General features: G+C 64.9%; 211 protein-coding genes, 1 tRNA gene and 3 pseudogenes (1 of these 215 running past the window's edge). 122 read left to right on the top strand and 93 right to left on the bottom strand.

From position 1 onward, the window contains the following. Positions 1-1,223, top strand: the 3' end of a protein-coding gene (locus I6F12_RS17615; RefSeq protein ID WP_225156914.1) for a GAF domain-containing protein. The gene continues 1,927 nt to the left of window position 1, outside the view; the window shows 1,223 of its 3,150 coding nt (coding positions 1,928-3,150); its start codon lies beyond the left edge, outside the window; the stop codon is at positions 1,221-1,223. A 44-nt stretch (positions 1,224-1,267) separates the two neighbouring features. On the opposite strand, the gene I6F12_RS17610 is transcribed toward I6F12_RS17615, so the two are convergent. Together I6F12_RS17610 and I6F12_RS17605 are read right to left on the bottom strand one after the other, a co-directional pair. Next, positions 1,268-2,593 carry a hypothetical protein gene (locus I6F12_RS17610; protein WP_225156913.1) on the bottom strand — a complete coding sequence of 442 codons (1,326 nt, stop codon included), beginning with the start codon at positions 2,591-2,593 and terminating at the stop codon, positions 1,268-1,270. Positions 2,594-2,752: 159 nt separating this feature from the next. Then, a complete protein-coding gene (locus I6F12_RS17605) occupies positions 2,753-4,159 on the bottom strand; it encodes a PLP-dependent aminotransferase family protein (protein WP_225125339.1) in 1,407 nt (468 codons plus the stop codon). Positions 4,160-4,273: 114 nt separating this feature from the next. Here I6F12_RS17605 and I6F12_RS17600 point away from each other — a divergent pair, with 114 nt between their 5' ends. The 18 genes and pseudogenes from I6F12_RS17600 to fabZ all read left to right on the top strand — a co-directional run bounded on the left by I6F12_RS17600 (position 4,274) and on the right by fabZ (position 27,494). Beyond that, on the top strand, positions 4,274-4,735 hold the full coding sequence (locus I6F12_RS17600) for a carboxymuconolactone decarboxylase family protein (RefSeq protein ID WP_036025271.1): 462 nt from the start codon (positions 4,274-4,276) through the stop codon (positions 4,733-4,735). Positions 4,736-4,776: 41 nt separating this feature from the next. Continuing rightward, positions 4,777-5,416, top strand: a pseudogene (locus I6F12_RS17595) (HD domain-containing protein). Positions 5,417-5,970: 554 nt separating this feature from the next. After that, entirely contained in the window at positions 5,971-6,693 is a 723-nt protein-coding gene (locus I6F12_RS17590) for an outer membrane beta-barrel protein (RefSeq protein WP_225124086.1), read from the top strand. A gap of 446 nt (positions 6,694-7,139) precedes the next feature. Beyond that, positions 7,140-10,643, top strand: a complete 3,504-nt coding sequence (dnaE, locus tag I6F12_RS17585; protein ID WP_225125189.1) for a DNA polymerase III subunit alpha — start codon at positions 7,140-7,142, stop codon at positions 10,641-10,643. Between the two features lie 77 nt (positions 10,644-10,720). After that, positions 10,721-11,278, top strand: coding sequence for a DUF2846 domain-containing protein (locus I6F12_RS17580; protein WP_346656318.1), 558 nt, complete (start codon positions 10,721-10,723; stop codon positions 11,276-11,278). 339 nt (positions 11,279-11,617) lie between these two features. Further along, positions 11,618-12,313 (top strand): carbonic anhydrase, encoded by a 696-nt coding sequence (locus tag I6F12_RS17575; protein ID WP_225156912.1) that lies wholly within the window; start codon positions 11,618-11,620, stop codon positions 12,311-12,313. Between the two features lie 222 nt (positions 12,314-12,535). Next, positions 12,536-15,346, top strand: a complete 2,811-nt coding sequence (locus I6F12_RS17570; RefSeq protein WP_225156911.1) for a caspase domain-containing protein — start codon at positions 12,536-12,538, stop codon at positions 15,344-15,346. Positions 15,347-15,557: 211 nt separating this feature from the next. Beyond that, positions 15,558-16,553 (top strand): 30S ribosomal protein S2, encoded by a 996-nt coding sequence (locus I6F12_RS17565; RefSeq protein WP_036010040.1) that lies wholly within the window; start codon positions 15,558-15,560, stop codon positions 16,551-16,553. Positions 16,554-16,686: 133 nt separating this feature from the next. Continuing rightward, the gene (gene tsf / locus I6F12_RS17560; protein WP_225112543.1) at positions 16,687-17,610 is read left to right on the top strand and encodes a translation elongation factor Ts; all 924 of its coding nucleotides are present in this window, start codon (positions 16,687-16,689) and stop codon (positions 17,608-17,610) included. A gap of 59 nt (positions 17,611-17,669) precedes the next feature. Continuing rightward, positions 17,670-18,386, top strand: coding sequence for a UMP kinase (gene pyrH, locus I6F12_RS17555; protein ID WP_036010035.1), 717 nt, complete (start codon positions 17,670-17,672; stop codon positions 18,384-18,386). Positions 18,387-18,451: 65 nt separating this feature from the next. After that, positions 18,452-19,015 (top strand): ribosome recycling factor, encoded by a 564-nt coding sequence (frr, locus tag I6F12_RS17550; protein WP_025036556.1) that lies wholly within the window; start codon positions 18,452-18,454, stop codon positions 19,013-19,015. Positions 19,016-19,119: 104 nt separating this feature from the next. Then, the gene (locus tag I6F12_RS17545) at positions 19,120-19,878 is read left to right on the top strand and encodes an isoprenyl transferase (protein ID WP_225156910.1); all 759 of its coding nucleotides are present in this window, start codon (positions 19,120-19,122) and stop codon (positions 19,876-19,878) included. Then, the gene (locus I6F12_RS17540; RefSeq protein WP_036025246.1) at positions 19,875-20,717 is read left to right on the top strand and encodes a phosphatidate cytidylyltransferase; all 843 of its coding nucleotides are present in this window, start codon (positions 19,875-19,877) and stop codon (positions 20,715-20,717) included. Before I6F12_RS17545 ends, I6F12_RS17540 begins: the two co-directional genes overlap by 4 nt. Before the next feature lie 4 nt (positions 20,718-20,721). Continuing rightward, positions 20,722-21,945 (top strand): 1-deoxy-D-xylulose-5-phosphate reductoisomerase, encoded by a 1,224-nt coding sequence (dxr, locus tag I6F12_RS17535; protein ID WP_225125195.1) that lies wholly within the window; start codon positions 20,722-20,724, stop codon positions 21,943-21,945. A gap of 44 nt (positions 21,946-21,989) precedes the next feature. Beyond that, entirely contained in the window at positions 21,990-23,141 is a 1,152-nt protein-coding gene (rseP, locus tag I6F12_RS17530; protein WP_225112540.1) for an RIP metalloprotease RseP, read from the top strand. A 176-nt stretch (positions 23,142-23,317) separates the two neighbouring features. Continuing rightward, positions 23,318-25,843, top strand: a complete 2,526-nt coding sequence (bamA, locus tag I6F12_RS17525) for an outer membrane protein assembly factor BamA (protein WP_036010019.1) — start codon at positions 23,318-23,320, stop codon at positions 25,841-25,843. A 125-nt stretch (positions 25,844-25,968) separates the two neighbouring features. Next, positions 25,969-27,036: a UDP-3-O-(3-hydroxymyristoyl)glucosamine N-acyltransferase gene (gene lpxD, locus I6F12_RS17520; protein ID WP_036010017.1), complete on the top strand. Its 1,068-nt coding sequence runs from the start codon at positions 25,969-25,971 to the stop codon at positions 27,034-27,036. Next, positions 27,033-27,494 (top strand): 3-hydroxyacyl-ACP dehydratase FabZ, encoded by a 462-nt coding sequence (gene fabZ / locus I6F12_RS17515; protein WP_036010015.1) that lies wholly within the window; start codon positions 27,033-27,035, stop codon positions 27,492-27,494. Before lpxD ends, fabZ begins: the two co-directional genes overlap by 4 nt. A gap of 12 nt (positions 27,495-27,506) precedes the next feature. Here the strand turns inward: fabZ and I6F12_RS17510 are convergent, their stop codons facing one another. Next, positions 27,507-27,827 (bottom strand): KTSC domain-containing protein, encoded by a 321-nt coding sequence (locus I6F12_RS17510; protein ID WP_225133749.1) that lies wholly within the window; start codon positions 27,825-27,827, stop codon positions 27,507-27,509. Between the two features lie 176 nt (positions 27,828-28,003). Between I6F12_RS17510 and lpxA the strand changes: the two genes are divergently transcribed. From lpxA to lpxB, 3 genes are read left to right on the top strand one after another with little or no spacing between them, the layout of a single operon-like run. Then, positions 28,004-28,795, top strand: a complete 792-nt coding sequence (gene lpxA / locus I6F12_RS17505; protein WP_225156909.1) for an acyl-ACP--UDP-N-acetylglucosamine O-acyltransferase — start codon at positions 28,004-28,006, stop codon at positions 28,793-28,795. 29 nt (positions 28,796-28,824) lie between these two features. Then, positions 28,825-29,694 (top strand): UDP-2,3-diacylglucosamine diphosphatase LpxI, encoded by an 870-nt coding sequence (lpxI, locus tag I6F12_RS17500; protein ID WP_036038899.1) that lies wholly within the window; start codon positions 28,825-28,827, stop codon positions 29,692-29,694. Beyond that, positions 29,694-30,872, top strand: coding sequence for a lipid-A-disaccharide synthase (gene lpxB, locus I6F12_RS17495; protein ID WP_225156908.1), 1,179 nt, complete (start codon positions 29,694-29,696; stop codon positions 30,870-30,872). The genes lpxI and lpxB overlap by 1 nt, the downstream gene beginning before the upstream one ends. A gap of 113 nt (positions 30,873-30,985) precedes the next feature. On the opposite strand, the gene I6F12_RS17490 is transcribed toward lpxB, so the two are convergent. The 5 genes from I6F12_RS17490 to I6F12_RS17470 form a co-directional block, all read right to left on the bottom strand. Next, a complete protein-coding gene (locus I6F12_RS17490; protein WP_225156907.1) occupies positions 30,986-32,521 on the bottom strand; it encodes a PAS domain-containing sensor histidine kinase in 1,536 nt (511 codons plus the stop codon). A gap of 306 nt (positions 32,522-32,827) precedes the next feature. Further along, complete coding sequence (locus tag I6F12_RS17485) at positions 32,828-33,154, bottom strand: GcrA family cell cycle regulator (protein WP_036010004.1); 327 nt, start codon at positions 33,152-33,154, stop codon at positions 32,828-32,830. Positions 33,155-33,193: 39 nt separating this feature from the next. After that, positions 33,194-33,379, bottom strand: coding sequence for a hypothetical protein (locus tag I6F12_RS17480; protein WP_225156906.1), 186 nt, complete (start codon positions 33,377-33,379; stop codon positions 33,194-33,196). Between the two features lie 148 nt (positions 33,380-33,527). Continuing rightward, positions 33,528-33,839 (bottom strand): hypothetical protein, encoded by a 312-nt coding sequence (locus tag I6F12_RS17475; RefSeq protein ID WP_057030484.1) that lies wholly within the window; start codon positions 33,837-33,839, stop codon positions 33,528-33,530. Between the two features lie 156 nt (positions 33,840-33,995). Beyond that, positions 33,996-34,211 carry a dodecin family protein gene (locus I6F12_RS17470; RefSeq protein WP_035699963.1) on the bottom strand — a complete coding sequence of 72 codons (216 nt, stop codon included), beginning with the start codon at positions 34,209-34,211 and terminating at the stop codon, positions 33,996-33,998. Between the two features lie 259 nt (positions 34,212-34,470). Here I6F12_RS17470 and I6F12_RS17465 point away from each other — a divergent pair, with 259 nt between their 5' ends. After that, positions 34,471-35,133, top strand: coding sequence for a phytochelatin synthase family protein (locus I6F12_RS17465; RefSeq protein WP_225151750.1), 663 nt, complete (start codon positions 34,471-34,473; stop codon positions 35,131-35,133). A gap of 311 nt (positions 35,134-35,444) precedes the next feature. Here the strand turns inward: I6F12_RS17465 and I6F12_RS17460 are convergent, their stop codons facing one another. The 9 genes from I6F12_RS17460 to gltX form a co-directional block, all read right to left on the bottom strand. Then, complete coding sequence (locus I6F12_RS17460; RefSeq protein WP_157785238.1) at positions 35,445-35,762, bottom strand: hypothetical protein; 318 nt, start codon at positions 35,760-35,762, stop codon at positions 35,445-35,447. A 129-nt stretch (positions 35,763-35,891) separates the two neighbouring features. Next, positions 35,892-36,659 (bottom strand): SDR family oxidoreductase, encoded by a 768-nt coding sequence (locus I6F12_RS17455; protein WP_036025234.1) that lies wholly within the window; start codon positions 36,657-36,659, stop codon positions 35,892-35,894. Continuing rightward, positions 36,656-37,765, bottom strand: coding sequence for an ABC transporter ATP-binding protein (locus I6F12_RS17450; protein ID WP_225156905.1), 1,110 nt, complete (start codon positions 37,763-37,765; stop codon positions 36,656-36,658). Before I6F12_RS17450 ends, I6F12_RS17455 begins: the two co-directional genes overlap by 4 nt. Before the next feature lie 10 nt (positions 37,766-37,775). Then, complete coding sequence (locus tag I6F12_RS17445; protein WP_225156904.1) at positions 37,776-38,633, bottom strand: carbohydrate ABC transporter permease; 858 nt, start codon at positions 38,631-38,633, stop codon at positions 37,776-37,778. Then, positions 38,626-39,549 (bottom strand): sugar ABC transporter permease, encoded by a 924-nt coding sequence (locus tag I6F12_RS17440; protein ID WP_057030489.1) that lies wholly within the window; start codon positions 39,547-39,549, stop codon positions 38,626-38,628. Before I6F12_RS17440 ends, I6F12_RS17445 begins: the two co-directional genes overlap by 8 nt. Next, positions 39,546-40,832, bottom strand: coding sequence for an ABC transporter substrate-binding protein (locus I6F12_RS17435; RefSeq protein WP_036025220.1), 1,287 nt, complete (start codon positions 40,830-40,832; stop codon positions 39,546-39,548). Before I6F12_RS17435 ends, I6F12_RS17440 begins: the two co-directional genes overlap by 4 nt. 60 nt (positions 40,833-40,892) lie before the next feature. Continuing rightward, a complete protein-coding gene (locus I6F12_RS17430; protein ID WP_193374984.1) occupies positions 40,893-42,071 on the bottom strand; it encodes an ROK family transcriptional regulator in 1,179 nt (392 codons plus the stop codon). 178 nt (positions 42,072-42,249) lie between these two features. After that, entirely contained in the window at positions 42,250-43,551 is a 1,302-nt protein-coding gene (gene gltA / locus I6F12_RS17425) for a citrate synthase (protein WP_036009984.1), read from the bottom strand. Between the two features lie 144 nt (positions 43,552-43,695). Beyond that, on the bottom strand, positions 43,696-45,123 hold the full coding sequence (gene gltX, locus I6F12_RS17420) for a glutamate--tRNA ligase (protein WP_036009982.1): 1,428 nt from the start codon (positions 45,121-45,123) through the stop codon (positions 43,696-43,698). Positions 45,124-45,278: 155 nt separating this feature from the next. Here gltX and I6F12_RS17415 point away from each other — a divergent pair, with 155 nt between their 5' ends. The 3 genes from I6F12_RS17415 to I6F12_RS17405 all read left to right on the top strand — a co-directional run bounded on the left by I6F12_RS17415 (position 45,279) and on the right by I6F12_RS17405 (position 49,762). Beyond that, positions 45,279-46,955 (top strand): glutamine--tRNA ligase/YqeY domain fusion protein, encoded by a 1,677-nt coding sequence (locus I6F12_RS17415; RefSeq protein ID WP_036009979.1) that lies wholly within the window; start codon positions 45,279-45,281, stop codon positions 46,953-46,955. Positions 46,956-46,972: 17 nt separating this feature from the next. Further along, on the top strand, positions 46,973-47,359 hold the full coding sequence (locus tag I6F12_RS17410; RefSeq protein ID WP_225156903.1) for an SgcJ/EcaC family oxidoreductase: 387 nt from the start codon (positions 46,973-46,975) through the stop codon (positions 47,357-47,359). Between the two features lie 123 nt (positions 47,360-47,482). Then, the gene (locus I6F12_RS17405) at positions 47,483-49,762 is read left to right on the top strand and encodes a ComEC/Rec2 family competence protein (RefSeq protein WP_225156902.1); all 2,280 of its coding nucleotides are present in this window, start codon (positions 47,483-47,485) and stop codon (positions 49,760-49,762) included. A gap of 6 nt (positions 49,763-49,768) precedes the next feature. Here the strand turns inward: I6F12_RS17405 and I6F12_RS17400 are convergent, their stop codons facing one another. The 4 genes from I6F12_RS17400 to glp form a co-directional block, all read right to left on the bottom strand. After that, positions 49,769-50,710 (bottom strand): GAF domain-containing protein, encoded by a 942-nt coding sequence (locus I6F12_RS17400; protein WP_225140022.1) that lies wholly within the window; start codon positions 50,708-50,710, stop codon positions 49,769-49,771. A gap of 217 nt (positions 50,711-50,927) precedes the next feature. After that, positions 50,928-51,362, bottom strand: a complete 435-nt coding sequence (locus tag I6F12_RS17395; protein ID WP_025036527.1) for a hypothetical protein — start codon at positions 51,360-51,362, stop codon at positions 50,928-50,930. Positions 51,363-51,747: 385 nt separating this feature from the next. Then, complete coding sequence (gene lexA, locus I6F12_RS17390; RefSeq protein ID WP_036009965.1) at positions 51,748-52,449, bottom strand: transcriptional repressor LexA; 702 nt, start codon at positions 52,447-52,449, stop codon at positions 51,748-51,750. 176 nt (positions 52,450-52,625) lie between these two features. Then, entirely contained in the window at positions 52,626-53,834 is a 1,209-nt protein-coding gene (glp, locus tag I6F12_RS17385; RefSeq protein WP_225156901.1) for a gephyrin-like molybdotransferase Glp, read from the bottom strand. A gap of 131 nt (positions 53,835-53,965) precedes the next feature. Between glp and I6F12_RS17380 the strand changes: the two genes are divergently transcribed. Continuing rightward, on the top strand, positions 53,966-54,193 hold the full coding sequence (locus I6F12_RS17380) for a hypothetical protein (protein ID WP_109143629.1): 228 nt from the start codon (positions 53,966-53,968) through the stop codon (positions 54,191-54,193). Beyond that, positions 54,190-54,483 carry a type II toxin-antitoxin system RelE/ParE family toxin gene (locus I6F12_RS17375; protein ID WP_109143630.1) on the top strand — a complete coding sequence of 98 codons (294 nt, stop codon included), beginning with the start codon at positions 54,190-54,192 and terminating at the stop codon, positions 54,481-54,483. The genes I6F12_RS17380 and I6F12_RS17375 overlap by 4 nt, the downstream gene beginning before the upstream one ends. Before the next feature lie 102 nt (positions 54,484-54,585). Here the strand turns inward: I6F12_RS17375 and I6F12_RS17370 are convergent, their stop codons facing one another. The 3 genes from I6F12_RS17370 to I6F12_RS17360 all read right to left on the bottom strand — a co-directional run bounded on the left by I6F12_RS17370 (position 54,586) and on the right by I6F12_RS17360 (position 56,733). After that, entirely contained in the window at positions 54,586-54,789 is a 204-nt protein-coding gene (locus I6F12_RS17370; protein ID WP_109143631.1) for a hypothetical protein, read from the bottom strand. A 158-nt stretch (positions 54,790-54,947) separates the two neighbouring features. Next, the gene (locus tag I6F12_RS17365; RefSeq protein ID WP_036044305.1) at positions 54,948-55,571 is read right to left on the bottom strand and encodes an HAD family phosphatase; all 624 of its coding nucleotides are present in this window, start codon (positions 55,569-55,571) and stop codon (positions 54,948-54,950) included. A gap of 28 nt (positions 55,572-55,599) precedes the next feature. Beyond that, positions 55,600-56,733 carry an alpha-hydroxy acid oxidase gene (locus I6F12_RS17360; RefSeq protein WP_074447974.1) on the bottom strand — a complete coding sequence of 378 codons (1,134 nt, stop codon included), beginning with the start codon at positions 56,731-56,733 and terminating at the stop codon, positions 55,600-55,602. Positions 56,734-57,037: 304 nt separating this feature from the next. Here I6F12_RS17360 and I6F12_RS17355 point away from each other — a divergent pair, with 304 nt between their 5' ends. Beyond that, positions 57,038-58,372, top strand: coding sequence for a S41 family peptidase (locus tag I6F12_RS17355; protein ID WP_036009952.1), 1,335 nt, complete (start codon positions 57,038-57,040; stop codon positions 58,370-58,372). 81 nt (positions 58,373-58,453) lie between these two features. Here I6F12_RS17355 and I6F12_RS17350 read toward each other — a convergent pair whose 3' ends face one another. From I6F12_RS17350 to I6F12_RS17330, 5 genes are all read right to left on the bottom strand, one after another. Continuing rightward, a complete protein-coding gene (locus tag I6F12_RS17350) occupies positions 58,454-61,186 on the bottom strand; it encodes an EAL domain-containing protein (protein WP_225156900.1) in 2,733 nt (910 codons plus the stop codon). 177 nt (positions 61,187-61,363) lie between these two features. Continuing rightward, positions 61,364-61,897, bottom strand: coding sequence for a cyclic pyranopterin monophosphate synthase MoaC (gene moaC / locus I6F12_RS17345; protein ID WP_036025198.1), 534 nt, complete (start codon positions 61,895-61,897; stop codon positions 61,364-61,366). Position 61,898: 1 nt separating this feature from the next. Then, a complete protein-coding gene (trpC, locus tag I6F12_RS17340) occupies positions 61,899-62,720 on the bottom strand; it encodes an indole-3-glycerol phosphate synthase TrpC (RefSeq protein ID WP_225133721.1) in 822 nt (273 codons plus the stop codon). 8 nt (positions 62,721-62,728) lie between these two features. Next, positions 62,729-63,742, bottom strand: a complete 1,014-nt coding sequence (gene trpD, locus I6F12_RS17335; RefSeq protein ID WP_036044310.1) for an anthranilate phosphoribosyltransferase — start codon at positions 63,740-63,742, stop codon at positions 62,729-62,731. Positions 63,743-63,756: 14 nt separating this feature from the next. Further along, entirely contained in the window at positions 63,757-65,655 is a 1,899-nt protein-coding gene (locus tag I6F12_RS17330) for a SurA N-terminal domain-containing protein (RefSeq protein WP_036025192.1), read from the bottom strand. A 223-nt stretch (positions 65,656-65,878) separates the two neighbouring features. Between I6F12_RS17330 and tpiA the strand changes: the two genes are divergently transcribed. The 3 genes from tpiA to I6F12_RS17315 all read left to right on the top strand — a co-directional run bounded on the left by tpiA (position 65,879) and on the right by I6F12_RS17315 (position 68,956). After that, positions 65,879-66,634: a triose-phosphate isomerase gene (gene tpiA / locus I6F12_RS17325; RefSeq protein ID WP_225156899.1), complete on the top strand. Its 756-nt coding sequence runs from the start codon at positions 65,879-65,881 to the stop codon at positions 66,632-66,634. Between the two features lie 140 nt (positions 66,635-66,774). Further along, positions 66,775-67,158 carry a preprotein translocase subunit SecG gene (gene secG / locus I6F12_RS17320; RefSeq protein ID WP_036009912.1) on the top strand — a complete coding sequence of 128 codons (384 nt, stop codon included), beginning with the start codon at positions 66,775-66,777 and terminating at the stop codon, positions 67,156-67,158. A 166-nt stretch (positions 67,159-67,324) separates the two neighbouring features. Continuing rightward, the gene (locus I6F12_RS17315) at positions 67,325-68,956 is read left to right on the top strand and encodes a CTP synthase (protein ID WP_057030501.1); all 1,632 of its coding nucleotides are present in this window, start codon (positions 67,325-67,327) and stop codon (positions 68,954-68,956) included. 42 nt (positions 68,957-68,998) lie between these two features. On the opposite strand, the gene I6F12_RS17310 is transcribed toward I6F12_RS17315, so the two are convergent. Continuing rightward, complete coding sequence (locus I6F12_RS17310; RefSeq protein ID WP_225156898.1) at positions 68,999-70,657, bottom strand: hypothetical protein; 1,659 nt, start codon at positions 70,655-70,657, stop codon at positions 68,999-69,001. Positions 70,658-70,872: 215 nt separating this feature from the next. On the opposite strand from I6F12_RS17310, the gene I6F12_RS17305 reads away from it, so the two are divergent. The 3 genes from I6F12_RS17305 (at position 70,873) to I6F12_RS17295 (ending at position 73,369) form a co-directional block, all read left to right on the top strand. Continuing rightward, a complete protein-coding gene (locus I6F12_RS17305; RefSeq protein WP_057030503.1) occupies positions 70,873-71,199 on the top strand; it encodes an NIPSNAP family protein in 327 nt (108 codons plus the stop codon). Positions 71,200-71,312: 113 nt separating this feature from the next. Further along, complete coding sequence (kdsA, locus tag I6F12_RS17300; RefSeq protein WP_225156897.1) at positions 71,313-72,161, top strand: 3-deoxy-8-phosphooctulonate synthase; 849 nt, start codon at positions 71,313-71,315, stop codon at positions 72,159-72,161. Then, entirely contained in the window at positions 72,161-73,369 is a 1,209-nt protein-coding gene (locus tag I6F12_RS17295; RefSeq protein ID WP_225156896.1) for an MFS transporter, read from the top strand. The genes kdsA and I6F12_RS17295 overlap by 1 nt, the downstream gene beginning before the upstream one ends. Positions 73,370-73,426: 57 nt before the next feature. On the opposite strand, the gene I6F12_RS17290 is transcribed toward I6F12_RS17295, so the two are convergent. Next, positions 73,427-74,500 carry a GTP-binding protein gene (locus tag I6F12_RS17290; protein ID WP_050995938.1) on the bottom strand — a complete coding sequence of 358 codons (1,074 nt, stop codon included), beginning with the start codon at positions 74,498-74,500 and terminating at the stop codon, positions 73,427-73,429. 116 nt (positions 74,501-74,616) lie between these two features. Between I6F12_RS17290 and I6F12_RS17285 the strand changes: the two genes are divergently transcribed. Then, on the top strand, positions 74,617-75,705 hold the full coding sequence (locus I6F12_RS17285) for a cyclase family protein (RefSeq protein WP_225156895.1): 1,089 nt from the start codon (positions 74,617-74,619) through the stop codon (positions 75,703-75,705). A gap of 60 nt (positions 75,706-75,765) precedes the next feature. Continuing rightward, the gene (locus I6F12_RS17280; protein WP_225156894.1) at positions 75,766-76,011 is read left to right on the top strand and encodes a hypothetical protein; all 246 of its coding nucleotides are present in this window, start codon (positions 75,766-75,768) and stop codon (positions 76,009-76,011) included. Positions 76,012-76,210: 199 nt separating this feature from the next. Here I6F12_RS17280 and I6F12_RS17275 read toward each other — a convergent pair whose 3' ends face one another. Beyond that, on the bottom strand, positions 76,211-77,098 hold the full coding sequence (locus tag I6F12_RS17275; protein WP_225156893.1) for an AraC family transcriptional regulator: 888 nt from the start codon (positions 77,096-77,098) through the stop codon (positions 76,211-76,213). A 312-nt stretch (positions 77,099-77,410) separates the two neighbouring features. On the opposite strand from I6F12_RS17275, the gene I6F12_RS17270 reads away from it, so the two are divergent. After that, positions 77,411-79,051 carry an NAD(P)/FAD-dependent oxidoreductase gene (locus I6F12_RS17270; RefSeq protein ID WP_225156892.1) on the top strand — a complete coding sequence of 547 codons (1,641 nt, stop codon included), beginning with the start codon at positions 77,411-77,413 and terminating at the stop codon, positions 79,049-79,051. Between the two features lie 55 nt (positions 79,052-79,106). Further along, complete coding sequence (locus I6F12_RS17265) at positions 79,107-80,300, top strand: serine hydrolase domain-containing protein (protein WP_225156891.1); 1,194 nt, start codon at positions 79,107-79,109, stop codon at positions 80,298-80,300. A 78-nt stretch (positions 80,301-80,378) separates the two neighbouring features. Here the strand turns inward: I6F12_RS17265 and queF are convergent, their stop codons facing one another. Then, positions 80,379-80,855, bottom strand: coding sequence for a preQ(1) synthase (queF, locus tag I6F12_RS17260; RefSeq protein ID WP_225140008.1), 477 nt, complete (start codon positions 80,853-80,855; stop codon positions 80,379-80,381). 112 nt (positions 80,856-80,967) lie between these two features. Beyond that, a complete protein-coding gene (locus I6F12_RS17255; RefSeq protein WP_225156890.1) occupies positions 80,968-81,945 on the bottom strand; it encodes a lyase in 978 nt (325 codons plus the stop codon). 174 nt (positions 81,946-82,119) lie between these two features. Here I6F12_RS17255 and eno point away from each other — a divergent pair, with 174 nt between their 5' ends. The 15 genes from eno (at position 82,120) to I6F12_RS17180 (ending at position 97,907) form a co-directional block, all read left to right on the top strand. Next, the gene (gene eno / locus I6F12_RS17250) at positions 82,120-83,403 is read left to right on the top strand and encodes a phosphopyruvate hydratase (protein WP_225156889.1); all 1,284 of its coding nucleotides are present in this window, start codon (positions 82,120-82,122) and stop codon (positions 83,401-83,403) included. A 46-nt stretch (positions 83,404-83,449) separates the two neighbouring features. Next, positions 83,450-84,583 (top strand): zinc-binding dehydrogenase, encoded by a 1,134-nt coding sequence (locus I6F12_RS17245; protein WP_225156888.1) that lies wholly within the window; start codon positions 83,450-83,452, stop codon positions 84,581-84,583. 202 nt (positions 84,584-84,785) lie between these two features. Next, positions 84,786-85,337, top strand: a complete 552-nt coding sequence (locus I6F12_RS17240; RefSeq protein ID WP_036009870.1) for an NAD(P)H-dependent oxidoreductase — start codon at positions 84,786-84,788, stop codon at positions 85,335-85,337. Positions 85,338-85,515: 178 nt separating this feature from the next. After that, positions 85,516-85,833, top strand: a complete 318-nt coding sequence (locus I6F12_RS17235; RefSeq protein WP_025036496.1) for a septum formation initiator family protein — start codon at positions 85,516-85,518, stop codon at positions 85,831-85,833. A 220-nt stretch (positions 85,834-86,053) separates the two neighbouring features. Continuing rightward, entirely contained in the window at positions 86,054-87,013 is a 960-nt protein-coding gene (locus I6F12_RS17230) for a GAF domain-containing protein (RefSeq protein WP_036009867.1), read from the top strand. A 266-nt stretch (positions 87,014-87,279) separates the two neighbouring features. Further along, a complete protein-coding gene (gene adh / locus I6F12_RS17225) occupies positions 87,280-88,797 on the top strand; it encodes an aldehyde dehydrogenase (protein ID WP_036025166.1) in 1,518 nt (505 codons plus the stop codon). Positions 88,798-89,062: 265 nt separating this feature from the next. Beyond that, entirely contained in the window at positions 89,063-90,085 is a 1,023-nt protein-coding gene (pdhA, locus tag I6F12_RS17220; protein ID WP_036025165.1) for a pyruvate dehydrogenase (acetyl-transferring) E1 component subunit alpha, read from the top strand. A gap of 28 nt (positions 90,086-90,113) precedes the next feature. Next, positions 90,114-91,496, top strand: coding sequence for a pyruvate dehydrogenase complex E1 component subunit beta (locus tag I6F12_RS17215; protein WP_225156887.1), 1,383 nt, complete (start codon positions 90,114-90,116; stop codon positions 91,494-91,496). A gap of 3 nt (positions 91,497-91,499) precedes the next feature. After that, entirely contained in the window at positions 91,500-91,802 is a 303-nt protein-coding gene (locus I6F12_RS17210) for a DUF5076 domain-containing protein (protein WP_008547332.1), read from the top strand. Positions 91,803-91,804: 2 nt separating this feature from the next. Next, positions 91,805-92,257 carry a nucleoside deaminase gene (locus tag I6F12_RS17205; RefSeq protein WP_225156886.1) on the top strand — a complete coding sequence of 151 codons (453 nt, stop codon included), beginning with the start codon at positions 91,805-91,807 and terminating at the stop codon, positions 92,255-92,257. A 62-nt stretch (positions 92,258-92,319) separates the two neighbouring features. Further along, the gene (locus tag I6F12_RS17200; protein ID WP_225156885.1) at positions 92,320-93,678 is read left to right on the top strand and encodes a pyruvate dehydrogenase complex dihydrolipoamide acetyltransferase; all 1,359 of its coding nucleotides are present in this window, start codon (positions 92,320-92,322) and stop codon (positions 93,676-93,678) included. Positions 93,679-93,727: 49 nt separating this feature from the next. Next, a complete protein-coding gene (locus I6F12_RS17195) occupies positions 93,728-93,934 on the top strand; it encodes a hypothetical protein (protein ID WP_225124159.1) in 207 nt (68 codons plus the stop codon). A gap of 17 nt (positions 93,935-93,951) precedes the next feature. Beyond that, a complete protein-coding gene (lpdA, locus tag I6F12_RS17190; RefSeq protein ID WP_225156884.1) occupies positions 93,952-95,373 on the top strand; it encodes a dihydrolipoyl dehydrogenase in 1,422 nt (473 codons plus the stop codon). Positions 95,374-95,517: 144 nt separating this feature from the next. After that, positions 95,518-96,759: a threonine synthase gene (locus tag I6F12_RS17185; RefSeq protein WP_225156883.1), complete on the top strand. Its 1,242-nt coding sequence runs from the start codon at positions 95,518-95,520 to the stop codon at positions 96,757-96,759. Between the two features lie 176 nt (positions 96,760-96,935). Next, a complete protein-coding gene (locus I6F12_RS17180; protein WP_225156882.1) occupies positions 96,936-97,907 on the top strand; it encodes a tripartite tricarboxylate transporter substrate binding protein BugD in 972 nt (323 codons plus the stop codon). A 54-nt stretch (positions 97,908-97,961) separates the two neighbouring features. On the opposite strand, the gene I6F12_RS17175 is transcribed toward I6F12_RS17180, so the two are convergent. From I6F12_RS17175 to I6F12_RS17165, 3 genes are all read right to left on the bottom strand, one after another. Then, positions 97,962-98,348 (bottom strand): response regulator, encoded by a 387-nt coding sequence (locus I6F12_RS17175; protein ID WP_036009834.1) that lies wholly within the window; start codon positions 98,346-98,348, stop codon positions 97,962-97,964. Positions 98,349-98,444: 96 nt separating this feature from the next. After that, on the bottom strand, positions 98,445-99,116 hold the full coding sequence (locus I6F12_RS17170) for a response regulator transcription factor (RefSeq protein ID WP_128265721.1): 672 nt from the start codon (positions 99,114-99,116) through the stop codon (positions 98,445-98,447). Beyond that, on the bottom strand, positions 99,113-101,098 hold the full coding sequence (locus I6F12_RS17165; RefSeq protein ID WP_225147210.1) for a PAS domain S-box protein: 1,986 nt from the start codon (positions 101,096-101,098) through the stop codon (positions 99,113-99,115). Before I6F12_RS17165 ends, I6F12_RS17170 begins: the two co-directional genes overlap by 4 nt. 639 nt (positions 101,099-101,737) lie before the next feature. On the opposite strand from I6F12_RS17165, the gene I6F12_RS17160 reads away from it, so the two are divergent. The 3 genes from I6F12_RS17160 to I6F12_RS17150 are packed head-to-tail and all read left to right on the top strand — an operon-like array spanning position 101,738 to position 102,674. Then, positions 101,738-102,130 carry a hypothetical protein gene (locus I6F12_RS17160; protein ID WP_036031659.1) on the top strand — a complete coding sequence of 131 codons (393 nt, stop codon included), beginning with the start codon at positions 101,738-101,740 and terminating at the stop codon, positions 102,128-102,130. Next, a complete protein-coding gene (locus I6F12_RS17155; RefSeq protein ID WP_036009825.1) occupies positions 102,127-102,315 on the top strand; it encodes a hypothetical protein in 189 nt (62 codons plus the stop codon). The genes I6F12_RS17160 and I6F12_RS17155 overlap by 4 nt, the downstream gene beginning before the upstream one ends. Then, positions 102,312-102,674: a hypothetical protein gene (locus I6F12_RS17150; RefSeq protein ID WP_225156881.1), complete on the top strand. Its 363-nt coding sequence runs from the start codon at positions 102,312-102,314 to the stop codon at positions 102,672-102,674. The genes I6F12_RS17155 and I6F12_RS17150 overlap by 4 nt, the downstream gene beginning before the upstream one ends. 176 nt (positions 102,675-102,850) lie before the next feature. On the opposite strand, the gene I6F12_RS17145 is transcribed toward I6F12_RS17150, so the two are convergent. After that, on the bottom strand, positions 102,851-105,031 hold the full coding sequence (locus I6F12_RS17145) for a lytic transglycosylase domain-containing protein (protein WP_109143654.1): 2,181 nt from the start codon (positions 105,029-105,031) through the stop codon (positions 102,851-102,853). 318 nt (positions 105,032-105,349) lie between these two features. On the opposite strand from I6F12_RS17145, the gene I6F12_RS17140 reads away from it, so the two are divergent. From I6F12_RS17140 to I6F12_RS17115, 6 genes are all read left to right on the top strand, one after another. Further along, positions 105,350-107,086, top strand: a complete 1,737-nt coding sequence (locus I6F12_RS17140; protein WP_225147107.1) for an adenylate/guanylate cyclase domain-containing protein — start codon at positions 105,350-105,352, stop codon at positions 107,084-107,086. Positions 107,087-107,208: 122 nt separating this feature from the next. Then, the gene (locus I6F12_RS17135) at positions 107,209-107,385 is read left to right on the top strand and encodes a hypothetical protein (RefSeq protein ID WP_192893196.1); all 177 of its coding nucleotides are present in this window, start codon (positions 107,209-107,211) and stop codon (positions 107,383-107,385) included. Positions 107,386-107,536: 151 nt separating this feature from the next. After that, positions 107,537-107,749, top strand: a complete 213-nt coding sequence (locus I6F12_RS17130) for a hypothetical protein (RefSeq protein ID WP_109143656.1) — start codon at positions 107,537-107,539, stop codon at positions 107,747-107,749. A 121-nt stretch (positions 107,750-107,870) separates the two neighbouring features. Then, positions 107,871-108,128 (top strand): hypothetical protein, encoded by a 258-nt coding sequence (locus I6F12_RS17125; RefSeq protein WP_036009816.1) that lies wholly within the window; start codon positions 107,871-107,873, stop codon positions 108,126-108,128. Positions 108,129-109,642: 1,514 nt separating this feature from the next. Then, positions 109,643-111,364 (top strand): dihydroxy-acid dehydratase, encoded by a 1,722-nt coding sequence (gene ilvD / locus I6F12_RS17120; protein ID WP_036012786.1) that lies wholly within the window; start codon positions 109,643-109,645, stop codon positions 111,362-111,364. Continuing rightward, positions 111,351-112,178, top strand: coding sequence for a tetratricopeptide repeat protein (locus I6F12_RS17115; protein WP_157286102.1), 828 nt, complete (start codon positions 111,351-111,353; stop codon positions 112,176-112,178). The genes ilvD and I6F12_RS17115 overlap by 14 nt, the downstream gene beginning before the upstream one ends. 15 nt (positions 112,179-112,193) lie before the next feature. On the opposite strand, the gene xth is transcribed toward I6F12_RS17115, so the two are convergent. Next, positions 112,194-112,991, bottom strand: a complete 798-nt coding sequence (gene xth, locus I6F12_RS17110) for an exodeoxyribonuclease III (RefSeq protein ID WP_036028256.1) — start codon at positions 112,989-112,991, stop codon at positions 112,194-112,196. Between the two features lie 154 nt (positions 112,992-113,145). Here xth and I6F12_RS17105 point away from each other — a divergent pair, with 154 nt between their 5' ends. Then, positions 113,146-115,455, top strand: a complete 2,310-nt coding sequence (locus I6F12_RS17105) for an ATP-binding protein (protein WP_225156880.1) — start codon at positions 113,146-113,148, stop codon at positions 115,453-115,455. Between the two features lie 5 nt (positions 115,456-115,460). Here the strand turns inward: I6F12_RS17105 and erpA are convergent, their stop codons facing one another. Next, entirely contained in the window at positions 115,461-115,790 is a 330-nt protein-coding gene (erpA, locus tag I6F12_RS17100) for an iron-sulfur cluster insertion protein ErpA (protein WP_024342679.1), read from the bottom strand. Positions 115,791-115,900: 110 nt separating this feature from the next. Between erpA and I6F12_RS17095 the strand changes: the two genes are divergently transcribed. The 12 genes from I6F12_RS17095 (at position 115,901) to surE (ending at position 127,983) form a co-directional block, all read left to right on the top strand. Then, positions 115,901-117,109 (top strand): deoxyguanosinetriphosphate triphosphohydrolase, encoded by a 1,209-nt coding sequence (locus tag I6F12_RS17095; RefSeq protein WP_225156879.1) that lies wholly within the window; start codon positions 115,901-115,903, stop codon positions 117,107-117,109. 9 nt (positions 117,110-117,118) lie between these two features. Beyond that, positions 117,119-118,909, top strand: coding sequence for an arginine--tRNA ligase (gene argS, locus I6F12_RS17090; protein ID WP_225156878.1), 1,791 nt, complete (start codon positions 117,119-117,121; stop codon positions 118,907-118,909). Between the two features lie 140 nt (positions 118,910-119,049). Then, entirely contained in the window at positions 119,050-120,594 is a 1,545-nt protein-coding gene (locus I6F12_RS17085; protein WP_225156877.1) for an SPOR domain-containing protein, read from the top strand. Positions 120,595-120,640: 46 nt separating this feature from the next. After that, on the top strand, positions 120,641-121,669 hold the full coding sequence (gene nagZ, locus I6F12_RS17080) for a beta-N-acetylhexosaminidase (RefSeq protein ID WP_128261551.1): 1,029 nt from the start codon (positions 120,641-120,643) through the stop codon (positions 121,667-121,669). Beyond that, positions 121,666-122,505 (top strand): ScpA family protein, encoded by an 840-nt coding sequence (locus I6F12_RS17075; RefSeq protein ID WP_036012765.1) that lies wholly within the window; start codon positions 121,666-121,668, stop codon positions 122,503-122,505. Before nagZ ends, I6F12_RS17075 begins: the two co-directional genes overlap by 4 nt. Before the next feature lie 21 nt (positions 122,506-122,526). Further along, positions 122,527-123,282 (top strand): SMC-Scp complex subunit ScpB, encoded by a 756-nt coding sequence (gene scpB / locus I6F12_RS17070; protein ID WP_036012763.1) that lies wholly within the window; start codon positions 122,527-122,529, stop codon positions 123,280-123,282. 165 nt (positions 123,283-123,447) lie between these two features. After that, positions 123,448-123,681 (top strand): twin-arginine translocase TatA/TatE family subunit, encoded by a 234-nt coding sequence (locus tag I6F12_RS17065; RefSeq protein WP_036012762.1) that lies wholly within the window; start codon positions 123,448-123,450, stop codon positions 123,679-123,681. A gap of 90 nt (positions 123,682-123,771) precedes the next feature. Next, positions 123,772-124,266, top strand: a complete 495-nt coding sequence (gene tatB, locus I6F12_RS17060; RefSeq protein WP_225112484.1) for a Sec-independent protein translocase protein TatB — start codon at positions 123,772-123,774, stop codon at positions 124,264-124,266. After that, on the top strand, positions 124,263-125,075 hold the full coding sequence (gene tatC, locus I6F12_RS17055; RefSeq protein ID WP_036012758.1) for a twin-arginine translocase subunit TatC: 813 nt from the start codon (positions 124,263-124,265) through the stop codon (positions 125,073-125,075). The genes tatB and tatC overlap by 4 nt, the downstream gene beginning before the upstream one ends. A gap of 218 nt (positions 125,076-125,293) precedes the next feature. Then, entirely contained in the window at positions 125,294-126,625 is a 1,332-nt protein-coding gene (serS, locus tag I6F12_RS17050; RefSeq protein WP_036028231.1) for a serine--tRNA ligase, read from the top strand. Positions 126,626-126,744: 119 nt separating this feature from the next. Continuing rightward, a complete protein-coding gene (locus I6F12_RS17045) occupies positions 126,745-127,107 on the top strand; it encodes a hypothetical protein (RefSeq protein WP_036012756.1) in 363 nt (120 codons plus the stop codon). 108 nt (positions 127,108-127,215) lie between these two features. After that, complete coding sequence (surE, locus tag I6F12_RS17040) at positions 127,216-127,983, top strand: 5'/3'-nucleotidase SurE (RefSeq protein ID WP_036012754.1); 768 nt, start codon at positions 127,216-127,218, stop codon at positions 127,981-127,983. Between the two features lie 3 nt (positions 127,984-127,986). On the opposite strand, the gene I6F12_RS17035 is transcribed toward surE, so the two are convergent. Further along, a complete protein-coding gene (locus I6F12_RS17035) occupies positions 127,987-128,358 on the bottom strand; it encodes a response regulator (RefSeq protein WP_036012769.1) in 372 nt (123 codons plus the stop codon). Positions 128,359-128,587: 229 nt separating this feature from the next. On the opposite strand from I6F12_RS17035, the gene I6F12_RS17030 reads away from it, so the two are divergent. Then, positions 128,588-129,238, top strand: coding sequence for a protein-L-isoaspartate(D-aspartate) O-methyltransferase (locus I6F12_RS17030; RefSeq protein WP_085969151.1), 651 nt, complete (start codon positions 128,588-128,590; stop codon positions 129,236-129,238). Positions 129,239-129,347: 109 nt separating this feature from the next. Further along, entirely contained in the window at positions 129,348-130,733 is a 1,386-nt protein-coding gene (locus I6F12_RS17025) for a LysM peptidoglycan-binding domain-containing M23 family metallopeptidase (RefSeq protein ID WP_036028228.1), read from the top strand. A 178-nt stretch (positions 130,734-130,911) separates the two neighbouring features. Here the strand turns inward: I6F12_RS17025 and I6F12_RS17020 are convergent, their stop codons facing one another. Then, a complete protein-coding gene (locus I6F12_RS17020) occupies positions 130,912-131,892 on the bottom strand; it encodes an ATP-binding protein (protein ID WP_225147100.1) in 981 nt (326 codons plus the stop codon). A gap of 182 nt (positions 131,893-132,074) precedes the next feature. On the opposite strand from I6F12_RS17020, the gene yajC reads away from it, so the two are divergent. From yajC to I6F12_RS16990, 6 genes are read left to right on the top strand one after another with little or no spacing between them, the layout of a single operon-like run. After that, positions 132,075-132,443: a preprotein translocase subunit YajC gene (gene yajC, locus I6F12_RS17015; RefSeq protein WP_036012751.1), complete on the top strand. Its 369-nt coding sequence runs from the start codon at positions 132,075-132,077 to the stop codon at positions 132,441-132,443. A gap of 47 nt (positions 132,444-132,490) precedes the next feature. Then, positions 132,491-134,095 carry a protein translocase subunit SecD gene (gene secD / locus I6F12_RS17010; RefSeq protein ID WP_225156876.1) on the top strand — a complete coding sequence of 535 codons (1,605 nt, stop codon included), beginning with the start codon at positions 132,491-132,493 and terminating at the stop codon, positions 134,093-134,095. A 10-nt stretch (positions 134,096-134,105) separates the two neighbouring features. Then, positions 134,106-135,125 (top strand): protein translocase subunit SecF, encoded by a 1,020-nt coding sequence (secF, locus tag I6F12_RS17005; RefSeq protein ID WP_036012746.1) that lies wholly within the window; start codon positions 134,106-134,108, stop codon positions 135,123-135,125. 60 nt (positions 135,126-135,185) lie between these two features. Beyond that, a complete protein-coding gene (locus I6F12_RS17000) occupies positions 135,186-135,569 on the top strand; it encodes an Mth938-like domain-containing protein (protein ID WP_028179505.1) in 384 nt (127 codons plus the stop codon). Continuing rightward, entirely contained in the window at positions 135,566-136,423 is an 858-nt protein-coding gene (locus tag I6F12_RS16995) for a phytoene/squalene synthase family protein (protein ID WP_036028216.1), read from the top strand. Before I6F12_RS17000 ends, I6F12_RS16995 begins: the two co-directional genes overlap by 4 nt. A 45-nt stretch (positions 136,424-136,468) precedes the next feature. Then, positions 136,469-137,710 carry a threonine ammonia-lyase gene (locus I6F12_RS16990; protein ID WP_225156875.1) on the top strand — a complete coding sequence of 414 codons (1,242 nt, stop codon included), beginning with the start codon at positions 136,469-136,471 and terminating at the stop codon, positions 137,708-137,710. A gap of 7 nt (positions 137,711-137,717) precedes the next feature. Here the strand turns inward: I6F12_RS16990 and I6F12_RS16985 are convergent, their stop codons facing one another. Beyond that, complete coding sequence (locus I6F12_RS16985) at positions 137,718-138,896, bottom strand: aminotransferase class V-fold PLP-dependent enzyme (RefSeq protein ID WP_225156874.1); 1,179 nt, start codon at positions 138,894-138,896, stop codon at positions 137,718-137,720. A gap of 148 nt (positions 138,897-139,044) precedes the next feature. Between I6F12_RS16985 and I6F12_RS16980 the strand changes: the two genes are divergently transcribed. After that, on the top strand, positions 139,045-139,518 hold the full coding sequence (locus I6F12_RS16980; protein ID WP_225156873.1) for a VOC family protein: 474 nt from the start codon (positions 139,045-139,047) through the stop codon (positions 139,516-139,518). Positions 139,519-139,530: 12 nt separating this feature from the next. Here the strand turns inward: I6F12_RS16980 and I6F12_RS16975 are convergent, their stop codons facing one another. From I6F12_RS16975 to I6F12_RS16950, 6 genes are all read right to left on the bottom strand, one after another. After that, the gene (locus I6F12_RS16975) at positions 139,531-140,082 is read right to left on the bottom strand and encodes a CAP domain-containing protein (RefSeq protein WP_036028219.1); all 552 of its coding nucleotides are present in this window, start codon (positions 140,080-140,082) and stop codon (positions 139,531-139,533) included. 95 nt (positions 140,083-140,177) lie between these two features. After that, positions 140,178-141,272, bottom strand: coding sequence for a serine/threonine protein kinase (locus I6F12_RS16970; RefSeq protein WP_109145786.1), 1,095 nt, complete (start codon positions 141,270-141,272; stop codon positions 140,178-140,180). A gap of 7 nt (positions 141,273-141,279) precedes the next feature. After that, on the bottom strand, positions 141,280-142,707 hold the full coding sequence (gene trmFO / locus I6F12_RS16965) for a methylenetetrahydrofolate--tRNA-(uracil(54)-C(5))-methyltransferase (FADH(2)-oxidizing) TrmFO (RefSeq protein ID WP_225156872.1): 1,428 nt from the start codon (positions 142,705-142,707) through the stop codon (positions 141,280-141,282). 127 nt (positions 142,708-142,834) lie between these two features. After that, complete coding sequence (locus I6F12_RS16960; RefSeq protein WP_007590701.1) at positions 142,835-142,987, bottom strand: DUF1127 domain-containing protein; 153 nt, start codon at positions 142,985-142,987, stop codon at positions 142,835-142,837. 479 nt (positions 142,988-143,466) lie between these two features. Then, on the bottom strand, positions 143,467-144,291 hold the full coding sequence (locus I6F12_RS16955) for a lytic murein transglycosylase (RefSeq protein WP_036012731.1): 825 nt from the start codon (positions 144,289-144,291) through the stop codon (positions 143,467-143,469). A gap of 119 nt (positions 144,292-144,410) precedes the next feature. After that, complete coding sequence (locus I6F12_RS16950; RefSeq protein ID WP_225156871.1) at positions 144,411-145,319, bottom strand: DUF2189 domain-containing protein; 909 nt, start codon at positions 145,317-145,319, stop codon at positions 144,411-144,413. Positions 145,320-145,657: 338 nt separating this feature from the next. Here I6F12_RS16950 and I6F12_RS16945 point away from each other — a divergent pair, with 338 nt between their 5' ends. After that, on the top strand, positions 145,658-146,056 hold the full coding sequence (locus tag I6F12_RS16945; protein ID WP_036028199.1) for a DUF3597 domain-containing protein: 399 nt from the start codon (positions 145,658-145,660) through the stop codon (positions 146,054-146,056). Between the two features lie 54 nt (positions 146,057-146,110). Here the strand turns inward: I6F12_RS16945 and I6F12_RS16940 are convergent, their stop codons facing one another. Next, positions 146,111-146,386 (bottom strand): GNAT family N-acetyltransferase, encoded by a 276-nt coding sequence (locus tag I6F12_RS16940; protein ID WP_036044205.1) that lies wholly within the window; start codon positions 146,384-146,386, stop codon positions 146,111-146,113. A 321-nt stretch (positions 146,387-146,707) separates the two neighbouring features. On the opposite strand from I6F12_RS16940, the gene I6F12_RS16935 reads away from it, so the two are divergent. Continuing rightward, complete coding sequence (locus tag I6F12_RS16935) at positions 146,708-147,103, top strand: SPW repeat protein (RefSeq protein WP_225125285.1); 396 nt, start codon at positions 146,708-146,710, stop codon at positions 147,101-147,103. Between the two features lie 48 nt (positions 147,104-147,151). Here I6F12_RS16935 and I6F12_RS16930 read toward each other — a convergent pair whose 3' ends face one another. Further along, a complete protein-coding gene (locus I6F12_RS16930; RefSeq protein WP_036028195.1) occupies positions 147,152-147,427 on the bottom strand; it encodes a GNAT family N-acetyltransferase in 276 nt (91 codons plus the stop codon). Positions 147,428-147,510: 83 nt separating this feature from the next. Next, positions 147,511-147,870, bottom strand: coding sequence for a hypothetical protein (locus tag I6F12_RS16925; RefSeq protein WP_225190515.1), 360 nt, complete (start codon positions 147,868-147,870; stop codon positions 147,511-147,513). 94 nt (positions 147,871-147,964) lie between these two features. Between I6F12_RS16925 and I6F12_RS16920 the strand changes: the two genes are divergently transcribed. The 6 genes from I6F12_RS16920 to I6F12_RS16895 all read left to right on the top strand — a co-directional run bounded on the left by I6F12_RS16920 (position 147,965) and on the right by I6F12_RS16895 (position 154,446). Then, positions 147,965-148,459 (top strand): hypothetical protein, encoded by a 495-nt coding sequence (locus I6F12_RS16920; RefSeq protein WP_225139981.1) that lies wholly within the window; start codon positions 147,965-147,967, stop codon positions 148,457-148,459. A 105-nt stretch (positions 148,460-148,564) separates the two neighbouring features. Then, on the top strand, positions 148,565-150,166 hold the full coding sequence (locus tag I6F12_RS16915; RefSeq protein ID WP_225139980.1) for an acyl-CoA synthetase: 1,602 nt from the start codon (positions 148,565-148,567) through the stop codon (positions 150,164-150,166). Positions 150,167-150,175: 9 nt separating this feature from the next. Continuing rightward, complete coding sequence (locus I6F12_RS16910) at positions 150,176-151,036, top strand: DUF296 domain-containing protein (RefSeq protein WP_225156869.1); 861 nt, start codon at positions 150,176-150,178, stop codon at positions 151,034-151,036. A 96-nt stretch (positions 151,037-151,132) separates the two neighbouring features. Beyond that, complete coding sequence (locus tag I6F12_RS16905; RefSeq protein WP_109143675.1) at positions 151,133-151,900, top strand: AAA family ATPase; 768 nt, start codon at positions 151,133-151,135, stop codon at positions 151,898-151,900. Positions 151,901-152,926: 1,026 nt separating this feature from the next. Beyond that, a complete protein-coding gene (locus tag I6F12_RS16900; protein ID WP_225156868.1) occupies positions 152,927-153,490 on the top strand; it encodes an SRPBCC family protein in 564 nt (187 codons plus the stop codon). A 2-nt stretch (positions 153,491-153,492) separates the two neighbouring features. Next, positions 153,493-154,446 carry a cytochrome D1 domain-containing protein gene (locus tag I6F12_RS16895; protein WP_109143677.1) on the top strand — a complete coding sequence of 318 codons (954 nt, stop codon included), beginning with the start codon at positions 153,493-153,495 and terminating at the stop codon, positions 154,444-154,446. Positions 154,447-154,509: 63 nt separating this feature from the next. Here I6F12_RS16895 and I6F12_RS16890 read toward each other — a convergent pair whose 3' ends face one another. Together I6F12_RS16890 and I6F12_RS16885 are read right to left on the bottom strand one after the other, a co-directional pair. Beyond that, positions 154,510-155,181: a DUF3313 domain-containing protein gene (locus tag I6F12_RS16890; RefSeq protein ID WP_346656321.1), complete on the bottom strand. Its 672-nt coding sequence runs from the start codon at positions 155,179-155,181 to the stop codon at positions 154,510-154,512. A gap of 174 nt (positions 155,182-155,355) precedes the next feature. Continuing rightward, positions 155,356-156,462: an acetylhydrolase gene (locus tag I6F12_RS16885; protein WP_225156867.1), complete on the bottom strand. Its 1,107-nt coding sequence runs from the start codon at positions 156,460-156,462 to the stop codon at positions 155,356-155,358. Positions 156,463-156,567: 105 nt separating this feature from the next. Here I6F12_RS16885 and I6F12_RS16880 point away from each other — a divergent pair, with 105 nt between their 5' ends. Continuing rightward, positions 156,568-157,212, top strand: coding sequence for a TetR/AcrR family transcriptional regulator (locus I6F12_RS16880; RefSeq protein WP_225156866.1), 645 nt, complete (start codon positions 156,568-156,570; stop codon positions 157,210-157,212). 53 nt (positions 157,213-157,265) lie between these two features. Here the strand turns inward: I6F12_RS16880 and I6F12_RS16875 are convergent, their stop codons facing one another. After that, positions 157,266-157,913 carry an HAD-IA family hydrolase gene (locus tag I6F12_RS16875; RefSeq protein WP_036012680.1) on the bottom strand — a complete coding sequence of 216 codons (648 nt, stop codon included), beginning with the start codon at positions 157,911-157,913 and terminating at the stop codon, positions 157,266-157,268. 162 nt (positions 157,914-158,075) lie between these two features. Then, positions 158,076-158,345, bottom strand: coding sequence for a hypothetical protein (locus I6F12_RS16870; protein WP_225143479.1), 270 nt, complete (start codon positions 158,343-158,345; stop codon positions 158,076-158,078). A 127-nt stretch (positions 158,346-158,472) separates the two neighbouring features. Here I6F12_RS16870 and I6F12_RS16865 point away from each other — a divergent pair. Then, positions 158,473-159,008 (top strand): annotated as a pseudogene (locus tag I6F12_RS16865) (RNA 2'-phosphotransferase). A 1-nt stretch (position 159,009) separates the two neighbouring features. On the opposite strand, the gene I6F12_RS16860 reads toward I6F12_RS16865, so the two are convergent. From I6F12_RS16860 to I6F12_RS16840, 5 genes are all read right to left on the bottom strand, one after another. Then, on the bottom strand, positions 159,010-159,579 hold the full coding sequence (locus I6F12_RS16860) for a DinB family protein (RefSeq protein WP_225143481.1): 570 nt from the start codon (positions 159,577-159,579) through the stop codon (positions 159,010-159,012). Between the two features lie 82 nt (positions 159,580-159,661). Then, positions 159,662-162,643, bottom strand: coding sequence for an excinuclease ABC subunit UvrA (uvrA, locus tag I6F12_RS16855; protein ID WP_057029260.1), 2,982 nt, complete (start codon positions 162,641-162,643; stop codon positions 159,662-159,664). A 277-nt stretch (positions 162,644-162,920) separates the two neighbouring features. Beyond that, the gene (locus I6F12_RS16850; protein ID WP_036028173.1) at positions 162,921-163,676 is read right to left on the bottom strand and encodes an outer membrane beta-barrel protein; all 756 of its coding nucleotides are present in this window, start codon (positions 163,674-163,676) and stop codon (positions 162,921-162,923) included. Positions 163,677-163,899: 223 nt separating this feature from the next. Continuing rightward, on the bottom strand, positions 163,900-164,598 hold the full coding sequence (locus I6F12_RS16845; RefSeq protein WP_036012666.1) for an outer membrane protein: 699 nt from the start codon (positions 164,596-164,598) through the stop codon (positions 163,900-163,902). A gap of 238 nt (positions 164,599-164,836) precedes the next feature. Then, entirely contained in the window at positions 164,837-165,619 is a 783-nt protein-coding gene (locus I6F12_RS16840) for an outer membrane beta-barrel protein (protein ID WP_036028162.1), read from the bottom strand. Positions 165,620-166,056: 437 nt separating this feature from the next. Here I6F12_RS16840 and I6F12_RS16835 point away from each other — a divergent pair, with 437 nt between their 5' ends. Further along, positions 166,057-166,551, top strand: a complete 495-nt coding sequence (locus I6F12_RS16835; RefSeq protein ID WP_025036423.1) for a single-stranded DNA-binding protein — start codon at positions 166,057-166,059, stop codon at positions 166,549-166,551. A 17-nt stretch (positions 166,552-166,568) separates the two neighbouring features. Here the strand turns inward: I6F12_RS16835 and I6F12_RS16830 are convergent, their stop codons facing one another. Then, on the bottom strand, positions 166,569-166,898 hold the full coding sequence (locus I6F12_RS16830; RefSeq protein WP_225156865.1) for a low molecular weight protein tyrosine phosphatase family protein: 330 nt from the start codon (positions 166,896-166,898) through the stop codon (positions 166,569-166,571). A 229-nt stretch (positions 166,899-167,127) separates the two neighbouring features. Between I6F12_RS16830 and I6F12_RS16825 the strand changes: the two genes are divergently transcribed. Together I6F12_RS16825 and gyrA are read left to right on the top strand one after the other, a co-directional pair. Further along, complete coding sequence (locus I6F12_RS16825; protein WP_225133670.1) at positions 167,128-167,526, top strand: DUF2306 domain-containing protein; 399 nt, start codon at positions 167,128-167,130, stop codon at positions 167,524-167,526. A gap of 169 nt (positions 167,527-167,695) precedes the next feature. Further along, complete coding sequence (gene gyrA, locus I6F12_RS16820) at positions 167,696-170,428, top strand: DNA gyrase subunit A (protein WP_225112462.1); 2,733 nt, start codon at positions 167,696-167,698, stop codon at positions 170,426-170,428. A 179-nt stretch (positions 170,429-170,607) separates the two neighbouring features. Here the strand turns inward: gyrA and I6F12_RS16815 are convergent, their stop codons facing one another. Further along, complete coding sequence (locus I6F12_RS16815) at positions 170,608-170,865, bottom strand: hypothetical protein (protein ID WP_036012649.1); 258 nt, start codon at positions 170,863-170,865, stop codon at positions 170,608-170,610. Between the two features lie 267 nt (positions 170,866-171,132). On the opposite strand from I6F12_RS16815, the gene coaD reads away from it, so the two are divergent. The 5 genes from coaD to queA all read left to right on the top strand — a co-directional run bounded on the left by coaD (position 171,133) and on the right by queA (position 174,343). Then, a complete protein-coding gene (gene coaD, locus I6F12_RS16810) occupies positions 171,133-171,627 on the top strand; it encodes a pantetheine-phosphate adenylyltransferase (RefSeq protein ID WP_036028155.1) in 495 nt (164 codons plus the stop codon). A gap of 39 nt (positions 171,628-171,666) precedes the next feature. Beyond that, positions 171,667-172,230, top strand: coding sequence for a peptidylprolyl isomerase (locus I6F12_RS16805; protein ID WP_036012644.1), 564 nt, complete (start codon positions 171,667-171,669; stop codon positions 172,228-172,230). An 8-nt stretch (positions 172,231-172,238) separates the two neighbouring features. After that, on the top strand, positions 172,239-172,664 hold the full coding sequence (locus I6F12_RS16800) for a hypothetical protein (RefSeq protein WP_036028153.1): 426 nt from the start codon (positions 172,239-172,241) through the stop codon (positions 172,662-172,664). Beyond that, positions 172,661-173,125 (top strand): peptidylprolyl isomerase, encoded by a 465-nt coding sequence (locus I6F12_RS16795; RefSeq protein WP_225156864.1) that lies wholly within the window; start codon positions 172,661-172,663, stop codon positions 173,123-173,125. Before I6F12_RS16800 ends, I6F12_RS16795 begins: the two co-directional genes overlap by 4 nt. Positions 173,126-173,269: 144 nt before the next feature. Further along, positions 173,270-174,343 carry a tRNA preQ1(34) S-adenosylmethionine ribosyltransferase-isomerase QueA gene (gene queA, locus I6F12_RS16790; RefSeq protein WP_225156863.1) on the top strand — a complete coding sequence of 358 codons (1,074 nt, stop codon included), beginning with the start codon at positions 173,270-173,272 and terminating at the stop codon, positions 174,341-174,343. 121 nt (positions 174,344-174,464) lie between these two features. On the opposite strand, the gene I6F12_RS16785 is transcribed toward queA, so the two are convergent. The 4 genes from I6F12_RS16785 to I6F12_RS16770 all read right to left on the bottom strand — a co-directional run bounded on the left by I6F12_RS16785 (position 174,465) and on the right by I6F12_RS16770 (position 178,671). Continuing rightward, positions 174,465-175,490 (bottom strand): aspartate-semialdehyde dehydrogenase, encoded by a 1,026-nt coding sequence (locus tag I6F12_RS16785; RefSeq protein WP_225156862.1) that lies wholly within the window; start codon positions 175,488-175,490, stop codon positions 174,465-174,467. Between the two features lie 257 nt (positions 175,491-175,747). Next, entirely contained in the window at positions 175,748-176,350 is a 603-nt protein-coding gene (locus I6F12_RS16780) for a PepSY domain-containing protein (protein ID WP_225133667.1), read from the bottom strand. 254 nt (positions 176,351-176,604) lie between these two features. Continuing rightward, positions 176,605-177,351, bottom strand: a complete 747-nt coding sequence (locus I6F12_RS16775; protein ID WP_036012628.1) for a TetR/AcrR family transcriptional regulator — start codon at positions 177,349-177,351, stop codon at positions 176,605-176,607. 135 nt (positions 177,352-177,486) lie between these two features. Further along, positions 177,487-178,671 carry a patatin-like phospholipase family protein gene (locus I6F12_RS16770; protein WP_225156861.1) on the bottom strand — a complete coding sequence of 395 codons (1,185 nt, stop codon included), beginning with the start codon at positions 178,669-178,671 and terminating at the stop codon, positions 177,487-177,489. Positions 178,672-178,886: 215 nt separating this feature from the next. On the opposite strand from I6F12_RS16770, the gene tgt reads away from it, so the two are divergent. Further along, positions 178,887-180,032 (top strand): tRNA guanosine(34) transglycosylase Tgt, encoded by a 1,146-nt coding sequence (gene tgt, locus I6F12_RS16765; protein WP_036028145.1) that lies wholly within the window; start codon positions 178,887-178,889, stop codon positions 180,030-180,032. 15 nt (positions 180,033-180,047) lie between these two features. Here tgt and I6F12_RS16760 read toward each other — a convergent pair whose 3' ends face one another. Beyond that, positions 180,048-180,266 carry a hypothetical protein gene (locus I6F12_RS16760; RefSeq protein WP_036028144.1) on the bottom strand — a complete coding sequence of 73 codons (219 nt, stop codon included), beginning with the start codon at positions 180,264-180,266 and terminating at the stop codon, positions 180,048-180,050. 222 nt (positions 180,267-180,488) lie between these two features. On the opposite strand from I6F12_RS16760, the gene cysK reads away from it, so the two are divergent. Together cysK and I6F12_RS16750 are read left to right on the top strand one after the other, a co-directional pair. Beyond that, complete coding sequence (gene cysK, locus I6F12_RS16755; RefSeq protein ID WP_036012610.1) at positions 180,489-181,466, top strand: cysteine synthase A; 978 nt, start codon at positions 180,489-180,491, stop codon at positions 181,464-181,466. Positions 181,467-181,469: 3 nt separating this feature from the next. Further along, complete coding sequence (locus tag I6F12_RS16750; protein WP_225156860.1) at positions 181,470-181,709, top strand: BrnA antitoxin family protein; 240 nt, start codon at positions 181,470-181,472, stop codon at positions 181,707-181,709. Positions 181,710-181,900: 191 nt separating this feature from the next. On the opposite strand, the gene I6F12_RS16745 is transcribed toward I6F12_RS16750, so the two are convergent. Then, positions 181,901-183,334: a caspase family protein gene (locus I6F12_RS16745; protein WP_057029251.1), complete on the bottom strand. Its 1,434-nt coding sequence runs from the start codon at positions 183,332-183,334 to the stop codon at positions 181,901-181,903. A 201-nt stretch (positions 183,335-183,535) separates the two neighbouring features. Continuing rightward, positions 183,536-184,411 (bottom strand): DMT family transporter, encoded by an 876-nt coding sequence (locus tag I6F12_RS16740; RefSeq protein ID WP_225157009.1) that lies wholly within the window; start codon positions 184,409-184,411, stop codon positions 183,536-183,538. Between the two features lie 153 nt (positions 184,412-184,564). On the opposite strand from I6F12_RS16740, the gene I6F12_RS16735 reads away from it, so the two are divergent. Further along, a complete protein-coding gene (locus I6F12_RS16735) occupies positions 184,565-184,963 on the top strand; it encodes a RidA family protein (protein ID WP_225139970.1) in 399 nt (132 codons plus the stop codon). Between the two features lie 51 nt (positions 184,964-185,014). On the opposite strand, the gene I6F12_RS16730 is transcribed toward I6F12_RS16735, so the two are convergent. The 3 genes from I6F12_RS16730 to I6F12_RS16720 form a co-directional block, all read right to left on the bottom strand. Continuing rightward, on the bottom strand, positions 185,015-185,560 hold the full coding sequence (locus I6F12_RS16730) for a hypothetical protein (protein ID WP_225143496.1): 546 nt from the start codon (positions 185,558-185,560) through the stop codon (positions 185,015-185,017). Beyond that, the gene (locus I6F12_RS16725) at positions 185,505-185,855 is read right to left on the bottom strand and encodes a hypothetical protein (RefSeq protein WP_225157008.1); all 351 of its coding nucleotides are present in this window, start codon (positions 185,853-185,855) and stop codon (positions 185,505-185,507) included. The genes I6F12_RS16730 and I6F12_RS16725 overlap by 56 nt, the downstream gene beginning before the upstream one ends. A gap of 240 nt (positions 185,856-186,095) precedes the next feature. Then, positions 186,096-186,683 carry a formyltransferase family protein gene (locus I6F12_RS16720; protein WP_036012580.1) on the bottom strand — a complete coding sequence of 196 codons (588 nt, stop codon included), beginning with the start codon at positions 186,681-186,683 and terminating at the stop codon, positions 186,096-186,098. 638 nt (positions 186,684-187,321) lie between these two features. Here I6F12_RS16720 and I6F12_RS16715 point away from each other — a divergent pair. After that, entirely contained in the window at positions 187,322-187,537 is a 216-nt protein-coding gene (locus tag I6F12_RS16715) for a hypothetical protein (protein WP_036012594.1), read from the top strand. 126 nt (positions 187,538-187,663) lie between these two features. Beyond that, complete coding sequence (locus tag I6F12_RS16710) at positions 187,664-188,110, top strand: hypothetical protein (RefSeq protein ID WP_225156859.1); 447 nt, start codon at positions 187,664-187,666, stop codon at positions 188,108-188,110. 24 nt (positions 188,111-188,134) lie between these two features. Here I6F12_RS16710 and I6F12_RS16705 read toward each other — a convergent pair whose 3' ends face one another. Both I6F12_RS16705 and I6F12_RS16700 read right to left on the bottom strand, forming a co-directional pair. Further along, a complete protein-coding gene (locus tag I6F12_RS16705; RefSeq protein ID WP_036012577.1) occupies positions 188,135-188,437 on the bottom strand; it encodes a hypothetical protein in 303 nt (100 codons plus the stop codon). A gap of 102 nt (positions 188,438-188,539) precedes the next feature. Continuing rightward, complete coding sequence (locus tag I6F12_RS16700) at positions 188,540-188,767, bottom strand: hypothetical protein (protein WP_036012574.1); 228 nt, start codon at positions 188,765-188,767, stop codon at positions 188,540-188,542. 221 nt (positions 188,768-188,988) lie between these two features. Between I6F12_RS16700 and I6F12_RS16695 the strand changes: the two genes are divergently transcribed. After that, complete coding sequence (locus I6F12_RS16695) at positions 188,989-190,074, top strand: AI-2E family transporter (RefSeq protein ID WP_036012571.1); 1,086 nt, start codon at positions 188,989-188,991, stop codon at positions 190,072-190,074. A 134-nt stretch (positions 190,075-190,208) separates the two neighbouring features. Next, positions 190,209-190,601, top strand: coding sequence for an NUDIX hydrolase (locus I6F12_RS16690; protein ID WP_157286040.1), 393 nt, complete (start codon positions 190,209-190,211; stop codon positions 190,599-190,601). Between the two features lie 4 nt (positions 190,602-190,605). Here I6F12_RS16690 and I6F12_RS16685 read toward each other — a convergent pair whose 3' ends face one another. After that, positions 190,606-190,890, bottom strand: a complete 285-nt coding sequence (locus I6F12_RS16685) for a hypothetical protein (RefSeq protein WP_036012567.1) — start codon at positions 190,888-190,890, stop codon at positions 190,606-190,608. Positions 190,891-191,389: 499 nt separating this feature from the next. Here I6F12_RS16685 and I6F12_RS16680 point away from each other — a divergent pair, with 499 nt between their 5' ends. Beyond that, positions 191,390-194,488, top strand: coding sequence for a DEAD/DEAH box helicase (locus I6F12_RS16680; RefSeq protein ID WP_225157007.1), 3,099 nt, complete (start codon positions 191,390-191,392; stop codon positions 194,486-194,488). Between the two features lie 1,275 nt (positions 194,489-195,763). Next, positions 195,764-196,426, top strand: coding sequence for a hypothetical protein (locus tag I6F12_RS16675; RefSeq protein WP_225156858.1), 663 nt, complete (start codon positions 195,764-195,766; stop codon positions 196,424-196,426). A 13-nt stretch (positions 196,427-196,439) separates the two neighbouring features. On the opposite strand, the gene I6F12_RS16670 is transcribed toward I6F12_RS16675, so the two are convergent. The 8 genes from I6F12_RS16670 to I6F12_RS16635 form a co-directional block, all read right to left on the bottom strand. Then, a complete protein-coding gene (locus tag I6F12_RS16670) occupies positions 196,440-196,610 on the bottom strand; it encodes a hypothetical protein (RefSeq protein ID WP_225156857.1) in 171 nt (56 codons plus the stop codon). Positions 196,611-196,934: 324 nt separating this feature from the next. Next, positions 196,935-197,093 (bottom strand): hypothetical protein, encoded by a 159-nt coding sequence (locus tag I6F12_RS16665; RefSeq protein WP_164936882.1) that lies wholly within the window; start codon positions 197,091-197,093, stop codon positions 196,935-196,937. Between the two features lie 207 nt (positions 197,094-197,300). Beyond that, complete coding sequence (locus I6F12_RS16660; protein WP_225112456.1) at positions 197,301-197,495, bottom strand: hypothetical protein; 195 nt, start codon at positions 197,493-197,495, stop codon at positions 197,301-197,303. 1,447 nt (positions 197,496-198,942) lie between these two features. After that, a complete protein-coding gene (locus tag I6F12_RS16655) occupies positions 198,943-199,134 on the bottom strand; it encodes a hypothetical protein (RefSeq protein WP_225112455.1) in 192 nt (63 codons plus the stop codon). A 116-nt stretch (positions 199,135-199,250) separates the two neighbouring features. Continuing rightward, positions 199,251-199,598, bottom strand: coding sequence for a response regulator (locus tag I6F12_RS16650; RefSeq protein WP_036012559.1), 348 nt, complete (start codon positions 199,596-199,598; stop codon positions 199,251-199,253). Between the two features lie 1,189 nt (positions 199,599-200,787). Then, positions 200,788-200,863 (bottom strand) — tRNA-Lys (locus I6F12_RS16645). Between the two features lie 315 nt (positions 200,864-201,178). After that, the gene (locus I6F12_RS16640; protein ID WP_225133659.1) at positions 201,179-203,842 is read right to left on the bottom strand and encodes a glycosyltransferase; all 2,664 of its coding nucleotides are present in this window, start codon (positions 203,840-203,842) and stop codon (positions 201,179-201,181) included. Between the two features lie 231 nt (positions 203,843-204,073). Continuing rightward, positions 204,074-204,661 carry a hypothetical protein gene (locus I6F12_RS16635; RefSeq protein ID WP_036012549.1) on the bottom strand — a complete coding sequence of 196 codons (588 nt, stop codon included), beginning with the start codon at positions 204,659-204,661 and terminating at the stop codon, positions 204,074-204,076. A 327-nt stretch (positions 204,662-204,988) separates the two neighbouring features. Between I6F12_RS16635 and I6F12_RS16630 the strand changes: the two genes are divergently transcribed. Continuing rightward, positions 204,989-206,548, top strand: a complete 1,560-nt coding sequence (locus I6F12_RS16630; RefSeq protein WP_225139965.1) for a beta-(1-6) glucans synthase — start codon at positions 204,989-204,991, stop codon at positions 206,546-206,548. Here I6F12_RS16630 and I6F12_RS16625 read toward each other — a convergent pair. Beyond that, positions 206,508-206,888 (bottom strand): hypothetical protein, encoded by a 381-nt coding sequence (locus I6F12_RS16625; RefSeq protein ID WP_036012544.1) that lies wholly within the window; start codon positions 206,886-206,888, stop codon positions 206,508-206,510. The genes I6F12_RS16630 and I6F12_RS16625 overlap by 41 nt on opposite strands. A gap of 141 nt (positions 206,889-207,029) precedes the next feature. Here I6F12_RS16625 and I6F12_RS16620 point away from each other — a divergent pair, with 141 nt between their 5' ends. Continuing rightward, positions 207,030-207,176 carry a hypothetical protein gene (locus tag I6F12_RS16620; protein ID WP_156447140.1) on the top strand — a complete coding sequence of 49 codons (147 nt, stop codon included), beginning with the start codon at positions 207,030-207,032 and terminating at the stop codon, positions 207,174-207,176. 33 nt (positions 207,177-207,209) lie between these two features. Here the strand turns inward: I6F12_RS16620 and I6F12_RS16615 are convergent, their stop codons facing one another. The 3 genes from I6F12_RS16615 to I6F12_RS16605 all read right to left on the bottom strand — a co-directional run bounded on the left by I6F12_RS16615 (position 207,210) and on the right by I6F12_RS16605 (position 209,436). Then, positions 207,210-207,365, bottom strand: coding sequence for a hypothetical protein (locus I6F12_RS16615; protein WP_225156856.1), 156 nt, complete (start codon positions 207,363-207,365; stop codon positions 207,210-207,212). Positions 207,366-207,482: 117 nt separating this feature from the next. Beyond that, positions 207,483-207,923 carry an MgtC/SapB family protein gene (locus I6F12_RS16610; protein WP_036012541.1) on the bottom strand — a complete coding sequence of 147 codons (441 nt, stop codon included), beginning with the start codon at positions 207,921-207,923 and terminating at the stop codon, positions 207,483-207,485. Between the two features lie 133 nt (positions 207,924-208,056). Then, complete coding sequence (locus tag I6F12_RS16605) at positions 208,057-209,436, bottom strand: hypothetical protein (protein ID WP_225156855.1); 1,380 nt, start codon at positions 209,434-209,436, stop codon at positions 208,057-208,059. Positions 209,437-209,610: 174 nt separating this feature from the next. Between I6F12_RS16605 and glmU the strand changes: the two genes are divergently transcribed. After that, positions 209,611-210,966 carry a bifunctional UDP-N-acetylglucosamine diphosphorylase/glucosamine-1-phosphate N-acetyltransferase GlmU gene (gene glmU, locus I6F12_RS16600; protein ID WP_225156854.1) on the top strand — a complete coding sequence of 452 codons (1,356 nt, stop codon included), beginning with the start codon at positions 209,611-209,613 and terminating at the stop codon, positions 210,964-210,966. Positions 210,967-210,972: 6 nt separating this feature from the next. Here glmU and I6F12_RS16595 read toward each other — a convergent pair whose 3' ends face one another. After that, positions 210,973-211,191 (bottom strand): hypothetical protein, encoded by a 219-nt coding sequence (locus tag I6F12_RS16595; protein ID WP_225133654.1) that lies wholly within the window; start codon positions 211,189-211,191, stop codon positions 210,973-210,975. A 229-nt stretch (positions 211,192-211,420) separates the two neighbouring features. Between I6F12_RS16595 and glmS the strand changes: the two genes are divergently transcribed. From glmS to I6F12_RS16580, 3 genes are all read left to right on the top strand, one after another. Then, positions 211,421-213,247, top strand: a complete 1,827-nt coding sequence (gene glmS / locus I6F12_RS16590) for a glutamine--fructose-6-phosphate transaminase (isomerizing) (RefSeq protein ID WP_036039717.1) — start codon at positions 211,421-211,423, stop codon at positions 213,245-213,247. Between the two features lie 83 nt (positions 213,248-213,330). After that, on the top strand, positions 213,331-214,101 hold the full coding sequence (locus I6F12_RS16585; protein ID WP_036012517.1) for a DUF502 domain-containing protein: 771 nt from the start codon (positions 213,331-213,333) through the stop codon (positions 214,099-214,101). 103 nt (positions 214,102-214,204) lie between these two features. Continuing rightward, a complete protein-coding gene (locus I6F12_RS16580) occupies positions 214,205-215,062 on the top strand; it encodes an NAD(P)-dependent oxidoreductase (protein WP_225139961.1) in 858 nt (285 codons plus the stop codon). Between the two features lie 160 nt (positions 215,063-215,222). Here the strand turns inward: I6F12_RS16580 and recG are convergent, their stop codons facing one another. Continuing rightward, complete coding sequence (gene recG / locus I6F12_RS16575; protein WP_225156853.1) at positions 215,223-217,331, bottom strand: ATP-dependent DNA helicase RecG; 2,109 nt, start codon at positions 217,329-217,331, stop codon at positions 215,223-215,225. A gap of 253 nt (positions 217,332-217,584) precedes the next feature. Between recG and I6F12_RS16570 the strand changes: the two genes are divergently transcribed. Together I6F12_RS16570 and mfd are read left to right on the top strand one after the other, a co-directional pair. Next, a complete protein-coding gene (locus I6F12_RS16570) occupies positions 217,585-217,875 on the top strand; it encodes a succinate dehydrogenase assembly factor 2 (RefSeq protein ID WP_036012510.1) in 291 nt (96 codons plus the stop codon). Beyond that, entirely contained in the window at positions 217,872-221,390 is a 3,519-nt protein-coding gene (mfd, locus tag I6F12_RS16565; RefSeq protein ID WP_225156852.1) for a transcription-repair coupling factor, read from the top strand. The genes I6F12_RS16570 and mfd overlap by 4 nt, the downstream gene beginning before the upstream one ends. A gap of 130 nt (positions 221,391-221,520) precedes the next feature. Here the strand turns inward: mfd and I6F12_RS16560 are convergent, their stop codons facing one another. The 3 genes from I6F12_RS16560 to I6F12_RS16550 form a co-directional block, all read right to left on the bottom strand. After that, on the bottom strand, positions 221,521-222,744 hold the full coding sequence (locus I6F12_RS16560) for a hypothetical protein (protein ID WP_036012502.1): 1,224 nt from the start codon (positions 222,742-222,744) through the stop codon (positions 221,521-221,523). An 87-nt stretch (positions 222,745-222,831) separates the two neighbouring features. Further along, positions 222,832-224,334 (bottom strand): class I adenylate-forming enzyme family protein, encoded by a 1,503-nt coding sequence (locus tag I6F12_RS16555; RefSeq protein WP_225156851.1) that lies wholly within the window; start codon positions 224,332-224,334, stop codon positions 222,832-222,834. 4 nt (positions 224,335-224,338) lie between these two features. Next, the gene (locus tag I6F12_RS16550) at positions 224,339-226,183 is read right to left on the bottom strand and encodes an extracellular solute-binding protein (protein ID WP_225157006.1); all 1,845 of its coding nucleotides are present in this window, start codon (positions 226,181-226,183) and stop codon (positions 224,339-224,341) included. A gap of 258 nt (positions 226,184-226,441) precedes the next feature. On the opposite strand from I6F12_RS16550, the pseudogene I6F12_RS16545 reads away from it, so the two are divergent. Beyond that, positions 226,442-226,547 (top strand): annotated as a pseudogene (locus I6F12_RS16545) (invasion associated locus B family protein); the annotation flags it as partial.

The raw sequence follows: 226,547 nt of genomic DNA, 5'->3' as shown, positions 1-226,547 counted from the left end.
CCAGGCTCGAAGCGCTCAATGCCGAGCTGGAACAACGTGTCGCCGACGAGATCGCCGAGCGCATGAAGGCCGAGGAGCAATTGCGGCAATCGCAGAAGATGGAAGCCGTCGGGCAATTGACCGGGGGGATCGCCCACGACTTCAACAACATGCTGGCCGTCATCCTCGGGAGCTTGAATCTCGCCAAGCGGCGGCTCGGCAAGGGCGAGCTCAACATTGACCGCTTCTTGGATAGTGCAACGGATGGTGCGAACCGTGCCGCCACGTTGACACAAAGATTGTTGGCGTTCTCGCGGCAGCAGCCTCTTGCGCCCGAGGTCGTGGACATCAACAAGATGGTCGGTGAGATGAGTGAGCTGCTCGAGCGCTCGCTCGGCGAGCTCGTCCGTCTCGAGACGGTCCTCGCGGCTGGCCTTTGGCGCGTCAAGGCAGACCCTGCCCAGCTCGAAAGCGTTCTCGTCAATCTTGCTGTCAATGCACGCGATGCCATGCCGAAGGGTGGCAGGCTGACGATCGAAACCGCCAACGCCTCGATAGATCGGAAATATGCCCGCGAATACGCGCTGCAGCCGGGGCAGTACGTGCTCATTGCGGTGACGGACAACGGCACGGGCATTGCGGCGGACGTGCTGGGAAAGGTCTTCGATCCGTTCTTCACGACCAAGATCGTCGGCAAGGGGACTGGACTTGGCCTCAGCCAAGTCTACGGCTTCGTGCGGCAGTCGGGCGGCCATGTCAAAATCTATTCGGAGGTGGACGTCGGCACGACCGTGAAGATCTATCTTCCACGCTTCGCGGGCGAGGAGCCTGTCTCAACCCCGTCGCACGGCGTGCCACATCCCGGTGCAAGTCCGCAGAGCGAGACCATCCTCGTCGTCGAGGACGACGAGCGGGTCCGCGGCATCTCGTCCGAAAGCCTGCGCGAGCTTGGTTATACCGTCGTCGAGGCCGCCAGCGCCCGGGAGGCGATCGGCAAGATCGAAGGCGGTTTCGTTCCGGATCTGCTGTTCACCGACGTCGTCATGCCCGACATGACCGGTGCCGAACTCGCGGCCGAGCTGTCGAGACGATACCCGGATCTGAAAGTGCTGTTCACCACCGGCTACACGCGCAACGCGATCGTCCATAATGGCGTGCTCGATGCCGGCAAGCATTTACTTTCCAAGCCCTTTGCGATCGAGGACCTGGCCGCCAAGGTCCGCTCCCTGCTCGACGAGGGGTGAATGAATGTTGCGCGTTGAATCGTCCCCCGAGGCGATGTCCGACGTCATTTCAAGGCGACGGAGCGGGGCCGTGGGTTTGTGCTGACGGTCAGTTGGGGGGCGGGCGTCCAAGGGCTTTCGGGCCAATGAGCTGCCTGCCAGGGAGCGGCTTTCCCCGGCAACGTCGGCCAGGAGCTTGCCGGGCCCGGCGTCGGCAATGCACAGGATGCCGTGAGCCGAGCCCATTGTGACGGCAGGCCCGCCAGGTCGAGCTCGAATGTCATGATGTCCGTCTTGTCGTCCGCGATCGGCGTGGTTTCGCGGACGTGCAGGGAGCGGGAGGCCAGTATCGCCTTGACCATGTCGGGGTCGATGTTGCTGCGCCAGACCTCGTGCTTGCCGGTCCGCAGCGGAGATCCTCCGGCCGTCTTCTCCTTGTCGGCATCCGCCGTGATCAGGATCGTGCTCTTGCCGGTGGCCGTTTCGTCGACCTCGGCCGCAAATGTCAGCGGTGCGCCCTTGCTGCTTTCGCAAGACAGGCGCAGCTCCATCGTTCGGAACGCGGAGCCGTTCGCCTTCTTTGCGGTCGCGATCTTGCGGACGAACGGCCGGGCCTCCTTCTCCAGCGACCAGTTTGTCTCAGCGAGCGGTCGCGTGTCGATGCCGAAACCGTGGAGCTCGGATCGCGTCAGCACGTGCAGGCTTTCGAACTTCACCGTCCGGATGAGGGAATCGAGCTCGCGGCCAATTCCCATCGCCGCGATGAACGCGGCGCGATCGCGATCGGCCGCCAAGAGCCGGCGGCGCCTGTATTCCGCGACCGCCGCCGGATCGGGCCGTCCGTCGAAGGCGAGCACCAGCTTGGAATTATGGACCGCTATTGTGGCGTCGGGGGCGACCTCGCGCGATGCCGCCCCCAGAAACAGGTATGCGCAGGCCGAGTTGCACATGGCACGGTTCGTGGTGAGTTCGGCCTCGACCTCGCCGCTCGCGTTCTTGAGCTTCAAGCAAGCGGCGTCTCCCTGCGTGCCCGCGGCGCAGGCGGTCGCGATCGTCCGGCCGACCCTGGCAATCGCCTTGCGGCTGCGCAGCAACCGCGCGATCGCGTAGGACTGCTCGACGTTGCCGCCGGGCGAATGAACGTAAATCGGACGCTGCAGGTCCTTGACGGCGGCGAGGAAGCGGCGAATGCGCAGCGCCGCCTCCCGATCGATTTCGCCCTCGATGGCAATCCAGCGATCGCAGCCCGGGCCACATGCATCGGGTGGCCCCTTGGCGAGATAGATCGTCAGCCTGGAGGCGAAGCCGGCTTTCTCGACCGGCGTTGCTTCGGCACGCAAAGTGCCCGGAAGCAGAAGCAAGGCAAGGAGGAGCAGGATACGGACATGCATGCAGCAAGCGACCACGCACGGCGAGGAAGAGGTTCGACCCTATATGAGAAACGCCGTTATCACAACTTTTGATGGGCCGGCCGGTGCACGCTTATTTCGTTCACCGGCCACCGCCAGCAACGCATCCATGCGCGGCGTGCTATCGTCCGTCAGTCAAGATCACGTCAGACGATCGATGATTTGCAACAGTCGATCGCAGGACGCCTCAATTCGTTTGAGCGGAGACGTTGCCACGCCGAGCAAAAGTCCCGGGCGCACTGGTCCGTTCGACGCATACCAGAGCGACAGCGGCGTAGGCGCAAGTCCCATCCGTGCTGCTTCCCTGGCGATGGCCAGGTCGGGTGCTCCGTCCGCCAATTGCAGCACCGCCGCCAACCCGGCAAGCGCAATGTTCGCAGTGCGCGCGCGAAGGTACTTCAGCAATGCATCGCCTTGTGCAGCGTAAACCCGCTTCGTGCGCCGAAGATGCCGCAGATAATGGCCCTCGCGCATGAAGTCGGCCATCGCGCGCTGCACCGCCGGCCCAGGCGCGGGCGCAAGGCACGCAGCAGCTTCGGCAAATTGCGACGCCAGGGCGGCCGGTGCGACGACAAAGCCCAGCCGCAGGGCAGGCGTCACCGTCTTGCTGAAAGAGCCGATGTGAATGACGCGGCCGGCGCGGTCGAGCGATGCGAGCGCCGGCGTCGCCCGGCCCTTGAGCTGAAGCTCGCTGAGATAGTCATCCTCGATCACCCATGCCTTGCTTTGCGCTGCCCAGTCGAGCAGCCGTGAGCGCCGCACAAGCGACAATGTGGAGCCGAGCGGCGCCTGCTGGCCCGGTGTCACGACCACCAGTGCCGCATCAGGAGCATGTTTCATGCCGTAATCGACATCGATGCCGTCCGCATCAACGGGGATCGGCGCAACCGACAATCGCGCGAGCGCGAGACCCTGCCGGGTAAAGGGAAAGCCAGGGTCCTCCATCCAGGCCTTCTTCTGCTCGAGTCCGAGGACGCGGAGCGCCAAGCCAAGGCCGCCGCTGAAACCGGCAGTGACGATGATCTGGGACGGCGCGCATTCGATCCCGCGCGCCAGCGCGAGGTAGGCCGCGATCTCGCGCCGCAACGCCAGCTCGCCGCGTGGATCCGGGTAGATCGCCGGTGCGCTCACCTCCGCCCGAACTGCCTGCGCGCGCATCCGCGCCAGCAATGTCCCGGGAAGGGTCTCCTGCGCAGGCACGCCCATCTGGAAGATCGCGGGCCCCGCCGTCAGCTCCTGGTACATCTCCATGAACGAGCCGGGCGACGGGGCGCTGTCCCGCCTTACTGGGAACGGGGGCCTGTCGGCGACATGGGTTCCAGTCGCGCGGCTTGCGACGATCAGTTGGGCGGATGAGAGCTTTTCGTACGCCACCCGTACGGTGCCGCGGGCGACGCCGAGTTGGGCGGCGAGATCCTGCCAGGAGGGCAGGCGTGCGCCGGGGGCGAGAACGCCGCTTTCGATCGCGGTCCTGATCCCCTTGTGGATCTGCTCGGCCAGCGGCGTCTTTGCAGATCGATCGAGCTCCAGATGCAGCGGCCTCGTCATGCCTGCGTGGTACACGAGTTTTGTACGTTCTTGGTGCTTTTTTGTGGACCAGTGCAGGGGCACCTAAGGGGGCAAGAGGGAGGGTTCATCCCCCGATCATCAAGGAGCAGGCAGATGAGCGAACGGCTCAACTACAATCACGTCGCACCGGCAGGTATGAAGGCGCTGGGCGGTGTCTACGGCTACGTCATGCAGAGCGGACTTCCCGCGACGCTTGTCACCCTGGTCTATCTTCGCGTGTCGCAGATCAACAATTGCGCCTACTGCCTCGACATGCATACACGCGACCTGCTGAAGAGCGGCGTGAAAATCGAAAAGATCGCGCTGGTCCAGGCCTGGGCCGAGGCGGGCCATCTTTTCGACGAGCGCGAGCGTGCGGCTCTCGCATGGGCCGAGACGATCACCCGCGTCGCCGAGACCAACGTCCCGGATGAGGCCTATCAAGCCGTTCGCAAAGTCTTCAGCGAGCGCGAGCTGGTCGATCTCACGATCGCGATCAGCCTGATGAATGCGTACAATCGCATGTCGATCAGCTTTCGAAATACGCCGCAGGCCGCGCTCGAGGAGGCCGCCTGACCCGAAGGGAATCAGCCGAAACAGAAAGCAGGAACCTGAAAATGACGAGAGTGATCTCCGGCGTCAAAATTCCCGACAGCCAACTGGCTCGCGAGGCCGCCGAGCTGGTGCGCAGTTACGAAGACGAGATGTTGTTCAACCATTCCGTTCGCGTCTACGTCTTCGGCGCGATGACGGGATTGCGCCAGAAGCTGAAGTTTGATTCCGAGCTTCTCTATGTCGCGGCCCTGTTTCACGACCTCGGCCTCGTCGATCACTACCATACCGCGACCAAGCGGTTTGAAGTCGACGGTGCCGATGCAGCGCGCGAGTTTCTGCGGGCACGCGGCATCGCTGATTCCCAGGCCGATCTGGTGTGGGAGGCCATCGCCCTGCACACCACGCCCGGCATTCCGCAATATATGAGACCGGAAATCGCGCTCACCAACGCAGGCGTTCTGGTGGATGTGGTGGGCATCGGGTATGATCATTACACACCGGAGCAGGCGCGAGCAGGTGATCTCGGCGTTCCCGCGCGGTGACTTCAAGAACGAGTTCGTGAAGGTACAGACCTGCTCGGCGCTGAAGAAACCGCAGACGACGTTCGGGACGGTCAACTTCGACTACATCGCAGATCACGATCCGAGCTTCCAAAGGCCGAACGCGTGCACGCGGATCCGCAATGCGCCCTGGCAAAGCTGAGCAGACGCAGCGCGCTCATCGCAGGGCTATGGCATTTGAGAGCTGTTCAGCCGTTCCTGCGACCATCCTTCGAGATGTCCGCTTCAGGCGGGCTTTTCAGGTGAAAGACGGTGTGTGAGGCTGCAGCTTCCAAAAGGCACTGTCGCTGATTGGCCTCATCACGCAGACGACTCTGATCGCGTATGGGGTGTCGCTTTGTCCGGCGAAGTACGCGCGGAGGCGAGCTAGCGATTGACGCGCCCACGAATGTGATGAAAGCGAGCGAAAAGATGGCGACAATTTGGATGAGGAACTTATTCGCATTCGCCTCTATCACGCGAATGTGCGCGCGACGATGTTGCGCGCGCATGCAGCTTGTCTCGCCTCGTCAACATTGAAACTGCTGCAAAACCCCTTGTTTGATAGGGTGTCCGCGATGCTCGATTAACATTCGTTAATGAGCAAAGTCCTTTCGATCACACTGTGGCGCCGCGGCTACAGCAATTCCGTCGATCGCTGTTATGACGACCCACGGCCGGGGGGCCCACTACTGAAGAAACTGGAACGGGAATCAAATGAAGAAGAATTTGTTGCTTGCAGCTGTCAGCCTGGTCGCGCTTGGTGCGACTGCGCCGGCACTTGCGGCTGATCTCGCGGCACGGCCCTACACCAAAGCACCGCCCGCGGCGATCGCTGCGGTGTATGACTGGAGCGGCTTCTACATCGGTATCAACGGCGGCGGCGGTTCGGCTGACACGTCGTGGGATCTGGTCGGCTTCGGTCCGGAAGGCTCCCACAATTCGACCGGCGGCACCGTCGGTGGCCAGATCGGTTACCGCTTTCAGTCCGGCCAGTTCGTGTTCGGTCTCGAGGGCCAGGGCAACTGGGCCGACTTCTCGGGTGACAACATCAGCGCAATCACCGGTTTGCGGAACCGGACGCGCGTCGATGCGTTCGGTCTGATCACAGGCCAGGTTGGCTATGCCTGGAACAACGTCCTGCTCTACGCGAAGGGCGGTGCGGCGGTCGTCAGCAACAAGTACGACGTCTACAGCGTCGTGACGGGTGCGAATCTCGACCGGGCCGACGAGACCCGCTGGGGTGCCACGGTTGGCGCGGGCCTGGAGTTTGGTTTTGCTCCGAACTGGACGGTCGGCGTCGAGTACAACCACATCTTCCTCGGCGACCACAACGTCACCTTCGCCAGTGGCGCTGTCGAACGCATCGGGCAGGACATCGACATGGGTCTCGTCCGCCTGAACTACAAGTTCGGCGGCCCGATGATCGGCCGTTACTGAGACTGACCGCTCCACGTGAGTGGCTGACGAAAGCCCCGGCCTCGGCCGGGGCTTTTTTGCTGTTTGTCTTCAGCGAGTTAACCATCTCCTTTCGGCGGCTTCCGGATCGCTTGACTCCATAGAACGAAATGAGAACAATGTTCTTCATACGTTCCAACAAGGGAGCCGGCCATGTTCAGGGTTTTCGTGGAAGAAGCCGCCGCACTGGCGTCCATCACGCTGTTCGTCGGGATGATCGCGATCTGGGCCCAGGTCATTCCGCAGCTGTAGGCCGGCTTTCTCCGACCTCTTGGGGAAAAGCGGGACGACGCGCCCAAGCGGCCGCTCCGGCGTGGACTCTCAAGCTGTGAGACCCCACCATTGAGAGGCGAGTCGGCCGCGAGTGCATGATGCCTTGAGGCGCCGGAGACCGCTCCATCTCATCTGCAAGAGGCCGTCACGCGACCATGCCGAGCGCCGGATTTGTTCACCTTCACGTTCACTCGGCCTATTCGCTGCTCAAGGGCTCGATCAAGATCGCCAAGCTCGCCGAGCTTGCCAAGAAGGACCACCAGCCGGCGCTGGCGCTGACCGACACCGACAATCTGTTCGGCGCGCTGGAGTTCTCCGACAAGATGGCGAGCTCCGGCATCCAGCCGATCGTCGGCTGCGAGCTCGCCATCGATTTCGGCGATCAGGATCCCAACGCGCGCAACGCGATGGGACCCTCGCGCGTGGTGTTGCTCGCCGCGCAGGAGCGCGGTTATCGCAGCCTGATGCGGCTGAACTCGCGCGCGTTTCTGGAATCGCCGGACAGCCATGCTCCGTTCATCAAGCTCGACTGGCTCGAGGGCGAGACCGAGGGCCTGATCGCGCTGACGGGCGGGCCGGACGGGCCGATCTCACTGGCGCTCGCCGGCGGCATGGCCGAGCTCGCCGGGGCGCGGTGCGAGCGTCTGGCTGCTCTGTTCGGCGACCGTCTCTACATCGAATTGCAGCGCCACAACGCCGAGAAGGAGCGGCGCGTCGAAGGCGGCCTGATCGACATCGCCTACGCCAAGGGGCTGCCGCTGGTTGCGACCAACGAGCCATATTTCGCGACCACCGACGATTACGAAGCGCATGATGCGCTGCTCTGCATCGCCGGCGGCCGGCTGATCGCCGAGACCGACCGTGTGCAGCTGACGCCGGATCATCGCTTCAAGACGCGCGCCGAGATGGCGGTGCTGTTCGCCGACATTCCGGAGGCGCTGGCCTCGACGGTGGAGATCGCCGAGCGCTGCTCGTTCCGGCCGATGACGCGCAAGCCGATCCTGCCGTTCTTCACCGTCGGCGCCGCGGCGAGCTCGGACGCAGCCGCGGTCGAGGCGGCCGAGCTGAAGCGGCAGGCGGAGGAGGGGCTCGCCAATCGTCTGCGCGTGCACGGCCTCTCTCAGGGCACGACGGAAGAAGACTATAACAAGCGCCTGGCGTTCGAGCTCGACGTCATCATGCGCATGAAGTACGCGGGCTACTTCCTGATCGTGTCCGACTTCATCAAATGGGCCAAGGCTCACGGCATTCCGGTCGGGCCGGGCCGCGGCTCCGGCGCAGGCTCGCTGGTGGCGTGGGCGCTCACGATCACCGACCTCGACCCGATCAAGTTCGGCCTGCTGTTCGAGCGCTTCCTCAATCCGGAACGCGTCTCGATGCCGGACTTCGACATCGACTTCTGCCAGGACCGCCGCGGCGAGGTGATCAGTTACGTGCAGCAGCGCTACGGCCGCGACCAGGTCGCGCAGATCATCACCTTCGGTACGCTGCAGGCGCGCGGCGTGCTGCGCGACGTCGGCCGCGTGCTGCAGATGCCCTACGGCCAGGTCGACAAGCTGACCAAGCTGGTGCCGCAGAATCCGGCGGCGCCGGTGACGCTGGCGGCCGCGATCGAGAGCGAGCCGAAGCTGCAGGCGTTCCGCGACGAAGATCCCGTGGTGGCGCGCGCCTTCGACATCGCCCAGCGTCTCGAAGGCCTGACCCGCCACGCCTCGACCCACGCGGCCGGCATCGTGATCGGCGATCGCCCCTTGAGCGAGCTCGTGCCGCTCTACCGCGATCCCAAATCCGACATGCCGGTGACCCAGTTCAACATGAAATGGGTCGAGCCGGCGGGCCTCGTGAAGTTTGACTTCCTCGGCCTGAAGACGCTCACCGTGCTCGACGCCGCCTGCAAGCTGCTCAAGCCGCGCGGCATCGATGTCGATCTCGCCACGCTGCCGATCGACGATGCCGAGAGCTATCAGATGCTGGCGCGCGGCGACGTGGTCGGTGTGTTCCAGGTTGAAAGCCAGGGCATGCGGCGGGCGCTGATCGACATGCGCCCCGACCGTTTCGAGGACATCATCGCGCTGGTCGCGCTCTATCGGCCGGGCCCGATGGCGAACATCCCGACCTATTGCGCGCGCAAGCACGGCGACGAGGAGCCGGAATATCTGCACCCCGTGCTGGAGCCGATCCTGAAGGAGACCTTCGGCGTCATCATCTACCAGGAGCAGGTGATGCAGATCGCGCAGGTGATGTCGGGCTATTCGCTCGGCGACGCCGACCTGCTCCGCCGCGCCATGGGCAAGAAGATCCGCGCCGAGATGGACAAGCAGCGCGACATCTTCGTCGCGGGGGCGGTGAAGAACGGCGTGCCGAAGGGGCAGGCCGAGACCATCTTCGAGCTGCTCGCGAAATTCGCCGACTACGGCTTCAACAAGAGCCACGCGGCGGCCTATGCGCTGGTGTCCTACCACACCGCATACATGAAGGCGCATTATCCGGTGGAGTTCATCGCCGCGTCCATGACGCTCGATCTGAACAACACCGACAAGCTCTCCGAATTCCGCTCCGAGGCGCAGCGCCTCGGCATCAAGGTCGAGCCGCCGAACATCAACCGGTCGGGCGCGACCTTCGAGGTCGGCGAGAACACGATCTACTACGCGCTCGCCGCGCTCAAGGGCGTCGGCATCCAGGCGATCGAGCAGATCATCGCGGAGCGCACCCGGGGCGGCCTGTTCACCTCGCTCGCCGATTTCGCCGCGCGCGTCTCGCCGCGCGCGATCAACAAGCGCATCATCGAAAGTCTCGCCGCCGCCGGCGCCTTCGACACGCTGGAGCCGAACCGGGCGCGCGTCTTTGCCGGTGCGGATGCGATCCTCGCCGCCTGCCAGCGCGCGCATGAAGCTGCGACCATCGGCCAGAACGACATGTTCGGCATGTCGGCGGATGCGCCGACCATCATGCTGCCGCAGGTCGAGCCATGGCTGCCGGCCGAGCGGCTGCGCCGCGAATACGACGCGATCGGCTTCTTCCTCTCGGGACATCCGCTCGACGATTACGCGACCGTGCTGAAGCGGCTGCGGGTGCAGAGCTGGGCCGAGTTCTCGCGCGCCGTGAAGACCGGCGCCACCGCCGGCAAGGTTGCCGCGACCGTGGTCTCGCGCATGGAGCGGCGTACCAAGACCGGCAACAAGATGGGCATCATGGGGCTGTCCGATCCCACCGGCCATTTCGAGGCGGTGCTGTTCTCGGAAGGCCTTGCGCAATATCGCGACGTGCTGGAGCCGGGCGCGGCCGTGCTGCTGCAACTCGGGGCCGAGCTTCAGGGCGAGGACGTCCGCGCCCGCGTGCTGCATGCCGAGCCGCTCGATGATGCTGCGGCGAAGACGCAGAAGGGGCTGCGCATCTTCCTGCGCGACACCAAGCCGCTGGACTCGATTGCCAAGCGTCTCGCCGGGCCCGAGATGGCGGCTTCCAACGGCGGCGCGCCGAAGGTCGGCAGTCCGGGCATCGCACCGCGCGGAAACGGCGACGGCGAGGTCTCGCTGGTGCTGATGCTCGACCTCGAGACCGAGGTGGAGATGAAGCTGCCCGGCCGCTTCAAGGTCTCGCCGCAGATCGCCGGCGCGATCAAGGCGGTGGCAGGCGTCGTCGACGTGCAGCAGCTTTAGCTTCTCCGCCACGCGTTCCGGTTTTTGCAAAGTCGTCATACTGCATCGGTTGCAACCCTGCGCTGATTCCGACTAGCATGTCCCCGGGGAATGGAATGGGGCGTGTGATGCTGCGACAGGTTGCGTTGTTGTTGGCCGTTTGTGCCATGCTGACGGGGTGCGTCAGCAATCAGGTTGGGACGGACTTTGCGTCGGTGTCGAAAAAGGTTGGTCCTCCGCGCGCGGGGCACGCGCGTGTGGTGTTCCTGCAGGACAAGAGGAGCGGCCTGAGCATGGCCATTTGCGCCTGCGAGGTGAAGCTCGACGGTGCGCCGCTCGGAAAAGTCGTGGCCGGGAAATATGCCTATGCCGACCGGCCTGCCGGGCGTCACGACGTGCTGCTCACCGAGCTGATGTTTCCGGGCGAGACCAAGCGCGAGATCGTCATGGAGGCGGGCCGGACGCATTTCTACCTGATCAAGAGCAGCCCCCGGCACGATGCGGCCATGGGCGGCGCCGTGCTCGGCGGTTTGGCCGGACTTGCGGTCGTGTCCGTCGCGACGGCGGGCGAGGCCAATCTCGGGCCGGGCGAACTCGTCGCGCTGGATGCGGCAACCGCGCGGACGAAGCTCGCGGAGCTGGAAGCCGTCGAGTAGGGCGCGCGGTACGACGACGTGCCTCTGATCGCGCTGGCGCAGGGGCTCTTTGGCGGGTTGATCTCGAATGCATGCAGGCGGACGCATGTTCGTGCAATCGTCGGGCGCGGAATGACCGGCCTTTCGGCTTGCAGCATAGCGCGCGGTGCAGCAATCATCGGTTGCATCAACTAACATTTGTTATTTCTTCATATCGGCGCACCTATCTTCGCGACGCTTCATTCGTCCACTGACCCGAGGAGACGTCACATGTGCGACAAGTGTTCTGACACTCTGCATCACCAATCTCTGCGCCAAGACTCTCTGCGCCAAGACATCGCGCCGTCGCGGCGATCGGCGATGCTGTTTGGCGCCGCCGCGTTCGGCATGACCTTCGCCGGTGGAGCTTTCGCCAGTGGCGCCTTGGCCAAGGACGCCAAGCAGCCGCCGAAGCCGCAGAACGTGCTGTCGCCCGACGCGTTGCTGAAGCGACTGATGGAAGGCAATGGGCGCTACGTCGCCCGCGTGTCGCGACGTCACGATTTCAAGCACGAGCGCGAGGCGCTGGCCGGCGGACAGAATCCGTTCGCGGCCGTGCTGAGCTGCGCCGACTCGCGCATTGCACCGGAATATGCGTTCGATGCGGGGCGCGGCGACCTCTTCGTCTGTCGCGTCGCCGGAAATTTTGCCGGCACCGAGACCATCGCAAGCATGGAATATGCGGTGGCGGTGCTGAACACACCGCTGATCCTCGTGCTCGGCCATGATGCCTGCGGCGCGGTCGACGCGACGCTGAAGGCGATCAAGGACAATACGTCGCCGCCGGGGCACATTCCCTCGTTGGTCGATGCGATCGCGCCCGCCGCAAAGGCGGCGATGCAGCAGGGCGGGGACGTGCTCAACAAGGCGATCCGGCAGAACGTGGTCGACAACATCGCCAAGCTGAAGACGACTGCGCCGATCCTCAATGCGGCCGCGGAGCAGGGCAAGCTGAAGGTTGTCGGCGGCATCTACCGGCTAACCACGGGCACGGTCGATCTGATCGCCCAGGGCTGAACGGGCCGAGGAGCCTTGTGCCGCAGTGCGGTCGCGAGGCTTGCAGGCCTCACGTGGAGGTTCGAGGTTTGACGTGAGGTTTGGCGTGGAGGTTTGAGTTGGGCGGCGGCGCCATGCCGCCGCCTCAATCCGCGCTTTTCGTTCAAGTGCCATTCAGCTGGCCGCGCGCCTGATATGCGGTATATGCGGTGGCTACCTCAACGACAAAAGCAGGCACAAGCCATGCGTGGGACGCTCAAAGTCTTCCTCTGCCTTCTCCTGCCGATGGCGATCCTTGCCGCAGGCGCGCCGCATCAGGCGCGTGCCCAGCAGCAGGAAAAGCGTATCGCGCTCGTGGTCGGCAATGGCGCCTACGCCAAATCGCCGCTGGCGACCACCGCGAACGATGCCGGCCTGATCGCGCAGACGCTACAGGCGGCCGGCTTCGACGTGGTCGGCGCGCGCGATCTCGACGGCGACACGCTGCGCAAGAGCTTGCGCGATTTCATCCAGAAGGCCCAGGCGTCGGGCCCGGGCACCGTCGCGATGATCTATCTTGCCGGCTACGGCGTGCAGCTCGCCGGCGAGAACTATTTCATCCCGGTCGATTCCAACATCAGCCGCGACACCGACATACCGACCGAGGCCCTGCGCATCAGCGACTATGCGCGCCAGCTCGCCTCGATTCCGCTCAAGGCCAATATCGTCGTGCTCGACGCAGCCCGTGCGCAGCCCTTCATCGAGGGCGGTCAGCCGATCGCGAGCGGTCTGGCGCTGGTCGAGCCCGAGGCGAACATGCTGATCGCCTTCAATGCCGCGCCCGGCACGGTGGCGCCGGAGGAGCCGGGGCCCTACGGCATCTATGCGCAGTCGCTCGCCGAGATGATCCGCACCGGCGGCCTGCCGCTGCCCGAGGTGTTCGACCGCGTCCGCCTGCGCGTCAACGAGGCCTCCAAGGGCGCGCAGGTGCCCTGGAACGAGCAGAAGATCTCGGCGCCATTCTCGTTCTTCGAGCGCGCGCCCGATGCGCCGCCGCCGCAGGCTGCGCCCGACCAGGTCGCCGCGATCCGCGGCAAGCCGATCCGCGATCTCGGGGTGCAGGACGCCTATGCCGCCGCGCTCGAGCGCGACACGCTGGCGGCCTATGAAGAGTTTCTCGCGGCCTATCCGAACGATCCCCTCGCCAAGCGCGTGATGGCGATCGTTGCCGCGCGCCGCGAAGCCATCACCTGGCGGCGGACCTACCGGACCGACACGCCGGAGGCCTATTGGTCGTATCTGCGCCGCTATCCGCGCGGGCCGCATGCGGCGGATGCGCGGCGCCGCCTTGCGATCCTCACCGCGCCGCCCGAGCCGCCGCCGACCTTCGCGATGATCGACTACGACGTGCCACCACCGCCGCCGGAGGAGGTGGTCTATGTCGATCGCCCGGTGCTGTATTTCAGCGATCCCGATTTCGGCTTCGCGCCGCCACCGCCGCCGCCGGTCTATTATCTGCCGCCGCCGCCGCCGGATTTCGTCGTGCTGCCGCCGCCGCTGCCCGTGGTCGGCCTGTTCGTGCTGCCGCAGCCGGTGTTCGTGCCGATCCCGGTGTTCGTGAGGCCGCCGGTCTATGTCGCGCCGCCGCCGAACAACATCATCTACCAGAACATCCACAACACCACGGTCATCAACACCGTCATCAACCGCCCGCCGGCGCCGCCGCCGGCCGCGGGGCCGGCGCTCGGATCTGGGATCGGACCTGGCAATCTGGCGCCGGCGGTTGCCGGCCGCGCCACGCCGGCAGGACCGGCCGTGCCGCAGGCGGTCGTTCAGCGCGCCGCCCTGATCCAGCAGGGCAAGGCGCCGATGCCGCCGAGCGCGACCATCCAGCCGACGGCGAGGCCAGGTATCCCGACACCAGCTCCGGCCAATGTCGCGCCTGGCACGACAGCGCCGCCGCCCGCCGGCGCCAAGCTGCCGCAGGCCAATATTGTGCCGCCGCCGGGAGCTCCCGGCAGCCCGCCAGCCGGAGCGGCGCCCGGAGCTGGGACGCCGGGAGGCACACCAAGTCCGACCGCAAACGCTCCCGCCGGCAGTGCCGCTACAACCCCGCAAGCGCTGGCTCCGACCAAGCCGCCGCCGGCCAATACGCTGCCGGTGCCGGGATCTCCGGGCAGCCCGCCGGCCGGAGCGCCGCCCGCGACGGGGACGCCCGGCGGCACGCCCAGTCCGAGCGCGAACGCTCCCGCCGGCAACGCCGCGGCAACCCCGCAAGCGCTGGCCCCGACCAAGCTGCCGCCGGCCAATACGCTGCCCGTGCCCGGCACCCCCGGCGGGCCGCCGCCGGCCAGGGCAGGGGCTGTGCCCGGGACCGTCCCACCCCCTGGCAAGCCCGCCGCGACCGCCACGGCGCCGAGCGGCAACGTTCCGCCGGCGCAGCCGAACGCGGCAACGACGCCCAATCCCCCGCCGGCTTCCGCAACCGCGGCGAGCCCGTCCGCGGCCCTGCCCAGGCCGCCGGGGACAACGACCCCGCCTGTGCCTGACCTGCGCGGCAGGCCGGGCGGGCCCCAGCCGGGCGCTTTGCCGCCGCCGAGCGCGGCCACCGGCAAGCCCGCGGCCCCGACTGCGGTCAAACCCGTGACACCTCCGCCGCCGCCTGTAGCGGCGCGGACACCGTCCGGAGTTCAGGGTCATCGGCCCGCGCCACCGCCGCCGCAGGCCGCCAGGCCCGCCGCTCCGCCGCCGCCTCCTCAGGCTCTGGCAAGGCCGACGCCGCCGCCTCCGCCGCGCGTTGCGCCACCTCCGCCGCCGCGAGCGGCGCCTCCGCCCGTGGCCGTGGCACGGCCGGCGCCGCCGCCACCTGTTGCCCGGCCGGCGCCGCCTCCGCCTCCGCCAGTAATGGCGCGGCCGGCACCACCTCCGCCGCCGGTTGCGCGGCCAGCGCCGCCGCCGCCGCCACCTCCGGTCGCCCGACCGGCGCCGCCGCCGATGGCCGCCGCGCCGCATGCGCCGCCGCGGCCGGCCGGACCGCCACCGAAGAGCTGCCCCCCGGGCCAGCCCAGGTGTTAGGAGGCGCGAGGGGCAGGGGATGCCGGGATGCGACAGCAGCCTAGAGGCGTCCCCAAAGGCCGTTATTTCCTTGCTTCTGGCCGAAATGGCGCTATATAGCGCGCCATCTCACACGGAAACATGGCTCACAAGGCCGTCCGGTGGCAACCGGGGCGTGAACGCTCCGTTTTGCTCACACGTTTCCGGAGGAACCAACCGGAGAATTAGAACGATGGCACTGCCCGATTTCACTATGCGTCAGCTGCTCGAAGCTGGCGTGCACTTTGGTCACCAGTCTCACCGCTGGAATCCGAAAATGGCTCCGTTCATTTTCGGCACCCGCAACAACATCCACATCGTCGACCTCGCCCAGACCGTGCCGATGCTGCACCAGGCCCTCCAGGCCGTCAGCGACACGGTGGCCAAGGGCGGCCGCATCCTGTTCGTCGGCACCAAGCGCCAAGCGCAGGACGGCGTTGCCGACGCGGCCAAGCGCTGCGCGCAGTATTTCGTCAATTCGCGCTGGCTCGGCGGCACGCTGACCAACTGGAAGACGATCTCGGCTTCCATCAAGCGCCTGCGTCACCTCGACGACGTGCTCTCGGGCGGCGAAGCCAATTCCTACACGAAGAAGGAGCGCCTGACGCTGCAGCGCGAGCGCGACAAGCTCGACCGCTCGCTCGGCGGCATCAAGGACATGGGCGGTCTGCCCGACCTGATCTTCGTGATCGACACCAACAAGGAAGACATCGCGATCCAGGAAGCCCAGCGGCTCAACATCCCGGTCGCCGCGATCGTCGACACCAATTCGGACCCGAAGGGCATCACCTATGTGGTGCCGGGCAATGACGACGCCGGCCGCGCCATCTCGCTGTACTGCGATCTCGTCGCGCGTGCGGCGATCGACGGCATCTCGCGCGCGCAGGGCGATTCGGGCATCGACGTCGGCGCCTCGGCCCAGCCGGTCGCCGAAGAGCTGCCGGCGGCGTCCTCGAGCGGCTTCCAGGGCCTTGCGGGTCCCCGCGGCACTGCCGACGACCTCAAGAAGCTCCCGGGCGTGTCGGGCGCGATCGAGAAGAAGTTCAACGACCTCGGCATCTTCCACTATTGGCAGCTCGCCGAGCTCGACCACGACACCGCGCACACGATCGGCGAAGAAGTCGGTCTGCCGAGCCGTGCGGATGCCTGGGTGGCCAAGGCCAAGGCGCTGACCGCGGAAGCGGAATAGTCAAAAAGAGCGATGGGTTGGCCGGATAGGATCCGGCCACCATTTCAGTTGACGCGAATTCCTGAGATGGACCGCGGCGGGGCGATTCGATGCCGCGCCGCGGCAAACCGGCAGGCACAAAGGATTTTCAACGATGGCAACGATCACAGCTGCGATGGTCAAGGACCTGCGCGAATCAACCGGCGCGGGCATGATGGACTGCAAGGCCGCGCTCACCGAAAACGACGGCAACATGGAAGCGGCGCAGGACTGGCTGCGCAAGAAGGGCCTGTCCAAGGCCGCCAAGAAGTCGGGCCGCGTCGCCGCCGAGGGCCTGATCGGCGCGCTCACCAAGGGCACCAAGGGCGTCGTGGTCGAGGTCAACTCCGAGACCGACTTCGTTGCGCGCAACGGCCAGTTCCAGGGCCTGGTCAAGATGATCGCCCAGGTCGCGTTCGACGTCGGAGCGGACGTCGAGAAGATCAAGGCCGCCAAGGTCGGCGACGTCACGATCGAAACCGCCATCAATGATGCGATCGCCACCATCGGCGAGAACATGACGCTCCGCCGCGCCGCCGCGCTCGAGGTGAGCCAGGGCGTTGTCTCGCACTACGTCCATGGTGCCGTCATCGACGGCGCCGGCAAGATGGGCGTGATCGTGGCGCTGGAATCGCCGGGCAAGGCCGATGAGCTCGCAGCGCTCGGCCGTCAGATCGCGATGCACATTGCGGCCGCCAACCCGCTGGCGCTCGATCCGTCCGGCCTCGATCCGGCCGTGGTCAAGCGCGAGAAGGACGTACTGGCCGACAAGTACCGTCAGCAGGGCAAGCCCGAGAACGTGATCGAGAAGATCGTCGAGTCCGGCCTCAAGACCTACTACAAGGAAGTCTGCCTGCTCGAGCAGGCCTTCATCCACGACACCGGCAAGTCGGTGGCGCAGGCGGTGAAGGAGGCCGAGGGCAAGGTCGGCGGGGCTGTGAAAATCGCGGGCTTTGTGCGCTATGCTCTCGGCGAGGGAATCGAGAAGCAGGAAAGCGACTTCGCGGCCGAGGTCGCCGCGGCCAGCGGCAAGAAGTAAGCGCCGGAAGTTCCTTCCGGCGTGCCGCCGGAAGCGGCGCCCGGACAAGGAAAGTGCTCATGACTGATCCGGTCTATCGTCGCGTCGTGATCAAGCTGTCCGGCGAGTATCTCGCGGGACGGCAAGGCTTTGGCATCGATCAGCCGACCGTCGACCGGGTTGCGGACGATCTGATCGCGGCCCGCCATCTCGGCACTGAGGTCGCGGTCGTGATCGGTGGCGGCAACATGGTCCGCGGCGTCGAGGTCTCATCCCGCGGGGTGTCGCGCACCACCGGCGACACCATGGGCATGCTCGCCACCATGATGAATTGCCTCGCGCTGGAAGCGGCGATCGAGCGCAAGGGAACGCCGGCCCGGACGCTGTCGGCCTTCGTCATGCCCGAGATTTCCGAGCTGTTTACCCGCACTGCGGCACACAAATACCTGGCCGAAGGCCGCATCGTGCTGCTCGGCGGCGGGACCGGCAACCCGTTCTTCACCACCGACACGACCGCGGTACTGCGGGCCGCCGAGATCGGCGCGCAGGCGGTCCTGAAGGCGACGAATGTCGACGGGGTCTACTCGGCCGATCCGAAGCAGGATCCGACCGCGACGCGGTTCGACCGCCTGACGCATTCGCAGGCGATCGAGGGCGGCTACAAGGTGATGGATGCGACCGCCTTCGCGCTTGCCCGCGAGACGTCGCTGCCTATCATCGTATTCTCGATCGCGGAGCCGGGCTCGATCGGCGCGATTCTGCGTGGCGTCGGCCACGGAACCATCGTCGCCGGCTGACGGCTCATCTGACGCGCCGAAAGGACGGTGCGGAGCGGTCGCCGGGATTTTGAAGGAGAAACGTGATGGCCACGGGTAATTTCGATCTCAACGAAGTGAAGCGCCGCATGCAGGGCGCCGTCGCCTCGCTCAAGCACGAGCTCGGCGGCCTGCGCACGGGACGCGCCTCCGCCTCGATGCTCGATCCGGTGCAGGTCGAGGCTTATGGCAGCCACATGCCGCTCAATCAGCTCGCCACCGTCAGCGTGCCGGAGCCGCGGCTGATCTCGGTGCAGGTCTGGGACAAGTCGATGGTCAAGGCCGTCGAGAAGGCGATCGTGGATTCCAATCTCGGCCTGTCGCCCGCGACCGAGGGCCAGGTGCTGCGCCTGCGCATTCCCGAGCTCAACGAGGAGCGCCGCAAGGAGCTGGTGAAGGTCGCGCACAAATATGCCGAAGCCGCCAAGGTCGCCGCGCGCCATGTCCGCCGCGACGGTCTCGACGTGCTCAAGAAGCTCGAGAAGAATCACGAGATGTCGGAGGACGACCAGAAGCGTCACGCCGACGAGGTGCAGAAGGCGACCGACGGCACCATCGCCGAGATCGACCAGTTGCTGGCCGCCAAGGAAAAAGAAATCCTCACCGTCTAAACCGCGATGAGTATCATCATCGCGCTCTAGACTATTGTTCGCGCATGATTTTGTCGGAAAACCGCTTCGCACTTTTCCGGATCATGCTTTAAGGCATCGCCTTCATGTCCAACGCCGCCGCGCCCGCAACGGAAGGACCCGACAGGTCCGAGGCGCCTGCGCATGTCGCCATCATCATGGACGGCAACGGGCGTTGGGCGGCCGCGCGCGGTCTGCCGCGTGCGGAAGGGCATCGCCGCGGCGTCGACGCGCTGCGCCGCGTGGTGCGCGCCTCGCACGAGCTCGGCATCCGCTATCTCACCATCTTCTCGTTCTCGTCGGAGAACTGGTCGCGCCCGGCAAGCGAGATCGGCGACCTGTTCGGCCTGCTGCGGCGCTTCATCCGCAACGACCTGGCGAGCCTGCATCGCGACGGCGTCAAGGTCCGCATCATCGGCGAGCGCGAGGGGCTCGAGAGCGACATCTGCGCCTTGCTGAACGAGGCCGAGGAGCTGACGCGCGACAACACGCGCCTGACGCTCGTCGTTGCCTTCAACTACGGCTCGCGGCAGGAGATCGCGAAGGCGGCGCAGAAGCTGGCCCGCGAGGTCGCGGAGGGCAGGCGGGATCCTGCCACGATCGACGCCGAGACGCTTGGCTCGCATCTCGACGCGCCCGACATCCCCGACCCCGATCTCATCATCCGCACCAGCGGCGAGCAGCGCCTGTCGAACTTCCTGATGTGGCAGGCCGCCTATAGTGAGCTCGTGTTCGTGCCGATCCATTGGCCCGACTTCGACAAGGCGGCGCTGGAAGGCGCGATCGCCGAATTTGCCAGGCGCGAGCGCCGTTTCGGCGGCCTGGTTGCGAAGACCGCCTCGTGAACGAACCCGATCCTGCATCGGCGGGCGCCAAGCCTGCCCCGAGCAATCTGGTGATGCGGGTCCTCGCAGCGCTGGTGCTGGCGCCGCTGGCCATCGCGATCGCCTATGCCGGCGGCTGGTTGTGGGCGCTTCTCGTCACCCTGGTCTCGATCGGGCTGTTCGCGGAATGGCTGATGGTGGTGGGCGCAGCGTCGGCCGCGCTGACCGGGGCAGGGACGGTCGTGATCGCCATGATGGGAGCCTCCGTCGCTTTCGGCGCGCTCAAGACCTCCGTCGTCACCGGCCTCATCGGCGGTGCCATCGTGACGCTGATCGCCCGGGGCAAGTTCTTGTGGGCGGCGAGCGGGTTTGCCTATGCGGCGGCGGCGCTGCTGGCCTCGATCCTGGTGCGCAAGGATCTCGTCAACGGCTTCTCCGCGCTGATGTTCGTGCTGCTCGTGGTGTGGGCGACCGACATCGGCGGCTATTTCGCCGGACGCAGCATCGGCGGCCCGAAATTATGGCCGCGCGTGAGCCCGAAAAAGACCTGGGCCGGCGCGCTCGGCGGCTTTGCGGCGAGCCTTGCGGTCGCGGCCGGCTTCGCCGCCTCCGGGATCGGAAAGCTGATTCCGCTGCTGCTCGTCGGCGCCGTCCTGTCGATGGTGTCGCAGCTCGGCGATCTCTTCGAATCCGCCGTGAAGCGGCGCTTCGGTGTCAAGGATTCCAGTCACTTAATTCCCGGCCATGGCGGGCTTATGGACCGCCTGGACGGATTTGTCGCCGCCATCCTGGCGGCCTGGTTTATCGGCTTTTTCCGCCATGGTGTGCATAGCGCCGGAAGCGGTCTTATGGTTTGGTGAGGATATGAGCGCCGTTCCCTTGCGTAACAACAGGCTTGCTGCGTCCGACATTCGCAGCGTCACGGTCCTCGGTGCCACCGGCTCGATCGGCGACAGCACGATGGATCTCTTGCGCGCCTCGCCCGAGCGCTACCGTGTCGAGGCGCTGACCGCGAACGGCAATGTCGCAGCGCTCGCCAAGCTCGCCAAGGAATTCAACGCGCGCTATGTCGCGATCGCCGACACCTCCAAGCTCGCCGAGCTCAAGGCTGCGCTCGCGGGCACCAGTACCGAATGCGGCGCCGGCGAAAGCGCGGTGATCGAGGCCGGCGCGCGTCCGGCCGACTGGGTGATGGCGGCGGTCAGCGGCGCTGCCGGGCTGAAGCCGGCGCTCGCCGCGGTCGATCGCGGCGCGCATGTCGCGCTCGCCAACAAGGAGTGCCTGGTCTGCGCCGGCGACTTCTTCATGCAGCGCGCGGCAAAAGCCGGCGCCTGCATCCTGCCGGCCGATTCCGAGCACAACGCGCTGTTCCAGGCGCTGAGCTCAGGCAATCGGGACGAGCTCGTCCGCGTCATCATCACCGCGTCCGGCGGCCCGTTCCGGACCTGGAAGCCCTCAGACATCGAGCAGGCGACGCTCGAGCAGGCCCTGAAGCATCCGAACTGGAGCATGGGCCAGAAGATCACGATCGATTCGGCCTCCATGATGAACAAGGGGCTCGAGGTGATCGAGGCGTCCTATCTGTTCGCGCTCTCGCCGGACGAGATCGACGTGCTGGTTCATCCGCAGTCGATCATTCACGGCATGGTCGAGTTTTCCGACCGCTCGGTGGTGGCCCAGCTCGGCGCGCCCGACATGAGGACGCCGATTGCCCATTGCCTCGGCTGGCCCGATCGCATCAAGGGCCCGGCGGCCAAGCTCGACCTTGCCAAGATCGGCCAGCTGACCTTCGAAGCGCCGGACTTCGAGCGCTTCCCTGGACTGCGGCTGGCCTACGAATCGCTCCGGACCGGGAAGGGCGCGACCACCGTCTACAATGCCGCCAACGAGGTCGCCGTGGCCGCCTTCATCGGCGGCAAGATCCGCTTCGGTGCGATTGCCCGGCTAGTCGAGGCGACCCTCGAGGATTGGATCAAAGGCGGCAACCAGGCGCCTCTGACCTCCGCAGACGATGCAATCTCTGTTGACCATGTTGCGCGAAATAGGGCTGCCGCCCTATTGCCTCAAATTGCCTTAAAGGCATCCTAGTTGGTTCGGGACCAGGGCCTTGCGGCGCTGGGTGAGGGAATTCGATGATCGACTTTTTCGTCCATAGTTTCAATACGTTGAGCCATGGGCTCCTCGGCTACGCGGTTCCCTTCCTGTTCGTCCTGACCATTGTCGTGTTCTTCCACGAGCTCGGCCATTTCCTGGTCGCGCGCTGGGCGGGCGTACGCGTGTTGACCTTTTCGCTCGGCTTCGGCCCCGAGCTGGTCGGCTTCAACGACCGCCATGGCACCCGCTGGAAGATCTCGGCGATCCCGCTCGGCGGCTACGTCAAGTTCTTCGGCGACGAGAGCGAGGCCTCGACCCCGTCGGCCCAGACGCTGGCGTCTATGTCGGCCGAGGAGCGCGCCGGCAGCTTCCACCACAAGAAGGTCGGTCCCCGGGCGGCGATCGTCGCGGCCGGACCAATCGCCAATTTCATCCTGGGCGCGCTGATCTTCGCCGGAATGGCGCTCTATTACGGCAAGCCGAGCACGATCGCCCGGGTCGACGGTGTCGTCGCCAACGGCGCGGCGGCTGCCGCCGGCTTCAAGGTGGGCGACGTCGTCATCCAGATCGACGGCAAGCCGATCGAGAGCTTTGCCGACATGCAGCGAATCGTTGCGATGAACGCCGGTTCGGCTCTTACCTTCCAGGTGAAGCGCGACGGCGCCGTCGTCTCGCTGACCGCGACCCCGGCGCTGCTGGAGCGCAAGGACCCGTTCGGCAACAGCCACCGTCTCGGCGTTCTCGGCATCGAGCACAAGTCGCAGGCCGGGGAGGCCTCGACCACCCCGGTCGGCGTCGGCGAAGCGCTCAAGATCGGCGTCGAGCAGGTCTGGTTCATCATCACCAGCACTTTCAAGTTCCTGGGCTCGCTGTTCGTCGGCCAGGGCAATCCGAACGAGGTCAGCGGCGTCCTGGGAATCGCGAAAATGTCTGGGCAGGCGGCCAGCGCTGGGTTCCAGTTCGTGATCAATCTCTGCGCGGTGCTGTCGGTGTCGATCGGCCTTTTGAACCTGTTCCCGATCCCGCTGCTCGATGGCGGCCACCTGATGTTCTATGCGGCCGAGGTGGTCCGGGGCCGGCCTTTGTCCGAGCGGACCCAGGAAATGGGGTTCCGAATCGGGCTTGGCCTGGTGCTGATGTTGATGGTGTTTGCGACCTACAACGACATCCTGCGGATGGCAGCTTCCTGATAGGGGCTTTTTTGTGGCGTTGCTGTTGAGCAACGTCTTGGAATGAAATTGAAATTACGGCGCTTTCGGCCGTTTGCGGCGTCGGCGAAATTGGCTACAAGCGGCCTGAACTTGGGGAATCTCCGGACCGGCGTTGGGGTTGGGTCTGGCAGGGAATGATAAGGGCGCGTTGCGCGATGAAGTTTGGACTGCGACTCCGGGGGGGCTTGCTCGCGACCCTGATCTTGTTCGGCGCGCCGGTGGTTGCCCCGGTTGGGGCTGTTTTCGTGTCTTCGTCTGCGCTCGCCCAGACCGTTCAGTCGATTTCCGTCGAAGGGAATCGCCGCGTCGAGGTGGAGACGATCCGCTCCTATTTCAAGCCTGGTCCCGGCGGCCGGCTGGATCAGGCCGCCATCGACGACGGCCTTAAGGCGTTGATCGAGACCGGCCTGTTCCAGGACGTCAGGATCAACCGCGGTTCCGGCGGCCAGCTCATCGTCTCCGTGGTGGAAAACCCGGTGATCGGCCGCATCGCCTTCGAGGGCAACAAGAAGATCAAGGACGAGCAGCTCACCGCTGAAGTCCAGTCCAAGGCCCGCGGCACCTTCTCCCGCGCCATGGTGCAGTCGGACACGCTCCGTATCGCCGAAATCTATCGCCGCTCCGGCCGCTACGACGTGCGCGTCACGCCCGAGATCATCGAGCAGCCGAACAACCGCGTCGACCTGATCTTCACGGTCGAGGAGGGCGTCAAGACCGGCGTCCGGTCGATCGAGTTCGTCGGCAACAATGCCTTCTCGTCCTACCGCCTCCGCGACGTGATCAAGACGCGCGAGACGAACCTGCTGAGCTTCCTCGGCAGCGGTGACGTCTACGATCCCGACCGCGTCGAAGCCGATCGCGACCTGATCCGCCGATTCTACCTCAAGAACGGCTTCGCCGACGTGCAGGTCGTGGCGGCGCTGACCGAATACGATCCGGAGAAGAAGGGCTTCAACGTCACCTTCAAGATCGAGGAAGGTCAGCAATACCGCGTCGGCGCGGTGGATTTCCGCAGCAGCATTCCGAACTTCGATCCGAGCTCGATGCGCGCCTATTCGCGCCTCAATGTCGGCTCGCTCTACAACGTCGAATTGGTCGAGAAGTCGGTCGAGGAGATGCAGATCGAAGCCTCCCGCCGCGGCTATGCCTTTGCCGTGGTCCGGCCCGGCGGCGATCGCAACTTCGAAGCGCACACCGTGTCCGTCGTGTTCAACATCGACGAGGGCCCGCGCACTTATATCGAGCGCATCAACCTGCGCGGCAACACCCGCACGCGCGACTACGTGATCCGCCGCGAGTTCGACATCTCGGAGGGCGACGCCTACAACCGCGCGCTGGTCGACCGTGCCGAGCGGCGCCTGAAGAACCTCGACTATTTCAAGAGCGTGAAGATCACGACCGAGCCGGGCTCGTCGAGTGACCGCGTCATCCTGATCGTCGACATGGAAGAAAAGTCGACCGGCGACTTCTCGGTCTCGGGCGGTTACTCCACCACCGACGGCGCGCTGGCCGAAGTCTCGATCTCCGAGCGCAACCTGCTCGGTCGCGGCCTGTTCGCCAAGGCTGCGGTGACCTATGGCCAGTATGCGCGCGGCTACTCGCTGTCGTTCGTCGAGCCGTACCTGCTCGACTACCGCGTCGCGCTCGGCCTCGACCTCTATCAGCGTGAGCAGAAGTCCAACAGCTACATCTCCTACGGCACCAAGACGCTCGGCTTCTCGCCGCGCCTCGGCTTCTCCTTGCGTGAAGATCTCTCGCTCCAGGTGCGCTACTCGATCTATCGGCAGGAAATCACCCTGCCGGGCTACCTGGCGAACTGTAACAACGTGGTTGGTTCGGCGGCCTTCAATCCCAGCCCGGCCTTCTCTGCTGCCACCGGTATACCTCTGGATCCGTCCACCAACGGCCTCGGCTGCTACAACGATGGCGAAGCCTCGCTGCCGGTGCGCAAGGAGCTCGCCAACGGCAAGACGCTGACTTCGGCGCTCGGCTACACGCTGACCTACAACACGCTGGACAACAACAAGAACCCGACCGACGGTCTGCTCGTCGACTTCCGGCAGGACTTCGCCGGCGTCGGCGGCGACGTCTCCTATCTGAAGTCGGTCGTCGACGCGAAGTACTACACTCCGCTCGTGTCCGACATCGTCGGCCTCGTCCGCTTGCAAGGCGGCATGCTGAACAAGATCGGCACCGATCTGCGCATGCTCGACCACTTCCAGATGGGCCCGAACCTCGTCCGCGGCTTCGCCCCGAACGGCATCGGTCCGCGCGACTTGAACCCGTTCGGCACGCAGGATGCGCTCGGCGGCACCCAGTATTGGGGTGCTTCGTTCGAATTGCAGATGCCGTTCTGGTTCCTGCCCAAGGAAGTGGGTCTGAAGGGCGCCGTCTATGCCGACGCCGGCGGCCTCTACGACTACAAGGGACCGACGAGCTGGACCACCACCAACGAGGTCAATGCGCCGGGATGTATCCCGTCGAGCATCAATCCCTCGAGCACGGGGACCTGCACCGGTCTCGTCTATGACGACAGCAAGGTCGTTCGCTCGTCGGTCGGTGTCGGCGTGATCTGGCAGTCGCCGTTCGGACCGCTGCGCTTCGACTACGCCGTGCCGCTCAGCAAGGGCAAGTACGACCGCACGCAGGAATTCCGGTTCGGCGGCGGCACCACGTTCTAATTCGATCAGCACGGCACGATCCGGATCACCGGAACCGGTTTCGGAAAGGGATCGTGCCGATCCAGGACATGAGGCATGATGCGGCCTGACCGCTTCATGCCGAAGCCGGACCGCGACGGGGTGGAATGGCGCAGCCGATCTTCTTCACAAAGCCGCCTGCCGCAGCGTTGGCCGACATTGCCACGCTGACAAAGGCGCAGCTGGTCGACCCCGCGAGGGGCGGCCACGTCATCACGGGCCTTGCTTCGCTCGACGAAGCGGGCCCGATGCATCTGGCGTTCTTCGACAACCTCAAATACGCCGATCAGCTCAGGGCGACCAAGGCGGGGGCCTGTCTGGTCAGTCCGCGCTTCGAGGCCGAGGTGCCCGAACATGTGGCCGTGCTGCGGGTGGCGCAGCCATTCCGCGCCTTTGTCCGGATCGCGCGGGAATGGCACGCCGACGCGCTGCGGCCGCAATCCTGGGTCGGCAACGACGGTATCGCGCCATCGGCCATCATCGATCCCACGGCCCGGCTCGAGGACGGAGTGGTCGTCGACCCCCTGGCCGTGATCGGCCCGGACGTCGAGATCGGCAGTGGCACTGTGATTGGCGTCGGGGCGGTGATCGGTCCCGGCGTCAAGATCGGCCGGGATTGCAATGTCGGCGCCCGGACCGCTATCCAGTGCGCCCTGATCGGCAACAACGTGCTGATCCATCCCGGCTGCTCGATCGGCCAGGACGGCTACGGCTTCATCTTCTTCGGCCCGGAGGGCCATCTGAAGGTGCCGCAGACCGGGCGCGTGCTGATCCAGAACGACGTCGAGGTCGGGGCCAACACCACGATCGACCGGGGGTCCTTGCGTGACACCGTGATCGGCGAGGGGACCAAAATCGACAATCAGGTCCAGATCGGCCACAATGTGACGATCGGCCGGCACTGCCTGCTCGCGGCCCAGATCGGGCTCGCCGGCAGCCTGACCATCGGCGACAACGTGGCGCTCGGAGCGAAGGTTGGCATCAACAATCACCTCAAGATCGGCGACGGGGCGCAGGTGACGGCGATGAGCGCGGTCAAGGACGACATCCCGCCGGGCGGCCGCTGGGGCGGGCACTTCGCCAAGCCGACCAAGCAATGGTTCAAGGAGATCATCGCGGTGGAGCGGCTGGTACGCGACAGCAAGGCCGATCCGAAGGACGAGGGACGGGAATGACGGCGGAATCACCTGTTAAGTTCGAGCTGGTGGACATCAACGCGATCCTCCAGACACTGCCGCACCGCTTTCCGATGCTGCTGATCGACCGCGTGATCAACATCCGCGCCGATTACAGCGGCATCGGCATCAAGAACGTCACCTTCAACGAGCCGGCGTTCCAGGGACATTTCCCCGAGCGTCCGGTCTATCCCGGCGTCATGATGATCGAGGCGATGGCGCAGACCGCGGGCGTGATCGGCATCAAGTCGGTCGAGGGCACCGAGAAGCCGCGGGCGGTCTATTTCCTCACCATCGACAAGTGCAAGTTTCGCAAGCCGGTACTGCCGGGCGACACGATCGAGTATCACATGCGCTCGCTCGGCCGGCGCAAGACCATGTGGTGGTTTCATGGCGATGCAAAGGTCAACGGTCAGGTCGTTGCCGAAGCCGACGTCGGCGCCATGCTGACCGATTGAGCGGCACTGGGCTCAGGTGCAATCGTAGCGGCTGCCGGTCGTCTCCCGCCTGATAGTCCGGTTGAAGAACTGGCCCATGGACGGCGCGCCGAGGAGGCGTTCGACGGTGTCGGCCGTCACGCCGCAATAGCGGTGATAGGCGCCGTTGCTCGCGACGATCAGGTCCTGCTGCGCGCGATCGTAACAGACCCGCTGAAGCACCGTGCTGCGGGTGATGTCCCGGCACTCGAATGTCCGCAGATCGACCAGGCGGTGTTCGCCGGTCTCGACCGCCTCCGACACGATCGGAGTATCCGCGAGCTGCGCCAGCAGAAGGATCAGGGCTCTGACCACGATCGTTGAAGCTCCGCATGAACCTGACGACGGGACGGGAAGGCCGCCTCATCCGGCACTTGAAACACGGCGAGATGATACGTCACTGGACAGATCGGGCATAGTCGCGCTAACCAGCCGAAAACCGAGCGACTTCAATACATAACCCGACCTTCTTGACGAGTAAGATTGGCTTGATGAGCAAGATTGATCCCACCGCGCGGATCGCGGACGGCGCCATGATCGGCGAGGGCACCGAGATCGGACCCTATTGCATCATCGGCCCGAACGTCGTCATCGGCACGAACTGCAAGCTGATCGGGCATGTGCACATCACGGCGCAGACCACGATCGGCGACGGCTGCACCATCTATCCGTTCGCTTCGCTGGGCACGCCGCCGCAATCGCTCAGCTATCGTGGCGAGCTGACGCAGCTCAGGATCGGCGCGGGCTGCACCATCCGCGAATCCGTCACCATGAACGCGGGTACCGTCGCTGGCGGGGGCGTCACCTCGGTTGGCGACCGCGGCTATTTCATGAACTGCAGCCACGTCGGCCACGACTGCCATCTCGGCAACGACGTGATCTTCGCGACCTCGGCAACGCTCGGCGGCCATTGCGAGATCGGCGACTTCGTCTTCATCGGCGGGCTGTCCGCCGTGCATCAGTTCACCCGTATCGGACCGCAGGTCATGGTCGGCGGCGTGTGTGGCGTGCGCGACGACATCATACCGTTCGGTCTCGTCAACGGCCAATATGCCGTGCTCGAAGGCCTCAATCTGATCGGCATGAAGCGTCGCAAGTTCACCAAGCAGCGGCTTGCCACCGTGCGTGCGTTCTACCAGAAGCTATTCCATGGCGCCGGCACCTTCGCCGAGCGGCTGGAGGCGGCGCGGCCGCTCGCGGGCGAGGACCCCGCGATCGCCGAAATTCTCGACTTCATCGGCAAGGGCAAGCGCCCGCTCTGTCTTCCCGCCATCGCGAAGTGATCTTGAAATGATCTTGGAGTGATCTTGGGATGGCCGCGGGCACGACATCGGCGGCTTTGCAGGTTTCGTCACCGGTCGGCATCGTCGCCGGGGGGGGAGCCATGCCGTTCGCGGTCGCCGAGTCTCTCGCCGCGCACGGCATCACGCCGGTGCTGTTTCCGCTGCGCGGCGCCTGCGATCCCCAGAGGGTGGAGAAGTACCGGCATCGCTGGATCTCCGTCGGCCAGCTCGGACGCGCGATGCGGCTGTTCCGCGAGGAGGGCTGCCGCGACCTGATCTTCATCGGCACGTTGGTGCGGCCTTCGCTGTCCGAGATCCGGTTCGACTTCACGACGCTGCGCCTGCTCGGCAACGTCATCCGCGCCTTCCGTGGCGGCGACGATCATTTGCTGTCGGGTGTGGGCCGCATCCTCGAGCAGGACGGCTTCCGGATGGTCGGCATCAAGGACGTCGCGCCGGATCTCCTGATGCCCGAGGGCTGCATCAGCCGCGCCTGGCCGAGCGATGCCAGCAAGGCCGATACCGACCGGGGCCGGGCGGTGCTGACCGCACTCGGCCCGTTCGACATCGGCCAGGCCGTGGTCGTGATCGATGGCCACGTGGTGGCGGTCGAGGACATCGAGGGCACCGACGCGCTGCTCGCCCGCGTCGCGCGGCTGCGCGAGGAGGGCCGCATCCGCGCCGCTACCGGACGCGGCGTGCTGGTGAAGGCGCCGAAGAGCGGCCAGGACCTGCGCTTCGACCTGCCGACGATCGGTCCGCGCACCATCGAGGGCGTCGCGGCTGCCGGCCTTGCCGGCATCGCCGTCATCGCGGGCAACACCATCGCCGCCGAGCCGCAGGCGATGATCGCGCTTGCCGATGCCAAATATCTCTTCGTCATCGGCCTGCCCGCGTGATGTCGCGTGATCCCAAGCGCAAGATCTTCCTGATCGCGACGGAGGAGTCCGGCGACAGGCTCGGCAGCGCCTTGATGAAGGTGCTGCGCCAGCGCCTCGGCGACGGCGTGCAGTTCGTCGGCGTCGGCGGCCGCACCATGGCGCGCGAGGGCCTGGAATCGCTGTTTCCGATCGAGGAGCTCTCGATCGTCGGGTTTGCCGCGGTGGTGCAGCAATTGCCGAAGATCCTGCGGCTGATCCGGCAGACCGCCGACGCAGTGACCGAGGCCGCGCCCGACGTGCTCGTCATCATCGACAGCCCCGACTTCACCCATCGCGTCGCCCGCCGCGTGCGCGCGCGCAATCCCGCGATCCCGATCGTCGACTACGTCTCGCCGCAGCTCTGGGCATGGCGGCCAGGACGGGCGCGGACCATGCTCGGCTATGTCGACCACGTGCTCGGCCTGCTGCCGTTCGAGCCCGAGGAATACCGCAAGCTCGGCGGCCCGCCCTGCAGCTATGTCGGCCATCCCCTGATTGAGCAATTGGGCTCGCTGCGGCCGGGTGCGGAGGAGCAGGCGCGCCGCGACAGTGAGCCGCCGGTGCTGCTGGTGCTGCCCGGCAGCCGACGCAGCGAGGTCAGGCATCATCTCGACGTGTTCGGCGCAACGCTCGGTCGCTTAAGGGGTGAGGGCTGTGCGTTCGAACTGATGCTGCCGACCATGCCGCATCTCGAAGCCACCATCCGCGAAGGCATCGCGAGCTGGCCGGTCAAGCCTCAGATCGTGATCGGCGAGAACGAGCGGCGTGCGGCCTTCCGCATCGCTCAGGCCGCGCTGGCGAAATCCGGCACGGTGACGCTCGAGCTCGCGCTGTCGGGCATTCCGATGGTGACGGCCTATCGCGTCGGCGCGATCGAGGCGTTCATCCTGCGACGCGCGATCCGTGTCTCCTCGGTGATCCTTGCCAATCTCGTGATCGGCAAGGATGTCATTCCCGAGTATTTGCAGGAGGAATGCACGCCGGAGAAGCTGGCGCCGGCGCTTCGGGACGTGCTGACGGAGTCTCCGCTGCGCCGGCAGCAGGTCGAGGCCTTCGCCAGGCTCGATCAGATCATGTCGACCGGCAACACATCGCCGAGCGTGCTCGCCGCCGACATCGTGCTCGCAACGATGCGCCAGAGCCGGCGAACGAGCTAGGGTGTTTCAAAAAGGCTGCTTGAGCTGCCCCCTCCAAAGCGTGAGCTGCCCTCAAAGACCAGACGCCAAGAAACGCAACAGCGAAGGCGTGAGTTACGCTAAAGCGACGTGGATCACTCCTGTTGCGAAGGCAGACTAAAGTGAAACACCGCCCCCCGTGGTTCATTCGCACCAGTCCAAAGTCGTCCTCCGTGAGCCTCGATGATCGATTGGCAAATCGACAAGCCCATGCCGGTCCCGTCCGGCTTGGTGGTGTAGAAGGGCTCGAACAGGCGGTCAACGATTGCGACGTCAAGTCCAGGTCCGGTATCCCGTACGGCTACAACAACGCGATTTGAAGCATCCGCAGCCGTGCTGATCCGCAGCTCTCGTCCGCCAACGTCGACGCAGTTCATTGCCTCGATCGCGTTGAGGATCAAATTGAGAACCACCTGTTGCAGCTGAACGCGATAGCCCTTCACGAGCGGCAAGCCCGGAGCGAGGTCGGTCTGGATCGAGACATCATGTTTGAGCAGCTCGCTACGGGCGATGGTGATCACGTCCAGGATTGCACCATTGACATCGACGCTCTCCTTCGGCGCCGGAGCTTTCTTGATCAAGGAACGGATCCAACTGATAATCTCGCCGCCTCGCTTGGCTTCTGCGACAATGGATACGAGCGCCTGCTGTGCCTTTTCGAAATTCGGAGATTGTGTTCCTAGCCAGTTCAGTGCGGCCTCTGCGTCGCAGAGCACCGCGGTGATCGGTTGGCTTAGTTCGTGTGTCACCGAAGCCGTGACCTGGCCCATTGCCGCCGCGCGATTGGCGTGTGTTAGTTCAGCCTGCATCTCGCGGAACGTCTCGGCGGTTCGCTTGCGTTCGGTGATGTCGCGGCTCAGACAAATGATTCGTGACTGTCCGACTTCGCAGAACTCGCGCATACGAACTTCGACGGGAAACACAGTGCCATCCTTTCGGCAATAGCGCCTCTCGAGCGTAGCGATGCCGCCGGCCTTGAGACGCTCGCGGTTGCGACGCCAAGTCGCTTCATCCATCTCCAGATCGAACAAGGCCGCAGTTGCCCCAACCAGTTCGGTCCGGCTGTAGCCGAGACTTTCGCAGGCATTCCGATTCACATCGAGAACGTGACCATCTTCACTGTGCAGCATGAACGTATCGGTCGCGTGGTCCACGAAGGTACGAAAACGGGCCTCGCTCTCGATCAGCGCCTGTTCGGCGCGCTTGCGCTCCGTGATGTGGCGCCCCACACCTCGGTAACCCACGAAGTTCCCTGTCTTGTCAAAGATGGGCAGACCAGAGACGGAAATATAGCGCTTGCCGCCGTCGGGCATCGGCCGCGCGAGCTCGAAATCGCGAAACGGGAGGTGAGCGTCGAGTATCTCCCGGTGTTTGCGCCAGCCATCTGCGTCAGGTTCGAGATACGGGATCTCCCATCGTGTCCTGCCGATCTCGGAGACCGGCGGCTCGGGAAGCGTCTCGGCGAACTCTTGGCGGATGAAGCGATGCTCCGCGTCCGTTTCCCAGTACACATCGAAGGAGAATTGCACCAGCGTGCGAAAGCGCTCCTCGCTCTCGCGCAGTGCCTCCTCGGGGCGCTTGCACTCATTCGAATCGAGGGCGACCGACGGCACTTCAATCGCATGTTGCATGATCATCTCTTGCTCACGCGTGATGGATCAATCGACAGATTTCTCGTGCCGGATCGCGTCCCCCCGGAGCCGATCAAGATCGATCGGGAATATGCCTTTGGCGACTATACTCCCGTATACAGGGCTTCTCTATAGCGACGTGGCTGTGACGACCCCGAGCCGAAACAACGCGAGCTAAAACCCGGTTCCATCAACGTATGCGTGTGAGGTGGGCCCTGTTTCTGTCTCGCGGGTGGCCGACGCTCATTTGCAAAGTAACGACCCGGCCGACATGGACGGGAGGGCAAGGACGTTCGTGGTGAGCTCTTAACCAGTGTTTCTGACCGCCTCAGCCAGAATGGCGTAAAGCTGCTGCCGGCTGAATTCCTTTGGCAGCTCCCTCTCTGCTGTACTCGGCGACACCCTCCGCGCGATGGGACGGGCGCAGGCGGCCGACGACGGCCTCAGCTTCGGGGCCGGCCTTATCTGGGGCTGCGCTGTGGGCGGCTTGTGGCCGCGCTTCAGGCCCAGACGGTTCAGCATACCGCATACCGCGTTACGACTGCAGCCGAGATGGCGCGCAATCTGCGCCGCGCTCTGCCCCGCGGACCAGAGCCTTTTGAGAAGCGCTATGTCTTTCGCATCCCAGCCCATGAGAGATAGTATAACGGCGACTGCCAGACACCGGCTAGTCTAGTCTTCGTCCGGCTCGCGCACGACCGCCGGTTCGTCGGCATCATCTTGCTCATCCTCGTCTTCGTCCTCCTCGTCTTCATAATCCTCGTCTTCATCGGGATCCCTGGGTGGCATCACGATGCGCATCCGCATGAGCAGTTTCCTGGCTGTGGTGGAAAATGCTTCGGAGGTGTGTTGCTTCATGGCATTGTGCTCCTCGAAAATTAGCGCAGTCGCCAGATTCTTGGCCGGCATATGCCGGTGCCGGGGCGCGACCGCCGCAAACGCGATGCAGGTCGGGTAGACTGCACGATCAGCGGGCGGCGGGCCATGCAACAGGCAGCGTTTTCGGCTACTTGATGCCCGAGGACCCATTGGGCTCTAAGTTCACCAAAACCTCGCCGGCAGCGATTTCAGGAACTCCAAGATCGAGGTCGGGTAGACTGGCTTGAACAAATGCCAGTATCTTGGCGTTCGCTGCGTTGGCGCTTTCGCGGTCGTCAAATATCATCACCGCGATACCGACACCGTCGCCCGCATCCAGCACATGGTAAGATTTGAATCCCCGCGATTGTCTTAGGATCTCACCGACGCCGCTCTTGGCGCGACGAGCGGCGTCGGCGACCGAACGAACCTTACTGTACTTGCGAATGACCATGTACATGGGGCCACCACGCGCCATACGCTCCTTCGCATCAAAGCATTTCGGTCCCGCTCGGACTAGTGCCAACTTCCGGGATGGGCCACAGCGTCCGGCTGGCGGACCGCAACGCGCCTGTCCAATGAGCCGTCCTCGCCCGAAGCGGCGAGGTGCTGAGGCTCAGGAGCCCTCGAACTTGAACGATACGTTGAGCTTGGCGCGATAGGCCTCAACTTTTCCCTTGTCATCCAGTTGCATATCGAGCTTGACGACCTCTGCAATGCGGAGATCTCGGAGAGATTTAGCAGCTTGCTCGACTGCGTTAGCGGCCGCCTTCTCCCATGAGTCGCTGCTGGTACCGACCAGTTCAATGACCTTGTAGACGCTATCGGGCATGTTCGTCCTCCCAATCGCTAGGAGCAGGAAGTCTAGCACTGGGATCTCGACGCTGATACATCTCGGGATGCCGCGGAAAGGGTCCGATTGGCTGTCACTTTCCTGTTCGACCCAAAAGAAGAACTCGGGTCGTCCTGTCGGAAATTATGTTCGCATTTTCAGCCCGAACGAACGACGGCAGGTATCTTCTTCGCGCTCTCCGGCTTTCCGAGTATAATTTTGCGCGCCTAAGTCGTCATTGCCGCCAAGGTTCCGATCCATGAAGCGATGGCACCGCGTAAGCATCAGCAGCTTGGTGATTGCCCTGAGTCTGGTGTGTGCCGGGGCCCTGGTGGTCAATCAATCGCACGTGCCATCAGAAGCCATAGCCTCATCGGTCACACGTACTCCGGAGCTTATTGAGCGTGCGTGGCACCTGCCCGTGGCAGCAACATTTGAAGGACACGTTGTTTGGCAGTCAAATGGCTCTCGCTGCGGACCTGCCGCTGTTGCAAATGCGTATCGGTCCCTTGGCGAGGCGGCAAGGACGGAAGGCAAGGTGTTGGCCGGGACGTGGAGTTGCTGGACAGGCGTATGCATCATGGGGCTCACGCTTGACGAACTGGCCAACGTCGCCCAGTCCAACACCAGCCGGAAAGTTACTGTCTTGCGTGATCTCAGCGAAAACCAGTTTCTGGAGCATCTCCGTCGCTCCAACGATCCGCGGCGACGCTACATCGTGAATTTCGATCGCGCTCATATTTTTGGTGCTGGTAGTGGACACCATTCCCCAATTGGAGGCTATTTCGAAGCCGAAGACCTCGTTTTCGTGCTCGATGTCAATTTCGATTTCCAGCCGTGGCTAGTCGAACGGAAGCGGCTGTTCGACGCTGTAAATACGTTTGACGGCGATAAGAAGAGGGGACTGCTGTTCATAGAGTGACATCCCGCTCCATGTCGCCTCGTGACCCTTAGCCGGATCATTTGAGGCAGTTGGGATGTCGTCTATCGGCGGTGGACAGAACGCGGGGGGCCGTCTTGCCTCGACTGGCGCTTGTGCGCCCTATGACGGCCCGCCACTTGCCGCCGGGGTCTCGCTCCACGCGTACACTGAGCGCGACATACTGACCCCGGGAGGACATTTGGGCGGCAACCAGGCGGACGACACGCTAACCCGGGACCGCATGCGACCCGTGAATTGGCCACTTCCGGCGTCCGCGCAACTCGCCGTAGACGCAGCGCAGGCCGAGTGTTCTATTTCGGAGTTCCGGTCTGGCCACCCGAACCGGTGGTCTGCTCACTTCCCGGCCGGCCCGGAGGATGCGCCGAAGCGGCCGGCTTGTCTTGATCGGCCACGTATCCGGACTCTCCGGAGTTGCGGGTCTTGATCCCTTTGTCCGCATCGCGCTGCATCTGCTCGTTGGGCTGGCCAGCCTTGAGCTCCCGGTCCACGTCGCGCTTCATCTCCTCCTTGGTTTGCTCACTGGGTGCGGCCTTTTGCTGTTGGGCCGTTGCTTGGAAGGTCATTGCGCTTCCGGCAACTACAATCAATGCGAGAATTGCTGTTCGCATGCTTCTCCTCCACGGCTTGCTCCGGCCCCTAAACGCGCGAACCTCCCAAGGTTTCCTAGTTCCAATCACTATTGTCGAACGTCACGTAGGGCTAAGCAAGGGCACTCGAACGGTCTTATGCGCACCGGCCTAGGCGAGTCCGCCATCAACCCTGAAACACTGGCTGGTGATGCGCTGGCTTTCGTCGGAGGCGAGGAACAGTGCCATATTGGCAATGTCTTCGGGCGTTACCGCATCGGGCACCGCCTGGCGCGAGCGTATCTCGGCGATGACCCGATCGTCCGGATACCACAGCCTGCGCTGGCGCTCGGTGATCACCATGCCCGGCGCGATCGCGTTGACGCGAATGCGGTCGGGGCCGACGGAGCGCGCCAGCGAGTTGGTGAAGCCGACGATCGCCGCTTTCGCCGCGGCGTAGACCGGCAGTGCCGGCGCGCCGCGCATCCAGGCGATCGACGACATGTTGATGATCGAGCCGCCGCCGCGCGCCTGCATCTGTGGCACCACCGCTTGCGCCGCGAAGAAGACGTGCTTGAGATTGACGCCGATCATCCAGTCGAACTCGGACGGCGTGACCTCGGCGAGAGCCTGGCGCTGATCGTTGGCGGCGTTGTTGACGAGAACGGCGGCGTCGCCAAGCGAGCGGCGGGCCTCTGCCATCGCGCTGCGCAGGGCATCGATGTCGAGGAGATCGCAGGGCACGAACAGCGGCGCGGGCCCGGACGAGGCCGCTATTTCCCGCACCAGGGCTTCGCCGGCGTCCTTATCGATGTCGAAGAAGGCGACCCGGGCGCCTTGGCCCGCGAAGGCCCGGACGAAGGCGGCGCCGATGCCGCTGGCGCCTCCGGTGATCAGCACCACGCTGCCGGCTAGGCTGGAATAGGTCGTCTTCGTCATGCGATCAGGCGCTCCGTCTCGGGGTCGAACAGGCAAATGCGGCGGGTGTCGAGCGCGAAGGCGGCGGACGTGCCGGGCGCGGGGCGGATATCCGGCGAGACTCGTGCCATCGCGGGCTCGCCGCCGAGCCGCAGGAGCACCATCGTCTCGGCACCGGTGGGCTCGACCAGCTCCACCGGCGCCTCGACGAGGACAGGCGCTTCGCTGGAAAACGTGCGGCTCCCCTCAGCGATGCATTCCGGCCTGATTCCGAACACCACCTTGCGCCCGACAAAGGGTGCTGCGGCGTCGTACCCCGTAAGGCGCAGACGAAGCTCGTCGGGCCGTCCCGCGCCGATCACGACGACCGGACCGTCATTTTCGGCCTCGAGCCGCGCCGGTATGGTGTTCATCGGCGGCGAGCCCATGAAGCGGGCGACGAACAGATTGGCGGGGTAGCGGTAGACGGTGTCGGGGTCGGCGAATTGCTGCACGCTGCCCTGATGCATCACGGCGATCCGCGTCGCCATCGTCATGGCCTCGATCTGGTCGTGGGTGACGTAGACGATGGTGGCGCCGATGCGCTGATGCAGGCGCTTGATCTCCATCCGCATCTCGACGCGCAGCTTGGCATCGAGATTGGAGAGCGGTTCGTCGAACAGGAAGAGCAGGGGATTGCGCACCAGCGCGCGTCCCATCGCCACTCGCTGGCGCTGGCCGCCGGACAATTGCGAGGGCTTGCGGCCGAGCAGCGGCTCGATCTGGAGCAGTTTTGCGACATTGCCGACCGCAGCGTCCTGCTCGGCTTTGGGAACGTGACGGCATTCCATGCCGAAGGTGATGTTCTGGCGCACGGTCATCGAGGGATAGAGCGCGTAGGATTGGAACACCATGGCGATGTCGCGGTCCTTCGGCGCGACGTCATTGACGACGCGGCCGCCGATTTCGATCGTTCCCGCGCTCGGGCGGTCGAGCCCGGCGACGATGTTGAGCAGGGTGGACTTGCCGCAGCCGGACGGGCCGACCAGCACGGTGAACTCGCCGCTCTCGATGTCGAGCGCGATGTCCTTCAGCACCTCCAGATTGGCGTAACGCTTGGACAGGGCGCGAATGCTCAGTGCTGCCATGACAACTCCATCATTTCACGGCCCCGGCAGTCAGGCCGCGGACGAAGTACTTGCCGCCGAGCAGGTAGATCAACAGCGTGGGCAGCGCGGCGATGATCACCGCTGCGCTCTGCACGCCATGCTGCGGGATATCCGCGACGGCGGCGGACAGCGCGATAAGCGCTGCGGTGACGGGCTGCTGCTGGCCGGTGGTGAACGTCACGCCATAGAGGAACTCGTTCCAGATATGGGTGAACTGCCAGATCACCGTGACGATCAGGATGGGACCTGAGAGCGGCAGGATGATGCGCCAGAAGATGCGGAAGAAGCCGGCGCCGTCGATGCGGGCGGCCCTGATCAGTTCATGGGGAATGGCGACATAATAATTCCGGCAGAACAGCGTGGTGAATGAGAGCCCCTGAATGGTGTGAATCAGCACGAGGCCGGTCAGGGTGTTGATGAGGCCGACGTCCCGCAGCACGATGGTCCAGGGCAGCAGGCGCATCTGTTGGGGGAGGAACAGGCCAAGCGTCACGATGCCATAGATCCAGTTGTCGCCTCGGAAGCGCCAGAGCGACACGGCGTAACCGGCGATTGCGCCGAGCAGGGTGGAGAAGATCGTGGCGGGAATCGTGACCAGCGCGGAGTTCAGCATGTAGGGCCGGATGCCGGCGCAGGTCTCGGCGACACAGAAGCCGCTCCAGGCTGCGGCGTAGTTGCTCCAGGCCAGATGCTGCGGCCAGCCGATCATCGATCCCTGCGCGATCTCCTCGTTGCTCCGCAGCGAGTTCAGCACCACGACCACGAGCGGCGCGAGCCAGGCCGCGGCGATCAAGAAGACGGCGAGATAGATCAGGATCCGGGTCGGTGCGAAGCTGCGGTCAGGCATGGGCGCCTCGCCGTCGCTGGATGTATCGCCACGCCGCGTAGGGCAGCAGCACCGCGAGAAGAATGAGCAACATCAGCACGGCCGCCGCCGCGCCGCGACCGAGCAGGCTCCGCTGGAACATCAGGTCGTAGACGACGAGTGCCGGCAGCTGGGTCGCGATTCCCGGTCCGCCGTTGGTGAGCGCGCGCACGAGATCGAAGGTCGAAATCGCGAACTGCAACTGGATCACCACGACGGTGACCGTGATCGGCCACAGCGACGGCAGGATGATACGCCGGTAGGTTCGGACCGCTCCCGCGCCGTCGATCTGCGCGGCCTTGATGATGTCGGGATCGACCGAGCGAAGGCCGGCAAGGAACAGCGCCATGGCAAAGCCGCAGGATTGCCAGATCGCGGCGATGACAATGGTCCAGATCGCCATGTCGCGGTCGATCAGCCAGTCGAACTTAAAGGAGGTCCAGCCGAGGTCGTGCACCAGCTTCTGGATCCCGAGACCGGGATTGAGCAGCCAGCTCCAGACCGTGCCGGTGACCACGAAGGACACCGCCAGGGGATAGAGGAAGATGGAGCGCAACACGTTCTCGCCACGAATGCGCTGATCGAGCAGGATCGCGAGGATGAGGCCGGTCGCTGCACTCAGCAGCACGAAAGCGCTGCCGAACAGCAGCAAATTGTCGAAGGCGATTTGCCAGTTGCGCGATGCCGTGACCGCCGTGTAGTTGCGCAAGCCGACCCAGCCCGCAACGGGAACGAGGGTGGACGGCGTGAACGAGATCCAGATCGTCCAGAGCGAAAACGAGACGAGGTGCGCCGCCGACAGCAGCAGCGGCACCCAGATCGTCAGATATTCGGGCAGCCGACGCACCCATTCGGGAAGCGCCGGCCGGCCCGGTCTCATCGTGGCGGCATTGCTCAACGCGCGCCCTCGACGGCCTCGGCGAGGCGGGTGGCTGCCTGCTCCGGCTTGATCGTCTTGTTCTTCACGTACTCCGTGATTACGTCGATCATCGCCGCGGTCATTCCGTTTTCCTGCGCCATGTTGTGCGCCATGCTGAGGACGGCCTGATTGCTGGCGATGGCCTCCTTCAAGGCCTTCGAGGTTGTTCGTTGCCCCTCCGACCAGCCTTCGCCTGATAGATCGACGTCAGTGCGCACGGGGATGGAGCCGGTGATCTGCGAGTACATGGTCTGGATCGCCGGATCCATGACGAGCTGAGCCATCAGGGTCTGGCCGGCTTGCAGGTCCGCCTCCTTGCGCTGCCAGAAGATGAAGGCGTCGGCATTCAACAGGAAGACCGGCTTGCCGTTGTCGCTCGGGCCTGGTGCAATCATGAAGTCCTCGAGCTTGAAGCCGGCATTGCGCAATACGCCCTGCGCCCATCCGCCCATGATCATCATGCCCATGTCGCCGTCGATGAAGCGCTTCAGGTTGGTCGAGAAATGCTGGGCGCCGACGTTGGGGTCCATCCAGTCGGCGATCTTGCGCACCTGGGCGAACGCGGCCTTGATCTCCGGACCCTCGAGGGCCTTCTTCTCGAGATTCATGATGGCCGCGCGATAGGCGAGCGGACTGATGCCCGCGAGAGCCGCCTCGAATTTCTGTCCGTCGTCCGGGCGGGTGCCGCCATTGGCGATAGGAGAGGCGACTCCGCCCGCCTTCATCTTTTCGGCGAGGTCGTTGAAGTCGGCCCAGGTGACGGGGACCTTGTCCGCCTTCGCCTTGTCCATCGCGCGCTTGGACAGGAAGAGCATGTTGGTGCTGTAGATCTGTAGCGGCAGCGCAATCCATTTGCCGCCGGGCTTGTGCAGCTTTGCAAGGTCCGGAGCGACGACCTTCTCGTAGCCGGCGGCCGCGACGAGGGCATCGAGATTGACGGTGGGCGCAATCTTCGACCAGGCCGCAATCTCGGGCCCCTTGAGCTGCGAGCAAGCCGGCGGATCGCCGGCCATGATCTGCGCGCGCAGCTTGTTCATCATCTCGGTGGTGAAGCCGGGGACGGGCGAGTGCTGCCAAACGCCGCCCTTCTCCTCGAATTTCTTGCCGAGCGCCGTAATGGCCGCCCCGTCGCTGCCCGCCGACCATTGCGAGATCGCGGTCAGTCGCGGCTTGGCCGCGCCTTGCGCGCGGGCAAGGTGCGGAAATGCGAGCGCGGCAGCAGATCCAGCGAGCAGACGACGCCTTGTTGTTGTGATCGGCATGGCAGTTCCTCCCGGTGTGAAATCTTTCGCGCTTTACAGGCCGTTTGGGCTCAGCGCATGTCAGGCCGCCTCCGTCGATGCCGCGGGCATGCCGCCACGGCTGGCGAGACAAAAGGCGGCGAAGGCGAGCGCAGCCTGCGGATCGTTGCCGGTCGACGGCGGCACGAAGGCGAGGGAGACCTGCGCCAGTTTGCGTCCGCCCAGCAGGCAGGCGTCGATGCCATCGACCAGTGCTTGCCGATCCTCTTCAGCGAGAAGCGACGGCCAGCCGCTGATCGCAACGCCGCCGCACGGCTTGACGTTCAGCGTATTGCCGATCGCAAGGCCGAGCCGGAACAGCCGACGGCGCAAATCCTGCCGCACGCGCGATGAGATCGGGACCGTGTTGACCCATTCGTTGCCGAGCTGGAGCAGCTCGGTCTCGGAAACGCCGAGAAGCGCAGCCAGCGCGGGAATCGACGTATAGGCCTCGACGCAGCCGTGATGTCCGCAGCGGCAGCGCGGTCCGTCAGGCCCGAACACCATGTGGCCGAGCTCGATTGGCTGCAGAGCATCGGTCTCGGCCGGATCATCCATCCAGGCGCCGGCGACGCCGTGGCTGACGAGCACGAACAGATGCGTGTCGTTGAACGGGTAGTTTTCCGTGCGGCAGCGGTGAAAGGTGGCATGCGCGACAACCGAATTGGTGAATTCGAGCGGCACGCCGGCGAACATCTCGCCGAACATGTCGCTGATGCGAGCGACGTCGCAGGGAATGATCGGATTGGCCGATATGCTGAGACGGCCGAGGCCGGGAATCGAGACGCCGATCTGCGAGAGGGTGATCCGGCGGCGCCGCGTCCAGTCGCGCAACAACGTCATCGCTTCGCGAAATGCCCGGCCGACGGTCTCGACGTCAGGCGTCTTCGGGAGCGGCACACGCTCGGTGTAGTGCAGCTCACCCGACAGGCCGCCGACCCCGACGCTGAGCCGCTGCGTCGTCAGCTCGAAGGCTGCCAGCGCCACCGCGTGGTCCAGCGACACGAGACCGGTCGGGCCGCCGACGTAAGGGGCAGGGCGCCGCACTTCCTCGATCAGGCCTTCGGCCTTCAGGTCAAGCAGGATGCGCGACAGGCTCGCTTCCGACAGACGCACGGCCTTGGCCAGTGGCGGACGAAACGAGCCGCCCGACTGAAGCAGATGAGTCAAAATGGCAGCGCGCGTCTGCCGCCGACTTCTCGGCTGCTCCGGCATTTCCATCCCTGTCGTCATTCTTACTTAGAGTAAGAATGCGCGCGGAGCATTTAGGCTGTCAAGGCGCTTGCCGCCGTGAGCATGGACTTGTTGTTGTGCGCGGCAGCACGAGGAAAGTGCGGGCGCAAAACAAAACGGCGCCATCTTGCGATGGCGCCGCTGCGAAAGGCGTGATGGCCTGACGTTAGCGCTTGTCGATCGGCACGTAATCGCGCTTGGCGACGCCGGTGTAGAGCTGGCGCGGGCGGCCGATCTTCTGTTGGGGATCCTCGATCATCTCGCTCCACTGGCTGATCCAGCCGACGGTGCGGGCGACCGCGAACAGCACGGTGAACATCGAGACCGGGAAGCCCATCGCCTTCAGCGTGATGCCCGAATAGAAATCAACGTTCGGGTAGAGCTTGCGGTCGATGAAGTACTGGTCGCTGAGCGCGATCTTCTCGAGCTCCATCGCCACCTTCAGCATCGGATCGTCGCCATGGCCGGTCTCCTTGAGCACGGCATGACACATCTTCTGCATGATCTTGGCGCGCGGATCGTAGTTCTTGTAGACCCGGTGGCCGAAGCCCATCAGGCGGACTTCGGAATTCTTGTCCTTCACCTTGGCGATGAACTCGGGGATCTTGTCGACCGTGCCGATCTGATAGAGCATGTTCAGCGCGGCTTCGTTGGCGCCGCCATGGGCCGGGCCCCAGAGGCAGGCGATGCCGGCCGCGATGCAGGCGAACGGGTTGGCGCCCGAGGAGCCGGCGATGCGCACCGTCGAGGTCGAGGCGTTCTGCTCGTGGTCGGCGTGCAGGATGAAGATCTTCTCCAGCGCGTCGGCGAGCACCGGGCTGACCTTGTAGTCTTCGCAAGGCACCGCGAAGCACATGTTCAGGAAGTTCTCGGCAAAGCCGAGCGAGTTCTTCGGATAAACGAAGGGCTGGCCGACGGTGTATTTGTAGGCCATCGCAGCCAGCGTCGGGATCTTCGCGATCATGCGCATGGAGGCGATCATGCGCTGCTTCGGATCGTTGATGTCGGTGCTATCGTGATAGAACGCGGCGAGGGCGCCGACGGCGGCAACCATGATCGCCATCGGATGGGCATCGCGGCGGAAGCCCTGGAAGAAGCGGGCCATCTGCTCGTGCACCATCGTGTGATGGGTCACGCGGTAGTCGAAATCCTTCTTCTGCGCGGCGGTCGGCAGGTTGCCGTAGAGCAGGAGGTAGCAGGTCTCCAGGAAGTCGCCATGCTCGGCGAGCTGCTCGATCGGGTAGCCGCGGTATTCCAGCACGCCCGCGTCGCCGTCGATATAGGTGATCTTGGACTGGCAGCTCGCGGTCGAGGTAAAGCCCGGATCGTAGGTGAACAGGCCGGACTGGCCGTAGAGCTTGCCGATATCGATGACGTCAGGCCCGACGCTGCCGCTGAGGATCGGAAGATCGAAATTCTTGTTTCCGACCGTCAGCGTCGCGGTCTTTGGGCTTTCTTTTGCGTCCATCAGAGGTCCCCGATGTGTGGTGAGACGGGCCGGAGCCGGAGACCCCCAGGGCGACCATGGGGGCAGGCCGGATGTTCCAGAATGTGGAGGAGATGGGTATATTATTGCTATGTGCGCTGCAAGATCGCCGCACGCATGGTCGACTTACGTCGTAGACTGATCCCTAAGTCGGCCGAGGCTTTCCTGGCGTCCAAGCACCTCCAAAACCTCAAATATACCAGGGGACGTCGTCCGTCCGGTGAGCGCCGCCCGAAGCGGCTGGGCGACCGCGCCGAGCTTGAGACTATTTTCCTCGGCAAAGGCGCGCAGCGCGGCCTCGGTGGTGGCGCCGCTCCACGTCTCGACTTTCTCCAGCGCGGAATGTAGCTGGCCGATCAGCTTGCGGTTCTCGGGCGTCAACAGCGCCTGCGCCTTGGGATCCGGCGCCAGCGGCCGGTCGGCGAAGATGAAATGGGCGCCGTCGATCAGCTCGATCAATGTCTTGGCGCGCTCCTTGAGCGCCGGCATGGCCTTGAGCAGCTGCGCGCGCGTGGTGTCGTTTAACTTGGCCTTGATCTCGTCGCGGCTCGGCACGACGTGGTCGAGCACGTCCTCGAACATCTTCACGAGCGATTGATCGTCGGCGTGGCGGATGTAGTGGCCGTTGAGGTTTTCCAGCTTGGCGAAATCGAAGCGGGCGGCGGCGCGGCCGACGCTGCCGAGATCGAACGCGTCGATCATCTCCTCGGTCGAGAAGATCTCCTGGTCGCCGTGGCTCCAGCCGAGCCGGACCAAGTAGTTGCGCAGCGCAGCCGGCAGGTACCCCATCGCGCGGTAGGCATCGACGCCGAGCGCGCCGTGCCGCTTGGAGAGTTTCGAGCCGTCCGGGCCGTGGATCAGCGGGATATGGGACATGCTGGGCAGCGCCCAGCCCATCGCATCGTAGATCTGCTTCTGGCGGGCGGCGTTGATCAGGTGGTCGTCGCCGCGGATCACATGGGTGACGCCCATGTCGTGGTCGTCGACCACCACGGCGAGCATGTAGGTCGGGTTGCCGTCGCCGCGCAGCAGGACGAGATCGTCGAGGTTCTCGTTTTGCCACACCACGCGGCCCTGGACCTGGTCCTCGATCACGGTCTCGCCGGTCTGCGGCGCGCGCAGGCGGATGGTGGGCTTGACGTCGCTCGGCGCCGTCGCCGCGTCGCGGTCGCGCCACATGCCGTCATAGAGGCGGGTGCGCCCCTCGCTGCGCGCCTTCTCGCGCATGGCGGCGAGCTCTTCGGCGGTGGCGTAGCAGCGGTAGGCCTTGCCATCGGCGAGCAGCTGCTCGGCAACCTCGCGGTGCCGGGCGGCGCGGGCGAACTGGTAGATGACCTCGCCGTCCCAGCCGAGCTCGAGCCACTTCAGCCCGTCGAGGATGGCGCCGATCGCCGCCTCCGTGGAGCGTTCCCGATCGGTATCCTCGATCCGCAGCAGCATCTTGCCGCCGTGCTTCTTGGCATAGAGCCAGTTGAACAGCGCCGTGCGGGCGCCCCCGATATGGAGGAAGCCGGTCGGCGAGGGAGCGAAGCGCGTGACGACGGAATCGGACATTCTTGGCAGGGCCTATGCATTGGAGGCGGTGGTGTATAGCAGGAACGGGACATAACTAAAGGGCGACGGCGGACCCGGCAGGCCTTGCTTATGCTCTTGGCGCGGCCACGCGAATTTGGCAGAAGAACCGCTGATTTCCCTACAGGATTTTCGTAATGACAGAACCGGTGGCAGCTGAGGTTGGGCGCGATTTCATTCGTGACATCATCCAGGCCGACCTCGATCAGGGCAAATACAAGGAGATCGTGACCCGGTTCCCGCCGGAGCCGAACGGCTACTTGCATATCGGCCACGCCAAGTCGATCGCACTCAACTTCGGCGTCGCCCAGGAGTTTCCGGGCCGCTGCCACCTGCGCTTCGACGACACCAACCCGGTCAAGGAAGAGCAGGAATATATCGATTCAATCCAGGCCGACGTGCGCTGGCTCGGCTTTGACTGGGGCAAGAACCTGTTCTTCGCCTCGGACTATTTCGACCGCCTGTACGAATGGGCGGAGCAGCTGATCCGCGACGGCCTCGCTTATGTCGACGACCAGACCCAGGAGGAGATCCGCCTCTCGCGCGGCACGTTGACCGAGCCCGGCAAGAATTCGCCGTTCCGCGAACGCTCCGTGGAGGAGAACCTCGATCTGTTCCGCCGCATGAAGGCGGGCGAATTCCCCAACGGCGCGCGCGTGCTGCGGGCCAAGATCGACATGGCCGCGGGCAACATCAATCTGCGCGACCCAGTGCTGTACCGCATCCTGCATGCGCACCATCCGCGCACCGGCAACGCATGGTGCATCTACCCGAGCTACGACTATGCCCACGGCCAGTCGGATGCCATCGAAGGCATCACGCATTCGATCTGCACGCTGGAGTTCGAGGACCACCGACCGCTCTACGACTGGTTCATCGAGAAGCTGCCGGTGCCCTCACAGCCGCATCAGTACGAATTCGCGCGGCTGAATCTCACCTATACGCTGCTGTCCAAGCGCGTGCTGACCCAGCTCGTCCGCGACGGCCATGTCGCGGGCTGGGACGATCCGCGCATGCCGACCATGGCGGGCATGCGTCGCCGCGGCGTGCCGCCGGCTGCACTTCGCGAGTTCGTCAAGCGCATCGGCGTCGCCAAAGCCAACAGCGTGGTCGATGTGGGCATGCTGGAGTTCTGCATCCGCGAGGAGCTGAACCGCACGGCGCAGCGGCGCATGGCGGTCTTGAAGCCGCTCAAGGTGGTGATCGAGAATTATCCGGAAGGGCAGACCGAGGAGCTCGAGGCGATCAATCATCCCGACGATCCCTCGGCCGGCACGCGGAAGATCACGTTCGGCCGTGAGCTCTATATCGAGCAGGACGACTTCATGGAGAACCCGCCGAAGAAGTTCTTCCGCCTGTCGCCTGGCAACGAGGTGCGGCTGCGCTATGCCTATTTCGTCAAGTGTACCGGCGTGATCAAGAACGACAAGGGTGAGGTGGTGGAGCTGCGCTGCACCTATGATCCCGCGACCAAGGGTGGCAACGCGCCCGACGGCCGCAAGGTCAAGGCGACCATGCACTGGCTGCCGGCGGCGGCCTCCAAGCCGGCGGAGATCCGCATCTACAACCAGCTGTTCGCCAATCCGAGCCCGGATGCCTCGAACTTCGCGACCGATCTCAACCCGAACTCGCTGGAGATCCTCGCCGATGCGCGGGTCGAGGCGTCCGTTGCGGAGAGCAATTCGACCGAGCCGATGCAGTTCGAGCGCCAGGGCTATTTCGTGCGTGACAAGGACTCGACGCCCGGCAAGCCGGTGTTCTCGCGCACGATCGGTCTGCGCGACACGTTCGCGAAGGAAGTCGCCAAGGGTTGAGAAGGGCTGAGCAGGACATGAGCAGCGAGGCCGACGCCATCGTTTCCGCCATCATCGCGAAATGGTGCGCCGGCTTCGCGACGCTCGATGCGGCCGCGCTGTCCTCGCTCTATGCGAAGGACGCATTCTTCTTCGGCTCCAACCCGAAGCTCTATCGCGGCCGGGACGGCGTCGCCGAATACTTCAACGGCCTGCCGCGCTGGCGCAGGCCAAGCGCCGCGTTCTCCGATGTGCACGCCGCGCAGGCCGGCCCTGATCTGATCAACATGGCCGCGACCATCACGTTCGGTCTCGCGGGCGAGCGGGATGATCTCGTCGTCAAGATGAGCTGGGTCATCATCCGCGAGGACGGCGAGTGGAAGATCGTCAATCACCACGCCTCCTCGCAGGCGCCGCTGATCTAGCAACGGGCGCCAGCCCGGAGAAAAGTAGGGCGCTCTTCGCCTGTTCCCGATCCGTACCGCTATTCGTGCAGCCGCACGGTCCGGTAGCCTCCGCAGCCGTCGCGTATCGTAAGGTGCAGGGGAATGGCGGAGCCGGGCCGGCCAGGACGGTCCCAGGGAGTTGCCGGGACGTGGCCGGTCGGCCGCGCCGCCCCGGCCGGCGGCTTGGCGCCAGCGGGCCTCGGCATCTGGCCGGCGATCATCGAGACGCTGCGCCAATGGGCTCGGGGCGAGGCCGGGCCTGGCCGGCTGTTGCCGTGGGTGCCGGTCGCCTTCGGCGGCGGCATTGCGCTTTATTTCGCCGCCGATCATGAGCCGGTGCTGTGGGTGGTTGCCGCCACAGCCATCGCGCTGATGCTCGGCGCGGTGCTGCTCCGGCGGAGCCGGCTGTTTGCGCCCGCCATCATGCTCGCGGCGGTCGCGGCTGGTTTTGCCGTGGCGACCTGGAAGACCGCGCGTATCGCGCACACCGTTTTGGCAAAACCGCTCTATTCGGTGTCGCTGTCGGGCTTCGTGGAAGCGCGCGACATCCGCGAGCGCACCGACCGTTTCGTGCTGCGCGTCAGCGCGATGGAGGCGCAGCGCAGCGACGTCAAGCTCGAGCGCGTCCGCCTCTCGGTGCGCAAGGGCACGGCGCCTGAGGTTGGCAGCTTCGTGCAGCTGAAGGCGCGGCTGCTCCCGCCGATCTCGCCGGTGCGCCCCGGCAGCTATGATTTCTCGCGCGACATGTTCTTCCAGGGCATCGGCGCCTCCGGCTTCGTGATGGGCGCGATCACGGCGTCCACGCCGCCGGATGCTGGCGGCCTGCGGCTGCGCTACGCGGCCTTCATGCAGGGCCTGCGCGATGCGATCGATGCGCGCATCCGCGCAACGCTCGAAGGCGATAACCGCGCGATTGCGACGGCGCTGCTCACGGGGCGGCGCGATGCGATCACCGCGCCCGTGAACGATGCCATGTTCGTCTCGGGACTCGGCCATGTGCTGTCGATCTCCGGCTATCACATGGCGGTCGTCGCCGGCGTCGTCTTCTTCGCGGTGCGCGCGCTGCTGGCCTTGATCCCGGGGCTGGCGGCCGGCTCTGCCATCAAGAAATGGTCGGCCGCCGCGGCGCTGGTCGCGGCCGCGTTCTACCTGTTGCTGTCGGGCGCGGAGGTTGCGACGCAAAGATCGTTCTTCATGACGGCGGTGGTGCTGATCGCAGTGATGGTCGACCGCCGCGCCATCACCTTCCGCACGCTGGCGGTTGCCGCGCTGATCGTGCTTGCGGTCGCGCCGGAGGCGTTGGTGCATCCAAGCTTCCAGATGTCGTTTGCGGCAACGCTCGGGCTGGTGGCGCTGGTGCAGATCGGCATGCCGAACCTGCTCGCCTCGCCCGATCATTCCGCGACGGCGCGGATCGCGTTGTGGGGCGGCCGCGAGATCGCGATGCTGTTCCTGGCCTCGCTGATCGCGGGGCTCGCGACCACGCCGTACGCCGCCTTCCACTTCCATCGCGTGACCCCATACGGCGTGCTCGCCAATCTCGGCGCCATGCCGGTGGTCTCGGCGCTGGTGATGCCGGCCGGGCTGTTGGGGCTGCTCGCGGCGCCCTTCGGGCTCGACGGCGTGTTCTGGTGGTTGATGGGGATCGGCATCGAGTGGATGGTCCTGGTCGCGCGCTGGGTGGCGGCCCTGCCGGGCGCCGTCGGCCGCATTCCCGCCTTCGGGATCGCGCCGCTGATCGCAGCGAGCCTCGGGCTCATCGTGATGGGCCTGTTGCGCACGCCCTTGCGCTGGTCCGGCGCCCTGGTGCTGCTGGCAGCGATCCTCTGGGGACTGTCGGTGCGGCAGCCCGATATCCTGATTGCCGGGGATGGCGCGAGCGTCGCGATCCGGGGCGGGGATGGGCGCTTGCAGGTGATCCGCGCCAGCAAGGACAGCTTCCTGCTGAAGGAGTGGTTGGCTGCCGATGCCGATCCGCGCGATGCCGGCAACGCCTCGTTGGCGAGTGGGGTGTCGTGTGACGAGACCGGCTGCGTGGCGCCGCTCGCGGACGGACGACTGATCGCGTTGGCGACGCGTATCGACGCGCTGGCCGATGATTGCAGCCGCGCCGCGCTGGTGGTGACGGCGCGGCCTGCGCCACCCGATTGCGCGGCGATGGTGGTCGATCGGGCGGGTCTTGCCAGTCAGGGCGCACTGGCTCTGACGAGACGCGGCGAGGGCTTTTCGGTGCAGGCGGTGAGGACGAGGGGAGCAAGCCGTCCCTGGCTGCCGGCCGGCGCCGGCGAGGGAGATTTCGACGGCAGCCTCGTGCCGAAGGCGGCCGTGCCCCGCAACCGGGACGCAACGCCATCGGAGGCCGACTTGCAGGCCGACGATTGACGCGGATCACAAATACCAGGCCAGCACGGCGTCAAGCCTTCCGTTGCCGATGACCGGCAGGGCCACCATTCGGCTCAGCCCGGCTGCGCAGGCTTCGGAGCCGGCGATCGAGCCGTCACGGGTGAGATCGTCGTTGAGCGCGGGCATGCCGGCGGCCCAGGCGCCGCCAATGCTGCCTTCGCCCCTGGCGATGGACTGCGCCGCATAGCGTGCGGCGAGGTCGGTCTGCGCGCTGCAATCGCCGGCGCGAAAGACCAGCGCCGAACGGTCCTCGTTCGGGACCCAGATCTCGAAGCGTCGTGCAATCGGCGTTGCCTGCGCGGAGAGGAATGTCAGAACCCAGGTCTGGTCGGTACCGGTTCGGTAGGGCACGCCGACGCCGAGATTGATCCCGACCTTGGCGGCGTCCTCCCAGCGCAGGAAACTCTTGGCGTCGTGCAAGTCCTTGATGATCAGCGGCAGGCCCGCCTTCCAGGTGCGTCCGGGCAGGCCGAAGCCGCGCGGAAATCTGGTGTGGCGGGAGTTGAATTCGAACATGTCCGCGGTGCCGTAATAGCCATCGACGAGCCCCATCTCATGCGAGAGATCAGGATCGTTGTGCCAGAGTTCGATCGCGCCGACGTGCGCCTCGTCGTCGCCACAGAACAGCACCAGCACGGCTTGCAGGAATTCGCCCGCGAACACCGGCACCGCCACGCCGCAGGTGAGGCCGGCCGCAGCGGCCTGATCGGTCCGCTTGAAATAGGAGTTGGCGAATTTCGTGAGGATGACGGGGTGGCCACAGGCCCAGGCCTTGCCGGGAAGTCCCTCGTCATATCCGAAGTGCAGCTCTTCGCTGACGGCTTTGAACGCGGACAGCCCATCGTCGTAGAGGCCGCCGCCGAATTCCAGCCGCCTGCGCGTCCGGTCGGGTACCCAAAGTTCAACGACGCGAATGAAGGTCTTCATCGAGCGTGTCCGCCGCCTCAAACCACGACAGCATCGGTCATTTGGCTGCGGAGCGGACGTTCAAAATGCGGGCAGCACGGCCCAAACTTCGTGCGACGACGAGGCGCGGCGGTGGGCTCGCCGATCGAATGTCCTGAAACACAAACTCACCGGGCTCGCCGGCCTCAGCCGGCGACGGCAATTTCAATCCCGGGCTCGGCCTGTCGGCCGAAGGGCGTCAGCCGATCGGCAGGCGCGTGATCGTGGGCCGCGTGTCGGCGACGATCTGCGGCTTGTGCTCGCGCTCGGGGGCTGGCTGCGTCACCGGCAATTGCAGCACGGTCGCGCGCTGGCCTTCGACGAGCTGCGTCACCAGCACGTATTTGCCGTCGGGGAATTCGATCGCGTCATGATGGCGATCGGGAATGTGCGGGTCGATCTTGCCGAACTTGCCGACGCGAGAGTTCACGGTGCGCGTCCAGATCCAGCGGTTGTCGTAGCGGACGTTGTCGGCGAAAGCGAGCTCCGTCCCCGGCAGCAGACAGACCGCGACGGAGGGATCGGCTTCGGAAGCGAAACCGCGCGTCGAGGTGCCGCGGAAGGTTGTCGTGACGATCGTCTCGCCGACTTCGGCGGGGCGCGTCGCGACGGCATGCAGGCTGTAGTCACACATCGGGTGCTCCTCATGCTGGGATAGCGACCCGCGTCTCTTTCGAGGCGCAGGCCTCTATCAGAGTGGAAGCATACAACGCTCTGCTCGGTTATGGGCAAATCTGCGGCTCGCGTCCGCAGCGCGCGATCACATTATCTTTCCCGGATTCGATAGGAACAAACCTCGCGTCCTTGCATTCGGCCGGAGCTATCAGCACTGCCGGCACAACTCTACCGGCGAAGCAGAAATGGCTGCGCGCCTGCGCGGGGGAATGTCGCGCGGGAAGATGGACCGGACAGCCGGCGCAGAACCAGAGAAACCGTCCAGCCGGAGCGGACAAGTATCCGCTCCGATCCTGGATCGCCGATGCCGATCGAAACGCGCGCGGCGCTTGATGTTTCCCGTATCAGTACTTCCGGTAAAGCCCGATCAGCTTGCCCTGGATCTTCACGCGGTTCGGCGGAAGAATGCGGACCTCGTAGGCGGCATTGGCGGGCTCGAGCGCGATCGAGGCGCCGCGGCGGCGGAAGCGCTTGAGCGTGGCCTCCTCGTCGTCGATCAATGCCACCACGATGTCGCCGGTATTTGCGGTCTCGTTGCGCTGGATCAGCGCCATGTCGCCGTCGAGGATGCCGGCCTCGACCATCGAATCGCCGCGCACTTCGAGCGCGTAGTGCTCGCCCGAGCCGAGCATGTCCGGCGGCACGCTGATGGTATGGCTGCGGGTCTGCAGCGCCTCGATCGGCGTGCCGGCGGCGATGCGGCCCATCACGGGCACCGCGACGGGGCGCTCGCCCTCGTCCGCAGGCGGGCTGGAGCTCGCGCGCACCTTGCCGAGATTGCCCTCGATCACGCTCGGGGTGAAGCCACGGCGATTGCCGGCGGCGGCCTGGAGCTCGGGCAGCTTGATCACCTCGATGGCACGGGCGCGGTTGGGCAGGCGGCGAATGAAGCCGCGCTCCTCGAGCGCAGTGATCAGGCGATGGATGCCTGACTTCGAGCGCAGGTCGAGCGCATCCTTCATCTCGTCGAAGGACGGCGGCACGCCGCTTTCCTTCAGACGTTCGCTGATGAATCGCAGAAGCTCGTATTGTTTGCGCGTCAACATCTCGACCAAAGTCCCCCGGTTGATGTCGTTCGATTCCGACACGATGAAGCCGGCACTAAGCCGCTACATCCTCGAAACAAATCATGAACGGACACTATATGTTCGATATGTGTTCCGCAACTGCTTAATTTATGGTGAACGCGGCCAAGCTCGCGGAATGCGTGTGGCTGGGCGGCTCAGACGGGCAGCCGGAGCACCTCGCAAGGCGTGCCGGCCTCGGCCTTCGGCGCGAACGGTGCGCGCACCAGAAGTACCTGTGCCGCAGCGAGATTCGCAAGAAGGGAGGAGTCCTGATGGCTGACCGGAAGGGCGACGCGCGTGCCGTCGTCGCGCTCCTCCAGCCGCGCACGCAGATAGTCCTCGCGCTGGTCGTTGGCGGCGAGATCGCGGCCCAGCACGGCGCGCTCGCGCCGATGATGAATCGCTGAACGGCCCGACAGGGCGCGAATCAAGGGGACCATGAACAGGAAGGCGCACACGTAGGACGACACGGGATTGCCGGGCAGGCCAATCACGCGCATCGCGCCTATCCGACCGTGCATCATCGGCTTGCCCGGCCGGATCGCGATCTTCCAGAACGCCATCGCGATGCCTTCGCCCTTGAGCGCCTGCTGGATCAGGTCGTGGTCGCCGACCGAGGCACCGCCGGTCGTGATCAGGATGTCGGCGCCGCTCTCGCGCGCGCGGCGGATGCCGGCGGACGTCGCCTCCAGTGTATCGGCGGCAATTCCGAGGTCGATGGTCTCGGCGCCCTCGCTGCGGGCGAGCGCATGCAGGGCATAGCCGTTGGAATAGACGATCTGGCCGCGACCAGGCGTGGTGCCCGGCATCACGAGCTCGTCGCCGGTGGCGAGAACGGCAACCCTCGGGCGGCGGATGATGGCGAGATGCGGATGATTCATTCCGGCGGCAAGGGCGAGATCGCGCTCGGTGAGGCGGATTCCCTTGCGCAGCAGCACGTCGCCTTCGCGGAAGTCGACGCCTGCAGGGCGGATGTGCCGGCCGAAAATGGCGGCTTCCTTGATCGTCACATGTTTGCCGTCGGCAGCCGTGTCCTCCTGGATCACGACGGCATCGGCGCCGTCGGGAACGACGCCGCCGGTGAAGATCCGCACGGCTTCGCCGGGGCCGACGCTTCCCGCGAGCGGCCGGCCCGCCGCGACCTCGCCGACGACGGTCAACCTCGAATCGTTTGCCGCGTCGGCCGTGCGCACGGCATAGCCGTCCATCGCCGACATCGCCTCCGGCGGCTGCGTGCGCCGCGCCGCGACATCGCGGGCGAGCACACGATGGTAGGCCTCGTCGAGGCAAACCATCTGTTCAGCCAGCGGCTCGACGCCGGCCAACACCGCAGCAAGCGCGTCAGAAACCGGCATCAGGGCCACGGGCGAACTCCGCAACAAATCAGGACTGGGTCGGCAAGTTCTAGCCGAGCGGAGGAGCTGAAGCAAAAGGCCTCCCTTGCCAGCCAGGAACCACACTTCCTTTTGGTCTCGACCCGGCTTATCTTCTGCCAATGACAGAACTGCTCGAAAAGGCGCTGAAGGCCGTGCGGCGGCTTCCTGCGGATAGCCAGGACGAGATTGCACGCGCCATGTTGGCGTTGAGCGACGCCGGAGAGGAGGCTGAGGAAGTCGATCCCGGTCATCTTGCGGCGGTCCTCGAGGGGCTCACGCAGGCGAACCTCCGGCAATTTGCGTCTGACGCCGAGATCGAAGCCGCCTTTCGCCGCTTCGAGCGATGAAGCTCAGATTTACGCAACGCGCGGCCAAGGATCTGATTGAGATTGCCGATTATGTTAGGGAGCACAGCCCCAAAGGCGCATTGCGCGTGCGCGCTGCGATCCTTGAATCCCTTCGAGATCTTGTTCGCTTTCCGCAACTTGGACGACGGCAGGAGGTCGAGGGCGTGCGCAAGCTGGTAACGCGGCGGTACCGTTACCTGGTTTACTACCGGCTGGAGGTAGAGGCCGGCGAAATCGTCGTTCTTGCGATCAAGCATCCCGCACAGGAACGCGAGCACTCTGACGTCTGAGCGGGCTCAACTCCGCCGCGGCATGATGCGGAAGGCGAGACAGACCGGAACGAGGATTGCCATGGCAAGGACGAGAATGACCAGCGCCACGGCCAACATCGTTCAACGCCCCGTCGGATCGCCCGGACTGAAATCCGCGACGTCGGGCGGCTTGGGACCCTGATCCTTGTCCGGCAGCGGGTCCGCCTGGGATTTCAGGTCGGCGGCCTTGCTGATTAGCTTGGCGGAGAGGTCAGAATCCGAGGTGGTTCTGGCGAATTCGAGCAGGAGAGAGGCTTGCTTGGTGAGATAGGTCTTGCCCAGCACGTCGATCAGTCCAATGTAGAAGTCCCAACGGACTCATGAGTCCGAAGGGTGGTATTCCGTTCCCGGAACTCTGTATAAAAATGCACAAAGTGATCAGGTTCCACATCTTCAGCAGTTTTTGTTCCGGCAAGTGAGCGCGCTCCGGGCTTTCCCGCGGCTCAGATCCCCAGTGCTTTCAATGCGTTCCCGACATCACGCGGCGAGGTGACATGCACGGCGGTCAAGCCGCGCGCCCGTGCTCCCTCGATGTTCTCGGCGAGGTCATCGAAGAACACGATGCGCTCGGCCGGCACGCCGATCGCCGCCACGACATGGTCGAAGGCCTCGGCATCCGGTTTGCGCAGGCCGATGCTGGAGGACAGATACAGCTCGCGGAAATGGCCGAGCAGACCGGCATATTCCTTCGAGAAATGGTCGACGTGCGGCCGATTGGTGTTGGAGAAGGCGTAGAGCGGCATCTGCTTCGCCGCGCGCGGCAGCAGCTCGGCGATATCAGGCATCTCGCCGGCGAAAATCGCGTTCCAGCCTTCCAGGAATTGCGCATCCGAGATGCCGATCCCGAGCGAGGACCGCAGCGAGGCGAAATAGTCCGCATCGCTGATCTTGCCCATCTCATGCAACCGGTAGGCCTCGTCGCGCACATAGCGCGCGATGATGGCCTCGGGCTGGCAGCCGGCATGTCCCGCCCAGCAGGCGATCGCCTTGGAGAAGTCGATGTCGAGCACAACGCGCCCGAGGTCGAACAGCAGCGCATCCGCGCTGCCGGGAGAGAGCGATGTCATTGCGTCCTTTTCACTTCAGTATGGCGCGTCAGTAACGATAGGGCTCGTGGTCGAACAGCGGGAACGCGCTGAACACGCTGGGCGCGTTGGTGGCGGCCGCCGGATGCAGGCAGGATTTGTCGAGCTCGGCGAATGAGGTGGCGCCTAGGAGGCCGAGGCAGCGCAGCACCTCGTCTTCGAGCAACTCCAGCATCCGCGCGACGCCGGCTTCGCCGGCTGCCGCCAGCGCCCAGCATTGCAGCCGGCCGATGCCGACGAGGTCGGCGCCCGCCGCGATCGCCTTGACGATGTCGGTGCCGCGGCAAAAGCCGCCGTCGACCATGATCCTGGCGCGGCCCTTCACGGCGTCGACGATCTCCGGCAGCACGTGCATGGCGCCGCGGCCGTGGTCGAGCTGGCGTCCGCCATGGTTGGAGACGTAGATCCACTCGACGCCGTGATCGAGCGCGATCTGCGCATCCTCGGCCGTGGCGATACCCTTGAGGATCAGCGGAATTTTGAACGTGTCCTTGATCATCTTCACGGTCCGCCACTCCAGGCCCTTCTGGAAATCGCCGCCGGTCGCGCGCAGGCGGCTCTCGCGAACGTAGCGCTTGGCGATGTCACGTTCACGACGGCTGTAATGGGCGGTGTCGACGGTCAGGCAGAAGGCGGCATAGGCGTTCTTCTCGGCCCGGTCGACCACGTCGGCGACGAAGGCATCGTCGCCGCGGACATAGAGTTGATAGAGACGCAGTGCATCGGGGGCAGCCTCGGCGGTCGTCTCGAGGCCGGGCTCGGACACCGAGCTCAGCATGTGCGCCGCGCCGAACCTGCCCGCAGCGCGCGCGACGCTCGCCGCGCCATCCGGATCGAAGATCTCGAGTGCGCCGACGGGAGCCAGCACCACCGGCAGACGCAGCTTGCGGCCGAACTGCTCGACGCTGCCATCGATCCTGCGCACGTCGCGCAGCACGCGCGGGCGGAAGGCGATCTCGTCGAGCGCCATGCGGTTGCGCCGCATCGTGGTCTCGGTCTCGGCGGCGCCGATGATGTAGTCCCAGGCATTCTGGTTGAGGTTGGCGCGCGCCTTCCGGATGAACTCGTGCAGGTTCTGGAACGGCTCGTCGCTGGCGCCGAGCTCGACGTTCCGTTCCGGCCGGATGCGGGGCGCTTCATTCATTGTTGTCCTCCCGAGAATTTGAAGTCTTGTCGCCATCGCCTATCGCGTCCGGCCCTCCAAAACCATCCTAAAATCGCATAGCTGCGAAGCGTGGGCGGCCCGGACCGGTGTCGTGTTGCTTCGAAACAGTTTCGGAACGTTGCCAAAAGTTTAGGCCAAGGCGAAGGGATTTCTTCGGTGTACCCGCCAGCGCGGCATCCCGGCCTTGAAGAAACCAGAATGGTATTGTGAGAGATGGACTGGATCGCCATTTGCATGGCGTCTCCCAGCCTCAAGAGAAACGCCAAGCACAAAAGGCACCTTCATGCGGAAAACCCTGCTGTTCCCCCTGGGCGCGCTCACGGGAGCGTGCCTGACCCTTCTGGTAGCGAGCCCGCAGGGCGGCGTATGGGCAGCACGGGCGGCAGTGAGTGCGGGTGATGCTTATTCCCAGCTCAATCTGTTCGGCGCGGTGTTCGAGCGGGTCAAGGCCAGCTATGTCGAGAAGCCGGACAATGCCAAGCTGATCGAGGGGGCGATCACCGGCATGGTGACCTCGCTCGACCCGCATTCGCGCTACATGAACGCCAAGGCCTGGACCGAGATGCAGGAGACCACCTCCGGCGAGTTCGGCGGGCTCGGCATCGAGGTCACGATGGAGGATGGCCTCGTCAAGGTCGTCTCGCCGATCGACGACACGCCGGCTTCGAAGGCCGGCATCATGTCCGGCGACCTCATCGGCAAGATCGACGGCGAGGCCGTGCAGGGCATGACGCTCGAGCAGGCGGTCAACAAGATGAAGGGACCGGTCGACACCAAGACCAAGCTGACCATCATCCGCAAGGGTGCGGATGCGCCGCTCGAGGTTGCGATCACGCGCGAGATCATCCATGTGCGTCCGGTGCGCTTCCGCGTCGAGAACGGCGACATCGGCTATATCCGCATCACCTCGTTCAACGAGCAGACCGCCGACGGCCTGAAGAAGGCGATCGCCTCGGTCTCCAAGCAGGTCCCGCCGGAGAAGCTCGCCGGCTACGTGGTTGATCTGCGCAACAATCCGGGCGGCCTGCTCGACCAGGCCGTGTCGGTGTCGAGCGCCTTCTTGCAGCGCGGCGAGGTCGTTTCGACCCGCGGCCGCAGTCCGGAAGAAACCCAGCGCTTCACCGCCCATGGCGGCGACCTCACCAAAGGCAAGCCGATCGTGGTGCTGATCAACGGCGGCTCGGCCTCGGCCTCGGAGATCGTTGCCGGTGCGCTGCACGACCACAAGCGCGCGACGTTGATCGGCACGCGATCGTTTGGTAAGGGCTCGGTGCAGACCATCATTCCGCTCGGCTCCGGCAATGGCGCGCTGGCGCTGACCACGGCGCGCTACTACACGCCGTCGGGCCGCTCGATTCAGGCCCAAGGCATCGCGCCCGACATCGAGATCCTCCAGGACGTGCCGCCCGAGCTGAAGGGGCGGATGGACACCATGGCGGAATCCCAGATGCGCGGGCATCTGTCGGCCGACGGCACCGAGCAGACCGGATCGCAGTCCTACGTTCCGCCGGAAGAGAAGGACGACAAGGCTCTGCACGCAGCCTACGACTTCCTCCACGGCGTTACGGCAAATGCGGTCGCCGCCAAGCGCGCGACGAAGGCTGCAGTGCCGAACTAGATCTTACGACGTTCCGGATCATGTTTCGCCCGGGAGCGGAGGACCGCTTCCGGGCGATTTCGTTTGCAGCGCCGTTTCGACCTAACCGACCTCGCGGCGGCGGCTCTCGCTGCCTTCGCGCCGGGCGCGCCGGCTGCGGTGCAGCGCGAACAGCTCCAGCATCTTGTCGGCGGGCTTGGCGGCGCTGAACAAATAGCCCTGCATCTCGGAGCAGCCGAGCGTACGCAACAGGCGCTGCTGCTCCTCGGTCTCGACACCCTCGGCCGTCGTGGTCATGCGGCGGGCGGCCGCCAGGTTGACGACGGCCTGAACGATGCTGGCGGAGCCGTCGGGACGGGCGATGTCCTCGACGAAGCAGCGGTCGATCTTGATCTTGTCGAACGGGAAGCGGTGCAGATAGCTCAGTGACGAGTAGCCGGTGCCGAAATCGTCGAGCGCGATGCGCACGCCGATGGCGCGGAGCTGGTGCAGGATGGCAAGCGCGGCATCGTCGTCGCGGATCAGGACCGCCTCCGTGATTTCGAGCTCGAGCCGGCTCGCCGGCAGATTCGACGCTGCGAGCGCCGCCATGATCTTCAGCGCCAGCGTGCCGCTCTTGAACTGCACCGGCGAGACGTTGACGGCGAGACGGATGTCGTCGGGCCAGCTTGCCGCGTCCCGGCACGCGGTCGCCAGCACCCATTCGCCGATCTCGTTGATCAGGCCGGTATCTTCGGCGATCGGGATGAAATCCGCCGGCGAGACCCAGCCGCGCTCGGGATGGCGCCAGCGCACCAAAGCCTCGCAGCCGGTGATGCGGTCGTCCTTCAGGCCGAGGCAGGGCTGGTAATAGACCTCCAGCCCGCCTTCGCGGCCGCCTTGCGCAATGGCGTGGCGCAGGTCGCCCTCGAGCTGCCGGCGTTCGCGGACCTTGGCGTCCATGTCCGGCTCGAAGAAGCGGTAAGTGTGGCGTCCGGCGGACTTGGCCGCGTACATTGCCATGTCCGCATTCTTCAGGATCTGGTCGAGCGCCGTGCCGTGTTCCGGCGCGAGCGCGATACCGATGCTGGCGTCGCTGGTGAGATGATGGCCCATGCAGTCGACCGGCGTGCGGATGGTTTCGAAGACGCGCGCGACGAGCTCGTTGACCTGATCCAACGACGTTACCGCGCCCTGCACGATGGCGAATTCGTCGCCGCCGAGTCGCGCCACGAAATCTGCGGGACCCGCACAGCGGCGGAGGTTGGTCGCGATCGATTTCAACAGCTCGTCGCCGATGAGATGGCCGAGCGCGTCGTTGACGCCCTTGAACTCGTCGATGTCGATGTAGTGCACCGCGGTCTGCTCGCCGTCGCGCGCCGCGGCCAGCTCCTGCCGCAGATGCTCGTGGAACATGGCGCGGTTGGGCAGATCCGTCAGCGCGTCGTAATGGGCGAGGTGGGTGATGCGCTCCTCGATGCGCCGGCGCTCCGTGATGTCCTCGTGGGTCGCCACCCAGCCGCCATCCGCGAGCGGCTCGTTGAGGATGTGGATCGAACGGCCGTCGGCGGTATCGACCACCATGGAGTTGCGGAGATGGATGTCCTTCAGGACACGCGCGACGTAGGCATCGACGTCGCCGGTGAACGAGCCGGTTGTCTTGCGATGGGCGATGATGTCGCGAAAGCTGCAGCCGGGCTTCACGATCTCGGCCGACAAGCCGTACATCTCGATGTAGCGCTGGTTGCAGACCACGAGCCGCTGCTCGGAATCGAACAGCAACAGGCCCTGCGTCATGTTGTTGACGGCGCGGTCGAGCCGCTGCTTCTCCAGCGTCAGCTGTTCGCGCGAAAGGCGGTGCTGCTCCAGCAGCTTGCGCACGACGGCAATCAGCACGCCTGCGATCGCGAGCGCGGAAGAGGCTGCGATCGAGATCAGAATGCCGATCTGCTCGCGCCAGTCAGCCAAGGCCGCTGCGCGCGTCGTGGTGGCCATCACCAGGATCGGGAAGTGGGGCAGGGCACGGGAGGAGATCAGCCGGTCCTCGCCGTCGACGGGGCTGTTGAAGCGGCCGGCGAAATGATCGAGCCCGAACACCCTTTGATGCTCGAACGGTCCGGTCTTGAAGTTTCGCCCCATCAATTCGCCGGACTGCGGATAGCGGGCGAGCAGTGTGCCGTCGCGATGCAGCATCGAGATCGTCGCGCCTTCGCCGAGCACCACGGAGGCGAAGAATTTCTCGAAATTGGCGGGCTCGATCCCGCGTCCGACCACGCCGAGGAACTCGCCGCGTGGCCCGACGACCCTCCGGGCCACCAGAATGGTCCACGCACCGGAGACGCGGCTGTGCAGCGGCTCGATCAGGACATCAGGTGCATTGGGATCGTACTTGAAAGTGCGGAAGTAGGCGCGATCGGCGACATTCACCTTGGGCGTCGGCCATGCGGTCGACGAATTGATCAGATTGCCTTCGGCATCGATGATGTTGAGACCGCCCATATAGGGCAGCGCCTCGATCTTCGACCGCAGCATCCGGTGCACGTCCTCGCCCGAGAGGCGCTTGCGATACTCCTCTCCGGTGGTAATTCCGGTGGTGCGGACGTAGTCGACGAAACCCTTCTGGATGACGGCGAAATCCTGCAATTGCTGATCGAAATGATGAGCAAGCAGCAGCACGGTGTTTTCCAGCTCGCGACCGGAATTGCGCAGCGCCCGCTCCCGGAAGTTCTGCGCCATCAGGACCGAGCCTATGGCGATGGCCGCGATCAGCAGCGTGCCGCCAACCACAAGCCAGCGGATCGGGCCGCTGCGCACGAAGACCTGGTCAAAGAGACGACTGCCGAGTTTCATCTTCATGCTGGATTCGTTGCCGCGCACACGTCAGGATCAATTCAGGACCCCGAGAACATCCGTTGGTTTACGGTGACGGTGTGGAAGCAAAGTTAGGAAGCGCGGTTAACGAGACGTGAATACCCGCGCGCAAAAGCAATCCATGCGCGCGGCGCGAAAGTGGGGCGCTAACGCAAGCCCGCTTCAGGCGCGGTAATGGCCGGATTTGCCCCCGAGCTTCTCGACCAGATGGATGCCCTCGATGCGCACGCCGCGCTCGACGGCCTTGATCATGTCGTAGATGGTGAGGCAGGCGACCGACACCGCCGTGAGCGCCTCCATCTCGACGCCGGTCGGTCCCGTCACCTTCACGGTGGCCCGTACCACGCAGCCCGGCAGCTTGGCGTCAGGCTCGATATCGACGATGACCTTCGACAAGGCGAGCGGATGGCAGAGCGGGATCAGCTCCGAGGTGCGCTTGGCGGCCATGATGCCGGCGATGCGCGCGGTGCCGAGCACGTCGCCTTTCTTGGCGTTTCCGGACACGATCAGATCGAGCGTCGTCTTGGTCATGACGACGCGACCCTCGGCGACCGCCAGCCGCTCCGTCGCTGGCTTGTCCGAGACGTCGACCATCCGCGCCTCGCCGGAGGCGCCGATATGGGTGAGGGCGGGGCCGGCCTTTGCTTTGGCCTGCTTCGTCTTGGCTGAAATGGTCTTCGCCGGCTTGCGCGCCATGTCAGCGCGTGCCCGCCGCGCGCGCCGTCGCCTCGCGCGCGAGCAGCGCGCGCGTCGCCGCCGTGACGTCGGCCTGCCGCATCAGGCTCTCGCCGACCAGGAACGTCGACATACCGACGCGCTCGAGCCGGGCGAGGTCGGCGGGCGTGAAGATGCCGCTCTCGCCGACCATCAGCCGGTCCGAAGGGATCAGCGGCGCCAAGGCCTCGCTGGTCGCGAGCGTGGTTTCGAAGGTCCGAAGATTACGGTTGTTGACCCCGATCATCGGCGAGCGAAGTCTCAGCGCCCGGTCGAGCTCGGCGCGGTCATGGATCTCGATCAAGACGTCCATGCCGTAGGCGAGGGCGGCGTCTTCGAGGTCTCTTGCCGCGGCGTCATCGAGCGCCGCCATGATGATCAGGATGCAGTCGGCGCCGTGTGCGCGGGCCTCGACCACCTGATAGGGATCGAACAGGAAATCCTTGCGCAGCACGGGGAGCGAGGTTGCTTCGCGCGCGGCTACCATGAAGTCGAGATGGCCCTGGAACGAGGGCGTGTCGGTCAGCACCGACAGGCAGGCAGCGCCGCCGGCTTCATAGGCCTTTGCGAGTGCCGGCGGGTCGAAATCGGCGCGAATGAGTCCCTTGGAGGGCGAGGCCTTCTTGATCTCGGCAATCAGCGCGTAGCCGCCCTTGGCGTGCTTTGCCTTGATCGCGCGCAGGAAGCCGCGCGGCGCGGAGGCGGCCTTGGCCTGCGCCTCGACGGTGGAGAGCGGACGCGCTCGCTTCGCCGCCGCGATCTCCTCGCGCTTGTAGGTCTCGATCTTGGTCAGGATGTCGGACATGCGGGAGTTCAGCTCTTGGAGATCGTGACCAGGTGCTTCAGCTTCGCGTTGGCCGCGCCGCTGTCGATCGAGCGGACGCCGATCGCGACGCCCTCCTTGAGGTCCTTGGCGCGGCCGGCCACGACCAGCGCGGCGGCTGCGTTGAGCAGCGCCACGTCGCGATAGGGGCTCGGCTTGCCGTCGAGCACGCTCTGCAACGCGATCGCGTTGGCATCGGCGTCACCGCCTTTGAGCGCACCGGCCTCGCAACGCGGGAGCCCGGCTTCCTCCGGCGTCACCTCGAAATTCCGGATCTCGCCGTTGTGGAGCGCGGAGACGAAGGTCGGGCCGGTGAGGGTGATCTCGTCGAGACCATCGGACCCGTGCACCACCCAGGCGGAGTCGGAGCCGAGATTCTTCAGCACCTGCGCCAGCGGCTGCACCCATTGCCTGGAGAACACGCCGACCATCTGCCGCTTCACGCCGGCCGGGTTCGACAGCGGCCCGAGCAGATTGAAGATCGTGCGCGTGGCGAGCTCGACCCGGGTCGGGCCGACGTTCTTCATGGCGGGATGGTGGGCGGGGGCGAACATGAAGCCGATGCCGCATTCGCGCACGCAGCGGCCGACCTGCTCCGGCTTGAGATCGATCTTCACCCCGAGCGAGGCCAGCACGTCGGCGGCGCCCGAGCGCGACGACAGCGCGCGGTTGCCGTGCTTGGCCACGGGCACGCCGGCGCCCGCGACGATGAAGGACGCGCAGGTCGACACGTTGACCGAGCCGGAGCCGTCGCCGCCGGTGCCGACGATGTCGACCGCCTCCGGCGGCGCCTGTACGGTCAGCATCTTCGCGCGCATCGCCGCGACCGCGCCGGTGATCTCGTCCACGGTCTCGCCGCGCACCCGCAGCGCCATCAAGAGCCCGCCCATCTGCGAGGGCGTGGCCTCGCCGCTCATCATGGCATCGAAGGCGGAAGCGGCTTCGTCACGCGACAGGCTCGCGCCGGTCGCCACTTTTCCAATGATCGATTTCAGGTCGTCCATCGCGTGCTTTCAACTCACTGGTTCGCGCCGGTCACCTGCGCGAAGGCGGCCTGATTAATGGTGGTCCCGATGTCGGTTTCAAGCTTGTTGACGTAGGAAGCGACCTGCTCCTCGGTTTGGGCGCGGTCGAGGCTCTCCTTCAGCTTCTTGACCGCGTCGGAGGCAAAGTCGACCGCGGGATCGACGATGTCGGTGACGCGGAACACGATCACCTCGCTGCCGCCGCTCACGGCCGTCTGTCCGATGCCGTCCTTGGCGGTGCGGAAGGCCGCCGCCACGACGGTGCCGGGCACGCCGACGGGCGAGTCGTCGCGCTTGAAGCCGCTCGCGGTCTCGACCTTGGCGCCGACGGCGGTGGCCTCGTCGGCGAGCTTGCCGCCCGCATCGAGCTTTTGCACCATCTCGGTCGCCTTGGCCTTCAGCTTGGCGGCGATCTGGTCCTGGCGCCATCGCGCCTCGACCTGATCGCGGACCTCGTCGAGATTGCGGTCGCGCGAGGGGGTGATGGCGAGCACGTCGTACCAGACATAGCCGCCTTTGAACGAGATCGCGTCGTTGTCGACGCCGACATCGGTGTTGAAGGCCTGCGATACCACGTCGAGGCCCTGCGGGATGCTGGCGACCGGCTGGCCGTTCGGGGCGCGACCGGAGCGGTCGACGGCCTCGATGGTCACGGCGGTGAGGCCGAGCTTCTGCGCCGCGTCGATCACGCTGGAGCCGCCGCCACGCTCGTCTTCCATCTTGTCGCGGAGGTCGGCGACCTTGACGCGTGCACGCTCAGTCGCGATCTCGCGCTTGATGTCGCCGGCAAGCTTGGCGTAGTCGGCCTCGGCGCCCGGCTCGATCTTGTCGACCCTGACGATCGCGACGCCGAGCCCGCTCTGGATCGGCTGGCTGATCTCGCCGGCAGGCAGCGCGAACGCGGCATCGCCGACGGCGGGCGCGAGCGAAGACTTAGTCACAAGCCCCAGGTCGACGTCGGAGGCGCTCAGCCCGCGTTCCTTGCCGATGTCCTCGAACGACGTGCCGCCGACGAGGCGCTCGCGAGCGGCCTGCGCTTCGGCAACGTTCGGAAAGACGATCTGCTGGATCTGGCGCTTCTCAGGCGTGCCGAGCCGGTCCTTGCGCTGCTCGAACATCTTCCGGGCATCCTCGTCCGAGACCTCGGTCCATTTGCCGATTTCTTCCGGCGAGACCACGACGAAGGAGATCTTGCGATATTCGGGCGCGCGGAACTGGACCTTGTGATCCTCGAAATAGGCGGCAAGCGCCTCGGGCGAGGGCGGGTCGATCGGACCGGCCTGCGCGGCGTCGAGCCGGACGAATTCAATCGAGCGTTGTTCGTTCTGGTAGCGCGTCAGGACGTCGACCATGGCCTTCGGGGGCTCGAGGCCGGCGCCGACCGTGCCGGTGATCTGCCGGCGCAGCGATACTTTGCGCTGCTCGGCGACATAGCGCTGCTCGGTGTAGCCGAAATTGCGGATCAAGGCTTGGAAGCGATTGGGGTCGAAATTGCCGCCGATACCCTTGAAGTTGGGGTCGTTCATGATGAGCTGGCGGATCTGCTCGTCGGATTGGCCAAGGCCGAGCCGGCGCGCCTCTTCGTCGAGCGCGGCCTCGGCAATGGTCTGCTGCAGCACCTGGCGGTCAAGGCCGAACGCGCGCGCCTGGTCGGGCGTCAACGGACGGCCGAACTGGCGGCTGATCTGTTGCAGGCGGTCGGTGTAGATCTGGCGGAACTCGTTGAGCGAGATCTCGGTGCTGCCGATCTTGGCGACCGTGGACTGGCCGAAGCCCTTGAAGATGTCGGCAATGCCCCAAATGCCGAAACTGATGATCAACACGCCCATCACCACGGCCATAACGATCTTGCCGAGCCAGTTCGATGAGGCCTTGCGTATTCCTCGGAGCATTTGGTCCAACTTGTTTGGTCAGGAGGGGAACGGTGCGCGTCTTAATGCAGATTCCGCAAAAGCGCGTCACCAAATTGATAGATCATCATAAAGTGGCGGCTTTCCCCCCGCAACCTCGCCCCGGGCGACCGCTTGAAGCTGCGGCGAAAGGGCCTCTGGTCTCTGGAACTGCAGGAGCACCTCTGCTAGCGCATGAACAAACCTCATTCTGCTGGACATTGACATGACCGACGCCATCCGACCGCTGATCGCGGGCAATTGGAAAATGAACGGCCTGAAAGCCCAGGCTGCTGAATTCGACGCCATGCTCAACGGCGCGGCAGACGTGGCTGGCAAGGCCGACCTGCTGGTCTGCCCGCCGGCGACCCTGGTTGCGGCGTTCGCCGAGAAGGCGCGCGGCAAGAAGGTCGCGGTCGGGGCCCAGGACTGCCACCCCAAAGCCTCCGGCGCCCACACCGGCGATATCGCCGCCGAAATGCTCGCCGATGCAGGCGCGACCGCCATCATCGTCGGCCATTCCGAGCGCCGCGCCGACCACGGGGAGGGCGACGCGCTGATCCGGCAGAAGGCCGAGGCGGCCTGGCGCGCCGGGGCCGTTGCGGTCGTCTGCATCGGCGAAACGCAGGGCCAGCGCGACGCCGGCCAGACCCTGGACATCCTGCGCGGCCAGCTCGACGGCTCGCTGCCAGAGGGCTCGACGGCGGCCAATCTGGTCGTGGCCTATGAGCCGGTCTGGGCGATCGGCACCGGGCTGACCCCCACAGCCAAGGATGTCGGGCAGATTCATGGGTTTATCCGGGAACTCCTGACCATCAGGTTCAAGGCTGAGGGCGCGAAGATGCGAATCCTCTACGGCGGCTCGGTCAAGCCCTCGAACGCGGCCGAACTGATGGCGGTGAAGAACGTCAACGGGGCTCTGGTCGGCGGTGCCAGCCTGAAGGCGGCCGATTTCCTTGCGATCGCTAAGGGCTGCCCCTAGCTAAGTCCAAACCGCGGGACCGGGCCCGATCGGGGGTGGCAATGCCACCTCCGATCGTGTAACACCGCGCAACTTCAGGAAAACCCGCGAAGCGCGATCGGCCGCCGTCAGGCGCCGCCCGCTTGTGACGGAAGGATATCATGCAGACCGTTGTCATCGTCATCCACCTCATGATCGTCGCCGTCATGATCGGTGCCGTCCTGCTCCAGAAGTCGGAAGGCGGCGGCCTCGGCATGGGCGGCGGCGCGGGCTTCATGTCGAGCCGCGGCACGGCGAACCTTCTGACGCGGACCACCGCGATCCTGGCCGTCGGCTTCTTCCTCACCAGCCTGTTCCTGTCCTGGTATGCCGGTTACGACCGCAAGCCGTCGTCGATCATCGGCCAGCCCTCGCAGACCCAGCCGGCCGGCGGGTCGCCGATCGCGCCGCCGACCTCGGGCGGCATCCTGGATTCACTGAAGAAGGCCGACGAGCAGCAGCAGGCACCGGCTCCGACCGGTCCTCAGGTGCCGCGCTCGCAATAAAGCAGGGGGGCCATGCAGGGCGGTGGCTACCGTCCTGCATCAACAATCCCCATCAAGGCATTGTCATCACTCTTCGTTTCGGCTCACCCACAGGCCCGCAAAATCTTTGGGGCGGAATACGAATCGCTTTGGCGAATCGTATTTAGGGGATTAGAGGTTAAGTCCCATGGCGCGGTACATATTCATCACCGGCGGCGTGGTTTCTTCGCTCGGCAAGGGTCTGGCTTCGGCGGCACTGGGTGCCCTGCTGCAGGCCCGAGGCTACAAGGTCCGCCTCCGCAAGCTCGACCCCTATCTCAACCTCGATCCCGGAACGATGTCGCCGTATCAGCACGGCGAAGTGTTCGTGACCGATGACGGCGCGGAGACCGATCTCGATCTCGGTCACTACGAGCGCTTCACCGGCCGGCCGGCGACCAAGGCCGACAACATCACGACCGGACGCATCTACCAGGACATCATCTCCAAGGAGCGCCGCGGCGATTATCTCGGCGCGACCATCCAGGTTGTTCCGCACGTCACCAATGCCATCAAGGAATTCGTCCTCGACGGCAACGACGATTACGACTTCGTGCTGGTCGAGATCGGCGGCACCGTCGGCGACATCGAGGGCCTGCCGTTCTTCGAGGCGATCCGCCAGCTCAAGAACGAGCTGCCGCGCGATCACGCCGTCTACATCCATCTGACGCTGCTGCCCTATATTCCCAGCGCCGGTGAGCTGAAGACGAAGCCGACGCAGCACTCCGTGAAGGAGCTGCGCTCGATCGGCATCCAGCCGGACATCCTGCTCTGCCGCACCGACCGCGAGATCCCGAAGGAAGAGCGGCGCAAGCTCGGGCTGTTCTGCAACGTGCGCGAAAGCGCCGTGATCGAGGCGCGCGACGTCGACAACATCTACGCGGTCCCCGAGGCCTACCACAATGCGGGCCTCGACGACGAAGTGCTCGCTGCCTTCGGCATCGCCTCGCGGATTCCGCCGGAGCTGCGCAGCTGGCAGGAGATCAACGAGCGCATCCGCAATCCCGAGGGCAACGTCACCATCGCCATCGTCGGCAAGTACACCGGCATGAAGGATGCGTATAAGTCGCTGATCGAGGCGCTCTCGCATGGCGGCATCGCCAACAAGGTGAAGGTCAATCTCGACTGGATCGAGAGCGAGATCTTCGAGAAGGAGGACCCGGCGCCGTTCCTCGAGCACGTCAACGGCATCCTGGTGCCCGGCGGATTCGGCCAGCGCGGCGCAGAGGGCAAGATCAGGGCGGCGCAGTTCGCGCGCGAGCGCGACGTGCCGTATTTCGGCATCTGCTTCGGCATGCAGATGGCGGTGATCGAGGCCGCGCGAAACCTCGTCGGCATCGAGGACGCCAACTCCACCGAGTTCGGCCCGACCAAGGAGCCGCTGGTCGGCCTGATGACGGAATGGCTGCGCGGCAACGAGCTCGAGAAGCGCTCGCAGGCAGGCGACCTCGGCGGTACGATGCGGCTTGGCGCCTATCCTGCAACGCTCAATCGCGGCAGCCGCGTCTCGCAGGTCTATGGCGGCGCGACCGAAATCTCCGAGCGTCACCGCCATCGCTACGAGGTCAACACCGCCTACAAGGACCGCCTCGAGCAGCACGGCTTGAAGTTCTCAGGCCTCTCGCCCGACGGCGTGCTGCCTGAAATCGTCGAGTACGAGGATCACCCCTGGTTCATCGGCGTCCAGTTCCACCCCGAGCTGAAGTCGCGCCCCTTTGAGCCGCATCCGCTGTTCGCTTCGTTCATCGAGGCGGCGGCGAAGCAGAGCCGGCTGGTGTAGCCGGCTCGGTCTGCCCTGACAAAGTCTTGCTCGCACGTCCGGCTACGCGGCCGCGATGTCCATCCTGCGGCAGAAGCAAGATGCCTTGATCGGCACCTCCGCGCGCGACTGGGCGAGGTCAAGTCGCTGCTTGATCAGCGGCCTCTCGGCGCTGTCGCCACGCCGCATGAGACATTCGTGCAAGCCGTGAAGCGACCACAGATTGTCGGGATGCTGGCAGGCCCGGCTCAGCTTTCCATCGAGGCCGAGATCGGAACGGTACACCGCCTCGGCTTCCTCGATCCGTCCCTGCTCCAGCAGCAGCGCGCCGAGTGCGTGACGCGGTGGCTGCATCCATCCCCACGGCTCGTCATAGGGCAAGGCGTCGCTGAGCGCGACCGATCTGCGCAGCTCAGCGAACGCGAAGTCGTAATTGGCTTTGCGATATTCCAGTTCGCCATTCAACATGGCTTCGGCCACGCCGAGCAGGGCGACGACCTTGTTGTTGTGCACGAGCCGGCTCTCCGGCACGCGTGTCTTCGCCTGAGCGAACAACGCTTTCTCGGTTTCGGCCTCAGTGACGTGGCCAAGCGCTGAATGAGCCACCGCCTTGGCGTAGTGGATCATTGCCGTCACGGAGCAGTATAGCTCGCGATCCTCCGGCAGCTGTTGGGCAATGATGTCGTGCCATTTGCCGAAACGCACGAGAACGTGCTGCTTCATCGTCAAGTAGCCTTCCAGGAAGTCCGCCATGGGGGGCGATTGAATGCGCAGCACTGGCTCGGGCACGGTGGCAATGAGTTCCTCGGCCGCTGCGATAGCGGGGGCGTATTGACCCAGGAACATCGCGCCGTACATGGCGAAGTGGAAGTTGTGGATGACATAGACCAGGTAGACACCCGGATCGTCCGAATAAGCGAGGAATCTGCGGTCGGTCGCCAGCGCCTTCTGATTGTAGAGCAGGACGTCGTTGTACTGCCCGCACAGCACGTCGAGATGCGTCGGCATGTGGATCAGATGGCCGCTATCGGGGGCGATCCCGCGCAGCCGGTCCCCAGCCCGCATCGCCTTTTGCGGGAAGGGCGACATCTCCATGAGGTGGACGTAGAGATGGAGCAGCCCCGGATGATTCCACGCAGCCGGCCATCGATCGAAAGCTTGTTCGAGCACGGCCCTGCATTCCTCGGTGCCAGCGCCCTTGGTGGGTTCTCCAGACTCAAGGTCCCACATCAGCCACGGCGTCTCGTTCATGATCGATTCGGCAAAGATGGCTCGGACCTCGAGATCTTCGGGATACGTGGCGAAGACCTTTCGCATCTCTCGCGTGAAGGCCTTGTCCCACGGCGCCATGTCCTCGATCGCTTCACGCTGCGGATAGCGCGCCGACAAGGCGCGGATCAGCGCTTGCTCGACCGGGCTCGCCCTCTCCGCCTGCGCGAGGGCGTCCTGCGTCGCATCGTATGATCCCGCCAGCGCCAATTGACGGCCTTGTGCGTCATAGCGGACCCAGGGCAGGTTGTAGTTGGGACCCGCGGCGTAGCCGATGCCCCAATGCGCCATCGCGCAGCTGCTATCGAACTCGAGCGCCTTGCGAAAACATTTGATCGCCTCGCCGTGGTTGAATCCGAACACCCAGTTGAGCCCTCGGTCAAACCAGAGCTGCGCATCGGGCGAAGTCGTGGTGATTTTGCGGCTGTAGGGTCCGAGATCAAAATAGGTCATTGCCTTCGCCCCCTTTGATCGCTTCGGTCGTTTTGCCGATTGCTCTCGGGCCGTCGGCGGCTGATGCGCCCTGACCGAGCCTGCACATTATCAAGAGCGCCGGCCCCGCGCTATCGAGCTATGCACGGAACGCCATGAGGGGGCCCCGGGTGAGGCTCAAGACAGAGTTGTGGCCAGCGGGTATAACCGCCGCTCCTGTCAGGGAGGGAGCAAGAATGATCTACGAAATGCGCGTCTATCGTTGCGTGCCCGGCCGCCTACCGGCATTGCTCAAGCGGTTCGAGACCGCCACGCTGAAGATCTGGGAGAAGCATGGCATCAAGCAGGCCGGGTTCTTCACCACCCTGATCGGCGAATCCAACCAGGAGCTGACCTATTTCCTCGCCTGGGACTCGCTTGCCGAGCGCGAGAAGAAGTGGGGCGCGTTCATGACCGATCCGGACTGGATGAAGGCGCGCGCCGAGAGCGAAGCCGACGGCCAGATCGTCGCCAACATCGTCAGCCAGATCCTGGCGCCGACCGCCTTCTCGGCGGTGAAGTAGCAGGCAGCGGACAGGGAACCCTGGCGCAACCCTGATATTCGGACCGTCCGGGCGGAAGAGGGTTGATCCGACCCTCGTGGCGGCTATGGTCGCGCCGAAACGAGGGATGTGCCTTGAGCTCTTCGAATTCAGCGGCGCCGGTCGTCACCATCGGCAGGGTCAAATTCGGCAATGATTTGCCGATCTCGGTCATTGCTGGGCCCTGCCAGCTCGAGAGCCGCCAGCATGCGCTGGAGGTCGCCTCCGCGCTGAAGGAGATCGCGGAGCGGCTGAACATCGGCCTCGTCTACAAGACCTCGTTCGACAAGGCCAATCGCACCAGCGCGGCGGCGGCGCGCGGGCTGGGTCTTGCGCAGTCGCTGCCGATCTTCGCGGAAATCCGATCCTCGCTCGGCTTGCCTGTTCTGACCGACGTGCACGAAGCCACGCAATGCGCCGAGGTGGCGCAGGCCGTGGACATCCTGCAGATTCCAGCCTTTCTGTGCCGGCAGACCGATCTGCTGCTGGCGGCGGCCGCGACCGGCAAGGTCGTCAACGTCAAGAAAGGTCAGTTCCTGGCACCCTGGGACATGGCCAATGTCGTGACCAAGATCACGAGCGCTGGCAATCCCAACGTGCTCGTCACCGAGCGTGGCGCCTCGTTCGGCTACAACACGCTCGTCTCCGACATGCGCGCGCTGCCGATCCTGGCGCGCACCACCGGCGCGCCCGTCATCTTCGACGCCACCCATTCGGTGCAGCAGCCGGGCGGGAAGGGGACGTCCTCGGGCGGCGAGCGCGAATTCGTGCCCGTGCTCGCACGCGCGGCGGTGGCGGTCGGCGTTGCCGGCGTCTTCATCGAGACCCATCCCGATCCCGATCGCGCGCCGTCGGACGGCCCCAACATGGTGCCGCTGCGCGAGTTCGACGGGCTCATCGCCCGGCTGATGGCGTTCGACGCGCTGGCAAAGAATCCGCGCTGATGCAGCAGAGCGAGGCGCGGCCGCAAGATCACGGCTTGCCGACGGCGCTCTACGTCATCTCAGGCGCAAGCTTTGCCGCTGCCTTGTCGGCTCGCGCGCTCGATCCGGTGCTGCCGCACGTCGCCGAGGATTTTGGCGTCAGCATCGCGACCGCCGCGGGCTTTGCCGCGGTGTTCGCCTTCACCTTCTCGATTATCCAGCCGATCATCGGGGCCGCCGCCGACCTGTTCGGCAAGACCCGGCTGATGATCGGCTGCCTCGCGCTGCTCGGCTTCGCGAACATCCTGGGCGCATTCTCGACGTCGTTCTCGGTTCTGTTCGCAACTCGCATCCTCGCGGGCATCGGCTCCGGCGGCGTATTTCCGGTGGCGCTCAGCCTGACCAGCGACCTCGTCGGTCCCGAGAAGCGCCAGGTTGCGATCAGCCGCACGCTCGCCGGCGCCATGACCGGCAATCTGCTCGGCGCCTCGGCCTCTGGCCTGATCGGCGATTTCCTCGGCTGGCGCGGCGTGCTGGCGGTGCTCGGTGTGCTCGTGATCATCGCATCGATCGCGGTCGCGGCCGGCTTTCGTGGCGCCAAGGTCAAGCATCCGCCGAAGACGAGCCTGTCGGCGCTGAAGGCCGGCTATCGCACCATCTTCACCAACCCGAATGCCTATGTCTGCTATTCGGCGGTGTTCATCGAAGGCTGCTGCGTGCTCGGCCTGTTTCCTTACATCGCTTCGTTCCTGTTCGAGCTCGGCCAGACCTCGCTGTCGATCGCCGGCATCGTCATCGCCGGCTTTGCGGTCGGCGGCCTGTTCTACACGCTCACGGTGTCGCGCCTGCTGCCTTGGCTCGGCGTGAGGGGCATGATGATCGCAGGGATGACGCTGGTGGCCTCACAGCTCATCGCCGTCGCCTTCGGTCCACGCTGGGAAGTGCAGGCGCTGAATCTCGTCGTGATGGGCTGGGGCTTCTACATCGCCCATGGCTGTCTCCAGGTCTTCGCCAGCGAGCTCTCGGTCGAGGCGCGCGCCACGGCAATGTCGCTGCATTCGTTCTTCTTCTTCATGGGGCAGACGGTGGGCCCGCTCGCCTACGGCTTCGGGCTCCAGCATGCCGGCAAGATGGCGACCCTGTCGGCGAGCGCCGCGATCATGGTGCTGCTCGGCCTCGTCTGCGCGCGGCTGCTCAAGCAGCGGGCGCCGTCAGATGCGCGCGTCTGAGGGCGCGTCCGGACGAAGCGCCCTCTCAAAAAGCTTCGCAAGCAGTCCTTGTGGCGCTCAGGCGCTCGCGTAGGCCTCCTGCCAGAGGTCAAGCACCTCGTGACGCGTAATGCCACGGGTGATGAACACGATGCGCGAACGGCGGTCGGCAGCATGGGGCCATTTTGCAAGCGCCACCGGCGGATGGAAGACGTGGTGGACGCCATGAACCGCGACCGGCGTCTCTTCATCGCGAAGATTCAAGATGCCCTTGACCCGCAAGAGGTCCTCGCCCCGGGTGGCGCGCAGATGCGCGAGCCAGCGCGATACGGCCATCCAGTCAAGGGGATCGTCGAATGCGATCATGAAGTTAAGGATCGAGGCATCGTGGCTATGATGCTCGTGATGGGCATGACCGTCATCATGATGGTGGCCGCTCTCATGTGCAGCCTTGGCGACGTCGGCGAACGCCTGCTCGTTGAGCCAGCGCTCGATATCGGCTGTCTTCTTTTCGGGGTCAATGAGGGCGGCGCCGAACAGTTGAGCCGGATCGACCTCGCCATGCGCCACGTTCTCGATCCTGGCGCTGGGATTGAGCCGACGAAGCCGCAAGTCCAGTGCGTCAGTATCGTTGACCAAATCGCGCTTGGTGATCAGCAGCCGGTCAGCGAGCGCGACCTGCTTCACCGCCTCGTATTGGCGGTCGAGCTGCCGCGCTGCATTGACCGCGTCGACGGTGGTCACCACGGTGTCTAGCCGAAGGAAATGCGACACCAAGGGGTTGTTCAGCAGCAGCTGAGCGATGGGAGCGGGGTCAGCCAACCCCGTTGTCTCGACCAAAATCCTGCGGAACGGCGGTACCTCGCCACGATCGCGGCGCACCAGCAGCGCGCGCAGGGTCTCTTCCAGATCGCTGCGAATAGTGCAGCAAATACAACCGCTCGCGAGCACGGCGACCTCGCCGTCCACGCGTTCCACGAGGAGGTGGTCGAGGCTGACCTCGCCATATTCATTGATGACGACGGCGCTGTCCTTCATCGCGTCATGGCGCAGCAGGCGGTTGAGCAGTGTCGTCTTGCCGCTGCCAAGAAAGCCGGTGATCAGTGACACCGGAATCCGCTCGGCGGATTTGTCGCTCTCGAACAGGCTCATCGGCGTCCTCAACCCTGGTCTTATTTTTGTCGCTGGACAACAGCCTAATGGAGGACGAGCATTCCGAAAACAGGATCTTAAGCCCGATCTCAGCGGGCACAACCCGGGAGGAAGCGATGGACGACACCAAAGGCGACGAAGAGAAGGGCGGTGCCGCGACCGATCGGCGGACCTTGCTCCGCACGGCGGGTCTTGCTGGTGCGGCTGGCGCGGCATTCGCAGGTGCGATGCACGGCAAGTTCTCACTTGCACCGATTACCGCGGCCCAGGCCCAAACCCCGGCGATGCCAAAGGGCGTGGACAGACCTTGGTGGCCCTCGAAATGGGGCAAGGACGACGAGGCTGGCGCGTCGAACCACATCACGCCGGCGAAGGTTCTCGATGCGGTGAAGTGGATCAAGGATGGCAAGATTTACAAGATCGGCCGCGTATACGAACAAGGCATGCCGTTGTTCGGCGCCCGCGCATTCTCGTTGCGCATTCCCGGCGGGCCGACTGGCGGCCCGTTCGGCGACAACAAGCTCGTCTATCACGACGAGTTTCTCGCCACCGAAATCGGCCAGACCGGCACCCAATTCGACGGACTCGGCCATATCGGTATCCAATTGGGCAAGGATGGCGACAAGAGCGAGATGCGCTTCTACAACGGCTTCACCGCCGCTGAGATCAGCGACGCCTACGGCCTGAAGAAGCTTGGCGCCGAGAAGCTCAAACCGCTGTTCACACGCGCCCACCTGATCGATATGGTCGCGCTGAAGGGCGGCATGATGGACGCCGGCCAGGAGATCACCTCGGCCGATATCAAGGCGGCGCTGGCGAAGCAAAACATCGCCGAGAGCGACATCAAGCCAGGCGATGCGATCATGTTCCACACCGGCTGGGGCTCCCTGTGGATGAAGAACAATGATCGCTACAATAGCGGCGAGCCTGGGATCGGCCTCGATGCCGCGAGGTGGATCATCGAGAAGGATCTCGCGCTGACTGCGGCCGACACCTGGGCGGTCGAAGTGGTGCCCAACCCCGACAAGTCGCTCGCCTTCGTGGTTCACGCCGAATTGCAGACCAAGCACGGCATTCTCAACCACGAGAACCTGATCTTCGACGAGTTGATTGCCGACAGGAAGTACCAGTTCGTCTACTGCTTCACGCCGTCGCCGATCAAAGGCGCTACCGGCAGCAATGGCTGTCCGATTGCGATCACCTGACGCGAATGAAAAAGCGGGTGGGCGGGACGTCCCCGCCCACCACGCGAGCTGCGGAGCGACGTGCGGCTCGCCTCGCATGGTTCCGCATGGAATTCGGCGAGATGGCGATCCTGGAGCACAGCCGCAGCGCCGACGTCTTTCGCCGACACGCCCGTCACCTGCCTCGAACTGCCGCTCGACAGCTTTGCCGATTACCGCCGGCTGCACCCGGAAACGTCGTTGAAGATCATGCGCAATCTTGCCGCCATCCTGGCGCGGCGGCTGGTGCTGGCGAATGCCAAGGTGGATTTGCTGAGCGCCTACTGACTATACCGAGACATTATTTTTCGTTCCTCTGATGCGACGCAGCGCGCCGCACTTGCGGCGTGGTGCGTTGCTGATCCGGGGTCCGGAATTCGTGGCGCTCGGTCCCGGCTGTGCGGGGCGCAGCGTTTCGCGCTGCACCTTGCGCGGAACACGGGTGGGGGCTGTCTCACTTCGTCCACGTCACACTGGGCGGAGGAGGCTAGCTCGCGCAGCTCTTGCGATACTCAGCCGGCGTGACGTTCATGTGTCTGCGGAAAATCCGATTGAGATGGCTTTGATCGGAAAATCCGCTCAAGAGGGCAATTTCCTTCAGGGCGAGCCGATCCTTGCGCAGATGTTGGCGGGCGCGCTCCACCTTGCGGCTCAGGACATAGGCATGCGGCCGCATGCCATAGTGCACCTGGAACTTGCGCGCGAACTGCACCGGCGAGCAGTTGCAGATGTTGGCTAGCTCCTCGAGCGTGATGTTCCTGGAGATGTTCTGTTCGACATAGTCCTCGATCAGCCTTGCATGCGCTGGCCTGAAGCGCCCCTGCGAGCAGGGCAGCTTGAATTCAACCGAGGCGTATTTTCGCAAGATGTGCACGCTCGCCTGAAGTGCCAGCGCATCGTAGCAGAGCCGGCCGCCCGGGCCGCCTTCGGACACTTCCTGCACCATCCGGTCGCCGATCCAGGTCAGCACCGGATCTTCGATCCTGAGCAGATCGTGGAGTTCGACGCCTTCTGACTCGCGGTCGAATGCCTCGCTCGCGGTCTTCGTCATCAGGCTCGGCGAGATGTAGAAATGGCTGACTTCGAGGTCATTGCTCCAGCGCCAGTTCGAAGGCTCCGCACGTGTCAGCAGGGTTGTGACACCGCGTCCGACGTGATCCTGCTTCCACGCGCCGGTCACACGGCGGTTCATTGACGTGGTGCCTTCGCGATAGACGACGATCAGGAAATTCTCGGACGGCGGCACCCAGATGTCGGACGGCGCATAGCGGAAGACGCGCAACCGAAAGTCAGCCTTGCCCACGGCGGAACTGTCCAGCATCAATTGGCCGGGAGCGTAGCGGGGGAGCTCCTCAACCGTGATTAATTGGCCCATCGCGCGCGACTCCTTCCCTGATTCTAAGGCGCGGTTGACCGCTTCTGCTTCTCATTGGCCGAACGGCGGAGACGAGCATAAGCCGGTTTTGCCATTTGCCAAGCGAGCCGCGTTGCCGAACTGCAGAACCGGCAACGGACGTCCGGCTTCGTTCAAAGAATTGTCCGATTTGTTCAAGCTCCAGCCGGCGGAATACTCATAACTTTTCCCCGTCCCGTACTGACGGGATCAACAATGACGCGCTGCACCACCCCCGATCGCATGACGGATGGGGAAGGTCGTGCGCACTCAAAAATCACCGAGGAGGAAAAAATGGCGGAAGCCCTGACCAAATCCAATGGAAGCAACGGTTCGCATGGACCAGCGAGGTTCGATGCCGTGGTTGTCGGAGCCGGCGTCGCCGGGCTCTATCAACTCTATCGTCTGCGCGAGCAGGGATTGAGCGTCAGGGGGATCGACGCCGCGTCAGGCGTAGGCGGCACGTGGTATTGGAATCGATATCCCGGCGCACGCTTCGACTCCGAGGCCTACATCTATCAGTATCTTTTCTCCGAGGAGCTCTACAAGGATTGGAGCTGGAGCGAGAAGTTTCCGGGCCAGCCCGAAATCGAGCGCTGGATGAACTACGTCGCCGACCGTCTCGATCTGCGCAAGGACATCCAGTTCAGTACGACGGTCAAGAGCGCGCACTTCAACGAGGCCACGCAGCGCTGGCTGGTCACGACCGACCGGGGCGACGTGATCGACACCCAGTTTCTGGTCACCTGCTGCGGCATGCTGTCGGCTCCCTACGTGTCGTTTCCGGGGCAGGAGACTTTCAAGGGACGGTTGTTCCATACGGCGCGCTGGCCGGAGCAACCTGTCGACCTCGCAGGCAAGCGCGTCGGAGTCATCGGCAACGGTGCGACCGGCATCCAGGTCATCCAGACGATCGCCGGCGATGTCGGCCATCTCAAGGTGTTCATCCGCACGCCGCAATACATCATCCCGATGAAGAATCCGAAATTTGGGGCCGCGGAGGTCGAGGACTACAAGTCGAGATTCAAGTCACTCACCGAACGCCTGCCGCGCACATTCACCGGCTTTGAATACGATTTCGAGCACGCCTGGGCAGACCTCACGCCGGAGCGCCGCCGCGCGGTGATCGAGGATTGCTGGAATGACGGTTCCCTGAAGCTATGGATATCCTCGTTCGCCGAGCTGTTCTTCGACCCGGAGGTCAATGCCGAGATCTCCGAATTCGTGCGCGGGAAGATGCGCGAGCGGCTCGAGGATCCGAAACTGTGCGATGCGTTGATTCCTGCCGATTATGGCTTCGGAACGCACCGTGTGCCGCTCGAGCAGAACTTCCTCGAGGCCTTCCATCGCCCCAACGTCGAGATCGTCAGCGTCAAGAGCAATCCGATCGATCGCGTCACGCCCACTGGTATTCAGACCGCTGACGGTACGGTCCATGAGCTGGATGTCATTATCCTAGCAACCGGCTTCGACGCCGGCACCGGTGCCTTGACGCGCATCGATATCAGGGGCCGCGACGGCCGATCGCTGAGGGAGGACTGGGGCAGGGACATCCGCACCACGATGGGCCTGCAGGTTCACGGCTATCCCAACCTGTTCACGACCGCCGTTCCGCTCGCTCCGTCCGCCGCGCTGTGCAACATGACCACGTGCCTGCAGCAGCAGGTCGAATGGATCGATGACTGCATCAAGTACATGCGCAGCAAGGATCTGAAGGTGGTCGAGCCGACAAAGGACGCCCAGGACAGCTGGGTGGCCCATCACGATGAGATCGCAAACGCGACGCTGATCGCGAAAACCAATTCCTGGTACCTGGGCTCGAACGTCGAAGGCAAGCCGCGCCGTGTCCTGTCGTACTGCGGCGGCGTCGGCGCGTATCGACAGAAGTGCGACGAGGCCGCGGTGAACGGTTACGAGGGCTTCGCGATGCAATGAGCGCTCGCGACGCGAGCATCGACCACATCAAACAATCCAGCACGGGAGGACGATCATGATCATGAATTTTGGCGCGACGGCAGATGCCGTTCTCGACGGCGTCGTCACATCCACGCCGCGCGTGCCCGGCGTTGTCGCGATGGTGACGGACCGCCGCCGCAACATCTATGAAGGCGCAGCCGGCAAACGCCGTCTCGATCGGCCGGCGGACATGACCACCGACAGCGTCTTTGCCCTTTTCTCCACCACCAAGGCGATTACCGGCACGGCCGTTCTGCAACTCGTCGAGGAGGGCAAGCTCGATCTCGATGCGCCCGCGAAGCGTTACGCGAACGAGATCGGAAAGCTGCAGGTGATCGAGAGCTTCGATGCAGCGGGCGAGCCGATCCTGCGTGCACCGAAGCGCGATATCACCACGCGCATGCTGATGACCCACACGGCGGGCCTGAGCTACGATTTCATCAACCACACCTACAACCGGCTGGCGCAGGAGAAGGGGCAGCCCAGCGTGATCACCGCGACCAAGGCCTCCCTGATGACCCCGCTGCTGTTCGATCCCGGCGAGCGCTGGGACTATGGAACAAATCTCGACTGGTGCGGCCAGATCGTCGAGGCCATCGCGGGCAAGCGACTCGGTGAAGTCTTCAAGACACGCATCTTCGAACCGCTCGGGATCGAGGACATGACCTTCGAGCTGACCGATGCGATGCGCCAGAAACTGGCCGGCATCCACGCGCGGAATGCCGACGGGTCCCTGGCGCCGATGGATTTCGAGCTTCCAGCAAAGCCCGAAGTCCATATGGGCGGCCACGGCCTGTACGGCACGGTCGGCGACTACATGCGTTTCATCCGCATGTGGCTGAATGACGGGGTTGGCGAACACGGCCGCGTGCTGAAAGCCGAAACCGTTCGGATGGCGGAAAAGAACCATCTGGGCGACAGGAAGGTAACGCCGATCACGGGTGTCATCCCGTCACTGTGCAATGATGCGGAATTCTTTCCGGGCCAATCCAAATCCTGGGCGTTGAGCTTCATGGTCAACGACGAGGAAGCCCCGACAGGACGTCCCGCCGGCGCGCTGGGCTGGGCCGGGCTTGCCAACCTGTTCTACTGGATCGATCGGCAGAACAACGTCGGCGGGTTCTGGGCCACCCAGATTCTGCCCTTCGGTGATCCGACATCATTCATCGGCTATATGAACTTCGAGACGGCGCTCTACCAGAGCCTGAGGCAGCGCTTGGCAAGCTAGGACCGTGCTGCGAGAGCGGCCTCGTCGCTGTCGACCGAGGCCGTTTTCTCTTGATGGTCACACGTGACCGAGCATGCCCTAGCCCCGCCCGCGATAGGGCGCCACGCCTTGCTCCGGCACCCACAGGCCCTTCGGCACGCGGCCGGTCTGCCAGAACACGTCGATCGGGATGCCGCCGCGCGGATACCAATAGCCGCCGATGCGCAGCCATTTCGGCTTGATCTCGCTGGCGATGCGCTTGCCGATCATGACGGTGCAGTCCTCGTGGAATGCGCCGTGATTGCGGAAGCTGGCGATGTAGAGCTTGAGCGATTTCGATTCCAGCAGCCAAGCGCCTGGCGCGTAGTCGATCATCAGATGCGCGAAATCCGGCTGGCCCGTAACCGGGCAGAGCGAGGTGAATTCCGGCACGGTGAAGCGCACCAGATAATCCGTGCCTTTCTGCGGATTGGGCACGCGGTCGAGTTGGGCCTCTTCCGGCGTGTGCGGCCATTCGACCGCGCGGCCGAGCTGGAGGGACTTTTTCGCCATCGTCGTCAACATCCTGTGGAGCATGATCCGGAAAAGTGGGCACCGGGTTTCCGAAAGATCATGCTCAATTAAGCAATAGGAGCGCGATAAGATCGCGCTCCAGAGGATGCCGGGATGGACGCAAACGGGCTCGTCGTCAACCGGCGGCGATTGTCTGGATCATGACGATGCGGTCGTTGCCGGACTCGCAGCCCCAAAGCTCGCCCGGCCGCCCGTCGAGCTGGCGGACATTGGCGTTGGCCTTGTCGCTGGCGAAGACGTTGAACTTCTCGGTGGCGGGATCGAAGCGCACGATGGCGTTGGCGGAGAAATCGGTCAGCCAGACCTTGTCCTTGTCGTCGACATAAACGGCATAGGCGCGGGGACGTTCGCCTGGCAGCTTCCAGGTCTTCCACGAGCCGTCCGCGGGATCATGCACCGAGACGTGGCCGCTGTTCCACTCGCTGACCCAGATCCGGCCCCTCGAATCCGACCAGACGCGCCGTGAACCCTGGTTCGGGGTCGGCGGTTCGACCACGGTCGCATTGCCGCCCGCGCGGTCGATCTTCGCGATATGGCTGCCGCCGAGGGAGGCGTACCAGACATCGCCCATGGGTGTGACCGTGATGCCGTAGGGACCGACCCCCTTCGGCGCCTTGAACACATTCATCTCGCCGGTCTTCGGAGACAGCCGGCCGTAATAGCCGGACTGGCCAGTGAACCAGTAGGTGCCCTCCCTGTCGAACACGCCGGTGTTGAGATTGGCGGAGGCGAACTTTTCCGGCAGGCGGAACAGCGTCACCTTGAGATCGGCAGGGTCGACCCGCGCAATCGCGTTCTGGCCGCCCTCGGTGATCCAGGGCGCACCGTCGGGCCCGATGGTCACGCCGTGTGGGGCCGCGCCCTGGCCGAGGCTGACCGTCTTGAAACGGCCATCGCGTGGATCGAGGCTGCCGAGCAGGCCCTTGCCCTGCGCCGTGAACCAGATCGTGCCGTCAGGGGCGGGCGTGAGATCGTGCAGGCCGATGCCTGGGCTGATCGGGTAGTATCTCGTCCGGAACGGGGCTTCCTGCGCAAAACCTGGGCGGGCGGCAAGCAGCGCGGCACTCGAAGCAAGAAATTGGCGGCGATTCATGGCGTTACCCCGACTGTTTGAGATTGAGGTTGGGCACGCGGACCAGACGTGGTCGAGCATATTCTGAGGCGCCTTTCGCGTCAGTCGGAGCCGTGCGTCCAAGCGTTCACATTTGCTTGCGGCCCGTGTAAGACCCGCGGCACCGATCAGCCCCAACGAACGGAAGTGGACATCATGACCGCCATCATCGACATCATCGGCCGCGAAATTCTCGATAGCCGGGGCAATCCCACCGTCGAGGTCGATGTCGTGCTGGAGGACGGGGCGCTCGGCCGCGCCGCGGTTCCGTCCGGCGCCTCCACCGGCGCCCATGAGGCCGTGGAACTGCGCGACGGCGACAAGGCCCGCTATCTCGGCAAGGGCGTGACCAAGGCGGTCGGCGCCGTCAATGGCGAGATCTTCGAGGCCCTGAGCGGCCTCGATGTCGAGCAGCAGGCCCAGATCGACCAGATCATGATCGACCTCGACGGCACGCCGAACAAGAGCCGGCTCGGCGCCAACGCCATCCTCGGCGTCTCGCTGGCCTGCGCCAAGGCGGCCGCGAATTCGCTCGACATGCCGCTCTATCGCTACGTCGGCGGCACCTCCGCGCGCCTGCTGCCGGTGCCGATGATGAACATCATCAATGGCGGCGTGCACGCCGACAACCCGATCGACTTCCAGGAATTCATGATCCTGCCGGTCGGCGCCTCGAGCTTTGCCGAGGGCCTGCGCTACGGCGCGGAAGTCTTCCATACGCTGAAGTCCGAACTGAAGAAGGCCGGCCACAACACCAATGTCGGCGACGAGGGCGGTTTCGCTCCGAACCTGCCGTCGGCGGACGCCGCGCTCGACTTCGTCATGAACGCGATCGGCAAGGCCGGCTTCAAGGCGGGCACCGACATCATGCTCGGCCTCGACTGCGCCTCGACCGAGTTCTTCAAGGACGGCAAATACGTCTATGAAGGCGAGGGCAAGACCCGCTCGATCGCCGAGCAGGCGAAGTATCTTGCCGACCTCGTCGCGCGCTATCCGATCGTGACCATCGAGGACGGCATGTCGGAAGACGACATGGACGGCTGGAAGGAGCTCACCGACCTGATCGGCAAGAAGTGCCAGCTGGTCGGCGACGACCTGTTCGTCACCAACGTCAAGCGCCTTGCCGAAGGCATCAAGACCGGCCGCGCCAACTCGATCCTGATCAAGGTCAACCAGATCGGCACGCTGACCGAGACGCTCGCCGCGGTCGAGATGGCGCACAAGGCCGGCTACACCTCGGTGATGTCGCACCGCTCCGGCGAGACCGAGGATTCCACCATCGCCGACCTCGCGGTCGCCACCAATTGCGGTCAGATCAAGACCGGCTCCCTTGCAAGGTCCGACCGGACCGCCAAATACAACCAGCTCCTGCGCATCGAGCAGCAGCTCGGCAAGCAGGCGCTCTATGGCGGCAAGGCGGCACTGAAGGCGCTGGCGTAAGCCGGCGTCTCGATCCGCGCGAACAGAAGGACAGGGGAGGATCGACATGAGTGACGGCAAGACCGGACTGGAATTGCGTTCGCTGCTGAAGAAGAGTGGCGAGCTGGAATTGTCTCTCGTGACGGTCCCGACCCCGGAGCCGGCCGACGATGAGGTCGTGGTTCGCGTCGAGGCCACCCCGATCAACTCGTCCGACCTCGGGCTCCTGATCGGTCCCGCCGACATGTCGGCCGCCAAGGTCTCCGGCAGCAAGGAGATGCCGGTCATCACCGCCACGATGCCGGAGGCGGCGATGCGGATGATGGCGGCGAGATTCGATCAGTCGCTGCCGGTCGGCAACGAGGGCGCCGGCACGGTGATACGGACCGGATCGTCGGATGCGGCCAAGGCCCTGATAGGCAAGACGGTGTCGATGATCGGCGGCGCGATGTACACGCAGTACCGCGTGCTGAAGGTCCGCGACGTCATGGAGCTGCCGCCGGGCACCACGGCGGCGGACGGCGCCTCCTGGTTCGTCAATCCGCTGACCGCACTCGGCATGACCGAGACGATGCGGCGGGAGAACCACAAGGCGCTCGTGCACACGGCCGCCGCCTCCAATCTCGGTCAGATGCTCAACAAGATCTGCATCAAGGACGGCATCGGCCTCGTCAACATCGTCAGGAACAAGGAGCAGGCCGACATCCTGCACAAGATCGGCGCAAAGTACGTCGTGGATTCCAGCGCGCCCAGCTTCATGGACGATCTGACCAACGCGCTGGTCGAGACCGGCGCCACCATCGCCTTCGACGCTATCGGCGGCGGCAAGCTGGCGAGCCAGATCCTGACCGCGATGGAGATCGCAGCCAACAAGACCGCGAAGGAATACAGCCGCTACGGCTCCAACGTGTACAAGCAGGTCTACATCTATGGCAGCCTCGACACGCGGCCGACGGAGCTGAACCGCTCGTTCGGGCTCAGCTGGGGCGTCGGCGGCTGGCTGCTCACGCCATTCCTTCAAAACATCGGCCCGGCCGAGATCGGCCGCCTGCGCCAGCGCGTGGCATCCGAGCTCAAAACCACCTTTGCCAGCCATTACACCAAGGTGGTGTCGCTCGCCGAGGCGCTCGATCCCGCCAATATCGCAGTCTACGCCAAGCGGGCCACCGGCGAAAAATTCCTGATCAACCCGAACAAGTGATCGCTTCGGACCGTTACCGACGGACATCAGGCCGCCGCTTGGCGGCCTGATTGCTGTTGATCTTGGCCGGATGAAGCGCGCGCGCACCCATTTCCAGAAACGCAGCGTTTCCAAATCGGACCGGTTCATGCACTTGCATCTATTGACCCGGATGGCTTAAGTGCCGTCCCGGCATTTCCGCTCGAGCCTTCAAGGACACCCAATGGCCTACAACATCGTCACGATCGCTGGCAGCCTGCGCAAGGACAGCTTCTCGCTCAAGATCGCCAATGCGCTCGCCAAGCTTGCGCCTGCCTCGCTCAAGCTCGAGGTGATCACGCCGGCGGGCATCTCGTTCTTCAACCAGGACCTAGAGGGCGCGCCGCCCGCGGACTGGCTCGCCTTCCGCGAGAAGCTCAAGACGTCGAATGGCGTCCTGTTCGTCACGCCCGAATACAACCGCTCGATCCCGGGCGTTCTGAAGAATGCCATCGACGTCGCCTCGCGCCCCTACGGCAAGAGCTCGTTCCTCGGCAAGCCGGTCGGCATCATCTCCAACTCGCCTGGGCTGCTCGGCGGCGTCAGCGCGGCCAAGCATCTGCAGAACATCCTGCCGGGCATTTCCGGTCCGGTCCTTCAGCAGCCGGAAATCTATCTCAGTAGCGTCGGCGATGCCTTCGATGCGGACGGCAACCTGACCAAGGACTCCCTCAAGACGGTGCTGCAGCAATACATCGACGCCTTCGCCGCGCATGTGGCGAAGAATCAGGGCTGAGCTTCCGGCCAAGCCGACGCTCCGTCATGCCCGGGCTTGTCCCGGGCATCCACGTTCTTCGTTATCGCCGGCAAAGCACGTGGATGGCCGGGACAAGCCCGGCCATGACGCGTCGTGGGAATAGTGCCTCGTTCTGGCAATTAGCACTCCCTTAACCAACCTGTCCCATCTTCCGAAGATGGTCTCCCGCGCGCGCCTGAAATCGATCCTGACCGGTCTTGCCCTCTATGCGATGGCGGCGGCGATCGTCGGCTATTTCGGCGTCAACGCCTACACCGGCAAATACGGTCTCAACGCCCGCCAGGAGCTCGACCAGGAGATCATCGCGCTGACGAGCGAGCTGGCTCAGCTCAAGCGCGAGCGCGCCAGAAGTGAACAACGGGTGTCGCTGCTGCGGTCCGAGAAGATCGACCCGGACATGCTGGACGAGCGGGCGCGCTTCCAGCTCGACTATGTCCATCCGCGCGATCTCGTTCGAATGATCCCGGCGAACTAGCGGCAACCGCAGCTTTCGAAGCGGAAAGCGAAAGTCGCTGCTGACATCCGACCGCCGCACCTTTGCCTCCTCCTGCGAAGGTCGTAACCCTGGAACCGGGCGGTTCCCTTGACGGCGGCGCCGCGGCGGGCTCATGCCTTTGCTGGCGCGCGCTGAAGTTGACGCAGATCAACCGGGGAGCACCGGCGCGTCCTACAATCGATATCCGGAGGAAACTGTGATGAATGGGACAATGCCCCGGCATCACGCGGCCCGCGTCGAGGCCGCCATCGCGTCAGGCCAGGCGGCCCGGTCCGCGCTCGTGGCCTCGTGGCGCCGTTCCTCCCGATTGCACCATCTCGATCCCGGCGGCCACGCCGCGCCGATGCGGCTGACCGAGGCCGAGCTGCAGCAGGCGCGCGAGCGCATCGCGCCGCTTCTGGCGGCCGCCCAGGGCGCCATGGACCGGCTTTATCAGGCTGTCGGCGCTGCGGGCTGCTGCGTGCTGCTCGCCGATCGCGAGGGCGTGCCGGTCGATCGCCGGGGCACGGTGGCGGACGATGCGACGTTTCAGTCCTGGGGCCTTTGGACCGGTGCACTCTGGAGCGAGGAGCACGAGGGCACCAACGGTATCGGCACCTGTCTCGTCGAGCAGCGTCCGCTGACGATCGATCGCGACCAGCACTTCTTTGCGCGCAACACGCTTCTGAGCTGCACCGCCGTTCCGATCTACGATCACGAGGCGGCGCTCGCGGGCGTGCTCGACGTCTCCTCCTGCCGCGCCGACCGCACCGACGCCTTTGCCAGCCTGATCGCGCTCGCGGCAGGCGAGGCGGCCAGGCGGATCGAGGCCGACCTGTTTCGCAAGGTCTTCGCCCATGCCCGCATCGTGCTGACACAGGCGGCGGATGGAAGCTGCGGCGGCCTCGTTGCGGTCGATGCGGACGATCTCGTGATCGGCGCAACGCGCTCCGCCCGGCTGGCGCTCGGCATCGCGCCCGGCGGTGCGTTGCGGCCGGTGCCCGCGGCCGATCTTCTCGGCGGCGATGCCGCGCGCGATCATCTTGCCGGCGGCCAGCGCGCGGTGCTGCAGCGGGCGCTGCTCCGCGCCGGCGGCAATGTCTCCGCCGCCGCCAAGGCCCTCGGCGTCAGCCGCGCCACGCTCCATCGGAAGCTGAAGCGGTTCGAGCTGAACCACTGAGCTCATCCGTCATTGCGAGCGCAGCGAGCAATCCAGAATCTTTCCGCGGAGGGACTCTGGATTGCTTCGCTGCGCTCGCAATGACGGTAGGGTGGCCGTGAGCGCTCCATCTCACGCTTACCTCGTCCACGACTGTCGCAGTTCTGCGACAGGTCGGCTCCGCCATCGCGTCCGTCCGGGCTGACAGAAAACACCTCCCGCATCATCGTCGGCGCAAGTCGCGAACAGGCGACGACAAGCGCAAACAGCAACATCGGGAGTGATCAATGAACAAGGTGGAATTCCTCAGCGTCACCAAAGTGCCCTTTGCCGAACGCTACGACAATTTCATCGGCGGCAAGTTCGTCGCGCCGATCTCCGGGAAATATTTCGACAATGCCTCGCCCCTGACTGGCCAGGTCGTCTGCAAGATCGCGCGGTCCGACGCGCAGGACATCGAGGCAGCGCTCGACGCGGCGCATGCCGCCAAGTCCGCCTGGGGCCGCACCAGCGTCGCCGAGCGCGCCGCGGTCCTGAACCGGATCGCCGACCGCATGGAAGAGAACCTCGAGCGCCTCGCGATTGCCGAGACCTGGGACAACGGCAAGCCGATCCGCGAGACGCGCGCCGCCGACCTGCCGCTCGCGATCGACCATTTCCGCTATTTCGCCGGTGTCGTCCGCGCCCAGGAAGGCTCGATCGGCGAGATCGACCACGACACCATCGCCTATCATTTCCACGAGCCGCTCGGCGTGGTCGGCCAGATCATTCCCTGGAACTTCCCGCTTCTGATGGCCTGCTGGAAGCTCGCGCCGGCGCTGGCCGCCGGCAATTGCGTGGTGCTCAAGCCCGCCGAGCAGACCCCGGCCTCGATCATGGTCTTCGCCGAGGTCATCGCCGACCTGCTGCCGGCAGGCGTGCTCAACATCGTCAACGGCTTTGGCCTCGAGGCCGGCAAGCCGCTGGCGTCGAGCCCGCGCATTGCCAAGATCGCCTTCACCGGCGAGACCACGACGGGCCGGCTGATCATGCAATATGCCAGCCAGAATCTTATTCCGGTCACGCTAGAGCTCGGCGGCAAGTCGCCCAACATCTTCTTCAAGGACGTCACCGCCGAGGACGACGATTTCTTCGACAAGGCGATCGAGGGATTCGTCATGTTCGCGCTGAACCAGGGCGAGGTCTGCACCTGTCCGAGCCGGGCGCTGGTCCACGCCGACATCTATGACCGCTTCATGGAGCGGGCGCTCAAGCGCGTCGCTGCGATCAAGCAGGGCGATCCGCGCGATCCCACCACCATGATCGGCGCGCAGGCCTCCAGCGAGCAACTCAGCAAGATCCTCTCCTATATCGACATCGGCAAGCAGGAGGGCGCCAAGGTGCTGGCCGGCGGCGGACGCGCCGATCTCGGCGGCGATCTCACCGGCGGCTTCTACGTCCAGCCGACCGTGTTCGAGGGCCACAACAAGATGCGAATCTTCCAGGAGGAGATTTTCGGCCCCGTCGTCTCGGTCACGACCTTCAAGACCGACGAAGAGGCGCTCGCGATCGCCAACGACACGCTCTACGGCCTGGGTGCCGGCGTTTGGAGCCGCGACGCCAATCGCTGCTACCGCTTCGGCCGGGAGATCCAGGCCGGCCGGGTCTGGACCAATTGCTACCATGCCTATCCCGCCCATGCGGCGTTCGGCGGCTACAAGCAGTCGGGCGTCGGGCGCGAGACCCACAAGATGATGCTCGATCATTACCAGCAGACCAAGAACCTCCTGGTCAGCTACAGCCCGAAGAAGCTCGGCTTCTTCTGATCGGATCGGAGAGGGCGGCGCCGCTTCGGCGCCGTCCGCTCCGCATGTCGGGATTGGCGTCGTGCACTGTTCTTGATCCGGTCACGAATCTGCGCGCGCGATGGCGCTCATAGATTTGTTGCCCGATCAGCGCCAAAGATTTTGCAATATTTCGATCACGTTGCAGTGCGGCATAATGAAAGTCGCGCCATGCCGCCGCGGTGCTTTCCAAGGGCGTTTGACTTGGGTTAGAGAGGGCGAAAGTTTTCTCTGACCCGGAATTCCCATGGCCGCACCCAAGAAAGCCGCCGCAAGCGCTCCACAGGACAAGACCGACGGCGGTTCGCCCCCGGAATTCACGAAGGAGCAGGAACTCAAGGCGCTCCGCGACATGCTCCTGATCCGGCGCTTCGAGGAAAAGGCAGGCCAGCTCTACGGCATGGGTGCCATCGGCGGCTTCTGCCACCTCTATATCGGCCAGGAGGCCGTGGTGGTCGGCATGCAGATGGCCCTCAAAGAGGGCGATCAGGTCATCACCGGCTATCGCGACCACGGTCACATGCTCGCGACCGGCATGGATGCCAACGGTGTCATGGCCGAGCTGACGGGACGTCGCGGCGGTTATTCCAAGGGCAAGGGCGGCTCCATGCACATGTTTAGCAAGGAGAAGCACTTCTACGGCGGTCACGGCATCGTCGGCGCCCAGGTCTCGCTCGGCACCGGCCTCGCCTTTGCCAACCACTATCGCGGCAACGACAATGTCAGCGTCACCTATTTCGGCGACGGCGCGGCCAATCAGGGCCAGGTCTATGAGAGCTTCAACATGGCGGAGCTCTGGAAGCTGCCGGTGATCTACGTCATCGAGAACAACCGCTACGCCATGGGCACCTCGGTCTCGCGCGCCTCGGCACAGCAGGATTTTTCCAAGCGCGGTGCGTCCTTCAACATCCCGGGCAAGCAGGTCGACGGCATGGACGTCCGCGCCGTGAAGGCGGCGGGCGAGGAGGCGGCGGCCTGGTGCCGTGGCGGCAAGGGTCCTTTCATCCTGGAGATGCAGACCTACCGCTATCGCGGCCACTCGATGTCCGATCCCGCAAAATATCGCACACGCGAGGAGGTCGAGAAGGTTCGCCACGACCAGGATCCGATCGAGCAGGTTCGCAATCGGCTGCTCGCTGCCAAGGTCAGCGAGGCCGATCTCAAGGCGATCGACGCCGAAGTGCGCGACATCGTCAACGCCTCCGCCGATTTCGCCCAGCATGATCCCGAGCCGGATGCCGCCGAGCTCTGGACCGACGTGTACCGCTGAACGCGCGCAAGCTTTCTTTGGAGAAGATATGCCAATTCAAGTGCTGATGCCCGCGTTGTCGCCCACGATGGAGAAGGGCAACATCGCCAAATGGCTGAAGAAAGAGGGCGAGACGATCAAGTCCGGCGACGTCATCGCCGAGATCGAGACCGACAAAGCGACCATGGAGGTCGAGGCGACCGACGAGGGCACGCTCGGCAAGATCCTGATCCCCGAGGGCACCGCTGACGTCGCGGTGAACACCCCGATCGCGACCATTCTCGCCGACGGTGAGAGCGCGGCTGATCTCGCCAAGGCACCCGCAGCGGCGGCGAAGGCTGCGGAGTCCGCGCCGCCGGCCGCAGCAAAGGCCGAGGCGCCCGCGCCGAAAGCCGCGCCTGCTCCCCAGGCCGTCGCCGAGCCCGATCCGGAAGTCCCCGCCGGCACCGAAATGGTGACGCAGACCATCCGCGAAGCGCTGCGCGATGCCATGGCCGAAGAGATGCGCCGCGACGCGGACGTGTTCGTGATGGGCGAAGAAGTTGCCGAATATCAGGGCGCCTACAAGGTGACCCAGGGCCTGCTCCAGGAGTTCGGTGCCAAGCGCGTGATCGACACGCCGATCACCGAGCACGGCTTCGCGGGCGTCGGCGTCGGTGCCGCGATGACCGGTCTCAAGCCGATCGTCGAGTTCATGACCTTCAACTTCGCCATGCAGGCGATCGACCAGATCATCAACTCCGCGGCCAAGACGCTCTACATGTCCGGTGGCCAGATGGGCTGCTCGATCGTGTTCCGCGGTCCGAACGGTGCGGCCGCGCGCGTTGCCGCCCAGCACAGCCAGGACTATTCGGCGTGGTATTCGCACGTCCCGGGCCTCAAGGTGGTCGCGCCGTATTCCGCCGCGGACGCCAAGGGCCTGCTCAAGGCTGCGATCCGCGATCCCAACCCGGTGATCTTCCTCGAGAACGAGGTGCTGTACGGCCACACTGGCGAAGTCCCGAAGCTCGACGACTTCATCATCCCGATCGGCAAGGCGCGCATCGTGCGCGCCGGCAGTCACGTCACGATCATCTCCTGGTCGAACGGCATGACCTATGCGCTGAAGGCTGCGGACGAGCTCGCCAAGGACGGCATCGAGGCCGAGGTGATCGACCTGCGCACGCTGCGCCCGATGGACACGGAGACCATCATCAACTCCGTGAAGAAAACGGGACGTGCGGTTACGGTGGAAGAGGGGTGGGCCCAGAGCGGCGTCGGCGCCGAGATCGCCGCGCGCATCATGGAGAACGCCTTCGACTATCTTGATGCGCCGGTGACGCGCGTGTCTGGCAAGGACGTGCCGATGCCCTATGCCGCGAACCTGGAGAAGCTCGCGCTGCCCTCGGCGGCGGACGTCGTCGAGGCCGCTAAAGCCGTCTGCTACAGGTAGACCATGGCAGGCCCCAAGGAGCAGCCACTGCCGCCAGACGTCATGACCCGCGACGACGCGGTCGAGATCCTGCGCGTGTTCGTCCTGGACGGTGGGCTGTCGATGGCGTTCCAGCGCGCCTTCGAGGAGCCGGACATGTGGGGCCTCCTGCTCGTCGATCTCGCCCGTCATGCCGCGCGCGCCTATGCGCGCGAGAGCGAATATACCGAGGAGGACGCGCTGAACCGGATCCTCGACATGTTCCAGGCCGAGATCGAGCGTCCCACCGACACGGGCACCACCACGCCACGTGGCAAGGGGCACTGACCATGGCGATCGAAGCCCATCATTACGATTTCATGCTGGAGGCGATCCGCGAGGCGGAAGCCTCGATCGCGCAGGGCGGCTTGCCGATCGGCGCGGTGCTGACGCGCGACAACAAGATCATCGCCCGCGGCCACAACAACCGCGTGCAGGAGAACAATCCGATCCTGCATGGCGAGATGAGCTGCCTGCGCGAGGCCGGCGCGATCTCGTTCCACGACACCGTCATGTACACCACGCTGTCGCCTTGCTCGATGTGCGCCGGCGCGCTCGCGCTGTTCAAGGTCAAGCTGGTGGTGATCGGGGAATCCGTCACCTTCAAAGGCTCCAAGGACATTCTCGACAAGTTCGGGATTCCGTGGATCGACCTTGCCGACGACCGCTCCATCACCATGATGAAGAATTGGCGTTCCATCCCAACCAATGAGCGCCTGTGGCAGGGCGACATCGGCAACTAAACCTGGTCTGTTCGTCTTCACATCGAGGACGACGTTTTTGAGAAGTTCTTCGTGAGGTCAGCATGCCCATCAACATCCTGATGCCCGCTCTGTCGCCGACGATGGAGAAGGGCAACCTCGCCAAGTGGCTGAAGAAGGAAGGCGACAAGGTCAAATCCGGCGACGTCATCGCCGAGATCGAGACCGACAAGGCGACCATGGAGGTCGAGGCGATCGACGAGGGCACGATCGCCAAGATCCTGGTGCCGGAGGGGACGCAGGACGTTCCGGTGAACGACGTGATCGCCGTGCTTGCCGGCGAGGGCGAGGACGTGAAGGCGGCAGGGAGCGCCAAGCCCAGCGCTTCGGCCGCGCCTCCGAAAGCAGAGAAGCCAGCTGAGCCTTCCGCCGCTGCGCCGGCTCCCGCGCCTGCACCGGCCGCACCCAAGACGCCGCCCGTGGCAGCACCCGCGCCGCAGGCTGCCGGTCCCGCCGCGCAGGCCAATGGCCATGGCGGCCGCGTGTTCTCGTCACCGCTGGCGCGGCGTCTCGCCAAGGAAGCCGGCATCGATGTCGGCATGGTCACGGGCACCGGCCCGCACGGCCGCGTGGTCGCCCGCGACGTCGAGCAGGCCAAGTCCGGCAAGGGTCTGAAAGCGCCCGCCGCGGCACCGTCAGGCGCGCCTGCGATCGCGCCGACCATGTCGGACAAGCAGATCCTGTCGCTGTTCGAGCCCGGCTCCTACGACATCGTCCCGCATGACGGCATGCGCCGCACCATCGCCCAGCGCCTGACCGCATCGATCCAGAACGTCCCGCACTTCTACCTCACCATCGACTGCGACATCGGCAAGCTGCTCACTGCCCGCGAGGAGATCAACGCCGCCGCGCCGAAGGACAAGGAGAAGAAGCCGCTCTACAAGATCTCGGTCAACGATTTCGTCATCAAGGCGATGGCGGTGGCGCTGCAGAAGATCCCGAACTGCAACGTCAGCTGGACCGAAAGCGGCATGGTCAAGCACCACCATTCCGACGTCGGCGTCGCCGTCGCGATGCCCGGCGGTCTGATCACGCCGATCATCCGGAAAGCGGAGACCAAGACGCTCTCGACCATCTCCAACGAGATGAAGGATTTTGCCGCGCGCGCCCGCTCGCGCAAGCTCAAGCCGGAGGAATACCAGGGCGGCACCACGGCCGTTTCCAACCTCGGCATGTACGGCATCAGCCACTTCACTGCGGTGATCAATCCGCCTCATGCCACGATCCTTGCGGTTGGCACCAGCGAGGAGCGTCCCGTGGTGCGCGGCGGCAAGGTCGAGATCGCGCACATGATGAGCGTGACCTTGTCCTGCGATCACCGCGCCATCGACGGCGCGCTCGGCGCCGAGCTGATCGGCGCGTTCAAGCAGCTGATCGAAAACCCCGTCATGATGATGGTCTGAAGCGGCGGCAGAGGGGGCAACCTTGCATGTCCGGACCCGCTGGCCATGGATATCGCTATTGCTCGGAGTCATCGTCGCGCTCAACCCCGTCGGGCTCGATTTTCTTCACTCTGCGTTCTTTGCCGGCGAGCAGCTGGCACGGAACATCGCTCAGCCGATCGTGCTCACTGCGCTTGCCATCATAGTCCTGGTGGTGCTGCTCGAATGGCTGGTGAGGTCTTTTCTGGTCAAGCGCCGCGCCCGCGGCGCTTCTTGAGTTGAACGGGAGCCGCTATGGCCGACACATCCTTCGACGTCATCATCATCGGCTCCGGCCCCGGCGGCTATGTCACCGCCATCCGCGCCGCGCAGCTCGGCCTCAAGACCGCGATCGTCGAAAAATCCTATCTCGGCGGCATCTGCCTCAACTGGGGCTGCATTCCGACCAAGGCGCTGCTGCGTTCGGCCGAGATCTACCACTACATGCAGCACGCGAAGGACTACGGGCTCTCCGCCGAGAAGGTCTCGTTCGATCCGAAGGCGGTGGTGCAGCGTTCGCGCGGCGTCTCCAAGCGCCTCAACGACGGCGTCGGCTTCCTGATGAAGAAGAACAAGGTCAGCGTGATCTGGGGCGCGGCCTCGATCGATGCGCCCGGCAAGGTCACGGTGAAGAAGTCCGACGTCGAGGGCCCGAAGGGCGCGCTAGGCGAGGGGACCTACCAGGCCAAGCACATCATCGTCGCCACCGGCGCGCGGCCGCGCGTGCTGCCCGGCCTCGAGCCGGACAAGAAGCTGGTCTGGACCTATTTCGAGGCGATGGTGCCGGAGCGGATGCCGAAGTCGCTGCTGGTGGTCGGCTCCGGCGCGATAGGCATCGAGTTCGCCTCGTTCTTCCACACCATGGGAAGCGACGTCACCGTGGTCGAGGTGCTGCCGCAGATTCTGCCCGTCGAGGACGCCGAGATCGCGGGCCTCGCCCGCAAGCGGCTGGAGAAGCAGGGCATCAAGATCATGTCCTCGACCAAGGTCACCAAGCTGGAGAAGAAGGCCGACAGCGTCCTCGCCACCATCGACGACGGCAAGGGCAAGCCTGTCACATCAGAGTTCGAGCGCGTGATCTCGGCGGTCGGCGTCGTCGGCAACATCGAGAATCTCGGCCTGGAAAAAGTCGGCGTGAAGACCGACCGCGGCATCATCGTGGTCGACGGCTACGGCAAGACCAACGTCCCCGGCATCTACGCGATCGGCGACGTTGCCGGCCCCCCGATGCTGGCGCACAAGGCCGAGCATGAGGGCGTGATCTGCGTCGAAGCGATCAAGGGCCTCAATCCGCATCCCCTCGACAAGAACATGATCCCGGGCTGCACCTATTGCTACCCGCAGGTTGCATCGGTCGGCTTGACGGAAGCCAAGGCCAAGGAGAACGGCCGCGAGATCCGCGTCGGCCGCTTTCCCTTCGTCGGCAACGGCAAGGCGATCGCGCTCGGCGAGGATCAGGGCCTGGTCAAAGTCATCTTTGACAAGAAGACCGGCCAACTGCTCGGGGCCCACATGGTCGGCGCGGAGGTCACCGAGCTGATCCAGGGCTACGTCGTCGCCATGAATCTGGAGACGACGGAAGAAGAGCTGATGCACACGGTCTTCCCGCATCCGACCCTATCGGAGATGATGAAGGAAGCCGTGCTGGATGCGTATGGACGGGTGTTGAACATTTGAGGGGCGAGCGCGTCGCCCGCCGCCGTCATTGCGAGCGAAGCGAAGCAATCCAGACTGCAGCTGCGGAAAGATTCTGGATTGCTTCGCTTCGCTCGCAATGACGAGCAGAGAGAGCTGTTTGCAGAACAAGAAGGAAATCATCCCATGAACGACAACGACAATCTCACCATCGAACGCCCGACCTTCGTCACCCATCTCGAATGCGCGATGGAGGGCGATCATTACGCGGCCGACGAGGTTCACAACCTCTCCAAGGCCGGCAAGCCGCTTCTGGTCCGCTACGACCTCGCGGGCGTGAAGAAGGCGCTGACCAAGGATGCGCTCGCCCAGCGCCCCGGCGACATGTGGCGCTATCGCGAGCTGCTGCCGGTGCGCAAATGCAAGGACATCGTCTCGCTCGGCGAAGTCACGACGCCCCTGATCCGGCTGCCGAAGCTCGGCGCAAAACTCGGCGGCGGCGAGATCATCGTCAAGGACGAGGGACGGCTGCCGACCGGCTCATTCAAGGCGCGCGGCCTCGTGATGGCGGTGTCGATGGGCAAGGCGCTCGGCATCAAGCACATGGCGATGCCGACCAACGGCAATGCCGGCGCGGCGCTGGCGGCCTACGCCACGTCCTGCGGCATCAAGACCACGATCTTCTGCCCGGCCGATACGCCCGAAGTGAACGTCAGCGAGATCGAGCTGCAGGGCGCGACCGTCTACCGCGTCAACGGCTATATCGACGATTGCGGCAAGATCGTCGGCGAGGGCAAGGCGAAAGTCGGCTGGTTCGACACCTCGACCTTGAAGGAGCCGTACCGCATCGAGGGCAAGAAGACGATGGGCCTCGAGCTCGCCGAGCAGCTCGGCTGGGACGTGCCTGACGTGATCTTCTATCCGACCGGCGGCGGCACCGGCCTGATCGGGATGTGGAAGGCGTTCGACGAGCTGGAGAAGATCGGCTTCATCGGCTCAAAGCGCCCGCGCATGGTCGCGGTGCAGGCCTCCGGCTGCGCGCCGATGGTGCGCGCCTATGAGGCCGGGACCGAGCATGCGACGCGCTGGGAGGACGCACACACCATCGCCTCGGGCATCCGCGTGCCGCAGGCAATCGGCGATTTCCTCATCCTGCGTGCCGTGCGCGAGAGCAAAGGTTTTGCCATTGCCGTCGATGACGACAAGATCTCGGCGGCGCTGAACGAGGTCGCGCGCGAGGAGGGGCTCTTGCTCTGCCCCGAGGGTGCCGCGACCTACGCCGCCTACAAGGAAAGTCTCGCCGACGGCCGGGTCAGCAAGCCCGATCGCGTCATGCTGTTCAACTGCGCGACCGGCCTGAAATATCCGCTGCCGCCGGTCACCCGCACGCTCGATCGCCACAAGCCGATTGACTATTCGAAGTTCTAACTTGCTTCTCCCTCTCCCCGTTCTTACGGGGAGAGGGTCGGGGTGAGGGGCTGCTTCCGCAAACACAGTGACAGTTGAGTTCGCGGAGACTCCCCCTCACCCGAATTGCTTCGCAATTCGACCTCTCCCCGCAAGCGGGGCGAGGTGAAGAAAAAGACATCACTGGGGAGAAGACAATGAAGAAGGCCTTCTGGGCTGCGCTGATTGCTGTTCTCGCTGTTGCAGGCGCCGCGCGCGCCGACGATTTTCCCTCGCGTCCCATTACCATCATCGTGCCGTTCGCGGCCGGGGGCCCTTCGGACGCAATGGCGCGGGTGCTCGCCGAGCGTATGCGGGTGCCGCTGGGCCAGCCGGTCGTGATCGAAAACGTCACCGGAGCAGGCGGCTCGATCGGTGTCGGCCGTGCCGTGCAATCGCCGCCCGACGGCTACACCATCTCGTTCGGCCATCTCGGGACCCACGTCGCCAACGGCGCCGTCTACAAGCTCAAATTCGACCTCGTTGCCGACCTCGAGCCGGTGGTGCTGCTGCCGAGCAACCCGATGATCGTGGTCAGCAAGAATGCGGTGCCGGCGACCTCGCTGAAGGAGCTGATCGACTGGCTGAAGTCGCGACCGTCGCCGCCGACCGCCGGCACGGCCGGCGCGGGCTCCGGCAGCCACATCGCCGGCGTCTATTTCGAGAGCGTCTCCGGCATCAAGTTGCAATACGTGCCGTATCGCGGCACTGCACCGGCATTGAACGATCTCATCGCCGGCCAGATCGACATCATCGTGGACCAGACCTCCAATTCCATCAGCCAGGTCCGCGCCGGCACCATCCGCGCCTATGCCGTCACCGACGACAAACGCCTCGCCTCCGCACCCGAGATTCCGACCGCGGACGAGGCGGGCCTGAAAGGCTTCAACATGACGCTGTGGTCGGGCATGTGGGTGCCGAAGGGCACACCGAAGGAGATCGTCGCAAAGCTCAACGCCGCGGCCGTGGAGGCGCTGAACGATCCTGCGGTGAGGAAGCAGCTCGAAAGCCAGGGTCTCGAGATGACACCGAAGGATCAGCTCACGCCCGAAGCGCTTGGCACGCGGCAAAAGGCCGAGATCGCGAAATGGTGGCCGATCATCAAGGCGGCCAACATCAAGGTGGATTGAACCGGCGGCGCACTCCTCGCGGCGTCACCGCCGCGTTTGCTGGCGGCGGGGCGCTCACGACGTGGTTTGGTGACCTGGTGCCAGCGCACGGTCCAGGCATTGCATCAGATCCGAGGCGGCGAACGGCTTACCGAGAAAACAGATTGCGCCCGCATCGAGCGCCCGCACACGCACGCCCTCATCCGGGAAAGCTGTGATGAATATGAACGGCGTAGCCGACCCCTGCGCCCGCATCCTCGTCAACAGATCGATTCCGCTCATCAGCGGCATCTGCACGTCGGCGATCACGCACGAGGTGTCGCTCGAATCGGTCGAGCTCAGGAACTCTTCCGCCGAGGCGAATGTGTGGACGTTGTATCCGCGCGATTCCAGGAGATTGTTGATCGCGGCCCGAACGTAGGGGTCGTCGTCAAGCACCGAGATGACCGAAGCCACTGACAAGACGTCCGCTCCTCGCCGGGAATTACGCTTGCCGTCGCCACGGCTAGAACATAAAGGCGCAAGGTGGACCTGCCGGTCACGATTGGAAACTCATACTTAGGTTTGTGCATCGGGCTTGTTCGGGCCAATCCCGAGCGCCTCGCTCATTCTCACCAGATCGGCCAGCGACTTCGCGCCCATCTTCCGCATGATCTGGCCGCGGTAGATCTTGACGGTGATTTCGGCCAATCCGAGCTGGGCGGCGACCTGCTTGTTCATCAGGCCGGACGTCACCAGTGACAATACGTCTCGCTCCCGCGAGGACAGTGACTCGAAGCGTGATCTGACCGTCGAGACCAACCTGTTGAGGTCGCGGCGCTTGCGGTCTCGCTCGATCGCGGCCTGAACTGCGTCGAGAATGTCCTGATCGCGGACCGGCTTGGTCAAGAAGTCGATCGCCCCGCTCTTCATGGCCCGAACCGTCATGGGGATATCGCCATGACCGGTAATGAAGATGATAGGCGTGTGGATATTTGCCTTTGCAAGGTCGGCCTGCAGCTCGAGGCCGCTCGTTCCGGGCAGGCGGATGTCGAGCACCAGGCAGCTCGGGACGTCTGGCGGCTTGGCCTGGAGGAGCTGCGGCGCCGAGCCGAATGCTTCGACCTTGAGACCGACCGACTCGAACAGATTGGTGAGCGCACGGCGCATGGACGCGTCGTCGTCGACGATGAGGACAAGGGGCTGATCGCCGTCCTTCTGCGGCGGCGAAGATTCCGCGCGCTCGGTCACGATGCTTCCTCTCGGTGGAGAGGCAAGGTGATCTGAAAAGTCGCGCCGCGCTCCTGATTTGGTATGGCGGAAAGTCGTCCGCCATGGGCCTCGATGATCGATCGACAGATCGACAGGCCCATGCCCATGCCGGAGGACTTCGTGGTGAAGAACGGCGTGAACAGGCGGTCTATCGCCTGTTCGCTGATGCCGGTTCCGCAGTCGGAAACGCTCACCTGCATCGCGCTATCGCCGCTCGCCTGTGAGCGAATCGCCAGCTCGCGCGGGCGATCGTGGACGTCTGCCATGGCCTCGATCCCGTTCATGATCAGGTTGATCAGGACCTGCTGCAATTGGATGCGATCGCCAAAGATCCTCGGCAGTGCCGACGACAGCTCCATGCGGACGGACACGGCGTGGCTGGCCATCTCGCGTTGAACCAGCGCGACGGCCTCCCGCACGACCGCATTGGCGTCGAGCGGAACCATCTCGATGTCAGAACGCTTGGCGAGCGCCCGAACGTGACGGATCACGTCGCCGGCACGCCTGCCGTCCTCGATGATCCACTCGACCGAGCGGCGGGCCGCTTTGAGATCCGGCGGACTGCGCTGCAGCCAGGCGAGGCAGGCGTCGGCGTTTGCGATCACTGCAGCGAGCGGCTGATTGATTTCGTGGGCAATCGAAGCGGTCAGCTCACCCAGTGTCGTGACACGTGTCACATGGGCGAGCTCGGCCTGGGCCTTGCGCAGCGCGTCTTCGGCTTGGTTGGCCCGGATGGCGGCGGTTACGTCCGTGCAAACGCCACGGTAGCCCAGGAAAGTGCCGTCCGCGTCGAAGAAGGGCTTGCCGCTGGTCCGGACGTAGATCGGCTGCCCACTACGGTCTTTGCTGCGGTACACCAAGTCGCGGAACGGGACGTGGGCGTCGAGCGCCGCTCGATGTTGTCGCCATTTTTCGGGCTCGAGAGCGGCGTCGGGCGCAATGTCCCAACGCGTGAGCCCGATCAGGCCGGCGGGGGCGGTGTTGGTATCGGAGTGCTCGGATATCTGGGTGACCCGGTGGTCCGGCCCGGTTTCCCAGAACCAGTCAGACGCGGTTTCGGCATAGTCGCGAAAGCGCTGCTCGCTGTCACGAAGCCTGCGTTCTGCCTCCTTGGTCGCGGTGATGTCGGTGACCGATCCGACGAACTCAACGCGACCGCTCGCATCTCGCGTTGCCCGTGCCACCGCTCGGACGTATTTGATGGAACCGTCGGGCATCACCAGCCGGTATTCGTGATCATAGTCCTTGCCCTCGCGCGCCGCCCGGCCCGTCGTCTGCTGCACAGCGAGCCGGTCCTCCGGATGGATCCGCTGGAGCATGAAGGGGATCGCGGGCTTCGTCCCTTCCTCGCATTCGAAGATGCGATAGGTCTCCTTGGACCAGGTGATCTCGCGGGTTGCGGCCTTCCAGCCAAAACTACCAGTGTGGCTCAATTCTTGCGCCTGGGCGAGATAAGCCTCGCTCTGTCGCAGCGCGTTCTCGGCCTCCTTCCGCTCAGTGATGTTCTCGCAGGCGACCAGCACGATCGGCCCGCCATTGGCTCGCAGCATGGCCTTGGCGTTCTCGCGCACCCATAACATCGAGCCGTCCTTGCGAACCTTCCGGATCTCCCAGGTGTGTGACTGATCAAGGGTCTTGAGGCACAACGCGACACAGGCGCGGACAGTGGCGCGATCTTCCGCGAGGAAGACATCCAGCACGGATCGGCCGATCAACTCCGCCGGCGTGTAGCCCAGCTGCTCGGCGCCGAATGTGTTCACGTTGATCACGGTACCGGCCGGATCGACCATGAAGTACATGACCGGCGTGTGCTCGAAGACCTGCTGCCATTGCTTGACCGCCTCGAGCAAGTCGGCGGCATTGGCATCGGTGCGCTGCTTGGCGGGAACAGTTTGCCTCAAGCAGCCGACGAGGAATTGCGCGGCTGACTTTCCGAACGTCGCTGCCCGGCCAGGCTTCATCGCTGACGCTCCCGGCACTCTCTGCGTGAACAGGAGTAGAGCACGTTGCGGCCAGAGGAGCAATTCCAGCCAAAGTCGGGTCGGCCGTCATGACGTTCGCCTTTGGACCGTCCGCTCACCGCCAGGTCCATTGCGGCGCCTCAAGGACACCGTGCCGGCCGAGGTTCACGGTGACCGTGCAGCCGGTGCGTCGTGCGCCGTCTCGTTGAACTCGGGCCGCGTGGGCCCGGGCGAATACGGGACAAACTTAGGTATAGCTCCTCCATGCCTAGTCATGTCGGCCATTTTACCTCCGTACAATTGAGCGTTTCGTGCCCGGCGGACTAGCCTCTCGACCATCGGGAGTGTCGAAGCGAACAGCCGAGAAAAGCGCAAGCAACAGAGGGAGACAGCAATGTGCGATATGTCGGTACTTCCTGAGCGTCGCCCATCGGCGTCCGAAAGTTGCTCCTCAGTCAAGGGCTGTGCGGTGTGCGGCGGCAAGTTTGGCCTGATCCGCTACTATTCCTGGCGCACGGCGCTCTGCTCCAAGAAGTGCGTTGATCGTTTCCGCACGCGAAGCGAACGCGACCGCCGGTGGTTGTTTCGGGCCCAGGTCGCATAAGGCTGGATTGGAGAGTTGATCCGGGAGGCCGTGCGTTGAACCGCTCATGCAAGCTCTTCTGCTGGATCGTTCTCATCGCCCCCATCGCGGCCGGCCAGGCACAGGAGACGGGACACGGTGCCGTTCATCGCAAGCACCCACCCCAGGACCAGGCGCTGCACGAAAAGTTCTATTCCACCTGGCACATGCCTGATAACCCGAGCCTCAGTTGTTGCAACAGCGCCGACTGTTATCCGACCGACATCAAGTACATCGACGGCCAGATCTATGCGCGGCGCCGGGAGGACGGGAGATACATTCTGATCCCACCGCAAAAGGTGGAGCGAAACAGGGATAATCCGGACGGCCGGAACCATCTGTGCGCTCCACCGCCCGCACTGTCTCCGCTCGACAGCGTTTACTGCTTCGCTTTGGGAGGTGCCACATGAGATTCGCTTTCGTGCTGGTCAACGGCCGGACCCCCTTCCGGCAGACCTCGTGCATGCAGTGCTGCGAGCCGATCAGCGGCAGCTATTTGCGCGAGATTGCGACCCGTCTGCCTTACTGCGATCATCAGTGCTACGCGCTGTTCTGCGAGACGCTCGCCAAAGATGGCGTGAGAGCGGCTTCATGAAATTCGTGGTGGTCAATCACGAGCCGCCGTTGCACGCGGCCGCGTGCAGCACATGCTCGCGGTCGCTCCGCTCCGGCTATGTCCGCCATGCGCGGACGCAGCGCCGTTACTGTGACGACGATTGTTACCGGCGCGGCGAATTCTCCACGCTGTTCATGCAGTGGCCGGTGCCTGGGCGGACGGAACCAATTGCCGGCAAGGTCGAGCTCGCCGCTGGCAGCATGATCCAGACGTTGACGGTGATGAGTGCCGTCTGGTGCTGGGGCTGCACGATCACTGCCTGGACCTTCGCGAGAGCTTTGACCGGCGCCTATTTGGACAGTCGCGACCCGATCACGATGGAAGGAGGTGACACCTAGAGCATGATCCGGAAAAGTGTGAAGCGGTTTTCCGAAACGATCATGCTCAAACAATAACGTAAAGCGCGATGACGATTCATCCTAATCGCATCGCGCTTTAGCTGCGCGGCTGCACGCGCGTAGAAGCCGCAGCACCGTATTCTTGCAGGCGCCGCGTCCAGCCCCGGCGGCGTTGATCAGGGAATGGGTGCTGCGGCCGCCGCTGGCTCCGTTGCGCTGGCCTCGTGCGTCACCACGCGCTGGTCGCTCTTGCCGGCGATCATGCTGCTGCCCTCGAACCTTGCCCGGTAGACCAGCACGTTCTCCATCACGCGCTGGACGTAGTTGCGCGTCTCGGACAGCGGGATGCGCTCCACCCAGTCGACCGGGTCGACGTTGGGGTCCCGGGGATCACCGCGCTTCTGCACCCATTCGCGCACGCGGCCGCGGCCGGCATTGTATCCGGCGAAGGTCATGATCTGGTTACCGCGATATTCCGAGAACAGCGCGCTGAGCTCGGCGGCGCCCATCTGCGTGTTGTAGACGGGGTCGGAGACCATCCTGTCCCAGTCGTAAGTCAGGCCGAAGCGCTTCGCGGTGTCGCGTCCCGCTTCCGGCGTCACCTGCATCAGCCCGACCGCGTTGGCATGCGACTTGTCGCGCTGCTCGAACGAGCTCTCGGTGCGTGCCACCGAATAGATCACGCTGGTCTCGATCGCCGGTGCGACCTGCTTGTGCTCGGGGATGCCGATGGTCGGGAAGGCGTAATGGTCAAGCGCGAGCCCGCGCGCCAGCGCGGTCTTGCCGACCTCCAGCATCACGCGCGCATCGTTGCGCCGGCCCGCAAGCTCGCCGAGCGCTTCCAGCGCGGCGACGTCGGTGCTCTCTTTGGCGAAATCCTCGGCGTAATAGAACACCATGTCGCGCTCGCCGATGCCGTAGAGCATGTCGGCGGCGCGCACGCGCTCGTCCGCAAGCTGCGCATCGGCCGAGGCCAGCACCGGCGAGGGCGGACGCAGTTCGATGCCGTCGAGGCCGAGCCTGGCGCGGGCGAGCTGGCCGTAATAGGCGGTGTGATAGCGCGCCGCCGCCCGGTAGCTCATGCGCGCGTCGGCCGCCGCGCCCATGGCTTCGGCCGCGCGGCCGCGCCAGTAATGCGCCCGCGACAGCGCGATCGGATTGGACGAGCCAGCGTCGATCGAGGCGAAATGCACCATCGCCGTCTTGGGATCGTCGAGATAGCGTAGCGCGATCCAGCCGCACATGAAGTGATAGTCGACGCGGTAGACCTCCTTTTCCGGCACCGCGGCCGTGTGCACCACGTCATAGGCGATCCTGGCCTTGCCCTGATCGAGCAGCTTGCGCGCCAGCATGCGGCGCTCGCGCCACCAGGCATCGGTGTCCTGCGCGGCCATCATGTCGGGCTTGGCAGCGAGGATCACCTCGGCCGCGTCGTCGATGCGGTCGTTCTGAAGATGCCACTGCGCGCGGCACAGCACGTAACCGAGATCGCGTCGCTCCTCGGCCGCGACGTCCTCGAGCAGATCCTTGGCCTTGCTCGCCTTGCCGGTGACGGCGGCGCAGGCCTTCACGATCGCGAGCGCGTCCTCGCCGAGCCGCTTCGCCGCGCGCCGCGCACCTGCATAATCCTTGGCGCCGAGGCGCTTGTCCATGCGCGCGCGGTGATCGTCGGCGGACAGAAGGTCGCCGAACGCCGCATAGGAGTCCTCTTCGCTCCGCTCGGACAGTTCCTCCGCGCGCCAGGTTTCCCGGACCAGCCGCGCAGCCCTGTCGGTCTCACCTTCGGCGAGCAGGACGCGCGCGAGTGCGAACTTGCCCTTGGCGCTGGTCGGGCGATCCATCGTGAACTTGTGCACGATGGCCGCGTCGGCCTTCTCCTGCCACAGCCGTGCCTCGGCACGGCGGCGGAGCAGGGCGCTGCTCGGCCAACCGGGATTGGCGGCGAGGAAGGCGGCGTAGCGCTTGAAATTCGCGGTGCTGTCGGGATGGCGCAGCATGAACCAGTCGGCGAGCTTCTGTCCGGCAGGGTCCGTGATGCGGTCGCGCGCAGCGCTCGCGTCTTCGGTCTTGCCCTTGCGCGTCAGGTCGATGGCGTCCTTGAGCGCGGCAAGATCGCCAGTCAGCGGCGGCTTGGCCGCGGGCTCCTCGACCGCCTTCTTCGATTTGCGCTTGGCCTCGGCGTGCTTGCCGTGCCGCGCTTTGCCGGCGGAGGCGTGGCGGTGCTTGCCCGCTTTCGCCTCATGCGTCTTCTTCGGTGCGGATGATTTTTGACTGCTCTTCGCCGCAAGCTCGGTGGGAAGGAGGGCCATCGCGGCCACGGCAACGACACACGCGAGCGAGCGTAGGCACTGGTTCATTGGATGGTCCCCCCTGCGAAAACCACTACAAACCAAGGTCCGCGACATGCGGCTTGCGAATCAAAGTACCGATCGATGCGTCGGCATCGTGTCGCATCCTCAGGCTGTCGCAACAATGCGGCAAAATACGGATTGGAACTGGGGAACTTCCGAAAGGACGGAAGAGGTAGCGGTTTTAACCTTTTGTTAACGACCAGGCTTCGCGCGACGATTGCGCGCGGTACAGGACGCCAGAACGGCCAGATTGCACGTGTTGCCTCGGCCAAATCCGGTGTATGAGTTCCCTCGCTTCATCCTTTCAGCCTTTGCCCTGTACCTATGCCGATTTTCAACCAGTCGATCCGGCGCAAGATCGTCGGCATCGCGCTCGGATTGATCGTCCTGATGCTGGTCACCTCGATCCTGTCGATGGTGATGTCCAGCCAGGTCGGCATTTTGCTCGACGAGCTGACCAACCGCTACATCCCGGCCTATAGCCATCTGGCGCGCGCGAACATCCGCTCGCTGGAACGGGCGCTGGCGCAGCGGCGGATGGTGATGACCAGGATGGAGGCGCCGTCGGACGAGGAGGCCTACGCGGCGCGGCTTCGCGACTTCGAGGCCTTGGACCGCAATTTCGAGCGGGAGGCCGAGGCCGCTCGCAAGCTCATCAACGCGATCATCGACGACCCCAGGACGTATTCCGACAACGCCGCGCTGGCACGGCTCGACGTCCGGATCGAAAGCTCCGTCACCGAGCTGCGGCGCGATCTGGACGAGGGCAATGCGAAACTGCTCAAGCAGGTCGACGCCAAGGATATGGCTGCGGCCCGCGGCACGCTGGAACACCTCGACACGCTGCGCGATGCGTTCAACCGGAAGGTCGATGCGATCCGCGCCGACATGCTGGCGCAGGTCTATTTCTCGACGTCTCAGGTGATCGGCCGCCAGCACCAGACCATCATCGTGTCGGGGGTCGTAACCCTGCTCGCGGCGATCGTCGGCTTCGTGTTTGCGCTGCTGGTGAGTAGCGGCATCACGCGACCGGTGCGCCTGCTGCTGGCCGGCGCCCGCGAGGTCGAGGCGGGCCGGTTCGACAAGCCCATCACCGTCTCGACACAGGACGAGATCGGCGAGCTCGCTGCCGCCTTCAACCGCATGATCGAGCAGCTCAGGCACAACGAGCGCATTCGCGAGACCTTCGGCCGTTACATCGACCCGAAGGTGGTGCAGGGCCTGATCGACCGGCCGGAGGTCGCCATCGACGGTGAGCGCCGGGTGATGACCATCTTGTTCTGCGACATGAGCGGCTTCACCTCGATGAGCGAGGGCATGACGCCGCGCGGCCTCGTCAAGGTGATGAACCACTACTTCACCGTGATGTCCGCTCCCATCAGGAACAATCGCGGGATCATCGACAAATATATCGGCGACGCCATCATGTCCTATTGGGGGCCGCCCTTCATCGAGGAGGATGAGCAGGGTCTGCTCGCAGGGCTCGCCGCCGTCGAGATGACCGATCAGGTGCCCGCGCTGCAGAAGCAGCTGCCGGACCTGCTCGGCATCCGCGCCATGCCGGCGCCGTGCGATCTTCGCATCGGCATCGCCACGGGCGAGGTCCTGACCGGCAGTATCGGTTCCGAGCTGATGATGAGCTTCACCGTGATGGGCGATGCCGTGAATCTCGCCTCGCGGCTGGAGGCCGTCAACAAGGTCTACGGCACCCGCATCCTGATCTCGCAGGCGACCGCGGACGGGATCGGATCGCGCCTGGAATTGCGCGAGATCGATCGTCTGGCGGTCGCGGGCCAAAGCGCGCCGCAGGCGATCTTCGAGCTGATGGCGAGACCGGGCGCGCTCAGCGATGCGCAAGTGAGCTTGCGCACGCATTATGCCGATGGTCTCGCCGCCTATCGTGCGCGGCGCTTCGACGAGGCCCGCGCCGCCTTCAACGCGGCGCTCGAGGCGGTCCCCGGCGACGGCCCCTCGCGCACGATGCTCGGCCGCATCGCTCAATTTGCGGCCAATCCGCCGGATCCCGATTGGGACGGCGTCTGGCGGCTGGAGCAGAAATAGCCGTGCCTTTGCGGTCGGCACGCCGCGCCGGAAAAAAGATGCTACTCCATAACGATGTTCGCCGTGACCTATTTCCCGGGCTTAGGTTGGGTGTCCATGAGGCGTCTGATGGGGACACGCCGATGACACATCTCGAGGACAGGCTGGAACGGTTCGAGACGCTCAGCGCCGAATGCGAGCTGATCGCCAAGCTCGCCACCGACAGCAGCAAGCGCGAGTTCTATTTGAAGCTCGGGGAACAGTACCGTCAGCTGGCCGTCGATATCCGGCAGGCGATCGCGACGACGGCTGCGGCCTGAGCCGGCTGAAATCCGTTCTTAACGTTTGGCGCGCATCCTTGGAGCAAGCGAGCATCGCCGGTCGGCGACACTCGTTGGTGGGAAGGCCGGGGTTCGCTGCAATGCAGCGCGCCTCGTGAGTGTGATTTGCCATGTCTGACAGGGCAATCCCATGCGCCTAGTTGCAGTGATCATATTCGCGCTCATGACGGCGGCCTGCGATCAGGAGCAGGACATCACCGGCTCGACGAATCCGGCCTGTCCGTTGCGCAACTACAGCTACAATCCACGCGACATGAACCAGTGCGTCAGCGCCTGCAAAACGTGCGACCGCGGCACGACGGTCACCTGCACGACCTCCTGCACCCTCAAGGGCGCCCGCTGAGCACTTTGCGGATGCGCGGAACCGGTAGGGCACTCGAGCCAATGCCGGCGGTGCTGTAGCACCGGAACGATTCACATGGATTAATCATTGAAGGAGGCGGCAGGACGCGGAGTCCAATGGAATGGGTATGCTCGATCCCGGTCGATTTCTGGTGTCGTGCTCGCATTGCGATGCCTGGCCGATGGCGGCCAATGTGAAACGGTCGAGCTGGTCGGCGTCGCCGCACGAGGTCCGCTTCGTCTGCACGCGTTGCCGCCGCGAAGAAACGGCGATCGTCTCGGCCTCCGGCGAATTGACCCCCATCAAGCGCGTGGATGCCCCGCCACGCGATGTCGCTGTCGCCTGGGCCCAGGCGCAACGCTCGCGCGGGCGGTCCTGATGTTCGGCGTCGCCGTCTCGTCGGTGTTTCGCTTCTCTGTCAATCTGCCCGCATAAAAATATTCCGCTTTACCGAAATTCGGAAATGACGTATGTGTCGCCCAACCCGGCTCAATCTCGAGGGGCGATCATGAGGTCGTCATTGTCGCGAGCCGGGCTTGCGGTGGACGCGGCAGCGTCGTGTATGAGAGCTGAGGGCAGGGCGGATTGCTCTCCGTGAGCCCGAGGCTTCGTACGGACGAGCGGCGCTGTCAGGTTCGTCGCGCCGGCATTTCGATGGCAACGTGCACAACGCCGTCGAACCCTGCGGCGCCAACGAACCGCGCGTACGGCAAAACCGTGTGGTCCTGGCCGTCGTTGCTACGGTCAAGCTCTGGCGAATGCGGCATTGGCGTCAACCGGCGCGGTGCCGGTGACTTTCGCGGGAGCGAGGGAGGCCAGAAGGAACTCGGCTCCCAGGAGAGCGCGGCATAAGCCGTCCGACCATCGCGCAGGGAAGGCCGTGTGTTGGGCTTCACCTGTATGCTGCTGTGCGGTTCTTCCTGCGTGTGCTCTAGCGCAGCGGACCGCGGGTGCCGCCGGCACCCGGCCTTCCCTGCGCCCTCTTGGCTATGAGGGCGGCGAGATCAAGCAAAGCTCGGGCGAAATGCGCTGCGGGGCCGAATACGCACGTCTGCGTCCACACATTCGGTGTCATCGCCCGGCTTGACCGGGCGATCCAGTACTCCGAGACGCCAGTGATTGAATCGAGAGGCCGCGGCGTACTGGATTCCCCGCCTTCGCGGGGAATGACAAGTGTTACTTGGAGAACGCAGCGTCGCCTCACACTCCGTCATTGCGAGCGCAGCGACTTGTCCGCGGAAGCCTTTGGCGAAGGCGGAAGCAATCCAGAATCTTTCCGCGGCGGGATTCTGGATTGCTTCGTCGCAAGGGCTCCTCGCAATGACGAGGAGGAGAGAGCTACACTCTCTCGTGCCCCGGACGCAGCGCAGCGTCCCCCCGGCGATGCGAAGCATCGTCCGGTTCGACGATGCGCTGCCGAGCCGAGGCCCATCCATCTGCGCCGTACCATGTCGCCCCTGGGTCCCGGCTCTGCGCCGCAACGCCCCCGCGCGTTGCAACTTGTCCGGGACACGAGCGAACCGCATCGCTTCGCGTGGGGCTGCCGCCGACTCACTTCGGGAATGCCCGCCTGTCGTCCAGAGCGGATGTTCTGTGCCTTCCCAAAGATCTCAGGTTGTGGATCGTCACTTTAGCGAGGTATCGCCGTAAGCAAACCCGTGTCTTCCCGGTAACGATTGTGCTGTCTGTGCAACACCCACATCGGATTTAACCCTTATCACCGGCGGTTCGCATCGCCGCCGCTTTTTGGCCACACCCGAACATGAATAAAATCGCTCTAATGTTTTAAGGGCAGTGGCGGTCTTCGAAGGCGACGAGAAAATCCCAAGGTCGATTCAAATCTTGGCTCTGATTTTTCGGGTCTGAAAGGGTTGGCCGGAGAAGCTGGTTGCGATGGGCGCGAAGATCAACAAGCAAAGGCTGCCGAGCCGTCACGTGACGGAAGGCCCTGCGCGCGCGCCGCACCGGTCCTATTTCTACGCCATGGGTCTGACCACCGAGCAGATCCACCAGCCCTTCGTCGGCGTCGCCTCGTGCTGGAACGAAGCTGCTCCCTGCAACATCGCGCTGATGCGTCAGGCGCAGGCGGTGAAGAAAGGCGTCGCGTCCGCCGGCGGCACGCCGCGCGAATTCTGCACCATCACCGTGACCGACGGCATCGCCATGGGCCATGACGGCATGCGCTCCTCGCTGCCGTCGCGCGAATGCATCGCCGATTCGGTCGAGCTGACCGTGCGCGGCCATGCCTATGACGCGCTCGTCGGGCTCGCCGGCTGCGACAAGTCGCTGCCGGGCATGATGATGGCGATGGTCCGCCTCAACGTGCCCTCGATCTTCATCTATGGCGGCTCGATCCTGCCCGGCAATTTCCGCGGGCAGCAGGTCACCGTGCAGGACATGTTCGAGGCGGTCGGCAAGCATTCGGTCGGCGCCATGTCGGACGAGGACCTCGACGAGATCGAGCGCGTCGCCTGTCCCTCGGCCGGCGCCTGCGGCGCGCAGTTCACCGCCAACACCATGGCGACCGTGTCTGAGGCGATCGGCCTCGCGCTGCCTTACTCGGCCGGTGCCCCCGCACCGTATGAAATCCGTGACGCCTTCTGCATGACCGCGGGCGAGAAGGTGATGGACCTGATCGCCCAGAACATCCGGCCGCGCGACATCGTTACCCGCAAGGCGCTGGAGAATGCGGCCGCCGTGGTCGCTGCATCCGGCGGCTCGACCAATGCTGCGCTGCACCTGCCTGCGATCGCGCACGAGGTCGGCATCAAGTTCGACCTGTTCGACGTCGCTGAAATCTTCAAAAAGACACCATATGTCGCGGATTTGAAGCCGGGTGGCCGTTATGTCGCCAAAGACATGTTTGAAGTAGGTGGCATACCGCTTCTGATGAAGACGCTGCTCGACAACGGCTTCCTGCACGGTGATTGCCTTACCGTCACGGGCCGCACGATCGCCGAAAACCTCAAGAGCGTGAAATGGAATCCGCACCAGGACGTGGTGCACCCGGCAGACAAGCCCATCACCGTGACAGGCGGTGTGGTCGGCCTGAAGGGCAATTTGGCGCCAGAAGGTGCGATCGTGAAAGTCGCGGGAATGTCCAACCTCAGGTTTACCGGTCCGGCCAGGTGCTTCGACCGTGAGGAGGACGCGTTCGAGGCGGTCCAGAATCGCACCTACCGCGAAGGCGAAGTCATCGTGATCCGCTACGAGGGGCCGAAGGGCGGTCCCGGCATGCGGGAAATGCTCCAGACCACGGCAGCGCTGACCGGCCAGGGCATGGGCGGCAAGATCGCGCTCATCACCGACGGCCGCTTCTCCGGCGCCACCCGCGGCTTCTGCATCGGCCATGTCGGGCCGGAGGCGGCGGTCGGCGGCCCGATCGGGCTGCTCGAGGACGGCGACGTCATCGAGATCGACGCGGTGGCCGGTACTCTTAACGTAAAATTGAGCGACGCCGAGCTCGCCCAGCGCAGAACCAAATGGAGCGCCCGCGCGACTAACCACACGTCGGGTGCGCTCTGGAAATATGCTCAGCAGGTTGGACCGGCGGTCGGGGGGGCAGTGACCCATCCGGGCGGCGCGCACGAGAAACAGTGCTATGCGGACATTTAGGCGTGCCACAGTTGCGTTTGTGTTGGGGGCGGCTGCGCTGGCCGTGCCGGCGTTCGCCTTCGACGGTTCGCCGGTCAACCCGAAGGACGCCACCATCCCGGTCGTGACGACCTTGCCCGGCGCTGCGGGTGCGGTGCGCACCAAGGTTCCGCCGCAGGTCGCAACCCAGGAAACCTCGCTCAGCGCCTTGCAATATGCCGCCGAGGGCGGCCACCCCATCGCGCAGTGGAAGCTCGGCCGCATGTACGCCAACGGCGACGGCGTCGCCCAGGACGATCTGCGTGCCTTCGAATATTTCAGCCGGATCGCCAACGCGCATGCCGAGGACAGCCCGTCGGCGCCGCAGGCGCAGATCGTGGCCAACGCCTTCGTCGCCCTCGGCCGCTACTATCTGGCCGGCATCCCGAATTCGAAGGTCAAGGCCGACCCGGACCGCGCCCGCGAGATGTTCTCCTATGCCGCATCCTATTTCGGCAACGCGGACGCGCAGTACGACCTCGCCCGTCTGTACCTGAAGACCCCGGACGCCTCGCGCGAGGACTACCGCTATGGCGCGCGCTGGCTTGGCCTCGCCGCGCAGAAGGGCCAGCATCAGGCCCAGGCCTTGCTCGGTCAGATGCTGTTCAACGGCGACCGCCTGCCGCGGCAGGCCGCACGCGGCCTGATGTGGCTGACGCTGGCGCGCGACAGCGCCGGCGCCGACGAGGTCTGGATCAAGGAAAGCTACAACCGCGCCTTCGCCAAGGCCTCCGACGACGACCGCGCCATGGCCCTGCAAATGCTGGAGCAATGGGTGCAGGGGCGTCGGGAGTGATCGGCTGAGGCGGCCTTAAGCCGCCTCGAGATCCAGATCCGCCCACACCGGCACGTGATCCGACGGCTTCTCCCAGCCGCGCACATAGCTGTCGATGCCGACATTGGCGAGCTTGTCGCTGGCCTGCGGCGACAGCAGCAGGTGGTCGATCCGCAGCCCCTGGTTCTTCTGCCAGGCCCCGGCCTGGTAGTCCCAGAACGTGTAGAGCCCGCCCTCGTCGGTGACGGCGCGCAAGGCGTCGCTGAGGCCGAGGCCGAGCAGGGACTGGAAGCTCTCGCGCGTCTCGGTCTTGAACAGCGCGTCCTCGGTCCAGGCGGCCGGATTGTGCACGTCGCGGGCATGCGGGATGACGTTGAAGTCGCCGGCCAGGATCAGCGGGACCTCCTCCTTGAGTCGCTCCTTCGAATAATCAAGAAGCCGCGACATCCATTTGAGCTTGTAGGGATATTTATCGGTCCCGACCGGATTGCCATTGGGCAGATAGAGGCAGGCGATGCGCAGCACCCCTCGCTTCAGCGTCACCACGCCTTCGAGGAAGCGGGCATGGCTATCCTCGTCGTCGCCGGCGAGGCCCGACTTGGTCTCGTCGAACCTGAGCTTGGAGAGCAGGGCGACGCCGTTGAACGTCTTCTGCCCGTGCGTCACCACGTTGTAGCCGAGCGCCTCGATCTCCAGCCGCGGAAAGGCCTCGTCGACGCACTTGATCTCCTGCAGGCAGACGATGTCCGGCTGGCACTCCTTCAGCCAGGTCAGGAGCAGATCGATCCGCTGCCGGACCGAATTCACGTTCCAGGTGGCTACTCTGATGGGCATTGGGAGGGCTCCGGGCAGGGGTCTTGGTTAGAACAAAATGCAAACGCGCCCGTCAAGCCGGCCGCAAAATCTCCCACAAAATTAACCCGGCTTAAGCAGGCCGCAGGCCATTGATCGTCAAGAGGTTCCCTGGGACGGATGGCCGGACAAGGCGATGAAGCGAACTCAGTCGCGTGACGGCCTGATCGGCGCGTTCCTGTATTGGCTCGGCGGCTTCGAGATCGAGGACGGTCTGACGGCCGATCTCAGCGAGCGCCAGATCCGTCGCATCCGCGCCAAGCAGATCGACGCGGTGACCCAGCTGATCCCCGTGACGATGGCCGTGACGATGCTGAACGTCGCCATCGTGCTGATCCTGTTCTGGGGCAGGGGCTGGAACGACTTCCTCGCGATCTGGGGCCTGACGCTCGCCGCCACCGCCTCGCTCGCAGTGCGCGCCTGGCGCAAGGCGCATCAGAACCCGCCGCAGGAGGCTTCGCCCCGCGCGGCGCGGCAGACGCTGCGGCAGGCGTTTTTTCTCGCCGCGATCTGGGGCGCGCTGCCGCTCGCTCTGTTCAGCCGCATCGAGCCGACCAGTCAATTGCTCCTGGCCTGCCTGATGGTCGGCATGATGTCCGGCGGCGCTTTCACGCTCTCGACCTTCCCGCGCGCGGGCCTCGTCTATCTCGCGACCATGACGATCGCCTGCGCCGGTGCGCTGCTCCTGTGCGGCACCGGCCCATATCTGGTGACCGCCGTGTTCCTGCTGCTGTTCGCATTCTTCATGGCGCGCAACATCGTCTCCCAGGGCAACCTCTTCCTCGGCAATCTCAAGGCCCAGCTCGAGCTCGAGCGCCAGACCGAGATCATCTCGCTGCTGCTGAAGGATTTTCAGGAGAACGCCAGCGACTGGCTCTGGCAGACCGATGCCGAGGGACGCCTCGTCGACGTGCCCGAGCGCTTCGCGGACGTCGCGCAGCTGCCGCTTCCGCTGCTGAAAGGCGCGCAGTTCGCCGACGTGCTCGACATGCTCTGCCCCGAGGACAAGTCAGCGGCCTACAACATCGTCGGCCTGATGGAGCAGGCCGAGCCGCTGCATGAGATGAATCTCAAGGTCGTCGCCGGCGGCGAGGCCCGGCTGTGGTCGCTGACGGCGAAGCCGGCCCACGATCGTGACGGTCATTTCCTCGGCTATCGCGGCTTCGGACGCGACGTCACCGAGCGCTGGCGCGCGGAAAAGGCCGAGGCCGAAAGCCGCGCCAAGTCCGACTTCCTGGCGGTGATGAGCCACGAGATCCGCACGCCCATGAACGGCGTGCTCGGTCTTGCCAGCATGCTCCTCGAAACCAGGCTCGATCCGGAGCAGCGCGAGGCCGTCACCACGATCCGCGAGTCCGGCGACAACCTCCAGCGCATCCTCAACGACATTCTCGACCTCTCCAAGCTGGAAGCAGGCCGCTTCCAGTTCGAGGCGATCGACTTCGCGCCGCAGGCGCTGGTCGAGACGGTTGCGACCGTGGTGCGCGCCAGCGCCAAGAGCAAGGGGCTCACGGTCAAGGTCGAGCTCGATCCGAACCTGCCGCCGACGCTCCGCGGCGACGCCGCGCGCATCCGCCAGGTGCTGCTCAATCTCGTCTCCAACGCTGTGAAGTTCACCGACGAAGGCGAGGTGACGATATCGGCGACCTGCCAGGCGCGGCGCGACCTGCTGGCGACCGTCGAATGGACGGTGACCGACAGCGGCATCGGTATCGCGCCCGACAAGCTCGACCTGCTGTTCAGCGACTTCGCCCAGGCTGATGCCTCGATCAGCCGCCGCTTCGGCGGCACTGGCCTCGGCCTTGCCATCAGCAGGCGGATCATCGAGCAGATGGGCGGCACGATCGGCGTCATCTCGACGCCGGGAGAGGGCTCGACCTTCCGCTTCACGCTGGTCCTGCCCTGGAGCCAGGCGCAGGCGTCCGATCAGGCTGGCGGCCGCGACGAAGCCGACGAGCTCCAGGCCCGGATCTCCGGTCTCGACCGGCCGCTGAAGGTGCTGGTCGCGGAGGACGATGCGGTCAACCGCATGGTCGTGAGCAAGATGCTGGGGGCATTCGACATCGAGCTGCGTGTCGTCACCGACGGGACCGAAGCCGTCGCGGCAGCCTGCGAGGGCAATTACGACGTCGTGCTGATGGACGTGCGCATGCCCGACATGGACGGGCTCGCCGCCACCCGCGCGATCCGCGCGCAAGGCGAGCGCTTCGAAGCCTTGCCGATTGTCGCGCTGACCGCCAACGCCTTCCCCGAGGACATCAAGATCTGCCGCGAAGCCGGCATGTCGGACTTCCTGGCCAAGCCGCTGCGCAAGCCGGCACTGGTCGGAGCGCTCCTGCGGGCGCTGGACGGTCACGTCATGTCGGAGGACGCACCGCTCCAGCCGACGTTGATGCCGGCCGAGGTGGCCTGGACGGACGAGGAAAGGGAGATAACGGGCGCGTAGGTGCGCTAGACCGAGAAGCTCGTCCCGCAGCCGCAGGACGCGGTTGCGTTGGGATTGTTGACGCGGAACGAGGCGCCGATCAGGTCGTCGACGAAATCGACCTGCGATCCCGCCAGAAACGGCTGCGAGGCGGAGTCGACCAGCACCACCGCATTGTCCTGCTCGATCACGAGATCGTCGTCGGTGCGGGCACGGTCGATGTCGAACTTGTACTGGAAACCGGAGCACCCGCCACCCTCGACGGAGATGCGCAGCATCGCGCCAGAACCTTCGCCCTTGAGGATCTCCCCAATCCGGCGTGCGGCCCGGTCGCTGATGGTCACGGCAGTCGTCATTGCTGGTCTCCGATAGTCCCGGCGTCATACCCAATTCATTTGGTATCCCGCGCCCGACATAGTTAAGTGCCACCATACGCAGAATCAAATGGATAGGGACTAAATTCGCCGTGTCCGTCGGAATGGCAGCCCCCCGCGCGCCCTATGCCTGCGACCCCGATCGCAGCCGCGGCCGACTGGTCGCCGAGCCCCCGAGCCGGACTCGCAGCCCGTTCCGGCGCGATTGCGATCGGGTGATCCATTCCACCGCGTTCCGCCGCCTCAAGTACAAGACCCAGGTGTTCGTGTTCCACGAGGGCGACCACTACCGCACCCGGCTGACCCATTCGCTGGAGGTGGCCCAGATCGCCCGCGCGCTGGCCCGCCAGCTCGGGCTCGACGAGGACCTCACCGAAACTCTGGCGCTCGCGCACGATCTCGGTCATCCGCCGTTCGGGCATGCCGGCGAGCGGGCCCTGGACGCCTGTCTGAAGGCGTTCGGGGGCTTCGACCACAATGCCCAGACGCTGCGCGTCGTGGCTTCGCTCGAGCACCGCTATCCCGAGTTCGACGGGCTCAACCTGACCTGGGAATCGCTGGAAGGGATCGTCAAGCATAACGGTCCGCTGACCGACCGCAGCGGCGCCCCGGTCGGGGGCTACCGCGAGCATGGCGTTCCCGTCGGGATCGCCGACTACGTCAAGACCTACGATCTCGAATTGTGGAGCTTCGCCTCGCTGGAGGCGCAGGTCGCCGCGATCGCCGACGACATCGCCTATGATGCCCACGACATCGATGACGGTCTGCGCGCCGGCCTGTTCCAGCTCGACGATCTCAAGGTGATGCCGCTGACGGCGGAGATCATCGCCGAGACTGCGGCGCATTATCCCGATCTTGAAGACGTCCGGCGCGGTGCTGAGCTGGTGCGGGAGCTGATCTCGCACCTGATCGGAGCGGTGTTTGCGGAGACAGGGAAGAACCTCGCGGCCGTGAAGCCGCAATCGGCCCAGGATGTCCGCCGGCAGAGCCGGGCGCTGGTCGCGTTCCCCGCCGAAGTGGCCGAGGAAGAGGCCGCCATCAAACGCTTCCTGTACCAGCACATGTACCGCCACGCGCGGGTGATGCGGGTGATGGGCGAGGCCGAGCAGATCCTGTTCGATCTGTTCGCGAAATACCTGAAATCCCCCAGCGAGCTGCCGCCGGAATGGCTGGTGGGGGCTGAGGCGGACGACGAGGGCGACCGGGCCCGCCGGATCGGCAATTTCATTGCCGGAATGACCGACCGCTTCGCCCTGACCGAGCACCAGCGGCTCTTTGACTCGACCCCGGATTTGCGTTAGGCGGCGGCCATGCCCCAGACATCCTCATCGCTGCATCTGTTCGCCGACGTGCTCGCACGCGTGCACGGCGCCTGCCGCGCGCTTGCGGCGGAGTCCAGCTGGCCCGAGGGCATCGATTTCTCCCGCGTCGTCGTCGAGCCGCCGCGCGATTCCTCCCATGGCGACATGGCGACCAACGCCGCCATGGTGCTTGCGAAAGAGGCAAAGGCAAAGCCGCGCGATCTCGCCGAGCAGATTGCCGAACGGCTGCGTTCCGACGCGCTGATCGCCAAGGTCGATGTCGCCGGTCCCGGCTTCATCAATCTGACTCTGAAGCCCGCCGCCTGGGCCGAGGCGCTGCGCACGGTGCTGCGCGAAGGCGCCGATTACGGCCGCATCCGGGGCGGCACCAAGGTCAATGTCGAATACGTCTCCGCCAATCCGACCGGGCCGATGCATGTCGGCCATTGCCGCGGCGCCGTGTTCGGCGACGCGCTGGCGAGCCTGCTCCAGTTCGCCGGCCACGATGTCACGCGCGAATATTACATCAATGACGCCGGCGCCCAGGTCGACGTGCTCGCGCGCTCAGCCTTCCTGAGGTATCGCGAAGCGCTCGGCGAGGATATTGGCGCGATCCCGGAAGGGCTCTATCCCGGCGACTACCTCAAGCCGGTCGGGCAGGCGCTCGCGACGGAGCATGGCGACAAGCTGCTCGCGATGAGCGAGGCCCAGTGGCTGCCGACCGTGCGCGCCAAGGCGATCGCGATGATGATGGACGAGATCAAGGACGATCTCGCCGCCCTCAACATCCGCCACGACGTGTTCTTCTCCGAGCGCTCCCTGATCGAGACCGGCAACAACAAGGTTGCCGAGACCATCGACTTACTGAAGGCCAAAGGCGACATCTACGAAGGCCGCCTGCCGCCGCCGAAGGGCGCGCCGGTCGAGGATTGGGAAGACCGCGAGCAGTTGCTGTTCAGGGCGACCGCCTACGGCGACGACGTCGATCGTCCGCTGATCAAGTCGGATGGTTCCTACACCTACTTCGCCTCCGACATCGCCTATCATAAGAACAAGTTCGACCGCGGCTTTGCCGAGATGATCGACGTCTGGGGCGCCGATCACGGCGGCTACATCAAGCGCATGCAGGCGGCGGTGAAGGCGACGACGTCGGCTAAGGGATCGCTGGACGTCAAGATCGTCCAGCTGGTGAAGCTCTTGCGCAACGGCGAGCCGGTAAAGATGTCGAAGCGGAGCGGGGACTTCGTCACCTTGCGTGAAGTGGTGGATGAGGTCGGCCAGGACGCCGTCCGCTTCATGATGCTGTACCGGAAGAACGACGCGGTGCTCGATTTCGACCTCGCCAAGGTCATGGAACAGTCGCGGGACAACCCGGTGTTCTACGTCCAGTACGGCCATGCGCGCGGCCATTCGATCTTCCGTAACGCGCGGGCCGAGGTGTTCCCGGAACTCCCAGAGGATGCCGGCGCGCGGATCGCATGGCTCGCTGAGTCGGCGGTGGAACGGTTGTCGGACCCCGTAGAGCTCGATCTTCTTAAGCGCCTCGCAATTTATCCGCGCATGCTGGAAGCTGCCGCCGCGGCCCATGAGCCGCACCGAATTGCCTTTTATCTCTATGATTTAGCCAGCGAATTTCATGCGCTTTGGACGAAAGGGCGCGATTTGCCCTATTTACGCTTCATTATCAATAATGATGCAGATCTTACAAAGGCGCGATTGGCAATGGTCCAGGGCGTCGTCTCGGTCCTGGCATCGGGCCTCGCCATCCTCGGCGTCCATGCCCCGGACGAGATGCGGTAGTTTGGGGCGAACTACTTAAGGGGAATTCGGGGGTAACCGGCAGAAGCCGGATCGCTTAGACTTGGTTGAAAGCCTTGTGGGTCGAAAGCCGTGCCTTGGTCGAGGGGCGCGCGGCTTTCCCGAAGGGACGCATCATCACGATGGCCGAACGATATCAGGACAGACCGTTTCCTTCCGATGACTATGGTCGCGGCGGCGACCAGCATGGGAAGGCGGATAGCGATCCCTTGGCCGAGCTCGCCCGTCTGATCGGGCAGACCGATCCGTTTGCAGCGCAGTCGCGTCCGCCGGCGGCGCCCGCCCAGAGCTATCAGGACGTCGATTACCGCCAGCTCGATGATCAGCAGGACTACGCGGAGCAGGCACCGTCGCCGCCCTCATGGATGCGGCGTGCCAACGTGCAACCGCAGCCGACACCCGCGCCGGAGCCTGACTATCCGGTCACCGTAAGCCCGGTCCACCCGCTGCATCGCTACGCGGCCAAGCCTGCCGCGCCCGAGCCTGTCGTTCATCAGCCCCAGGCCTATCAGGACACCTATCAAGATCAAGCTCATCAGGAGCAGGCCTATCAGCAGCATGGTCAGGCCTACCAGGAGCAGTCCTATCAGGAGCCGTATGCGCAGCCCGATCCGTCGCGCTACGACGATGCGCTCTATGGTCGGCTGGAGACAGGCGAGCAGGACTATCAGCGCGAGCCGGCCTATCCCGACGACCCTTACGCCGACCAGAGCGACTATCCGGAGGACGAGGTCGAGGAGCCGAAGAAGCAGCGCGGCGGCATGATGACGGTCGCGGCGATCCTGGCGCTTGCCGTGCTCGGCACCGGTGCTGCATTCGCCTACAAGACCTATATCGGCTCGCCTCGTAGCGGCGAGCCGCCGATCATCAAGGCCGACAACACCCCGACCAAGATCGTGCCGGCGCCGACGGACTCCGCGGTCAAAGTACCGGACCGCATGGTCAGCGGTGACGGCACCGAAAAGATCGTGCCGCGCGAGGAGGCGCCCGTCGACGTCAACGCCAAGGCGGGCGGGCCGCGCGTGGTGTTCCCGCCGCTGAACCAGAATGCGAACCCGCCCTCGGTGGCGAGCGTGTCACCATCCACCGTGCCGCCGCCGAGCGCGGGTCCGAGCCCGAGCAACGGCACGCTGCCGAACAATTCGCCGCGCGCGATCAGGACCGTTGCGGTGAAGGGCGATCAGACCGATAGCGCCGTGCCGCAATCGGCCGCCGCCAAGCCGGCGCCCGCGGCGCCGAAGCCCGTTGCCGCGCCGGTTGCGCCCGCCGCGCCGCGCAATCCGCCGACCTCGGCCAATGCCAGCGCCAACCAGCCGATGTCGCTGGCGCCGCAATCGTCCCCGGCGGCCGAGCCGCCGCAGCGGATGGCTGCGACCAACCCGACGCAGATCGCGCCCACCAGCAGCGGTGGCGGCTACATCGTGCAAGTCTCCTCGCAGCAGAGCGAGGATAGCGCCGCCGCATCCTACCGGGTGCTTCAGAGCAAATACGGCAGCGTGCTCGGCTCCCGTTCGCCCGTCATCAAGCGTGTCGACCTCACCGACAAGGGCAAGGGAGTCGTCTACCGCGCCTTCGCCGGCCCCTATGGTTCGGCCGAGGAAGCGACGCAAGCCTGCAACAATCTGAAGTCCGCAGGCCTGTCTGCCTGCTTCGTCCAGAGGAATTAATGGCGGTTTCCTTGACCCCCTGACGGGGCAGGGTTAATCGGCCGTCATGAGCACGCGGGCCTTCATTACCGGCGTATCCGGAACGGAACTGACCGCCGCCGAGCGGGAGTTTATCCGTGCCGAATGCCCATGGGGCTTCATCCTGTTCAAGCGTAATGTCGCAACACCAGCACAAGTTGCTGCGTTGGTTGCAGAATTGCGTTCGGTCGCGAAGGCCCCCGACGCGCCGGTCCTGATCGACCAGGAGGGGGGACGGGTGCAGCGGCTGGGGCCGCCACACTGGCCGGTCTATCCGCCGGGGGCCGTGTTCGCGAATTTGTACGACACTGATTCGGCCCTCGGGCTCACTGCGGCGCGCCTCAGTGCCCGCCTGATCGCAGCCGATCTCGCCGATCTCGGCATCACCGTGGATTGCCTGCCGCTGGCCGACGTGCCGGTGCCGGGCGCCGATGCGGTCATTGGTAACCGGGCCTACGGCACGGAGCCGGGCAAGGTCGCGGCGATCGCCCGTGCAGTCACCGAGGGCCTGGAACAGGGCGGCGTGTTGCCGGTGCTCAAGCATATTCCCGGGCATGGCCGCGCCACCGCCGACACCCATTTCAAGCTGCCGACCGTCGACACGCCCCGGGACGAGCTGGAGCGGACCGATTTCGCCGCATTCAAACCGCTGGCTGATCTGCCGATGGCGATGACTGCACATGTTGTGTTTAGCGCCTTCGACCCCGCCCATCCGGCGACGACATCTGCGACAATGATTGCTGACGTGATTCGCGGCGCAATCGGGTTCCAGGGTTTGTTAATGAGTGATGACGTGTCGATGAACGCGCTGTCGGGAAATATCGCCGAGCGGACTCGCGCGATCTTCGCGGCCGGCTGCGACGTGGCCCTGCATTGCAACGGCAACATCGAGGAGATGCGCGACGTCGCCGGCGAGACACCTGAACTGGCCGGTGGGGCGCTGGAGCGGGCGAACGCCGCGCTCGCCGCACGCAAGCCGCCGCAGCCGTTCGACCGCGTGGCCGCACGCGCCGAACTGGATGCATTGATCGCACGGGCAAACACGGCATCGGCATGACTGCAGAAATCCTATCGTTCGAAACCGGGCGGCCCGCAGAGCTCGCCGAGGGTGAGCCGGCGTTGGTGGTGGACGTCGAGGGCTATGAGGGCCCGCTCGATTTGTTGCTTGCGCTGGCGCGGCAGCAGAAGGTCGATCTCGCCAAGATTTCGATTCTCGCGCTCGCCGACCAGTACCTCCATTTCATCGAAGCCGCGCGAAAGATCCGGCTGGAGCTCGCCGCGGACTATCTGGTGATGGCCGCATGGCTTGCCTTCCTGAAGTCGCGCCTGCTGCTGCCGGAGCCGCCGAGCGCGGAAGGCCCGAGCGCCGAGCAGATGGCGACGGCGCTCGCCAACCGGCTGCGCCGCCTGGAAGCCATTCGCGAAGCCGCCAACCGGCTGATGAACAGGCCGCAATTGCAGCGCGACATCTTCGCGCGTGGCGAGCCCGAGCACATCGCCGAGATCAAGCACCCGAAATACACGGCCACGCTCTATGATTTGCTCACCGCCTATGCCGCGCAACGCCAGTCGCGCGTGCTGGCGAGCGTGCATCTGGCCAAGCGCACGGTGTGGTCGCTCGCCGAAGCACGCGCCACGCTGGAGCGGCTGGTCGGCAGCATCACCGAGCAGGACGATTGGGGTGTTCTCGACGACTTCCTGATCCGGCATGTCGCCGACCCGACGCAGCGCGCGACGGTGTTCGCCTCGAGCTTTGCCGCCGCGCTCGAACTGGTGCGCGAAGGTCAGCTCGAGCTGAATCAGAAGGAAGCGTTTGCGCCGATCTATTTCCGGAAGGGGCGCCCAAAACCGGTCCCGGACGCAGCTCCTGCGCCTGATGCGCCGGTCGCTTAAGTGCAAGAAGGAGAATCTGCCATGGCAAGCCTGGCTGAAGTGCGGGTAGAAGAGGCCGAGCCGATGGAGAACGAATCCCAGGCGCGTCCCGAGGAGTTACGGCTGCTGGAGGCGCTGCTGTTCGCCTCGAATGAACCGCTGGACACCGCGACGCTGGCCAAGCGCATGCCCGAGGGCGTCGACGTCAAGGCTGCGCTCGAGCAGTTGCAGGCCGATTATGCCTCGCGCGGCGTCAATCTCGTTCGCGTCGCCAACAAATGGACGTTCCGCACCGCGGGCGATCTGGCCTGGCTGATGACGCGGGAGAGCACCGAGACCCGCCGCCTGTCGCGGGCCGCAATCGAGGTGCTCGCGATCATCGCCTATCACCAGCCGGTGACGCGGGCCGAGATCGAGGAGATCCGCGGCGTCGTCACGTCGAAGGGCACGCTCGACGTGCTGCTGGAGACCGGCTGGATCAAGCCGCGCGGCCGGCGCAAGACGCCGGGCCGGCCCTTAACCTTCGGAACCACCGAGGAGTTCCTGTCGCAGTTCACCCTGGAACAGCTCGGCGACCTGCCGGGCCTGGAAGAGCTGAAGGGGACGGGACTGTTGGATTCGCGTCTGCCCACCGGGTTCAGCGTGCCGACGCCGTCGGATGATCCGGCCCTGCGGGAGGACGAGGATCCGCTGGAACCGGGCGATGACCTCGATCTCGCCCTTGCGCCTGCGGTCGAGCCTGAGAGCCCGCCAGAAGGCGGCAATGAGGGTGGCAGCGAAGGCGGCGCCGAGGACTGACGTACCGGCGAAATACGGGCCCCTGCGACCAGTTAACACTAGCAAGATTGCGTAGCGCCGACAGCGAATTGGCGCTGCCTTGGTCCTTGTTTTTGAGGTCTGCCAAGCCTAGGTTTCGGTGAGATCGGCCGGGTCCCCGGCCATGCGCGTTTGGAGGGTTGCAGGATGGGTTCACTCAGCATTTGGCACTGGATCTTGGTGATCGCAGTGGTCCTGCTGCTGTTCGGCCGCGGCAAGATTTCGGATCTGATGGGCGACGTGGCTCAGGGCATCAAGGCGTTCAAGAAGGGCATGCAGGACGACGACAAGGCTGCCGAGAAGCCCGAGCCGGCGAAGTCGATCGAGCACAATGCTGCGCCGACCGCGACACGGTCCGACGTCGGCAGCAAGGCCGTCTGAGCCGGAAGAAGCACGCGAGACGCGGGTAGCGGCCCGATCCTGCGCGCAAGGGATTGGGCCGGCTCCGGCTTCGCGTGAACGGAAGACCTCATGTTCGACATCGGGTGGAGTGAACTGGTCCTCATCGGGGTCGTGGCCCTGATCGCCATCGGCCCGAAAGAGCTGCCGGGCGTGCTGCGCATGGTCGGGCAGTGGATGGGCAAGGCGCGCAAGATGGCGGCCGAATTCCAGGGCCAGTTCCAGGAGGCGATGCGTGAGGCCGAGATGGCCGACCTCAAGAAAAGCTTCGACGAGGTCAAGGAAGCCGCCACGGGTTTCAATCCGATGAGCTCGCTCCAGAAGGACGTGAGCGACGCGCTTCGCATCGATGCGCTGGACAAGCCGGCCGAGACGCCGGCCGCTACTGCCATCGATCCGCCCGTCACGCCCACGACACCGGAGACCCCGACGCCGTCGACCTTCATGGAAGCCGAAGCGCATGCGGCCGCGAACGAGCCGCTCGCGATCACCCGTGAGGTCGAACAGGCAGAGGTTGCGCAGGACACCGCGCCATCCGAAGCGATCAAGGACGCCAAAGCGTCATGACCGACGCCGATATCGAGGCCAGCAAAGCCCCGCTGATGGACCATTTGATCGAGCTGCGCTCGCGGCTGATCAAGGCGCTGCTCGGCTTTGGCCTGGCCTTCATCTTCTGCTTCTTCTTCGCCAAGCAGATCTACAACGTGCTTGTCTGGCCGTTCGTGTGGATTGCGGGGCCGGAGAACTCGAAATTCATCTACACGGCGCTGCTCGAATATTTCATCACCCAGCTCAAGCTGGCGCTGTTCGGCGCCGGCTTCATCTCGTTCCCGATCGTGGCGACGCAGATCTACAAGTTCGTCGCGCCCGGGCTCTACAAGCACGAGAAGCAGGCGTTCCTGCCGTATCTGGTCGCGACGCCGTTCTTCTTCGTCCTCGGCGCGGCGCTGGTCTATTTCGTCGTGCTGCCGATGCTGGTGCGCTTCTCGCTCGGCATGCAGCAGACCGGCGGCGACGAGACCGCGCAGATCCAGCTGCTGCCCAAGGTCGGCGAATATCTGTCGCTGATGATGTCGCTGATCTTCGCCTTCGGCATCGCCTTCCAGCTGCCGGTGATCCTGACGCTGCTCGGGCGGATCGGCATCGTCAGCTCGACGATGTTGCGCGAGAAGCGCCGCTACTTCATCGTCATGGCCTTCGTGATCGCAGCCGTGCTGACGCCGCCCGACGTGCTCAGCCAGTGCTCCCTCGCGTTTCCGCTGATGGCGCTCTACGAGGGCTCGATCCTCGCGGTGGCGATGGTGGAGAGGAAAGCGGCCGCCGCACAGGCTGCCACCGGCACTGACGTGTCGACGCCGGCCAATCCGGCGGAGTAGGGCGACCAAGCCCACCGGTGTCATTCCCCGCCTTGTGCGCAATTGCGCACTGGAGCGGGGAATCCAGTACGCCGCGGCCCCTCGGGGAAACACTGACGTCTCTGGAATACTGGATCGCCCGCTTTCACGGGCGATGACAGAATGCTAGGGGAAAGCGCGCCAATGTAAGTTGTCGGCATAAACGTTGACTATTTACGCGCTGATCCAGGACCACAGCCATGCACGACATCAAAGCGATCCGCGACAATCCGCAAGCCTTCGACGCCGGCCTCGCACGGCGCGGTTTGAAGCCGATGTCGGTCTCGCTGCTCGCGATCGACGAGAAGCGGCGTGCGGCGATCCTCGCCTCCGAGCAGGCGCAGGCGCGGCGCAATGCAGCTTCGAAGGAAATCGGCGATGCCAAGAAGGCCAAGGACGAGCCGCGTGCGTCGAAGCTGATGGCCGAGGTCGCCGAGCTCAAGACCACGATGCCCGAGCTCGAAGCGGCGGCAAAAGCCGCTGACGATGAGCTGACCAAAGAGCTGGCCGCGATCCCGAACATTCCGTTCGAGGACGTGCCCGACGGTCTCGACGAGCACGGCAACGTGCAGCATCACGTGTTCGGCAACAAGCGCAACTATGGCTTTGCGCCGAAGCTGCATGACGATCTCGGCACCGCGCTCGGCTACATGGATTTCGAAGCGGCGGCAAAACTCTCCGGCGCGCGTTTCGTCGTGCTGAAAAAGGGGCTGGCGCGGCTCGAGCGTGCCATCGGCCAGTTCATGCTCGATCTGCACACCACCGAGCACGGCTACACCGAGATCAATCCGCCGCTCTTGGTGCGCAACGAGGTGATGTTCGGCACCGGGCAATTGCCGAAATTCGAGGACGATCAGTTCTGGGCGATCAAGGGCGAGCTGCTCGCCTCGCCGGACCATGAGCGGCTGAAGACCGAGCGCCTCGGTCTGATCCCCACCGCCGAAGTGTCGCTCACCAATCTCGCCCGCGAATCCATCCTCGATGAGAAGCAATTGCCGATGCGGCTGACCGCGCTGACGCCATGCTTCCGCGCCGAGGCGGGTGCGGCGGGGCGCGACACTCGCGGCATGATCCGCCAGCACCAGTTCACCAAGGTCGAACTGGTCTCGATCACGACGCCGGAAGTGAGCAAGGACGAGCTGGAGCGGATGCTGTCCTGCGCCGAGCAGGTGCTGCAGAAGCTCGACCTGCATTACCGTGTGATGACGCTCTGCGCAGGAGATATGGGCTTCTCGGCGCAAAAAACCTATGACATCGAGGTCTGGATGCCCGGGCAGGGCGAGGGCGGGGCGTTCCGCGAGATCTCGAGCTGCTCGGTCTGCGGCGACTTCCAGGCACGGCGCATGGATGCGCGCTCGCGCGGGCCCGACGGCAAGCCGCGCTTCGTGCACACGCTGAACGGCTCCGGCACCGCAGTCGGCCGCGCGCTGATCGCCGTGATGGAAACCTATCAGCAGGAGGACGGCTCGATCGCCGTCCCCGACGTGCTCCAGCCCTATATGGGCGGGCTGAAGGTGATCGCGCGCGACTAAAGCGTTTTCCCGCGAAGTGGGCACCGGTTCGTATTCGAAAACGCGGCATAACGAGAATCGCGTTGCGAAGATCGGGCGGCCGGCTATCCTGCCGGCCCGTCCACGCGAACCCTCCGCTCATGGCCTTGCACCGCGACATCTTCTGGGTCGGAAGACAATGGGCGGTGACGGGGGCCGGGATCCAGGCCATCGACCAGCGCCTCCGAGGCGTTCTCGACATCGGGATCGCGCGGCTCTGGGACGATGATCTCGTGCAGAGCCGGCGGGCCAAGCCCGGGGTCAATGCTGCGGATTTCGACAAGGCGCTGAGCGTGGCACGCGAACGCTTTCCGCAGGAGCCGACGTCCGATCCGTTCGTCGCGCAGCTGAAGGCGCTCGGCGTCATCGAGGCTTCCGTCGTGAACCCGGTCGTGCCGGCGATGCAACTGCGTGCAGAAGGCCGGCTTGCGCGCTTCCTGCCGCAATGGCGCGTTCGCCGCTAGCGGGACCAGCCAGGGAACCAGCCGCCGGACCGCAATCGTCCGGTTTGCCTGATCGGCGCTGGCCGGATAAGACGGCTCAGACCCGCTTTCAGGAATCGAACCTTCCGCATGCGCATTCTCTGCACCAATGACGACGGCATCCACGCTCCCGGCCTCAAGGTCGTGGAGGAGATTGCGCGCGCTTTGACCGATGATGTCTGGGTGGTGGCGCCCGAGCTCGACCAGTCCGGCGTGTCGCACTCGCTGTCGCTGAACGATCCCTTGCGTCTGCGCGAGGTCGGCCCACGGCACTTCGCCGTGCGCGGCACGCCGACCGACTGCGTCATCATGGGAGCGCGCCATATCCTGGGAGCCAAGCTGCCCGATCTCGTGCTGTCCGGCGTCAATAAGGGCCGCAACGTCGCCGAGGACGTGGTCTATTCCGGCACCATTGCCGGCGCATTGGAAGGCACCATCCTGGGGTTGCCGTCATTCGCATTGTCGCAGGAGTTCAGCGTCGAGACCCGCGAACGGCCGCCGTGGGACACGGCCCGCAAATTCGGGCCCGATATCCTGCGCAAGGTGATCGCCGCCGGCGTTCCGAAGGACACCGTCATCAACATCAACTTCCCATCCTGCGCGCCGGAGGATGTGCTTGGCATCCGCGTCACGCGGCAAGGCAAGCGCAATCTCGGCTTCCTCAGGATCGACGAGCGCCGGGACGGCCGCGGTAATCCTTATTTCTGGATCGGCTTCGAGCGGACCGCGATGCTCGACACGCCCGCCGACGGCACCGATCTCGCGGCGCTGCGCGAGCGCTACGTCTCGGTCACCCCGCTCAGGCTCGACCGCACCGACGAGGCGTTTTCGGAGCAGCTTGGCCTCACCCTGAAATAAAGGTTAGCCGCCGCGAAGCGCAGCCTCGATGGTCTTGCCGAGCGCGTCGAGCTGAAACGGCTTCTGGAGCGCCGGCCGGTCGCGATATTGCTCGGGCAGGCCGGAGGAGCCGTAGCCGGTGGCGAAGATGAACGGGCAGCCCTTGGCCATGATGACATCGGCGACCGGCGAGATGACCTTGCCGTTGACGTTGACGTCGAGAATGGCGAGATCGAACTCGGTGGATTGCGCAAGCCGCATGGCCTCATTGATGTCGCCCGCTTCGGCGGCAACCTTGTAGCCAAGCTCCTCCAGCATGTCTGCGACCATCATTCTGATCATGACCTCGTCCTCGACGAGGAAAACAGAGCGGCCCGAAAGCCCTGTCGCAGTCATGGTTGAGTCCTTGCCCATTCTCGTAAACGTTCGCAGATAACGATAGGCGACGCAATGCGCGTTTCGGCGAACGCAAACCTCGCAAATGGCTTAGCGCTTTGAAGGCCTTGTTGTGGTCAAATGCTGTGCCGAAAGGATATCATGAGTTCCTGAGCCGGAACAAGATTCTCGTCTCGGGTTCTTGCGGTGCAGTACGGCGATCCGCCAGACGAGGCGAGCGATAGCAGCAATGACGTCCCACCAGCACCCGCCGGAAAAGATGATGTTTCAGCTCACGCTGAGGCGTCGGGGCATCAGCGATCAGGCCGTGCTGCGGACCATGGAAGAGGTGCCGCGCGAGCTTTTCGTCGACGAGGCCGATCGCGAGGGCGCCTATCGTGACAGCGCGCTGCCGATCGCCTGCGGGCAAACCATCAGCCAGCCCTTCGTCGTCGCCTACATGACCGAGCAGCTCCAGCTCCAGAAGCAGCACCGGGTGCTCGAAATCGGCACCGGCTCCGGCTACCAGGCCGCCGTGCTGTCGCGGCTCGCCGGCCAGGTCCTGACCGTCGAGCGCTATCGTAAGCTCGCCGACACGGCACGCGCCCGGCTTGAGAAGCTCGATTGTCACAATGTCGAGGTGATGCTCGGTGACGGTCTCAATCTGCCTCCCAACATCGGCCCGTTCGATCGCATCATCGTCACCGCGGCGATGGAGCAGATACCGGAGAACCTGGTCGAGCGGCTTGAGGTCGGGGGCATCCTGATTGCCCCGGTCGGCCCGCATCAGGGCGTGCAGACGCTGACCCGCCTGGCCCGCAGCGAAACCGGAATCGAGCGCAAGGAACTCGTCGAGGTCCGCTTCGTGCCGGCACTGCCCGGGGTGGCGCGGGAGCTGTAGAATCCCGGATCGGCAGTGCCGCCAACATCTTATTGTGAGGGTTAAGCCGTTATTTACTCGCCGCGTGTTTACTTAAAACACCAGTTCTGTTGCGTACGAGTGAGTAACCATGTCCGCTGTCGCCGAGTTGCTTTACTCGCGCCGCGTGCCGCAGGTCGCGGTGCTGGCGCTGATCTCCTTCAGCTTTGCAGGGTGCAGCGCCGACATGTCGTCGCGGCTGTCCCAGACCAACTTCTCCAATCCTTTCGCCTCCGAGCAGACCGGTTCGGTGCAGCAGCCGCCGCCGCCGCAGCGTGAGTTGCCGCAATATGCGCGGCCGCAGACGCAGCCCGGTTACTACCAGTCGCAGGCTTTGCCTCCGCCCGCGGTATCTGCCCCGCAGTCCTATCCCGTTGCCTCCGGGGGCGGGGTGTCCGGCGGCGGACGCGGCGTCAGCTCATATGCGCCCCCGGCGCAACCGCACCTGGAGACCACGGCGACCGTCCCGCCGCGGTCGGTCGCGGCCGCCCAGCCGGCCGGCGGGACCAAGATCATCGTCGGCACCAGCGACACGCTCGACGTGCTCGCCAAGCGCTATCGCGTCACGCCGCAGGCGATCCTTGCCGCCAACGGCTACAAGGGTCCGCGGGCGCTCTCGCCCGGCCAGCAGCTGATCATTCCGTCGCCGGCAACGGCAGCGGCGCCGGCGCCAGCGACGGCTCCGGTCGCCGCAGCGCCTGCGGCGAAGCCGGTTGCTGCCGTCGCGGCACCGCCGAGCACGCACTTCGTCAACCGCGGCGACACGCTCGCCAGCATCGCGCGCAAGAACCGCATCTCGGCGGCAGAGCTCGCCCGTGCCAACGGCATCGATCCGTCGGCAAAGCTGAAGCTCGGCACCAAGCTGACCGTGCCCGGCGCCAAGACAGCCGCCGTCGCGGCGCCGGTTGCTGCGGCTCCGGTCGCGGCTGCACCGGTGGCCGGAACGCTCCAGCCTGTTGCGGCAGCTCCGGCACCCGCGACCAAGATGGCCACTGCCGCCGCGCCCGTGCAGAGCGCGCGGCTCGCCCAGGCCACGAGCAATGTGGAAGAGAAGGCTGCCGAGACGCCGGCGAAGGCTGCGGAGGCCACCGGCGCGCTGCCGACCTTCCGCTGGCCCGTCCGCGGCAAGGTGGTCACGAGCTACGGTGCCAAGACCAATGGCAAGTCCAATGACGGCATCAATCTGGCGGTGCCCGAGGGGACGCCGGTCAAGGCGGCCGAAGATGGCGTCGTCGCCTATTCCGGCAACGAGCTGAAGGGTTACGGCAATCTGGTTCTGGTTCGGCACTCCAACGGCTACGTCACCGCATATGCCCATGCGAGTGAGCTGTTGGTGAAGCGCGGCGATACCATCAAGCGCGGCCAGGTCATTGCCAAGTCGGGTCAATCCGGGGAGGTGGCGTCGCCGCAGCTCCACTTCGAAATCCGCAAGGGATCGAGCCCGGTTGACCCGCTTCAATTCCTCAATGGGGCGTGAGACTTACGTAGCCTCCGCGCGAACGGTGTCGTCGCCCGGCTCGACCGGGCGACCCAGTACGCCGCGCGGCCTCTCGATTGACAACAACCGTCTCTGGAATACTGCATCGCCCGCTCCAGTGCGCAAGTGCGCACAAGGCGGGCGATGACAGTTGAATTCGGGGTAACAGCTCGCGCTACTACGCCGTCAGCTTCACACCCAGCCGTCCCGCCAGCTCCTGCACGAACTGCCAGGCGACGCGGCCCGAGCGCGAGCCGCGCGTCGTCGACCATTCCAGCGCCTCGCGCTCGAGCGTCTCGTCGTCGACCCTGATCCCGAAATGGCTGCAATAGCCGCGCACCATGGCGAGATATTCGTCCTGGCTGCAGCGGTGGAAGCCGAGCCAGAGGCCGAAGCGATCCGACAGCGAGACCTTCTCCTCCACCGCTTCGCCCGGATTGATCGCGGTCGAGCGCTCGTTCTCGATCATCTCGCGCGCCAGCAGATGGCGCCGGTTGGAGGTGGCGTAGAGGATGACGTTCTCGGGCCGGCCCTCGATGCCGCCTTCGAGGACCGCCTTGAGCGACTTGTAGGAGGCATCATTGCCGTCGAAGGAGAGGTCGTCGCAGAACACGATGAAACGGAAGGAGGAGGCCCGCAGCTGCTCCATCAGGGCCGGCAGGCTCTCAATGTCCTCACGGTGGATCTCGATCAGCTTGAGCTTGTCGGCCGGTTTGCGCTCCGCGTTGATGCTGGCATGCGCCGCCTTCACCAGCGACGACTTGCCCATGCCGCGCGCGCCCCAGAGCAGGGCGTTGTTGGCGGGCAGGCCGTTGGCGAAACGCTCGGTGTTCTCCATCAGGATGTCGCGCATCCGGTCGACGCCCTTGAGCAGGAACAGCTCGACTCGGCTCACGCGCGGCACCGCCGAGAGGCGTCCGTCGGGATGCCAGACATAGGCGTCCGCCCGCTTGAACGACTCGGCCTCGACCGCCGGCTTGCCCTGCGCGGAGAGGTGCGCCGCAATGGTCTCCAGGGCGTGGACGATGCGCTCCTGCGCGAGGTCCGGGCCTGCCTTGGTGACCGCCGCCGTGGGGCGTTTTGCCGCGAGGCGGGTGGGCTTGTTGGCAGGGGTGCGGGGGCCTTTGCCGGCCGGGCTTTTGCTATGGTTTTTGGGCATGTCCGAAGTTCCTGAGAACGCAGCCTTATCGGGCCTGACGGGCCGCCGCAAGGTGGCCCAAAAGGGCAGTCTGGCAGCGTTGCAATTGGGGCAATGGCCGCTATAGTCCGCGCGAATTTGACCGAACCGGTCGCCTTTGAGGGCCTGACCGGCTTTCCCCCGTTCTCGCGAGGATCGTCCGAATGCTGATTACCCCTGCGTATGCCCAGGCCGCGGCCGCTGGCGACACCAACAGCATGTTGATGTCGCTGCTGCCGTTCGCCCTGATCTTCGTGATCATGTACTTCCTGATTCTGCGCCCGCAGCAGAAGAAGGTCCGCGACCACGCCGAGCTCGTGAAGAATATCCGCCGCGGCGACACCATCGTGACCTCGGGAGGTCTCGTCGGCAAGGTCACCAAGGTGGTCGACGACGACCAGATCGAGTTCGAGATTTCCGACGGCGTGCGCGTGCGGCAGATGCGCCAGATGATCTCGGGCGTGCGCGCCAAGGGCGAGCCGGCCAAGGAAAGCGCAAAAGAGAGCGCCAAGGACGACACCGCGGCGAAGTGAGAGCTTCACCGCGAGTCTCAAGTCTCCTGATCTGACAGGTCCAGTCGATGTTGTATTTCACGCGGTGGAAGGCGCTGGGGATTATCCTGACGGCGCTGATCGTGTGCCTCTGCGCGGTCCCCAACTTCTTCCCCGAGGCGCAAGTCAAGAGCTGGCCCGCCTGGGCGCAGCGCCGCATCGTGCTCGGCCTCGACCTCCAGGGCGGCTCCTATCTGCTGCTCGAGGTCGACGCTGCCTATGTGAAGAAGGAGCGGCTCGACCAGGTCCGCGACGACGTTCGCCGGACCCTGCGCGACGCCAAGATCGGATTCACCGGCGGCGTCACCCTGCGCAACGATGCCGTCGAGGTTCGCATCACCAAGGAGACCGATGCGCAGCCGGCGCTTGCCAAGCTGCGCGAGCTGTCCCAGCCGCTGGGCGGCCTGATGGGATCCAGCGGTCAGCGCGACCTCGAGGTGACTGATGCCGGCGGCGGGGTGATCCGCCTGAGCGTCCCGCAGGCTGCGGTGCTCGATCGCCTGCGCAAGACCATCGAGCAGTCGATCCAGATCGTCGAACGCCGCGTCAACGAGCTCGGCACCGTCGAGCCCGTCATCCAGCGCCAGGGCAACGACCGCATCCTGGTGCAGGTCCCCGGTCTTCAGGACCCGACCCGCCTGAAGGAACTGCTGGGCAGGACCGCGAAGATGGAATTCCGCATGGTCGACACCTCCGTGCCGCCGGATCAGGCGCAAGCGGGCAGGGTGCCGCCGGAATCCGAACTGCTGATGAGCGCCTCGCCTCCGCCGACGCCCTATGTGGTCAAGAAGCAGGTGCTGGTCGCCGGCGGCGACCTGACCGATGCGCAGGCGACCTTCGACCAGCGCACGGGTGAGCCGGTCGTCAGCTTCAAGTTCAACACCTCGGGCGCGCGCAAATTCTCGCAGGCCACGCAGGAGAACGTGGGACTGCCGTTCGCGATCGTGCTGGACAACAAGGTGATCTCGGCGCCCGTCATCCGTGAGCCCATCACCGGCGGCCAGGGCCAGATCTCCGGCAATTTCACGGTGCAATCGGCCAACGATCTCGCGATTCTCCTGCGCGCCGGCGCATTGCCGGCACCGCTCACGGTGGTCGAGGAGCGCACCGTGGGTCCAGGACTCGGCCAGGACTCGATCGAGAAGGGCCAGCTCGCGGCCTATGTCGGCTCGATCCTCGTCATCATCTTCATGCTGCTGACCTACCGGCTGTTCGGCGTGTTCGCCAACATCGCGGTGGCCATCAACGTCGCCATGATCTTCGGCTTATTGTCGCTGCTCAACGCCACGCTGACGCTGCCCGGCATCGCCGGCATCGTGCTCACCGTCGGCATCGCGGTCGACTCTAACGTGCTGATCTACGAACGCATCCGCGAGGAGCTGCGCGGCGGCCGCAATGCGATCTCGGCGATCGACGCCGGCTTCAAGCGGGCGCTCGCCACCATCCTCGATTCCAACATCACCACCTTCATTGCTGCCGCGGTGCTGTTCTACATCGGCACGGGTCCGGTGCGCGGCTTTGCCGTGACGCTCGGCATCGGCATCATCACCACGGTGTTCACCGCCTTCACCCTGACCCGGCTGATCGTCGCCTGGTGGGTGCGGTGGAAGCGGCCGCAGAGCGTGCCGATCTAGGAGCCTGATCGTGACTCACACCGTTCTCATCGGGCTCGGCGTCCTTATTGCCATCCTCACCGTGGTCTCGGCCCTCGGCCTGCTGCCGTCGCTGCGCATCGTCCCGGACGATACGCATTTCGACTTCACGCGCTTCCGTCGCATCAGCTTTCCGATCTCGGCGGCGCTGTCGATCGTCGCGATCGTGCTGTTCTTCACCCATGGTCTGAACCTCGGTATCGACTTCAAGGGCGGCACGCTGCTGGAGGTGAAGGCGAAGTCCGGCACCGCCGACATCGCGGCAATGCGTACCTCGCTCGACGGCCTGGGCCTCGGCGAGGTCCAGCTGCAGCAGTTCGGCGGTCCGGAGAACGTCCTGATCCGCGTTGCGGAGCAGCCGGGTGGCGACGCGGCCCAGCAGGCAGCCCTGCAGAAGCTTCGTGGCGCGCTTGGCGACAGTGTCGACATTCAGCGCACCGAGGTGCTGGGTCCGCGCGTCGCGGGCGAGCTCCTGGCCTACGGCATGCTCGGCCTGATGCTCGCGATCGTTGGGATCCTGATTTATCTCTGGTTCCGGTTCGAATGGCAGTTCGCGCTGGGCGCCATGATCGCCAACGTGCACGACATCGTGCTGACGATCGGCTTCATGTCGATCAGCCAGGTCGATTTCGACCTGACCAGCATCGCGGCGTTGCTGACCATTCTCGGCTATTCGCTCAACGATACCGTCGTCATCTACGATCGCATCCGGGAAATGCTGCGTCGCTACAAGAAGATGCCGATGCCCCAGCTGCTCAATGAATCCATCAACTCGACGCTGTCGCGCTCGATCATCACCCACGTCACGGTGACGCTCGCGCTGCTCGCGCTGCTCTTGTTCGGCGGCCATGCCATCCACAGCTTCACCGCGGTGATGATGTTCGGCGTGGTGCTGGTCGGCACCTACACCTCGATCTTCATTGCAGCACCGATCCTGATCTATCTCGGCGTCGGCGAGCACCGCGAAGACGCGCCCGATACGGCGACGCCGGCGAAGAAAAGCAAGGCATGATCCGAACCTCATGCCCTTGCAGGCGTTTGCGAGGGCAGTAAGCCCATTCGGACGAAGCTCATGGCCGGCGATCCCAACGCTCCGCATTTTCCGCGCTCGGCGCCGATCGATGCCTATGGCAAGGGCGGCTTCGCCTTTGCCGGCATGTCGCATCGGGGCTCGCTGCTCTGTCTGCCCGACGCGATCTGGGCTTGGGACGTGACCGACCCCGCGAAGATCGACCGCTACTCGCTGGATCGGGTGTTCACGGCGGCCAACAGCATCGACACGCTCCTGGTCGGCACTGGAACGGGGCTGTGGCTGCCGCCGCCGGAGCTGCGTCAGGCGCTCAAGGCGGTGAGGGTTGTACTGGACACGATGCAGACCGGCCCGGCCGTGCGCACCTACAACATCATGATCGGCGAACGGCGGCGGGTTGCCGCCGCGCTGATCGCCGTGCCATGAGCAACCGGCCATCCGACTCCGCCGCGTTCTGCGCCGATCTCGTGCGCAGCCACGACTTTCCCCGCTACGCCGCGACCCTGTTCGCGCCGGCCGCCGAGCGCCGCGCGTTACTGGCGATCTATGCCTTCAACGTCGAGATCGTTCGCATCCGCGACCAGGTGAGCCAGCCTCTGCCCGGCGAGATCCGCCTGCAATGGTGGACCGACATGCTGTCGGGCCACGTCCATGGCAGCGCCGAAGGCAATCCGGTGGCGGCCGAGCTGCTTCGCGCGATTCGCGATTTCGACCTGCCGGTCGAGTCGCTGTCGCTGCTTGCCGAGGAGCATCAGTTCGATCTCTACAACGACCCGATGCCGACCATGGCCGCGCTGGAAGGTTACCTCGCGGCGACCTCATCGGCGCTGTTCGCCCTGGCAGCGCAAGTGTTGGGACCGCCTTCGGAGGCGGCCGAGCATGTCGCCCGCCATGCCGGGCTGGCGCAGGGTATCGTGCAGGTCATAGCCAATTTGCCGCGCGATGCCGCGCACCGGCAATTGTTCGTGCCGCAGCAGGTGCTGGAGAAGCACGATTGCAGCATGGAAGATGTCTTCGCCGGCAAGGAAACACCCAATCTCCATGCGGTGCTTGAGCAACTCGCGGGTGAAGCCCGGCAGCATATGACCGCGGCTTCATCGCTGCTGGCGCAGCTGGCGCCGCCGTTGCGGCCGGCGTTTCTGCCGCTGCGCCAGGCGCAGGCCGATCTTGAGCGCCTGTCGCGCCCGGGACGCAATCCGTTTAGGTTGCAGCCGACCTCGCGGTTGCGCACGCTCTGGACGCTGTGGCGCGCCTCGCGATCGCGTGAATTTACCAAATAGACGCCGGCTTATCGCCTGGCCCGCCCAAATGCTCTATGCTGTCCTATGGCTGACATGTCCCAAAGCTCGTTCGATCTCAGCGGCCTTCCGGTCGCCCCTGAAGACATTCGCGCCGCCGCCAAGACCATCCAAGGCGCCGTTGTCGAGACGCCCTGTAGCCACAGCCGGACGCTGAGCAGCATCTGCGGCTGCGACATCTGGCTCAAATTCGAGAACCTGCAGTTCACCTCCTCGTTCAAGGAGCGCGGCGCGCTCAACCGGCTTACCGCGCTGACGGCGGAGGAGCGCGCGCGGGGCGTGATCGCGATGTCCGCGGGCAACCACGCGCAAGGCGTTGCCTACCATGCCAAGCGGCTCGGCATTCCCGCCACCATCGTGATGCCGATCGGCACGCCCATGGTGAAGATCGAGAACACCCGGCATCACGGCGCCGAGGTGGTGGTCACGGGCGCGACGCTGGAGGAGGCGGCCGTCTTTGCGCGCAGCCACGGTGAAGCGCACGGCATGGTCTTCGTCCATCCTTACGACGATCCGCTCGTCATCGCCGGGCAGGGCACGATCGGGCTGGAAATGCTGAAGGCGGTCCCGGAGCTCGACACGCTGGTCGTCCCGATCGGCGGCGGCGGTTTGATCAGCGGGATTGCCATTGCCGCGAAGTCGATCAAGCCGTCGCTCAGGATACTGGGCGTCGAGGCCTGGCTCTATCCCTCGATGTACAACGCCATTCACGACGGCAATCTGCCGGCGCGCGGCGATACGCTCGCCGAGGGCATCGCGGTGAAATCACCGGGCAAGATCACCACCGAAATCGTTCGGCGCCTCGTCGACGATATTGCGCTCGTCAACGAAGCCGAGCTCGAGCGTGCAGTCGCGACCCTGATCTCGATCGAGAAGACCGTCGTCGAGGGCGCCGGCGCCGCCGGCCTCGCCGCGCTGATGTCCGATCCGTCCCGCTTTGCCGGCGAGAAGGTCGGCCTCGTGCTGAGCGGAGGCAATATCGACACGCGGCTGATCGCCTCCGTGCTCACCCGCGAGCTCGCGCGCGAGGGGCGGCTGACGCAATTGTCGCTCGATATCCCCGACAGGCCGGGGCAGCTCGCCGCGGTAGCGGCACTGCTGGCCGAAGCGGGTGCGAATATCATCGAGGTCTCACACCAGCGGACCTTCTCCGACCTGCCGGCCAAGGCGACGCTGCTGCAGCTTGTCATCGAGACCCGCGATGCCGCCCATCTCAACGAGGTGATGGCCAGGCTCAGCGCATCCGGACTGAGCGCGCGCTGCACCTGAGCACGCGCTAACGTGACGCCAAATCCGCGACGTGGTCGATCAGCCGGTCGATCTCGGCTTGGGTGTTGTAGTAGTGGGGGGAAGCTCGGACGAGCGGCGGCAGCTCGCGGTTCTCGGCATCGATGCGGGTACTCGACGGGTCTGAAGCGCCGATTGTGATGCCCGCCGCCGCGGCGCTGCTGACAATGGCCTCCGCTTCATATCCATCCAAAGTGAAGCTGACGATGGCGCCAGGCTTGCGGCCAAGGTCGTGAATAGTGATGCCGCGAATGGAAGCGAGGCCGCTGCGAAGGCGGCCCGCGAGCAGCCGGCAGCGCTCCTCGATGGCATCCATGCCGATGTCGAGCGCATAATCGACGGCAGCGCCGAGCCCAAGCCGGGCGGCGTAATTATTCTCCCATGTCTCGAAGCGGCGGGCATCGTCGCGGAGCCGATATTCATCGCGCGAGACCCAGGGCGCTGCAAAATGGTCGATCATCGGTGGCTCGAGCTGTTGCAGGAGCGCCCCGCGCACATAGAGAAAGCCGGTACCACGCGGTCCCCGCAGGAATTTGCGTCCCGTGGCCGACAGCATGTCGCAGCCGATGGCCTTGACGTCGACCTCCATCTGGCCGACCGCCTGGCAGGCATCGAGCAGATAGGGGATGCCGTGTGCTCGCGCAATTCTGCCGATGCCCGCCGCGGGATTGGTCAGCCCGCCATTGGTCGGAACCCAGGTGATGGCGATCAGCTTCACGCGTTCGTCGATCATACGTTCGAGTGCGCCGACATCGAACTCGCCCGTCGCATCGCTCGGCACCACATCGATGACCGCGCCTGTGCGTTTGGCGGCCTGAAGAAACGCAACATAGTTGGCGGCGTACTCCGCTTCGGCCGTCAGGATCCGGTCGCCCTCTCGAAATGAAAGCGAATAGAACGCCATCTGCCAGGCAACCGTCGCGTTCTCCACCAGGGCGATTTCATCCGGCGATGCGTTCAGGAGCCGGGCCACTGAGCCGTAAACGGCTTCGAGCCGATCTGACGCGCGATCGGCTGCGGCATAGCCGCCGATCTCGCTCTCGAGATCGATATGTCCCTTCATCGCCGCGACGACGGGCGCGGGCATGAGAGCCGCACCGGCATTGTGGAGATACGCGAGCCGGGAGGCAGCAGGCGTGTCGGCACGAATCTGGTTGATGTCGATCACGTCAGAGCCTCCATCTTCAGGTTCCTCGTAGACACAATGACGCACGCGAGCAAGCTCGGGCAAACGACTGTTCCAGCTGGAGCATGCAGATCGGGATGCCTATGCTGATCGGAAGCGCAATCTGGCACGGAATCACAGGGAATACCCAATGGCAAAGAACACGATCTGCCTCTGGTACGACAGGGATGCTGAAGCCGCGGCCCGCTTCTATGCCGAGACGTTTCCCGACAGCGCGGTGAGTGCGGTCCATCGCGCGCCCAGCGACTATCCGTCCGGCAAGGCAGGCGATGTCCTGACCGTCGAGTTCACGGTAGCCGGCGTTGCCTGTCTCGGTCTCAATGGCGGACCCGTCTTCAAGCACAACGAGGCCTTCTCGTTCCAGATCGCCACTGACGATCAGGCGGAGACCGATCGCTACTGGAACGCCATCGTCGGCAATGGCGGGCAGGAGAGTGCGTGCGGCTGGTGCAAGGACAGATGGGGAGTCTCCTGGCAGATCACGCCGCGGGTGCTGACCGAGGCGCTGGCCGCCGGTGGCACGGAGGCCAAGCGCGCCTTCGATGCGATGATGGGGATGACGAAGATCGACGTCGCCGCGATCGAAGCCGCGCGCCGCGGCTGAGACGGTCGCGCCTCAGATGCAGAGGCCGAGCAGCTTGACGTGACAGTTGCCGGACTTCGGCTTGCTCGCGGGCGGTACCTCGCGCTTCACCGCGACGACGGGCTCCTTGTCCTTTTTCTTGCCTTTGCCCTTCTCGTAGTCGCCGGCGATGACCATGGCCCAATAGGTGCGCTTGCCACTCGCATTCTTGGCGCTGGCAATGCCGACGCGGGAGGCATTGTGCAGCAACAGGTTCTTGCGGTGCCCGGAGGAGTCGATCCACTGGCCCAGCGTCTTGTCGAAACTGTCGTAGCCGTAGGCGATGTTCTCTGCGGCGCGGCCCGCGCCGGCCGGTGCGACGCGGCGATTGAATGGGCCGAGTGTGTCGTGGCTGAGGTCGTCCTTCGCCGCCATCGCGCGGGCCTGATCCATGGCGATGCGATCGAGGGTGGCGTCGCGCACGACGCGGGCCTCACCATGCTTGAGACGGAAGCTGGAGATCAGCTCCGCCGGTGAGTCGGCCAGCGCAGGCGCCCCTGCCAGCAGCACAAGGCCGGCGATCGTTCCGCCAACCATACGATGCATCATCGTCCCCCGAGCGCCCATGATCTCTGCCAACCCTTCCTGATCCAAGCGCTTCTCGATCGCCATTGTGGAGGCTTCAAGGCGCAGATTCCGCGCTAGCTCGTCGGGAGCTTCGCCTCGAAATTGAAGCGGTCGCGCAGGTTCTTGCGCTGCTCCAGGATATCCTTGAGGAAGGCGCGATCCTGCTCGTTCTTCATCATCGGCTCGATCAGGTCGAGCTGGTTCATGGCGACCAGTTGCAGGACCTCGATGCGTGGCTTGCCGCTGGCGTTGCGTGGCAGGGCGTGCACGACCTGAATGTGCTCGGGCGGCTTCGGTCCCTTGGAGGCGGCAAGCTCGCTGCGGAGCTGGCCCTCGAGCGCGGCCTGATCGGCTTCGACGAAGGCGTAAAGCCCGACACCGGAGCGACGGTCGGCAAAGGCGACGATGGCGGCGTCGCGCACGGCGGGATTCCGGCGGATCAGCTCGGCCAGCACCGGCGCGTCGTTGACGAGCCGGCGGCCGCCGCCCTCGCGATCGGTGAAGTTGAACAGGCCGCGGGTGATGGCGCGATAGACCTTCTTGCCGGTGGCGAGCCACAGGCTCGCGGCGAACGACTTCCTCGCCAGGATCTTTCGCTCTCGCGGCGTCAGCGCCTCGGGCGCGTAGGAGCGCTTGTGCTTGAGCAGATGCCGGAGGTCCTCATAGGCGAGGATGCGATAGAGCCGGCCGCGGCGCTTGAAGCACGCGGCGAGCTGGAAGTCGGTGACATAGGCGCGGCCGTCGCGGCCGACAAGCCAGTTCTGCTCCTTGGCGAGATCGTTGTGGCAGATGCCGGCGCGGCGCAGCCGACGCAGTGCGGCCTTGGCGGAGCGGAAATAGGCGACATCGCCATGGGGCTTTGCCAGGTGCAGCGCGACGCCGTCGACGAAGCCGCGCACCAGAGCGCGGCGCCCGGCCCAGAGCAGCTCGGGGCCGACGTCGAGGCCTTTGGCCCGCACCAGGGCCTGCTTCTCGCGGGCGAACAGGTGGCGTGCCAGCAGAAACGACCACCATGGCACCTCGTCGAGCCGGCGCAGCACCGCGTCGATCTCGCCGCTTTCGCTGCGGAAACGGCCGCGCTCGACGGTCGAGAACACGTCGCGCTTGAGCATCACGCCTTCGGTCCAGCGCGCCGACAGCTCTGCGGCGTCGTCTTTGGGCAAGCTCATTGCAAACTCACGCGGCGGCGGCAATGCGCAGGTGATCGGCGATCCAGCGATCGAGATCGGCGAGCGCCCGTGCGCTCAGCGCCTGCTTCTTGGCCACCGTCTTCTCGTTGCCGCGCAGCCGCGTGCCGTCGGGCTTCTTCGTTGGCACGCTCGTGAGCGGTGGAAACAGGCCGAAATTGATGTTCATCGGCTGGAACGAGCGCGTGCCCGGCTCGATGGTCTCGATATGGCCGCCGGTGATGTGACCGAGCAGCGATCCCAGTGCGGTCGTAGCCGGCGGGCTGACAAGCGTCTCGCCGCGCGCTTCCGCGGCTGCATAGAGACCCGCGATCAAGCCGACGCTGGCGGACTCCACATAGCCTTCGCAGCCCGTCATCTGGCCGGCGAAGCGCAGCCGCGTCTGTGCGCGCAGCCGCAGCTGGCCGTCGAGCAGCTTCGGCGAGTTCAGGAAGGTGTTGCGATGCAGGCCGCCGAGGCGGGCGAATTCGGCGTTCTCCAACCCCGGAATGGTGCGGAAGATGCGCTGCTGCTCGCCATACTTCAGCTTGGTCTGGAAGCCGACGATGTTGTAGAGCGTGCCGAGCTTGTTGTCCTGGCGCAGTTGCACGATCGCGTACGGTTTCGTGGTGGGATCGTGCGGGTTGGTGAGGCCGACCGGCTTCATGGGACCATGGCGCAGCGTCTCGGGGCCACGTTCAGCCATCACCTCGATCGGCAGGCAGCCGTCGAAATAGGGCGTGTTGGTCTCCCATTCCTTGAACTCGGTCTTCTCGCCGGCGATCAGCGCGGCGACGAAGCCCTCATACTGCTCCTTTGTCATCGGGCAGTTGATGTAGTCGGCACCGTTGCCGCCGGGGCCGACCTTGTCGTAGCGCGATTGGAACCAGGCCACCGACATGTCGATGGATTCGCGGTGTACGATCGGCGCGATGGCGTCGAAGAAGGCGAGGGCGTTCTCGTCTGTGAGCTCGCGGATGGCGTCAGCCAGCGGCGCGGAGGTGAGGGGGCCGGTCGCGACGATGACGTTGCTCCACGCGGCCGGCGGCAGGCCGGCGATCTCGCCGCGTGCGATTTCGATCAGGGGATGATCGTTCAGCGCGCTGGTGACGGCCGCGGAGAAGCCGTCGCGATCGACTGCAAGTGCGCCGCCGGCGGGCACCTGGTTGGCATCGGCCGCGCGCATGATCAGCGAGCCGAGGCGGCGCATTTCCGCATGCAGCAGGCCGACGGCGTTGTTGGCAGCGTCATCCGAGCGGAACGAGTTGGAGCAGACGAGCTCGGCGAGCCCGTCGGTGCGGTGCGCCTCGGTCATGCGGGTCGGCCGCATCTCGTGCAGCACCACGGGCACGCCGGACTTCGCAACCTGCCAGGCAGCTTCCGAACCGGCGAGGCCGGCACCGATCACGTGGACGATGTTGGATTGGGGTCCTGTCATAGGGCGGACAGGTAGCGCTTTTCGGCGGAGAGTGGAATCGCCGAGATCGAGTTTTCTGCCACCAGATGCGACAACGCCCGCACGAGGCGGGCGCTATCGGTCCGTTCTAGTGAAGGGCTGAATGATATCAGCCCTGATACTGGCCGGCGGCAACGCGCGGGATGTCCGAGCGATCGAGGCCGATATCGGCCAGTTCACGATCGCTGAGCTGGGACAGCTCGGCAACATTGCGCTGATAGTCCCGGAAGGCCTGGATCATGCGGATGAGCGAGAGCAGCATTGGTAGTCTCCTGTAGTTCGATTCAGCCTTTGCTTGAAGGCCTCATCGTTGAAATGAATATAGGTGAGCGTGGTGCAGTGCGAAAGTTCCGATGTTGCGATGCAGCTAAGCGCTATGCGCATGGCGTACGTAACGGATGATTAACCGGAAGGCGCTCCCGCCCAGAGCTTGGCCAAGGTCGTCCGGTGCCGGCGATAAGTGCCCATGAAATAACGGGTTTATGTCAAAGATTGATCTGGGTCATCGCGGAAATAGGTTGCCTATAAGCGGCCAGCAAGTTCAACCCAGCAGCTTATAGACTCAAGTCATGCCTGCCTGATTCGCATAGGACGCGACGCTATTATATGAATATGGATTCAGTTTAAGATCCATTGAATACCGAAAATGCGCCATGAGCGATGCGCTGGCGCCGCTACAGGCTAGGCCCGCTTGCCAGGGTTCGGCAGCGGCGATTCGGCGCGCTTCGGCTGGGCTGAGATCTAAGGGGCGCGTGCGAGCTGTGCGGCAAAATAGGCCACGGTCTTGGAGTAGACCTCGCTCTTGTTCCACTGCTTGAGCACCTCAAAGTTCGGGCTGCCCGGCTGCCAGTCCTTGCCCTTCTGCCAGCCATAGCCGACCAGATAATTGGCCGTGGAGGCGAGCACGTCGGGCACGTTATGCAGAAGATCGCGCTTGCCGTTGCCGTCGAAGTCGATGGCATATTTCATCCAGGATGACGGCATGAACTGGGTCTGGCCGAGCTCGCCGGCCCAGGCGCCTTTCATGTCGGCAGGCGCAAGATCGCCGCGCTGGACGATGCGCAACGCATCCAACAGCTCGGCGCGAAACTGCTCGGAGCGACGGCAATCGTAAGCGAGCGTTGCAAGCGAGCGGATCGTTGCAAACTTGCCGGTGTTGACGCCGAAATCGGTTTCCAGGCCCCAGATCGCGACCAGGACTTCGCCCGGCACGCCGTAAGCCTGCTCGATGCGCGACAGCACCGAGCCGTATTGCTTCATCCTGTTGGAGCCGCGCTCCAAGCGTGGCGGCACCATGCGGCCGGAGAACTCCTCGAAGCTCTGGGTGAAGACCTTTTGCGAGCGGTCGCGGTTGAGCACGCTCTGATCCAGTGTGACGCCGGCAAGCCCGGCAGTGATGGTCTGCTGCGAGATGCCCTTCGCCGCAGCGTCGGTTTTGAAATCAGCCAGCCAAGCGTCGAAATTGCCCGAGTCGCAGGCAACCGCGGCGGGCGCTGGCTGGACTGAGAGAAGGGACGCGGAGACGGCCAAGGCTGCGAGAGCAAGACGAGAAATCGTCGGAGTCATCAGATGAAATGGATTTCCGTGAATTGACCTGACCGGCAGCATAATCTCGGCTGTAACCGCGGCCAAAGCAAGGCGAGCGGCCCTGTCCGAACCGGCCAGGGCCGCACGTCACGAGATTGTCAGACGTCAGTCCGATTCCGCCACGGGAAAAGGTTGGCCGGGAAGTCGGCGGCCGGCTTGCGCGGCCGATGCGGCGGAGGGGGGACCGGACGTGCGCCCGGATCGGACGCGATCACCTTGCGGTAAAGGTGCCACGTGGCGTGCCCGAGCATCGGGACCACAACGGCGAGGCCGAGGAAGGCCGGGATCGTGCCAAGCGCGAGCAGCACCGCCACGATCAGACCCCAGGCCGCCATCGGCACCGGGTTTTTCGCGACCACGCGCAGCGAGGTGCTCATCGCCTCGAACGCACCGGCATGGCGGTCCAGCATCAAGGGGAACGACACGGCACTGAGACAGAGCGCGGCGAGCGCGAACAGGAATCCGGTGCCGCAGCCAACCACGATCAGCCACCAGCCTTGCTGCGTCGTCAGCACGCGCATCATGAAGTCCGAGAATCCGGTGACGCCCTCGTAGCCGAACGCCGCGACATAGATCGCCTGCGCGGTCGCCACCCAGGTGACGAACAGGGCGAGCAGCAATGTACCGAGGCCGAGCATCGCGCCGAACGACGGCGATCGCAGCACCTCCATGGCATCCCAGGCGCTGGCCGGTTCATAGCGCTCGCGCCGGCTGGAAAGCTCGTAGAGCCCGAGCGCAGCGAAAGGCCCGATCAGCGCGAAGCCCGCGGCGAGCGGAAACAGCAGCGGCAGCACCGAATAGCCCATCACCACACGGGCGAGCACGAGGCCGAGCACCGGGTAGATCACGCAGAGGATGATGGCGTGGCTCGGAACGGCCTTGAAATCCTCCCAGCCGCGCCTGAGCGCGTCGTGCAGATCGGACAATTGTATGGTTCGGATCACCGGTCCAGCCTCATCCGTGGGCTGGGCCATCGTGGGGACATTGCCCTGGTAGAGTGTGGCCATGGTCGCTAGCTCCCTTGCCAAGCGGCTGCATCCGGCGCCGGCAAACGGCGCAAGCGGCCGCCCATTCTCTTGAAATCCCACGATCCCGACCAGACGCGAATTCCGGATGGATCGCGAGCTGAACGGCAAGCATACTCCCAAGTCCGAGTCCTGTCCCTCACGCTTGGGTGAAATTTCGATGCCGCGACGCAATCAATGCGGCGTCATTCTGTCGTCATTTCGCCGCAGATAAGCTGATGCTGCTGTCCGTTCGCGCAACTTCGCGGGCGCGGCGCACCAACTTCGTCTATAAGTGCCACGCAAGGCCCTTCCAACGGATTCCTTTTCGGGGAGCAGACATGAGCATTTTCGGGAAAATCATCAGCGCGATCTTCGGCGGCCAGCCGGCCTCCGCTGCGCCGGCCGGTGGCGCCGCTTCGCCGGGCGCCCCCGCAGGGTCGGCAAGTCCTTCGGCGCCGGCCGCCGCACCCATGGCTGCGGTCGACGTGGCGGCGATCGTCGACAAGGCGGCCGCCGCGCACAAGGGCGAGAAGCTGGAATGGCGTACCTCCATCGTCGACCTCATGAAGGCGCTCGACATCGATTCCAGCCTCGCTGCGCGCAAGGATCTCGCCAAGGAGCTGGGCTACAGCGGCGACATGAACGACTCGGCGAGCATGAACGTCTGGCTGCACAAGCAGGTGATGTCCAAGCTCGCCGCTAATGGCGGCAAGCTGCCGCCGGAGATCAAGCACTGACCGGACCTGGGGTAGTGCCTCAGGGGCCCGCGATCGCCGCGGGCCCTTTTGCATTCAGGCGACCAGATCCGCATCCTCCGGATGCCGATCGAGATAGTCGACGACGAAGCCGCAGCCGGCGATCACCTTCTTGCCGTCGCGCCGGATCAGGTCGAGCGCGCCCTTGACCAGCTCGGAGCCGATGCCGCGCCCGCGCAACGCGCGCGGCGTCTCGGTGTGGGTGATGATTACGGCCGACGGCGTCAGCCGGTAATTGGCGAAGGCGATGTCGTCGCCGACATCGAGCTCGAAGCGGCTCCTGTCCTTGTTGTCGCGTACCGAAGCCGCCATGCGGGGTCCCTCCGAACTGCAGGTGCCTCCTGATCTAGGAGGCTGACACGGCCCTTGCCAAGGTGAGACCAGGGGGAGATTGCGCAGATGAGATATCCGCAAATGCGCGCCGCCCTGACCGCACTGCGGTATGGCCATGGCGCCCGGCGAGCATGGTCCCGCGACTCCGCAAATAATTCCCGATACCGCTCTTGCAAGCCGGAGTTCGGTTCCCACGTCCTGGAAAGGACATACGCCCGAATGCGGCCGGCAGGGTCGCCAGATATTCGGAGTGTCATGATCGCCAGCCGCAGACGTATGCCTCTTTTGCAGGAGGGTACGATGTCGGATTCTGGTTTCTTGAAGACTCATCGAACGTGGGAAGACTGGTGTGGGATGCTGCTGGGCGCGTTGATCGTGGCCTCGCCGTGGTTCCCGATCCAGGATCAGGCGATCTCCGGTCACCAGACGGCCATCCTGAACACGGTCGCGATCGGTCTCGTCGTATTTGGCATCAGCCAGCTCGAATATGTCGCCTTGCAGCGCTGGCAGGAGGTGATGACGATCCTGGCCGGACTGTGGCTCATCGCCTCGCCATACGTGATCGGCTATTCCGGTGAGGGATTTCTCCGCATCTATCACACGACCCTTGGTGCGGTGGTGGTGCTGCTCGGCATTCTTCAGCTATGGCAGGACTGGGATATGAATGACCAGGACTTGCTCAAGCACGGACAATAGACCGTAAGTACGGCGGGCCCGCCGGCCACGAGCGGCGGGCCTGGGCACTCACCGTGTCACGAGATCCGCATAGTCCGGGTGCTTGTCGATCCACGCCTTCACGAACGGGCATTGCGGGATCAGCTTCAATCCGTCGGCGCGGACCTGGTCGAGCGCGCCTTGCACCAGCTTCGAGCCAATGCCCTTGCCGCCAAGCTCCTTCGGCACGTCGGTGTGCTCGAAGGTGATGACACCGCCGTCGAGCCGGTAGTGCTCGGTCGCAAGATGACCCTCCACGTCGAGCTCATAGCGGTGATGGGCCTTGTTGTTGATGACGTCGCTCATATCATTGCCTTGCAGCTGCCGGCCTCGCGCACGAGATCGTAACGCACGGTCCGGCCGGGGTTTCCAATCCGAAGCTGTTCCGTTCAATCGGTCGCTTTGGCGAGCCTGGAATCTTCGGCCTGCGGCTGCGGGCGGAGGCAGCCCTGGCAGATGACCAGGGAGCGGTTGACCCTGGCGTCCTGTTCGGCCTCGATGCCATCCTGCGCCTGCCACCGTTCCTTCGAATGGGGCTGAGCGTCGGCTTGCAACCTGTTGCGCTCGGAGCGGCTGGAGGTTCGTGTCGGCTGCGAGGCGGTGCGGGGCCGGTTGGGATCCTCGCCGGCGCCATCCCAGGCATAGCGCGCAGGCTTGACGACGGGGCTGGATGCCAGATGCGCTTGCGGAGTCGCGGCACATCCGGCGAGCGCCAGTGACAACAGAAGGAGGGCAGGCATTTTGACCATGATGCGGCACTCTGTACGCGAGAACTGAGCGAGGTTGCGTCGATCATGTTTAAGATTCCCTGAACGATATCGTTTGTGGTTGCGACCAACGCCAATGCGATATCTGATCCTCCTGCTCAGCTTGCTCGTGACCGGCGCGGGTGCCGACGACGCAAAGCCGTTCAATCCGGCCGATTATCCGCCCGGCGTGCAGAAGGCTGTGCGCTTTGCCAATGAGGAATGCGAGAGCCAGCAAGGCGGCGAGGTGACCTTCGCGCATGATACGGTGCGCAGGATCGACCTGACCGGCGATGGCCGCGAGGACTACATCGTCGATTTCCAGGACACCAAATGCGGCGATCGCGAGACGACCTATTGCGGAACCGGCGGTTGCGTCATGAAGATCCTGGTGACGCTGCCGGACGGCGGCGTGCGCGAGGTGTTCGACGGATACGTGCTCCGCTATAAGATCATGGCCCCGCCGGTGAAGCGCGGCGCCGCGCGCACTATCCGCTTCGATCTGCATGGCAGTTTCTGCGGCGGCTTTGGTCCGCAAGCCTGCTGGAAGACCAAGGCCATCACGGCGACGCCTTTTGCGTTCAAGCAGTAGGCCAAGTCCGCGGCAGCCGGCCTTGCAGGGCCGCTGGCGATGGCGATAAATGGGCTGCAATGAACGGACGGCTTGCGTGCCGCCCGTCGTCGAAGAGGAAGCCCGATGCAGCCCCTGCGCATGTCCCGCCGCGTCATGAATCTCGCCTATATGCTGACCCAGAATGCGCGGCGGCATGGCGCGCGTCCCGGCTTCGTCTGGGGGGACAAGTCCTGGACCTGGCGCGAGATCGATGCGCAGGTCTCCGCCCTGGCCGCGGCGCTCGCCGCGCGGGGCATAGCCAAGGGCGACCGCATCCTCGTCCATTCCAAGAATGGCGATGAGATGTTTGTCTCGATGTTCGCCGCGTTTCGGCTCGGCGCGGTCTGGGTGCCCACCAATTTCCGTCTGATGCCGGATGAGGTCAGCTATCTCGCGCAGGCCTCCGGCGCCAAGGCGTTCCTGTGCCATGTCGATTTCCCCGAGCACGCCGCGGCGGTGAAGGACGGTGCGCTGGAGTTCACCTGGAGCGTCGACGGCAAGGCCGCGTTCGGCGAGCGCTCGGTGGCCGATGCGATCGCCTTGCACGCGGGCGCCGTTGTGGAGAATGTCGCCGTCGAGCATGACGATCCCTGCTGGTTCTTCTTCACCTCCGGCACCACTGGACGCTCCAAGGCGGCCGTGCTCACCCACGGCCAGATGGGATTCGTCGTTACCAATCATCTCGCCGATCTGACGCCCGGCACGACCGAGCAGGATGCCTCGCTGGTGGTGGCACCGTTGTCGCACGGCGCCGGCGTGCACCAATTGATGCAGACCGCGCGCGGCGCGCGCACCGTGCTGCTGCCGACCGAGAAATTCGACATCAACGAGGCGTTCCGCCTGATCGAGGCGCATCGCGTCAGCAATCTCTTCACCGTGCCGACCATCCTGAAGATGATGGTCGAGCATCCCGCCGCCGGCAAATACGACCATTCCTCGCTGCGCTACGTCATCTATGCGGGCGCGCCGATGTATCGCGAGGACCAGAAGGCGGCGTTGAAGAAGCTCGGCAAGGTGATCGTGCAGTATTTCGGCCTCGGTGAGGTCACCGGCAACATCACCGTGCTGCCGGCGGCGCTGCACGACCCGGAGGACGGCCCGCACGCCAGGATCGGCACCTGCGGCTTCGAGCGCACCGGCATGCAGGTGTCGATTCAGGACGATGAGGGCCGCGAGCTCAAAGCCAACCAGAGCGGCGAGATCTGCGTGATCGGGCCTGCCGTATTCGCCGGCTATTACAACAACCCCGAAGCCAATGCGAAGGCGTTCCGCAATGGCTGGTTCCGCACCGGCGACCTCGGCCACATGGACGAGGAGGGTTTTGTGTACATCACAGGACGTGCGTCGGACATGTACATCTCCGGCGGCTCCAATATCTATCCGCGCGAGATCGAGGAGAAGATCCTGACCCATCCCGGGATTGGCGAGGTCGCCGTGCTGGGCGTGCCCGACGCGACCTGGGGCGAGGTCGGCGTCGCCGTCTGCGTCGTCCGAGAAGGCGCGAAGGCGGTGACCGAAGCGGAGATGGCGGCGTTCTTGTCGCCGAAAGTGCCGCGCTACAAGATGCCGAAGCGCTTCTTCTTCTGGGACGCGCTGCCGAAATCGGGCTACGGCAAGGTGCCGAAGCGCATGGTGCGCGACGAGCTCGAGGCGCGCGGGCTGCTCGACCTCGACAAGGCGAGCTGAGCGCACCAGATGCGGAGCATCAAGCAGCCGGGCGCGCCGCTTCCCGAACGCATTCAATGGGTGGAGGCGAGGGGACGCGCTTTCTCGTTCACACTTCAGGCCGGTCTGCCGCTGCTGGAGGCCGCGCGGCGCGGCTTTGCCGCGGAGGGCTTCGCCGGCGGCGTGCTGAATTTTCGCCATGGCGCGCTCGGGCCGTTCGCCTATGTCATGCCGGCGCTGTCGAAGACCGGTGAGAATGCGGCGTTCTACAGCGATACGTTCCGGCCCGCCGGCGTGACGCGTTTGAGGCTCGGCAGTATGACGCTCGGCACGCGCGACGCTGCGCCGTTCTTTCATTGCCACGGACTGTGGACGGAGGCTGACGGCAAGACGAGCGGCGGCCACATGATGCCGGACGAGACCGTCGTCGCCGAGCCGTTCGAGGTCGAAGCCTTCGGTCTGAACGGTGCGGTGTTCACGGCCGAGCCTGATGCGGAGACCAACTTCAAGCTGTTCGGACCGGTCGCGGCTGCAAGCACCGGCGTGCGCACGACGAGCCGCGCCTTCGCGCTCCGCCTGCGCCCGAACCAGGATTTTGCCGGCGCACTCGAAGCGTTCTGCCGCACGAACGGCATCGCCCGCGCGAAGATCCATGGCGGCGTCGGATCGACCATCGGCGCGCGCTTCAGCCATGGCGGCGTGACCGAGCCGTTTGCGACGGAGCTGGCGATTACGGCAGGGACAATCGCGCCCGGCGCCTCCGGCGCGCTGGAAGCTGCGCTCGATGTCGCCCTGATCGACTATACCGGCGGCGTTGCGGAGGGGCGTCTGATCCGTGGCGACAATCCGGTGCTGATGACGATGGAGCTGGTGCTGGAGGCAGGGGATTAGCTCGTGAGCCGTGACGTGGCAGGTGCAAGATAGCGCTTTTGCAATCCGGATGTTCCTGTCATGTTCCGTTGCGGATGCGAGTAGCGGCAGGACGTCATGGCACGAAGAGGCAATCGAACGATCAACCTTCCAGCGCCGTATCTGAAGCGGGTATGGCTCGACCCGTCGCAGGTTCGCGACCGCGAAGCCTATCCGTTTTGCTTGCCCGTCTTCCCTGATGATTTCGAGCTTAGCTTCGACAGCCCCATCACGATCATCGTTGGAGAGAACGGTACCGGGAAGTCGACCATCCTCGAAGGCATCGCAGCGCTCGCCGGCTATGACGATGCCGGTGGCGGCAAGGGCTACAAGCCGGTCGATCATTCCGAAGCGCGCGAGGAGATGGGCGGCCAACTCTCCAAGGCGCTGCGCGCAAGCTGGCTGCCGAAGATCACCAACGGCTGGTTCTTTCGTGCGGAGAGCTTTTTCTCGGTCGCGCGATATCTGGACAAGGCTGCGCGCGACGCCGGCCAGGTCGGTCCCGATTTCTTGTCGCACTCCCATGGCGAAGGTTTTCTGCGCTTCTTCGAGGAGCGTTGCCAGCGCCAGGGCATCTTCATCTTCGACGAGCCGGAATCGGCGCTGTCGCCGGCGCGCCAGATCGAATTCCTCAAGCTACTGCGGCGCATGGAAGACTCCCGCATCTGCCAGGTCATCATGGCAACGCATTCGCCGATGCTCATGGCCTATCCCAACGCGCGGCTGCTGCGGCTCGGCAAATACGGCCTCGAGCCTGTCACGGTGGAGCAGACCGACCATTACCGGTTGATGCGTGAGTTTTGTGTCGATCCGCGCGGGTTCGTGGAGGCAACGCTGGGGGAGTAAGTGAGGGAATCCCCTAACACCAGCTCTCTCTGTCGTCGTTGCGAGCGCAGCGAAGCAATCCAGAATCTTTCCGCGGCAGCAGTCTGGATTGCTTCGCTGCGCTCGCAATGACGGAGTGTGGAGCAGCAGTGCGCCAACTCCCGTGTCCTGGTCAAGCTGCAACGCGTGAACGTTGCGGCGCGGAGCCGGGACCCAGGAGCCGCAGCATCGCGGATGCATGGGCCCCGGCTCTGCAGCGCACCGCCGAAGGGGCGCTGCGCTGCGTCCGGGGCACGAGAGCTCGAATTTATCTCGCATTGCTACCCGCATACGCGCGGATTCACATCCTCGCGGCAGAGTCCGCCCGAGCTTTGCTGCATTCGTCACCCTCAAAAATGCCGAGGGCGCAGGGAAGGCCGGGTGCCGGCTGGCACCCGCGGTCCACTGTGCGAAGCGTGTGCTTGAAAAAGCTGCACAGCGGCATACAGGTGAAGCCAAACATCCGGCCTTCCCTGCGCAGTGGGTTGACGGCTTATGTCGTGCTCTCCCCGGGGAGCGATGCACTATTGCCCCCGTCGCCTTGCGGATGACTGACGGTGCGGGCCCGGTCGGCCCGCAACGTCACCGCAAGCCTTGGCGCACAGACCCCGGGCGCCAGGACCACACGATTTTGCCGTACGCAGACTGCGCCCGTCGTGTGCGCGCCTCGCCTGCTCACGGAGTGATCCGCCCTGCAAACCGCTTGCGCGCGACGCTGCCTGCGTCCACCACCTCCCATCCCGCGTTCGTGACGATCGCGATGCGCCCCTCGGCCCGGGTTGGGGTGGCCGCAACATGCGATAATTCCGAATTCGCGTAAAGCGAATTATTTCGGCTTGGCCAGGTTGACCCCGGTCTGGTGTTTTGCCCGTCGACCAACCCAATCAATGGTGTGCATTGGCTTTGCCACCGCCGTGCCACGAACGGGTCTCCCCATGGCCCAAAAATGCGCTAGCATGACCTCAGCGCGTGTTCCAAGTCGCGCAGATTGAGAAACGAGGAAACGAGATGAGGATGAGAAGCGGACCGGCGATCGCCGGGGTGGCGGCGCTGGCGGTGGCGGGGATGGCTCTGATGACCGCCTTCGAGCCGGTCTGGGCCCATGGGCCGACGCGGCAGAAGGTGCGGGAATCCATCGAGATCAACGCGGCCCCCGCCAAGGTGTGGGCGGTGATCGGCCATTTTCAGGACATGAGCTGGCTTCAGCCGGTCACCAAGACCGAAGGCGAGAAGGGCAACGAGATCGGCGCGACGCGCAAGCTGACCCTGACGGGCGGCGGGACGGTCGAGGAGGAGCTCTACAAATACGAGCCCGACATGCAGAGCTATTCGTACCGGATCACCAAGGTCGACGTGAAGGTGCTGCCTGTGACCAATTATTCCTCGACCCTGACGGTCTCGCCCGCGCCTGATGGCAAGGCCAAGCTGGAATGGGCCGGCGCGTTCTATCGCGGCTATCCCAACAACGACCCGCCGCCGGAGCTGAGCGACGAGGCCGCGATCAAGGCCGTGAGCGGGCTGTACAAGGCCGGGCTCGAGGCGCTCAAGAAGAAGATCGAGAGCGGCAGCTGATCGTGCGGGCGCTGGTTCTGGCGGCGCTCGCCGCCAGCCTTTGTTACGCCGGCTTTGGAAGCGCGCGCGCCGACGAGGCGTTCGTCACCAACCAGCTCAGCGAAGATCTGATGGTGGTGGATCTCGCTGGCGCGCGCGGCGTTGCGACCATCCCAATCGGCGGCAAGCCGGCCGGCGTCGCCGTCAGCGCCGACGGGCGCTTTGCCTATGTCACGAGCCCGGATGCCAAGGCGGTGACGGTGGTCGACGCTGCCACGCGGCAGGTCGCCGGCCGCGTCGAGGTCGGCGGCGGGCCGCTCGGCATTGCCGTGGCGCCCGATGGCAAGACGGTCTATGTCGCCGATTGGTACGCGGCCGCGGTGCGGGTGATCGATACGGCCTCGCGCAGCGTTGTCGCCAGCATCGCGGTCGGCGCCTCGCCGTCGGGTCTTGCGGTGACGCCCGACGGCAAGCTGCTGCTCTCGGCGGACCGCGACGACGACAGCGTCTCGGTGGTGGAAACGGCAACGCGCCAACGCAAGGCCGTGATCAAGGTCGGCACCCGCCCGTTCGGCGTCACCATCGATGCCGAGGGCAAGCGCGCCTACACCGCCAATGTCGGCTCCGACGATGTCTCCGTGATCGATATCGCGGAAGGCCGCGAGATCGGCCGCGTGCCGGTCGGCATGCGCCCATATGCGGTGGCGCTGACGCTAGGCCGAGGCTTCGTCACCGACCAATATGGCGGCACCGTCAGCGTGTTCGACCTGGCGAGCCTCAAGCCGGTCAAGCGCATCCATGTCGGCGACTATCCCGAAGGCATTGCGGCGACTGCCGACGGCAAGCGCGTCATTGTCGCCTGCTGGGAAAGCAACACGCTAAGCATCATCGATGCGGCCGAGCTCAAGGTGATCGGCGAGATCAAGACCGGCGACGGCCCAAGGGCGTTCGGGGCGTTCCTGCGCAGGACGGAGTAGTTCGTCACAACCCGAGGCCGCTTGCTCCGGCCGGCCGAATTCAAGCGGCCATTCCGCCAGAGCTCAATTGACGTTCTGCGCTTCCAAGATCGTGTTCTCCGGCGCGCCTCGGTCGGTCCAGTCCGGCGGCAGCCCGATTCTTTCTCCGGCCAGGCCTGCCAATCCTGGCGCCCGGCCGAATGTTTCGCAGATCGCTTCCTTGGGCGCACCACCGAGAGAGGCGCTCAATCTGTCGACGGAAGGCGGCGCGGGGACCTTCCCGAACGGGCTCTCCGCGGCAACGAGAAACCTCCCGAAATCGCTTCCGAAAGCCTCGGCCAGATCATAGGCGTCGCCATCGCTCGATACACGCGGAGCGCTGGTGAAGGAGTTCGCTCCGCGCGCCCAGATCATGGCCGCTTGCTGATTGCCGCTGCGGTCGCGGGCCTCGGCCTCGACGGACAGGCTCCCCAGTCCGATCGGAAGGCGCGGCACCGGAATGGGCACGCCGGGAGCGACGATGGACGGCACGACGCTCGCGACCTTGGAGACGCCGGCTGCCGCCGCATCGGTCGGCGCAATCTGTGTGATGACGGCGCGAACATTCAAGTCCGCAGCCTCCGTGGGAGCTACGATCCGGAAGCGCTCGCTGAGCGCAAGACACATCGCTCTGTTGATTGCGTTCTTGATCAGCCTGCGCTGCTGCGGCGTGAACGGCTGGCTGGCTGCGGTCGCCGTGAACGCGGTCGGCTCGATGCGAGCGGTCTTCGCGGCGAGAACATCAGCCTTGCTGATCCGGAGACTGCGACTTGGTCAAGAGACCATCGGATGGCGTGAGATCGTCGTAGGAGGCCAGCGACCCCGCTCGTTCCAGCGGAGCCGCCGCGCAACCGGCGGCCATCGAGCTCAAGACCGCAACTGCGAGCCACCTCATGGCGAGGGAACGAGACCGGTCGCCACTCCCTGGGCCACGCGCCGGGACTGCGCGACGGGCAGGGGAGAAGGTGCGGCGCCCGGCGCCGAGGCGAGCATGGGCTGCCAGGTCACGTTCCAGCGCGCCAGCGTGGCACCGTTGCCATCGAAAACCAGGTCGAGAAAGGCCAGGGTGAGCTCGGCCGTCGCGAGCTTCACCTTCGGGTTGAGCGCCGGACCACCGGTGAACGAGCGATCGGTGAAGATGCTGTGCGAGCCGCCTTCGAACACGGCAAGCAGCTTGCGCGGTGTGGCAATGGCGTTGAAGACCTCCAGCCGGTCGGCAGCGGGTGAGTAATATCCGGGGATCTGGATGACGTCCTTCGTCGCCGTCACGTGCAGGGTTGGAACGGTGATCCTGCTCAACACCGAGGCAAGATCGGGTTCGCCATAGAATGGAGGGGCCGAAATGACGATGGCGGCGGCAAAGCGCGGGTCGCGCGCCTCGACCCACTTGCCGTCGCGCATCACGCGGGCGCCAACCGCAACAAGCGCCGTGTTCGCCCCATAGGAATGCCCCGCCGCCATGATGCGCCGGTGGTCTACGTGGGCACCATGGGGACTCGACAGCATGCGATCCAGGGCAAAGCGCAGATCCAGGGCTCGCGCCAGCGCCTCGCTCTCGTGAGCGGCACGCTGCAGGCGGTCCACGACGGCGAGGGGATTGCCCGCCCAGAGCGAGGAATCGCTGCCCGCATGCTGAACATGCAGGCTGGCGACGCCGCGGGCCGACCAATATCGCCCCAGATAGCTGTAGCCCCGGCGAGAGCCGCCGAGCCCATGGGAGAACACGATGAGCGGCACGCGCGATCCCGGCGCAACATCCGCCGGCCAGTGCAGGCGCGCCGGAACGGGCCGCGAACGCGCCGGATCGACCCAGTCGAAGTCGACGACCGCGGGGGGCGCGGACTGCGCCCGGGCTGGAGGCGCGGCGAGCGTGGCCGTGACGGCGACCGCCAGCAGCGCGGCACCGAACCGCCGTCGGGTCAGGCTTGTCGCTCCGCTCGCACCGTCCGCGCCATTCGCGTGCGCGGATCGCACATGCTGAGAGGAAGTGTCGCTCAACCCGTTCACCATCAAGGCACCTTGTATGAAGTCGCACCGAGTGTAATCGACGTATTGCACTTAGTGTAATTTTGCAAACTGGTCGATTTCATGGCAAAACAGGTCATGAAAAGTTCATCCCGGAAGGAGGAAGGCCTGCGCGAGCGGAAGCGGCGCGAAACGCTGCATCGTATCGCCGAGCAGGGCCTTAAACTGTTTCTGACCAGGGGCTATGATGCCACCACGCTCGACGCGATCGCGGAGGCGGCGGGGATCTCGCGGCGGACGTTCTTCTACTACTTCAAGTCCAAGGAAGAGATCCTCCTGGCGTGGCAGGATGGTGGTTTCAGCGAGACCTTGCGTGCCGCCGTGCTCGAGCAAACGACCAAGCAGTCGCCGCTCGATGCCGCAAGGAACGGCCTGCTGGAGCTGACAGCCCGCTTCCCGGTCGATTACAAGCAAACAAAAGTGATCGAGCGCCTGATGTCCGCGAACGAGTCGCTTCGCATCCGGCAGCAGGCGAAATACGTCGAGAAGGAAGCTGCCGTGTTCGCGGCGCTGTCCCAGATGTGGCCGCAGCCGCATCGGCAGGCTGCGCTGCGCGTGATCGCCATGATGTCGGTCGGAGCCTTGCGGCTTGCGATGGACAGTTGGAATCGCGACCAGGGCAAGCGGCCCTTGGCCGTCTACGTGAAAGAGGCTTTTGCGTGCCTGAACCGGGAGATCGGAGCGGGAGCCTCGCGCAAGGCTGCCGGTCGATCCGGCGAGTGAGTGAGGGCCGGCCCGGGCTCTCGATGGAAAAGCAATACGGCCGCGCGGTGGTGTTAAGCCCGCATCGGAGCTGTGACGCCGATCAGCGCCGGCGCGATGTCACGGATGTGCTCGAACACATGGTCGGGCCGAAGCGCCGTTAGCGCCGCCGGTGCCGCATAGCCCCAGCACACCGCGCCGCAGGCGATCCCGACCGCCCGCGCCGCGTCGATGTCGCGGACCTCGTCGCCGATCGAGATCACCCTGCTAGGCGCGACGCCGGCGCGGCGGATGACCCGGCGGAATTTCGCGGCCTTGCCGAACAGCGACGCTGCGCAGTCGAAATGCGAGAACAGCGCTGCGGCGTCCCCGAGCTTCTCGCGCGCATTGGCCTCGCTGTCGGACGTCACCAGCGCCAGCTGCACGCCGTTCTCGGCCAGCGTTCGCAGCATCGTCTCGACGTCTGCGAACAGCGAAATCTCGGAAGCCGCCTCCGCCTTCAGACGCCGCGCATGCCGCGCGATCGCCGGCAGCTTCCACATGGGCACTTCGAGCTTGGCGAGGATCTCGCGCGACGAGGCGTGGCGCAGCTCCTCGACATCCTCGTCCTTTACGCGGCGAAAGCCGAAGCGGTCCGCGACGTCGTTGATAGTGCGCAGGAACCACGGGAAGCTGTCGGCGAGGGTACCGTCGAGATCGAATATGGCGAGGGAATAGGGCATGAGGCCGGATTTTGAGCTCGCTGACAAGCGTGAGGTCGCCTGCTAATATTCGTGGAGTTCGAGGACAGCCATGCGACACGAGCGGATCGAAATCAACCCTGCGATCGGCCGTTACGTCGTGATCGACGAGGTTCGATTCCGATCTCGACCCCTGTAGCTCCCTCACCGCAACTTACGAACATCGACATTGATGTCGAGCTCGATCTTCGCCACGCAGGTCTGGGTGCTCCTATGCGAGCCGCCTTCATGCCGGCGGCCATCCCGCGCCCGGGCCCCACTGACATTGGCCAGCTTCAGGCAGCGCCATTGCGGCAGCGGCCTGCTGCTTTCGCCTGCAAACTGCCAGGCCAGCACGGCTTCGTCACCGGACTTGTCGGCGCCGATGATATTCGGACAGAGCTCGCGACGGCGACCCTCGTAGACGCAAGTCACCTGTTGCTCGGCGAGGATCGCGTTCCGAAATAGCGTATAGGTTCGACTGGCTCATTGCTCCCTCCAGATCGATCATCTGGCCTTGCCAACCACTTGAGTGTAGTGATGCGGGACTGGAAGGGTAACCATGCCGATCAATGACACCCAGCTCAGCAAATTTCTGAGCCTGGTCCTGCGCCACCAGCCGGAAACGATCGGGTTGGTGCTGGATTCGCACGGGTGGGCCAGCATCGACGACCTGATCGCCAAGGCAAATGCCGCCGGCACAAGTTTGGCCGCGACGATCTGCTGCGCGTCGTCGCAGAGAGCGACAAGAAGCGTTTCTCGCTATCCCCTGGAACTGATCGCATTCGCGCCGCGCAAGGACATTCCGTCTCGGTTGAACTTGCCTTGGCGCCGCAGGAGCCGCCGTCGATCCTGTATCATGGCACGGCGACACGGTTTGTCGAGGCGATCCTGTCCGAGGGCCTGAAGCCGCAGGCGCGCCAGCAGGTGCATCTGTCCTCCGACGAGGCAACTGCGCAGCGTGTCGGTCAGCGCCACGGCAAGCCGCACATCTTCAAGGTCGATGCCGGCAGCATGCATGCCAAGGGATTCAAGTTTTTTCGCGCAGAGAACGGTGTGTGGCTGACCGACCATGTGCCGCCGGAGTTCCTGGCGTAGCTTACGTCCTGGATTTCCAAACGGTCTCCTCGGTCCAGCCGAGTTCGGCGAATTCGGCGGCTCGCAGCGGCGCTTCGCCTTCCGCGAAGAACTCGTCGAGCTGCGGGGGCGCGACATCCGTTTCGCACAGCATGGCATGCGCCTGTCCGCGATGATGAATTTGATGCTGGAAGAGATGCATGAGCAGCCGGTCGCAGCGCTCGGTTTGAACGCTCGTATCGCGGTTGATCCGGACGAAGGCGTCGAGCCGTTCAGTTGTCAGCGCATCGCAGATCGCAATCAGGCGGTTGTCCATTGCGGCCTGGGCAGCTTTGAGCTCGGCTAACGAGGGGTACGGCACCTCGTTCTTCCAGGCTGCCGGTCCGAGCCAGCCCCCTTCAAGCGCATCGATGTAGAAGAAGTCGATGATGTAGATGTGGTTCAGCGTACGCTGCAGGCTTGGAAAGAAGCCGGTGCGGGGGGCTTCGAATTCAGACTGGGATAGCGCAGCGCAGGCGGCGAGCAGGCGATGGTTCGCCCAAGCGTTGTTGTGGGCGAAGGCGCGGTAGGTTTGTACGAGTCCAGCGGACATGTCGGTTCTTTCCCGATCGAATAGTGGCTGATTACGCTCCGCTAATCCGCCCTACAGCCCTGTGGCTTCGATGCAGCGCAATCTACTCCGCCGCCTCGCTCGCCGCACGCCTCCGCTTCGGCTTCCGCGCCTTCTCCAGCACCGGGGCCAGGAATTTCCCCGTATAGCTCCGCGGCGCTTTCGCAATGTCTTCCGGGGGGCCCCAGGCGACGATCTCGCCGCCGCCGTCGCCGCCTTCGGGCCCCAAGTCGATAACCCAGTCGGCGGTCTTGATGACTTCGAGATTGTGCTCGATGACGACCACCGTGTTGCCTTGCGCGACCAGCTCGTGCAGCACCTCCAGCAGCTTCTTGACGTCGTGGAAGTGCAGGCCGGTGGTCGGCTCGTCCAGGATGTAGAGCGTGCGGCCGGTGGCGCGTTTTGACAATTCCTTTGCCAGCTTGACGCGCTGGGCTTCGCCGCCCGAGAGCGTCGTGGCCTGCTGGCCGACATGGATGTAGTCGAGGCCGACGCGGTGCAATGTCTGGAACGTCTCGCGCACGCGCGGCACCGCCTTGAAGAACTCGGCGGCTTCCTCGACGGTCATGTCGAGCACGTCGGCGATGCTCTTGCCCTTGAACAGCACCTCCAGCGTCTCGCGGTTATAGCGCTTGCCCTTGCAGACGTCGCAGGTGACGTAGACGTCGGGCAGGAAGTGCATCTCGATCTTGATGACGCCGTCGCCCTGGCAGGCCTCGCAGCGGCCGCCCTTGACGTTGAAGGAGAAGCGGCCGGGCTCGTAGCCACGTGCTTTCGCTTCCGGCAGGCCGGCGAACCATTCGCGGATCGGCGTGAACGCGCCGGTATAGGTCGCCGGATTCGAGCGCGGCGTGCGGCCGATCGGCGACTGGTCGATGTCGATGATCTTGTCGATGTGCTCGAGGCCCTCGATGCGGTCGTGCGGGGCGGCGCCCTCGCTGGCGTTGTTCAGCTTGCGGGCGATGGCGCGGTAGAGCGTATCGATCAGCAGCGTCGACTTGCCGCCGCCAGAGACGCCGGTCACGCAGGTGAACAGGCCGAGCGGAATTTCCGCCGTGACGTTCTTGAGGTTATTGCCGCGCGCGTTCACCACTTTGATGGTGCGGCGATGGTTCGGCGGACGCCGCTCCGGCACCTCGACCTCGAGCTCGCCGGTGAGGTACTTGCCGGTCAGCGATTTCGGGTTGCGCATGATCTCGGCGGGCGTGCCTTCGGCGACGATGTTGCCGCCATGCATGCCGGCGCCGGGGCCGATGTCGAGCACATAGTCCGCAAGGCGGATGGCGTCCTCATCATGCTCGACCACGACCACGGTGTTGCCGAGGTCGCGCAGCCGCTTCAGCGTATCGAGCAGGCGGGCGTTGTCGCGCTGGTGCAGGCCGATCGAAGGCTCGTCCAGCACGTAGAGCACGCCTGTGAGCCCCGAGCCGATCTGCGAGGCGAGGCGGATGCGCTGGCTCTCGCCGCCGGACAGCGTGCCGGAGGAGCGGGACAGCGTCAGATAATTGAGGCCGACGTCGAGCAGGAAGGTGAGGCGCTCGCGGATCTCCTTCAGGATGCGGCCCGCGATCTCGTTCTGCTGCGCGTTCAGCGCCTCCGGCACGGTCTCGAACCATGCGCCGGCGCCCTTCACGGACAGCTCCGAGATTTCGCCGATATGCTTGCCGCCGACCTTGACGCAGAGCGCCTCGGGCTTGAGCCGAAAGCCCTTGCAGCCCTCGCAGGGGACGTCGTGGAAATATTTCGCCAGCTCCTCGCGGGCCCACTCGCTCTCGGTCTCGCGGTAGCGGCGGTTGATGTTGGTGATGACGCCTTCGAACGGCTTCTTGGTGTCGTAGGAGCGCACCCCGTCCTCGTAGGAGAACTTGATCTCGTCCTCGCCCGAGCCGTAGAGAATCGCGTTTTGCGTCTTCTTCGGCAGATCCTTCCACTTGGTGTCGAGCGTGAACTTGTAATGCTTGCCGAGCGCGGTCAGCGTCTGCACGTAATAGGGCGACGACGACTTGGCCCAGGGCGCGATCGCGCCCTTGCGCAGCGTCAGATCCTTCTCGGGGATGACGAGGTCTTCGTCGACATGCTGCTCGACGCCGAGGCCGCCGCAGGCGGGGCAGGCGCCGTAGGGATTGTTGAAGGAGAACAGGCGCGGCTCGATCTCGGGGATGGTGAAGCCGGAGACCGGGCAGGCGAACTTTTCCGAGAACAGGATGCGCTCGGGCCCGCTCTTGTCGTGGATTTTCGCGGTCTTCTTCTTTTCCTCCGCAGGCGCAGCCGCCGCGGGCGCATCGGCGAACTCGACGACGGCAAGGCCTTCGGCGAGCTTCAGCGCGGTCTCAAAGCTCTCGGCGAGGCGCTGGCCGATATCGGCACGCACCACGATGCGATCGACTACCACGTCGATGTCGTGCGGGAATTTCTTGTCGAGGCTAGGGGCTTCCGCCAGCTCATGGAAGGTGCCGTCGATCTTGACGCGCTGAAAGCCCTTCTTGAGCCATTCGGCGAGCTCCTTCCTGTACTCGCCCTTGCGGCCGCGCACGACGGGGGCGAGCAGATAGAGGCGGGTACCCTCGGGCAGCGCCAGCACGCGGTCGACCATCTGCGAGACGGTCTGGCTCTCGATCGGCAGGCCCGTGGCCGGCGAATAGGGCACGCCGACGCGGGCCCAGAGCAGGCGCATGTAGTCGTAGATCTCGGTGACGGTGCCGACGGTCGAGCGCGGGTTCTTCGACGTCGTCTTCTGCTCGATCGAGATCGCCGGCGACAGGCCGTCGATCTGGTCGACGTCGGGCTTCTGCATCATCTCCAGGAACTGGCGGGCATAGGCCGACAGCGATTCGACGTAGCGGCGCTGGCCCTCGGCATAGATGGTGTCGAAGGCGAGCGAGGATTTGCCGGAGCCGGATAGCCCGGTGAACACCACCAGCTTGTCGCGGGGAATCTCGACGTCGATATTCTTGAGGTTGTGCTCGCGCGCGCCGCGGATCGTAATTGCGCGCAGGCTGGAGCCCGCGTTCTGTTGTTGGCGCTTCGCCTTGATCACTTCATCCATCCGAGTTGCCCTCAAGGAAGCCCAAAGGTGCGCGATCGCGCCAACAAAAAAGGCGCGCTGCGCCCGGAACCGGGATCGGCGCCGATGGGTATGGCAGCGAACGTAGGAAGAACGGCGGCGGATTTCCAGTGGGACTTGCGAATCGTCAACGGATTGTTGGCGTGCTGGCGGGATCTGGCAGCAGGAACGCGCGGAACCGCTCGCGGAGCACCCAGCCAAAACAAAAAGGCCGGCGCGAGGCCGGCCTTTCGTGACGATGTGACCTCGGCAGGGAAGTTCAGTACTTCGCGACCACCGGGCCACCGAAGGTGTAGTTGAGTCGAACGGTAGCCATGTCCACGTCCTGCTTGATGCTGTCGGTGCGAGTGGTCACGCCGAGGAAGGTGAAGGTCTCGTTGTGCCTGCCCATGAACAGGTGGTTGTATTCGACAGCGACCGACCAGTTCGGGGCGAAGCCGAATTCTATGCCGGTGCCGACGGTACCGCCCCAGCGCGTTTCGTTCGCGGTGTCGAGCGTAACGCCGCCAAAACTGCCAGTGTACTTGTTGTGAGTGACGGCAGCGCCGCCCTTCACGTACCAAAGCACGTTGTTCCAGGCATAACCGACCTGGCCAGTGAAGAGGCCGATGGCGTCGATCCTGGTCTCGTTCACCAGCGGCGCGAGCGCGGCAGGCGAGCTGATGTTCGAACCCTTCAGGTCAGCCCAGTCGCCCTGGGCTTCGAGACCGAACACCCAGTTGGCGGACTGCCAGCGATAACCGATCTGGCCGCCGACGAGTGCGCCGGTCGCATTGTGACAACCTTCGGCCACCGCCGGAGCGACCACGAAGGGGCCGACACTGGTGAGATCCCAACAGTTGCGGCTCCAGCCACCGCCGGCGTTGGCGCCGAGGTAGAAACCGCTCCAGTTGTACACCGCGATCGGTGCCACCGGAGCCTTGGTGTAGGGGCGGGCTGCCAAATCGGCCGCCGAGGCCGGTGCCAACGCGCTGAGTGCGAACAAGCTGGCCGAAGCCAGCAAAAGCTTCTTCATATCCATTCCCCACTTCCATTTCTCATTCCGGTCTTCCGGAGAGCGGAAGAGCAGCGGACCTTATGACTCAAGCAACGTCATTGCTTTTACACCATTGAAGCCAAAGGTTGTGTCACCCAGCGGCCACACCCCTTCGAAAACGCGAGCGAACGGGCGGCCGCAACAAACAAAAAGGCCGGCGCGAGGCCGGCCTTTCGTGACGATGATGCGTCAGAGACGAAGCTCAGTACTTGGCGACGACCGGGCCGCCGAAGTGGTAGTTCACGCCGACCTGCACGGTGTGGAGGTCGAGAGTGCCGGTGTTGACCGGGAAGACGCCCGAGAAGTAGGTCTCGCCGCCCAGGCTGCGATAGAGGTACTCGCCCTTGACCGACCAGTTCGGAGCAAACATCGCCTCGACGCCCGCGCCGACCGTCCAGCCCGAATGGAACTGGCTCTCCGAGAGGCTCAGAACAGGGGGCGCGCTGACGCTGATCTTGTTGTTGATCCAGGCGTAACCACCCGTGGCGTACAGCAGGACGCTCGGGGAAGCGAGCCAGCCGATGCGACCACGCACGGTGCCGAGCGCGTCGATACGCGAACTGACCGTCGTGGGAACGAGGGCGCCACCAAAATCAACAAGACCGGTCGCCGAGGCGTTTACGTCAGCCCACGCGCCATCAGCTTCGATGCCGAACACGACGTTGGAGGTCTGCCAGTTGTAGCCAACGGTGCCGCCGACGAAACCGCCCTGCATGCGCGGATCATCGGAGCTGTTTTCCCAGGCGCCGCCACCGACGATACCCAGGTAAAAGCCGGTCCAGTTGTAGACCGAGGCAACAGGCGCAGGCGCCTTGGTGTAGGGGCGGGCTGCCAGATCAGCAGCCGAAGCGGGGGCCGCAAGGGCGAATACACAGGCCGAAGCCAACAAAACCTTCTTCATTTTCAACTTAATCCCAGTCCCAGTTTCTGTTGTTGCCTTCCGTGGCGGAAGGGCAGCGGACTCAAACGGCCCAACTGACGCCGTCTTTACACCATCAAAGCCGCAAGTTGTGTCTCCGAAAAGCCACAACAGTCCAAAAGGTGATGGTTGCTGACTTATTTACGTCCAGGCATGTGCCGAAAAAAAGAAGGGCCGGCGCTGGGGCCGGCCCTTCGTTTCGCTCACGATAGGTGGGATATCAGTACCTCGCGACCAGCGGGCCGCCGAAGCGATAGTTCAAGCGGACTAGACCCATGTCGACGTCCTGACTGATGCGATCGCTCCCGAAGGCAACGCCCGCAGGCGTCGTGAAGGCGATCGTACGGTCGCCGAGGAAGATGTGGTTGTACTCGACGCCGAGCGTCCAGTTCGGAGCAAATCCGAATTCCAGGCCGGCGCCAACGGTGCCGCCCCAGCGGGTCTCGCGAGCCGACGCCAGCAGCGTGCCGGCGCCAGGCGTGCCAGGAGCGGCATAGACGTCGTACTTGTCCCCGACTACGGCGGCGCCGCCCTTCACATAGAGCAGCACGTTGTTCCAGGCATAACCGACCTGGCCCGTGATCAGGCCAAAAGCATCGATGTGAGAGCGGTTACGATCACCGGTGACCAAAGCGCTTCCAGGGAAGAGGAGGCTGACGTTGTCCCCCGAGAAGTCAGCCCAGTTGCCCTGGCCCTCGAGGCCGAACACCCAATTGGCCGACTGCCAGCGGTAGCCGATCTGACCACCGACCGTGCCGCCGGTCGCATCGTGACAGCCTTCAGCCACCAGAACGCCCGTGACCGGGGTCACGAAGTCCCAGCACTTGCGGCTCGTGCCGCCGCCGCCGTTGACGCCGATGTAGAAGCCGCTCCAGTCGTAAACCGCGGCGACCGCCGGGGCCGGAGCCTTGGTGTAGGGACGCGCAGCCATATCCGCCGCGCTTGCCGGAGCCGACAGCCCCAATGCCATTGCACTGATTACGCCGAAAAGAATCTTATTCATTGCAGTCTCCCCAAGTTTCGTCCGCTTCATGAAAGTCCCTGAAGCGGCTGATCAGACGCGACACCCATATGAATCAATTCCAAGGCAAAGGTAGCCTAAGGAAAGGGCAGAGTCCGTCTCCGGAAAGCCACACTCGCCAGACTATTGACAGGTTCCATCTTGATGAATGTTAAGAGTTTTTTCCTATTCAAGGGAACTCGAAAAGGTTCCATTCGGGGCTGACGTTTTTCGCGGCACGCGGGAAAATGTCTGCCCGCCCATGATGAAGAACAAATCTGGAACAAACGTGCGCGCGATGCTATATGTGGGGATAACCTTGGGGGTGGCAGGCTGATCGGTGTCCGCAAGCGTATAGGGTCGCCCTAGGGGGCGCAGAGGAACGCGGGCAGCGGATTCGCCCTTTTGAAATTCAGTGGCATTCGGAGTGGAGAGCGGCGATGGCGGGAAGCGTCAACAAGGTCATTCTGGTTGGAAATCTCGGCAAGGATCCCGAAATCCGCCGCACCCAGGACGGGCGGCCGATCGCGAATTTGAGCATCGCGACCTCGGAGACCTGGCGCGACAAGAACACCGGCGAGCGCAAGGAGAAGACCGAGTGGCATCGCGTCGTGATCTTCTCTGAGCCGCTTTGCAAGATCGTCGAACAGTATCTGAAGAAGGGCGCAAAGGTTTACATCGAAGGCGCGCTCCAGACCCGCAAGTACACCGACCAGAGCGGCGTCGAGAAATACTCGACCGAGGTCGTGCTGCAGGGCTTCAACTCAACGCTGACGATGCTGGACGGCCGCGGTGGCGGCGGCGGAGGTGGCAGCTTCGGCGACGAGCCGGGCGGCGACTTCGGCTCCTCCGGACCCGTCAGCAGCGCGCCGCGCCGTCCCGTTGCCGCCGGCGGCGGCCGCAACAGCGACATGGACGACGATATCCCGTTCTAGGACTTCGGAAGAGGCGGCTAGTCTCGGCGCAGATAACGGCCAACTCGGTTTTCAAGGATCCGCACCAGGACAGGATCCATGAATTCATAGTCGTCCGGAATGTCGAGACAGATGACCCGTTTGTTGTACAAGCTGGAGCGGAATTTCCGGTTCAGCTTGGTCCGGTGGGTCTTTTCCATGACGAAGATGACGTCGGCCCATTCAATCTGCTCGGCGGACAGCAAGACGTCCGCGCCGTTCGAAATGCCGGCCGAGTCGGTATCGATCCCGGGCCAGGTCGAAAACACCTGCTCGGCGGTAGGGCTGCGGAGGCGATTGGCGCTGCAGACGAAAAGGACGTTGGTCACTTTGCCGCTCTCGGAGACGATCGGTCAGGTATCGGCGGGATGATTGGTCAGTGCTTTTCGGGCGGGCTTCCGAGAGTTCCTGCTACATAAATACAGTTCTTTGGTCGACGGCTTTTCCGGCCTAAGCTTATGTGCGCCTCAAGTCTTCGGCGAGATGTGATGTGAATGATATTAACTTTCATGTTAATCATACTCACATCAGTCTCCGCCGGACACGAGGAAGCCCTGCATGAGCCTTGCGCCGCTGCTTGAGGCCGCGCCGGTGGTCCCGCTGCATGCCTTTGCCGCAATGGCCGCCCTTGTGCTTGGCCTCTTCCAGTTCTCCGCCCCCAAGGGCACGCTGCCGCACCGGACTATCGGCTGGATCTGGGTGGTCCTGATGGTGTTCGTGGCCGCCTCGTCGTTCTGGATCCACGAGATCCGTCTGGTCGGGCCGTTCAGCCCGATCCATTTCTTGTCGATCTTCACCCTGGCGGTGCTGCCGCTGGCGGTATGGCGTGCGCGCACCCATCGCGTCGCCGACCACCGGCGGATGATGATCTTCATCTTTTTCGGCGCCCTGGTGGTGGCGGGACTGTTCACGCTGGTGCCTGGGCGCATCATGCACCGGGTGACTTTCGGGGCGTGAGAGCCGGTTCCGCCCAGTCCGTTCCGGCCTCGTCCGCGGCCGTGGCGCGAAGGGCGTAAGTCTCTGGAAAAACAGTCGGAAAAAGCGCTTCCCCAGAGCTCGGCAAGGGTGGTTATCAGGGGTGTGATGCGCTATATGATTCCCAGATAAAACCTCACCGGATTTCCCCTTGGCTGACGACGATAACAAGCCCGGCGACCAGCCGGCGCAACCCTCGGACATTCGCCCCGTCTCCATCCTCGACGAGATGAAGAAGTCCTACCTCGATTACGCCATGAGCGTGATCGTGTCGCGCGCGCTGCCCGATGCGCGCGACGGCCTGAAGCCGGTGCATCGGCGCATCCTGTTCTCGATGAACGAGCAGGGCTTCACGCCCGACAAGAAGCACAAGAAGTCCGCCGGTATCGTCGGTGACGTCATGGGTAAATACCACCCTCATGGCGACCAGGCGATCTACGACGCGCTGGTGCGCATGGCGCAGGACTTCTCGATGCGCGAGTTGCTGGTGGACGGGCAGGGCAATTTCGGCTCGGTCGACGGCGACCCGGCGGCGGCCATGCGCTACACCGAGTCCCGCCTGACCAAGATCGCGCTGAAGCTGCTTGAGGACATCGACAGCGACACCGTCGACTTCCAGGACAATTACGACGGTTCCGAGAAGGAGCCGGTGGTCCTGCCGGCGCGGTTCCCGAACCTGCTGGTCAACGGCGCGGGCGGCATTGCCGTCGGCATGGCGACCAACATCCCGCCGCACAATCTCGGCGAGGTGATCGACGCCTGTATTGCGCTGATCGACAATCCCTCGCTGACCATCGACGAGCTCATCAACATCATTCCCGGCCCGGATTTCCCGACTGGCGGTATCATCCTTGGACGCCAGGGCATCCGCAGCGCCTACCATCTCGGCCGCGGCTCCATCGTGATGCGCGGCAAGGTCACGTTCGAGACCATTCGCAAGGATCGAGAGGCGATCGTCATCACCGAGATTCCGTATCAGGTGAACAAGGCGACGATGGTCGAGCGCATCGCCGAGCTCTACAAGGAAAAGAAGATCGAGGGCATCTCCGACCTGCGCGACGAGTCCGACCGCGAGGGCTATCGCGTCGTCGTCGAGCTCAAGCGCGACGCCGTGCCCGACGTGGTACTGAACCAGCTCTACAAGTTCACCCCGCTGCAGACGAGCTTCGGCGTCAACGCGGTTGCGCTCGATTCCGGGCGTCCGCAGACGATGAATTTGAAGGATATGTTGACGATCTTCGTCGGCTTCCGCGAGCAGGTCGTTACCCGGCGCACCAAGTACAAGCTGCGCAAGGCGCGTGAGCGCGCCCATGAGCAGGTCGGCCTCGCCATCGCGGTCGCCAACATCGACGAGATCATCAAGGTGATCCGCACCTCGCCGACACCGGCGGCGGCCCGTGACACCCTGATGACGCGCGATTGGCCCGCGCGCGACGTCGAGGACATCATCACGCTGATCGATGACCCGCGTCACCGGATCAACGAGGACGGCACGATCCGCCTGTCGCTGGAGCAGGCGAGGGCGATCCTCGAATTGCGTCTCGCACGTCTCACCGCGCTCGGCCGCGACGAGATTGGCGGCGAGCTGTCGAAGCTCGCCGGGGAGATCGGCGACTATCTCGCGATCCTGCGCTCACGCGCGCGCATCCTGGACATCATCAAGACCGAGCTTGCCGAGGTGAAGGCCGAGTTCGCAACGCCGCGCCGCACCGTGATCATGGAGCAGGAGGGCGAGGTCGAGGACGAGGACCTGATCCAGCGCGAAGACATGGTCGTCACCGTCTCGCATGCGGGCTACGTCAAGCGCGTTCCGCTATCGGCCTATCGGGCGCAGCGCCGCGGCGGCAAGGGCCGCTCCGGCATGCAGACCCGCGACGAGGACTTCGTCAGCCGGCTCTTCGTCGCCTCGACCCATACTCCGGTGCTGTTCTTCTCCTCGCGCGGCCAGGTCTACAAGGAAAAGGTCTGGCGGCTGCCGATGGCCGCGCCGAACGCGCGCGGCAAGGCCATGATCAACATCCTGCCGCTGGAGCAGGGCGAGCGCATCACCACCATCATGCCGCTGCCGGAGGATGAATCGACCTGGGGCCAGCTCGACGTGATGTTCGCGACCACGGGCGGCAACGTCCGGCGCAACAAGCTGTCCGACTTCGTCGACGTCCGCCGCTCCGGCATCATCGCCATGAAGCTCGACGACAACGAGGCGATCGTCGACGTGCAGATCTGCACCGAGCGCGACGACGTGCTGCTGACCGCTGCGGGCGGCCAGTGCATCCGCTTCCCGGTCACCGATGTGCGCGTATTCACCGGGCGCACCTCGATGGGCGTGCGCGGCATTGCGCTCGGCGAAGGCGACAAGGTGATTTCGCTGGCGATCCTGCGCCACGTCGACACCACCTCGGACGAGCGCTCGGCCTATTTGAAGATGCGCCGCGCGGTCGCGGGCGAAGCCGCCGCAGACGAGGCGCCGGCCGATGCCGAGGCCGAGGAGACCTCGGGCAGCTTCCAGCTCCCGCAGGAGCGCTATGTCGAGATGTCGGCGCAGGAGCAAGTCGTGCTGACCGTCTCCGTCAACGGCTACGGCAAGCGGACCTCGTCCTACGAGTACCGCACCACCGGCCGCGGCGGCAAAGGCATCGTCGCCATGAGCGTCAACCACCGCAACGGCAATCTCGTCGCCTCGTTCCCCGTGGAGGAGGCGGATCAAATCATGCTGGTCACCGACAAGGGCCAGCTGATCCGCTGCCCGGTCGAAGGCATCCGCATCGCCGGCCGCTCGACGCAAGGCGTGATCGTGTTCGACACCGCCGAGGACGAGCACGTGGTGTCAGTCGAGCACATCACGGAAGAGGCCGAGAACGGGAATGGAGCGAACGGGGAATAGAGGCTGGCGAATCGGGACTCATCCACCCGCCGTTCCTCGCAGCCGATAGTGCCCCCTGAACGAGATCGCGCCCGTCGGGCCATTCCGACGGGCGCGAGCGTCGCGTAGTCTGCGACGAGACGTCACAAATGTTCCTGGGGTCTTGAGGGACCCGCCCGACGCGAACCTGACAGATCCGATTACGGCGTGCGGTTGGCGGTCACGAGGCGGGCCTCGCGGACGTTGGCCTTGGTGCCGGCGCTACGCAGGCAGGACGCTTCGAAGTTCGGCCAGGCCTGCTGCGAGCAGTCACGGCCGATGCTGCGGATGTCGAGCCGGTCGCTCTTGGCCAGCGGCTGCGGCACGCTGGCTTCGACCTTCGGAGCAAAGCCGGGCAGGAGGGTGAGGGCCGCGGCAACACACGCAGACAGAGCGATCGCTGAAATGGTCTTGATCATGACAGTCCCCTGTGATGCGGCCGCCTACGCCCAGTACGCGGCCCGTCATTCGTTGGCCGGATTAGTAACCATGGCCAGTTTCCGGACGTCTTCGCCGATGTGGGAAATGGTTTCGTTCGCGCTCCGTTTTGTTTCGTGGCCGCCCCGAGACGAAACAAACCGGCTGCCGCTGACGCCCAACGGGACATTTTCGGAGGGGCTGGACCGGAAACGGGCTAGGAACCTGCCCGGCTTGCCGGCCCGGGCGGGGCGCGGTAGGACGGGGCCATGCCGCGCATCGCCTTCTACCCAGGTTCCTTCGACCCCATCACCAACGGCCATCTGGACGTGGTCCGGCACAGCGTTTCCTTGTGCGACAGGCTCGTGGTCGCGATCGGGGTGCATCCCGGCAAGAAGCCGCTGTTCTCGACCGAGGAGCGCCTCAAGATGCTCGAGGACGTCTGCGGTCCGATCGCGGCGCAGGCCGGCTGCGTGCTGGAGGCGACGACGTTCGACGATCTGTCGGTGACCGCGGCGCGCAAGCACGGCGCGACCATCATGATCCGGGGCCTGCGCGACGGCACCGACCTCGATTACGAGATGCAGCTCGCCGGCATGAACGAGGCCATGGCGCCGGAGGTGCATACGGTCTTCCTGCCGGCCTCTCCCATGGTCCGCCCGATCACCGCCACTTTGGTGCGCCAGATCGCCGGCATGGGCGGGGACGTCTCGGCCTTCGTCCCGCCGCAGGTCGCGGCACAGCTCAAGGCCAAATTCGCCTGAAAACGGCGCGCTTCCTCTTCTCTCTGATCCGGAGTTGTCATGATCCGAATTCTCGCAGTTCTTGCCGCGCTTCTGTTCGCGGCGCCGGCGGTGGCGCAGCAATTGCCAGCAAATCTCGACAAGGCCAACGCCATCGTCATCGACAGCACCAAGGGCCGCATCGTCATCAAGCTCAGGACCGACATCGCGCCCCAGCATGCCGAACGCATCAAGCAGCTGGCGCGCGAAGGCTTCTACAACAACGTGCCGTTCCACCGCGTCATGGACGGCTTCATGGCGCAGACCGGCGACGGCCAGAACGGCAACGGCACCGGCGGCTCGAAATACCCGAACCTGAAGCAGGAATTCTCCAAGGTGCATTTTGCCCGCGGCATCGTCGGCATGGCCCGGCGCGGCGACAGCGTCGACAGCGCCAACTCGCAGTTCTTCATCATGTTCGCCGACGGCGGCAGCCTCGACGGCCAGTACACCGTGATCGGCGAGGTGGTGCAGGGCATGGACGTCGTCGACAAGCTGAAGAAGGCGCCCCCCGGCTCGCCCGGCGGCTCCGTCACCGATCCCGACAAGATGGTGAAGGTGCAGGTCGCCTCAGACATCAAATAGGCGCGGCCATGGCGCGCCGCGGTGGCAGGCTCCTGCTGGTTGCCGCGGTGCTGTTGCTCGCCACCTCCCGTGCGGCCGTGGAGGCCGCCCAGGTCGACACGATCCAGGACATCTTCCGGCACCTGCGCACCTGCTGGAGACCGCCGTCGCCGGCGAGGGCCCGCCCACTCGACATCACCGTCCTGGTGAGCTTTAACCGGGCCGGAAACATTCTGGGCCATCCGAGGATTACCTATGAATCCGCGGAGGCCTCTGACAACGACCGGCTGCAATACCGGATCGCGGTGATGGAGGCGTTGCAACGCTGCACGCCGGTGCCATTTACCGATGCAATGGCCGGCGCCGCCGCGGGACGTCCATTCGCGATCCAGTTCCGCAGCCGCAAGACGTCACCCGACAAGACTTCACCCCCAACGCAAGAGAGACGAGCATGAGCGTCACCGAAAACACCCTGATCCTCGAGACCACGCAGGGCCCCGTCACCATCGAGATGCGCCCCGACCTCGCGCCCGGCCATGTCGCGCGTATCAAGGAGCTGGTCCGTGAGGGCTTCTACGACGGCATCGTGTTTCACCGCGTGATCGAGGGCTTCATGGCGCAGACCGGCTGCCCGCACGGCACCGGCACCGGCGGCTCCGGCAAGAAGCTGAAGGCCGAGTTCAACAAGGAGCCGCATGTGCGCGGCACCGCCTCGATGGCCCGCGCCGCCAATCCCGATTCCGGCGACAGCCAGTTCTTCATCTGCTTCGACGACGCCCGCTTCCTCGACAACCAGTACACGGTGTGGGGCAAGGTCACCGACGGCATGGAGAACGTCGACAAGATCAAGCGCGGCGAGCCGGTGCAGAACCCCGACAAGATCGTCAAGGCGCGGATGGCCGCAGACAAGGAATAGTCACTCGATCCTCATCCTGAGGAGCGCGGAACGCGCGTCTCGAAGGATGAAGGCCCCACTGCTGCAACCCGGCCTTCATGGTTCGAGACGGCGCTAAGCGCCTCCTCACCATGAGGGTCTGGCTGTGTCGCGCCAAGCCTGCTCATGCGCACCGATCTCTTCGATTTCGATCTGCCGCCCGAGCGCATCGCGCTGCGCCCGGCGAGCCCGCGCGATTCCGCGAGGATGCTGGTCGTCGAGAATGGCGCGCTGCGCGATCAGATCATTTCCGACCTGCCGCAATGGCTGAGGCCGGGCGACCAGCTCGTCGTCAACGACACCAAGGTGATTGCGGCGCAATTGAAGGGTCGCCGCATTGGCCGCGAGACCGAGCCGAAGATCGAGGCGACGCTGATCAAGCGCCTCGACGGCTCGCGCTGGCAGGCGCTGGTGAAGCCGGCCAAGAAGCTCGCCCCCGGCGACCGCATCCGCTTCGGCAACGACGGCAAGGTCTGCCTGCTCGGCCATCTCGACGCCGAGGTCGAGGCCAAGGGCACCGAGGGCGAGGTGACGCTGTCGTTCTCGTTCCATGGCCCGGCGCTGGACCAGGCCATCGCCGATCTCGGCAGCCCGCCGCTGCCGCCCTACATCGCCTCCAAGCGCACGCCAGACGATCAGGACCTCGCTGATTACCAGACCATGTTCGCGGCGAATGAAGGCGCAGTTGCAGCGCCGACCGCGGGGCTGCATTTCACGCCCGCGCTGGAGCAGGCGCTGCGCGACCGCGGCGTCGGCCTCAACCGCGTGACGCTGCATGTCGGGGCAGGGACGTTCCTGCCGGTGAAGGTCGACGACACCGAAGCCCACAAGATGCACGCCGAGTGGGGCACGATCTCGGCCGCAACGGCGGAGCGGCTCAACGCCGCGCGGAAGACCGGCGGCCGTATCGTTGCCGTCGGCACAACGTCATTGCGGCTGCTCGAAAGCGCCGCGCGCGAGGACGGCACGATCCAGCCATTCGCCGCCGAGACGTCGATCTTCATCACGCCCGGCTATCGCTTCCGCGCGATCGATATTCTGATGACGAATTTCCACCTCCCGAAGTCCACGCTGTTCATGCTGGTGTCGGCCTTCTCGGGGCTCGCGACGATGAAGCAGGCCTATGCGCACGCGATCACGCAGGGCTATCGCTTCTATTCGTATGGCGATGCGTGTTTGCTGTTTCGAGCGGTCCCGTAGGGTGGATTAGCCGTCAGGCGTAATCCACCGCTTCTGTTTCCGCGGATATGAAAGAGGTGGGTTACGCCCAGCGGCCGCGCTTCGCGCATCCGCTAGGCTAACCCACCCTATGCACCTCCCGTTACGCCATCACCTTCTGCGGCAACAGCTCGGCGATCTGCACGGCGTTCAGCGCCGCGCCCTTGAGCAGCTGGTCGGCTGCCACGAACATCGAGATCGAATGGCCGGTGGGATCGCTGAGATCCTTGCGGATGCGACCGACCAGGACGTCGTCCTGGCCCGAGGCGTCGATCGGCATCGGGAAGTAGTTCTTGGCGCGGTCGTCGACCACCTTGACGCCGGGCGCCCGCGCCATGACGGCATGGACCTGGTCCTCGCTGATCGGCTTCTCGCATTCGAAGGTGATGGCTTCGCAATGGGCGCGCAGCACCGGCACGCGCACGCAGGTGACGCCGACGGCGATGCTGTCGTCCTCGAAGATCTTGCGGGTCTCCTTGATGACCTTGGTCTCTTCGTCGTTGTAGCCGGTCTCGGGGTCGATGGCGGTGTTGTGGTTGAACAGGTTGAAGGCGTAGGGGTGCGGCATCACCTTCGGCGTATAGACCTGCCCGTTGAGGTTGGCGCGGGTGGATTCGACGAGCTCCTCCATCGCGGCGGCGCCGGCGCCGCTGGCCGCCTGATAGGTCGAGATGATCACGCGCTTGATGCGGTTCTGCTGGTGGATCGGCCACAGCGGCACCAGTGCGGTGATCGCGGCGCAGTTCGGGTTGGCGATGATGCCCTTGTGGTCGCGGATGCGGCTCGCGTTGATCTCGGGGATCACCAGCGGCACGTTCGGGTCCATGCGGAAGGCCGAGGAGTTGTCGACCACGACGGCACCGGCCTTCACCGCGATGGGGGCGAACTTCCTGGAGATGCTGCCGCCGGCGGAGAACAGCGCGATGTCGACGCCGTCGAAGGAGCGCTCGGTCAACTCCTCGATGGCCACGCTCTGCCCGCGGAACGACACCGTCTTGCCGGCCGAGCGGGCGCTCGCCAGTGCCTTGAGCTTGCCGACGCGAAAGCCGCGCTTGTCCATGGTGGCGATGAATTCGGCGCCCACCGCACCGGTGACGCCGACAATCGCGACGACGGGATCGTTACTCACTTTGTCCTCCGTTGCATTGAGAATTTAGACAACAAAAAAGCCCCGGACCATCGAGGGCGGGGCTTGCCGTAGAGCTGATGCGTTTAAGTCGACGACCTACGCGCGCACGCCTCCCCGGGCCCCTTCGGCCGTGGTGGTTTTGGTCGTGCGTTTGGTGGTCGTGAACATGGCGGCGACTTATGCGGGAGAGTCTTGCGGCCGTCAATGGCTTTTCGGCCCGGCCGATGCCGGGGGCAGCCTGCCGCTTTTGGCACCCGCTATTTCCCCTTGGCGCCAGGCGGCTCCAGGGTGACCTCCTTGAGGTCGTCGCCGCTGACGACGACGATCGAGAAGTTCAGCCGGCCGCGCTCGCGGACCAGCCCGCCGCTGATGGCCTTGCCTGCGGCGGCGCGCTCGGCGACGCGTACGGCATCGGAGAGGCGGTGCCTGATCGCACCCAGCGCTGCGAGGTTGCTGCGGTCCTCGCGGTCGAGCTCGGTGAGGGGTAGGGCCGCTTCCCCGCCGACCAGTTCGCCGGTCGCAGCATTGATGGTGTGGCGCCAGATCCGGTCGTTGTGCAGTGTCTTCACCCGGTAGACCGGCACGCCCGAGCCGCCATCGAAGCTCACATCGGCGGTGGTGGCGCCGGCATGGCGGGCTTCGGCAATCGCCATGGCCTGGCTGATCGTGATCGAGGAGCTGCGGAATCGCTCTATTTCGCGGCTGACTGCCTGGCGGTCCGCTTCGGCATCACCATCTGTGTCGCTGTGAAGCGCGGTCGGCGTGCTCGCGGTCACGACAGCATGTGCCGGCGCAGCGATGAGCAGCGCGGGCAATGCGATCGCAAGCAGGTGCGAGGTCCATCGTTTGGCAGTCGTCATGCTCGAAACCCTCGGCCAGCGAGTGTGCCGGATGATCGTAAAGAATTCGCGGCCGGCCTTGGGCATCGGCCGGCCGCGGAGCGCCGCGGCAGGCTGTACCCGCCGCGGCGATCTGGGTGATACGGGCCTCCTTTGGGGCTGGTGAAAAAAGCGGTCCGCATCGCCTTATAACTAAACCATACCGTATCGTTTTATTTCGGTCAATGACGCCGCACCGTCGCCCCCTGGGGAAAGCACGCAAGCTCACGGAATTGTCAGCGGGAGGAGCGTCGCCGTGGCGCGAGTTTCGAGGTGTCCTGAACGCGGTCGGCAGGTCCCAGCGCGCCGGCCAGGAACAGCTTGATCGCCGCGCGCATGCGCTTCTCGGCAGCCTTTAGCTCCAGCGCCGTTCCGAACGTCGCCATGCGGTGGGTGTGACCGACGACGACGTCGAGGAACACCTCGGCTGCGATGGTGGTGTCATCGACATCGAGCGCGCCTTGCGCCACCAGATGGTCGAAGAAGCGCGCCGTGGTGGCGACGGCCTTGAGCCAGCCTTCCTCCTTGCCGAGCTTGGCGACGTCGGGGAAGTTGATGGCCTGCGCCGTCATCATGCGGCTGAAGGCGACGGCATCCGGGCCGCAGGTGAAGGTCAGCATCTCGCGTCCGATCTCGACCAGCCGCTGCTCGACCGGGATGTTCGAGGCGCTGGAGAGCTGCGTCTCCGCCGCCGCCGACAGCGGCGCAAGCCAGCGCTCGATCTCGCGCCTCAGCACGGCCGCGAACAGGCCGCGCTTGTCGCCATAGCGGGAATAGACGGTGGGCTTGCTGACCCGCGCAGCTTCCGCGACCGCATCGAGCGAGGTCGCATCAAAGCCGCGATCAAGGAACAGGCGGGTGGCGACCTCGATCAGCCGCAGATCGCGCTCGATCGCAGCGGTCTTCGTCGGCCGGCCACCACGCGATTTCGGCACCTCGCGCCGTGGCGCTGCCGGTCTTGTCCTGGTCGCAGTCAATCCCATGCCCAATGATTCCTGCGCGGTCGTGATATCGGTCATTCGCTCTATATCGCGCAGGAGCGGAGGCGTCATCGCGAATCTGGCCGAATTGGCCATATCGTCAACGGTTTCGGTATTGCCTCGTTCCGTCACGAGGGATCACGGCAGCGTCGAGGTCCAGGCCTGGCCGGATGCAGCCTTCTCGTATCCGTACTGGTAGAGCGCCCGCATATAGGTTGTGTCGAACCCTTCCGACGGCGGCGCAGGATAGTCGCGCGCGATGTAGGAGAGATGGAAGCCCAGCCGGTTGCGCTTGGCGAAATCGTAGGTCGAGAAGATGATCGAGCGCGTCTGCGATTGGGTGATCGCCGACAGGCTGCGCGAGGCGACGTCGATGGTGCCGTTGGAGACGAGCTCGAAGTTGCGTTCGATCTTCTTGTTGACGAGGATGTAGATGTCCACCTTCGCATTGCCGGGCAGACGGCCACTCTGGAACAGCAGAGCTTCGGGCAAGGTCAGCACCGGCGCGGTCACGCCGCCATCGACATGCATCTCCTGAAACTTGCGGCCCCCGCCTTCGGCATCGATCATGATGGGCGGAAACACCAGGGGAATGCTGGCGGAGGCCGCCATCACGTCGCGAAACAGCTTGAGCGCCTCGGGCGTTCCGACCGCGGCAATCTTGCCCATGTCCCAGATCGCGGTGCGCTGCGTGTCGAGGTCGGTCGTCACCACGAGCAGCCTGCGGCCCTTGGCGTGCTCGCGCGCGACCTGTGCCATGATCTCGGGCCCGACATAGCGTGCGACGAGCTCGCGCAGCCTGGTGTTGCCAAACAGGCCGGATCCGAACAGCACGCGCATGATGCTGGGATCGTTAAGGAGGCTCTCCGCGATGCCGCTGGTGTAGACCTCCTTCAGCGTGTCGTCATATTGCGGTCCGAGAAACGCGAACGGCGCGATCAGGCCGCCGGTGCTGACGCCCGAGACGACCGAGAAGGTGGGGCGGGTTCGGGCCGCGGTCCAGCCGTTGAGCACGCCGACGCCATAGGCGCCGTCAGCGCCGCCGCCGGACAGCGCCAGATAGGTTCTCGTCGCAGTGCTGTTGTCTTTATCGAAGCTGAATTTGGTGACCGGCTCGTCGGCGTAACGCCGGAGGCCGTCGATATCCAGCACGCGCGAGGCGCTGGCTTCAGCGGCCGTGTAGGGCGTGCGGGGCAGGGCGGTGCAGGCGCCGAGCGCCAGGCTGCAGATCAGGACCACCGATCCGATCAGGCCGACGCCAGTCTGCCTGATCCGGTCACGCGAGGAGACGGATGCGTCGGTCGAACACGGAGGGTACGGCATTGTCGGTGGCTGGCGATCACGCATCTACCGCCGCCGGCAAGTTCGCCGCGGCATCTCGTCCAGCCCCGCGCACAAAACTACACTGTATCGTTTCGTTTGACAAGGGCGCGGGCACACTATCCTTGTGTGGGTCGGTGTCCCAGTCTGATGCACAAACCGGCCCGAGCGCGGTCGGCGGGTTGATCAGCCTGCTCCGACACGCAATAAGCACCGCCATGAATCCCGACAATGACCTTCCCAATCACTTTGAGTTGCTCGCCACCGACGGGGCGGCGCGCACCGGGCGCCTGACCACCCCGCATGGCGTGGTGCGGACCCCGGCCTTCATGCCGGTCGGCACCGCCGGTGCCATGAAGGGCATGCACTGGCGCGAGGTGCGCGATGCCGGCGCCGACATCGTGCTCGGCAACACCTACCATCTGATGCTGCGTCCAAGCGCCGAGCGGATCGCGGCGCTCGGCGGCCTGCAGACGTTCACAGGCTGGAACGGACCGATGTTGACCGATTCCGGCGGCTTCCAGGTGATGTCGCTGGCGGATTTGCGCAAGGTCAGCGAGCACGCCGTCACGTTCCGCTCGCACATCGACGGCGCCAAGGTCGAGCTGTCGCCGGAGCGGTCGATCGAGGTGCAGCGTTTGCTCGGCTCCGACATCGCCATGCAGATGGATGAATGCGTACGGTTGCCTGCCGAGCGCGCCGACATCGAGCGCGCGATGCAATTGTCGCTGCGCTGGGCGGAGAGAAGCAAGCGCGCCTTCGCGAGCGCCCCGGATGGCTACATGCTGTTCGGCATCGTGCAGGGCGGCGACGTGCCCGAGCTGCGCCATGCGAGCGCGCAAGGCCTGGTCGGGATCGGCTTCCATGGCTATGCGATCGGCGGGCTCGCCGTCGGCGAACCGCAGGCGGTCATGCTGGCGATGATCGACGAGACCGCGCCGCTGCTGCCGAAGCAGCGGCCACGCTATCTGATGGGCGTCGGCACGCCCGACGACATCCTCGAGGCGGTGAAGCGCGGCATCGACATGTTCGACTGCGTGATGCCGACCCGCAACGGCCGGCACGGCGTCGCCTTCACGCGCTACGGCCAGGTCAATTTGCGCAACGCGCGCCATGCCGACGATCCACGCCCGCTCGATGAAGAGAGCTCATGGCCGTCGACGCGGAACTGCGCGCGCGCCTATCTGCATCATCTCGTCAAGGCCGGCGAGACGCTGGGCGCGATGCTGCTGTCCGAGATCAATGTCGCGTACTACCAGTCCCTGATGCAGGGCATCAGGGACGCGATCGCGCAAGGAAATTTCGAGGAGTTCTATCAGCGTACGCGCGCGGACTGGGCGAGGGGCGATATCGCCCCGCGCTAGCTCAACAGTCCAAACTCAGTTGCACACGAGCCGCCGCTTCACGGCATGCTTGGTCACGAAGCCGTAGCCGCAATTGTCGCAAGTCCAGAGGTAGCTGATGATGTGGTCCGAGACGTAGGCAGATGCTTCAGCGGCGACCATGGAGTCGGCGCAGACGGGACAGGTCGGCAACTCGCTGCAACGCGGATCACGCCTTAGCGCTACGGTCGACATCACTTCAGCAACCGCTGACATCGTGGTGACCTCCCTGCTTTGAGACCTAAGTCTAACATAAGCAGAATCAGTTGACGAGGTCGCAACATAAATGCGTTGGTTTTCTGCTAATTAAAGCTCACGCGATTTTGCGATGCAGCGTATTTAACATGTGCTGCATTGCCGCTTGCGTGTCGCCGCAAGCTGTCCGTAACTGCGCAGGGCTGCGACAGACGTGCAGATCGTCGCCACAGGGAGTTCATCATGGACGTATCGTCCAACACGGGTGCAGCGCACCAGCCCGGCCGTGGCCGGATCTATGACTCGATCGTCGATGCCTTCGGCAACACGCCCATCGTGCGCTTGCGCCGGCTGCCCGGCATGCACGACGTGAACGCGACCATTTTGGCAAAACTTGAATATTTCAATCCTGCCGCGAGCGTGAAGGACCGCATCGGCGCGGCCATGATCATCGCGATGGAGAAGGCGGGCATCGTCAAGCCGGACACCGTGCTGATCGAGCCGACCTCCGGCAATACCGGCATTGCGCTCGCCTTCGTCGCGGCCTCCCGCGGCTACCGGCTCAAGCTAGTGATGCCGGAATCGATGTCGATCGAGCGACGCAAGATGCTGGCCTTTCTCGGCGCGGAGCTGGTGCTGACGCCGGCGGCGCAGGGCATGAAGGGCGCCATCGCGGCCGCCGAGGAGCTCTTGAAGACGACGCCGAATTCAGTGATGCCGCAGCAGTTCAAGAACCTCGCCAATCCGGAGGTGCACCGCCGCACCACCGCGGAGGAGATCTGGAACGACACCGGCGGCAGCATCGACTTCTTCGTGGCCGGCGTCGGCACCGGCGGCACGATCACCGGCGTCGGCCAGGTACTCAAGCCGCGCAAGCCGGGCTTGCGTGTGGTCGCGGTCGAGCCGGAGGAGAGCCCGGTGCTCTCGGGGGGACAGCATACTCCGCACAAGATCCAAGGCATTGGTGCCGGCTTCGTCCCTGACATCCTCGACCGCTCCGTGATCGATGAGATCGTGAAGATCAACTCGACCACCGCGATCGAGACCTCGCGCGCGCTGGCGCGGCATGAGGGCATTCCGGGCGGCATCTCCTCGGGCGCCGCGATCGCCGCCGCACTCGAGATCGGCAAGCGGCCGGAAGCTTCCGGAAAGACCATCCTGGCGATCGTGCCGTCCTTCTCCGAGCGGTATCTTTCGACGGCTCTGTTTGAGGGAATCTAGGACATGGTGGATCAACCGAGACGGCCGCGCACGCTGGGCGATGCCAGGACCGAGGCCGAGGCGGCGTTCAAGAAGGTGACGGCCAAGGTCGCCACGGCGCCGCCCAAGCAAAACGCCGTGCCCGGCATCAAGGAGCAGGTCACGCTGCGCATCGACCAGGACGTGCTGGAGTTCTTCCAGGAGGGCGGTCCCGGCTGGCAGGATCGCATCAACGAGGCGCTGCGCAAGGTGGCGGGGAAGTAGACTTCGCGGATGGGCTGTATCTCCTCATCCTGAGGAGCTTGCGAAGCAAGCGTCTCGAAGGATGAAGGCCCCGCTGGTCGAGGCGCGCCTTCATGGTTCGAGACGGCGCTTCGCGCCTCCTCACCATGAGGATCACAAACGAAAAAGCCCGGCGCGAGCCGGGCTTCTGTCGTCTGGGATCCGTCTCGCTCTCAGCGGCGGAACATGCCGCCCATCATGCCGCCGACGACGCCACCGACGAAGGCCGCACCGGCAGCATCGCCGGGATTGCTGCGTGGCTGGGGAGCCGGTGCCGGCGCGCTGCTCTGAGCCGGGGCGGTGGCGGCGCGCCGAGCCGGCTTCTGGCTGCCGTCGCTCGCCGTTGCCGGGGCAGCCACGATTTCCGAGAGCAGGGCCTTGTGCTGGTTCTTGTTGAGATAACCCGACGAGGGATAGCCGCGCGCAGTCTGCCAGCGCTTGAGCACGGACCGCGTTTCGTCGTTGAAGACGCCGGTCTGGTTGGTGTCGAAGCCGAGCGCCGTGAGTCGACGCTGCACGTCGCGACGCTTGTTCTTGTCGAGACCGATTTGGTCCTCGGTCACTTGGGTAGCCTCATCCGTGAAGGTGGCGGGATCGACGCCGGCATTGAGCGTGCGGGTCGCGGTCGAGGGGCCGCTCTTGATCGCCGCTAGCCGCGCCAGCGCCAGCGCCTTGAACTGGCCGTTCGGGTAAGCGGTGAGGTAGGCATTGAGCTCCTCGGCCTTGTTGGACTCCTTAACGGAGCGCCAGTATTCGAGCTCGACACCGTCCGAGCTTCCGGTCGCCGCCGGCACAATGCCGGTCGCGGTCGGGGCCGCAGCGGCGACCTGGGTGGTCGGCGCCTGATTGAGATAGACGGAGCCGGTCAGGTTGGTGTGGCCCCAGGGCAGCTGGCCCTTGCGGGTCTCTTCATTGACCTGAGCGCGCACCGACGTCATGGCCTGCTGGATCTCGACGCCGGGCTTGGTGATGTTGTCAATCAACGCCCGCGTGAACGGGCTGTTGTTGCCTTCCTGGCCGTCGAGTGCGGTCTGGCCCGGGCCGGTGGCGAACGCGATCAGCGTGCCTTCGCCGGACTTCATCTCGGCGAGGCCGCTCTGGACGTTGACGCTGCGGGTCGCCGAATTCGACTTGATCTTCGCGGCGAACGGATTGTCCCGGCAGGCGTCGAGGAAGACGAGCTTGACCTTGGCATCGCCCATGGTCTGCTCGAGCGTCAGGTCGATGTTGATGGCGGCGCCCAGCTTGACGTCCATCTCCGACTTGATGTCGGCATCGACGGGCAGCAGGTAATTGGTGCCGCTGACGGCGATGCCGTGGCCGGCATAATAGAACAGCGCGATATCGGAGCCTTGCGCCTTGCGGCCGAAATCAAGCAGCTTCTCGGTCATCTGGTCGCGGCTGAGATTGGAGCCTTCGATCACCTCGAAGCCGACATTGCGCAGCGTGGCCGCCATCGCCTTGGCGTCGATCGGCGGGTTCGGCAATTGCGCGACGTTCTTGTAGGAGCCGTTGCCGACGACGAAGGCGACGCGGCGGTCAGCCTTGGCGGCACTGATCGACAGCGCCATGCACATCAGCGAAGCGAGGAGGGTGAGATAGCGCATTCTGAAATCCCCAGAATCGAATTGCAGGCAGCAACAAATCGGCCACGAACCTACACGAAGTGCCCGACTTCGCGCCACCAAAACGGCAGTCCGTTGCGTTCAACCCGCTGCTGTGTGGCCGAATGTGCACGATGGAGTGTCGCTCCAACGTGATCCAAATCACACGGCCACTTGGTTTTGTCGCGCGAGACGGCGCGAGGTTCACCTGGCCCGGGCGGGAACCGACGAAGCGGGCTTCAAATTGAGTAAATTGCCGAACAGGATCAGCGCGGCGCCGAGCACGGTCCAGGCGTCGAGCCGCTCGGAATACAACAGCCAACCGGCAGTTGCAGTCAGTGGAACCCGCAGGAAGTCCATCGGAACCACGACCGTCGCGTCAGCGTAGCGCATCGCACTGGCCAGGCAATAATGTGAGAACGTGCCGCAGACGGCGATCACGCCGACCCAGCCCCAGACATAGAGCGACGGCCACGTCCAGACCAACAGCGTCGGAATGAAGCCCGCAACCGACTGCACCACCAGCATCCAGAACAGGATCGAGAGCGCACTCTCGGTGCGGGTCAGCGATTTGACCAGCGCCATCGCGACGCCAAATCCCATGGCGGCGCCAAGCGCGATGAGCTGCCCCGGATTGATCTCCCCGGTCGAGGGGCGGACAATGACGATAACGCCGACGAGGCCGAGCACGATGGCGGCGATCTTCCATGGCGTCATCCGCTCGGACAGGAAGCTCGCCGCGAGGACGGCCGTCCAGATCGGCATGGTGAACTCGATTGCGACCACCTGGCCGATCGGGATCAGTGTCAGTGCGAAGAACCAGCCGAGTTGGGCAACATAGTGCACCAAATTGCGGCCGACATGCTGCGGCAACCGCGATGTCTTGAGCACCTTCCAGCCGCCGGCGCGGTAGATGATCGGTGAGAGCAAGACGAAGCCGGCCAGCGACCTCATTTCCATGATCTGAAAAACATTCAGCTCGCGCGTGGTCTCGCGCCCGGCCACTGCCATGATCAGCATCAGCGACAGCCAGCCGGCCATCCACAGTGCAGCCATCATTTTCGGCGGTGTGGTGCTCATCTGCGGCGGATACGGAAAGGGATGGACAGAGGAGGGGCGGCCGGTATCGGCGACATTGCCGCCGTTTGCAACGGCCAAATCTGCGGATGCAGCGATGCTGGGCGGCATGCTAAGGCATCAGCGAACAACGACAAAGATCGGGAGACATTGCCCATGCGCATCTTGCAGCCGGCCGAGTGGAAAAAACCGCGCGGCTTTTCCCACGGCGTCGCGACCGAGGGGCCGGGCCGATGGGTGGTACTCGCCGGCCAAACCGGGGGCGACGAGGCCGGCAGTTACGATCCCGACATGGCAGCCCAGGTCGCGACGGCGCTGAAGCGGATCGTCAAGCTGCTGGGCGAGGCCGGTGCCGGCCCCGAGCACATCGTCCGCCTGACCTGGTACCTGACCAGCCGCGCCGAGTACGAAGCGGCAGGTGCCGGCATTGGCGCGGCCTGGAAGGAAACGCTCGGCCGCAATTTTCCGCCCTCGACGCTGCTCTATATCGGAGGCCTCGTGGACGAGCGTGCCAAGGTCGAGATCGAGGTCACGGCGTTCGTGCCCGGCCCATAAAAAAATCGATCCGGCGCGGGCGCCGGATCGATTGTCGCGTGAGCTAGCGTCTTATTTCGACATCGAGATGTGCGCGCCGCGGAACTGACTGTCCGCGCGCATCGTGACGTTCTGCTTGTTGCCGGACGTCTTGAGAGAGATGTTGGCGTTGAAGCCCGCGGTGGAGGCCACCAGCTCGTAGCTTCCGCCGCTGCCGCGGCCCTGTAGCGAACCGGAGATGTTGCGGCTGGTCTCGGACCAACTGCCTGCAATGGCGCCGCCTTCGGCCTTCACGTTGGCGCCGAGGTTGAATTTGTAGGCATCGCTGGCGCAGGTCAGCGACATCTCCATGGTCGGTCCGATCGGAGCGTATTTGGCCCGGCAGCGGATCCGCTCGGTCGAGCCGTCATCCAGCGTGACCGTGCCACTACCGCTCCAGCTGCCCGCCAGCGGGGCGAACGGGCCGGACTGGGCACTGCTTTCGGTCGCGGCGATCCCAGCCCCAAACAAAACGGCGGCCGCGATCAGCAGCCGCCGGTTCCGGGCGCGAGCCTCAATTAGTTTATTGGCGCGATGCTTCCCACCGCCCGCTGCACGGTATGCCTGCAGATGCTCCATTCCACTTCCCCGATCCGGCGTTGCCGCTGAGTTGACCGTTGGCATATGCACCATTGATCGAAACTTTCACAAGTCCCCCGCTGCCGATGGTGCCGGAAACGTTAGCGCCGGGCGCGGTGATCTTGCCGCCGGCAACCGTCAGCATCGAGCTTGCGGTCGGCTCGCACGAACCGCTCTTGGTCACGATGGTGACTTGCCAATTGCCGTCATAGGGATTCTGGGCGAAGGCTGGGGCGGCGAGGGAGCCAGCGAGAACTGGGGCGGCACAGAACACCGCAATGCGACCAAAACGCATGAATTCGTCCTTGAATGTGTCTGAGTTGTTGACGCTTATTCGGACGAAATGTGACGGAAATTTGTTGCGATGCCAAAGCGAAAATTGTTCCTTTGGGAACAATGGTTTATTTGCGCTTTTGGCTCCAATTTCCGAAGCAGAATCAAGGGCGCCGCACGTTAAGGGTAAACGTCAGGACGACTCGGAAAGAGCTTGCTCCAGGAGACTTCGGCTCAGAGGGCTGGCTCAGAGGGTCTTGGCTCAGGAGAGGCTCGGCGCGGAGGTAGCGAACTGCTCGTCCTGGACTTTGGCGGGTAGCGCCTTGTGGACCTTGGCGTAATCGATCACGTCGGCCAGCAGCTTGAGCCCGAGCGGCGCCAGCGCGCGCTCCCAAAGCTCTCGTGCGGTCTCGCCCTTCTTGACGAAGCACCAGTCCTGGGCGGCGATCGCGCCGGCATCCATGCGGTCGGCCAGATGGTAGATCGTGCCGCCAGCGATGGGGTCGCCTTCCTTGATGGTCCATTCCACCGCGGCCTTGCCGCGGTGGCGCGGCAGCAGCGAGGGATGATAGCCGATCCCGCCGAGCCTGGCGGCGGCGAGCGCATCCTTGCCGATCCTGGCATGGCTGTGCGCGGTGATGATCAGATCGGTGTCCGGGGCGATCTCGGAGGCCACCACCAGCTTGGGATTGGCTTGCACCTGCACCTCGATGCCCGCCGCCTTGGCCGCCGCGGCGAGGCGGTCGTCGGCGTCCGCCACCACGACCCGGACGACCGAGACGCTGTGCTCCCGGAGCATGTTCAGGGTGGTCACGCCAAAATGGCGGGAGCCGACGAGGGTAATTCGCATGGGTGTCCGATCCGTCTCGCAACTGCGTCATCCCCCGATAACACGTCCGCATGCCCTGTCACCACCCGCGCAGCGTTTGCGCGGGTTATCAACAATGCGCCGGGTGCCGCTTGCGCGAGCGCCGGGATTGCGCCGTCGAGCCGTCCGGCGCCTTCCAAGCGGGCATGACATCGGCTTGGGAGCGAAGGCAATGCGCAGCGTCGGGTTTTTCGCTGTCGCGACACTGCTGGCGGCCACTTCGGCCCAAGCTGGCGGGCCTTCCCGGCGGTCCCGACCGGCGTTGCGCCATCAGGTGGCGCCGATCTCGGACGCCTACCGTTGCCTGGGGCCCTGCGTCGTCGACGAGAGCCTGTAGCGGGTTCCTGTGTTTCGTTCTTAACAGAGATGCCTCGGATTGGCTGATAAGGGTGCGCCAACCGGGGCTGGTGACATTTCAAACCCGCATCCGTTTTCGACCCCGGCTTTTGGCCGCCGGCGGCCTTTCATGCCCACGACTGACGAAATCATCGAACGGTAACACGATCTCAACCAGCTTGGCGTATCGACGAATCCGTCGCGGATTTGTATTGCGTACCGCGACACCGAAATCGTCCGCCGGCGTGGGCGCGCCGCCGGGCCTTTTCGCCGGGACAGATCTCATGCCGAACGCGATCGAGCAGATCGTCGACGCCTATGTGCGTCTGAAGAACCGCCGTGGACTGGACGAGCTGATGATGCACAGGCAGCGGCTCGCGGTCGATCTGAAGAGCCGGTCCGGCTATGATTTCAGCCTGCCGATCGGTCAGATCGACGAGGAGATCGCGATCATCGAGGCGGGGCTCAGCCGGCTCAAGTCGGATAAGTCCACGATCTAGACGTCGGCATCGTGCGCGATGCCTGGCGTTGACGCATTGTCGCAGTCCGAGCCCGGTTCATGCGGGGTTCAGGCCAGCCATGCGTCAATTGCCATGTCGTTTCGTGGGACGCGAATCCTGATAGGCTTGTCCCCGTGTTTTGAAGGAATCGTCATGATCGAACTTGCGCTGGCCGGCCTGCTTGCGTTTGCAACCGTGCCTGCGGCGCCGACAGCGCCCATGGTGGAGCAGGTTCAGTTCAGGGGCGGTCCGGGCGGGCAATGTCCACACGGCTACGATTACAACCACTCGAACGGCCGCTGCTATCCCAACGACCGTCACGCGCCGGGTGTCTACACCGGGGGCCACGGCTCGGGGTATGGGCGCCGTGGTGGCCTGTGCCCGCACGGTTACGACTATAATTACTCGACAGGCGAGTGCTACCCGAATCGTGCGCACGCGCCCGGCGCTTACGGCCGCCCTCAATATTACGCACGACGCGGCGGGCTCTGTCCGGACGGCTATGATTACAATTACTCGCAGGGACAGTGCTACCCGCACGGGGCACGTGCGCCGGGCATGTATGGGCGGTAGTCATCGCCGTGCTGAGGCGGGCGCTCAGTCGCGCCGGCCGCCGTCGATCACCGTGAACAGCGGCCGCGCCGGGGTGGGTTCGACCAGCAGCTCCTCCACCAGTGCGGTTGCGGCATCGACATATTTTCGGGTCGGCTTGTCGAGAGAGCGCTTGGCCTCGTCGTCGAGCGCGACTTTTGCGGCCTCGACCAGCTTGCGCATGCGCGCGGCATGGTCGTCGCCCGCGGTCAATGTCGCGCGCGCCAGCGAGCGCAGCACGAACAGCTCGCCCTCGAGGCGAAGCAGACGGTCGTTGAGCCTGGTCAGGACGGCGTTGAGGTCGGCCATGGCGTTCGAAGCGGAGGATCCGTCCTGATCTAGCCGCGATCGGTGAACGGAGTGCAAACGGCGCCGGCGCAATTCGGCGGATCCGGCGTCACCGCAGGCGGCTTACCATTCGACGCCGGCCCAGCGCCGCCCGAACACCGGTGGCCTCGTCTTCACGGCCTGCCAGCCGAAGAAGTGGTGCTTGCCGGACCAGGCATGCACGATGCCGCTGCAGATGCCGCATTTGAAGTTGCCGCTGTGAGCCTCGCTGTGCTCCTCTCTGGTCGCGGTGTAGTTCATGCCGCAACCGGTGCAGGTGAATTCTTCGATCGTCCAGATGCTGTTGGCCATGACCCAGAATGCGTTTCGGTGACTACGAAGAAAGGTAGTCACCAGCATTTGCAGGGGCGTAAACCGGCGCGGGGAAATCCGGTTAACCCGCGTTAGCCAAGCCGGGTTGGGGGCGGGCGATGTGGTATCCGGCAGCCGGTCGTCTTGACGCCAGATACGTTGCTGGCAATAACGGCTGAGCCCGCAAGCGCGGAAGTTGCGTTCATGCCGCAAGGAAAGCTGTGCCCGTGAAAAGCCTCCGTCAGTTGCTGACGGGCGAGGACGTCATCCAGCTCGTGATCCGCCTCGGCCTGCTCGCCCTGCTGATCATCTGGACCTTCCTGATCATCCGCCCATTCGTGCCAATCCTGGCCTGGAGCGGCGTGCTGGCGGTCGCGTTCTATCCGGCATTCAGCTGGGTCGCCAAGATCCTGGGCGGCCGACCCAAAACCGCAGCAATAATCCTGACCCTGATCACGCTGGGTATCGTCATCGGCCCGGCGACCTGGCTCGGCATCAGCGCGGTGGACGGCGTGCGTGAGCTGGCGCACCAGCTCGGCACCGGCGACCTCGTGCTCCAATCGGCTCCGGAGCAGCTTAAGTCCTGGCCGCTGGTCGGCCCCTGGCTCTACGAGCTCTGGGATCAGGCCTACAACAACGTTCGGACGGCGGTGCGCGAGGTGGCGCCGTATCTTCAGCCGCTGGCCGGCCCGCTGCTCTCGCTCGCGGGCGACGCCGGCCTTGGCACGCTCCAGTTTCTCGTCTCCGTGTTCGTGGCCGGCTTCCTGTTTCCGCATGGGCCGCGCCTGGTCGCGGCCGGCCGCAACTTCCTGTTTCGCATCGTGCCGGAGCAAAGCGAGCATTTCCTCTCGCTCGCCGGTGCGACCATCCGCGCCGTGGCGCAGGGCGTCATTGGCGTGGCGATCGTCCAGGCGCTGCTCGCCGGAATCGGCTTCAAGCTCGCCTCGGTGCCGAGCGCGGGCCTTCTTGCCTTCATCGTGCTGCTGCTCTCGATCGTGCAGATCGGTGCTTTCCTGGTGCTGCTGCCAGTGATCATCTGGATCTGGACCGCTAAGGACGTCACCACCGCGCTGCTGCTCACCGTGTTCTTCGTCCTGGTCGGCTTCATCGACACCATGCTGAAGCCGCTGGTCATGGGCCGTGGCCTGACCACCCCGACCATCGTGATCTTCGTCGGCGTGATCGGCGGTACGCTGGCCCACGGCATCGTCGGACTGTTCATCGGACCGATCATCCTGTCGGTGGCCTGGGAAATGATGATGGCCTGGATCAGGACCGAGGACCGGGCGGAGACGGGGAAGGGGTGATCTCGCGCCCGCCAGCGCGGTGTCAGCCGCCCATGCCGGTTAGCTCGTGGCTTGTGATCAAGGCGCGTCGCTAACTTGTCTGTTTGACTAGACAAGTTACCATTGGGTCGATTCTGTTTTCGACAACGGCAGCAATGGCAAAGTCTTCCAAGCTGGTTGCCGCCAGGCGCGGCAAGGTATTGTTGGTCAGACGCCGGTCGGACGGCCTGTGGATGTTTCCGGGCGGCCGCAAGCGTGCGCGCGAGTCGGAGAAGGACTGCCTGCGGCGGGAGATCAAGGAGGAATTGCCCAAGCTGAAGCTCGGCAGGATCAGCCTCTGGAAGGAAGTGAAGGCGAGGAACAAGCGCTCCGGCCGCAAGATGAGCGACGCGATCTTCATCGCCAAGTCCGCCAAGGGCAGGCTGGCGATCGGCGACAAGAAGGAGATCGACCGCGCCGCCTGGCACAAGCCCCGCGGCATCCGCCTGACGGCGACCTCGCGCTACATCCGCGACCGCCTGTTTCCGCGCAAGCGGCGGCGAAGCTGAGCCGCTAGTCCTCCCGCGCCGCCGATCGCGTCCTGCCAGCAAACCTCCTCGATTGCGCCACCTCCGGCTCGGGTGCGGCGAGCTTCGCGGCCTGGAGCTCCCGCATCTCCTTGCGGACCTGGCGCGCACTGCGCATCGCCCGCTTGATGAAAGGATGCTGCGAGTCCTCGGCGAAGAACAGCACGACTTCGCAGCTCGGACATTGCCTGGAATAGCCGTCCTGCAACCGGCCGGCGCGATCGCGAAACACGTTCTTGCACCGCGTGCACTGAACCTGGACCGAACTCATGCGCGGATGACAATCACTTTGAAATGGATCGTCAGCTGATCCGAAATGTCTGAAGAAAGCTTGAATGCCGGCCTGGCCCGATGCCGCCAGATATCGCCGAGCCAACAAGACGTGTGAACCAGTTCACAAGCGCGCGGCGAAACCGCTGCTATGAAGACGTCATTGCTTAACCGATTCATTTCGAACGAAACGCCCCAGCGTGGCTCCAAGCGCTGGGGCTTTTTCGTGCCTCCATTCTCACAGCCAAGAGCAGATCGAAAGGATCGCGCCGCCGCCTCGAACGTTATCGAGGAGGGGTGCGTTCGCAGGGCAAATCCCATATGCATGGCGCCGAGCTGCCGATTCGAGGGGCAAGGCGGCTCGCATTCAGTTTGCGGCGGTTCAAGAGCAGAAACGGGTCCAAGTGAGGCTTTCCACGAAGGCAAGGGTGGCCAAGAAGCCGCCGAAGAAGAGCAAAGGATCGCAGCGCGCCACGATCTCGTCTTCGTCGCCTCTCGGCATGATGGCCCTTCATCTGCTTGGACAATGGAAGCAGTCCGGACGCAGCGGCATCGTGTTTCTCGCCGAGAGCGAGAACAGGGCGGAGCGGCTCGGCAGCGTCATTCACGCGCTCGACCCCGCCTGCGAGGTGCTGGTGTTTCCGCGCTTGAATACCTTGCCGTTCGATCAACTGGAGCCCTCGCACGAGCTCGCGGGGCGCAGAGCCTCCGTGCTGAGGCGCCTTGCGAAGTCCAAGAAGCCGGTGTTTCTGGTATCGACGGCCGAAGCGGTGATGGAGCGGATGCCGCCGCCGGCCAGCCTGTCGCGCCTGAGCCTGAGCTTGAAGGTGGGCGGCCCGTTCTCCGAGCAGGAGCTGGAGTCCCGCCTGCAATCCCTCGGTTACGATCTTGACGATGAGCCGGATTATCCGGGCGGGGCGCTGTTCCACGGCCAGACCTTCGAGATATTCCCGGCGGGCGCGCTGGGGCCGTTCCGGATCGAGCATTCGCAGCACACGATCAAACGGATCGTGGCCTTCGACCCGCATGAGCATAGGATCATCTTCGAGACCAGGGAGCTGCTCGTCGATCCCATGTCGGAGCGGCTCGGCCTTGCCGGCAAAGGCGGCAAGCGCGCCAGCCTGTTCGATTATTGCGCGGGCGCCAGATGGATCGCCGATGCCGGCGTGCCGTCGCATGCCGACGGATGGCTCGATACGATCGAGGAGGCCGCGCCCCGCAGCGAGCGGGAGCGCGAATATCTCGGGCGCAGCGATTGGAAGCGGCTCTCCAAGGGCATCAAGGTGCTGCCGCGGACGGCACCGTTCCAGGCCATCCCGGAATTTTCGAAGCTGACATCCTCCCGGAAGGCGTTGCGTGGCTTCGTCGAGGAGACGCGCCGGGCCGGGTCGCGGCTGATCCTCGTTGCCGCGCACGAGGACGATCTGCGCGTGATGGAGCGGATGAGCGGCGTCAAGGCGGAGCGCTGCGAAGACTGGGAGGAGGCCGCGCGCGGGCGGGGCGGCGAGGCAGCGCTGCTCGCCGATCTCGATGCCGGTTTCGTCGTGCCGGCGAAGAAGCCTCTGGCCGTGGTGACGGCGTCCGACGTGCTCGGCAGCCGCGCGCATCATCCGCAGCCGATGGCGCGCGCCTGGAGCGCGGCCTTCGACCATGCCGATGCGCCGGAGCAGGGCACGGTGGTCGTTCATCTCCAGCGCGGCCTTGCCGTGCTCGACGGCCTGCAGACCGTCAACACCGGCGGGGGCGCGATGCGCGAGATGATCCGCCTGAAGTTCGCCGGCGACAATGCGGTGCTGGTGCCGCCGCCCGATCTCGCCTTGATGTGGCCTTACGCCGCCGAGCTCGGCAGGCTTTCGCTCGATAAGGCGGACGGCAGCACGTGGTGGGCGCGCCGCAGCGAGGCCGAGCGCGAGATCCAGATCGCCGGCAAGGCGCTCGCCAAGCACATCAGCCAGCGCCGGCGGCGGCGCGGCGAAAAGCTGGTGCCGCCGGGATCGGCCTACGAGAAGTTCGTCGCGCGTTTTCCTTACTTCACGACGATCGACCAGGCCCAGGCGATCCGGGACGTGCTGGATGATCTCGCATCCGGCCATCCGATGGATCGGGTGATCTGCGGCGATGTCGGCTTCGGCAAGACCGAGGTCGCGCTGCGCGCCGCAGCCGCGGTGGTGCTGTCAGGCAAGCAGGTGGCGGTCGCGGTGCCGACGACGGTGCTGGCCCGCCAGCACGTCGCGACGTTCCAGAAGCGATTTGCCCCGTTCGGCATCGAGGTCGGCAACCTCTCGCGCGCCACTTCGGGCGCGGCGCTGCGGGAGACCAAGGAGGGCCTGCGCAGCGGCCGGATCAAGGTCGTGATCGGCACGCAGGCGCTCACCGGCAAGGACGTCAGGTTCGACGATCTCGGCCTCGTCATCGTCGACGAGGAGCAGCATTTTGGCGCGGCGGAAAAGGCAAAGCTCGCAGGGCTCGCCAAGAACGTCCATGTGCTGATGATGAGCGCGACGCCGATCCCGCGTACGCTGGCCGCCGGCCTTGCCGGCTTCCGTGATCTCAGCGTGATCGCCTCGCCCCCGGTGCACCGGCTTCCGGTCGCGACCCGGATCGCGCCGCTGTCGGATGCGGCGATCGCCTCGGCGCTGCTGCGCGAGCAGCGCCGCCACGGCCAAAGCTTCCTGATCTGCCCGCGCATCCAGGATCTCGATCCCATGCTGGCGCGGGTGCGGGCCGTGGCGCCGGACCTGCGCATCGTCTGCCTGCACGGCAGGTTGGCGGCCGACGAGATCGACGACCGCATGATGAGCTTCGTCGAAGGCCATGCCGACGTCCTGCTCGCGACCAACATCGTCGAGAGCGGCCTCGACATTCCACGCGCCAACACCATCGTGGTGTGCTGGCCGGAAAAGTTCGGCCTCGCCCAGCTGCACCAGCTGCGCGGACGCGTCGGCCGCGGCGGCATCCGCGCCTTCGCGCATCTCTTGACCGAGACGGAGTCCGGACAATCCGAGAAGCGCCTCGCCGTGCTCGAGGAGTTCAGCCGGCCGGGCGCGGGCTTTGCCATCAGCGAGCGCGACCTGGATCTGCGAGGCGCGGGCGATTTGTTCTCGGAGCAGCAATCCGGCCACGTCCAGGTGTTCGGGCCGGTGCTCTACAGCCACCTGCTGAAAATGGCCTCGGAGAAGAGCGACGAGCAGCTGTGGGTGCCCGACCTCAACCTGCCGGTCGGGGACATGCTGCCCGAGAGTTATGTGCAGTCCGAGCCGGTGCGGCTCGAGCTCTATGCCCGCGCCGCACGATGCAACGACGAGGACGATCTCGACGACCTCGAGGAGGAAACCTCCCGCCGCTTCGGACCCTTGCCAAAGCTCGCGCGCGACTTCTTCGCCGCGGCCAAGCTCAGGATCGAATGCAAGCGACGCGGCATCATCCGCCTCGACGTCGGGCCTGAAGCTGCGGCCGCGACGTTCCTGCCCGGACGCCTGCGCAAGTCGCGAGGCAAGTCACTGCAACGCGACGGCGACCGCGTCGTCTATCACAGCCAGATGCGCGATGCGCCGTTCGAGCGGGTGGAGGAGCTGTTCGAGCTGCTGGACGAGGGGTAGGGGCTTGCGCGTTCGTCAGCGCTCGCAACTGCGAATTCGTAGCGGAAACCCTGCTCCACCATTATAGTTAATTTGGGCGTGGCGAAGGAGATCGTCCGATGTCACATGCCATTCGTCCAGTGATTGCCACGATTGTCGCAGGCTCATGTCTGTTGGCCCTGGTGCAAGCGGGCGGCGCAAATGCCGGCTCCGCCGGAGCGGGCATGGGAACGGGGCAGGGTAGCGCTGGCGGCTCGGCGCCTTCTGGAATGGGGACGAGTGCGGGCAATGCAGGTCCCTCAGCACCCCCAGGGATGGGGACGAAGGACATCGCGCCCGGCGGAGATCTGGGCACCAACAGCGAAGCGACCAATTCGAACGTCCAGCCCGCCACGCCTGCGAGGTCGCGGGCGGCAGCTCAGGCCGCGAGAAATGCCGGGGCTGGTCGCGCTCAAAATGGCCTGCCGATCGGCGCAATTGGCAGCGGCACGAGCAATGAAGATCAAAAGGCCGCTGGTTCGGCGTTCTCCCAAAGCAGATTCCGACCGGCAACACAGGCTCAAGGAAACGCCAGTGTTGGTTCAAATAGTCTGTCAGGGAGAGGCTCGAGCCTTTCGGACCAGATCAGTCGGCCGCGAGCCGCACGAGCTGGAGACAAGGTGCTGGATGCCAAGGCCCGGGTCGAGCGACGAACGACTGTGTCGCCCAAACGCGTTACGAGCCCGATAGGACCAGGTTTGTAATCTGTGAGCGACGGGGGAACAGGTCGACTCGGTGCATCGCGCTCTACCAAAGCACATGTGGCGCTCGCGGTTTGAGCGGACGCACGAGCTGTTCGAGCTGCTGGACGAGGGGTAAATCGGAAAGTGCGAAAACAACCCCATGCACAGTAGCTATGTGCTTGTGCGATAAGGCGTTCTGCATTCGGCGCGTCCATCGCGGCCGAGGTGGCCCAAGCAAGCGTGGTCCACGACCCGGATCAGGCCTATCGTGCCGAGTCCGTGCCGGAGGCGCCGTCACTTGGCCGTTGATTTGTCGGGCAAAACAGTGGCATTATGCCAACTTCGGAAAATCCGTTGCTGGCATGGCTGTTGCCGGATGCGCGGCGAGGAGCTTGCGCCGGATCCGTAATCGGCCGGGGGCGCCGGCCCGTCCGCCGGCCGCGCCGCTAACGCGGAATTAATCCAGAAAGCCGACAATTTTAGGCAGTTGTGTATGGGTGCTGCGTAAGCGGATCGTCGCGAGGGCGTTCCAGGGGGCGGCTTCCTGTTGCTCGCTCCATGGGGGTCAGTGCAAATGACCACGTCCTTCGAAACGCCAAGCTTCGCCGAAGAGCTCGACGCCGTCGCCCTTGCAGACGCTGCAGGCGCGCAGGAACCCGCAGGCCCGGAAGCTGAAACGCCGCCAATCACGCCCCGCCGCAAGACGATCCTGCCGCTGGCGGTGTGTGCCCTCGCCATCAACGGCGCGGCGGCCATCTATACGTCGCCCTCCGGCATGCCGTCATTGAATGTTGCCAGCCTCGCCGAACTGCTGCCGCGGCAGGAGGCACCGGCACCGAAACCGGATCCGGTCGTCACCGCCCTGAAGGAGATCCAGTCGGCCCAGCAGCAGCACACCGCTTCGCTGCATGAGAACAACCAGACGCTGCAGCAGAATGCAGCCTTGCTGCAGCAGGATTCACTCTTGCTGCTGTCGCTGCGGCAGAGCATCACGGACGAGCGGGTCGACGTGAAGAAGATCTCCTCGCAGCTGTCCACGCTGATCGCCAAGGTCGACTCGCTGCAGAATGTGATGATGTCGGACGTGACATCGTCCGTTCGCAGAGCGAATGCGCGCTACGGACTATCCGCCGCGATGCGCAAGCGGCTGGTGCGTGAGCCCAAGCCCCTGGGGCCTCTAGGGCCGGTGTCGATCGGAGGGGCTCCGCTGACCGCGCCGGCTGCGCCGGAGAGCTGAGGACGCGTTCTGGCTAGGCCGCTTCCTCCTCGAACGAGGTATAGACCCGGCCTGTGGGATCAACGACCCGAACGTCCCAGCATCCGTCCTCGACCAGCTCCCTGGCCTTTTTGAGGGCCGCGGCGAGTGAGGACCGCTTGAGATTGACGACGCCCGCCGTGTCGAAACCGTTGATTTCAAACATGCCGTTCCTCCTGTTTTGGGGAATCCTACACGTTTCCGGCGCGATGTCAGCGGGTTTGTCAAAGTTTCAGTTGCTGGGCCTTGGCCTCCAACCGTATTCCTGATGGGAAATCGTGGCGGTGATGTCGGCCTCTTTGTCTGCCGAGAGGCGCCAGGCCGCCACTCCGAAGCACAACGTCAGGACCAGGGCCGTCGCAAGCAGAAGCATCGAGACGAAATGGCTCACGCGGGTCACCAGCGGTTGGAAGCTCCGAGAGAGCGAACACGGGCTGCCGATTCGAAAAATACAGACGGGCTGACCTAAAGCCCTGGTTTCCACATCAAGTCACACAGGACCAAAGGCGCTCACGATCCCGATCGTGATCGGGACCAGCGCGACGATCGTCCATAAGGCGGGCGAGCTGGAAGACAGACCGGCGAAAAAGATCAAAAGACCGAAGCCCACAAGGGCCGCCGAGATGGCATAGGCGAGTGCTTTTTCCATCGTTCGATCCACGAGGAAACGGGATGGATTGCGCCTGTAGGACTCAGTGCCGATCGAAACGTTCCCATGCTGATCTGGATTGGCGGTGCATCAGCATCTCCGCAGCTCCGCTCAGCATGTCGACCACCACTGCGGCTTCGAAGCCTGGAGCCACAAAATCACTGGGCCATGTCTGCGCGGATCGGGCACCGGATCCGCGGCGTGCTTCTAAGGCCGTGACGGGTCGGTCCCGGCCTTCCGCTCAACCATCGCCATTTCCACTTGGTCAGCAAGGACCGTGAGGTGGCTTGCGAGCCTGTCGAACACTTCGCGCTTGGCCGGATCGGTAGCCAAGTCGCGGATCAGGGCGCGTTCGGCCGCATCTTTGCCAAGTTTCTCGATCTGCGCCAGATAGTCCTTCATTGGCAATTGGCTTCGTTCTGCGCAAACAAAACGTACAAGCAATGTGCGAAAGCGAGCAGAAGCGATTGCCGATTTTTCCTAGTCTTCGGTGGCTTTGGCCTTCCCCAAAGGTCCAAGCACCTCCAGCGGCCCCGGCCTCACACCCCAAAAGCCCCCCACGGTCGGGGCCGTCATTGGCGCTAGGCGCGATTTGCGATCGTGGCCGTTACGCCTGCCTCTGAGCGTTCGCGGATGGAGGAGCCGAGTCGCATCGCACGAACTGCGACAACGGCGCAGCACTCTTCAAAGGAACTGACTCCATGCCTCTGCATTCCTCGATTGCATGATTTTCCCACTTTTCGGTCGGCTCGTTGACGGAGGGGGTACATGGGCACTTTCGATCACACCGCTGTTCTGAAGCAGCGTTTCGATGAGCTTGCTTCTGGGCTTTCCGCATTGGAAGATCTGCGCTCGCGCGTAGTCGCAGCCGAGCAAATGCAAGAGAGGCATAGTCACGCGGGCAAGCCGCCCCCGACAATTCGCAAGGGTGGCAACCCTAAATCGCGATCAGCAGAAACCGATCGGCCAAAGAGGCGCTAGGCGCGGCCCCCGGTTCACGCTTCAGAACAAGGGCCGCCGCTCTGGAACAGCGGCCCTACCGGGTTACGATAGATCCGAGATGAAACTTGCCAGCCCCGGTAACGACATGTTCGTCCTGGAGGGACGTTCCTGCATCAACAAACGTGAATCCAAAGGAACGGCCCCGGGCGTCCCGGGGCTGGCTGCGGACACACCGAGGCCGCCCGACGCACCACTCAGCGTGGCACGCCGGGTGATATCGTCTGCTCAAACATTCGAGCTGGGTGTCTCAAAAGATACCGTCCAGCATCAAAATTTCGAGGTCTAGGCCAGAACCAGCCCCGACGGCAACGCGAACGGCGGCCGGTGAACACGTTCGAATGCGGCGCCCGAGAAAGGAGGCCGCACCATTGGGGCCTACCGGTTCACGCTGGCGGACCACCATCGTTCGCCGCACGCGACCTCTCCGCGCGTGAGGGCATCAGCAGAAGTAGCAATTGTTCAGCTCGCTCCTTGGTCAGATTGGCCGCCATATCGGTCCCGATCAGTGCTGGGCCCCTGCGTTCTCGATCGTAGACCATCCAACCCTTGCCTCCCATGCGAATGAAAAATCGGCTTTGCGACGGAACCTCGTCAGTCAATGAAGCATGCTCCCGATTTGCCCAGCACCTCTCAGGAAGCGGCATTCTTCTTTGTAGCTTCATTCGCATATGTGAATCGTTTCGGGAAAAAGTGGCAATTGGCCGAGTTTTCGTTCACAGCTGAGTGCACTGTCACCGTAGATTGTCAGATCCGGCGGGCGGGCTGCTTGGAACGCCTCGCTTGACTTCACGACCGTGGTCACGCGCCAGCGGTTGTTGAGTTCGTGGGGAAGCCAATGATGTGCGCATCAACCGGCGAAGCTCCGGCCTTCCTGCGTCAGCTCGAAGCTCTCGCCATTTGCGCAGAGCAAACCCGCCTCGACCATTTGCTTGGCAAATGACAGGCTGCACACCGGCTGCGAGCCGCCCGGATGATACAGCCGCGTGCCCCGCGCGATCAGGTGCCCATACAGCAGAGCGAGCCGCAGCGGCCTGACCATCCCGGGCGAGACATTTGGCATTCCTGCCAAAGCGTGCGGAAGGCCCTTCGTTCCTGTGTGGAGTCGAACGACTGACAATTGTCAGTCTGCGGAGCATTGACCGCGGCTGGCTGCAGCTAATCGCCCGCGAGCGACTGCATCGCTTCCAAGAGGCGTTCAAGCCCGAACGGCTTCTGGAGCATGATGCTGCCGGACACCGGACGCGGAGCGGCGTGCGTGTAGCCGGTGGCGTAGATCACAGGCATGCGCGGATTGGATTGCCTGCACTGGATGGCGACATCCCAGCCCGTCAGGGAGCCTGCCAACCTGATGTCGGTGAACAAGAGATCGGGTGTGGCTTCGGCACAGAGCTCGAGCGCGCGCTCGCCGCTATCAGCTTCCATCACCTCGTGCCCGTGAGTCTCCAGGATGTCGACCACCACGTCCCGGATCAGGTCTTCGTCTTCGGCTACAAGAACCCGCAAGTCTCCCTCCAGTCGCGCTCTTCGTCCACGACATGAGGACCCATGCGCAGAAAACATAGTGCCGGCTGGTCGGCGCCGCCTCCGCCAACTCGGCCGACGAGCCAGCGAGACTCAAGCTGGAACGGGTGACCTTTGTTCCTGCCCACCTGCTGAGCCGGACGGCATTTCGATTTTTGCTACTTGATTTTATTGGTGAGCGCGCTGGGCTCGAACCCAGGGCCGGGAGCCTGGATCGGGCAATGAACCAAGAGCATGCGAGGCGACTATTTCACCGACATGGAGCAGGACGACAGCGACGCTGAGGACGATGATCCGGAGGAGGCGAAGCAGCAGGCTCCGGAAATGTGCCCGTGCGCTTGATTCTGCTCATGCCATAGCGGTTGTCTCACGAGTCTCGAAATCGAACGCTGCCGGGCTCGAAATACATGTCCCGGCAGCGTGTCATTCTCAAACTGAGCGCTGAAATCCCAGTTGGCTTCGACTGTGCAACGGACATGCCACAGGCTTGTGACAGGAGCCCGCCGGTTCGCGCTGGCGGGCCTTTGATAGCTTAATAGTAATGGCGCCTTGGGCGGTGATAATAGTCGCCATAACCGTAATATCCCTGCCGGCCCTGCTGAAACTGTGGCGGCACCGTGCCGTTGGGGTAGCACCGACCGTCTCGAATATCGACGTCGGCGCCGTGGCCGCATCGGACGGGATGTCTACCGTAGCCTCCACCGTAACCTCCGCCGCCGCGATGATAGTACTGCCGCGCAGCTTGTTCTTGAGGAGGGAGGGCTCCGTTCGGATAACACATGCCGTCTCGGGCGCTCAGGTCCCAACCGTGGCCGCATGGAGGCGGGTGTCTTGGCACACCATACTGCACCTGCTGGATGGGTGGCTGAACCAGCCCCGGCACGGGCGGGCCCATAAGTAATGCTGCGGCGAGCACGGAAACGATCATCTGAGAATCTCCATGGGGCGCAGCGTGCCTCAGCACGTATGAACCCGCTGTGAATGGCACGGCTCACGTTGGCGGCTTCTTCGCAAAGCCTAGGGTTAGCACCATAACCACTGCCAAGAGAACCCAGCCGACAATATCGATGGCGGTCATGGCTGCACCCGGCGAGTGTGCACACTGTGTGCAGGCCCCAAAAATCCCCTCAACTCGAAGGGCTGAATTTTGGCTCTAGGTGCTTGATTAGCTTGGTGAGCGCGCTGGGGCTCGAACCCAGGACCCCGTGATTAAAAGTCACGTGCTCTACCGGCTGAGCTACGCGCTCCCATGGCCGCTGATGGCTCGAAGAGATCGCCATCGTGTTCGGACATTCGAGAGGCATGTCTTGCCGCTTCGCCTAGAGATCGCGTCGCGGGGAAAACCGGCTGTTTCCGGATCATGCCTTCGGCCCGCGCTGTGTAGGGGGAGTGGCTGCGGAGGTCAATAGTGCGGGTGGTTGCCGAAGATCGCGGCAGGATCGGGCATTTGCCTGGGCTATCCGTCGCTTAGGCCAAAATTCTCACCTCGATTGGCGGCCGGTCATCCACGCCGGAGACCGCGTGATTCCAGGCACGAGGCCGAAGACCGGCGTGGAGCAGGATCAGTTCGTCTCCCGCCGGACCTCGCTCGGCACCGGCTGCGGCGTGCCGGTCGGGTGGGGCAGCGCGACCGGGCGCAGGCCGATCAACTCGGCGGTGCGGATCGCGCTGTCGCGCCAGAACTGGAACGAGTTGATGCGGCTGAGCTCGAGGGTGGCGATGGCGACCGCGGCGAGGAACGGCAGGCTCTGCAGCACCAAAACGCCGGCGAAGATGTAGATCTCGGTGATCTGCTTGTAGCTGTTGGTGGCGATCAGCACGCCGGCGCCGACCAGGAGCAGGGTGCCGATCACGGCTTCCCAGAACGCCTGGAACTCGATCGACATGCGGGACAGGCCGCCTTTGGAGGTGCGGGCGAAGGCGATGTGCTCGGTGATCAGGCCCTGCGCCACCGCGCGCGACACCGTCCATTGCACGCTCATCGCCGCGATCATGGCGCCCAGCATCTGGCCGGGCTTGATGGCGACGCGGGCGCGGTACATCGACAGGAAGTGCACCAGCGAGACGATGAACGCGCCGATAATCGGCAGCGTCAGGATCTTGTCGGGAATGGCGATGTCGGCGAAGGCGACGATCGGCACCCAGATGAGGTTGAGCAGCGCCACGACCACGCCGAGGCTTTCGGCGCCCAGCCAGTTCAGCCAGCCGAGGCCATATTCGCGCTTCTGGTCGGGCGTCAGCCGGCTCGCGCCGGGCAGGAAGCGGCGCCAATGCTTCTTGACGATCTGCAGGCCGCCATAGGCCCAGCGGTGCCGCTGCTTCTTGAAGGCTTCATAGGTGTCCGGCAGTAGGCCTGCGCCGTAGCGGGTGTTGGTGTAGTGGGTGGTCCAGCCGAGCTCTTGGATGGCAAGGCCGAGATCTGAGTCCTCGCAGATCGTGTCGCTCGACCAGCCGCCGGCCATGTCCATCGCGGCGCGGCGGATCAGGCACATCGTGCCGTGCACGATGATGGCGTTGGCCTCGTTGCGCTGGACCATGCCGATGTCGAAGAAGCCGGCATATTCGCCGTTCATGATGTAGTGCATGATCGACAGATCGCCGTCGCGGTGCTCCTGCGGCGCCTGCACGAGGCCGACGCGCGGGTCGGCAAAAGCAGGCACGAGGTCCTTCAGCCAATCGGGCTCGACGACATAGTCGGCATCGAGGATGCCGATGATCTCGGCATCCGCCGCGGTGCGGTCCATCGCAATCCGCAGCGCGCCGGCTTTGAAGCCCTGCACCTTCTCGGCGTTGATGAACTTGAAGCGTTCACCGAGCGCGCGGCAATGGTCCTGGATCGGCTGCCAGAAGGCGGGATCCGGCGTGTTGTTGATGATGACCACGCATTCGTAGTTCGGGTAGTTCAGCCGCGACAGCGCATCCAGCGTCTGCTTCAGCATCTCGACGGGCTCGAAATAAGCGGGGATATGGATCGAGACCTTGGGGCAGTAATCCTCGGGCACGTTCTCGACCGGCTTGTTCTTGGCGATCAGGCGCTGCGGCGGCCGGCCGAAGGCAACCGCGGCGATCTCGTCGATGCGCGCCATCGCGATGAGGACCAGCGGAACAAGGAGGATCATGCCGAGCGTCAGCGCGAAAGCGGAGCCGAACAGGAAGTAGTGGCCGTTCCAATAGGCGAACACGGTCGCGGCCCAGGCGCCGACGCCGTTGGCGGTCGCCGACAGCAGGAAGGCTTGCCTCGCGGTCGCCTTCTCGATCCGCAGGATCGGTAACGACAGCAGCACGCCGACCAGCAGCGCGATACCCATCAGCTTCCAATAGTCGGGGTTCTCGACCGGGCCGGTCCAGGCGAATTTCGGCTCGCCGCTGGCATTGAGGACGCCCCAATACGGACCGACGCCGCCTTCGAAGAATTTCCAGGGCCGATCGAGGGCTTCGACGATGTTGTAGTCCATGCCGAGCGCTTCGGCGCGGGTGACGAAGTTGCGCAAGGTCAGCGCCTGCTGGAACGGACCTGGATCTGCGTTGCGCAAATTATAGCCTGCGCTCGGCCAGCCGAACTCGGCGATCACGATGCGCTTGCCCGGGAACTGATTGCGCAGGAGGTCGTAGCGGTCCACGGCCTGGTCGACGGCCTGATCCGAACGGAAGTTTTCCCAATAGGGCAGCACGTGCGCGGCGATGAAGTCGACGCTGGAGGCGAGGTCCGGAAAATCGCGCCAGATGTTCCAGATCTCGCCCGTCGTCACGGGAACACGGACCGCGCTCTTGACCTTCTTGATCTTGCTGATGAGGTCCTCGACCTTCATCTCGCCGCGGTAGATCACCTCGTTGCCGACCACGATGCCGATCACGTTGCTGTTCTTGCGGGCGAGCTCGATGGCGGCCTTGATCTCCCGCTCGTTGCGATCCTCGTCCTTGTCGATCCACGCGCCGACCGTGACCTTGAGGCCGAACTCGGCCGCGATCGGCGGCACCAGCTCGCTGCCTTCCGTCGCGGTGTAGGACCGGATCGCTCGCGTGAGGGTCGAGAGCTTCTTCAAGTCCGCGCGAATCTTGTCGGGGTCGACCTTGAGGTCGACGACATGGCCCGGTTCGAACGGCGTATAGGACAGGCTCGGCACCAGGCCCTTGAAGTCCGGCGCAGGTTCCCTGTCGCGCAGGACTCCCCAACTGCCTGCGTGGAGCGCAGACACGAGCAACAGAACGGCGGCGACAACGCGCATCGCGGCTAAACCAATAGGGGCTGAGGTGGCAGGGAAGCGGATCCGACCCCGAGATCCGACCAAGTCCGCGGCAAAGGGAGCATATCTCTGCCGCGCGGTTTCACAACTGTCATGGCCTCATGTCCTTATGAGGGCATGGCCTTTTCGAACGACGCGCGGCAGTGCCAACCGTCTCTATGGCCGGTCGTTCCTGAACGGCAGCTGAAACGACCGGAGCGATTTTGGCTTGGGCTATTTCGCCGGCGTCGGGGACGGGCTTGCCGCAGGCGAGGGGCTCGCGGCCGGCTGCGGCTGCGCATTGGCGGCCGGCGCTGCCGGCTGAGCGGCCGCGGCCGCCGCCTGCTGCGGCTGGGCGGCCGGGTTGATCCAGCACGCGTGCACGCGGCTATCCAGAGTTTCGGCCACCTTGGGGTCGATCTGGCCGCCGAAACGGGTCAGGCAGCGGAACGCGGCCTGGATGTGGCCGCCGGGACAGCCGAAGCGGTCGTAGAGGTCGAGATGACGGAATGCGGTATCGAGGTCGTCCCGCCACATCAGCCGCACCACGCGCCGGCCGAGCCAGACGCATTCGGGATTGCCGGCCGGGCCGTTGATGACCTGGGCGGCTTCTGCGAACTCGTCGGTGCGGCGCTGATTCTGGGCGGCGTCCTTGGCGGCGTCGGCGGGCTGGGCGGCGGCCTTGCCCTGTTCGGGGCCCGGCGGACCGCTCTGGGCGGAAGCGCCGCCAGCACCGGTCAGAACGAGCAGGCAGGAGACGGCCAAGGTGGCGGCGAACTGCCGCAGGACCGCATTTCGTGACTCGAACACCCGTTGCCGCATGAATTCCCCAATGTATCCGCTGGCCGTCCGCGTCAGGAGCCCCGCGGACGCGCTAGCTGATGGCGTCCAAATGGGTCTCCAATGCGGCGGAAAAGTCTTTCGGAGTCCATGACCTGTATTTCGAATTTTGTCCAGCAAAGTCACGATCCTAGATCCCGGTGAACCGGCGCAGGTAAATTCCTTGGGGGCGCAAGGGATCCACGGGACGTGCCCCCTTGGCAGACGGCGTGCGAGAAGGTAATCGACGGCCCTTCGCGGAGGACGGAACCGATTTCTCTTCGTACGCCACTGGCGCTTCTGCTCGTCTCACTGGGTGCGATCGCTGCCGTGTGGTGGTGGCTTGCCACGCCGATCACGCTCGCGCGCGCCCCGATCGATCCCGCCGACAAGGTTCAATGCGTCTCCTACGCGCCGTTCCGCGGCGAGCAGTCGCCGCTGGACGCATGGACCCATATCGATGCCGACCAGATCGAACAGGACCTGCGCCAGCTCAAGGAGATCACCGACTGCGTCCGCACCTATTCGCTGGAGAACGGGCTCGACCAGGTGCCGGCGATCGCCGCCAAGGTCGGCGGGATGAAGGTGCTGCAGGGCATCTGGCTCTCGAGCAACCGCACCAAGAACTACGAGCAGGCCGGGCTCGCCATTCGCCTCATCAAGCAATTCCCTGACGTCATCACCTCCGTCATCGTCGGCAACGAGGTGCTGCTGCGCGGTGAGATGACGACGGCGGACCTCGTCGCTCTCATCCGCCTGGTGAAGACCCAGGTCGGCGTGCCCGTGACCTATGCCGATGTGTGGGAATATTGGCTGAAGAACCGCGAGGTGTATGACGCCGTCGACTTCGTCACGATTCATATCCTGCCCTATTGGGAGGATTTTCCGATCAGGGCGAAGTTCGCTGCCGCCCATGTCGAACAGATCCGCGAGCGCATGGCGGTGGCGTTTCCCGGCAAGGAGATCCTGATCGGCGAAACCGGCTGGCCGAGCGCGGGCCGCATGCGCGACGGCGCACTGCCCTCGCGCACCAATCAGGCGCGCGTCGTCTCGGAAATCCTCGGCCTTGCGAAGGCGCAGAAGTTCCGCGTCAATCTCATCGAGTCCTACGACCAGCCCTGGAAGCGCAGGCTGGAAGGCACCGTCGGCGGCTATTGGGGCCTCTACGACTCGGTGCGCAGGAGCCTGAAATATCCGCCAGGACAGCCGATCAGCAATTTCCCGTACTGGAAATGGTACATGGGCGCCGGCATGGGGCTTTCCGTGCTGGTGTTCGCTGTCGCGCTGATCACGCTGCGCCGCCGGCCGTGGACACCGCGTTTCCCGGCCTGGCTCGGCGTCGGCATCTCGGCGACGACCGCCGGAATCCTGCTCGGGATCGGCGCCGACAAGATGTACTACGAGAGCTACGGGATCGGCGGCTGGCTGCTCTGGGGCGCGTTGCTGCTGGCCGGCATTCTGTCGCCGATCTTCTGCGCGCAGGCGATGGTGATCGGCCGCAGCCTGCCGACCTTCCTCGACCTGCTCGGCCCGCGCGAGGGCCGGAAATGGTCGAAGCTCACGGCGGTGCTCGGCCTGACGCTGGCGGTGACCGCGGTGATCGCTTCCGCGACCGCGCTCGGCTTCGTGTTCGATCCGCGCTACAAGGATTTTCCTTACGCCGCGCTGACGATGGCTGTGGTGCCGTTTGCGCTTCTGATGCTGAACCGGCCGCAGATCGGCCAGCGTCCGATCGCCGAAGCGGTGTTCGCGGGGGTGCTGGCGCTGTCCGCCGTGTACGTGCTGTTCAACGAAGGTCGCGACAATTGGCAGTCGCTATGGACCTGCGCGATCTATCTGTTGTTCGCGCTCACGCTGTGGCGGGCGCGGGCCGAGCAAAGCCAAGAATAAGCAGGCCGATCGCAAGGCCCGACAGCACGACATTGTAGAGCACGATGCCGAGGCCGGCGGCGATGAGGCCGACGGTCAGCAGCACGATCGACGGCCGCATCAGGTTCAGCGTCGCAACCACCAGCGCCACGATGCCGAACACCGAATTCTTGAACAGCACGGTCGAGACCGAGCGCGACTTGCAGACCAGGGTCTGAAGCCCGGCGTCGCAGGCGAGCGCTACTTGCGAAAACTCGATCGCGAGATAGCGCACGTAGAGCGCGCAGCCGACGGTGACGAATCCGACCACGAGCAGGAACTGCACCTGGTAGGGCGTGAGGCGGAAGGGCTTCTTTGTCATGGCCGCAATATGGTCGGGAAGGCGCGGCCAGGCAACAGGGCAGGCGAGGTTTCTGTTGATCCGCCCGGGCACTCTCCAGGAACACGCGAGCCTCCCGCTGGTTCTCAACATTGTGTTGCCAACACCGCCTAGGAGTGAGGCATGGACAAGCCGACGCAGGAGCAGCTGAGCGAGCTCAAGAGGCTGAGCAAGGAGGCGCGGGTCGAGGATTGGTCGGACATCGTCCAGTCCAAGGACGAGGCGGAGATGCGCATCCGCGATCTGAAGGAGAAGGCGCGCATGGAATAGGTCATCGCCTGCGCCAAGGGCGATCAAGGACGATCAGCTGCGACCTTGCGTGTTCCGGCTCTGCTCCGCCAGCCGGCGCTCGTATTTTTCAGCCAAGGCGAGCAGTCGCTTCCTGATGTGGGGATCGGCCCGCTCGGCCAGTTCGCGGATCAACGCGAGTTGCTCCCGCAGAAAGTTCGCGTCCGTCATCTCCGCTCCGAATCAAGTCCGGTACGGAGTGTGCCGTGTCAGGTTGGTCTCGTTCGTATCATTTGGTACTTGGGCGGAGGCATGAAGCCGCTCACCGGCCATGTGCGACTACCAGACTTACTTCAACCCCAGGCGACGTTCGAGCCAGCTGAGCGCGAACAGCACGAATAACGTGACTGCGATGGCGGCGCCCACCAGCAGCCAGGCGCCCAGCGCGCAGGCGATGCCAAGACCGGCAGCGATCCAGACAGTCGCCGCGGTAGTGAGGCCATGAACCGTCTTGGCCTTGACGTCGTGCAGGATGACGCCCGCACCGATGAAGCCGACGCCGCTCAGCACGCCGGTAACAATGCCTTGGACCACCCTCGAGACTGCATCCGGGTGGTCGCGCAAATTCTGAAACTCGATCACGGAAATCGAGATCAGCGCAGAGCCCAAGGCCACCAGCGCCAGGGTGCGCATGCCCACCGGCTTGTCGTTCATGTCGCGGTCGATGCCGATCACGAGGCCCGTAGCCGCCGCGACGAGTAGCCTCAGCACATCATCCAGTTCGTTCATCAAGACCCGCGTTTCTGGAGGGGCGACGCTTCGCGCACGTCGGACATGGACCTGCGAACTTGCTGCCAAGCGCGGCCGAGGTCCAAGCGTCCGTTGGTCGCATGCTGGCTGCGTGCGCGCCGGGACCGAGGCGTCATTGTCGCCTGAAGAACGACGACAGCGTCGATCCCGCGGACGACGCTGCCGCCTCCGGTTTCGCCGGTGCTGGCGCCGGCTGCGCGGCGGGAGCGGGGGCGGGCTCGTCGCGCTTGGTGCGTTTTGAGGAGTAGCTGCGGCGGCGTTGCGGCTTTTCAGGCTTCGCGCTCGACACAGGCGCCGTTTCGGCTGCAGGGCCAGCGTCCTGGCTCGTCTCCGAACCCTTGTCCGGGACTCTGTCCTGAGTCTTCTCTTGCGTCTTGTCTTGTACCTTGTCCGGACCGCCACGCATCGACAGGCGCTGGCCATCGAACACGGTGGTCTCGCAGTGACGATTGCTCTCGGCGAGACCCGCGCAGAATTTTGCGGCGGCGGCGGCATTGACCAGGGGGCCGGCGCCCAGGCGGAGCTGCATGCCGAGGCCGGTGTTGCCTTCCTTGATCATGATGATCGGCCGCAGCGCTGCGATCTCCGGGTTGGACTTGGTCACGCCGCGCCAGAGCGCGCGCAGGCCGTCGATCGAGTTGGCACCGCCGAGATCGATCGCAAAGCGCGTCTGCTGAACGGCGATGGCAGGGGATTCGCTCTCGGCTGGCTCTGGCGGCTTGGTTGCTGCCGCCACGATTTCGGCTGCGGCGGGCGCCGGCTCGGCCTTCTGCTCGGCTGTCTCAGGTTGAATCAGTTTCGATGCGGCCGGATCAGGTGGCGCCATGAGCGACTTGGCGGGCACCAGCGGAATGGTCGGCAGCGCCGAAGTCATGGCCGGATTCTGTTGCACGAGCGAGGCGGCGGCCGCGGTCTGCGGCGGCGGGCTCGGCGGCTCCTTCAACGTTTCCTTCTGAGCATCCTTTGGCGAATCCTTCTGAGCATCCTTGGCGGCTTCGCTGCGCGGCTTCTCGCTCGTCGCCGTCGGCGTCGAAGCAACCGGCGCGACATTGGGAGCCGCGGGTGCTGCGTCCTGCGGCTTCGCGCCCGGCGGCGGCGCGGCCGCTTGCTTCGCTATGGCGCCGGTGACGGAATCGAGCCCTTGCTCCAGCACGGTGACGCGCGAATACAGCCGGTCGCGGTCGCTGTTCAGCGTCTCGATCGCGGCGGCGAGCCGGCGCGCTTCGTTCTGGCTCTCCTTGGTCAGCAGCTGCAGCCGGTCGGCCTGGCGCACGAGATCGGCGGACGCAACCTGGTCGCGCCGCCAGCCGAGCTGGGCCTGGTTGGCCATCAGGGCAATGACGACGGCGCCGACGGCCGCCACGCCCCACGAGCCCAGCCGCCACATCATGCGCCGGTCGAAGGCGCTTTCCTCGGCCAAAAGTCCGGAGAACAGCCCGCCGGTCTCCTTGGTGGAGAAAGCGTCCGCCAGTGGGTCGGAATCCTTTGCCATGAATGTTAAGCGCCCAGCCCCGTCCGGCTTCCCCGAATCAATCAGGGAACATTAACAGGAAAAGCGCGCCGCACTTGAATTCCGGGCGTTTGCGGGGGTAGCAAGGCGATAGCTTCCGAGGGCGTTGCCGCCCGTCCGCGCCAATTTGATTCGGCCATAGCTGTCAGGATTTCGATGACCGCCCGTTCCAGCCTCACGATCGTGCTCGCCGCCGGCGAAGGTACGCGCATGCGATCGAGCCTGCCGAAGGTGCTGCATCCGGTCGCGCACCAGAGTCTGCTCGCGCATGTCCTCGCCGCCGCACCCAAGGGAACCGGCACCTCGCTCGCGGTCGTGATCGGTCCCGATCATCAGGCGGTCGCCGACGAAGCCAAGCGCATCCGTCCCGACGCGCTGACCTTCGTGCAGGCCGAGCGGCTCGGCACCGCGCATGCGGTACTGGCGGCGCGCGAGGCGATCGCGAGCGGCGCCGACGATCTCCTCATCGCGTTCGGCGACACGCCGCTGATCTCGGCCGAGACCTTTGCGCGGCTGCGCGCGCCGCTCGCCCGCGGCGCAGCCATTGCCGCGCTCGGCTTTCGCGCCGCCGACCCGACCGGCTACGGCCGCTTCATCGTCGAGGGCGACCGCCTGGTTGCGATCCGCGAGCAGGCCGATGCCAGCGCGGACGAGCGCAAGATCGATCTGTGCAACGCCGGCGTGATGGCGATCGACGGCCGCCGTGCGCTCGACATTCTCGGGCAGATCGGCAATGCCAATTCCAAGGGCGAATATTATCTGACGGATGCGGTCGAAATCGTCCGCAGGCAGGGATGGGAGTCGGTGGTGATCGAAACCAGCGAGGACGAGGTGCGCGGCATCAACACCAAGGCGCAGCTGGCCGAGGCCGAAGCCGTAATGCAGGCGCGCTTGCGCAAGGCGGCGATGGAGGCCGGCGTCACGCTGGTCGCGCCGGAGACGGTGTATCTGTCCACTGACACCGTGTTCGGCAAGGACGTGACGATCGAGCCGTTCGTGGTGATCGGCCCCGGCGTGTCGATCGCGGACGGCGCGGTGATCCACTCGTTCTCGCATATCGTCGAGACTACGCTCGGCAAGAAGGTCTCGATCGGACCCTATGCGCGGCTGCGTCCCGGCACCTCGCTCGGCGACGGCGCGCGCATCGGCAATTTCGTGGAGACCAAGGCGGCGACGCTTGAGGCCGGCGTCAAGGTCAACCATCTCTCCTATATCGGCGATGCCACCGTCGGCGCCAATTCCAACATCGGCGCCGGCACCATCACCTGCAACTACGATGGCTTCAAGAAGCACAAGACGGTGATCGGAAAGGGCGCCTTCGTCGGCACCAACTCCTCGCTGGTCGCCCCGGTAACGATCGGCAATGGTGCCTATATCGGCTCGGGCTCGGTGATCACGAAGGACGTCCCCGACGACGCGATGGCGCTGGAGCGGAGCCCGCAGACCATCCGGGAAGGCGGCGCGGCGCGCTATCGCGAGATGAAGACCGGCGGCAAGAAGCCGGAGACGTGAGCGGCGCTATTCTTCGTCGGCGAATTCGGAGAAGATCGCGCGGGTCAGGCGCCAGCCGCGCGGCTTGGCGCGCTTCACCGGCTCGCCTTCGGGATGCTTGATGAAGAGGGGCTTGTTCTCTTTGCCGCGCAGCGGCGGCGGCCAATGCGCAAGGTGCGTGCCCGTGGTCTCGCTGGCGCGCAGATTCATCGACGACAGACCCTTGCGGTCGGATGAGCCTTTCATGGCCTGGTTCTCCTGACCGGAATCGTTGGCCAAATGTATTGACAATTGGTTAACGTGCGCGGTTTAAGCCGGCCAATTCGACGCAGACGACGCAGACGACGCAGCGGTCGCGGGCCCGTGCTGTCTCAATCAGCAATAATTATTGAGTATCTGGTTCCCTGCGATTTTCGCTAAAAACCAAGCGCGTCGTTTAGGCGATTTTTCGACGATTTGGGGGATAGTGATCCGCATGTGCGGGATTGTCGGCATTCTCGGGCGCGAGCCGGTTGCAGAGCAATTGGTGGATTCGCTCAAACGCCTCGAATATCGCGGCTACGATTCCGCGGGCGTGGCCACGCTCGAAGGCAAGCACCTGGAGCGCCGCCGCGCCGAGGGCAAGCTGAAGAATCTGGAGAAGCGGCTGGAGGCCGAGCCGCTCAAGGGTACCACCGGCATCGGTCACACGCGCTGGGCCACCCACGGCAAGCCGACCGTCAACAACGCCCACCCGCACGCGACCGAGCGCGTCGCCGTGGTCCACAACGGCATCATCGAGAATTTCCGCGAGCTGCGCGAGGAGCTCGAAAAGAAGGGCACGGTGTTCCACACCGAGACCGACACCGAGATCGTGCTGCATCTCGTCGACGATTTGCTCACGCGCGGCAATAAGCCCGTGGAAGCGGTGAAGCTGACGCTGGCGCGCCTGCGCGGCGCCTTCGCGCTCGGCTTCATCTTCGCCGGCGACAACGACCTCATGATCGGCGCCCGCAACGGCCCGCCGCTGGCGATCGGCTACGGCGACGGCGAGATGTATCTCGGCTCGGACGCCATCGCGCTCGGCCCGTTCACCGACACGATCAGCTATCTCGAGGACGGCGACTGGGCGGTGCTGACCCGCAAGAGCGCCGCGATCTTCGACAAGGACGGCCATGCCGTCCAGCGCGACAAGATCAGGCACGCCGCCTCGACCTCGCTGGTCGACAAGGCCAATTACCGTCACTTCATGGCCAAGGAGATCCATGAGCAGCCCGAGGTGGTCGGCCACACGCTGGCGCGCTACGTCGATATGGCGACCGAGCGCGTCGCGCTACCGGTCAAGCTGCCGTTCGATTTCAAGAACATCCAGCGCATCAACATCACCGCTTGCGGCACAGCGAGCTATGCCGGGTTCGTCGCCAAATACTGGTTCGAGCGCTTTGCGCGCCTGCCGGTCGAGGTCGACGTCGCCTCCGAATTCCGCTACCGCGAGGCCCCCTTGCGCAAGGGCGACCTCGCCATCTTCATCTCGCAGTCGGGCGAGACCGCCGACACGCTGGCGGCGCTGCGCTATGCCAAGGCCGAGGGCGTGCACACGATCGCGGTCGTCAACGTGCCGACCTCGACGATCGCGCGCGAGAGCGAGACGGTGCTGCAGACGCTGGCGGGACCCGAGATCGGCGTCGCCTCGACCAAGGCGTTCACCTGCCAGCTCATGGTGCTGGCAAACCTTGCGATCGCGGCCGGCAAGGCGCGCGGCGAATTGTCGGACGAGGACGAGACCAAGCTGGTCCACGGGCTCGTCGAGGTTCCGCGCCTGATGGCCGATGCGCTCACGAGCGAGCTCCAGATCGAGAAGCTGGCGCACCGGATCGCCAAGTCGCGCGACGTGCTCTATCTCGGCCGCGGCACCAGCTTCCCGCTGGCGCTCGAAGGCGCGCTCAAGCTGAAGGAGATCTCCTACATCCACGCCGAGGGCTATGCCGCCGGCGAGCTCAAGCACGGCCCCATCGCGCTGATCGACGAGACCATGCCGGTCGTCGTCATCGCACCCCACGACCGCGTGTTCGAGAAGACCGTCTCCAACATGCAGGAGGTCGCCGCGCGCGGCGGCAACATCATTCTGATGACCGATGCCAAGGGCGCGGCGGAGGCGACGGTCGAGTCCCTCGTCACCATCGTCATGCCCGATATGGCAGCAGCCTTCACGCCGATGGTCTATGCTGTCCCGGTGCAGCTGCTCGCCTATCACACGGCCGTCGTGATGGGGACCGACGTCGACCAGCCGCGCAACCTCGCAAAATCGGTGACCGTGGAATAGGCAATCTGGATATCGATCGGCCGCTCTCTTCCAAAACCTGCTAGAAGACCCTAGCTTGTGGTAGCGACCGACCTGGAACCCGAATGACCCCCCGCGACGACGCGCCTGCGCCTCTTGATCCCGTTCCGGAACCGCATACCGGCCTGATGGGCCGTTTCCGCAATTATTTCCTGACCGGCCTCGTGGTGACGGGGCCGATCGCGATCACCCTCTATCTGGTCTGGTGGTTCGTTACCTGGGTCGACGGCGTGGTGCGGCCGTTCGTGCCGCTGGCCTACCGGCCGGAAACCTATCTTCCCTACGTCATTCCCGGCTGGGGACTGATTGTCGCATTCTTCACGCTGACGCTGGTCGGCTTCCTCGCGGCCAATCTGATCGGCCGCACGCTGGTCGATGTCGGCGAGACCTTTCTCGGCCGGATCCCGGCGGTGCGCGCGATCTATCGCGGCCTGAAGCAGGTGTTCGAGACGCTGTTCTCGGGCAAGGGCTCGAGCTTCCGGAAAGTGGGCCTGGTCGAGTTTCCTTCGCCGGGCATGTGGTCGATCGTGCTGATCTCGCAGTCGCCGAACGAGGACATCTCGCGCAGCCTGCCGGGGCAGGAGGAGCACGTGTCGGTGTTCCTGCCGTGCTCGCCGAACCCGACCACGGGCTTCTTCTTCTATGTCCCCAAAAGCAAGATCATCGAGGTCGATCTCACCGCCGAGGACGCCGCGACGCTGATCATGTCGGCCGGCGTGGTGCAGCCGGGCTCGTCGCCCGATCCGAAGAAGGCGGCCGCGCTTGCGGGCATGGCGAATGCTGCGCGGATTGCCAATGCCTCCACGCTCCGGCCCGAGCCTGCGAAGGCGGAGTAGGGCCATTCCGCCGCGGGATGGTCGCGTTCACGCGGGCGCATTCGTCCTCTGTTAGTCTCAGGTCGACCGAACCTGCCGCTCGGAATTCGACCTGGAGTGCACGATGTCCAAAACCATTGCGATCCTCGCCCCCGGCGCCATGGGCAGCGCCGTGGCCCGGCGCCTCAGCGAGAACGGTGCGCGCGTGCTGACGTCGCTCAAGGGGCGGAGCGAGGCGACGCGCAAACGCGCCGCGGACGCCGGAATGGTCGGCGCCGAGGACGATGCGATCGCGGACGCCGACATCATCCTCTCGATCGTGCCGCCGGGCGAAGCCGTCGCGCTGGCCGAACGGCTGGCCGCGCTGATCGTCAGGCGCGAGAAGAAGCCGGTCGTGGTCGATTGCAACGCCGTCAATGTCGATACCGTGCAAAGAATTGAGGAGATCATCGGGTCGGCGCAGGCGCCGTTCGTCGATGCCGGCATCATCGGCTTTCCGCCGCAGCCAGGTGGCAAGAGCCCGGCCTTCTACATGTCGGGCGAGCATGCCAAGGACGTTGCCGTGCTTGGGGATCTCGGCCTCGACGTGCGGATCGTCGAAGGCCCGGTCGGCGCGGCCTCGGCGTTGAAAATGTCCTATGCCGGCATCGTCAAGGGCCTCGCCGGCATCGGATCGGCGATGGTGATCGCAGCCACGAAGGCGGGCGCGGCCGATGCACTGCGCGACGAGCTCGCGCTGAGCCAGCCCGCCATCTTGGCGCGGCTCGAAGTCGCGCTGCCCGACATGATCCCGAAGGCCTATCGCTGGGTCGCCGAGATGCGGGAGATTTCAGGATTCCTCGGGCCCGATCATCCGGCCAGCCAGATCTACGAGGGCTTTGCGCGGTGGTTCGAGCATCTGGCGGAGGATGCGAAGGGGGAGGCTGTGGATGCGGGATTGATGAAGACCTTCGCGGCGAGCATCGCGCGGAAGAAGGCCTGATCGCGCGCATTCTCGCTCTCTCAACACGTCATTGCGAGCGCAGCGAAGCAATCCAGGCTGCCTCCGCGGGAAGATTCTGGATTGCTTCGCTGCGCTCGCAATGACGTGGAGGTTCCGGTGCCTTTGCGTCTGTCACGAATCTTGCGGCACTGCCTCAAAGTTAGCCCGCTCCGATCAGCGGAATCGCCTCGTCGCGCTCATAGAGATACAGCAGGCACCGCAGCGCTTCGCCGCGTTCGCCCTTCAGCTTCGGATCCTCCTTGAGGATCCGCAGCGCCTCGTCTCTGGCCTGGGCGATCAACTGGCCATGCACCTCCGGGCGCGCGATGCGGTAGCCGGGCAGGCCGCTCTGGCGCACTCCCAGCACGTCGCCTTCGCCGCGCAGCTTCAGGTCTTCCTCGGCGATGCGGAAGCCGTCGGTGGTCTCGCGGATCACTTTCAGCCGCGCCTTCGACATCTCGCCGAGCGGCTCGCCATAGAGCAGGATGCAGGTCGATGCTTCGGAGCCGCGCCCGATGCGGCCGCGGAGCTGGTGGAGCTGGGCAAGACCGAAACGCTCGGCGTTCTCGATCACCATGATGGTGGCGGCCGGAACGTCGACGCCGACCTCGACCACGGTGGTGGCGACCAGCAGGCCGATGTCGTGCGCGGCGAACTGGGCCATGACGCGGTCCTTCTCGGTGCCCTTCATCTGGCCGTGGACGAGGCCGACGCGATCGCCGAAGCGCTTTTGCAGGGTCTCGAAACGCTTGGTGGCGTTGGTGAGATGCTCGGTGCCCTCCGCCTCCGACTCCTCGACCAGCGGGCAGATCCAGTAGACCAGCTTGCCGGCTTCGAGCGCACGGCCGACGCCTTCCATGACCTCGCCGATGCGGCTCATCGGGACGGCGCGGGTATCGATGGGCTGGCGGCCGGCCGGCTTTTCGCGCAGCTCGGAGATGTCCATATCGCCGAAATAGGTCAGCACCAGCGTGCGCGGGATCGGCGTTGCGCTCAGCACCAGCACGTCGACAGCCTCGCCCTTGGACGTCAGCGCGAGGCGCTCGCGCACGCCGAAACGGTGCTGCTCGTCGACGATGGCGAGCGCGAGATCCCTGAACACGACATCGTCCTGGATCAGCGCATGGGTGCCGACGAGCAGGTCGATCTCGCCGTCGGCGAGCTGAGTGATGATCTCGCGCCGCTCCTTGCCCTTCTCGCGGCCGGTGAGGATCGCGACCCGCAATCCCGCGCGCTCGGCGAGCGGAGCGATGGTCTTGATGTGCTGGCGCGCCAGGATCTCGGTCGGGGCCATCAGCGCGGCCTGCTTGCCGACCTCGGCGACCGCGGCGGCCGCGAGCAGCGCCACCACGGTCTTGCCGGAGCCGACGTCACCTTGCAGCAGGCGCAGCATGCGCAGCGGCTGCTTGAGGTCTTCGGCAATCGCCGCCGCAGCGTTGCGCTGTGACGGTGTGAGCGCGTAAGGAAGGGCATCGATGATCTTGTTGCGCAGATGTCCGTCGCCGGCATTGCGCACGCCGGCGGGGCGGCGCAGCTGAGCGCGGATCAGGGCGAGCGCGAGCTGGCCGGCCAAGAGCTCGTCGAAGGCGAGGCGCGACCAGAACGGCCGGTCGGGCAAGATGTCGGTCAGCTCGACCGGCTGGTGCACGCGATTGAGCGCCTCCGCGATCGGCGGGAAGTCACATCGGCGCAGCACCTCCGGGCTGATCCATTCCGGCAGCGCGGGAAGCTTTTGCAGCGCCTGCGCGATCGCGCGGCGGAGCGATCCGAGCGCGAGCCCTTCCGTCAGCGGATAGACCGGGTCGATCCCTGACAGCTTGGAGATCGCCTCCTCGTCGAGCACGCGATCGGGATGCACGATCTGCGGGATGCCGTCGTACATTTGCAGCGTGCCGGAGACGAAGCGCTTCTCGCCGACCGGCAAGAGCTTTTCGACAAAGCCCAGCTTGGCGCGGAAGAAGGTCAGCACTACGTCGCCGGTATCGTCGCTGGCGTAGACCAGATACGGCGCGCGCGAATTGCGCGGCGGCGGCGGGCGGTGACGATCGACCGTGACCTCCAGCGTCACCATGGTTCCAACGGCCGCGTCGCGGATCTTCGGCCGGGCCCGGCGGTCGATCACCTGGCTCGGCAGATGCAAGAGCAGATCGACCAGCCGCGGCGTCTCGCTGCGGCTGAGCAGGTACTGCAACAGCTTGTCCTGCTTCGGACCGACGCCGGGCAGGCTGGTCACGGGAGCAAACAGCGGATTGAGCAGGCTGGGGCGCATTCGGGGAATCTAAGATCGTTCCTCGCCGTCATGCCCGGCTTTATGCCGGGCATCCACGGCTTTTTTTCCGCGCGACGTGGATGGCCGGGACATGGGCGAGCGGAAGCGACGCCGTCCTTCAGACGGCTATGCCCGGCCATGACGGATTGGAGGGACGACCTCCCGCAACAAAGGGCTGACACCGGGGGTCCGAGTGGCTATATCACCCCCGCCCGGCACGTCCGGGCTTTCTGCGTTTGACTGGATTTGAGACATGACGGGAACGACACGATCGAGCAGCGGGCTGGATGACCGCCGCAAGCGGCTTCTGTTCCGCTGCTGGCACCGCGGCACGCGCGAGATGGACCTGATCCTCGGCCGCTTCGCGGATGCCGAGATCGGCAATCTGTCCGACGACGAGCTGAGCCAGCTCGAGACCTTGCTCGAGGTCAACGATCCCGATCTCTATGCCGCCATCACCGGCGACAAGGTGCTGCCGGCCGACGTCGCCGGCGCGCTGTTTGCCCGCATCAAGGCGTTTCCGATCGCGGACGGCAACGCATGAAGCAGGGAATGAAATCTCCGGCCGAGCTGCTCGCGCCCGGCCGCGCGCTGACGCTCGCCAATGTCGCGGAAGGTGCCGAAGGCCTCGTCGTCTCCGATCTCGCGCGCGCCATCGCGGCGCGGCCGAAGAAGCCGGCGGTCAGCCTCGCCGTGGTCTGCCGCGACGGCGGGCGCATGCAGTCGCTCGAACGCGCACTTAGGTTCTTCGCGCCCGATCTGCCGGTGCTGACCTTCCCGGCCTGGGATTGCCAACCCTATGACCGCGTCTCGCCGCATGGCGGCGTTCTCGCCCAGCGCCTGACCACGCTGGCGCGGCTGGCCTCGCTCACCGGCAGCGACAAGCCGCTGATCGTGCTGACCACGGTGAACGCGGTGGTGCAGCGCGTGCCCGCGCGCGAGCTGGTCGCGGCGCAGGCGCTGTCGGTCGCGCCGGGCAATGTCGTGCCGATGGACACCGTCGTCGCCTGGCTCGAGCACAACGGCTATAACCGCTCCTCCACCGTGCGCGAGCCCGGCGAATATGCCGTGCGCGGCGGCATTTTGGATCTGTTTCCGGCCGGCCTCGAGCAGCCGGTGCGGTTCGACTTCTTCGGGGACAGCCTGGAATCGATCCGCTCCTTCGACGCGGAGACCCAGCGCACGCTGCTCGACATGCGCTCGCTCGACCTCGTGCCGGTCTCCGAGTTCCAGCTCGTCACCGACACCATCCGCCGTTTCCGCATGGGCTATGTCGCCGAGTTCGGCGCGCCCGAGCGCGACGATGCGCTGTACGAGGCGGTCAGCGAAGGCCGCCGCCATCCCGGCATGGAGCACTGGCTGCCGCTGTTCCAGGACCGGATGGACACGCTGTTCGATTATCTGCAAGGCGCGGCAATCGCGATCGAGCCGCAGGCCGAGGACGCCGTGCGCGAGCGCTTCAAGCAGATCCTCGACTATTACGAGGCCCGGCGCGAGGCGATGGAGCATCCCGGCGGCGGCGCGATCTACAAGCCGCTGCCGCCCGACCGGCTGTATCTGACCGAGGAGGAATGGAGCAAGCGCCTCGGCGCGATCCCGCTGGCGCGGCTGACGCCGTTCTCGGTGCCGACCGACGGCATTGGCATAGTCGATGCGGGTGCGCGCAAGGGCCGCGACTTCGCGCCGGAGCGCAACGACAGCAATGTCAACGTGTTCGAGTCCGTGGTCAGCCACGTCATGGCGCTGCAGGCTAGCCGCAAGAAGGTCGTGATCGCGCTGTGGACGGAGGGCTCGCGCGACCGCATGACCTCGATGCTGCGCGACCACAAGCTCGCCCACACCACCAGCGTCAATTCGTGGCGGACGGTGCAGGCGACGCCGCGCAACGAGACCATGCTCGCCGTGCTCGGCCTCGAGAGCGGCTTCGAGACCGACGAGATCGCCGTCATCAGCGAGCAGGACATCCTCGGCGACCGCCTAGTGCGGCCGCGCAAGGCCAGTCGCAAGCTCGACAATTTCATCTCGGAGGTGACGAGCCTCACCGCCGGCGACATCGTCGTCCACGTCGATCACGGCATCGGCCGGTTCATCGGCCTGCAGACGCTGGACGTCGCCGGCGCGCCGCATGACTGCCTCGAGCTGCATTATGCCGCCGAGACCAAGCTGTTCCTGCCGGTCGAGAACATCGAGCTCTTATCGCGTTACGGCTCTGATCAAACCACGGTCGAGCTCGATCGGCTCGGTGGCTCGGGCTGGCAGACCCGAAAAGCAAAACTGAAGAACCGCATCCGCGAAATCGCGGGCGAGCTGATCAAGATCGCGGCCGAACGCATGCTGCACGAAGCGCCGAAGCTGCCGGTGCAGCAGGGCGTCTACGACGAGTTCTGCGCACGCTTCCCCTATGACGAGACCGAGGACCAGCTGGGCGCGATCGAGTCCACGCTGAAGGATCTCGAAAAGGGCCGCCCGATGGATCGCCTGATCTGCGGCGACGTCGGCTTCGGCAAGACCGAGGTGGCGCTGCGCGCCGCCTTCGCCGTGGCGCTCGACGGCAAGCAGGTCGCGGTCGTGGTGCCGACCACGCTGCTGGCGCGTCAGCACTACCGGACCTTCAGCGAGCGCTTCAAAGGCTTCCCGGTCAACGTCGCGCAGGCCTCGCGCCTGATCCCGACCAAGCAGCTCAACGAGGTCAAGAAGGGTATCGCCGACGGCTCGGTCGACATCGTCGTCGGCACCCACGCGTTGCTCGGCAAGGCGATCAAATTCCGCGACCTTGGCCTGCTCATCGTCGACGAGGAGCAGCATTTCGGCGTCAGCCACAAGGAGCGGTTGAAGGCGCTGCGCGCCGAGGTGCACGTGCTGACGCTGTCGGCGACCCCGATCCCGCGCACGCTCCAATTGGCACTGACCGGCGTCCGCGAGCTCTCGATCATCGCATCGCCCCCGGTCGACCGTCTCGCGGTGCGAACCTTCGTCGCCCCGCACGATCCCCTGATGATCCGCGAAGCGCTCCTGCGCGAGCGCTATCGCGGCGGCCAGGCGTTCTACGTGGTGCCGCGTATCGACGATCTCGCCGAGGTCAAGGACTTCCTCGACAAGAACGTGCCCGAGATGAAGGTCGCGGTCGCGCACGGCCAGATGCCGCCGGCCGTGATCGAGGACATCATGACCGCGTTCTACGACGGCAAGTTCGACGTTCTGTTGTCGACCACCATAGTCGAGTCCGGCCTCGACATCCCCAACGCCAACACTTTGATCGTGCATCGCGCCGACATGTTCGGCCTTGCCCAGCTCTACCAGCTGCGCGGCCGCGTCGGCCGCTCCAAGCTGCGGGCCTATGCGCTGTTCACGCTGCCGGCGCAGCAGAAGATCACCGCGCAGGCCGAGCGCCGGCTCACCGTGCTGCAGTCGCTGGAGACGCTGGGCGCCGGCTTCCAGCTCGCCTCCCACGACCTCGACATCCGCGGCGCCGGCAATTTGCTCGGCGAGGAGCAGTCCGGCCACATCAAGGAGGTCGGCTTCGAGCTCTATCAGTCGATGCTGGAGGAGGCGATCGTCAACCTCAAGGCCGGCGTCTCCGAGCCCGCCGCCGATCGCTGGTCGCCCCAGATCACCATCGGCATGCCCGTGCTGATTCCGGAGGACTATGTCAGCGACCTCTCGGTGCGGCTGTCGCTGTACCGGCGCCTGGCCGATCTCGACACCGAGGAGGAGATCGAGAATTTCGGCGCCGAGATGCGCGACCGCTTCGGCGTGCTGCCGGACGAGGTGCGCTATCTGTTCAAGGTCGCCGCGATCAAGGCGTTCTGCCGCCGGGCCAATGTCGAGAAGATCGACGCCGGCCCGAAGGGCGCCGTCATCGTCTTCCGCGACAATTCCTTCGCCCATCCCGAGCGCCTCGTGAGCTTCATCCGCAGCTACGGCCAGGCCGCCAAGGTGCGGCCCGACATGAAGGTTGTGTTCCTGCAGGACTGGGAAACGCCGGAGGAGCGGCTCGCGGGCACGACGGAGATCATGCGGCAGCTGGCGCAGCTCGCCGAGAGCAAGAAGGCGGCGTAGAGGCACCGGCCTCACCGCGTCATTGCGAGGAGCCCTTGCGACGAAGCAATCCAGAGTCTTTCCGCGGAGGGATTCTGGATTGCTTCGCGCGCTCGCAATGACGGTGGTTGTTGCTGCAGCTCGCGAAAAACTACGACGCCGCCCTCGATGCCTCCGCCGACAGGCGCGCCAGCAGCGAGCGTGCCGTATCCGACGGCGACAGCGAGTCCACGCTGACCACGGGATCGCTGCGCATCTCGTGCTTGCCGTTGGAGGTGTGCCGCATCACCGCCGACAGGCGGCGCGCGATCATATGCGCGGTGCGGAAGTCGGTCTCGGCGAACACGACGATGACCGAGCCGTCCTTCTGCGCGGCGCCAAAATCCATCTGCCGCATCAGGCGGCTGAGGATGCGGGCGGCGTCGAGCTGGGCGCGGGGATTGTTGGGATCGAAGGCGAAGCGGGCGACCGAGAGGCCGCCGCCGCGGGCGAGCGTCTGCTCGACCGCCTTGGCGAAATCGCGGGCGAAGGCTTCCACCGTGAGCAGGCCGCTGCGCGGATCGAGCCAGCCGCCGGCATCGATCGAGCGCAGCGTGCGGCTCAGCTGCGCTTCCATGGCGTGCTGGCGGATCAAGGGCAGCGCGTTGGCGGCGATCCTCGGCGGCTCGCCGGTGATCAGCTCGAGATTGGGAAGGTCGTAGCTCTGGGTGAGCTGGTGGGCGGTGACGACCACGGGCAGGCTGCGGAAGCGGGTGTCCTCGGCGAGCACGGTCAGAAACGCATCGGTCACGCGCGCGGTAAAACCTTCGGCGAGCACGACGCCGTCGAGATCGCGGGTGTTGAGGTGTTTCGCGGCAGCCTCGATCGAGAGCGCACCGACCACGCCGACGCGTTCGCCGAACGCGACGGAGAGCGCAGGGTAAGCCGCGCCGCGGCCGATCAGGAGCACGGTGGCATCGCGTGCGGGATCGCCCTGCGGCAGCGCGATTTTCACTTCGGGCAGCCGGCGCAGAACCGTTGCGTGTAATGTCCGCACGCGCAGCGCCGCCCGGAGCCGCGCGATCAGCCGGTCGGGATTGCCGCCGCGCGAGGAGAAGGGCAGGGCGTTGTGCGGCAGCGTGCCCGCCGCATCCAGGGCCACGAAGGGCAGGTAAGGCGATTGAGCGGTGATCGTCTTTGCGAGCCGCGTCACATGCGGCTCGTGTCCGGCATGGACCGCAGCGAGAACCGCGGCCGGCTGCACCTCTTCGACCGCGCGCGGCGCGCTGGTCCAGTCGGTGTCGACGACGGGAAAGAGCCGGGCCTCGTCCAGCGCCGCCACGAAGGCGGGGCGTTCGGCATCGGACACAAACAGGATCGGGCCCGCCTGGGACATGTAAAAACTCTGATCGCGCAACAATTTGCCGCCGCAATCTAGTTTGGCCGCCTTAATGCTGCGTCAACGCAGGCGCTGAAACCGCGCCTAGACAGGCCCGGAGCGGTCGCGAAAAGCCTCGACCATCAGGGGGTTAAGCCCGAGCTCGCTGAGCGCCTCGCGGGCGCGGGCATTGTCCTGGGCGCGCCCGGCGAGCCGGTGGCCGGAGAGGCGGTCGGGCAGCGCCGTGAGCAGCGCGCCCTGGCCGAGCCGGCGCGCCCATTCCTGCAGGTCGTTTGAGAGGAAGCGATAGCCGCCGACCGCCATGATGCCGGAGGGCGGCGCTGTGATGCAGATCGCGCCGCTCGGGCGATCGAGCCGCGCGGCATAGCCGGTGTCGACATAGTCGCGCGGCGGCTGCGCCGTCAGCGTCTCGCCGACCGGCTGCGGCGGGGCGTAGGCCGCGATCGGCACCATCGCGCCGCGCAGGCCAAGCGTGCCCTTCGGCGTCAGCAGGATCTCGCCGGCGATGGAGGAGCCGGACTGCTCGCGCGGAGCGCCGTGCGGCCCCGGCATCACCGGCACCGGCATGCCGTCCTCGCCGCGGCGGGCGCCGAACAATCCGGCCTCGCCGAACAGGTAGACGTCGGTCAGCGGCGCATGCGGTGCAATCCAGGCATCGCTCGCCGCGACCTGCTCGGGCGCGCGCCACAGGCCGATGACGTTGCGCAAAGTCGGCATCCGCGCCGCGAGGTCGGCATCGCCGAGCCGCAGCGCGAGCTGCGCCGGCGCGATCAGCACCTCGCATTGGTGCTCGTTGATCTGCTGCTCCAGCACATCGTTCTCGAACGGATGATGCAGCGCCATCGTGCCGCCCGAGAGCAGCCACACCGCGAGCGAGGAGGCGAGCCCTGCGAACGACATCGGCGTGAACGCCGCCATCACGGTCGCGCCCTGCTTGATGTCGGCTTCGAGCGACATCGCAAGGCCGCCCGCGATCAGGCTGAAATGCGGCCGCGGCACCGGACGGAAGCCCTCCGCCGTGACGTCGAAGGAGATCATGGCCGCCTTGCGGCCGTCCTGGATCACGGCGCGCGTGGTGCCGGGCGGGCGTGCCAGGACGTCGTCGAGCGAAGCCATGCCTTCGGGCAGGTCGCTTCCGAAGCCGTAGACGTGCCGGATCGAGAACGCCTCGGCCGCGGCGTGCATGGCGAGATCAGCATAGCTGACGCCGTCGACCGTGCTCATGGTAACGATGGCGCGCGCGGCGGTGCGGTTGAGCGCTGCGGTCAGTTCCGCATGGCGCCAGAGCAGCGGCAGCACGGCGACGACGAGGCCGGCGCGATGGGCGGCGAGCACGGTCAGCACGAACTCGACCGTGTTGGGCAACTGGATCGCGATCACGGAATTGGCGGGCAGGCCGGATTCGACGAAATGCGCCGACAGCGCCTCGATGGCGGTATCGGCCTCGGTATAGCTCATCCGCCGCGGCTGGTGCCCGGTGATGCGTGCCTTGTTGAGCGGATCGAGCAGGGCGGTCGCGTGCGGCTGCCGCATCAGCGTGCGCTGAAACAATGTGTCGAGCGTCGGCGATATTGCTGGCTGGTTCACGGCGTCACTTCGCTTGATGAGCTTGCGGCTGCCCCTTCGACCACCAGGTCTCCGGCAAATAGCCCGAGAGCGAGGTGGTCTTGGGCCGTTCTATCCGATTCCAGCGCGCGATCCATTGCTCCGATACGTTAAACAGCGGGATTGTGTAGAAGCCCGCGATCAGAGCGCGGTCGAGCGCGCGCACCGCCGCAACGAAATCCGTATGTTCACGGGCCTCGAGCAGGGCGGCGATCATAGCATCGACGGCGGGATCCCTGGCTCCCATGTAGTTGCGGGTGCCCGGATTGTCCGCGGCCGCACTGCCCCAATAGAAGTACTGCTCGTTGCCGGGCGACAGCGACTGGTCCCAGCGGTTCTGGATCATGTCGAACTCGTAGGCGAGCCGGCGCTGGTCGAATTGCACGGGATCGACCGAGCGCACGCTGGCCTCGATGCCGGCGCGTCTGAGGTCGCGCTGGAAGGCGAGCGCGATGCGCTCCTGGTCGCGCGTCGTGACCATGATCTCGAAGGTGAAGGGGCTCTTGGTCGCGCGATTGCGCAGCACGGTGCCGTCGAGATCGTAGCCGGCCTGCGACAGCAGCTTCAGCGCGGCGCGCAGCGTGGTGCGGTCGCGGCCTGATCCGTCAGTGACCGGCAGGCGGTAGCTGCCGTCCAGGATGTCGGGCGGCATCCGTGTGGCGAACGGTTTGAGCAGCTCGCGCTCGCGCGCATCCGCAGGCCTACCATGGGCCGACAGTTCCGAGCCGGCGAAATAGCCGGCCACGCGCGAATAGAGCCCGAAGAAATAACTGCGGTTCACCAGCTCGAAATCGAGCAGCAGCGTCAGGGCCTGCCGCACACGGATGTCGGCGAAGACAGGACGGCGGGTGTTGAACACCAGGAATTCGGACGGCTGCGGCAGGCCGGGCTTGACGGTGTCGCGGATCACCTCGCCGCTTTTGGCTGCCGGAAAGTCATAGCCGTCGTGCCAGCGCAGCGGCTCGTGCTCGACGCGGAAATCGTAGAGGCCGCGCTTGAACGCCTCGAACTGCCCGTTGGCCTCGCGAAAATAGTCGAGCCGGATCTCGTCGAAATTGTAGAGCCCGCGATTGATGGCGAGGTCGCGGCCCCAATAATCGGGATTGCGCGCAAGCGTCACGCTGGTGCCGGGCTTCACCGCGGTGACGCGATAGGGGCCTGAGCCAATGGGCGCGGTCAGCGTCGTCTCCTCGAAGGTCGCGACGTCGATTGCGTGCTTCGGCAGGATCGGCATCAGGCCGAGAATCAGCGGCAGCTCGCGGTCGTTGGCGCCTGTCAGGTCGAATCGGACGGTGAGGGGATCGAGCGCTTCGGCCTTGGCGACCTTGCCGTAGTACTGCCGGTGATTGGGGCGGCCGTGGTCGCGTAGCAGCTGCCAGGAGAACAGCACGTCCTCGGCCGTGACCGGCTTGCCGTCGGAGAAGCGGGCGCGGGGATCGAGACGGAAGGTGACGAAGCTTCGCTCGTCATTGGTTTCGACGGTCCTGGCGAGCAGGCCGTAGAGCGTGAACGGCTCGTCCTGCCCGCGCGCCAGCAGGCTCTCGACCACGTAGTTGCGGACCGGCTGCACCGCCAATCCCCTCACGATGAAGGGATTGAGGCTGTCGAAGGTGCCGAGAATGCCCCAGGTCAGGCGCCCGCCCTTGGGGGCATCGGGGTCGGCGTAAGGCATGTGGCTGAAGCCGGCGGGCATCGCCGGCTTGCCGTGCATGGCGATCGCATGAGCCTCCTTGGCCGCGGCGGTGCCCGCTGACAGCATCCCGGCAAGTGCAAGGGCAAGCGTATAGGGGCGGAGACCGGGGCCCTCGAAGAGGCGCTGGAACATGAACATCGGCACAAGGTGATTCGAGGACCGTCGGGCGAATCTTATCACAGGGAATTTGATGGGGCTTTCGCGCCAGACCGGCCAAAGACGCTTGTCGGCATTGATCTTTTCGTCGGCCACGTTAAGAAGGCACCCAATCGCGCAAGAGCGTCGAGCCCGTCACTTATCCGCCTCAATTGACGGGGAGAGAGCCGCGCCCAAGGCGGCCAGGTTCGGCGCTTCGGAGCGGTTCGGGCACTTCCCGTTCAGAAAGGGTTTTCCGCAATGAATTTCCGTTACTTGGCCGCGTCCGTCCGGCCGCGCGGGCGACTTCTCGCCCTGTTGACGGCGACGGCGTTGGCCGTTCCGTTTGCCGCCGAGGCCCAGACCC

This window comes from Bradyrhizobium sp. IC4059, assembly GCF_020193615.1.
Classification (GTDB): Bacteria; Pseudomonadota; Alphaproteobacteria; order Rhizobiales; family Xanthobacteraceae; genus Bradyrhizobium; species Bradyrhizobium yuanmingense.
Note: the sequence above shows the minus strand (reverse complement) of the source record. Positions and strands in the feature narration are given on the sequence as shown.

What these genes read in the sequence shown, in the direction of transcription:
- I6F12_RS17135 (WP_192893196.1), top strand. Translation starts at nt 107,209, where the DNA reads ATGACACATCTCGAGGACAGGCTGGAACGGTTCGAGACGCTCAGCGCC.
- I6F12_RS16880 (WP_225156866.1), top strand. Translation starts at nt 156,568, where the DNA reads ATGAAAAGTTCATCCCGGAAGGAGGAAGGCCTGCGCGAGCGGAAGCGG.
- I6F12_RS17045 (WP_036012756.1), top strand. Translation starts at nt 126,745, where the DNA reads ATGGCCTTGCACCGCGACATCTTCTGGGTCGGAAGACAATGGGCGGTG.
- I6F12_RS17200 (WP_225156885.1), top strand. Translation starts at nt 92,320, where the DNA reads ATGCCCATCAACATCCTGATGCCCGCTCTGTCGCCGACGATGGAGAAG.
- I6F12_RS17415 (WP_036009979.1), top strand. Translation starts at nt 45,279, where the DNA reads ATGACAGAACCGGTGGCAGCTGAGGTTGGGCGCGATTTCATTCGTGAC.
- glmS (WP_036039717.1), top strand. Translation starts at nt 211,421, where the DNA reads ATGTGCGGGATTGTCGGCATTCTCGGGCGCGAGCCGGTTGCAGAGCAA.
- I6F12_RS17210 (WP_008547332.1), top strand. Translation starts at nt 91,500, where the DNA reads ATGGCAGGCCCCAAGGAGCAGCCACTGCCGCCAGACGTCATGACCCGC.
- I6F12_RS17255 (WP_225156890.1), bottom strand. Translation starts at nt 81,945, where the DNA reads ATGAATCGCCGCCAATTTCTTGCTTCGAGTGCCGCGCTGCTTGCCGCC.
- tatB (WP_225112484.1), top strand. Translation starts at nt 123,772, where the DNA reads ATGTTCGACATCGGGTGGAGTGAACTGGTCCTCATCGGGGTCGTGGCC.
- moaC (WP_036025198.1), bottom strand. Translation starts at nt 61,897, where the DNA reads ATGGCGCGCAAGCCGGCGAAGACCATTTCAGCCAAGACGAAGCAGGCC.
- I6F12_RS17105 (WP_225156880.1), top strand. Translation starts at nt 113,146, where the DNA reads ATGAAGCGAACTCAGTCGCGTGACGGCCTGATCGGCGCGTTCCTGTAT.
- I6F12_RS16760 (WP_036028144.1), bottom strand. Translation starts at nt 180,266, where the DNA reads ATGTCAGCGGTTGCTGAAGTGATGTCGACCGTAGCGCTAAGGCGTGAT.
- I6F12_RS17025 (WP_036028228.1), top strand. Translation starts at nt 129,348, where the DNA reads ATGTCCGCTGTCGCCGAGTTGCTTTACTCGCGCCGCGTGCCGCAGGTC.
- glmU (WP_225156854.1), top strand. Translation starts at nt 209,611, where the DNA reads ATGACCGCCCGTTCCAGCCTCACGATCGTGCTCGCCGCCGGCGAAGGT.
- I6F12_RS16685 (WP_036012567.1), bottom strand. Translation starts at nt 190,890, where the DNA reads ATGAGTTCGGTCCAGGTTCAGTGCACGCGGTGCAAGAACGTGTTTCGC.
- tgt (WP_036028145.1), top strand. Translation starts at nt 178,887, where the DNA reads ATGAATCCCGACAATGACCTTCCCAATCACTTTGAGTTGCTCGCCACC.
- I6F12_RS17475 (WP_057030484.1), bottom strand. Translation starts at nt 33,839, where the DNA reads ATGTACATGGTCATTCGCAAGTACAGTAAGGTTCGTTCGGTCGCCGAC.
- pyrH (WP_036010035.1), top strand. Translation starts at nt 17,670, where the DNA reads ATGACTGATCCGGTCTATCGTCGCGTCGTGATCAAGCTGTCCGGCGAG.
- I6F12_RS16795 (WP_225156864.1), top strand. Translation starts at nt 172,661, where the DNA reads ATGAGCGTCACCGAAAACACCCTGATCCTCGAGACCACGCAGGGCCCC.
- I6F12_RS17205 (WP_225156886.1), top strand. Translation starts at nt 91,805, where the DNA reads ATGGCGATCGAAGCCCATCATTACGATTTCATGCTGGAGGCGATCCGC.
- I6F12_RS16905 (WP_109143675.1), top strand. Translation starts at nt 151,133, where the DNA reads ATGGCACGAAGAGGCAATCGAACGATCAACCTTCCAGCGCCGTATCTG.
- I6F12_RS17485 (WP_036010004.1), bottom strand. Translation starts at nt 33,154, where the DNA reads ATGGGCTGGGATGCGAAAGACATAGCGCTTCTCAAAAGGCTCTGGTCC.
- mfd (WP_225156852.1), top strand. Translation starts at nt 217,872, where the DNA reads ATGAAGCAGGGAATGAAATCTCCGGCCGAGCTGCTCGCGCCCGGCCGC.
- I6F12_RS16735 (WP_225139970.1), top strand. Translation starts at nt 184,565, where the DNA reads ATGCGCATCTTGCAGCCGGCCGAGTGGAAAAAACCGCGCGGCTTTTCC.
- I6F12_RS17490 (WP_225156907.1), bottom strand. Translation starts at nt 32,521, where the DNA reads ATGCAACATGCGATTGAAGTGCCGTCGGTCGCCCTCGATTCGAATGAG.
- I6F12_RS17180 (WP_225156882.1), top strand. Translation starts at nt 96,936, where the DNA reads ATGAAGAAGGCCTTCTGGGCTGCGCTGATTGCTGTTCTCGCTGTTGCA.
- I6F12_RS16900 (WP_225156868.1), top strand. Translation starts at nt 152,927, where the DNA reads ATGAGGATGAGAAGCGGACCGGCGATCGCCGGGGTGGCGGCGCTGGCG.
- I6F12_RS17115 (WP_157286102.1), top strand. Translation starts at nt 111,351, where the DNA reads ATGCGGACATTTAGGCGTGCCACAGTTGCGTTTGTGTTGGGGGCGGCT.
- I6F12_RS17030 (WP_085969151.1), top strand. Translation starts at nt 128,588, where the DNA reads ATGACGTCCCACCAGCACCCGCCGGAAAAGATGATGTTTCAGCTCACG.
- I6F12_RS16675 (WP_225156858.1), top strand. Translation starts at nt 195,764, where the DNA reads ATGACCACGTCCTTCGAAACGCCAAGCTTCGCCGAAGAGCTCGACGCC.
- I6F12_RS16910 (WP_225156869.1), top strand. Translation starts at nt 150,176, where the DNA reads ATGCGGAGCATCAAGCAGCCGGGCGCGCCGCTTCCCGAACGCATTCAA.
- I6F12_RS16935 (WP_225125285.1), top strand. Translation starts at nt 146,708, where the DNA reads ATGTCGGATTCTGGTTTCTTGAAGACTCATCGAACGTGGGAAGACTGG.
- rseP (WP_225112540.1), top strand. Translation starts at nt 21,990, where the DNA reads ATGATCGACTTTTTCGTCCATAGTTTCAATACGTTGAGCCATGGGCTC.
- secG (WP_036009912.1), top strand. Translation starts at nt 66,775, where the DNA reads ATGCAGACCGTTGTCATCGTCATCCACCTCATGATCGTCGCCGTCATG.
- I6F12_RS16665 (WP_164936882.1), bottom strand. Translation starts at nt 197,093, where the DNA reads ATGGAAAAAGCACTCGCCTATGCCATCTCGGCGGCCCTTGTGGGCTTC.
- lpxA (WP_225156909.1), top strand. Translation starts at nt 28,004, where the DNA reads ATGAGCAAGATTGATCCCACCGCGCGGATCGCGGACGGCGCCATGATC.
- I6F12_RS17605 (WP_225125339.1), bottom strand. Translation starts at nt 4,159, where the DNA reads ATGACGAGGCCGCTGCATCTGGAGCTCGATCGATCTGCAAAGACGCCG.
- I6F12_RS17575 (WP_225156912.1), top strand. Translation starts at nt 11,618, where the DNA reads ATGCTGTTTGGCGCCGCCGCGTTCGGCATGACCTTCGCCGGTGGAGCT.
- dnaE (WP_225125189.1), top strand. Translation starts at nt 7,140, where the DNA reads ATGCCGAGCGCCGGATTTGTTCACCTTCACGTTCACTCGGCCTATTCG.
- lpxB (WP_225156908.1), top strand. Translation starts at nt 29,694, where the DNA reads ATGTCGCGTGATCCCAAGCGCAAGATCTTCCTGATCGCGACGGAGGAG.
- tsf (WP_225112543.1), top strand. Translation starts at nt 16,687, where the DNA reads ATGGCAACGATCACAGCTGCGATGGTCAAGGACCTGCGCGAATCAACC.
- I6F12_RS17310 (WP_225156898.1), bottom strand. Translation starts at nt 70,657, where the DNA reads ATGACCTATTTTGATCTCGGACCCTACAGCCGCAAAATCACCACGACT.
- I6F12_RS17330 (WP_036025192.1), bottom strand. Translation starts at nt 65,655, where the DNA reads ATGCTCCGAGGAATACGCAAGGCCTCATCGAACTGGCTCGGCAAGATC.
- I6F12_RS16700 (WP_036012574.1), bottom strand. Translation starts at nt 188,767, where the DNA reads ATGGCCAACAGCATCTGGACGATCGAAGAATTCACCTGCACCGGTTGC.
- I6F12_RS17245 (WP_225156888.1), top strand. Translation starts at nt 83,450, where the DNA reads ATGAGTGACGGCAAGACCGGACTGGAATTGCGTTCGCTGCTGAAGAAG.
- I6F12_RS17445 (WP_225156904.1), bottom strand. Translation starts at nt 38,633, where the DNA reads ATGCCTGACCGCAGCTTCGCACCGACCCGGATCCTGATCTATCTCGCC.
- coaD (WP_036028155.1), top strand. Translation starts at nt 171,133, where the DNA reads ATGCCGCGCATCGCCTTCTACCCAGGTTCCTTCGACCCCATCACCAAC.
- I6F12_RS17240 (WP_036009870.1), top strand. Translation starts at nt 84,786, where the DNA reads ATGGCCTACAACATCGTCACGATCGCTGGCAGCCTGCGCAAGGACAGC.
- I6F12_RS17365 (WP_036044305.1), bottom strand. Translation starts at nt 55,571, where the DNA reads ATGACATCGCTCTCTCCCGGCAGCGCGGATGCGCTGCTGTTCGACCTC.
- I6F12_RS17580 (WP_346656318.1), top strand. Translation starts at nt 10,721, where the DNA reads ATGTCCCCGGGGAATGGAATGGGGCGTGTGATGCTGCGACAGGTTGCG.
- trpC (WP_225133721.1), bottom strand. Translation starts at nt 62,720, where the DNA reads ATGTCCGACATCCTGACCAAGATCGAGACCTACAAGCGCGAGGAGATC.
- I6F12_RS17020 (WP_225147100.1), bottom strand. Translation starts at nt 131,892, where the DNA reads ATGCCCAAAAACCATAGCAAAAGCCCGGCCGGCAAAGGCCCCCGCACC.
- I6F12_RS16570 (WP_036012510.1), top strand. Translation starts at nt 217,585, where the DNA reads ATGACGGGAACGACACGATCGAGCAGCGGGCTGGATGACCGCCGCAAG.
- I6F12_RS17140 (WP_225147107.1), top strand. Translation starts at nt 105,350, where the DNA reads ATGCCGATTTTCAACCAGTCGATCCGGCGCAAGATCGTCGGCATCGCG.
- I6F12_RS17450 (WP_225156905.1), bottom strand. Translation starts at nt 37,765, where the DNA reads ATGGCAGCACTGAGCATTCGCGCCCTGTCCAAGCGTTACGCCAATCTG.
- recG (WP_225156853.1), bottom strand. Translation starts at nt 217,331, where the DNA reads ATGCGCCCCAGCCTGCTCAATCCGCTGTTTGCTCCCGTGACCAGCCTG.
- I6F12_RS17480 (WP_225156906.1), bottom strand. Translation starts at nt 33,379, where the DNA reads ATGAAGCAACACACCTCCGAAGCATTTTCCACCACAGCCAGGAAACTG.
- I6F12_RS16805 (WP_036012644.1), top strand. Translation starts at nt 171,667, where the DNA reads ATGATCCGAATTCTCGCAGTTCTTGCCGCGCTTCTGTTCGCGGCGCCG.
- I6F12_RS17185 (WP_225156883.1), top strand. Translation starts at nt 95,518, where the DNA reads ATGAACGACAACGACAATCTCACCATCGAACGCCCGACCTTCGTCACC.
- serS (WP_036028231.1), top strand. Translation starts at nt 125,294, where the DNA reads ATGCACGACATCAAAGCGATCCGCGACAATCCGCAAGCCTTCGACGCC.
- fabZ (WP_036010015.1), top strand. Translation starts at nt 27,033, where the DNA reads ATGACGGCGGAATCACCTGTTAAGTTCGAGCTGGTGGACATCAACGCG.
- I6F12_RS16610 (WP_036012541.1), bottom strand. Translation starts at nt 207,923, where the DNA reads ATGAACGAACTGGATGATGTGCTGAGGCTACTCGTCGCGGCGGCTACG.
- yajC (WP_036012751.1), top strand. Translation starts at nt 132,075, where the DNA reads ATGCTGATTACCCCTGCGTATGCCCAGGCCGCGGCCGCTGGCGACACC.
- I6F12_RS16550 (WP_225157006.1), bottom strand. Translation starts at nt 226,183, where the DNA reads ATGTTCATGTTCCAGCGCCTCTTCGAGGGCCCCGGTCTCCGCCCCTAT.
- adh (WP_036025166.1), top strand. Translation starts at nt 87,280, where the DNA reads ATGAACAAGGTGGAATTCCTCAGCGTCACCAAAGTGCCCTTTGCCGAA.
- I6F12_RS17410 (WP_225156903.1), top strand. Translation starts at nt 46,973, where the DNA reads ATGAGCAGCGAGGCCGACGCCATCGTTTCCGCCATCATCGCGAAATGG.
- I6F12_RS16835 (WP_025036423.1), top strand. Translation starts at nt 166,057, where the DNA reads ATGGCGGGAAGCGTCAACAAGGTCATTCTGGTTGGAAATCTCGGCAAG.
- I6F12_RS17590 (WP_225124086.1), top strand. Translation starts at nt 5,971, where the DNA reads ATGAAGAAGAATTTGTTGCTTGCAGCTGTCAGCCTGGTCGCGCTTGGT.
- argS (WP_225156878.1), top strand. Translation starts at nt 117,119, where the DNA reads ATGCCCCAGACATCCTCATCGCTGCATCTGTTCGCCGACGTGCTCGCA.
- queA (WP_225156863.1), top strand. Translation starts at nt 173,270, where the DNA reads ATGCGCACCGATCTCTTCGATTTCGATCTGCCGCCCGAGCGCATCGCG.
- I6F12_RS16705 (WP_036012577.1), bottom strand. Translation starts at nt 188,437, where the DNA reads ATGGCCGACCTCAACGCCGTCCTGACCAGGCTCAACGACCGTCTGCTT.
- bamA (WP_036010019.1), top strand. Translation starts at nt 23,318, where the DNA reads ATGAAGTTTGGACTGCGACTCCGGGGGGGCTTGCTCGCGACCCTGATC.
- gltA (WP_036009984.1), bottom strand. Translation starts at nt 43,551, where the DNA reads ATGGACGCAAAAGAAAGCCCAAAGACCGCGACGCTGACGGTCGGAAAC.
- I6F12_RS16800 (WP_036028153.1), top strand. Translation starts at nt 172,239, where the DNA reads ATGGCGCGCCGCGGTGGCAGGCTCCTGCTGGTTGCCGCGGTGCTGTTG.
- frr (WP_025036556.1), top strand. Translation starts at nt 18,452, where the DNA reads ATGGCCACGGGTAATTTCGATCTCAACGAAGTGAAGCGCCGCATGCAG.
- I6F12_RS17430 (WP_193374984.1), bottom strand. Translation starts at nt 42,071, where the DNA reads ATGGAAATGCCGGAGCAGCCGAGAAGTCGGCGGCAGACGCGCGCTGCC.
- I6F12_RS17315 (WP_057030501.1), top strand. Translation starts at nt 67,325, where the DNA reads ATGGCGCGGTACATATTCATCACCGGCGGCGTGGTTTCTTCGCTCGGC.
- I6F12_RS17235 (WP_025036496.1), top strand. Translation starts at nt 85,516, where the DNA reads ATGGTCTCCCGCGCGCGCCTGAAATCGATCCTGACCGGTCTTGCCCTC.
- erpA (WP_024342679.1), bottom strand. Translation starts at nt 115,790, where the DNA reads ATGACGACTGCCGTGACCATCAGCGACCGGGCCGCACGCCGGATTGGG.
- I6F12_RS17065 (WP_036012762.1), top strand. Translation starts at nt 123,448, where the DNA reads ATGGGTTCACTCAGCATTTGGCACTGGATCTTGGTGATCGCAGTGGTC.
- trpD (WP_036044310.1), bottom strand. Translation starts at nt 63,742, where the DNA reads ATGGACGACCTGAAATCGATCATTGGAAAAGTGGCGACCGGCGCGAGC.
- uvrA (WP_057029260.1), bottom strand. Translation starts at nt 162,643, where the DNA reads ATGGATGAAGTGATCAAGGCGAAGCGCCAACAACAGAACGCGGGCTCC.
- I6F12_RS16995 (WP_036028216.1), top strand. Translation starts at nt 135,566, where the DNA reads ATGAGCAACCGGCCATCCGACTCCGCCGCGTTCTGCGCCGATCTCGTG.
- I6F12_RS17145 (WP_109143654.1), bottom strand. Translation starts at nt 105,031, where the DNA reads ATGAACCAGTGCCTACGCTCGCTCGCGTGTGTCGTTGCCGTGGCCGCG.
- I6F12_RS16740 (WP_225157009.1), bottom strand. Translation starts at nt 184,411, where the DNA reads ATGAGCACCACACCGCCGAAAATGATGGCTGCACTGTGGATGGCCGGC.
- I6F12_RS16775 (WP_036012628.1), bottom strand. Translation starts at nt 177,351, where the DNA reads ATGGGATTGACTGCGACCAGGACAAGACCGGCAGCGCCACGGCGCGAG.
- I6F12_RS16580 (WP_225139961.1), top strand. Translation starts at nt 214,205, where the DNA reads ATGTCCAAAACCATTGCGATCCTCGCCCCCGGCGCCATGGGCAGCGCC.
- I6F12_RS17290 (WP_050995938.1), bottom strand. Translation starts at nt 74,500, where the DNA reads ATGAGCCTGTTCGAGAGCGACAAATCCGCCGAGCGGATTCCGGTGTCA.
- I6F12_RS17000 (WP_028179505.1), top strand. Translation starts at nt 135,186, where the DNA reads ATGGCCGGCGATCCCAACGCTCCGCATTTTCCGCGCTCGGCGCCGATC.
- surE (WP_036012754.1), top strand. Translation starts at nt 127,216, where the DNA reads ATGCGCATTCTCTGCACCAATGACGACGGCATCCACGCTCCCGGCCTC.
- I6F12_RS16750 (WP_225156860.1), top strand. Translation starts at nt 181,470, where the DNA reads ATGGTGGATCAACCGAGACGGCCGCGCACGCTGGGCGATGCCAGGACC.
- cysK (WP_036012610.1), top strand. Translation starts at nt 180,489, where the DNA reads ATGGACGTATCGTCCAACACGGGTGCAGCGCACCAGCCCGGCCGTGGC.
- I6F12_RS17165 (WP_225147210.1), bottom strand. Translation starts at nt 101,098, where the DNA reads ATGAAGCCTGGCCGGGCAGCGACGTTCGGAAAGTCAGCCGCGCAATTC.
- lpxI (WP_036038899.1), top strand. Translation starts at nt 28,825, where the DNA reads ATGGCCGCGGGCACGACATCGGCGGCTTTGCAGGTTTCGTCACCGGTC.
- eno (WP_225156889.1), top strand. Translation starts at nt 82,120, where the DNA reads ATGACCGCCATCATCGACATCATCGGCCGCGAAATTCTCGATAGCCGG.
- I6F12_RS17565 (WP_036010040.1), top strand. Translation starts at nt 15,558, where the DNA reads ATGGCACTGCCCGATTTCACTATGCGTCAGCTGCTCGAAGCTGGCGTG.
- I6F12_RS16940 (WP_036044205.1), bottom strand. Translation starts at nt 146,386, where the DNA reads ATGGCGGCTTCGGTACGCGACAACAAGGACAGGAGCCGCTTCGAGCTC.
- I6F12_RS17460 (WP_157785238.1), bottom strand. Translation starts at nt 35,762, where the DNA reads ATGCGAACAGCAATTCTCGCATTGATTGTAGTTGCCGGAAGCGCAATG.
- nagZ (WP_128261551.1), top strand. Translation starts at nt 120,641, where the DNA reads ATGAGCACGCGGGCCTTCATTACCGGCGTATCCGGAACGGAACTGACC.
- I6F12_RS17150 (WP_225156881.1), top strand. Translation starts at nt 102,312, where the DNA reads ATGAAATTCGTGGTGGTCAATCACGAGCCGCCGTTGCACGCGGCCGCG.
- I6F12_RS17375 (WP_109143630.1), top strand. Translation starts at nt 54,190, where the DNA reads ATGAAGCTCAGATTTACGCAACGCGCGGCCAAGGATCTGATTGAGATT.
- I6F12_RS16990 (WP_225156875.1), top strand. Translation starts at nt 136,469, where the DNA reads ATGGCTGACATGTCCCAAAGCTCGTTCGATCTCAGCGGCCTTCCGGTC.
- I6F12_RS17275 (WP_225156893.1), bottom strand. Translation starts at nt 77,098, where the DNA reads ATGGGCCAATTAATCACGGTTGAGGAGCTCCCCCGCTACGCTCCCGGC.
- I6F12_RS16620 (WP_156447140.1), top strand. Translation starts at nt 207,030, where the DNA reads ATGGACAAGCCGACGCAGGAGCAGCTGAGCGAGCTCAAGAGGCTGAGC.
- I6F12_RS16640 (WP_225133659.1), bottom strand. Translation starts at nt 203,842, where the DNA reads ATGCGCGTTGTCGCCGCCGTTCTGTTGCTCGTGTCTGCGCTCCACGCA.
- I6F12_RS16945 (WP_036028199.1), top strand. Translation starts at nt 145,658, where the DNA reads ATGAGCATTTTCGGGAAAATCATCAGCGCGATCTTCGGCGGCCAGCCG.
- I6F12_RS17075 (WP_036012765.1), top strand. Translation starts at nt 121,666, where the DNA reads ATGACTGCAGAAATCCTATCGTTCGAAACCGGGCGGCCCGCAGAGCTC.
- I6F12_RS16655 (WP_225112455.1), bottom strand. Translation starts at nt 199,134, where the DNA reads ATGGTCAGGCCGCTGCGGCTCGCTCTGCTGTATGGGCACCTGATCGCG.
- I6F12_RS16605 (WP_225156855.1), bottom strand. Translation starts at nt 209,436, where the DNA reads ATGGCAAAGGATTCCGACCCACTGGCGGACGCTTTCTCCACCAAGGAG.
- I6F12_RS17130 (WP_109143656.1), top strand. Translation starts at nt 107,537, where the DNA reads ATGCGCCTAGTTGCAGTGATCATATTCGCGCTCATGACGGCGGCCTGC.
- I6F12_RS16595 (WP_225133654.1), bottom strand. Translation starts at nt 211,191, where the DNA reads ATGAAAGGCTCATCCGACCGCAAGGGTCTGTCGTCGATGAATCTGCGC.
- I6F12_RS17350 (WP_225156900.1), bottom strand. Translation starts at nt 61,186, where the DNA reads ATGAAGATGAAACTCGGCAGTCGTCTCTTTGACCAGGTCTTCGTGCGC.
- I6F12_RS17470 (WP_035699963.1), bottom strand. Translation starts at nt 34,211, where the DNA reads ATGCCCGATAGCGTCTACAAGGTCATTGAACTGGTCGGTACCAGCAGC.
- I6F12_RS17125 (WP_036009816.1), top strand. Translation starts at nt 107,871, where the DNA reads ATGGGTATGCTCGATCCCGGTCGATTTCTGGTGTCGTGCTCGCATTGC.
- I6F12_RS16690 (WP_157286040.1), top strand. Translation starts at nt 190,209, where the DNA reads ATGGCAAAGTCTTCCAAGCTGGTTGCCGCCAGGCGCGGCAAGGTATTG.
- I6F12_RS16845 (WP_036012666.1), bottom strand. Translation starts at nt 164,598, where the DNA reads ATGAAGAAGGTTTTGTTGGCTTCGGCCTGTGTATTCGCCCTTGCGGCC.
- I6F12_RS16660 (WP_225112456.1), bottom strand. Translation starts at nt 197,495, where the DNA reads ATGAAGGACTATCTGGCGCAGATCGAGAAACTTGGCAAAGATGCGGCC.
- I6F12_RS16560 (WP_036012502.1), bottom strand. Translation starts at nt 222,744, where the DNA reads ATGTCCCAGGCGGGCCCGATCCTGTTTGTGTCCGATGCCGAACGCCCC.
- I6F12_RS17435 (WP_036025220.1), bottom strand. Translation starts at nt 40,832, where the DNA reads ATGCCGATCACAACAACAAGGCGTCGTCTGCTCGCTGGATCTGCTGCC.
- I6F12_RS17405 (WP_225156902.1), top strand. Translation starts at nt 47,483, where the DNA reads ATGGCGGAGCCGGGCCGGCCAGGACGGTCCCAGGGAGTTGCCGGGACG.
- I6F12_RS16955 (WP_036012731.1), bottom strand. Translation starts at nt 144,291, where the DNA reads ATGACTCCGACGATTTCTCGTCTTGCTCTCGCAGCCTTGGCCGTCTCC.
- I6F12_RS16860 (WP_225143481.1), bottom strand. Translation starts at nt 159,579, where the DNA reads ATGTCCGCTGGACTCGTACAAACCTACCGCGCCTTCGCCCACAACAAC.
- I6F12_RS17400 (WP_225140022.1), bottom strand. Translation starts at nt 50,710, where the DNA reads ATGAAGACCTTCATTCGCGTCGTTGAACTTTGGGTACCCGACCGGACG.
- I6F12_RS16840 (WP_036028162.1), bottom strand. Translation starts at nt 165,619, where the DNA reads ATGAATAAGATTCTTTTCGGCGTAATCAGTGCAATGGCATTGGGGCTG.
- I6F12_RS16875 (WP_036012680.1), bottom strand. Translation starts at nt 157,913, where the DNA reads ATGCCCTATTCCCTCGCCATATTCGATCTCGACGGTACCCTCGCCGAC.
- I6F12_RS16635 (WP_036012549.1), bottom strand. Translation starts at nt 204,661, where the DNA reads ATGCGGCAACGGGTGTTCGAGTCACGAAATGCGGTCCTGCGGCAGTTC.
- queF (WP_225140008.1), bottom strand. Translation starts at nt 80,855, where the DNA reads ATGCTCCACAGGATGTTGACGACGATGGCGAAAAAGTCCCTCCAGCTC.
- I6F12_RS17545 (WP_225156910.1), top strand. Translation starts at nt 19,120, where the DNA reads ATGTCCAACGCCGCCGCGCCCGCAACGGAAGGACCCGACAGGTCCGAG.
- I6F12_RS17600 (WP_036025271.1), top strand. Translation starts at nt 4,274, where the DNA reads ATGAGCGAACGGCTCAACTACAATCACGTCGCACCGGCAGGTATGAAG.
- I6F12_RS16920 (WP_225139981.1), top strand. Translation starts at nt 147,965, where the DNA reads ATGCGATATCTGATCCTCCTGCTCAGCTTGCTCGTGACCGGCGCGGGT.
- I6F12_RS17355 (WP_036009952.1), top strand. Translation starts at nt 57,038, where the DNA reads ATGCGGAAAACCCTGCTGTTCCCCCTGGGCGCGCTCACGGGAGCGTGC.
- I6F12_RS16930 (WP_036028195.1), bottom strand. Translation starts at nt 147,427, where the DNA reads ATGAGCGACGTCATCAACAACAAGGCCCATCACCGCTATGAGCTCGAC.
- I6F12_RS17085 (WP_225156877.1), top strand. Translation starts at nt 119,050, where the DNA reads ATGGCCGAACGATATCAGGACAGACCGTTTCCTTCCGATGACTATGGT.
- I6F12_RS16850 (WP_036028173.1), bottom strand. Translation starts at nt 163,676, where the DNA reads ATGAAGAAGCTTTTGCTGGCTTCGGCCAGCTTGTTCGCACTCAGCGCG.
- I6F12_RS17380 (WP_109143629.1), top strand. Translation starts at nt 53,966, where the DNA reads ATGACAGAACTGCTCGAAAAGGCGCTGAAGGCCGTGCGGCGGCTTCCT.
- I6F12_RS16815 (WP_036012649.1), bottom strand. Translation starts at nt 170,865, where the DNA reads ATGATCAAGACCATTTCAGCGATCGCTCTGTCTGCGTGTGTTGCCGCG.
- I6F12_RS17215 (WP_225156887.1), top strand. Translation starts at nt 90,114, where the DNA reads ATGCCAATTCAAGTGCTGATGCCCGCGTTGTCGCCCACGATGGAGAAG.
- I6F12_RS17285 (WP_225156895.1), top strand. Translation starts at nt 74,617, where the DNA reads ATGGACGACACCAAAGGCGACGAAGAGAAGGGCGGTGCCGCGACCGAT.
- I6F12_RS17265 (WP_225156891.1), top strand. Translation starts at nt 79,107, where the DNA reads ATGATCATGAATTTTGGCGCGACGGCAGATGCCGTTCTCGACGGCGTC.
- I6F12_RS17270 (WP_225156892.1), top strand. Translation starts at nt 77,411, where the DNA reads ATGGCGGAAGCCCTGACCAAATCCAATGGAAGCAACGGTTCGCATGGA.
- I6F12_RS17295 (WP_225156896.1), top strand. Translation starts at nt 72,161, where the DNA reads ATGCAGCAGAGCGAGGCGCGGCCGCAAGATCACGGCTTGCCGACGGCG.
- I6F12_RS16670 (WP_225156857.1), bottom strand. Translation starts at nt 196,610, where the DNA reads ATGTTTGAAATCAACGGTTTCGACACGGCGGGCGTCGTCAATCTCAAG.
- I6F12_RS16925 (WP_225190515.1), bottom strand. Translation starts at nt 147,870, where the DNA reads ATGGTCAAAATGCCTGCCCTCCTTCTGTTGTCACTGGCGCTCGCCGGA.
- pdhA (WP_036025165.1), top strand. Translation starts at nt 89,063, where the DNA reads ATGGCCGCACCCAAGAAAGCCGCCGCAAGCGCTCCACAGGACAAGACC.
- lpdA (WP_225156884.1), top strand. Translation starts at nt 93,952, where the DNA reads ATGGCCGACACATCCTTCGACGTCATCATCATCGGCTCCGGCCCCGGC.
- dxr (WP_225125195.1), top strand. Translation starts at nt 20,722, where the DNA reads ATGAGCGCCGTTCCCTTGCGTAACAACAGGCTTGCTGCGTCCGACATT.
- I6F12_RS17305 (WP_057030503.1), top strand. Translation starts at nt 70,873, where the DNA reads ATGATCTACGAAATGCGCGTCTATCGTTGCGTGCCCGGCCGCCTACCG.
- I6F12_RS16615 (WP_225156856.1), bottom strand. Translation starts at nt 207,365, where the DNA reads ATGACGGACGCGAACTTTCTGCGGGAGCAACTCGCGTTGATCCGCGAA.
- I6F12_RS17395 (WP_025036527.1), bottom strand. Translation starts at nt 51,362, where the DNA reads ATGTGTGACTACAGCCTGCATGCCGTCGCGACGCGCCCCGCCGAAGTC.
- I6F12_RS17465 (WP_225151750.1), top strand. Translation starts at nt 34,471, where the DNA reads ATGAAGCGATGGCACCGCGTAAGCATCAGCAGCTTGGTGATTGCCCTG.
- I6F12_RS16915 (WP_225139980.1), top strand. Translation starts at nt 148,565, where the DNA reads ATGCAGCCCCTGCGCATGTCCCGCCGCGTCATGAATCTCGCCTATATG.
- I6F12_RS16625 (WP_036012544.1), bottom strand. Translation starts at nt 206,888, where the DNA reads ATGACAAAGAAGCCCTTCCGCCTCACGCCCTACCAGGTGCAGTTCCTG.
- ilvD (WP_036012786.1), top strand. Translation starts at nt 109,643, where the DNA reads ATGGGCGCGAAGATCAACAAGCAAAGGCTGCCGAGCCGTCACGTGACG.
- xth (WP_036028256.1), bottom strand. Translation starts at nt 112,991, where the DNA reads ATGCCCATCAGAGTAGCCACCTGGAACGTGAATTCGGTCCGGCAGCGG.
- I6F12_RS16770 (WP_225156861.1), bottom strand. Translation starts at nt 178,671, where the DNA reads ATGCCGTACCCTCCGTGTTCGACCGACGCATCCGTCTCCTCGCGTGAC.
- I6F12_RS16780 (WP_225133667.1), bottom strand. Translation starts at nt 176,350, where the DNA reads ATGACGACTGCCAAACGATGGACCTCGCACCTGCTTGCGATCGCATTG.
- I6F12_RS17035 (WP_036012769.1), bottom strand. Translation starts at nt 128,358, where the DNA reads ATGACTGCGACAGGGCTTTCGGGCCGCTCTGTTTTCCTCGTCGAGGAC.
- I6F12_RS16825 (WP_225133670.1), top strand. Translation starts at nt 167,128, where the DNA reads ATGAGCCTTGCGCCGCTGCTTGAGGCCGCGCCGGTGGTCCCGCTGCAT.
- trmFO (WP_225156872.1), bottom strand. Translation starts at nt 142,707, where the DNA reads ATGACAGGACCCCAATCCAACATCGTCCACGTGATCGGTGCCGGCCTC.
- I6F12_RS16960 (WP_007590701.1), bottom strand. Translation starts at nt 142,987, where the DNA reads ATGCTGCTCTCGCTCATCCGCATGATCCAGGCCTTCCGGGACTATCAG.
- I6F12_RS16680 (WP_225157007.1), top strand. Translation starts at nt 191,390, where the DNA reads ATGATGGCCCTTCATCTGCTTGGACAATGGAAGCAGTCCGGACGCAGC.
- I6F12_RS16725 (WP_225157008.1), bottom strand. Translation starts at nt 185,855, where the DNA reads ATGCGTTTTGGTCGCATTGCGGTGTTCTGTGCCGCCCCAGTTCTCGCT.
- I6F12_RS16585 (WP_036012517.1), top strand. Translation starts at nt 213,331, where the DNA reads ATGACCCCCCGCGACGACGCGCCTGCGCCTCTTGATCCCGTTCCGGAA.
- I6F12_RS16970 (WP_109145786.1), bottom strand. Translation starts at nt 141,272, where the DNA reads ATGAGCTTGCCCAAAGACGACGCCGCAGAGCTGTCGGCGCGCTGGACC.
- gltX (WP_036009982.1), bottom strand. Translation starts at nt 45,123, where the DNA reads ATGTCCGATTCCGTCGTCACGCGCTTCGCTCCCTCGCCGACCGGCTTC.
- secD (WP_225156876.1), top strand. Translation starts at nt 132,491, where the DNA reads ATGTTGTATTTCACGCGGTGGAAGGCGCTGGGGATTATCCTGACGGCG.
- I6F12_RS16745 (WP_057029251.1), bottom strand. Translation starts at nt 183,334, where the DNA reads ATGCGCTATCTCACCCTCCTCGCTTCGCTGATGTGCATGGCGCTGTCG.
- tpiA (WP_225156899.1), top strand. Translation starts at nt 65,879, where the DNA reads ATGACCGACGCCATCCGACCGCTGATCGCGGGCAATTGGAAAATGAAC.
- I6F12_RS17230 (WP_036009867.1), top strand. Translation starts at nt 86,054, where the DNA reads ATGAATGGGACAATGCCCCGGCATCACGCGGCCCGCGTCGAGGCCGCC.
- I6F12_RS16720 (WP_036012580.1), bottom strand. Translation starts at nt 186,683, where the DNA reads ATGCGAATTACCCTCGTCGGCTCCCGCCATTTTGGCGTGACCACCCTG.
- tatC (WP_036012758.1), top strand. Translation starts at nt 124,263, where the DNA reads ATGACCGACGCCGATATCGAGGCCAGCAAAGCCCCGCTGATGGACCAT.
- I6F12_RS16715 (WP_036012594.1), top strand. Translation starts at nt 187,322, where the DNA reads ATGCCGAACGCGATCGAGCAGATCGTCGACGCCTATGTGCGTCTGAAG.
- I6F12_RS17155 (WP_036009825.1), top strand. Translation starts at nt 102,127, where the DNA reads ATGAGATTCGCTTTCGTGCTGGTCAACGGCCGGACCCCCTTCCGGCAG.
- I6F12_RS17455 (WP_036025234.1), bottom strand. Translation starts at nt 36,659, where the DNA reads ATGACGAAGACGACCTATTCCAGCCTAGCCGGCAGCGTGGTGCTGATC.
- I6F12_RS17610 (WP_225156913.1), bottom strand. Translation starts at nt 2,593, where the DNA reads ATGCATGTCCGTATCCTGCTCCTCCTTGCCTTGCTTCTGCTTCCGGGC.
- I6F12_RS17570 (WP_225156911.1), top strand. Translation starts at nt 12,536, where the DNA reads ATGCGTGGGACGCTCAAAGTCTTCCTCTGCCTTCTCCTGCCGATGGCG.
- lpxD (WP_036010017.1), top strand. Translation starts at nt 25,969, where the DNA reads ATGGCGCAGCCGATCTTCTTCACAAAGCCGCCTGCCGCAGCGTTGGCC.
- I6F12_RS16980 (WP_225156873.1), top strand. Translation starts at nt 139,045, where the DNA reads ATGGCAAAGAACACGATCTGCCTCTGGTACGACAGGGATGCTGAAGCC.
- lexA (WP_036009965.1), bottom strand. Translation starts at nt 52,449, where the DNA reads ATGTTGACGCGCAAACAATACGAGCTTCTGCGATTCATCAGCGAACGT.
- I6F12_RS16975 (WP_036028219.1), bottom strand. Translation starts at nt 140,082, where the DNA reads ATGCATCGTATGGTTGGCGGAACGATCGCCGGCCTTGTGCTGCTGGCA.
- scpB (WP_036012763.1), top strand. Translation starts at nt 122,527, where the DNA reads ATGGCAAGCCTGGCTGAAGTGCGGGTAGAAGAGGCCGAGCCGATGGAG.
- I6F12_RS16950 (WP_225156871.1), bottom strand. Translation starts at nt 145,319, where the DNA reads ATGGCCACACTCTACCAGGGCAATGTCCCCACGATGGCCCAGCCCACG.
- I6F12_RS17360 (WP_074447974.1), bottom strand. Translation starts at nt 56,733, where the DNA reads ATGAATGAAGCGCCCCGCATCCGGCCGGAACGGAACGTCGAGCTCGGC.
- I6F12_RS16730 (WP_225143496.1), bottom strand. Translation starts at nt 185,560, where the DNA reads ATGGAGCATCTGCAGGCATACCGTGCAGCGGGCGGTGGGAAGCATCGC.